Here is a 162,754-nt window from a genome sequence, read left to right as displayed (position 1 = left end):
ACCACCGATAAAAGAGGTTTGGTGGTAAGCTCGCGCACCATGAATATCTACAGTTCTCGCCCCGTTGTCCTCTGTCTCTCCGGCCACGACCCCAGTGGTGGCGCCGGTTTGCAGGCAGATATCGAAGCCCTGCTTGCCCAGGGTTGTCATGCCGCCCCTGCCGTTACCGCATTGACCGTGCAAGACACCGTCAACGTCAGCGATTTCCGAGTGCTCGACCGAGAGTGGGTGCTGGCACAAGCCAATGCCGTGCTCAACGACGCCCAGGTGGCAGCGGTCAAGCTGGGGATGCTTGGCTCGCTGGAAATGGTCGACACGGTGGTCGAACTGCTCCAGGCGCACCCGCACCTGCCCATGGTCTGCGACCCGGTGCTGCGCGCCGGCGGTGGCGGGCGCCTGGGCAAGGATGAGGTCGGCTACGCCATGCGCGAACGCCTGCTGCCCCTGGCAATCATCGCCACCCCCAACCTGCCTGAAGCACGCATCCTCGCCGAACTGCCCGAGGGCAGCGCCGACGAGTGCGCGGAAAAACTGCTGCCCTTCGTCAAACACCTGTTGATCACCGGTGGTCACGGCGACGAACATGAAGTCCATAATCGCCTGTACAGCCGCGACGGCGGGCGCGAAACCTTTACCTGCCAGCGCCTGCCCGGCAGTTACCACGGTTCCGGCTGCACACTGGCCAGCGCCCTGGCCGGTCGGCTGGCCCAGGGCGAACAGCTCGCCAGCGCCGTCAAGACGGCGCTGGATTACACCTGGCGCACCTTGCGCGATGCCGAACAACTGGGCAAAGGCCAGTTCGTGCCGCGTCGCCTGCCGCTGGATTTCTGCTCGTAGCACCGGAGGCCTGTGGAATGAAATTACGTGGCCTTTACGCCATCACCGATAGCCAATTGCTGACCGGCAAATTCCTCGCTTATGTGGAAGCGGCGCTGGAAGGTGGCGTCGCCCTGCTGCAATACCGCGACAAAAGCAGCGACGAGGCCCGTCGGCTGCGGGAAGCCGAAGCACTGCGCAACCTGTGCGAGCGCTACAAGACCCAGTTGATCATCAACGACGACGCCGAACTGGCCGCACGCCTGGGCGTCGGTGTGCACCTGGGCCAGACCGATGGCCCGTTGGCGCCAGTGCGGGCACTGCTCGGGCACAAGGCAATCGTCGGTGCCACCTGCCACGCCAGCCTGGCACTGGCCGAACAGGCCGCCAGCGAAGGCGCCAGTTATGTCGCGTTCGGGCGTTTCTTCAACTCAAACACCAAACCCGGCGCCCCCAGCGCAGACCTTGAACTGCTCCAAGAGGCGCACCTCAAACTGCATGTTCCGGTGTGCGCAATTGGCGGCATCACCCTGGACAACGCCGCCCCGCTGGTGGCCCACGGGGTCGACCTGCTGGCGGTGGTCCACGGCCTGTTCGGCGCCGACAGCACCACTGAAGTGACGCGCCGCGCCCGCGCCTTCAACGAGCTGCTGCAGATCAAATAGTCCATTTTTCCGTTTTCGAGAGCCCAACCATGTCCCGTTCCGAAACCCTGTTTGCCGATGCCCAGAAACACATCCCCGGCGGTGTGAACTCGCCCGTTCGTGCGTTCAAGAGCGTCGGCGGCACCCCGCTGTTCTTCAAGCACGCCGAAGGCGCGTACGTCACCGACGAAGACGACAAGCGCTATGTGGATTACGTCGGTTCCTGGGGCCCGATGATCCTCGGCCACAGCCATCCGGATGTGCTGGATGCGGTGCGCAAGCAACTGGTACACGGCCTGTCCTACGGCGCTCCGACCGCGATGGAAACCGAGATGGCCGACCTGGTCTGCTCGATCGTGCCGTCGATGGAAATGGTGCGCATGGTCAGCTCCGGCACCGAAGCGACCATGAGCGCGATCCGCCTGGCGCGGGGCTTCACCGGTCGCGACAGCATCATCAAGTTCGAAGGCTGCTACCACGGCCACTCCGACAGCCTGCTGGTCAAGGCCGGCTCCGGCGCACTGACCCAGGGCGTGCCGAGCTCGGCCGGCGTACCGGCAGCGTTCGCCAAACACACCCTGACCCTGCCGTTCAACGACCTTGAAGAAGTCGAGAAGATGCTCGGCGAAGTCGGCCAGGAAGTGGCGTGCATCATCGTCGAGCCAGTGGCCGGCAACATGAACTGCGTACCTCCGGCACCGGGTTTCCTCGAAGGCCTGCGCAGCCTGTGCGACCAGCATGGCGTGGTGTTGATTTTCGATGAAGTGATGACCGGTTTCCGCGTGGCCCTCGGCGGCGCCCAGGCCCATTACGGCGTCACGCCGGACCTGAGCACCTTCGGCAAGATCATCGGCGGCGGCATGCCGGTTGGCTGCTTCGGCGGCAAGCGCAAGATCATGGAATGCATCGCGCCGCTGGGCCCGGTCTACCAGGCCGGCACCTTGTCGGGCAACCCACTGGCCATGGCCGCCGGCCTGACCACGCTGCGCCTGATCAGCCGCCCGGGCTTCCACGCCGAACTGACCGACTACACCACCCGCCTGCTCGACGGCTTGCAGGTTCGTGCCGACGCGGCAGGCATTCCGTTCGTGACCACCCAGGCCGGCGGCATGTTCGGCCTGTATTTCAGTGGCGCCGATGACATCGTCACCTTCGAAGACGTGATGGCCAGCGACGCCGACCGCTTCAAGCGCTTCTTCCACCTGATGCTCGACGGCGGCGTGTATCTGGCGCCGAGCGCATTCGAAGCCGGCTTCACTTCCATCGCCCATGGCGAGACCGAGCTGAAGATCACCCTCGATGCGGCCGAACGGGCCTTTGCTGCGCTGAAATAAGCCTGTGGATAACTGACGCTGGCTGAAGCTGGCGTCAGTGATTGCCGACAACCTCCCGCCTTTTTCCTACGTATTTATGCCCGAAGCAGCTATTAGCATTCCCTCGCAGCAGAAAAACGAGTAAAGACTTTGTAAGGATGGCCCTGCTTATTTCATAATGCGCGCTTATTGGATCCCCCGGAGGGTCCGCGCGCCCCTCAGAGGTAAGTCGATTCCCATGAACCGCACCGGCCGCACCCTTGCCTTGGGCTGCCTGTTGCTCCTTCAGCCCCTGCTCGCGAATGCACAGGCAGGCGGTAACTCGTTGTTGATCCCGGCGCTGGGCCGTTGCACGCTCAATACCCAGCCACAAGATCTCGCACCGGCACTCGACGCCTGTCAAAAAGCGGCGGACGCAGGTGATGCACAAGCGCAATACGAGTTGGGCGAGTTCTACTATGAAGGCAAGGCTGCACCGCGCGACCTCAAAAAAGCTCTCGACTACTTCGAAAAAGCCTCTCTGCAAGGCCATGCCCAGGCGCAATTCAAGCTCGGCGGCATGTTCTTCCATGGCGAAGGCGTGCCGGCCAACAACGTCCAGGCCTATATCGTCCTGAAGATGGCCGCGGTCAACGGCGCCGAAGAAGCCCTGGACACCGCCGACGAAGTCGCCGAACAAATGCCCCGTGACGAATTGGAAGTGGCGACTCAGGTGCTGGGGCAGATCTTTCGCAAGTACCTGATGGAATTGCAGAACGCCGATGGGCGTACGCCTTTCTCACCTCTGCCCTGATTATTGCGCAGGCCTTGATGGCCTCATCGCGAACAAGCTCGCTCCCACACTGGATCGCTGGTGTACACAAATCTTGTGTTCACAAAGCCCCCACTGTGGGAGCGAGCTTGCTCGCGATTGGGGAGCAACCCGATCTTGAATCCTACTTCTCAGGCATCGGCATCGGAAACGGCATCACATTGCCGACCGCGCCGCGGGCTTCGCTGATTTTCGGGGTGCCCAGGCGTTCGACTTCGTCGATGCGCACGATCGAATGCATTGGCACGAAGCTGCGCACCACGCCTTCGAACTGCGCCTTGAGCTTTTCCTCGCTCGGATCGACGACCACTTGCGTGCGCTCGCCAAAGACGAATTCTTCCACTTCCAGGAAACCCCACAGATCACTTTGATAGATCTGCTTGGCGTACATTTCGAACACCTGGCCCTGGTTGAGGAAAATCACCTTGTAGATTGGAGCTTCACGTTTGGTCATGGCTGGCGAAACACATCGGCGGGTAAAAATGAGGGCGCGAACTATAGCATAGCCACTGCTCGCACAGCGGTAGGAACCCAGTGGCCTGTACGGTTAATTTAAGTGCGCGAATTAGCCACACAGGCCACTATGTCCCTATAATGCGCGGTTCTTTGAATCACGTGATGATCCCGTCCATGGCCAAGAAGCTTTACATCGAAACCCACGGTTGCCAGATGAACGAGTACGACAGCTCGCGCATGGTCGATCTGCTGGGTGAACACCAGGCCCTGGAAGTCACCGCCCGCGCTGAAGACGCGGACGTGATCCTGCTCAACACCTGCTCGATTCGCGAACGCGCCCAGGACCGGGTGTACTCCCAGCTCGGCCGCTGGCGCGAACTGAAGTTGGCCAACCCGGAAATGGTCATCGCCGTGGGCGGTTGCGTGGCCAGCCAGGAAGGCGCTGCCATTCGCGATCGCGCACCCTACGTGGACGTGGTCTTTGGCCCGCAGACCTTGCACCGCCTGCCGGAGATGATCGACGCTGCCCGCAGCACCAAGCTGCCGCAAGTGGATGTCTCGTTCCCGGAAATCGAAAAATTCGACCACCTGCCCGAACCGCGCATCGACGGCCCAAGTGCCTACGTGTCGGTGATGGAAGGTTGCAGCAAGTACTGCACGTTCTGCGTGGTGCCCTACACCCGCGGCGAAGAAGTCAGCCGGCCGTTCGACGACGTGATCGCCGAGATCATCCACTTGGCGGAACACGGTGTGCGCGAAGTGACCCTGCTGGGGCAGAACGTCAACGGCTATCGCGGTCTGACCCATGATGGGCGCCTGGCGGACCTCGCCGAGCTGATCCGCGTCGTGGCGGCAGTGGATGGCATCGACCGCATCCGCTACACCACGTCTCATCCGCTGGAGTTCTCCGACAGCCTGATCCAGGCCCACGCCGAAGTCCCCGAACTGGTCAAGCACCTGCACCTGCCGGTGCAATCGGGCTCCGACCGGATCCTTGCGGCCATGAAACGCAACCACACGGCGCTGGAGTACAAATCCAAGCTGCGCAAGTTGCGCGCGGCAGTGCCGGGGATCTGCATCAGCTCGGACTTTATCGTCGGCTTCCCTGGCGAAACCGAGAAAGACTTCCAGCAGACCATGAAGCTGATCGAAGACGTGGGTTTCGATTTCTCCTATTCGTTCGTCTACAGCCAGCGCCCTGGCACTCCGGCGGCCGACCTGGCGGACGACACGCCCGAAGAGCTGAAAAAGGAACGGCTCAACGCCTTGCAACATCGTCTCAACCAGCAAGGTTTCGAGATCAGCCGACAAATGGTCGGCTCCGTCCAGCGGATTCTGGTGACCGATTACTCGAAAAAGGACCCGGGCGAGTTGCAAGGACGGACCGAAAACAACCGCATCGTCAACTTCCGCTGCGACACCCCGGCCCTGATCGGCCAGTTCGCCGACGTGCACATCGACGCCGCGCAACCGCACTCCCTGCGCGGTTCGCTGATCCAGTAACCTGCTAAAAAACACTATTGTCTGTGCAAGCAAGACCTGTGGGAGCAAGGCTTGCCCGCGATAGAAGCACCGCAATCTCACTGAAGACCGCGGCGCCTTGATCGCGGGCAAGCCTTGCTCCCACAATGGGTTGTGCCAACCCTGTGATCAGATTCGCCTGTTTAAGAGCTTTCGCACCCAGCCTACTGGCGTTATCCTTGATTTCACCTTAATTGCCCCCGGGCGGCTAAAAACGACCTTGAACGCACCCATCGAACCACATCGCTTTATTCTCGAGCCCTTTGAGGCTCGCCGCTTCGCCAATCTGTGCGGGCAATTCGACGAGCACCTGCGCTTGATCGAACAGCGCCTGGCCATCGAGATCCGCAACCGCGGAAACCAGTTCGAACTGATCGGCGAACCCAAGCACACCACCTCCGCGGAAAACCTGCTGCGCCGTCTCTACCGGGAAACCAAGGGGAGCGAGCTGTCGCCGGATACGGTCCACCTGTTCCTGCAGGAGTCGGCTGTCGAAGAACTCGACAACCACGCCCCGTCGGAACCGGCCGTGGCCCTACGCACGAAAAAAGGCATGATTCGCCCTCGCGGCTTGAATCAGCAGCGCTACGTGAAGGAAATCCTGGGCAACGACATCAACTTCGGCATCGGCCCAGCCGGTACCGGCAAGACCTACCTGGCCGTGGCCTGCGCCGTCGATGCGCTGGAACGTGAACAGGTGCGGCGCATCCTGCTGGTGCGACCGGCGGTCGAAGCGGGCGAAAAACTCGGCTTCCTGCCCGGCGACCTGGCCCAGAAGATCGACCCGTACCTGCGCCCGCTCTATGACGCGCTGTATGAAATGCTCGGCTTCGAATACGTCGCCAAGCTGATCGAGCGCCAGGTCATCGAGGTCGCGCCGCTGGCTTACATGCGTGGTCGGACCCTGAACAACAGCTTCATCATCCTCGACGAAAGCCAGAACACCACGGTCGAGCAGATGAAAATGTTCCTGACCCGCATCGGCTTCGGCTCCACCGCCGTCATCACCGGGGACATCACCCAGGTCGACCTGCCCCGTGGCACCAAGTCCGGGCTGAACCATGTGATCCAGGTCCTCAAGGACGTGCCGGGCATCAGCTTCACGCATTTCATGCCCAAGGACGTCGTACGCCATCCGTTGGTGCAACGCATTGTCGAAGCCTACGAGCGTTTCGAGAATCGCGCCGACGAAGACTCGGCCGAAAGCAAAGGCCATCGCCACAATGCTTGAACTCGACCTGCAAGTGGCGTGCGAACACGCCGCCCCCAGCGAAGCCCAGTTTCGCCAATGGTGCGAACTGGCCCTGCGCCAGCGCAGCGCCGACTCGGAGCTGACGATCCGCCTGGTGGACGAACCTGAAGGCCGTGAACTGAACCACACCTGGCGGCAGAAGGACTACGCCACCAACGTGCTGTCGTTCCCCGCCGACGTACCCGACGAACTGCTCGACATCCCGCTACTGGGCGACCTGGTGATCTGCGTCCCGGTGGTGGAGCGTGAAGCGGCGGAACAAGACAAGACCCCTGAGGCCCACTGGGCCCATCTGGTGATTCACGGCTGCTTGCATCTACTGGGTTACGACCATATAGAAGATGACGAAGCCGAAGAAATGGAAGCACTGGAACGAACGTTGCTTGCAGAGCTGGGTCATCCCGACCCCTACGCCGGCGACGAACACTGATACATCAACCTGTAACGATAAAGGATTCAGAGTAATCGCTATGAGCGAAGATCGATCGAGCAACGGGCAGAAGTCATGGCTGGGCAAGCTCACCCAGGCTTTTGCCCATGAGCCGAAAAACCGCCAGGAGCTGCTGGAGCTGCTGCGCGACGCACACCAGAACAAACTGCTGGACAGCGAAGCGCTGGCCATCGTCGAAGGCGCCATCCAGGTCGCTGACCTGCAGGTCCGGGACATCATGGTCCCGCGCTCGCAGATGGTCAGCATCAAGGCGACCCAGACCCCTCGCGAATTTTTGCCCGCCGTGGTCGACTCCGCTCACTCGCGCTATCCGGTCGTCGGCGAGAGCCATGACGACGTCATGGGCGTGCTGCTGGCCAAGGACCTGCTACCGCTGATCCTTCAGGAGAACGGCGACAGCTTCAACATCAAGGATCTGTTGCGCCCGGCCACCTTCGTGCCCGAGTCCAAGCGCCTGAACGTGCTGCTGCGTGAATTCCGCGCCAACCACAACCACATGGCCATCGTCATTGACGAATACGGCGGCGTGGCCGGCCTGGTCACCATCGAAGACGTGCTCGAGCAGATCGTCGGCGACATCGAGGACGAGCACGACGTCGAGGAAGACAGCTACATCAAGCCCCTGCCAAGCGGCGACTTCCTGATCAAGGCCCTGACGCCGATCGAGAACTTCAACGAATTCTTCGACAGCCAATTCTCCGACGATGAGTTCGACACCGTCGGCGGCCTGGTGATGAGTGCTTTCGGGCACCTGCCCAAGCGCAACGAAACCACGGAAATCGGCTCCTGGCGCTTCCGCATCCTGAATGCCGACAGCCGTCGGATTCACTTGCTGCGCCTGTCGCCCATTGGCCGATAACCCCTGCGAGACCCGCTAAGGACAAAAATGCGCTGGATAACCCGCCCCGGCTGGCCCGGTAACCTGCTGGCCATGGCGGCCGGTGCGATCACCACCCTGGCCCTGGCGCCGTTCGACCTCTGGCCGCTGGCATTGCTGGCGGTCGGCTTGTTCTACGCCGGGCTGCGCGAACTCTCGCCACGCCAGGCCCTGGGCCGAGGCTGGTGTTTCGGTTTTGGCCTGTTTGGTGCCGGCACCAGTTGGATCTACGTCAGCATCCATAACTTCGGCGGCGCCTCGGTGCTGCTCGCCGGGTTGTTGATGCTGCTGTTCATCGCCGCCATCGCCTGGTTCTTCGCCCTGCCCGCCTGGCTCTGGGCGCGCTGGCTGCGTCGCAACGAGGCACCGCTGGCCGATGCCCTGGCGTTCGCCGCCCTGTGGTTGGGCCAGGAAGCCTTCCGCGGCTGGTTCCTCACCGGGTTCCCCTGGCTGTATTCCGGTTACAGCCAGCTCAACGGCCCGCTGGCCGGCCTCGCGCCGCTGGGCGGAATGTGGCTGATTTCCTTCACCCTGGCCTTGACCGCCGCGCTGCTGTACAACGCGCCCCGGTTGATCCGCACTGGGCGCAAAGGCTTTATCGCCGCGGGCGTGGTGCTGCTGATCGGCCCATGGGTGGCCGGCCTTGCCCTCAAGGGCCATGCCTGGACCAGCCCTTCGGGCGCCCCGCTGAGCGTCGCGGCGATCCAGGGCAACATCGAGCAAAGCATGAAGTGGGACCCCGAGCAGCTCAACGCGCAGTTGGCGCTGTACCGCGACATGAGCTTTGCGTCCAAGCGCGTCGACCTGTTGATCTGGCCGGAAACCGCAGTACCGGTGCTCAAGGAGTCTGCCCAGGGTTACCTGGACATGATGGGCGGCTTCGCCGCCGAGCGGCATTCGGCGTTGATTACCGGTGTGCCGATTCGCCAACTGGTGCGCCACGAGAAGCGTTACTACAACGGCATTACCGTGACCGGCGAAGGTGACGGCACTTACTTGAAGCAAAAACTCGTGCCGTTCGGCGAATACGTGCCGCTACAGGACATCCTGCGCGGCCTGATCGCCTTCTTCGACCTGCCCATGTCGGACTTCGCCCGGGGCCCGGCCGACCAGCCGTTGCTGCAAGCCAAGGGTTACCAGATCGCGCCGTTCATCTGCTATGAAGTGGTCTACCCGGAATTTGCCGCCAGCTTGTCAGCGCGCAGCGACCTGCTGCTGACCATCAGCAACGACACCTGGTTCGGCACCTCGATCGGCCCGTTGCAACACCTGCAAATGGCCCAGATGCGCGCGCTGGAAGCCGGCCGCTGGATGATCCGCGCCACCAACAACGGCGTGACCGGGCTGATCAACCCCTTCGGCCAGATCACCGCACAGATCCCGCAATTCGAGCGCGGCATCCTCTATGGCGAAGTGGTGCCGATGCACGACCTGACGCCTTACCTGCAATGGCGCTCGTGGCCGCTGATCATCTTGTGCATGTTGCTGTTGGGCTGGGCGTTGATGACGAGCCGGATGGCCAGGACGGTTTAAGGTTGATCGTTCCCACGCTCCGCGTGGGAATGCAGCCTGTGACGCTCCGCGTCACATTGGCAGCAGACGCCAGCCCGATTTGGGACGCAGAGCGTCCCTTGAGGCATTCCCACGCAGGAGCGTGGGAATGATCCGGTAACACCTCAGCGGTAGAACAACCAATACCCCACCAGCCCCACCGCCTCATTCATCAACTGCCCGGATTGCCAGATCGACTTGAACTCCGGCATCCAGCCGCCCAACGGTCGGGCATTGTCCTGCCCCAGGAAACCCACTGGCGCCGGCACCACTTCAAACCCCGCGCGCTCGAAACTCCAGACCGACCGCGGCATGTGCCAGGCCTGGGTGATCACCACGACCCGCTTGATGTCTTCAGGCAACAGGATCTCGGCGCTCATCTGGGCGTTTTCCCAAGTGGTGCGGCTACGTCCTTCCTGCCAGCGCACGTTGACGCCGAAATCATCCAGCATCGAGTCGGCCATCAACTTGGCCTCGCTGGGTGGGGTGCCGTAGTGCAAGCCGCCGGTGGTCAGCACGGGCAAGCCCGAAGCCTTGGCCAGTCGCGCCGCATAACGCTGGCGCTCCAGGCCGACACCGGTGGGCTGGTCGGCGCCCCAGGCCAGGTCGCCGCGCTCGCGACCGGAACCCAGCAGCACGATGGCGTCGGCACGCTGGGCCAGGGTTGCCCATTCACTGCGCAGCAGCGGCGGCTCACGCTCCAATGCCTTGGCGCTCCACTGCACCACCACCGGCAGGCTCATCAACCAGAAACAGCCCAGGCCCACGACGAAACACAGCCGGGCCAGGCGCGGCCGAGAATGGCGCCACCACCAGGCGAGCGCCAACAGCAGCAAAAGAATGCCGGGCGGCAATAGAAGTTGTTTGATGAAATAGCGAAACGGCATCGGGCATCTCCATAGATGCCCGAAGCCTAAGTGGGTTGACGCAAAGCGACAACAGATTCGAAAAAGCCTTGAACCAAAAAAAGCGACACGCGTGAATCCGGCTTTACTTGAACTGCAGCGACCGGATCCTTACAGCATCCTTATCAGGCGTCCGGTCCTTGAGCCACACAACCTTGGCCGAACGGGGCGTATCGAGACGCTTGAGTACCTGGGCCTCACTGGTGGAGGTTTGATGTCCGACCTGTTCGAGGTAAGCCTCGACCAGTTCGAACTCCGCGGGGCTCAAGCCTCGCAGTTCCAGCTCTACCGGGCGTTCATCACGCAAGCGACCGGCGGTTCTAGCAGCGTCCAGGGCCACCCCGAGACGATCGATCAGTTTTTCGTACAACTCAGGTGTAGCGACTTTTCGTTGTGATTCAACCATCCCTCACCTCATTGAAGATAAGACTCACTCCCCATTGAGAAGCTTAGCTTCGCTGGGCAAACCGGCAGTGCGCCGCGACAAACGGCCCTGAACACGGGTCATCGCCGATGACCGGCAATGGCTCGGCGGTGGTTCGGCAGCAATCAGGGTTTCCCTCGGCAGAGCGCGGTCATGTATGCTACGGCGCTTCCTGTAACTCCACTTCCAGCTTGGCTGGGCATCGAAAACGCCGCATTCGGCGTCGTCTGCGTCCAGCATGGCAACGAAGAGGATTGGGCCACCCCATTCAGTACAAAAGTAGCCATGCACGAACACTACCAGCCCCGTGAAATCGAAGCCGCCGCCCAGTCGTTCTGGGACGAGCAAAAGTCCTTTGAAGTCAGTGAACAGCCAGGCAAGGAGACGTACTACTGCCTGTCGATGTTCCCTTACCCCAGCGGCAAGCTACACATGGGGCACGTGCGCAACTACACCATCGGCGACGTGATCTCCCGCTACCAGCGCATGCAAGGCAAGAACGTCCTGCAACCCATGGGTTGGGACGCCTTCGGCATGCCGGCGGAAAACGCCGCGATGAAGAACAACGTGGCCCCCGCCAAGTGGACCTACGAAAACATCGCCTACATGAAAACCCAGCTGCGCAGCCTGGGCCTGGCGGTGGATTGGTCCCGCGAGGTCACCACCTGCAAGCCCGACTACTACCGCTGGGAACAATGGCTGTTCACCCGCCTGTTCGAAAAAGGCGTGATCTACCGCAAGAACGGCACCGTGAACTGGGACCCGGTGGACCAGACCGTACTGGCCAACGAGCAAGTGATCGACGGTCGCGGCTGGCGCTCCGGCGCGCTGATCGAAAAGCGCGAGATCCCGATGTACTACTTCAAGATCACCGCCTACGCGGATGAACTCCTGGAGAGTCTCGACGAACTGACCGGTTGGCCCGAGCAGGTCAAGACCATGCAGCGCAACTGGATCGGCAAGTCCCGGGGCATGGAAGTGCAGTTCCCGTACGACGTCGCCTCCATTGGCGAAGCCGGCACCCTGAAAGTCTTCACCACCCGCCCGGACACCCTGATGGGCGCCACGTATGTGGCCGTGGCCGCCGAGCATCCGCTGGCCACCCTGGCGGCACGGAACAACCCTGAGCTGCAGGCGTTCATCGCCGAATGCAAAGGCGGCAGCGTCGCCGAAGCCGACGTCGCCACCCAAGAGAAGAAAGGCCTGCCGACTTCGTTGTTCGTCGAGCACCCGCTCACTGGCGAGAAACTGCCGGTGTGGGTCGCCAACTACGTGCTGATGCACTACGGCGACGGCGCTGTCATGGCGGTGCCGGCCCACGATGAGCGCGATTTCGAATTCGCCCACAAGTACAACCTGCCGGTCAAAGCCGTGGTGCGCACCAGCGCCGGCGACCAGACCCCGGAACCTTGGCAGGACGCCTACGGCGAGCATGGCGAGCTGATCAACTCCGGTGAGTTCAACGGCCTGGATTTCCCTGGCGCGTTCGATGCCATCGAAGTCGCCCTGATCAAGAAAAACCTCGGCGCCTCGCGCACCCAGTTCCGCCTGCGGGACTGGGGTATCAGCCGCCAGCGCTACTGGGGCTGCCCGATCCCGATCGTGCATTGCGATACCTGCGGCGACGTACCGGTGCCGGAAGATCAACTGCCCGTAGTCCTGCCGGAAGACGTCGTACCCGACGGTGCCGGTTCGCCCCTGGCGCGCATGCCCGAGTTCTATGAGTGCAGCTGCCCGAAATGCGGTGCACCGGCCAAGCGTGAAACCGACACCATGGACACCTTCGTCGAGTCCTCCTGGTACTACGCGCGCTATGCCTCGCCGCACTATCAAGGCGGCCTGGTGGAAAAATCCGCGGCTGACCACTGGTTGCCAGTGGACCAGTACATCGGTGGCATCGAACACGCCATTCTTCACCTGCTCTACGCGCGTTTCTTCCACAAGCTGATGCGTGACGAAGGCCTGGTGAGTTCCAACGAGCCGTTCAAGAACCTGCTGACCCAAGGCATGGTGATCGCCGAGACTTACTACCGTCGCGAAGCCAACGGTGCCTACACCTGGTTCAACCCGAGCGACGTCGAACTCGAACGCGACAGCAAGGCCAAGGTCATCAGCGCCAAGCTGATCGCCGACGGCCTGCCGGTGGAAATCGGCGGCACCGAGAAAATGGCCAAGTCGAAGAACAACGGCGTCGACCCACAGTCGATGATCGACCAGTTCGGCGCAGACACCTGCCGCCTGTTCATGATGTTCGCTTCGCCACCTGACATGAGCGCGGAGTGGTCCGATTCGGGCGTCGAGGGCTCGCACCGTTTCCTCAAGCGCGTCTGGCGCCTGGCGCAAGCCCACGTCACCCAGGGCCTGCCGGGCAAGCTGGACGTCGCCGGCCTGAACGACGAGCAGAAAGCCATTCGCCGCTCGATCCACCTGGCCATCAAGCAGGCTAGCCATGACGTCGGCCAGAACCACAAATTCAACACCGCCATCGCCCAGGTGATGACGCTGATGAACGTGCTGGAAAAAGCCGCGCAAGGCACCGAGCAGGATCGTGCACTGATTCACGAAGGCCTGGAAGCCGTGACGTTGCTGCTCGCGCCGATCACCCCACACATCAGCCACGAGCTGTGGAATCAACTGGGTCACGCCGACCCGGTGATTGACGCACGTTGGCCGGTGGTGGACGAAACCGCGCTGGTGCAGGACAGCCTGACCCTGGTCATCCAGGTCAACGGCAAGCTGCGCGGCCAGATCGAAATGCCGGCTGCCGCCACTCGCGAAGAAGTCGAAGCCGCTGCGCGGGCCAACGAAAACGTGCTGCGCTTTGTCGATGGACTGACGATTCGCAAAGTGATCGTCGTGCCCGGCAAACTGGTCAACATCGTCGCAAGCTAATTGGATCGGGCGCGGGCTTGAGCCTGGCGCCGAATACAACCTGCGGGGTCGCATGATCGACCCCCATAGGGTTCAAGGGGAGCAACAAGATGATCAAACGTAATCTGCTGGTAGTGGGCCTCGCGGTCCTGTTGAGCGCCTGCGGCTTCCAACTGCGTGGCACCGGCACTACCGAGCTGGCGATCAAGGAACTGGACCTCAGCGCACGGGACGCCTATGGCGAAACCGTGAAAATGCTGCGCCAGACCCTGGAGAACAGTGGCGTCAAGGTCTACAGCGGTGCGCCGTACAAGCTGGTGCTGGCCGGTGAACAACAAAGCCAGCGCAGCCTGAGCTATGCCGGTGCCGGTCGTTCGGCCGAATACGAGCTGACCAACGTGCTGAGCTATGAGATCCGTGGCCACAACAACCTGTCGCTGCTGGACGACAAGCTCCAGGTGCAGAAAGTCTACCTGCACGACGGCAATAACATCACCGGCTCCGACCAGGAGTCCATCCAAGTGCGCGGCGAAATGCGTCGTGAACTCGTACAGCGCATGATGCTGCGCCTGCAACAGCTGAGCCCGACCCAGCTGGAGCAACTGCAACAGACCGCCGACGCCCGCGCCAAGGCCGAAGCCGATGCGCTGGAAGCGGCACGCAAGGCTGAGGCGGAAACCCCGCAGCAGTCGCCGTTGCAGATCCCGGCTGAATAAGCCTTGCGGGGCGCTCCGGCGCCCCGCTCGCCTTTTCTTATGAAGCTCGCTCCCGCCCAACTCGGCAAACACCTGCAAGGCGCCCTCGCGCCGGTCTACATCATCAGTGGCGATGACCCACTGCTGTGCCAGGAAGCCGCCGACGCCATCCGCTCCGCCGCCCGTCAGCAAGGCTTCGACGAGCGCCAGGTCTTCGCCGCCGACGCCAGTTTCGACTGGGGCACGCTGCTGCAGGCCGGAGCGAGCATGTCGTTGTTCGCCGAAAAACGCCTGTTGGAACTGCGCTTGCCCTCCGGCAAACCCGGGGACAAGGGCGCCGCCGCGCTGATCGAATATTGCTCACGCCCGGCCGAAGACACGGTACTGCTCATCAGCTTGCCGAAACTCGACGGCAGCGCGCAGAAGACCAAATGGGGCAAGGCCCTGGTCGAAGGCCAACAGACCCAGTTCGTGCAGATCTGGCCGGTGGATGTCAGCCAGTTGCCCAGCTGGATCCGCCAGCGCCTGTCCCAAGCCGGTCTCTCGGCCAGCCAGGACGCAGTGGAGCTGATTGCCGCCCGGGTCGAAGGCAACCTGCTGGCCGCCGCCCAGGAAATCGAAAAGCTCAAGCTGATGGCCGAAGGCGGACAGATCACCGTGGAAACGGTGCAGGCTGCCGTGGCCGACAGTGCGCGCTTCGATGTCTTCGGGTTGACCGATGCGATCCTCAACGGTGAAGCCGCCCATGCCCTGCGCATGCTCGAAGGCCTGCGGGGCGAAGGCGTCGAACCGCCGGTGATCCTCTGGGCCCTGGCCCGGGAATTGCGCCTGCTGGCCAACCTGTCCCTGCAATACAGCCAGGGCGTACCGCTGGACAAGGCCTTCAGCCAGGCCCGCCCGCCCGTCTGGGACAAACGCAAACCGCTGATGAGCAAGGCCCTGCAACGCTATTCCGCATCGCGCTGGGCGCAATTGCTGCTCGAGGCCCAGCGCATCGATGCGCAGATCAAGGGCCAGGCCGCCGGCTCGCCGTGGATGAGCCTCAGTCGCTTGTCGCTGTTGATGGCTGGACAGCGGTTGACGTTGCCTGCCGAATAAGCACGCACTGAAGGCTGTTCTGCGGCGAAGATATCTGTGGGAGCAAGGCTTGCCCGCGATGAAAGCAGCGCGGTGTCTCTGAAACCGAGGTGCCTGTATCGCGAGCAAGCTTTGCTCCCACCTATCGGCGCCACAAGTCGTGTGTTCGTCTGAATGACATTTCCTACGCAATGCAGGGACTGGACAGCCCCCCAACTCTGCCCCATGATTTATCCTGCAAAACCCAGCCTACGAGAGTACCCACCATGAGCAAAAAGCCATCCAAGCATGGCCCCAACAAGGCCAAATCCATCGTCGCCCAGCCCCTGTTCCGCAGCCGCCAGGAACGACCCGCCAAGGGCAAAGGCAGCTACCGCCGCGAAGCCTTCCAGTCTGACAACTGGGAGGCTTCTTGCTTTCTGGCCGCTTGAAACACCAGGACAAGCCCTACGCCCCTTTCGCATGTTAAGGTCAGCACCTGATTTGTATTTCTGGACCCGTGCATGCCCTTCTGTCTTTCCCATCGTTGGCCACTGCGCCAAATGATTGTTGCCGCAAGCGTTGCCCTGCTTGTCGCCTGCGCCGAAAAACCTACTGCCGCCGACGCCCAACCGCTCCAGACAGCCCCCGCCGTGACCGCTCCGGCCATCGTGCCACCCCTGGTGCCGACCGGTGAAGACCTGGCCATTGCGCCCACCCAGACCTTCGCGCAATGGCAGGCCGGGTTTCGCAAGGAGGCACTGGCCGCCGGGATCCGAGGCGACCTGTTCGACCGTGCGTTTATCGGCGTCAGCCCGGACATGAGCGTGATCAAGGCCGATCGCAGCCAGCCGGAATTCACCCGCCCCGTGTGGGAATACCTCGATGGCGCGCTGTCGCCACTGCGGGTCAACAAAGGCAAGAGCCTGATCCAACAGAACGCCCAGATCCTGCAAAGCATCGAGCAGCGTTATGGCGTCGATCGTGAGGCGCTGGTAGCGGTGTGGGGCATGGAGAGCAACTTCGGCCAGTTCCAGGGCAGCAAGTCGGTGATCAACTCCCTGGCGACCCTGGCCTACGAAGGACGGCGCCCGGGTTTTGCCCATGCGCAACTGATCGCCGCGCTGCAAATCCTGCAACAGGGCGATATCACACCGGAAAAAATGCTTGGCTCCTGGGCCGGTGCCATGGGCCAGACCCAGTTCATTCCCACCACGTACAACACCCATGCGGTGGATTTCGACGGCGACGGTCGCCGCGACATCTGGGGCAGCTCCACCGACGCCCTGGCCTCGACCGCCCACTACCTGCAAAGCTCCGGCTGGCAGCGTGGCCAGCCGTGGGGGTTCGAAGTCGATCTCCCAGAGGGCTTCGACTACACACTGGCCGATGGCACGATCCGCAAGCCTGTTGCTGAATGGGAGCGACTGGGGGTTTCAGAATATGGTGGCCTGCCAATAACCCCGGATGACAAACAGCTGTCGGCGTCCCTGCTCCTGCCGGCCGGCCATCGCGGCCCGGCGTTCCTGATCTTTGATAACTTCCGCGCCATCCTCAAGTACAACAACTCGTCGTCCTATGCCTTGGCGGTCGGGTTGTTGTCAAAGCGCTTTACCGACGGCGGGCTGGTCTATGGCCAGTGGCCCAAGGAGGACCTACCCCTGAGTCGCAGCGAACGCATCGAGCTGCAAACCCTGCTGGGCAAGCACAACTATGACGCGGGCAACCCCGACGGCATCATCGGCGCCAACACCCGCAAGGCCATCCGCAGCGCCCAGCAGTCGTTTGGCTGGCCGGCTGATGGGTATCCGACGCACCAGTTGCTGGAGGCGTTGCGTAACCGCTGAGTCAGCCGTATGTCGGCTACCGCTATCGCGAGCAAGCTCGCTCCCACAGGTATTCCCGGTCAACCTGTGGGAGCGAGCTTGCTCGCGATGACTGATTTGCAGGCGCTACATGACTAGCGGCTGACCACCACATCCTGCTCCAGCACCAACCTCTTCTCCCCCGCATCCAGCGTCACCAATGCCCCCATGGGCAAGGTCAGGTTCGGATCGCAGTGCCCGCTGCGCCAGCCGGACAATACCGGAATACGCAACGGCGCGAAGGTCTGTTCGAGCAATCGGTTCAACGCCTCGACGTCGACCCCGGCCACATCGCCCACCAACACGCCGCGTAGCTGGTGCAACGTGCCGGCCAACCGCAGCTGCGTCAGCAATCGGTCGATGCGGTACAGCGGCTCGTTGACGTCTTCGATGAACAGGATCACCCCTTCGGCGTCGATCTGATAAGGCGTGCCCATGGTCGCGGCAATCATCGACAGGTTGCCGCCCAGCAGACGTCCGTGGGCGATACCCGGTTCAACGGTGGTCAATGGATACGCTGCGGGATGGCTTAGCGCGCTGCCGGCCTTCAACTGGCCACGCAGCAGGCTGAAAAACGAGGTGACGGTTGGGGGTTCCTTGTCGCCCAGCAGATCGGCGTTGAGCAGCGGCCCGTGGAAGGTCACGAAGCCTGCGTAGCGGCTGATGGCCAGGTGCAGGGCGGTGATGTCGCTGTAGCCTACGAAGGGTTTGGGGTTGCGCTTTAAGAGCTCGAAATCGATACGATCGAGTAGACGGGGCGTGCCGTAGCCGCCGCGTAGGCAGATGATGGCTTTGACTTCTGGGTCGGCGAAGGCGGTGTGCAGGTCGTTGAGGCGTACTTCGTCGCTGCCGGCCAGGTAGTCGCTCTTTTCATAGACGCCGGGGAATATTCGCAGCTCATGGCCCCTTGCGCGCATCCATTGGATGGCTTTTTCCGTGTCCAGGGGGGCGGGGCCGGCGGGGGCGATCACGGCGATCAGGCCTTCTTGAGGGAGGGCTGGGACGGGGTGGTGTGGGGTTAGGGCCATGGGGTTCCCAGTTTTCTTGATCGTGTGTATATCCGTTTTTTTTGTAACGGCGGCTGGCGGTTCCGCCCTTACGGCGGGTCACTTTTGGAAAGAGCGCCAAAAGTAACCAAAAACGCTCTGCCCCACCACTTGGCACCTCGCCTAGGCTCGGTGTGCCCTCACTCCGGCATTGCTCCGTGGGCCGCCGCGAAGGGCCATCCATGGCCCAGCGCGGCTAACCCGGCATCCATGCCGGGATGCCCACTGCGCAATGCCTGCGTTCGGCCAGCGTGGTTTAACGGGGCGCCCAAGATCAAAAGCAAAAGCAAAGCAAAGCCAAAGCGCGGCACATCCAGCATTTACGTAGCTGTGCCACCGCTATCGCGAGCAAGCTCGCTCCCACATTGGATCTTCAGCAGCCACAAAACTCATGTACACCGCTACCCCTTGTGGGAGCGAGCTTGCTCGCGATGGGGCCGGCACATCCAACATCCTCATCGACTGTGACATCGCCTTCGCGAGCAGGCTCGCTCCCACATTGGATCTTCAGCAGCCACAAAACTCATGTACACCGCTACCCCTTGTGGGAGCGAGCTTGCTCGCGATGGGGCCGGCACATCCAACATCACCGCAAACTGACACACCGCTTTCGCGAGCAAGCCCGCTCCCACAGGGGAAACGCGGTCTCACCAAGAACCAGGTCGGCTCTAAGGCCGCCTCGCTTTGGCTTTTGATCTTGATCTGGGGCGCCCCGTTAACCACGATGGCTGAACGCAGGCATTGGTTCGTGGGCAACCCGGCATGGATGCCGGGTTAGCCGCGCTGGGCCATGGATGGCCCTTCGCGGCGGCCCACGAACCAATGCCGGAGTGAAGGCATGCCGAGCCCAGGCGAGGCACCGAGTGGTGGGGCAAAGCGCTTTTGGTTACTTTTGACTGGGCCGGCTTCCGGGCTTTTCCAAAAGTGACCCGCTGTAAGAGCGGAACCGTCAGCCGCCGTTACGCAAAAACGGATATACACACCACCCCAAAAACCAACGCTAAAAAATCAGGACCCGAGCAGCTCAGCCTTGACCAACTTAGCCTGCTCATCCGCATGATACGAAGACCGCACCAACGGCCCCGAAGCCACGTTCTTGAAGCCCATCTTGTACCCTTCCTCAGCAAACCAGGCAAAGGTATCCGGGTGCACAAAACGCTGCACCGGCAGGTGACTACGCGAAGGCTGCAGGTACTGGCCCAAGGTCAGCATATCGATGTCATGCTCACGCATGCGCTTCATGACCTCGATGACTTCCTCATCGGTCTCACCCAGGCCCAGCATCAAGCCAGACTTGGTCGGAATGTGCGGCATCATCTGCTTGAAGCGTTGCAGCAAGGTCAACGACCACTGGTAATCCGAACCCGGACGCGCGGCCTTGTACAGGCGCGGTACGGTTTCCAGGTTGTGGTTGAACACATCCGGCGGCTCGGCGGCGGTGATTTCCAGGGCGATGTCCATGCGGCCACGGTAATCGGGCACCAGGGTTTCCAGCTGGACGTTCGGCGACAGCTTGCGGATCTCGCGGATGCAGTCGGCAAAATGCTGGGCACCGCCGTCACGCAGGTCGTCGCGGTCCACCGAGGTGATGACCACGTACTTGAGCTTCAGGTCGGCGATGGCGATGGCCAGGCTTTCCGGCTCGTTGGTGTCCAACGGCTTCGGACGGCCGTGGCCGACGTCACAGAATGGGCAGCGACGGGTGCAGATGTCGCCCATGATCATGAACGTGGCGGTGCCGCCGGAGAAGCACTCACCCAGGTTCGGGCAGGAGGCTTCTTCGCAGACGCTGTGCAGCTTGTGCTTGCGCAGCAGGGCCTTGATCCGGTCGACTTCCGGGGACACCGGGATGCGCACGCGGATCCAGTCAGGCTTCTTCGGCAATTCGGTGGTCGGAATGATCTTGACCGGGATGCGTGCAACCTTCTCGGCGCCGCGCAGCTTGACGCCGGCCTCTACCTTGGCACGTGGGGCCGGACGCTCGGTGACGTCCTGCGTCGGGATAATGGTTTGCACTGCATCAGTAGTCATATCAGTCGATTCCGCCCGTGAGGGTCGTCTGCTCAGCATAGTCGAGGTGTTTGACGAGCTGCGCGCGCAGCCGGGCACTTACCTCGGCAAATTCAATCGATCCTGCATGCTCGCTCAACTGGGTCATCGCCAGTCCCGCGTAGCCACAGGGATTAATCCGTCGAAATGGCGCAAGGTCCATGTCCACGTTCAGCGCCAGGCCATGAAACGAACAGCCGTGGCGGATTCGCAATCCCAAGGAGGCGATCTTCGCCCCGTCGACATAGACACCCGGCGCATCCGGCTTGGCCGCCGCCGTCACACCGTAGCTGGCCAGCAGCTCGATCAGGCATGTCTCCATGCGGGTGACCAGCTCGCGCACGCCAAACCCCAGCTTGCGCACATCCAGCAACAGGTAGGCGACCAATTGGCCAGGGCCATGGTAGGTCACCTGCCCGCCCCGGTCGACCTTCACCACCGGGATATCCCCCGGCAGCAGCAGGTGCTCGGCCTTGCCGGCCTGGCCCTGGGTGAACACCGACGGGTGTTCCACCAGCCAGACTTCATCGTCGGCGGTGGTGCCGCGTTCGTTGGTGAAGCGTTGCATGGCATGCCAGACCGGCTCGTAAGCCATCGTGCCCAGCTCGCGAAAGCCCAGCGTGCCCGGCATCACAACACCATGTGCACGAAACCGGTCGCGCGCAGCTCGCTGTTGATGTCGTAGAGCTGTTCCTGACCGGTGGCAATGATGTGCAACTGGATCGTCGTGTACTTGCCGTTGGTACTCTGGCGCTCGGCCAGGGTCTTGTGGTCAACGGTGGCATGTTTTTCAAGGATCGCAATGATCCGGTCCTTGAAACCCACACCGGTGTCGCCGATGACCTTGATCGGATAATCCGCGCAAGGGAATTCGATCTTTGGCGCTTTTACTTCAGAGTCTGTCATGGGGTAACGGCCTCGTAAGCCGTGGTAACGCACATGGCCCCGCTCCGGATGGGAACGAGGCCATGCAGGTCAACACTTCAATCAGTTGAACAAGCCGTAGAAGAATAGACGGATGCTATCCCACATGCGGCGGAAGATACCACCTTCCTCGACCGCGTCCAGAGCGATCAGGTCGGCGCTGTGCACCACTTTGTCGTCCAGTTTGACTTCGACTTTACCGATCACGTCGCCCTTGGCGATGGGAGCGGTCAGTTGCGGGTTCATGGTCATGCTGGCAGCGAGCTTCTTGAGCTGGCCTTTAGGCAAGGTCATGGTCAGGTCCTGGGCCAGGCCGGCCTTCACCTGATTGGTGGTGCCTTTCCAGACCTGGGCCTGGGCCAGTTCGGTGCCCTTCTGGTAGAAGGTCTGGGTTTCGAAGAAGCGGAAACCGTAGGTCAGCAGCTTCTGGGTTTCAGCGGCACGGGCCACTTCGCTGCTGGTGCCGAAGACGACGGCGATCAGGCGCATGCCGTCACGGACAGCCGAGGACACCATGCAGTAGCCAGCCTCGTCGGTATGGCCGGTCTTCAGGCCATCGACGGTCTTGTCGCGCCACAGCAGCAGGTTGCGGTTAGGCTGCTTGATGCCGTTCCAGAAGAATTCCTTCTGGGAGTAGATGGCATAGTGCGCCGGGTCTTCGTGAATGATCGCCCGTGCCAACAGCGCCATGTCGTGAGCCGACGAGTAGTGCTCAGGGTTCGGCAGACCGGTAGGGTTCATGAAGTGGCTGTTGGTCATGCCCAGGTCGGCCACGGTTTTGTTCATCATGTCGGCGAACGCATCTTCGCTGCCGGCGATGTGCTCGGACAGGGCGACGCTGGCGTCGTTGCCGGACTGGATGATGATGCCGTGCAGCAGGTCGCTGACGGTCACTTGCGAACCGACCTTGATGAACATCCGCGAACCGCCGGTACGCCAGGCGTTTTCGCTGACGGTCACCGGATCGTTTTCACCGATCTGGCCACGACGGATTTCCAGGGTGGCGATGTAGGCGGTCATCAGCTTGGTCAGGCTGGCCGGTGGCAGGCGCTGGTCACCGTTGTTCTCTACCAGGACCTCGCCGCTGCTGGCATCCATGAGCACAAAGGATTTGGCGGCCAATTGAGGAGGCGCAGGCATCATCTCGACCGCAAACGCGGCAGGGGAGAGAAGCAGCGGGACTAGCAGGCAAAGGCGTTTGGCAAAGGTGGTGATGTTCATCCGTCTCTCGAAATCGCTAATGGGACTGCCCGAAGGCAAAACTAAACAGGCAGCCTCTTAACGGGCCACCGCGTATTTAAGTTGCTCACTCACTACCCTTGCCGGGCTTTTGTTATTCACGGAGCCAACAACCTGACCCGCTCCAACCGCAAGCGGGCCTCAATCAATTACTCGGCGGTGACCAGGCTCGGCGAACCGAGATTGGCCAGGCGCACACTGTTCTGTACTTGCTGGACTTCACCCGGAGAACCGATCGGCCCCAGGCGAACTCGATGCAGTGTCTGCTGGTTGCGCACGATCGAGCTGATGAACACCGGGGCGCTCACCATCGAGCTGAGCTTCGACCTCAGCAGCTCGGCAGCGTCCGGGTTGGCGAACGCGCCCACTTGCAGAAACTGGCCAGACGCTGTTGCAGAAGCGTTTTTTTGCGTCGAGCTGAACGGGCACTACGGCCGCCGCGTGCTGCTGCGGCGGTGGCGTCCACTGCTCGACCGTGCCGGTGGACGCCGTCACGGTCGGCGCGGCATTTTGCGCCACTTTCGGCTCGTTGAGCATCAAAGGCGCCGGACGGCCGCGTTGGGCCCACCATTCCTGCGGGTCGATACCTTCGACCTTGACCCGGGCGGTGCCGATTTCAGCGTAACCAAGTTTTTTCGCCGCCGCATACGACAAGTCGATGATGCGGTCGGAATAGAACGGCCCACGGTCATTGACCCGCAGGATCACGCTCTTGTTGTTGTCCAGGTTGGTCACCCGCACATAGCTGGGCAGCGGCAAGGTCTTGTGGGCCGCGCTCATGCCATACAGGTCATACACTTCGCCGTTGGCGGTGTTCTGGCCATGGAACTTGGTGCCGTACCAGGACGCCGTGCCCGAAGCGACATAGCGCTTGGAGTCGCTCAGCGGGAAATAGGTCTTGCCCAATACCGTGTATGGGTTGGCCTTGTAGGGGCCGGTGTGCAGGGTCGGCGTCGCGTCGGGAATGCGCGAGACATCCACGTCCCACCACGGCGCGCCGTCCTTGTGGGCCCGGTTGATGTCCAGGCCGGGCGTCGCGCGCACGGCGGTGGAGTCTTTCTGGGCCGGCGTGCGGCTGGTCGAACAACTGACGACCAACAGCGACAGCGCGGCCAACGCCACGAGCTTGAGGGGCTTGGTTTTCAGGGGTTGATAGGTAGGCAGTGCCCGCATTATTTGACGCCCCGTGCTTTGACCAGCTCTTCAGACAGTTGATATACGGCCATGGCGTACATCACGCTGCGGTTATAACGCGTAATCGCGTAGAAATTCTTCAGGCCCATCCAGTATTCGGGGCCTTGTTCGCCTTCCAGGCGTATCGCGGTGACCGGCATGTCGTCACGCAGCGCATCATGACTCGACCAGCCCAACGCCCGCAACTCCCCGACGGTTTTCGTCGGTTCGATGCCCTCGGTCAGGCCCTCGTCCACCTGCTCGCCACGCACGTCGGCCCGGCTGACCACCGGCTGGCCGGCTTCCCAGCCGTGGCGCTTGAAATAGCTGGCAACACTGCCGATGGCATCGGTCGGGTTGGTCCAGATATTGATGTGGCCGTCGTCGTCGAAGTCCACCGCGTAAGCGCGAAAACTGCTGGGCATGAATTGCGGCAGGCCCATGGCCCCGGCGTAAGACCCCTTGAGGGTCAGCGGGTCGACCTGCTCTTCGCGGGCCAGCAGCAGGAACTCGCGCAGCTCCTTGCGGAAGAATTCGGCGCGCGGCGGGTAGTCGAAGCCCAGGGTCGACAGCGCGTCGATCACCCGGAAATTCCCGGTGTTACGGCCAAAGAAGGTCTCGACGCCAATGATAGCCACAATGAACTGGGCTGGTACGCCGTATTCCTGCTCGGAACGGGCCAGGGCCGCCTCGTGCTGGCGCCAGAAGTCCACGCCCCGGGCGATACGCGCCTCGGTGATGAACATCGGCCGGTACTCGCTCCACTGCTTGACCCGCTCGGCGGGCCGGGAGATGGCGTCGAGGATCGACTGCTTGCGCTCGGCCTCGCGAAACACCCCCATCAGTTGCTCACCGGCAAAACCGTAGTCGCGGGTCATCTCACCGACGAATTCGGCCACCTGCGGCGAGCCTTCGTATTCGCCGGCCTGGGCATGGGGCGCGCCGCCCAGGAAGCCGACCAGGCCGATCCACGGCGCATATCGCGTCGACCAGCCACGCATTGCTTGCATTGAACTCTTCACCTTATTCAAACCTGCGCGATCCACTTGCGATGCGTATGAATCGACATCAAGACCCCAAACGCTGACAGTAGTGTCACCAGCGAAGTTCCTCCGTAGCTAATGAATGGCAACGGCACCCCCACGACCGGCAACAGGCCACTGACCATACCGATGTTGACGAAAACATAAACAAAAAACGTCATGGTCAGGCTGCCCGCCAGCAACTTGCCGAACAACGTCTGGGCCTGGGCGGTGATCACCAGCCCCCGGCCGATCAGCAGCAAATAGATCAGCAGCAGCACGCAGATGCCCACCAGGCCGAACTCCTCGCCCATCACGGCGATGATGAAGTCGGTGTGGCTTTCCGGCAAAAAGTCCAGGTGCGACTGGGTGCCCATCAGCCAGCCCTTGCCGAACACCCCGCCGGAACCGATGGCGGCCTTGGACTGGATGATGTTCCAGCCGGTGCCCAGCGGATCGCTCTCCGGGTCGAGGAAGGTCAGGATTCGCTGCTTCTGGTAGTCGTGCATCACGAAGTACCACATGGCCACCGACACCGGCACGGCGATGGCAATCACGCTGAGGATCCAGCGCCAGCGCAACCCGCCCATGAACAGCACGAAAGCGCCGCCGGCCAGGATCAGCAGCGAAGTACCCAGGTCCGGCTGGCGCACGATCAGGATGAACGGGATGCCGATCAGCAACAGGCTGATGCACACGTGCTTGAGCTGCGGCGGCAGGGTGCGCTTGGACAGGTACCAGGCGATGGTCGCCGGCATGATGATCTTGAGGAATTCCGAAGGCTGGAAGCGGACCACCCCGGGAATGTTGATCCAGCGGGTGGCGCCCATGGCGTTGTGGCCCATCACGTCCACCACCACCAGCAGGCCCACGCCCACCACATAGGCCAGCGGCACCCAGCGGGCCATGAAACGCGGCTCGAGCTGGGCAATGACGATCATCGACACCAGGCCGATGCCGAACGAGGTGGCCTGCTTGCCCAGCAGGTCCCAGTTCTTGCCACTGGCCGAATACAGCACGAACAGGCTGCCTGCGGCCAGGGTCAGCAGCAGGATCAGCAACGGACCATCGATGTGCATGCGCTGCAACAAGGTCGCACGACGGCGCATCACATCTTCGCTGGAGAGGATCCGGTCGAAATTATTCTTCACGGGCCGTAGCCTCCGCAGTGGTGGGGCTTGCGTATTCAGGCTTGAGCTGGCCGTGCTCGTCCAGCAGCCAGGCGTCCATGATCTGGCGCACCACCGGCGCGGCGACGCCGGAACCCGACTCACCGTTCTCGACCATCACCGACACGACGATCTTCGGGTTGTCGGCCGGCGCGAAGCCGACGAACAAGGCGTGGTCGCGATGGCGTTCCTGGACCTTGGAGCGGTCGTACTTCTCTCCCTGCTTGATGGCGACGACCTGGGCCGTACCGCTCTTGCCGGCAATGCGATAGGGCGAGCCGATGGCCGCCTTGCGGGCGGTGCCCCGGGCGCCGTGCATCACTTGCTGCATGCCGTTGTTGACCTTCTGCCAGTCCGACGGATTGCGCAGGATGATGTCTGGCATCGGGTCCGGGTCCACCGGTTTCTGGCCTTCGATGGTCTTGGCCAGGTGCGGGCGATACCACTTGCCCTTGCTCGCCACCAGCGCCGTGGCCTGGGCCAGCTGCAAGGGCGTGGCCTGCATGTAGCCCTGGCCGATCCCCAGGATCAGGGTTTCGCCGGGGAACCAGGCCTGGCGCCGGGTCACGCGCTTCCATTCCCGGGACGGCATCAAGCCAGGCGACTCTTCGAACATGTCCAGGGAGACCTTCTGGCCGATGCCGAACTTGCCCAGGTAGGACGACAACCGATCGATCCCCAGCTTGTGGGCCAGGTCATAGAAGTAGGTGTCGTTGGAACGCATGATGGCCGTTTCCAGGTCCACATAACCGTCGCCGGTGCGGTTCCAGTTGCGGTACTTGTGGTCGTAGTTGGGCAGCATGTAATAGCCGGGGTCATAGACCCGGCTCGACGCGGTCACCACGCCGGAGTCCAGCCCGGCAATCGCCACGGCCGGCTTGATGGTCGACCCCGGCGGATAGAGGCCGCGCAGCACACGGTTGAACAGTGGCCGATCGATCGAATCGCGCAAATCGGCGTAGGCCCTGAAGCTGATACCGGTGACGAACAGGTTCGGGTCGAAACTCGGCTGGCTGACCATCGCCAGCACCTCGCCGGTGTTCGGATCCAGCGCCACCACGGCACCACGCCGACCGCCCAGCGCCGCTTCGGCGGCCTCTTGCAGCTTGATATCCAGGCTCAGGACGATGTCCTTGCCAGGAATCGGGTCGGTGCGCTTGAGCACCCGCAATACGCGGCCGCGGGCGTTGGTTTCGACTTCCTCGTAACCCACCTGGCCATGCAGCTCGGGCTCGTAGAAACGCTCGATGCCGGTCTTGCCGATATGGTGGGTGCCGCTGTAATTGACCGGATCGAGGGTCTTGAGCTCTTTCTCGTTGATCCGCCCCATGTAGCCGACCGAGTGGGCAAAGTGTGGTCCCTGGGGATAATGACGCACCAACTGCGCCACCACCTCGACGCCGGGCAGGCGGAACTGGTTCACGGCGATCAGGGCGATCTGCTCTTCGGTCAGCTCGAACAGGATCGGCACCGGCTCGAACGGACGCCGGCCCTGGCGCATGCGCTTCTCGAAGATCGCCCGGTCCTCGGGCGTCAGTTGCAGCACTTCGACGATCACGTCGAGCACGTGCTGCCAGTCGCCGGAGCGCTCACGGGTCATGCTCAGGCTGAAGCTGGGTCGGTTATCCGCCACCACCACGCCATTGCGGTCGAAGATCAACCCGCGGGTCGGCGGAATCGGCTGCACATGCACCCGGTTGTTTTCCGACAGGGTCGAGTGGTACTCGTACTGGATCACCTGGAGGAAATACAAGCGCGCAATCAGCACGCCGATCAGCGTCACCACCGTAATAGCGCCGAACACGACGCGGCCCCGCACCAGGCGGGCGTCTTTTTCGTGGTCCTTGATGCGGATCGGCTGGGGCATGGGGCAGGATTACTTGTGGTAAGGGTGCCCGGACAGAACTGTCCAGGCACGATACAGCTGTTCGCCGATCAGGATCCGCACCAGCGGGTGTGGCAACGTCAACGGCGACAATGACCAGCGCTGATCGGCCCGGGCACAGACTTCCGGCGCCAGCCCTTCCGGGCCACCGACCATGAAATTGACCGTGCGCGAATCCAGCCGCCAGCGATCGAGCTCCACCGCCAGTTGCTCGGTGCTCCAGGGCTTGCCGTGGACTTCGAGGGTGACAATGCGCTCGTTCGGCCCGACCTTGGCCAGCATGGCTTCGCCTTCCTGGCGGATGAAGCGCGCCACGTCGGCGTTCTTGCCACGGGTGTTGAGCGGAATTTCCACCAGTTCCAGGGCCAGCTCGGACGGAAGACGCTTGGCATATTCATGCCAGCCTTCTTCCACCCACTTGGGCATGCGAGAACCGACGGCGATCAGGCGCAGTCGCACAGCGGTCCCTTATTGCTGGTCTTTGTTGAGCTTGGTGAAGTGCTCATGGGGGTTTTCCGGGCTGTGGTGCGCGGCGCTGGCCGAACGGCTCTGCTCGGCACCGGCCCACAGGCGCTCCAGGTCGTAGAACTGGCGCGCCGAGGCAGTCATCATGTGCACGATGACGTCGTCCATATCCAGCAGTACCCAGTCGCTGTCGCCCTTGCCTTCTTCACCCAGCGGCTTGACGCCCTGGGCCTTGACCGCTTCGCGGACCTTGTCCAGCATCGCGCCGATCTGGCGGTTGGAGGTACCGGTGGCGATGATCATGTAGTCCGTGATGCTCTGCTTTTCACGAACGTCGATCACCTGGATGTCCTGGGCCTTGACGTCTTCCAGGGCCGCCACGGCCACCTTGACCAGTTCTTCACCGGCCAGTACGACGCCGGTGTGGGCCTCTACTGGCAACGGGGCGCTTTTGAACGTGCCTTTGCGCTTTACTTTGTTTACGTCTTTGTCAGTCATATAAAACTCGTTTTGCTCGTATGTTCGGGCGCTTCGCTACACGCATTCACGTGCCTTGAAGCACACCTTTTTCAGTTCGACGCACGGTAAAGCCCGTGCGCATCGATGTAGGCCAGGACCGCGTCGGGCACCAGGAAACGTACCGACTTACCGCTGGCCAGCAGTTGACGGATCTGGGTGGCGGATACCGCGAGCGGCGTCTGCCAGACGAATGCAATCTGTCCGCTCGGCCCTTTCAGGGCCAGCGGGTCGCTCACCGAGCGGGCCGCCAGCAGGTTGCGCAAGGCATCCGGCGGCTCGCTGTCGGCATCCGGGCGTTGCAGCACCAGGATGTGGCAATGCTGGAGCAACTCTTCCCAGCGATGCCAAGTGGGCAGGCCGCAAAATGCGTCCCAGCCCAGAAGCAGAAAAACCTGGGCATCAGCGGCCAGTTCGGCGCGCATCAGCTCCAGGGTATCAATGGTGTAGGACGGTTTGTCCCGCTGCAATTCGCGGGCGTCCACCACCAACGGTGCCACACCGGCCACCGCGCACTCGACCATCGCCAGGCGGTCCTGCGCCGACACCTGCGGCGTATCCCGGTGAGGCGGCCGGGCGCTGGGCGTCAGGCGTAGCTCATCGAGGGCCAGGGCGTCGGCGACTTCCAGCGCACCGCGCAAATGGCCGATGTGCACCGGGTCGAACGTGCCGCCCAGGATACCGATGCGCCGGGGCAGGGTTGTCGTCGTCACAGCAGCTGGCGGGTCGAGATCGCCCAAGTCAGACCGACTCCTGTCCGCGCAACTGGCCGTCACCGACCACGATGTACTTCTCGCAGGTCAGGCCTTCGAGGCCCACCGGGCCGCGGGCGTGCAGCTTATCAGTAGAAATGCCGATCTCGGCACCCAATCCGTATTCAAAGCCATCGGCGAAGCAGGTCGGGGTGTTGATCATCACCGACGCCGAATCCACTTCGGCCACGAAGCGCCGGGTTTCCCCCAGGTTTTCACTGACAATGGAGTCGGTGTGGTGCGAACCGTGGCGATTGACGTGCTCGATGGCCTCCTCCAGCCCGTCGACCACACGGATCGACAGGATCGGCGCCAGGTATTCGGTGTCCCAGTCTTCTTCCGTGGCCGCGACGGCCTCGATGATCGCCCGGGTGCGCTCGCAACCGCGCAGCTCGACGCCTTTCTCGCGGAACTGGGCAGCCATCGACGGCAGGAAGTCCTTGGCCACGGCCTGGTCCACCAGCAGGGTTTCCATCGCGCCGCAGATACCGTAGCGGTAGGTCTTGGCGTTGAAGGCGATGCGCTGGGCCTTCGGCAACTCGGCGTGGGCGCTGACGTAGACGTGGCAGATGCCGTCCAGGTGCTTGATCACCGGCACGCGGGCGTCACGGCTGACCCGTTCGATCAGGCCCTTGCCGCCACGCGGCACGATGACATCGACGAACTCGGGCATGGTGATCAATGCGCCGACTGCGGCACGGTCAGTGGTTTCCACCACTTGCACCACGGCCGCCGGCAGATCGGCTTCGGCCAGGCCGCGCTGGATGCAGGCGGCAATGGCGCGGTTGGAATGGATCGCCTCGGAGCCGCCACGCAGGATGGTCGCGTTACCCGACTTCAGGCACAGGCTGGCGGCGTCGATGGTCACGTTCGGCCGCGACTCGTAGATGATCCCGACCACGCCCAGGGGCACGCGCATCTTGCCGACCTGGATGCCCGACGGCCGGTAGCTCATGTCGCGGATCGCCCCGACCGGGTCCGGCAGGGCCGCGACCTGGCGCAGACCGACGATCATGCCGTCGATGCGTGCCGGGGTCAGCGCCAGGCGCTCGAGCATGGCCGGTTCCAGACCATTGGCCCGGCCGGCGGCCAGGTCCAGTTCGTTGGCAGCGGACAACTCGGCACGCGCAGCGTCCAGCGCATTGGCGGCGGCCTGCAGGGCGCGGTTTTTCTGCGCGGTGCTGGCCCGGCCGACGATGCGCGACGCTTGGCGAGCGGCGCGACCCAGGCGGGTCATGTAGTCAAGAACGGACTCAGTCATGGTCTGTGTGGTCTTGGCGATGAGGAAAGCGGCAGATTATAGCTGTCGTAACCCTCGACTAACAGCATGGACTCACAGTGGTGACCGGCGGAGGAGCAAAACAGGCGTAAACAGCCGGTTGAAGCGACTGTTCAGCGGTGATTAAGCTTTCCATTGCTATCATCGCGCTTCCTTTGGCCTCACTTCGTTTATCGCCATGACCGATTTGCCATCGCCCAACGCCCTGCCCCACGCCTTTTTCGATCGCGACGCCCAGGTGCTTGCCAAGGACCTGCTGGGCAAAGTCATCCGTCACAAGGTCGGTGACCTGTGGCTCAGCGCGCGGATCATCGAGACCGAGGCGTATTACTTCGCCGAAAAAGGCAGCCACGCCTCGCTGGGCTACACAGAAAAACGTAAGGCTTTGTTTCTGGATGGCGGCCACATTTATATGTACTACGCCCGGGGCGGCGATTCGTTGAACTTCAGCGCCCAGGGCCCCGGCAATGCGGTGCTGATCAAATCGGCGTACCCATGGGTCGACGCCCTTTCCGGGCCGGCGAGCCTGGCGCAGATGCTGCTCAACAACCCCGACGCCCAAGGCCGGCCGCGCACATCGCAGAAACTCTGTGCCGGCCAGACCCTGCTGTGCAAAGCCCTGGGGCTGAAAGTGCCGGACTGGGACGCCAAACGCTTCGACCCCGAGCGCTTGCTGGTGGAAGATGTCGGCGTGCCGACGGTCAATGCGATCCAGACCACTCGCCTGGGCATTCCCCTGGGACGGGACGAGCACCTGCCCTACCGCTTCGTCGACGCCGCCTACGCCCCGTGGTGCACCCGCAACCCTTTGCGGCGCGGACAGGTCGAAGGGCGTGATTATTTTTTGTTGTCCTGATGAAATATCGCCCCCCTATGGGAGCGGGCTTGTGGGAGCAAGGCTTGCCCGCGATGCAGGCGACACGGATCAACAGTAAGGTCGCGTCATCGTTCGTCGCGAGCAAGCGTTGCTCCCACAAGCGCTCCCCACAGTAAAAACTGCATGCCAATCAATATTCAATGGAGTTGTATTTATGGGCCCATGGCTCGATAGCATCACCGGTTGGTTGACCGTCAACCCGCAATGGCTGGCGGTGGCGGTGTTCATCGTCGCCTGCGTGGAGTGCCTGGCCATCGCCGGCCTGATCGTGCCGGGTACCGTGCTGTTGTTTGCCATCGCCGTGCTGGCCGGCAGCGGCGCGCTGTCCTTGGGCGAGACGTTGCTGCTGGGCCTGCTCGGCGGCTTGCTGGGGGACCTGGTGTCGTACTTCCTCGGCCGGCATTTCCACCAGAACATCCGGCGCCTGCCGGGGCTGCGGCATCACCCGGAATGGATGAGCGCGGCGGAAAACTATTTCCAGCGCTACGGCATCGCCAGCCTGCTGGTGGGCCGTTTCATCGGCCCGCTACGGCCCATGTTGCCGATGGTGGCCGGGATGTGCGACATGCCGTTCCCGCGTTTCGCCGCCGTCAGCGTGTTGGCTGCGGCAGGCTGGACCGTGGCGTACCTGCTACCGGGCTGGGCCACCGGGGCGGCGTTTCGCCTGCCGCTGCCTGAAGGTTTCTGGCCACAGGCCGGCGTGGTCATCGGCAGTATCGCGGTGATGATCGGGCTGAGCGTCAACAGCAGCCTGCGCCGTCATCGCCATGCCACGGCGCTGATCGCAGGCCTCGGCCTGGTGATCCTGATCGGCCTGTTCATCGGCTTTCGCTACCTGACGGCGTTCGACCAGGGCTTGATGGCCCTGGTCCAGGAGCATCGCAGCCCGACACTGGATGAAATCGCCGTGACCTTCACGCTGATCGGCGAATTCCGCTACATGCTGATTGTCTGCAGCCTGTTGACCGCGTTATTGCTGTTGGCACGGCAATGGCGGCAGGCGATCTTTGCCGGTGGCACGATGCTGCTCACCTCCCTGGCCAATACCGGTAGCAAACACTTCTTTGCCCGTGTGCGCCCGGAAATCCTCACCGACCCGCTGACCAGCTACAGCATGCCCAGCGGCCACTCCTCCGGGGCATTCGCGCTGTTCCTGACCCTCGCCGTCCTGGCCGGTCGCGGCCAACCGCCACGCCTGCGCCTGACCTGGCTGCTGCTGGGCTGCCTGCCAGCGCTGGCCATCGCCCTGTCGCGGGTTTACCTGGGGGCGCACTGGCCGAGCGACATCGTCGCCGGGGCGATGCTCGCCGCCAGCATCTGTGCGGCCGCCCTGTGGTTGAGCCAGCGCCAGAGCCCGCTACCGGCCATGCCGCCGAAAGTCTGGTGGCTGATCCTGCCGGCGCTGGTGGCGGTGTTCAGCTTCTTCGCGCTGCGGCACCTGCCGCATGCGATGTTGCGGTATGCCTATTGAACACACTATCTGTGGGCACTGGAGATCCCATGTGGGAGCGGTGTTGTTCGGTGGATATGTGTTGGGTCAGGCGAACAGTTCGCCCTGCAACTCATCGAGCAACGCCTGGATCGCATCCAGGCGCTGCTGGGGATCATCGAGTTGCAGCAGGTCGATCTTGTCCAGCTCATTGAACGGCAGCAGGTAAGCCAGTTGATTGGCCAGCGATTGCTGGCCGGTCGCTTCAGTGCCCATGTTCAGGGCCTCGACCATCGGGTGCTCGGCCAGGGCCTTGAGCAGCGCCACCAGGTCGGCGTCTTCCTCTTGCAGCGGTTGCTCCGGTTCTTCTTCCAGCCACTCGACTTCAGCGACCGTCAGTTGATCCGCCTGGACGCTGCTGTCATGGACGATAAAACGTCGCCCGCCCAGCACACGAATGCCCAGCAGACCATTGTCCTGCTGGGAAAAGTCGGTGATACGCGCTTCGCAACCGACCCGCGCGTAGCCCTCAGGCGCGATGCCGACTTCCTCGCCATCGAGGATGCACACCACGCCGAAGCCTTCGCCCTTTTTCATGCAGCGCCCGATCATGTCGAGGTAACGCGCCTCGAAAATCTGCAAATCGAGGATGCAACCGGGGAACAGCACGGTGTTCAACGGGAAAAGCGGCAAGCTCATAACCAGTTCCTTAAACCGTCATCGACACCACCAATGGCAGCAACACCGCCGTGGCCACGCCCATCAGACTCATCGCCAGCGCCGCAAAGGCGCCTGTCTCCTCGCTTTCCTGCAACGCCACCGACGTGCCCACCGCATGGGCCGCCAGCCCCAGGGCCATGCCCCGAGCTTCTGGGCTATGGACACCCAGCCTGGTCAGAATGCTCGGGCCGAGGATCGCCCCGAGCACACCGGTGATCAACACGAACACCGCCGCCATCGCCGCCACACCGCCGATCTGCTCGGCCACCAGCATGGCGATCGGCGAGGTCACGGACTTGGGCGCCATGGTCATCAGAATCATGTGCTCGGCACCAAAAGCCCAGCCCAACACCACTGCAGAGCCGGTGGCAAACACCCCAGCTATCACCAGCGTAGTAAAAATCGGCCAGAACAACTGCCGGATCCGTCGCAAGTTCAAATACAACGGCACGGCCAGGGCGACCGTGGCCGGGCCCAGCAGGATGCTGAGGATCTCGGTGCTCTTGCGGTATTCGGCATAGTCGATGCCGCAACCGACCAGCACGACGATCAACAGCACCATCGACATCAGCACCGGTTGCAGGAACACCCAGCGGGTCTTTTCGAACGCCGCCAGTACCAGTTGATAGGCGCCCAGGGTAATGCCGATGCCAAACAGCGGATGGTGGATCACCGAGGTCCAGGCACCTTGCCAGTCGAGCATCATTGACTGTCCTCCGGAGCGGCGATGTGACGCCGGGCCAGGCGCTGCATCAGCACCCCTGTCAACGCCACGGACAGCACCAGCGATAAGGTCAACGCGCCGACGATGGCCCAGAAATCGGCGGCAATCGCCCGGGCATAGACCATCACCCCCACTGCGGGCGGCACCAGCAGCAATGGCAGATAACGCAGCAGGCTGCTGGCGGCCAGGTTCAGCGGCTCGCTGACTTCGCCGCGCACCACCAGATAACCGAGCAACAGCAGCAGGCCAATGATCGGCCCCGGCAACACCGGCAAGAACAAATGATTGATTGCAGTGCCCAGCAATTGAAACAGCACCAGCCAGGTCAGGCCCCGTAGCAACATCCGCTCTCTCCCCTGCAACACTTACTCAAAGAATGCGCCGGCATTATAAGCATGCCCACGCTATGGGTCGGCATTCGTAAAAAGCATGTTCGGTGACCTTACTTGCGCGCCATGTTGATCTACAGTGGTTCTCCGGGGATGCCGATCCCCGCTCCAGAAAAAGTAAAACAGATGAACCCAAGGAGAGTCTCAATGCCCTACGTCCCCGTTGCAGCGCTCAAAGATTATGTCGGCAAGGAACTTGGACGTTCCGAATGGCTCACCATCGATCAGGAGCGCATCAACCTGTTCGCCGAAGCCACTGGCGACTTTCAGTTCATCCACGTCGATCCGGTCAAGGCCGCGCAGACCCCGTTTGGCAGCACCATCGCCCACGGTTTCCTGTCGCTGTCGCTGATGCCCAAGCTGATGGAAGACATCCTGATCCTGCCCGAGGGCGTGAAGATGGTCGTCAACTACGGGCTGGACAGCGTGCGCTTCATCCAACCGGTGAAGGTCGATTCCAAGGTGCGGCTCAAGGTCGACCTGGTGGAAGTCACCGAGAAAAAACCTGGCCAATGGCTGCTCAAGGCCACCGCCACACTGGAGATCGAAGGTTCGGAAAAACCGGCCTACATCGCCGAGCCGCTGTCGCTCTGCTTCGTGTAAACCTGCGCGGTCGCGAAACCGCTCAGGCAGTTTCGCATCGCTTCTCTGTATCCAAGGGGCATAGCTGCGGCATACTCGTGGCCTGATGACCTGGATCCCGTTATGCGCTTATTCGTCCCACTGACTCTGACCCTGCTGCTCACCGCCTGTGGCAACGGCGAATCGCCGCTGCCTCCCGACGCGCGCCTGCCCGACGGCGGCCGCTATCGCGGCGACCTGGTGGACGGGCTGCTGCAAGGCCAGGGGCGCATCGATTACCCCAATGGCAGCTGGTACGCCGGGCAGTTCGACAAAGGCCAGTGGCACGGCACCGGGGAATGGCATGGCAGCAATGGCGAGGTCTATCGCGGCCAGTTCGAGCAAGGCCTGTTCCACGGCCAGGGCAGCCTGACCACACCGACCAGCAGCTACACCGGAGGCTTCAAGCTGGGGCGCCGGGACGGTGAAGGAACGCTCAAGGAAAACGGCATGACCTACCGGGGCGAGTTCAAGGCCGACCGTTATTCCGGCCTCGGACGCCTGGAACTCGACGACGGCAGCCAGTACCAAGGCCCGTTCGCCAACGGCAAGCCCAACGGTGAAGGCCAGCGCTTCGACGCCAGCGGCAACCAGTTCACCGGCAATTTTGTCGATGGGCAACTGCAGGGCAAGGGCACCTTCAACAGTGCCGATGGCGATGTCTACATCGGCGGCTTCAAGAACAACCAGCTCAACGGTCGCGGGCGCTACGAAAATGCCGACGGCGATGTCTGGATCGGCCGGTTCAAGGACGGCGCGCTGACCGGCAAGGGCGAACTGATCGGTGCCGACGGCAGCCACTATCTCGGTCAATTCAATGATTGGCGCTTTACCGGCGAGGGCCGCCTGAACCTGCCTGACGGCAGTTTCTACGTCGGCCAGTTCGAAAGCGACAGTTACCACGGGCGCGGCACCCTGGTGCTGACCGACGGCACCGTGCAAAGCGGCACCTGGGCCAACGGCCAACGGGTGCGCGACGCGGACGGCAGGCTGCTGCCGGATGTGCTCGAACTCGGCGTGCTGGCCCAAGGCCGCCTGCTGGACGACGCCCTCGCCAACATCCCGGCCTCGACCCCGGCGGTGGAGCTGTACAGCCTGACCCTGGGCGGCGACGGCAAGCAAAGCGTGTTCCTGCGCGAATCCGACTATGTCGCCAACATGCTCGCCAGCCGTTTCGGCGCGTTCGGGCAGATTCGCCTGGTCAACCACCGCGATCACCTCGGCGACCGGCCCATGGCCAGCCGCGAAAGCCTGCGCCGCGCCGCCGCCACCCTGGCCGAGCGCAGTGGTCCGGAAGACCTGATTTTTATCTACCTGACCAGCCACGGCACCAGCGAGCATGAGCTGGTGCTCGACCAGCCGCGCATGGAACTGGCCGACCTGCCCGCCGATGAACTGGCCGTGGTGCTGGCGCCACTGAAGAACCGCGACAAGATCGTAGTGATCTCGGCCTGTTATTCCGGCGGCTTCATCCCGGCACTCAAGGATGAACGCACCCTGATCATGACCGCTTCACGGGCCGACCGGGTGTCCTTCGGCTGCTCCGAGGAAGCCAACTTCACCTATTTCGGCGATGCGCTGTTCGCCCAGGCATTGAACCAGACCGACGACCTGGAGCAGGCCTTCAAGCGAGCCAAGGCCACCGTTGCCGAGCGCGAACAGGCCGACAACTTCGAAGCGTCCGAACCGCAGATGTGGGCGCCGAGGACGGTCCTTTCCCACTGGCAACTGCTGCGCAAACAGCAGGCACGTAAAGCATTGCAAAGTGCTGCATTGAACGACGAGGCCACAAAGAGCAACTAAGCTGAACCGTATCAAGGGGGAAACACTATGTACTTGACGCCTCAGCATGTTTTGCTCGCCGGTGCTACCGGGCTGACCGGGGAACATCTGCTGGACCGGCTGCTCAACGAGCCGACCATCACCCGCGTATTGGCGCCTTCACGCCGGCCACTGGCTGAACATCCACACTTGGAAAACCCGGTTGGGGAACCGGCCCAGGTGCTGCCACAACTCAGTGGCCAGGTGGACATCGCCTTCTGCTGCCTCGGCACGACCATCAAGAAAGCCGGCTCTGAAGCAGCCTTCCGCGCGATCGACCTGGACCTGGTCGTGGCGTTTGCCAAGCGCGCCCGGGAACTGGGCGCACGGCACCTGGTGGTGATCAGCGCGCTGGGGGCCGACGCCAAGTCATCGATCTTCTACAACCGGGTCAAAGGTGAAATGGAGGCGGCACTCAAGGCCCAGGGCTGGCCGCAACTGACCATTTGCCGGCCTTCCCTGCTGCTGGGCGACCGCGTCGAACCGCGCCTGGCCGAGCAACTGGCTGGCCCCTTGTCGAAGCTGATCCCAGGCAAGTACCACGGCATCGAAGCCTGCCAACTGGCCCGGGCCATGTGGCGTCTGGCGCTGGAAGAGCAGGATGGGGTGCGGGTGGTGGAGTCGGATGAGTTGCGCAAGCTCGGCAAATAGTCATGTGGTGCCTAGTCGGACGCCTTCGCGAGCAAGACAGTTGCTCCCACATTCGACCGCATTCCTTCTGGAGGAACACGATCACCTGTGGGAGCGGGCTTGCTCGCGAAGGGCGCGCCACCAATCCAAAGCCAAGCACTTATCGTGGGTGCTACAACCCCCCTGTAGCCTGAAACCCCACACCTATCGCGGTAAACAACGACAACGGCAACAACAAGGTATCGAGCAGCGCACTGCCCGGCAGATCGAGACCCGGGTAGCTCGGCGCCTCGGCGCCAAAGCGGTCCTTGGCGCAGCAGCCACCGTTGAGGGCGTACAGATCCAGGCGTGTTCCGGCGTACACCACCGGCGCACCAGGCTTGGCGGCGTCGAGGGTGCGGGCCGTGGCGCAGCCGGTCAGCTGCAGCGCCAACAGCACGATCAGCAGCTTATTCATCGCTGCTCAAATGATGTTCGCCCCAGCGCGGCAACATGTCCTGGGGAATGTTCAGCAGATTGAGGATCCGGGCGACGACAAAATCGATCAGGTCATCAATGGTCTGCGGCTGGTGATAGAAACCCGGCGAGGCCGGCAGGATGCTCACGCCCATGTTCGACAGCTTGAGCATGTGCTCCAGGTGAATGCTCGAATACGGCGCTTCCCGCGGCACGAGGATCAACTGGCGGCGCTCCTTGAGCGTGACGTCCGCCGCCCGTTCGATCAGGTTGTTGCAGGCCCCGGTGGCAATCGCCGACAGCGTCCCGGTGGAACACGGCACCACCACCATGGCGGCCGGCGCGCCGGAGCCCGAGGCCACCGGCGACATCCAGTCTTCCTTGCCATACACGCGAATCTGCCCCGCCGCCGCACCGGTGTATTCAGTGAGGAAGGCTTGCATCATCTGGGTCTTGGCCGGCAGGGTCACGTCGGTCTCGGTGGCCATCACCAGCTGCGCGGCCTTGGAGATGAGGAAATGCACCTCGCGGTCTTCGCGCACCAGGCAATCGAGCAGGCGCAAGCCGTACTGGGCGCCGGACGCACCGGTCATCGCCAGCGTGATGCGTTCCGGACCATTGCTCATTTCAGCGCCTCGGCCAGTTTGCCGTGCAGGCCGCCGAAGCCGCCGTTGCTCATGATCACCACGTGAGTGCCGGGCTGGGCCTGGCTCTTCACGCGCTCGATGATGCCTTCCAGCGAATCGCTGACAATCGACGGCACCGTGCACAGCGCCGCAGTGGCACCGAGGTCCCAGCCGAGGTTGGCCGGTGCGTACCAGATCACCTGGTCGGCATCGACCACGCTTTCCGGCAGGCCGTCACGGTGCGCGCCGAGCTTCATGGAGTTGGAACGCGGCTCGATGATTGCAATCAGCGGCGCATCGCCGATGCGCTTGCGCAACCCGTCGAGGGTGGTGGCGATGGCGGTCGGGTGGTGGGCGAAGTCGTCATAGATGGTGATGCCGCGCACTTCGGCGACCTTTTCCATCCGCCGCTTCACGCTCTTGAACGCGCTCAACGCGGCAATGCCCATGGATGGGACTACGCCGACATGCCGAGCCGCCGCCAGGGTCGCCAGGGCATTGGCAACGTTGTGCTGGCCGGTCATGTCCCACTCGACCACGCCTTGGGACACGCCTTCGAACATGACCTCGAACTGCGAACCGTCATCCTTGAGCAACTTCACCTGCCACTGCCCACCCGCGCCGGTGGTTTGCACCGGAGTCCAGCAGCCCATCTCGATCACGCGCTGCAAGGCCGGTTCGGTGGTCGGGTGAATCACCAGGCCTTCACTCGGGATGGTGCGCACCAAATGGTGGAACTGCCGCTCGATGGCCGGCAGATCGGGGAAGATGTCCGCATGATCGAACTCAAGGTTGTTGAGGATCGCGGTACGGGGACGGTAGTGGACGAATTTCGAGCGCTTGTCGAAAAACGCGCTGTCGTATTCGTCAGCCTCGATCACGAAGAACGGCGTGCCACCCAGGCGCGCCGACACCGAGAAATTCTGCGGCACGCCACCGATCAAAAAGCCCGGGCTCATGCCCGCGTGCTCCAGCACCCAGGCGAGCATGCTGCTGGTGGTGGTCTTGCCGTGGGTGCCGGCCACGGCCAGGACCCAACGGCCCTGCAGCACGTGATCGGCCAGCCACTGCGGCCCGGACACGTACGGCAGGCCTTTGTTGAGCACGTACTCCACCGCCGGGTTGCCACGGGACATGGCGTTGCCGATGACCACCAGGTCCGGCGCCGGGTCCAGTTGCGCCGGGTCGTAGCCTTGGGTCAGCTCGATGCCCTGGGCCTCCAGCTGAGTGCTCATCGGCGGGTAGACGTTGGCGTCGGAGCCGGTCACGTGATGGCCCAGCTCCTTGGCCAGGACGGCCATCGACCCCATGAAAGTGCCGCAAATACCGAGAATATGGATGTGCATAGTCGACCTCGTAAAACATGGCCGCAGGTTAGCCTAGGGAGGGGGAAATCGCACCTTGTGTTTCGAATCTGATCGTTCCCACGCTCCGCGTGGGAATGCAGCCCGGGACGCTCTGCGTCCCTGGAAGCCGAACGCGGAGCGTCCGCAGAGGCATTCCCACGCGGAGCGTGGGAACGATCGTCACGCGGTTATCGGGCAATCGCGTGCTTGCGCAGCTTGCGGTAGAGGGTATTGCGGCTGATCCCCAGTTGCTCGGCAGTGTGGGTCATGTGCCAGCGCTGGCGCTCCAGTGCATCGAGCAGCGCCAGCCGTTCGGCATCCTCCAGCGGCCGCTCCGCCACCGTTTCAACCAGCGCAATCGACGGACGCTGGCGGATCATCGCCGGCAAGTCTTCCAGCCCGATCCGCCCGCCGTCGCACAGCGCGGCGAGGGTCCGCAGCACGTTGCGCAATTGCCGCACGTTGCCCGGCCAGTCGAACGCCAGCAACGCCTGGCGCGCCGGTTCGTCGATGGACACCGTCTCGGCCCCGCTCTCTTCCGCCAACAGAAAATCCAGCAACTGCGACTTGTCGCTGCGTTCGCGCAACGCCGGCAGCGGGATTTCCAGGCCATTGAGCCGGTAGTACAAATCCTCACGAAAACTGCCGTCCTGCACCCGATCCAGCAACTGCCGGTGAGTGGCGCTGATGATGCGCACGTTCACCGCCTCGGGCTCGCCGCCGATGGGCACCACTTGGCGATCCTCCAGCACCCGCAGCAAGCGGGTCTGCAAGGCCAGGGGCATGTCGCCGATTTCATCGAGGAACAGCGTGCCGCCGTCAGCCTGTTGCAACTTGCCACGCATGCCTTCCTTGCGCGCGCCGGTGAAGCTGCCGCCGCGATAGCCGAACAGCTCGCTCTCGATCAGGCTTTCCGGGATGGCCGCGCAGTTGAGGGCGACGAAATGCTTGCCGGCGCGCTGGCTGGCGTGATGCACGGCCTTGGCAAACGCCTCCTTGCCGGAGCCGGTTTCGCCCTGAATCAGCAGCGGCACATCGCGCTCGAACACCCGCAGCGCCTTGCGAAAATGTTCCTGCAACGCCGCATCCCCCAGGCAGATGCCCGGCAGCCGCGCGGGCTCGATAATCTTGAGCGCTGGCGCAACCGGCACCGGCACGCTGCGCGGCTGCCCACGCAGCACCGCGAACAGATGCCGGCCGTCACGGGTGCGCAACGGCCAACTCGCACTGGCATTTACACTCGCGCGGCCGAGCAATTCGTCCAACGAACAGTCGAAAAAGTCCCCCACCCGCTGCCCCAGCAAGCTGCCGCGAATATGCCCCAAGAGGTTCAGCGCACTCTGGTTGACGGCGCTGATCCGCCCCTCGCCGTCGAACGCCATCAGGCCTTCGCTGAACAGTCCTACGGACTCAGCCTGCAGATGGAAGCGCAGCAGCCATTGATTGTCGAAGCAGCGCAGGAAATAGCAGCTCTCGATCATCTTCGCCGAGAGATTGACCAGGGCCATGGTGTGGAACTGGCTCTGGCGCGACACGTCCGGCCGGGCCGAAGACACGTCGAGCACCGCCAGCAGCTCGCCCTGGGGGTCGAAGACCGGGCTGGCCGAGCAGGTCAGGCCGGTGTGGCGGCCGCGAAAATGTTCTTCCTGGTGGATGGTCAGGGCCTGGCGCTCCACCAGGCAGGTGCCGATGCCGTTGGTGCCTTCGCAGGCTTCGCTCCAGTCGGCGCCGAGCCAGAGGCCGGCCCGTTCGAAAATCTTCCGTTCGCTGGGGGCGGTGACGCAGTTGAGGATCACGCCCCGGGCGTCGGTCAGCAACACCGCATGGCCGGCGCCGGAGAGTTGCTGGTGCAGGCTGGTCATTTCATTGCCGGCGATGTGCAGCACCTGTTGCAAGCGCTCGCGGCTTTCCAGCACCCGGCCATGTTCGAGCACCGTCGGCGCCAGGTTCTGGGCCGGGTCGAGGTGATAGTCCTCGAGGCAGCGCAGCCAGGAACGGGCAATCGACGGATCGCTGCCAGGGCCCTGCAAATGGGCCTTGCCCTGGGTGACCGTCAGGACTTGCTGGGCATGGCGACTCAAATGGTTGCTGTGCATTTCTTATTGTTCTCCCCGAGGGTAGCGGCCCTCAGCATCCTCCAGCCCAACCGCCTTTGCAATGCTGGCGCGACCTGTCAGTCACAGACTGTCTCGCATCTGGCACAAACTGTCACACCCGCTGTATCGCAAGCGTCACACAACCCATCCGTTTGTCCGACCAACTCCTCCTAAAGTCTTGATTTACGGGCCCTGCAAGGCAATGGCCCAACCTTTGCTCTAGGCTTAATTACCGGCGCTCAATTTTGCGCGGCCCTCCCGTATAAGCACAAAAGCCAAGGAGAACTCATCATGCGTTACGCTCACCCCGGTACTGAAGGCGCTATCGTTTCGTTCAAGAGCAAATACGGTAACTACATCGGCGGCGAGTTCGTCGCGCCTGTCAAAGGTCAGTACTTCACCAATACTTCCCCGGTCAATGGCGAGGTCATTGCCGAATTCCCGCGCTCCACAGCCGAAGACATCGAAAAGGCCCTGGATGCCGCCCACGCTGCCGCTGATGCCTGGGGTGCCACGTCGGTCCAGGCCCGTTCGCTGATCCTGCTGAAAATCGCCGACCGCATCGAAGCCAACCTCGAAGTGCTGGCGATCACCGAATCCTGGGACAACGGCAAGGCCGTGCGTGAAACCCTCAACGCCGACATCCCCCTGGCCGCCGACCACTTCCGCTACTTCGCCGGTTGCCTGCGGGCCCAGGAAGGCAGCGCCGCCGAGATCGACGGCAACACCGTGGCCTACCACATCCATGAACCGCTGGGCGTGGTCGGGCAAATCATCCCGTGGAACTTCCCGCTGCTGATGGCCGCCTGGAAACTCGCCCCGGCCCTGGCCGCCGGTAACTGCGTGGTGCTCAAGCCGGCCGAGCAAACCCCACTGGGCATCTGCGTGCTCATGGAGCTGATCGGCGACCTGCTGCCGCCTGGCGTACTGAACGTGGTGCAAGGTTTCGGCAAAGAAGCCGGTGAAGCCCTCGCCACCAGCAAGCGCATCGCCAAGATCGCCTTTACCGGTTCCACCCCGGTGGGCTCGCACATCATGAAATGCGCCGCCGAGAACATCATCCCGTCTACCGTGGAACTGGGCGGCAAGTCGCCGAACATCTTCTTCGAAGACATCATGCAAGCCGAGCCGAGCTTCATTGAAAAGGCCGCCGAAGGCCTGGTGCTGGCGTTCTTCAACCAGGGCGAAGTCTGCACCTGCCCATCCCGCGCGCTGGTGCAGGAGTCGATCTACGACGAATTCATGCAAGTGGTGATGAAGAAAGTCCTGCAGATCAAACGCGGCGACCCGCTGGACACCGAGACCATGGTCGGCGCCCAGGCGTCCGAGCAGCAATTCGACAAGATTCTTTCGTATCTGGAAATCGCCAAGGGCGAAGGCGCCGAGCTGCTGACCGGTGGCAAGGTGGAAAAACTCGAGGGCAACCTGGCGACCGGGTATTACATCCAGCCGACCCTGCTCAAGGGCACCAACAAAATGCGCGTGTTCCAGGAAGAAATCTTCGGCCCAGTGGTGAGCATCACCACCTTCAAGGACGAAGCCGAAGCCCTGGCGATCGCCAACGACACCGAGTTCGGCCTCGGCGCCGGCCTCTGGACCCGCGACATCAACCGCGCCTACCGCATGGGCCGGGCAATCAAGGCCGGTCGCGTGTGGACCAACTGCTACCACCTGTACCCGGCGCATGCCGCGTTCGGTGGCTACAAGAAGTCCGGCGTGGGTCGTGAGACGCACAAGATGATGCTCGACCATTACCAGCAGACCAAGAATTTGCTGGTGAGCTACGACATCAATCCGTTGGGGTTCTTCTAACCTGCGGGAAATTGCGCCCGGCTGATCGTTCCCACGCTCTGCGTGGGAATGCCTCTACGGACGCTCCGCGTTCGGCTCTTTGGGACGCGGAGCGTCCCTGGCTGTGTTCCCACGCAGAGCGTGGGAACAATCAAAATCAAACAACAACGCCGTCCCACCGCTCTGGCATGAGCCTTGCGTGCCCGCTCCACAGCAATCCCGAAAGTCCAACAGATCAAACAATAAAAAAGACAGAGAGGACTTATGACTTCTACCACTCAACTCAAACCCACACTCGGCACCCTGCATTTATGGGGCATCGCCGTCGGCCTGGTGATTTCCGGTGAATACTTCGGCTGGAGCTACGGCTGGGGCACCGCAGGGACCCTCGGGTTTCTCGTCACCGCCCTCATGGTGGCATTGATGTACACCTGTTTCATCTTCAGTTTCACCGAACTGACTACCGCGATTCCTCACGCCGGCGGGCCTTTCGCCTACAGCCGACGGGCCTTCGGCGAGAAAGGCGGGTTGATCGCCGGGATCGCCACCCTGATCGAATTCGTCTTTGCGCCCCCGGCCATCGCCATGGCGATTGGCGCCTACCTCAACGTGCAATTCCCCGAGCTGGACCCCAAGCTGGCGGCGGTCGGCGCGTACATCGTGTTCATGACCCTGAATATCCTCGGCGTCAGCATTGCCGCGGCGTTCGAGCTGGTGGTCACCGTGCTGGCGGTCGCCGAGTTGCTGGTGTTCATGGGCGTGGTCGCGCCGGGCTTCAGCTTCAGTAACTTCGTGCTCAACGGCTGGGCCGGCTCCAATGAGTTCAGCCTCGCCTCGATCCCGGGCATTTTCGCGGCGATCCCCTTCGCGATCTGGTTCTTCCTCGCCATCGAAGGCGCGGCCATGGCCGCCGAAGAAGCCAAGGACCCGAAACGCACGATTCCCCGCGCCTATGTCAGCGGCATCCTGACCCTGGTGTTCCTGGCCATCGGCGTGATGATCATGGCCGGCGGCGTGGGTGACTGGCGCACCTTGTCGAACATCAACGACCCGCTGCCCCAGGCCATGAAGGCCGTGGTCGGCAACAATTCAACGTGGATGCACATGCTGGTGTGGATCGGCCTGTTCGGCCTGGTGGCGAGTTTCCACGGGATCATCCTCGGCTACTCGCGGCAGTTCTTCGCCCTGGCCAGGGCCGGTTACCTGCCCCGAGGCCTGGCGAAGCTGTCGCGCTTCCAGACCCCGCACCGGGCGATCCTGGCCGGCGGCGTCATCGGCATCGCGGCGATCTACAGCGATGGCCTGGTCAACCTGCAAGGCATGACGCTGACGGCGGCGATGATCACCATGTCGGTGTTCGGCGCCATCGTCATGTACATCATCAGCATGCTCAGCCTGTTCAGGCTGCGTAAGACCGAACCGAACCTGGAACGCACCTTTCGCGCCCCGGGCTACCCGATCGTGCCGGGCATTGCGCTGTTCCTGGCGGTGGTGTGCCTGGTGGCGATGGCGTGGTTCAACACCGTGATCGGGCTGGTGTTCCTGGCGTTCATGATGGTCGGCTACCTGTATTTCCAACTGACCGCCAAGCAACGCTCCGATGCACCGGCGGACGCTATGCTCACAGGTATCTGAAGTTGCACCGGCACCGGGCCGAGGGCCTGGTGCCTGCTATTTAAAAGTGCACACAGTTCCCTTCCTGTGTGGGAAAACTCTTGGGAAGGCTCTGTGGGAGGGGCTCTGTGGGAGCAAAGCTTGCTCCCACAAGGTTCTTCCACAAGGCTCTCCCACTGGGCTCTCTCACTGGGTTCTTCCACAGGGTTGGATCTGCGGTGTATTTGAGTATTTAGAGAACCAGGAGGACACCGCCCCATGGCCGCATTCGCCCATTCCGTCGGCGCCCAGACCTATCGCTTCGACAGCCTCAAAGACCTGATGGCCAAGGCCAGCCCGGCGCGTTCCGGGGATTTTTTGGCCGAGGTCGCCGCGCTCAACGATGGTGAGCGCGTGGCCGCGCAAATGGCCCTGGCCGATCTGCCCCTCAGCCATTTCCTGCAAGAAATGCTGATTCCTTACGAGGTCGACGAAGTCACCCGGCTGATCGTCGACACTCACGATAAACAAGCTTTCGCCACCGTCAGCCACCTCACCGTCGGCGGTTTTCGCGATTGGCTGCTCAGCGACGCCGCCGATGAACAGAGCCTGCGGGCGCTGGCCCCGGGCCTGACGCCGGAAATGGTCGCCGCCGTGTCGAAGATCATGCGCGTGCAAGACCTGGTGCTGGTGGCGCAAAAGATCCGCGTGGTGACCAAGTTCCGCGGCACCCTCGGCCTGCGCGGGCGCCTGTCCACCCGCCTGCAACCCAACCACCCCACCGACGAACCCGCCGGCATCGCCGCGAGCATCCTCGACGGCCTGCTCTACGGCAACGGCGACGCCATGATCGGCATCAACCCGGCCACCGACAGCACCGCCTCGATCTGCGCGATGCTGGAAATGCTCGACGCCATCATCCAGCGCTACGACATCCCCACCCAAGGCTGCGTGCTGACCCACGTCACCACCTCCATCGAAGCGGCGAACCGCGGCGTGCCCCTGGACCTGGTGTTCCAGTCCATCGCCGGCACCGAAGCGGCCAACGCCAGTTTCGGCATCAGCCTGAGCGTCTTGAAAGAAGGCTACGACGCCGGGCTCAGCCTGAATCGCGGTACCTTGGGCAACAACCTGATGTATTTCGAAACCGGCCAGGGCAGCGCCCTGTCAGCCAACGCCCACCACGGCGTCGATCAACAGACCTGCGAGACCCGGGCCTACGCCGTGGCACGGCATTTCAACCCGTTTTTAGTGAACACGGTTGTAGGATTCATCGGCCCGGAGTACCTGTACAACGGCAAACAGATCATCCGCGCCGGCCTCGAAGACCACTTCTGCGGCAAGCTTTTGGGCGTGCCGATGGGCTGCGACATCTGCTACACCAACCACGCCGAAGCCGACCAGGACGACATGGACACCTTGCTGACCCTGCTGGGCGTGGCCGGGATCAACTTCATCATGGGCATCCCCGGCTCCGACGACATCATGCTCAACTACCAGACCACCTCGTTCCACGACGCCCTCTACGCCCGCCAGACCCTGGGCCTGAAACCGGCGCCGGAATTCGAAACATGGCTGGCGAACATGGGCATCTTCACCCAGGCCGATGGCCGGGTGCGGTTCGGCGACAACCTGCCACCGGCGTTTCGTCACGCATTAGCTCATTTGGGATAAGCCGCATTGGGGATGAGAGAACTGCCCATGGACAAAAAACCTGTCGATCCACAAAACCCTTGGCTGAACCTGCGCAACCTCACTCCGGCGCGCATCGCCCTGGGCCGCACCGGCACCAGTCTGCCGACCCAGGCGCAACTGGATTTCCAATACGCCCACGCCCAGGCCCGCGATGCGGTGCACCTGGCGTTCGATCACCAGGGCATTCGCGCCCAACTGAGCGAGCGCGGCCGTGAAAGCCTGCTGCTCCACAGCGCGGCGGCCGACCGACACAGTTATCTACAGCGCCCGGACCTGGGCCGACGGCTCGACGACGCCTCCGCGCAGGTCCTGGAGGATTACGCGGCGGCCCACCCTGGCGGCGTGGATCTGGCCATCGTCGTGGCTGACGGCCTGTCGGCGCTGGCGGTGCATCGCCATACCTTGCCGTTCCTGGCGCGGCTGGAAGAGCAGATCGCTGCTGACGGTTGGTCTGTGTCGCCAATAGTTTTAGTGGAGCAAGGCCGCGTTGCCGTGGCCGATGAAGTGGCACAGCGGCTCGGCGCGAAAATGTCGGTGATCCTGATCGGCGAACGCCCCGGCCTCAGCTCCCCCGACAGCCTGGGGCTGTATTTCACCTACGCCCCCAAGGTCGGCCTGACCGATGCCTATCGCAACTGCATCTCCAATGTCCGCCTCGAAGGTTTGAGTTACGGCATGGCCGCCCACCGCCTGATATACCTGATGCGCGAAGCCTGTCGCCGCCAGCTTTCGGGGGTCAATCTGAAGGACGAAGCCCAGGTTCACACTCTGGATTCGGAAAACGCTGCCGATATGAAAGGTAACTTCCTACTGGCGCCGCCCCGAAACTGATCCGTTTATCCGATTGCGTTTTTGATCCGCTTTCAGGCAGCATCAAAAGCACGGCAGCGCGATGTTGTTGTCTGAATATCTGTCGACCTTTGCAGACGAGACCTACCATGCGGATTATCCAAGCGACCCTGGAACACCTGGACCTGCTGACCCCATTGTTCGTCAAATACCGGGAATTCTACGGCTCCCTGCCCTACCCGGATTCGTCCCGAGCCTTTCTCGAAAAACGCCTGCGCCGCAAGGAGTCGGTGATCTACCTGGCCTTGCCCGATGATGACGACAGCAAATTGCTGGGCTTCTGCCAGCTCTACCCAAGCTTCTCGTCGCTGTCGCTCAAGCGCGTGTGGATCCTCAACGACATCTACGTCGCCGAAGACGCCCGCCGCCAACTGGTGGCCGACAACCTGATCCGCACCGCGAAAAAAATGGCCAAGGAAACCAACGCCGTCCGCATGCGCGTCTCCACCAGCAGCAATAACGACGTGGCGCAGAAGACCTACGAGTCGATTGGGTTCAAGGAAGACACCGAGTTCAAGAACTACGTGTTGCCGATCAGCGAGGGGATCTGAGCCGTTCGGAGCAATGTTGGATGTGATGGTTGGGGACATATCCATTGCTGCGGTGATGGCGGCTTAGGGTTCCGCCCTGACGGCGGCTCACTTTTGAAAAGCGCAAAAGTAAGCAAAACGCTTTTGCCCCACCACTTGGTGCCTCGCCTAGGCTCGGCATGCCCTCTCTCCGGCCAGCGTGGTTAACGGGGCGCCGAGATCAACATCCACCGCGAGGCGGCCTAACGGCCGACCAGACTCTTGCGGTCGTACACCCGTTAGATCTGTGGGAGCAAAGCTTGCTCGCGAGGCGGCCTGACAGCCGGCCTGGCTCTCCCAGTCGTACCCCGTTCCCATTGTGGGAGCGAGCTTGCTCGCGAAGGCGGCCTAACAGCCAGCCTGATTCTCCCGCTCATACACCCGTCAGACCTGTGGGAGCAAAGCTTGCTCGCGAGGCGGCCTGCCAGCCGGCCTGGCTCTCCCAGTCGTACCCCGTTCCCATTGTGGGAGCGAGCTTGCTCGCGAAGGCGGCCTAACAGCCAGCCTGATTCTCCCGCTCATACACCCGTCAGACCTGTGGGAGCAAAGCTTGCTCGCGAGGCGGCCTGACAGCCGGCCTGGCTCTCCCAGTCGTACCCCGTTCCCATTGTGGGAGCGAGCTTGCTCGCGATAGCGGTCCGTCAGGCAACATCAATACTGACTGCTCCACCGCCATCGCGAGCAAGCCCCCCCACAAAATGCTCCACTGCCCACAAAACCACCGAAATCCCCCGCTACAAACTCAACACGCGCTTCACAATCCTCGCCGTATAATGCCGCTCTTCCCGGCTTGTAAGAAAAAGCTACACACTCTGTAGCCATACTCAAAGCCAGACCCACAAGCCTGCCGAGTCGGGCCGCCACCACAGGTGCTATGCATGGATTTCAATCCCCTCGACCTCATTCTGCATCTCGACGTCTATCTCGACATGCTGGTGACCAACTACGGGACGTGGGTCTACGCCATCCTGTTCCTGGTGATCTTCTGTGAAACCGGCCTGGTGGTCACGCCCTTCCTGCCGGGCGACTCGCTGCTGTTCATCGCCGGCGCCGTCGCCGCTGGTGGCGCCATGGACCCAGTCCTGCTGGGCGGCCTGCTGATGCTCGCGGCGATCCTCGGCGACAGCACCAACTACCTCATCGGCCGCACCGCCGGCGAAAAACTGTTCAGCAACCCCAACTCGAAAATCTTCCGCCGCGACTACCTGCAGCAAACCCACGACTTCTACGACAAACACGGCGGCAAAACCGTGACCCTGGCGCGCTTCCTGCCGATCATCCGCACCTTCGCGCCCTTCGTCGCCGGCGTGGGCAAGATGAATTATCTGCGCTTCTTCGGCTTCAGCGTCCTCGGCACCGTCCTCTGGGTCGGCGGCCTGGTGACCCTCGGCTATTTCTTCGGCAACGTGCCATTCATCAAGCAGAACCTGTCGCTGCTGGTCGTCGGCATCATCCTGGTGTCGCTGCTGCCGATGATCATCAGCCTGGTGCGCAGCAAACTGAGCCAGCGCGCCTCGAAAGCCCAACCACGCTGATCGCCATGTGGTCCCTGAGCAACTGGCGCCGCCGACGCACCCTCGCCAAACACCCCGTGGCCGAGGACACCTGGCAGCGAGTGCGCCAACAATTGAGCTTCCTCGACGGCATCAGCGCCGCCGAGGACCAATGGTTGCGGGAAGCCTGCGTACTGTTCCTGCACGACAAACACCTCACCGCCCTGCCCGGCGTCGAACTGCACCAGGAACAACGCCTGCTGCTCGCCGCCCAGGCCCAATTGCCGCTGATGCACCTGGGCGAACTGAACTGGTACCAGGGCTTCCACGAAATCGTCCTCTACCCCGACGACTTCCTCAGCCCCCAGCGCTACCGCGACGCCAGCGGCATCGAGCACGAATGGGACGGCGAACACAGCGGCGAAGCCTGGCCCCAAGGCCCGATCATCCTGGCCTGGGACGGCGTGATGGCCAGCGGCGGCTGGGACGGCTACAACCTGGTGATCCACGAACTGGCGCACAAACTCGACATGCTCAACGGCGACGCCAACGGCCTGCCACCGCTGCACGCCGACATGCGCGTCAGCGACTGGGCCGACGCCATGCAACAAGCCTTCGACGACCTCGACCGCCAACTCGACCACAACCCCGACGCAGAAACCGTCATAGACCCCTACGCCGCGGAAAACCCGGCGGAGTTCTTTGCCGTCACCAGCGAATACTTCTTCAGCGCCCCGGACCTGCTGCACCAGGCCTATCCACGGGTGTATGAACAGCTCAAGGCGTTCTACCGCCAGGATCCGTTGGCCCGGCTGCGGCAACTTCAAGCCGAAGATCCGGTCTATCAGGCGTCATACTAAGGTCTCTACGACCCTGGTAACGTGGCAACAGCGGCTGAATATGCCTATAATCGCCGCCACTTTTTGGTCAATCCGACCAGTCATTTGGTCAACTAACGGGGGCACCGCCCAATGAGCTACAGCAAGATTCCGGCTGGCAAAGACCTGCCGAACGACATCTACGTCGCGATCGAAATCCCGGCCAACCACGCCCCGATCAAATACGAAATCGACAAAGACAGCGACTGCCTGTTCGTTGACCGTTTCATGGCCACCCCCATGTTCTACCCGGCCAACTACGGTTACATCCCCAACACCCTGGCCGACGACGGCGACCCCCTCGACGTGCTGGTCGTGACCCCTTACCCAGTTGCCCCAGGCTCGGTCATCCGCGCCCGTCCAGTCGGCATCCTGAACATGACCGACGACGGCGGCGGCGATGCCAAAGTCATCGCAGTGCCACACGACAAACTGTCGCAACTGTACGTCGACGTGAAGGAATACACCGACCTGCCACCGCTGCTGATCCAGCAGATCGAGCACTTCTTCGCGAACTACAAAGATCTCGAAAAAGGCAAGTGGGTCAAGATCGAAGGCTGGGCCGGTGCTGATGCCGCCCGCGAAGCGATCACCAAGTCGGTTGCCGCCTACAAAGGCTGAAACAAACTTGATAAAGAACCCCGGTTTGCCCCGGGGTTTTTTTATGTCTTAATGGTTCCCAATACGAAACTGTATTAACACTGTGTAACCACGTTTAGCCCGCGCCTTTCAAATCCTGCAAACGGAAAGATCGTCTTATATATTTGAACGACTTGTTTATTGCCGAAAACACAGTCGCCCCTAAACTTTCCGTTTATGAAAATACTTTCCAGTGGCGACCGCTTCAGAGCCCTTCTAAGAGAAGCGAACATCCGTTCCGCCGACTTCGCGAAGTTATACGGCGTGAAATCCCAACACGTGAACAACTGGTTCAACCGTGGCATCCCACCCGGGCGCATCCACAGCATCGCCAGCCTGCTGACCGTCAGCCCGGAATGGCTCGCCCACGGCGAAGGCCCACAGACCCCATTGGGCCTCGGCCCCGGCACCACCTATGAGGCGGCCGAAAACGATGGCGTCTACAGCGTGGTGGAACCCACGGACATCGAACTGCCCTTCTACAAGGAAGTCCCCATCGCCCCCGGCGAAACCAAAACCCACATCACCGAAATCCCCGACCAATCCATCCGCCTGCCCCGCAGCCACCTCGAATCCCTGGAAATAAACTCCAGCGACGCCATCTGCATCACCATGGTCGGCGACAGCATGGCCGAACGCATCGCCGACGGCTCCACCCTCGCCATCGACCGCGGCCTGACCCAAATTGTCGACGGCCAGATCTATGCGCTTGAGCACGACGGCATGCTGCGCATCAAATACCTCCACCGAATCCCCGGCAACCGACTGCGCCTGCGCAGCCACAACAGCGCTGCGTATCCCGACGAAGTCTTCAGCGCCGAACAGATCGACGCGCAACACATTCACGTGATCGGCTGGGTGTTCTGGTGGTCAACCCTCAACAAACAGAGACCGCCGGTGTCCGACTAACCCACCCAAGACCAGAAACCGTGGCAGGAACTGTAGCAAGAGCTGTGGCAGGAGCTTTTGTGGCGAGGGGATTTATCCCCGCTGGGCTGCGCAGCAGCCCCCTGCTCTTTATCTGAATTCCCCCTAACCCAATGATTCCACACCACTTACCTCTGGGATTCTGAACCAAACCCGCGTATCCTCCGCCCCACATTTGCGAGCCCACGCCTCGCACCGACAAGGCAGATCACTTTCTGACCAAGTCCCACAGCCGGCCGCAAGAGCCGGATGTACGTTTTGAAGGCTGGTAAGGTTTGTCAAAAACGAGCTGAATCAGTCAACGAGAAGCCGGCCATAAGCCGGCTTTTTAACGTCTGAGATCTTTACTTGTCTTCGCAGCGACGGCATTTAAGCGTAAGCATCCGGGCATCCTGTCTTGCGCCACCCAACCTGACCCCGTACAACCGAGACTGCTCAGTGCAAAGCTTGGATTGGGATACAATCCCCGGCATTTAATACCATCAGGATCGGCATCCGCTCCTGAGTGCCCACAAGAGATTCCGCAATGCCCCTCACGCTGCAACAACTGGAACGCCATCTGTTCAAGGCTGCCGATATTCTGCGCGGCAAGATGGATGCCTCGGAGTTCAAGGAATACATTTTTGGCATGCTGTTCCTCAAGCGCTGCTCCGACGTATTCGAGGAGCGCTATGAGCAGGTCGTTGCCGATGAGATAAACGCTGGCAAGAGCAAGGCCGAGGCCTTTGTCTCGGCGGAAAATCCGCGCTGGTACAAGCGTGACGGTAATTTTTGGGTGCCCAGCCATTCGCGCTTCAAATATTTGCTCAACGAAGCGCACATCAACGTCGGCAACCTGCTCAACAAGGCGCTGGGTGGCATCGAGGAAAATAACGTCTCCCTGGAAGGGGTACTGGAGCACATCGACTTCACCCGCAAGGTAGGCCAGAGCAAGATTCCCGATCAGAAGCTGCGCCAACTCATCACCCACTTCGGTGACGTGCGCCTGCGCAACAGTGACTTCGAATTCCCTGATCTACTCGGCGCAGCCTACGAGTACCTGATCGCCGAGTTCGCCGACTCGGCCGGCAAGAAAGGTGGTGAATTCTATACGCCGCGCTCTGTTGTGCGGCTGATGGTGCACCTGCTCAAGCCGACCCTGGCTCACGATGTCTACGACCCCTGCTGTGGCTCGGGCGGTATGTTGATCGCAGCCAAGGAATATATCGAAGAGCACGGCGAAGATGGCCGCAAGGCCAACCTGTTCGGCCAGGAATTCAACGGCACCGTCTGGTCCATCGCGCAGATGAACATGCTGCTGCACGGCATCAGCAACGCCTGGCTGGAGAACGAAGATACCCTGGCCGACCCTCGGCATATCGAGGGCGGCGAACTGCGCCGCTTCGACCGCATCCTCACCAACCCCCCGTTCTCCATCAACTGGGGCCATACCGAGAAGAGCCAGGATGGCAGCCTGGCCTGGAACCCGACATTCCGCGAGCAGCGCTTCCGTTTCGGCGAGGTGCCGCTGGGCTCGAAAAAGGCCGACTTGATGTTCCTCCAGCACATGCTTGCCGTCACCCGTGACGAAGGCATGATCGCCACCGTACTGCCCCATGGCGTGCTGTTCCGGGGCGGTGAGGAGCGCGGCATCCGCGCTGGAATTATCGAAAACGACCTGCTCGAAGCCGTGATCGGCTTGCCGGCCAACCTGTTCTATGGCACCGGCATTCCGGCATGCATCCTCATCCTGCGCCAACAAAAGCAGGAAAGCGCCAACCGTGTCAGCGCCAAGCCTGCCGAGCGCCAGGGCAAGGTGCTGTTTATCAACGCCGACCGCGAGTGCTTCGAGGGCCGTGCGCAAAACTACCTGCTGCCCGAGCACATTGAGAAGATCACCACCGCCTTCGACGAATTTCGCCGGATCGACGGTCTTAGCGACGTGGTGGATATCGCCACACTGCGCGCCAATGATTACAACCTGAATATCCGCCGCTATGTGGATAACGCACCACCACCCGAGCCACATGATGTGCGTGCTCACCTGCTGGGCGGGGTACCCAAGGCCGAAGTCGAAGCGAAAGCTCCGCTATTCGCCGCCCACGGCCTCGACCCGCAGGACCTCTTCGTGGCGCGCGACGCACAGTATCTCGATTTTCACAGCGAGCTGACCCGCCGCACCGACCTCAAGCCGGCCATCGAAAGCAATGCAGGCCTGCTGGTCAAGGAGGCCGCCCTCCGTGAGGCCTTCGAGCGCTGGTGGCACGAACACAGCCCGCGTATCACCGCACTGGCAGGGAAGCTAGATAACAGCGCTGCACTGGTCGAACTGCGCGGTGAATTGCTGGCCAGTTTTAGCCAGACGCTGGAAGGCATCGGCCTGCTCGACCCCTTCCAAGTCAGGGGCATCGTCGCGGGCTTTTGGTACCAGAGCAAATACGACTTCCTTGGCTTGATGGCTCGCGGTAGCCGGGGCGTAATCGACGCTTGGCACACCAGCATCATCACCGCCCTGGAAGACAAGACCAGCAAGCAAAGCCCGCTGGAGCACAAGCTAGTGAAGTTTCTGCTCGGCGATTTCGTTGGCGGGCTGGCCGAACTGGAGGCCAAAAAGGCCGAACTGGACAACCAGCTCAAGGCTGCCGCCCCAGCCAAAGTGGAAGGGGCTGACGAGGCCGACAGCGCAGCGGATGCCGATGACGAGGAAAACTCCATTGACGAAGCCCAACTCAAGGCCTGGAAAGCAGAGCTAACCAAGGTGAAAAAGCAGCTCAAGGCCCAGCAGGAAAACTTCGCAAGCCATCTGAATCAGGCCGTCGAAGGGCTGGACGAGCCACAAGCCGCCGAGTTGCTGCTCACCATTCTGCACAACGATATGCAGGCCATCGTCGAGAGTTATATCGCAGCCCAGCGCAAGCACGTCGTCGTCGCCTTTGAGAACTGGTGGGACAAGTATCGGATAACACTAAACGAGATTGAGCAGAATCGTGATGCGGCGGCAGAGGCATTGCAGGGGTTCTTGAAGGAACTGGGGTATGTCTGAGACTGCACTTTCGGCAATTGCCGAGATTAACCCCGGCATCCGCATTCCAAAGGAAATCACTGGTACCGATCAGGTTTCGTTCATTCCAATGGGCGACGTATCGGAGTCGGGGGACTGGATCACCAGGCAAACACGACCGCTACGCTCGGTAACGGCTGGATTTACCGCATTCGAGGAAGGCGACGTGCTTGTCGCCAAAATCACGCCGTGCCTCGAAAATGGCAAGGGTGCACACGCGCAAGGACTACGAAACAGTATTGGTTTTGGCAGCACGGAGTTCCATGTACTACGCGCAAGGCAAGGCATTCACCCACGTTTCGTGTTTCACGTTACACAAAGCCGGGGCTTCCGACAGTCTGCGGAGCGGCAAATGGTTGGCTCTGCCGGCCAGCAGCGCGTGCAACGCCAGTTCTTTGATGAATTCCTCGTCAGGGATTTTTCCCAAGGTGAGCAACGAGCCATTGTCCAAATCCTCGACACACTCGACACTGCCATCCGCGACACCGAGGCGCTGATCGACAAGCTCAAAGCCGTCAAGCAGGCTCTGCTGTACGACCTGCTTACCCGCGGCATCGACGCCAACGGCCAACTGCGCCCGCCACAGAGTGACGAGCCGCAACTCTACAAGGAGTCGCCGTTGGGGTGGATACCGAGGGAGTGGGAATGCAGGGAGTTTTCAGTACTGGCTGAATACCTGAACGGCAACACCTTCGATGCTGCTGAGTGGACAGATAGCGGCTTTCCCATCATCAGAATCCAGAACCTGAACGGCTCGCGTGACTTCAACTACTACGCAGGGGCAATACAGGAAAAGTGGCATGTACATCCCGGCGATCTACTGTTCGCTTGGTCTGGGCAACGTGGGGTTTCTTTTGGGGCGAGGCTCTGGGATGGCCCGGAGGGAGTCCTGAATCAACACATATTCAGAGTTCTGCCGAAAGTGAGCCTTGTCTCCAAAATGTTCCTGTTCCGCCTTCTCAGGTTTCGGCAGATGAATATTGAGGACGCAGCTCATGGCTTCAAAGACTCATTTCTGCATGTGACGCGGGGAGAGCTTGGCAGCGTGAATGCGGGTGTTCCGCCACTTGATGAGCAAGAGCGAATAGAGCTCCGGATCGCGGCTTATGAATCCAAACTTCTCGCAGAGGAAGCCGAACTCGGCAAACTCCAGAGTATGAAGTCCGGCCTGATGGACGACCTGCTGACCGGCCGCGTGCGTGTCACTCCGCTGTTGGAATCAGTGCCTGTTGCACCTATCGACCAACAGCCTGTTAGACAAATGGGAGCCTGAGATGACCCCGCGCCTACCGCCCCACGAATCCCTCACCGTCGAGTTCAAGAGTGACCGCAAGAAGCTGTCCGACTCCGACCTGATCGAGGCGCTGGCGTGTCTTGCTAACTCTGAGGGCGGCGAACTGTGGTTGGGCGTCGAGGACGACGGTACGCCCACCGGCCTGCATGCGGAGCATCACCTGCTGGAGGGCTTAGCCGGCATGGTCGCAGCGCGCACCTCGCCGTCGCTGAACGTACAGGCCGAGGCGCACGACCTGGATGGCGTGACCGTGGCTCGCATCCATGTACCCAAAACCCAGAGCGAAGTGGCCACCACCAGCGGCGTCTATCTACGCCGCCGCTTGAAACACGACGGCACTCCCGAATGCATAGCCATGCTGCCCCATGAGCGCAACAGCCGCGCAAGCAGTTTCGGCCTGCTCGACGTCTCCGCCCAGCCGGTGGCCGGCGCCACCCTGGCCGACCTCGACCCGCTGGAGCGTGAGCGCTTGCGCCAGGCGGTGCAGCAATACGGCGGCGACCGCGTGCTGTTGGAACTGGACGATGAAGCCCTGGACGGCGCACTACTGTTCACTGCGCGCCAGCCGGACGGTACGCGCGTGCCGACGCTTACCGGCCTGCTACTGATCGGCCGGGAAACCTCCCTGCGCCAACTGGTGCCCACCCATGAGTTCGCTTTCCAGGTGCTGGCCCAGCAGGCGGTGCGCTTCAACGAGTTTCGCCGCTTCCCATTGCTCAAGGCACTGGACTGGCTGGAAACCAACTTCCGCCCCTACAACCCCGAAGAAGAGCTACAGGTCGGTCTATTTCGCGTGCCAGTGCCCAAGGTTGACCTCGGCGCCTTCCGTGAAGCCGTAGCCAATGCCTTGGTGCATCGCGATTACCACGGCAGAGGCGCAGTGCATGTGCGCCTGGAGGACGATGCCCTGGTGGTCAGCAATCCCGGTGGCTTGGTAGATGGCGTCACCCTGGCCAACCTGTTGGTGACCGAACCGCGCCCGCGCAACCCGGCCCTGGCCGACGCCATGAAGCGCGTCGGTGTGGTCGAACGCTCCGGCCGAGGCGTGGACAAGATTTTCCGCGGCATGCTCAAGTTCGGCCGACCGGCCCCGGACTACAGTTACACCACCGCCCAAAGCGTAGTGCTGCGCCTACCCACCGCAGAGGCCGACCTGGACTTCCGCCGCTTGGTAGTCGAGCACGAGCGCGCCACCAATGCCGAGCTGCCCATTGACAGCCTGATCGCCCTGGCCGCCCTGCGTGAAACCAAGCGCGTCACGGCCGACGAACTGGCCGTACAGATCCAGCGCGACACCGCCAGTGCCAAACGCACCCTGGAAGCCCTGACCGAAGCCGGCTTGGTCGAGGCCCACGGTTCTACCCGAGGGCGCAGCTACACTCTGTCAGCCAGTCTGTACCAGGCCGTGGGCGACAAGGCCGGTTATACCCGCCAGGCAGGCTTCACACCCATTCAACATGAGCAGATGGTGTTGAACTACGTGCAGCAGCATGGGCAGATTCAGCGCGCTGAAGTAATGGATCTTTGTCGGCTCTCGCCTGATCAAGCGGCAAAACTGCTCAAGCGCATGAAAGACAAGGGCACACTGATACAGCAAGGTGAACGACGCTGGTCGGTCTATAAGCTCGGCTAAAAATTCTATGAGCCGCTATGAGCCGCTTATGAGCCTGTATGAGCCCATACATGCCTGAACTGGATTAAAGGAGTAACCGTGGGCTGGGAATTGGAAGACGTCGAAAAACCCTTTGTGGCTCAGTTACAGGGGCTGAACTGGAAGCATACCGAGGGCAGCCTCGACGACCCGGCCATCACTGGCCGCAGCAGTTTCAGTGAAGTGATTCAACGGGCTGCACTGGCCGAGCGCTTGCGTGCCATCAACCTGCGCGACGGTCAGCCCTGGCTGGATGAGCAGCGCATTGCCGAAGCACTGGCGGCCATTACCCGCGTGGGCGCCGGCAAGCTGATGGAAGCCAACCAGACAGTCACTGAACTGCTGCTCAAAGGCATCACTGTCGACGGCCTCCAGGGCTGGGAAGGCGGACGTGGTCAGACCATCCAGTACATCGACTGGGCCAACCCGGCCAATAACCACTTCAGCGTGATCAACCAGTTCCGAGTGGATTGCCCACCGGGGTACAGCAGCGGAAAGAAATTTATCGTTCCGGATCTGGTGTTGCTGGTGAACGGCATCCCGCTGGTAGTGGTGGAGTGCAAGAGCCCCTCCATTCCAGAACCGCTGGCCGAAGCTGTCGATCAATTGCGCCGCTACAGCAACCAGCGCAAGGCAGCCTTCGAAGTCGAGGACAACGAGGGCAACGAAACACTGTTCGCTAGCGTGCAGCTGCTGGTCGCCAGTAGCTACGACGAAGCACGAGTGGGCTGCATTGGGGCCGGCTTCGGGCATTTCTCCCAATGGAAAACCGTGGTTGGCCCGGAAGGTAGCGGCAGCGAGCAGTCAGTAGCCGAGCAGCTAGGCAAAGCCAAACTGTCCGAGCAGGAGCGCCTGGTGGCAGGCATGCTGACGCCGGCCCACCTGCTCGATCTGATCCGGCATTTCATGCTGTTCATGCAGGTTGGCGGGCAGACCATCAAGACGGTCTGCCGCTACCAGCAGTACCGCGCGGTGAACCGCACGGTGATCCGCATGAAACGCGGGCAGACACGCGTCGAGCATGGCGAGAGCGACCAGCGCGGCGGCATCGTTTGGCACACTCAAGGCTCAGGCAAGAGCCTGACCATGGTATTTCTGGTGCGCAAGATGCGCACAGATACACAGCTGCGCCGCTTCAAAATCATCGTGGTCACTGACCGTAAAGACCTGCAAAACCAGCTCGCCGCCACCGCCACGCTGAGCGGTGAACTGCCGGAGGTGGCCTCCAATATCGAGGGTGTTAAAGCCTTGGCTCGTCGCCAGGGCCCCGGCCTGGTATTCGCTACCATCCAGAAGTATCGCAATCCCGAACAGGAGGAAGATGGGGAGGCGCCGATCCCTGCGCAAGCTGCGGCCCCCCTCAAAGCCGCAGAAAAGCGCGCGCCCTATCTGGTCAGCAAACCATTCGAGGTGCTCAACCACGACGAAAGCATTCTGGTATTGATCGATGAGGCGCACCGCACCCAGGCCGGCGATCTGCAGGCGAACCTGCTGGCGGGCCTGCCCAACTGTGTGCGCATCGGCTTTACCGGTACACCGATCATCATGGGCGATAAGAAACGCACCCACGAAATTTTCGGCGCATTCATCGACAAATACACCATCAAAGAAGCTGAGGCAGATGGCGCAACAGTGCCGGTGCTTTACGAAGGACGCACTGCCCAGGGCGCATTGAAAGATGGGGCGAGTCTGGATGAACTGTTCGAGGATTTGTTCCGCGAGCACAGTCAGGACGAGCTGGAGCTGATCAAGAAAAAATACGCCACCAAAGGCCATATCTTTGATGCCCCCGCGCTGATCGCTGATAAGGCACGCGACATCCTCAGACATTACGTCACCAATATCCTGCCCAATGGCTACAAAGCGCAGGTTGTAGCCTATAGCCGGATTGCGGCAATCCGCTATTTCCACGCGCTGCAGGCCGCCCGCGATCAGTTGCTGGCCGAGGCCGAAGCGTTGCCAGCAGCCGACAAGGGCCTCGACGATGAAGCACTCTGCCAGCGTCCACCCAAGCTGCAGGCGCGCGTGCAGGCGTGGCGCTATCGCGACAGGCTACGCGGCCTGGAGTTCGCACCGATTATTTCTGGCTCAAATAACGATCCGGCCGAGTGGAAAACCTGGACGGATGGCAGCAAGCACGAGCTGCTGATCCAGCGTTTCAAGAAGCCCCTGAATCATGAGCAGCCAGGCAAGGCCGACCCGTTGGCTTTCCTGATCGTTAAATCTATGTTGCTCACCGGCTTTGACGCCCCCATCGAAGGGGTCATGTACCTTGACCGGCCAATCAAGGAAGCCGAGCTGCTGCAAGCCATTGCGCGGGTCAACCGTACTGGTTTCGGCAAGCGCTGCGGCATCGTGGTCGATTACTACGGGGTCGCCAACCACCTGCGCGAAGCGCTGGCAGCCTATGCCGACGAGGATATCGAAGGTGCGCTGAGCAGCATCAAGGACGAGGTGCCGGTACTGCGCGATCGTCATCTTCGCGTGGTGGATGTGCTGCGTCGCCAGGGCATCGAGTCGCTGGAAGATGCCGAAGCCTGCATTGCCGCACTGGAGTCGGAAAAGGTGCGCGCCGAATTTGCGGTAAAACTCAAAGCGTTCCTCAACTCATTGGACACCGTGCTGCCACGCCCCGAGGGTCTGCCCTTCGTCAAGGATGCCAAGCGCCTGGCCTATATCCATGCACGTGCGCGTGGGCGTTACAAGGACCTGCCGCAACTGGGCAAGGATGTCGGCGCCAAGGTGCGCAAGCTAATCGACGATCACGTTATTTCGCTGGGCATCGACCCGAAGATTCCGCCAATCCAGCTCACCGATGCAGACTTCGAGAAGCAGTTGTCGCGTAGCGTCAACGACCGCGCCAAGGCCTCAGAGATGGAGCACGCCATTCGCTCGCATGTGCGCAAGCATACTGATGAAGATCCGGTGCTCTATCGCAAGCTGTCCGAACGCCTGAACGAGCTGCTCAAGTCGCTGGGCGAGCAGTGGGATCAGTTGGTTGAGCAGATGCAGAAGATCATCAACGAGCTGCGCAGCGGTCAAATGAGCGATGACTACAACCCCCTGGATTTGCCCGAACACTATGCCCCCTTCCTGCGCACCCTGCTGGATGTGGTGTGTGCCGACGCCAATCCGCAGCCCGCCGAGCTGCTGCGTTTGAAAGATGTGACAGTGGAACTGGTCGACCTGTTGGTGGGCGAACTCCAAAGCCACCGCGATATCTGGAGCCCGCGCAAGCGAGCGGCACAGGAGGAGCTGGCCGGGCAGCTATTCGATTATCTAATGCGACTGCGTCCGCCCTTGGTGGATAGCGATACTGCGGGGGTGCTGTCTGACCGCCTTATGGATCAAGCGAGAGCCAGCCATGAACGGTTGATGCAGCTGTGAGCAATCAAACCCTCACCGTAAACGATCTGCAACTGACGCTACGCCGCAGCGCGCGGCGCAAGACGCTACAGATCACTGTCGAGCGTGACGGCGCACTTATCCTGTCTGCCCCGCCAGAGGTTGAGGAGCAAGCGCTGCGGCAATTCGTAGCGGAAAAAAGCTTCTGGATTTACTCGCGTCTTGCCGAAAAGGAACGCCTGCAGCGCTCAATCCCCACCAAGGAATACGTCGACGGAGAGGGGTTTCTGTATTTGGGTCGAAGTTATCGCCTCAAACTGGTTGATGAGCAGGATGTGCCACTGAAACTTTCTGCCGGTCGCTTCCGCCTGCTGCGTAGCGAACTGCCACGAGCCCGCGAACATTTCATCCGTTGGTACAGCGAACATGCCCGCAACTGGCTGGCCTTACGCGTCAAGAACCACCAAGCCCGCATGGACCTGATCCCCAGCGGTGTGCGTGTGCAGGATCTGGGCTATCGCTGGGGCTCCTGTGGCAAAGGCGCACAGCTCTACTTTCACTGGAAAACAATCCTGCTGCCCAAGCCCATTGCGGAATATGTGGTGGTGCATGAGATGGTGCACTTGCAAGAGCCACATCACACCCCAGAATTTTGGCTCCGCCTGGAGCGCGTCATGCCTGACTATGCACAGCGCAAGACATGGTTGGCAGAACATGGGATCGAAGTTGAAGGGGTCTGAAGCTCTTCTCTTGCTCGTGACCTTTCGAACTCCAGGCTTAAGGTCGATCGCGCCACCACAAAGCGGTTGGGGAACACACCTTGCGCAGATCAGGCAGGTATCCACTGATGCTGCAGACGCTCGATATCAGTAAGTCTCCGGCCCAGCCACACCAGTCACTATTTAGGGTGAAGGTATAGGCGCACGACAACCAGGATCCGCACCTGCTTTAATACGCCCCGGCAACTGAACAGGAAGTTACTCATGCCCATCCCGGATTTTCAGAGCGTCATGCGACCGATCCTGGCCACCGTCGCCGACAATACTCCGCTAGCCCTAAGTGAGCTTCGCGAACGCATCGCCAACGAGTTTCAGCTCAGCGAGGAGGAGCGCAGCGAACGCCTTCCTTCCGGCAAGCAAACGGTCATTAACAATCGAGTCGGTTGGGCGCGCACCTATCTGAATAAGGCGGGGTTGCTGAGCATTCCGGCAAAGGGACTGGTGCAAATCACCGAACGCGGTCGAGAGGCGCTGAACAGCGGGCCGGCACGTATTACTGTTAGGTGGCTCAAGCAATACCCTGAATTCGCCGCGTTCCATACGACCAGTCCCGCCGATGACCCAGCGTTAGCCTTGCAGAGCGAACCGGTCGAACAAGCGACTCCCGACGAGCAACTGGCCGCAGCGCACCAGGCGCTGACGCAATCATTGGCGGATGAACTGCTAGCCCTGGTGCGTGCAGCTTCACCAACTTTTTCGAGCAACTGGTAGTCGATCTGATGATCGCCATGGGCTACGGCGGTTCACGCAAGGAAGCAGGGCGCGCGACGCAACAAACCAACGACGACGGCATCGACGGAATCATCAAGGAAGACAAGCTCGGCCTGGACGTCATCTACCTGCAAGCCAAGCGTTGGACCTACACCGTACACCGCCCGGAAATAGACAAGTTCATCGGCGCGCTCACCCGCCAACGCGCCCGTAAGGGTGTGTTCATTACCACTTCGGACTTTTCCAACGGAGCCCGTGAGGCCGCCATGAGCCTGGATATCAAAGTGGTGTTGATCGATGGGCTGGAGCTGGCAAGGCTGATGGTCGAAAACAATTTAGGTTGTAACGTCAAACAGGTTTACGAAGTGAAGCACTTGGATAGCGATTACTTCGTGGAAGATTGACCCAGCTGGCTTGCGGCTCACTGCACCCACTGATGTCTGCTGACGTGGACAATTATCCAACAGGTAGTTGGACAATTTTGACGCTAGTCGTTTCGGGGCTCTCGGGATACAAAAAAGGCCTTGCCATGCAAGACCTTTTATTCATACCCCGGGGTAAGCGCGGCCCCTTGTTACCTCACCTCAACAATATCCAAAGCCCGATTCGCCAACAGCTCACTCACCTCAATCACCTGCAAAATCCCCAACGCAAAATGCCGTCGTGAGCCCTCAAGACCAAACGCCAAATCACTGATCATGGCATTCGCCGAAGCCAGGTTTTCACTGAGATTGGCAAGCAGACACTCCGAATCAACATCCGGTGCGATACGGAAGATGGTGTTGGGCTTGTCAGACGTTTCTTCCTTCGGCGTAGGCTTCAGGTAGTAATCCAACGCCCGGTTGGCAGCGTCATCAAGCTTATTGTTACGAGCAGATTGAGCGCGAGACACATGCTCATCTGTGGTCGGAGGGTTCGGTGTAATTTTTGCCATCGACTTAGGTTCCTTAAGTGATGCTGCAACCACCTCGCGACTAAACGAGAGGGCGGCAGCTGTGCGCAGGTTAGTCGACCGGTGAACCTAAGAATCCCGGCGCGCCCGGGGGCGCCCTGCGCACAGCCACCATCAATACAGGAACAGCACAGCCTGTCCGACGGGACTTGGTACACCTTAGGTTGAGACGGGCGACTAAACCCGATCACTGATGCTCAGTGACAGGACTCAAACTACCGACGCCCTCCAAGACGCACAAGCCGGCGGATTCTGGCGTAGTTGTAGGCAATGGCGCAAGGCGATGTCGGTCGTGGCTAGTCTCGTGGAGTCACGATAAACAGCGGGCTGGAATGTGGCTGATGCACCGCTATCGCGAGCAAGCTCGCTCCCACAGAGGAGCTTGTGTACGTATGTCGCTGGGGAATGCATTCACGACCGGCTGCATCCTTGCAGCCAGTCGCGAAGAGGGTTACGACGCGTTGTTCAATGGGGCTTGCGAGCAACGTCGCAATGAATCAGGCGGGATATCTCGATCATATCCACGACGGTTTTGTCATCGACCGCAAACCCGCTGCCTGAAACCCCTGTGTTGCTGTTACTTGAGGGTGACGTCGAGCATCGGCGGGATGTAACCGTAGTCGTACTCGGCCACCACGAACGTCTGCAGCCCTTTTATTTTCATGCCCACCGTTGGCGCCTCGGTGCCACCGACACGAATCTGCGTGCCGGTTTCGTCGGTCGGTACGCTGTCGATGAAGGAGGTCACCAGGCCGTTTGGCATTACATAGTGCGAGTAGGTCTGGAATGGCTGCGAGGACGGGTTACCCAGCACCAGGCCGGAACCGTTCAGCGGCACGTAAGGGCCGAACAGCGAGTCCGCGACAAAACCGTATACGCCGTCCGGCCCGGTTACACCGTCGGCATAGGTGAAGGTATGGCTGATCGTGAACAGGTAGTACTTGCCATCCTGGAACACGAAGTGCGGGCGCTCGGTCTGGTCGTTTACCCCGACGGCGGTCAGCAGTGGCGGCAACATTTCCCAGTCGTCACCGTCCGCGTCGCGGGCCACGGCGATGCCGACACAGGCGGTCTGGAAGCGCGAGTTGCCGACATCTTCATAACCCGGCGGCACATCGCCGATTTCTGCCTCGCCTACTTTGTGCGAGCCGCGCTCACCGGCCACGTTACCCTCGAACAGCATGTACAGCTTGCCATCTTTCGGGTCGCGGAAAGGCCATGGGTCGCGGAAACCCCAGAACGCGTTTTGTGCTTCGGTCTGGTACATCTTGCCGTCAGCCTCGAACAGCGGCTTGACCTTCTCGAAGCCGACCATGCTGACACCATGTTCAGTGGTCACTACCCGACCGCGCACCTTGACGATGGTCGCGCCTGGGGTGACGGCGGTGTAATACAGGTCCACTTCACCTCGGTCGTTCAACAGGATCGGCGTACCGGCCCATTCGCGAGCGGTCGGCGAAACGCCTTCGGCCATCACGCGGCCACCGAATTCCCAGTTCTTGCCGGTACGAGAGAACCAGTAGTACATCTTTGCCCGACCGTGACGATCGTTCCAATCGCGGAGGATGTCGTAGTTACCGTCCTCGTCGAGGTACTGCGGGTCGTTTGGATGACGATCGGCCGTCAGGGTAAAGATTACCGACCAGCCATCGACGGACGTCACGTTACCGTCCAAGTCGCGCAGGGGCATGGTGTCCCAGATGAACACGTCGTTGTTCAGTACCGGGAAATCCGCGCTGACCAGCGGTTGAGTGGTGGTGGGATCATCCGCCCGGACTTTCAACGCATCAGCGCGGGTCCAGAGGCTGGGTTGATGGGGGGTTACACCAAATTTTTCAGTGTTGGTTTTCATAAGGTAATACCTCGTCCATGAATGGATTCAAATAAATAACGATTCAGAAATACTGTATGTGCATACAGTGAAGCCACCTTATAGGGGGTTATGCATGCGGGTCAAGCTTAAAAATGCATTTGTGCATAATTTGATTTTTTCTTTGAGCTGATACGTTTCAGCTGTGAACGTTTGCAGAAGTTAGTTCATGGTGAGATCGACGACGTTGCCTGCTCGGTCGGTGCTCTGAACGCTACTCGGTGGAAGGCACGCGTAACGGGGCACCGGGCGAAAGCAATGCATAGAGGGATTGGTCAACTGAGCCTGCGCGTTCTGCGCAAAGGCCAATGCAGGGTGGGGAGCCACACGGGGTTTAGATTTGTCGCCGTCGGCGGCATGAAGGGAAGCGGGACGTGGTGAGCTGCTTGCGAGGTGGTGAGTCAGTGGTTTTGATGTTGACTGGTGTGCCGCTATCGCGAGCAAGCTCGCTCCCACAGTGGGAGCTGCGAAATGCCTGTTATGGCGGTGGGTCACGAACGCTCAGTCACTCAATACCCGGGGTAAGCGCGGCTCTGAATTTCACACATCGAGGTCAGGCTTGGTCTAGGCAAACGCGCAAACAAAACTCCTGACGCGGCCGGCTTCAACACCCAACAAGCCTATTTCGGTTTCATCAATGGCTTGGAGTTGAACCAGGTTCATGCCTTCGCGCCGGTAAACTGCACTGCCCTCTGAATCTGCATGAACCACATACCCCCCATGCTTTACGCCTACACGACCTTTATCGAGAACAATACTGGCCGAGACCAGGATATGGAAATCCAAGACGTTGTTCTTATGCAGAACCGTCGCGCCAATGAAATGTTCTGCGCATATTTCCAAAGCCATTTGCAGCCCATGGATCGCTGGGGTTTCCCGATAACTGCCCGGCATGAATATCTTATCTTCCCAGAACTGCGCGTCATTCAGTTCTTCCAGCCCATCGTTTCCTATGTTGGGGTAACGTTTATGCTGGTAAAAAACGTTTCCATTCCAAATGATGAAGCCTGTATTTCTAACGATTCCGCTGCCGGCTTCTGAACCATCTGTTTCGATTGTTGCGATCCGCGCCTTCGTAGCCTTTGCATAATCGCCATAAACCCCTTTGTTCATGCGGTCCCGCTCCGGGATTTCATTCACAACCGCATCTATTTCCGCACCATATTTTGCCTTGTTGATATTTCTGGCCTGTCCCCATGATTTCAACTGCTGGGTTCCCCTTTTCAGCTTCCTGGAATCTGGACGCAACATTGACTTGAACCAAAGCGTCGTGCCTGGGACCAGTATCAGCCATGGATTTATCTTTGAAATATCTATCAATATTGCACGGATGATTTCTTTTTCTTCCTCCGAAATAAACGAGACAGGCATTTCCTTGGAGAAAAGATACTCGGGGGCAACGACAAGACAATAATCCAGTTGATGTCGATCGATATGTTTGGCGAAGGCAGTTCTCGCCATGTACAGCAAAGCCCCGATTCTAAGCTGTATGCAGAGAAGGCTATTCTCGACGGGGACTCTTAATCTGCGTGTATCGAAGTCCCAGACCACCACCAGCACGTTCGGCATCCTTTCCTCCCGCCTGGCTGCTGAGCGGTGCCGCAAGCCGGGTTGGCCGCATTCGTGTGAGAAGGCACTTGGCGCATATTCCAGGAAAATTCAGCTTAGATGAGCCAGGACGATTTGGCCGACAGCCCCTGAAAAATATTTGTGAAACGCAAGAATCGAGGCTTTTTTGGATGCCGCAAAAAAAACGGGCAGGTGACCAACCTGCCCGATGCCAACGACCTGACCCATCACCCCAACGTATTCAAACAAACCACCTTCGGCTGGGTCATTTCCTCATACGCGAAGCGCACCCCTTCCCTGCCCAAACTGCCGTACTTGGAACCGCCAAACGGCATCGCATCAAACCGGAAATCCGACGAATCATTGATCATCACACCCCCCGCTTCGATCCGCCGCGCAGCGCTCATCGCGGTGTTGAGGTCGTTGGTGAAGATCCCAGCGTGAAGCGCGTATTCAGGTTCGTTAGCCAACGCGATGGCCTCATCAAACGTGTCGAACGGCTGCAACACCACCACTGGCGCAAAGGCTTCGTTGCGCCAGAGTCGGCTGGAATGATCGACGTTTTCCAGGACGGTGGCGGCGTAGCAGGTGCCTTGGCGGCGGTGGCCGCAGAGCAAGGTGGCGCCTTGTTGCAGGGCTTCGTTGACGACCTGTTCGGCGTTCTGCGCGGCTTGTTGGGTGATCATCGGGCCGATGTCGGTGTTGGCGAGCAGTGGGTTGCCGACGACGAGGGCTTGGGCCTGGTTGACGAAGCGTTCGCGGAAGGCTTCGTAGATCGGTGCGTGGATGAGCAGGCGTTGGGTGCCGATGCAGTTTTGCCCGGCGGCCCAGAAGGCGCCGGAGATGCAGCTGTCGACGGCGGCGTCGAGGTTGCAGTCGCCCATGACGATGACGGGGGCGTTGCCGCCGAGGTCCATGGCGAGTTTTTTCAGGCCGGCAGTGCGGGCGATTTGTTCGCCGGTGACGAAGCCGCCGGTGAAGGAGATCATCCGCACGTCGCGGGCGGCGACCAGGGCTTTGCCCAGTTCCGCGCCGCCGGTGGCGACGGTGACCACGGTTTCAGGCAGGCCGGCGGCGACCAGGTACGACACCAGTTTGAGCGCCGACAACGGCGCCAGCTCGGACGGTTTGAGGATCACCGCGTTGCCGCCAGCGATGGCCGGGCCGAGTTTGTGGGCGACCAGGTTCAGCGGGTCGTTGTAGGGGGTGATGGCGACGATCAGGCCCAGGGGTTCGCGGGTGAACCAGCCCTGGCGCGATTCGGCGCCTTCGTAGGCGTCGAACGGTACGATTTCGCCGGCGTTGCGCTTGGCTTCTTCGGCGGAGAGCTTGAGGGTGTTGACGCAGCGTTTGACTTCTTTTTCCGCCTGCTTGAGGGTCTTGCCGGCTTCGTCGACGATCAGCCGGGCGAAGGCTTTGGCGTCGCGCTCGATGTTCAGTGCCGCGTGTTCGAGAATGCTGGCGCGGCGATGACGTGGGAGTGCGGCACAGGCGCGTGCGCCGCTGCGTCCGGTCTCGAGCAGGTGCGGGACTTCTGAGGCGCACACGTCGGCGACGGTGCCGACGATGCTGCCGTCAAACGGGTTGAGGACTTCGATGTGCGGTTCGACGACCGCCAGGGCCAGGCGCGATACGTTCACAGGTTGTGCTCCTGTTTGCGGGTTGCCGATTGGTGGATGTGAATGATGTCCGACAGCAGTGCGAAGGCGGTTTCGGTACGGCCTGCGCCCGGACCGGAGACGGTGACGGCGCCGAGCAGTTCGCTGGTGAACGACACAGCGTTGGTGGCGCCGCTGATGCTCGCCAGTGGGTGGTCGTTGCTCAGCAGGCGCGGTTCGACGCTGGCGCTGATGGAGCCGTCGGCCTGGCGTGTGGCGGCGCCAATGAGTTTCCAGCATGCACCGTCGTGGCGGGCTTTTTCGATGTCGGCGAGGCTGAGGGCGGAGATGCCGCTGCAGGTGACGTCGTTGACGGTGAGTTTGGCGTCCAGCAGTTCGTTGGCGAGGATCACCACTTTGAGGCGCACGTCGTGGCCTTCGACGTCTGCCGTTGGGTCGGCTTCGGCGTAGCCCAGGGCTTGGGCCTGGCTGACGGCTTCGGCGAACCCGAGGCCGCCTTCCATGCAGGTGAGGACGAAGTTGGAGGTGCCGTTGAGGATGCCTTCGAAACCGGTGATCGAGCTGCCGGCCAGGGACTGTTTGGCGAGGCGAATGACCGGGGTGCCGCTCATGACCGAGCCTTCGTATTCGAAAGCGACGTTGTTGCGCTGGGCCAAGGCTTTGAGCTCGGCGCCGTGCAGGGCGATGGGGCCTTTGTTGGTGGTGACCACGTGTTTGCCGCGCTCCAGGGCCCAGCGGCAGAACGAGGTGGCAGGCTCGCCGTCCACCGGATTGGTGAAGGTGGCTTCGGCGATGATGTCGGCGCCGCAGTCTTTGATCACGGCTTCGTTGAGGGCATCGACGGTGCCGCCGGGCAGTTGAGCCATGGCGCCTTTGGTGGTTGGCAGTTTGGCCAGCAATGCGGCGTCGAGGCCGTGACGGTCCATCACCGAACCGAGGAACAGGTCGGTCACGCCGACGATTTTCAGGGTAAAGCCGAGCTCGGTTTTCCACTGCTGGTTGCGCTCGGCAATCAGTTGAGCCAATGCCCGGTTCACACCGCCGAAGCCGACCAGCGCCAGTTTGTATTCAGTCATTTTTGTTATGTCCTTGATCCGGGTGATTGGAGTTGTTGGGATCTAGGTTAGGGAGGTGGCGTGGGCAGTGAAATATGCCAATTTGCTCTATTTTTTGGGCGTTTTGACCAGGGGGTGGGCAAAGCGGTAGGTGTGGATTCGATCGTTCCCACGCTCTGCGTGGACATGCATCCCGTGACGCTCTGCGTCGCCCTCTCAGAAGCGGAACGCGGAGCGTCCCTGGCGGCATTCCCACGCGGGAGCGTGAGGAACGATCGCTCACAGCACCCGCGACCTGATCGTTCCCACGCTCTGCGTGGGCATGCATCCCGTGACGCTCTGCGTCGCCCTCTCAGAAGCGGAACGCGGAGCGTCCCTGGCGGCATTCCCACGCGGGAGCGTGAGGAACGATCGCTCACAGCCCCCGCGACCTGATCGTTCCCACGCTCTGCGTGGGCATGCATTCCGTGACGCTCTGCTTCACCTCGAGAAGCGGAACGCGGAGCGTCCCTGGCGGCATTCCCACGCGGAGCGTGAGGAACGATCGCTCACAGCACCCGCGACCTGATCGTTCCCACGCTCTGCGTGGGCATGCATCCCGTGACGCTCTGCGTCGCCTCGCAGAAGCGGAACGCGGAGCGTCCCTGGCGGCATTCCCACGCGGGAGCGTGAGGAACGATCGCTCACAGCCCCCGCGACATGATCGTTCCCACGCTCTGCGTGGACATGCATCCCGTGACGCTCTGCGTCGCCTCGCAGAAGCGGAACGCGGAGCGTCCCTGGCGGCATTCCCACGCGGGAGCGTGAGGAACGATCGCTCACAGCCCCCGCGACCTGATCGTTCCCACGCTCTGCGTGGGCATGCATCCCGTGACGCTCTGCGTCGCCCTCTCAGAAGCGGAACGCGGAGCGTCCCTGGCGGCATTCCCACGCGGGAGCGTGGGAACGATCTGCACTACCGGGCTCAGACCACCGACGACAACACAAACGACGTCACGGTGTTCTCCACCCCCGGCAACGCCGAGATTTCTTTCCACACCTTGTGCACCCGCTCCGGGTTCGCCGCGCCGACGCGCAGCATCAAGTCAAACTCGCCACTCATCACATCGCACTGCAGCACTTCGGGCATGGCTTGCAAGGCCTGCAATACCTCGGCGCCGCGCATGCGGTCGTAGCGGTAGACGAAGATCACGGCGTTGATGTTTGACGACGCCTGCGCGCCCTCCCCGGTGCGCACCGTGTAGCCCTGGATCGCGCCGTCGCGTTCGAGGCGTTCGATGCGTTGGCGTACGGCGTTGCGCGAGAGGTTGACCTTGGCCGCCAGCTCGGCGTGGGCGGCGCGGGCGTTGAGGCGCAGTTCGGCGATGATGCGTTCGTCGAGGGGGTCGAGAATTCGCTTCATGGGGCCTCCGGTTATAGGGCGCCGAGCAGTTGATGGAGGGCACCGAGGTCGTCCGGCTGGATGCGATGAATCTGCGCAGGACCATGCTCAGAAACCGGGCGTTGTTGCGCCGCAATGTGGATCCCCAACTCGCCGAGCAACACCGCCGATTTGGCCGGGGAGATCTCGCCCAAGGTCACCATCGGCGCCACCAGGCTGCGCCGGTACAAGCGCGCCGCGAGCACACCGGTGGCGGTGTGTGGGTCGATGACGTAGCCGGTGTCGCGATGCAGCGAAGTGATCTCCTCCAGCGTCTGCTCATCGCTGACCGCGTACGAGTCGATGATCATCCGCGCCTGCAACCAGAACTCGTTGGCGATGGTCATTTCGCCCTGGGTTTCGAAGGTGTGCATCAGCGCGCTGACTGCTTGATCATCGTGCCCATAGAGCTCCCAGAGAAACCGTTCCAGGTTGGAAAAAATCGACAAATCCATGGCCGGCGACAGGGTCTTGCTGGCGCGCAATCGCGAGTAGTGGTTCTTCAAAAAGAACTGATGCAGCGCGTCATTCTGGTTGGTGGCAACGATCATCTGCGTGATCGGCAAGCCCATCTTCTGCGCGATGTAGCCGGCATAGACTTCGGCAAAACTCGCCGCCGGCACGCTGAAGCCAATGGGCCGCTGACCGCCGCCCAGTTGCAGCACGGCGTGGAAATAAAACACCAACTGCGCCATGACGCTGACCCAGTTGCTGGAATTGAAACTGATCGCCTCATGCTGTCGGAACAGTTGGGTGACCAGGGTCTGGCATTCATCGAAACTGCCATCGACGGCCACTTGATGAACCCGCGGATGTGCCGTCGCTTGCAGGTCTTGAAGCTGATCTTGCGGTACGCCGGCCTCGGGATAAATCACCACCACGTCGGTCTCGTCGCAGTGCTTGAAGGCCTCGATGGCGGCCAGGCCGGTGTCGCCGTTGGTGACGCCAATCACCACCGCGCGACGCCCGCGTTTACGCAGGAAGTACTGCACCAGCCGCGCCTGCAATTGCGCGGCAAAGTCCTTCGAGGAGCGGGTCGGCCCATGGAACAATTCCAGGACCCATTCATTGCGATCCACTTGATGCAACGGTGCCAGGGAGCGATGGCTGAACTGGCTGCCGGCCTCCTTGAGCACCCGCTTGAAGTCAGCCTCGGGGATCGCCTCGCCCACGAACGGACGCATCACTCGATAGGCCAGTTCGTCGTAGGACAAGGTCGACCAGTTGGCGATGTCCTGGGGTTCGAACAGCGGCAGTTCGACGGGAACGAACAGCCCGCCGTCCTCGGCGATGGCCGACAGTACGACGCGTTCGAAGTCGACCTGCACGGTTGAATTTCGGGTACTCACATAGCGCATGGTCAGCTCCGGATAATCTTCTAAAAACCGCTTATTTAAAACGATGCGCCTGCTCCACCAGCCAGGTGGAAAACCGCGCCGCGTCCGGGTGCTGCTCGGCCCCGGAACTGCGCACCAGGTAGAACGATTCGCTGGCTTCGATGCGCTGGGCGAAGGGTTCGACCAGGCGCCCGTCGCCAAGCATGTCACTCACCATCGACGAGCGCGCCAGGGCGATGCCCTGCCCCAGTTCAGCCATGCGCAAGGTGCAGACCAGCGTGTCGAACTGCATGCCGGTCGAGGAGTCGACGCTATCGGCACCGACCATTTTCAGCCAGTAACCCCAGCCCTCTTCGTAGCCCAGCACATGCAGCAATGGATGCTTGGCCACGTCCGCCGGCACTTTCAGCGTCGCCATCAAGGCCCGCGAGCACACCGGGAACAAGGTGTCCCAGGTCAGGCGCTGCGACACCAGGCCGGGCCATTGGCCGTGGCCCCAGCGAATTTCCATGTCGTCTTCGCCATCGAGTTCCTTGACCCAGATGTTGCTGATGTAGCGGATGTCGACGTGGGGATGCGCCTGGCGAAAATCCACCAGTTTCGGCGCCAGCCAGTGCACGAAAAACGCCAGGCTGCCGCGCACCTTGATTGGCCGACGCTTGTGCTGGCCAAAGATTTCGTTGGTGCCCACCGCCAGTCGCGTGATTGCGTCCTGTACCACCGGCAGGTACGCCTGGCCTTCCTCGGTCAGGCCCAGGCCACGGGGCAAGCGCTTGAACAGCGCCACCTCCAGGTGGCTTTCCAATTGGCGGATCTGCTGGCTGACCGCGCCCTGGGTCAAGAATAATTCGTCGGCAGCGTGGGTGAAGTTCAGGCAGCGGGCCGACACTTCGAACGCCCGCAGCCAGTTCAACGGGGGCAACGTTTTTTGCTTCATGATCTGTACCTCGTTGACCCCCACGCACCGGGCACGTTTGCCCGCCCCGTCGACTCGCCTTAGAACGCGTCGGACGGTTGTGCCACGAGGGCAACCGACAAGCGTCGCTCGCGGCTTTTGCGGGTAATGTAATACACGAAGTAACACCAGGCGATGAACGGCAGACCGAAGTACAGCGCCACTCGCTGCTCAGGGTCGAAAGCGATCCCGATACACGCCAGGCTGCAGCACACCAGCGCCCCCAGCGGCACCCACGGATAACCGCGAACGCGGAACTTGAGGTGGCGAATGTCGCCGCCGTTGGCCACATAGTGACGCCGGAAAGCGATCTGGCTCGCGGCGATGCTCATCCACACCACCACCACGGCCAGGCCGGAAATCGACACCAGCGCCAGGTAGATGGTGTCGGCGGCAAACACGCTGCTGAGCAACGACGCCGCGCCGCCGGCCATGCTGACGATGATCGCGTTGAGCGGCGTGCCCATGCGGGTCAGGGCCGAGAACTGCTTGGGCAGGTGGCCTTGGTCGCTGAGGGTCCAAAGCATCCGCGAGGCGGCGTACAACCCGGAGTTGGCCGCCGACAACAGGGCGCTGATGATCACGAAGTTCATGATGTCGGCGGAGTACGGAATGCCGATGTAGGTGAACACCGTGACGAAGGGGCTTTCGACCAGACCGGCCTGCTCGCGGGGCAACAGGGTCGCCAGGACAAAAATGGTCCCGACGAAGAACACCGCCAGGCGCAGCACGGTGGTGCGGATGGCGCGTGGCACATTGCGTTGCGGGTCCTTGGTTTCACCGGCGGCGATGCCGATCAGTTCAGTGCCGGAGAACGCGAAGGACACCGCCAGCAGCGTCATCGCAATCGGCATGAAGCCGGTAGGAAAAAGTCCTTCGCGGGTGAAGTTGCTCAAGCCGATGCTGTGGGCCTGGTCGATGTTCAGCAGGCCGAGAATCGCGCCACCGCCAATCAGCAGGAACACCACCACGGTCAGCACTTTGATCAACGACAACCAGAACTCGGTCTCGGCGAACAAACGCACCGAAATCACGTTGGTGAGGAACACCACGCCGGCAAACAGCGCGCTCCAGATCCACACCGGCGTGTCGGGAAACCAGCGCGACATGAGGATGCCGGCAGCGGTGAATTCGGAACCGATCGCCACCGTCCACGTCAGCCAATACAACCAGGCCACGGTGTAGCCGGTGCCCGGGCCGAGAAATCGCGTGGCGTAGGTGCTGAACGAACCGGTTTCAGGCATCTGCACCGCCAGTTCACCCAGGCACATCATCACCATGTAGACCATGAGCGCGCCAATGATGTAGGCGATCACCGCGCCCATGGGGCCGGCCTGGTTAACGGTATACCCGGACGTGAGAAACAGCCCGGTACCAATGACGCCACCTAATGCCAACATGACAATATGGCGCGTCTGCATTTCCTGCTTGAAGCCGGTCCGCGTATTTGTTTGTTGCTCTGTTATGGACATGGTTGTTTCTCATGAAATGTCAGGGCGCGCATCTACGTCTGCGCGAGTAAGACAAGCGCCACTGAGCTTTTATTATTATTCCTATTCATGAACGCCCCGCTGACAGCCTTGTCGCGGAGTATCAACATTCACACTTCAGCTTGCGGTCTCGATGTGGACTTCATTGAGTTGCGGATCGAGGGTCTTTTTGACGAAGGCGAAGGCCTGTTTCAGATCGTCCAATAGATCGTCGGTGTCTTCGATGCCGACCGAAACCCGCACCAGGCCTTCGGAGATACCCAGGGCCAGGCGTTCTTCCAAGGTGTTCTCGACATGGCTGGTGGTGCGGGCCGGGCCGTAGATGGTTTCCACCGCGCCCAGGTTGCCCGCGCAATGGGCGAAGCGCAGGCGCGGCAGCAGCAATTTGACCGTGTCCATGCCACCGACCAGGACAAAACTGACGATGGCGCCGAAGCCGGACATCTGCGCGCAAGCCACGGCGTGGTTCGGGTGGCTCGGCAAGCCGGGATAATTCACCGCCTCCACCAGCGGTTCGGTGCAGAGGAATTCGGCCAGGGCCCGGGCGCTGTGTTGTTGCTGGCGCATGCGCAGCGCCAGGGTCTTCATGCCACGGATGATCAGGTAGGCCGAGAACGGGTCGAGGCTCGCGCCGTTGATTTCCCGGTAATGCCGCACCTGGGCCATCAAGGCTTCGCTGCCACACACCAGGCCACCGAGCACATCGCCATGGCCGCTGAGGAACTTGGTCGCGCTATGAATCACCACGTCCACCCCCAAGGCCAGCGGGCTCTGGTTCAGCGGTGTGGCGAAAGTGTTATCGGCCACGACCACGGCGCCGACACGCTTGGCCGCTGCCACCAGGCGCGGGATGTCGAGGATTTTCAGGGTGGGGTTGGTGGGGGTTTCCAGGTACAGCACCTGGCAGCCCTTGGCGATTTCACGCTCCAGATCGTCGTGATCGAAGGTCTCGCACAAGGTCACCGCCACGCCGGTGCGCGGCAGGAACTCTTCGAAGATCTTGTTGGTGCCGCCGTAACTGTCCTTGGTCGACACCACGCGATCGCCGTGGGCCAGAAAGGTGTAGAGCACGCTGCTGATCGCCGCCATGCCGCTGCTGAAGGCCACGGCGGACTCGGCCATTTCCAGCTCGCGAATCTTGGCTTCGAGGGTCTCGACGGTCGGGTTGCTCATGCGGCTGTAGATAAAACCGGGGGCCTTGCCCAAGGCGACGTCGTACCAGACATCGATGTCGTCGTAACCGTACGCGGCGCTGGCCACGATAGGGGTTTGCGTGGCGTTGTAGGGGTGCCTGACTTGCTCCCCACCCCAAACCGCCCGGGTCCCTGCTCCCGCGTTATCAAGCCCTGTGCTGTCAGGTTTATTGTTCATTGAGGCTACTCACACTGAGGGGGTGGACGTTGAGCCATCCACCGAATCTGAGGGCCAATATAGGGAAAAGCCGCGCGCCCGAGAAACGATGTTATCGGTGCCAAAGGGGTGGTTTTTTTAATGGCTGAGGGCGAAGCAGCAACCTGCAAGTCACTGATAACCCTGTGGGGGCGAGCTTGCTCGCGATGGCGGTGGGTCAGCTGCCATTGAGGGTGACTGACCCTCCGCTATCTCGAGCAAGCTCGCTCCCACACTGGAGTTGTGGTGGCATCGAGAATGCGTGAGCGCCTGCTCTACAGGCGACCGTTGACTTAAAAGGCTGTGTGAATCATCGTGGCGAGGGAGCTTGCTCCCGCTCGGCTGCGCCGTAGGAGCTGCCGAGCGAAGCGAGGCTGCAATCTTTCCAAAGCCAGTTGAGTATCAAGCGAAAGATCCAGATCAAAAGATCGTAGCCTTCGGCAGCTCCTACCACGACCCAGCCGAGCGGGAGCAAGCTCCCTCGCCACAGGTTATCGATCGTTCCCACGCTCCTGCGTGGGAATGTCGCCAGGGACGCTCCGCGTTCCGCTTCTGGAAGGTGACGCAGAGCGTCACGGGATGCATTTCCACGCGGGAGCGTGGGAGCGATCAAAAGTATCTCGCCGCCAAAGCTGTTCTGTGATTAATCACAACTCAGCAAAGACTATCAATTGTAAAGTTCAGCCTGCTAGCGATATGCCGCAACCACACCTCGCCGGCTTCCCATGTATTCCAGTAACTGTAATAGCAACTTAACTCTTTCAACAAATACTCTTTCAACTCCAATTCATTTTTCTTTTTGCCAAGCAGGATACTTAGCTCTTGCTGAACAGCCTTCAGTATCTCGACGTCTGACTCTGCTAGAAAGGCTTCGAGGACTTGTTCAGCGGATTCATGCTCGGCGGACCAATCTTGGTGGAAATAGGCCCCAAAAAAATCATGTAGTTCAGGAAATTCTGTATTCATACTTCCGGGAATCCTGTCAGCAAAAAATATCCTGTTGGACTTCGTTGGTCTTTCTTCAAGACCAACAATACTTTTGACGCGGGTAGATAATCGGTACGACCATTTAACAGACTGACTCCCACTGGTTGGCTAAACGTATTCTTAATAGTTGTCTTTTCTTTTGGCCCAGCTAAGAAATTTTCGATTTTCTGTTCATTTGCCGCTATTGCTCTCGCCGCTGAAAACTCAGCAGTAGATCTATCAGGAAACGTAGAGGCTGCGGGGATATGCGGCTCTGCCTCCAGTCTCTGAGCCAACTGAGCATTTGTTCTGCCAATATGCTTCTCAATCAGATGCCCACCACGAGCCTCATGCGCAGCCAACCCTCCTCCCGGCACAATTTCGCTGAACGGCCCATCAGCCTCAATATCACCAGGACACTGACATGCCAACCCCAACGGATCCACCCACCCCGTCGGGTTCAGGGTGTACCGGTACCCATTGAGCCCACCCGCCAACTTGCTCGGATCAGGCGTCAGATAGCGGCCAGTCTCGGGATTGTAGTAGCGGTGGCGGTTGTAGTGCAGGCCGCTTTCGGGGTCGAAGTATTGGCCCTGGAAGCGCAGCGGTTGTTCCAGCTGTTCGCCGCCGCCGTGCTGGAGTTCGGTGAGTTGGCCGTAGCCGTTGTAGCGCGCCGACCAGACGATCTGGCCGCTGAAGCTGGTCAGTTCCTGGGGCGTGCCCAGGTGGTCGAGGTGGTAGTAGAACGGGCAGGCCTTGAGGCCTTCGCCGTCGAGCATCGCCAGCGGGCGGAAGGTGCCGGGTTCGTAGACGTAGCTGCGGTGGTGGCGCGGGCTGTTTTCGGCGACGACCTGGTCGCCCTGCCAGAAAAATTCCGTGGTCAGGCCGTCCACGGTCTTGCTGATGCGTCGGCCAAAGGCGTCGTAGCGGTAGGACGTTTCGCGCCCGTCCGCCGTGGTGACGCCGATCAGGCGGTGCTGGCTGTCGTAGCGGTAGGCGCTGACCAGGGCCTGGCCGCGGCGTTCGCGGATCAGGTTGCCGAAGGCGTCGTAGTCGTAGTGGCGGTCGCCCTCCTTCAGCAGGCGGTTGCCCTTGAGGGTGGTCGGGCCGGGGCGGTCCTGCATCAGCAGGTTGCCGGCCGGGTCGTGGCAGAAGTGTTCCGGCGGCTCGCTGTGGGAAAAGTCGATGCGGGTCAGGCGATCCAGCGGGTCGTACTGGTAGCTGCGGCGGTTTCGGTTGTCGGAAAGGGTTTGCAGGTTGCCCTTGGCGCTGTAGGCATAATCGCGCCAGAACAGTTGCTGCTGTCGACTCTGCCACACGGTCTGGGCCTTGAGACGGCCCTGTTCATCGTAGTCGTAGTCACTGAGCAGCTGGCCTTGCTGGCGTTGCCGTTCGCGCCCGCCGTCAAAGCGGTGTTCGGTCAGGCGCGAGCCGTTGAGGTCGATGGCGGTCAGTGCGCCACCCGGGGCATGGTGGTAGTCGAGCTGGCTGTCGTCCGGCAGGCGCAGGTGGTTGAGGCGCCCGCAAGCGTCGTAGCGATAACGCAGGGTGCCCCAGCCCTGGTGCTCGCAGACCAAGCGGTCCTGGGCGTCGTATTCGAAGGCCAGCGGATGATCGCTGCCGTCGTTGACGTGGACCAATCGGCCCAGCTCGTCGTAGCGGTATTCGATGGCCTGGCCGTCGGGCAAGGTCTTGACCCGCAGCCGCCCGGCCGCGTCGCGCTGGTACTGGGTGAGCCGTTGTGAACCGTCCTCGCCGTGCTCGGTTTTTTCCAGCAGGTGGCCGTTGAGGCCGTAGGCGTAGGCAGTGCGTTGGCCGTCGAAGCCGACTTGCTGTCGGATCAAGCCGTTGGGCGTGTAGTCCAGCTGATATTTTTCGCCGGATTCGTTTTCGATTTCGGTCAGCAACAGCCGCGCCGAGTCGTAGCGGTACTTCAGCTCGCTGCCGTCGGGGTTCAGGCGGCGGCTGACCAGGTGCAGGTCGTCGGCGTATTCGTAGCGGGTGACCCGCCCTTGTTCATCGCACTCGGCGGTGACCTTGCCGTAGGCGTTGTAGCGCCAGGTTCGGGTGGCACCGTTGGGCAAGGTCACCTGCAGCAGTCGGCCGACGGCGTCCCATTGGTAGTGCGTGAGCGCGCCGTGTTCGTCCTGGCGGCTGAGCAAACGCCCCAGGGCGTCGTAGGAAAAACACCGGCGACCGCCGTCGGGCAGGATCTCTTCGGTCAGTTGGCCCAGGCGACTCCAGGTGAAGCGATGTTCACCACCGTCCGGGGCATACGTCGCCAGCAGTTGCCCATGGGCGTCGTAGGCATATTCCGTGCGCCGGCCATCCGGGTCGATGAGGACGATCACGTCGCCGCGGGCATTGCGCCGGTAGGTCCACACGGCCTTGCCGCGTGAACGGACGTGCAGGAAACCGTTGCGGTATTCGTAGTACGTCGGCGCCTCATCCGGGGGAAGCAGCGCCACCAGCCGTCCGACCTCGTCGTAGCGGTATTCGCTGACCGCCCCCAACGGGTCCTGCTCAGCAATCAGCCGGCCCTGTTCGTCGTAGGCCTTGAGGTGCTCGCCGCCGTCGGGCTCGACCTTGCGCACCAGCCGCGCCCGCTCGTCGTGGACATACACCTCCTGGCTGCCATCCAGGTGCTGGACCGTGACGCTGCCGTCTTCGCCCCAGGTGTAGCGGCTGTCCATCTGCGCAAACGAGGCCCAATGCCGTACGCAGCGGGACGCCGGCCCGAGGCCTTGCCATTCCCAATAAAAACTCGCGCCACCGGCCAGTTGCCGCTGGAGAATGACGTGCTGGTCGTCGTAGTCGTAGCGCTCGCTTTCACCGGCAGCATTGGTCGCTTCGATCAGTCGGAAACGTCCGTCGTAGCGGTAGGAAACCAGCGTCTGTTCGGTCCGCCAGGCTTCGTCGAGGGTGATGGCGGGATGGAAGCTCTGGTAATCGACTGCGATCAGGTGGCGCTGCTCGTAACGCAGGCGCAGGGCGCGCCCGGCGCCGTTGTCCAGGCGGCTGATGTCGCCATGGATGTTGCGCAGGATGGTCAGGCGGTTGTCGTAGCGGTCGCTGAGGGCGCTCAGGTGGCCGTCGCGAAAGTGCAGGAATGGAGCGTTTTCGCCGGGTTGGGCGACGATCAGTTCGTCCGCCTCGGTGCCCAGGTAGATCGCTGCGCGGGCCAGGCTGTTGTGGATCGCCGGACGCTGGGCGCTGAGCAGCGGAAAGGTCGTGCGGCGGTTTTCCTGGTCGACCCAGGTGACCTGCTCACCGTCGAGTTCCAAGCGATGGGCCAGGGCATGGCTCCAACCGCGCCCGAGGCCGACGTCCAGGTCGGCGGCGCTGGTGCGGTACAAACGGGTGAAGACGAACGGCAAGCGACCATCGAGGGTGCCGTCGTCGAGGGTCAGCAGTTCTTCGCCGGTGACCATCGACACCGGGCAGCCGCTGGTCTGGGTCTGGGCCGCAGTGTCGGCGCTGTCGCCGTTGGGGTTTTTCGACTGGGCCGGGGCGTCGTCGTGGGGTTCGTGCTCGCTCAGGCGTGTAGAGGGCTGGGATTTTTCCCGCGCCACGGCGGCTGGATTGCTGACGGACAGGGGGGCAGAGTGTTCGGGGGTGATGTGCAAAGGTCCGACAGGCGTCGGTTTTAAAGGTCCGCGCTGGCTGACCACCAACGGTTTGAGCACATCGGCATGCTGATTGAGCCGGTCAGGGGCGAGTTGGCCCAATCTCAGGCTCGACGCCAGCAACCACTCCCGGGCCCGCTCGGAGCGGACCCGGCCCAGCACGTTTCCGCTCATGCGCAGCCCCAGGCCCAGCCCCCCGGTCAAACGCATCAGCAGGAAATTGATCAGTACCGAGGCGCGCAGCTCTCCGACAACTTCGGCCACGTACTGAGGCGGCAACATTCGCACCCAACTGGTGAACGCGGCCACGTGGACGAAGAGCAACGGCTCGTCGCTCAACACCATCAGCCCTTTGGCGATCGCCTCGGAGGACGCCCTCAGTAGCTGTTCAAGCTCGACTTGAGTCAGGTACTCCAACAACTTTTCGCTGTTGGCCTGCAAGTCGGCCAGCAGCCCGAAAACCTGTTTAACGTCGTCCCACAGCTGATGCAGGGCATTTTTGAAGCCGCGCCAATCGGCTTGCTGCAACGCGCTGTAACGCTCGAGAAACCCGGCCTCGGAAAACTCCGTCCACAGCGGTTGAAACTGCTCCCACTCCGCTTTCAGCCAGCCCTCGAGTTCGTCGATCACGCCTTGGTAAGACGCGTACAACGCCTTGACGTGATCAGCCGTGACATGGGGGAAAAAGGTGATGCGATAACGCTGGCCTCGCCAACACTCAGGGACTTCCAGAATGCCGCTGGGGCCGATTACGTGATGGATCGGCTCACCGAAAGTTTCCTGCCCTGGCTCGCCCCCAATGACCGATTCCAGCATCACCGGCGTGTCGCCAATCGGCACGAAGCGCGCCGCCTGGAACATGTGCACCAGCGTCAGCGGCCCCTCCGCCGGACAAGCCACCACCGTGGCGCTGATGGGTTTATCCAGGTTTTTCGGCGCGGCCAGGGAAACCTCATTGCCGACCTTGAACACTTGCTCAAGATCCAGCGCCCAACCGGCCCAGAAGCTTTCAGCCCAAGAGTCGTAGTCGTTCAGGCAGGTTCGAAAATCCCGGAAAACTGCTTCGACATCCGGCTGCTCGGGGTCCATGACTGCCATCACCAGCGAACCAATGACGTTGCCTTGGGCAAGGGTTTTGTCGTAGTTGGGCATGCAGGCAGCTCGCGGCGCAGGAGTGGGCGCGAGACTCTGCCTGCGATGGCGAGAGAAATAAGTCAGGAAAAGAGGGAATGGATGTAGGGCGATTCGCTAAATTTAGACGCTTGGCGTGGAAAACCCGCCGATGACTATAAACACCGAGCCATCAGCCACTGCCCTTTCCCCCAAGCCTCAAAGCGCTCCAGCACGTCCCAACCCAGCTTGGCGTAATAATCACGTTGGCTGTGGGTGTGCAGGAACAAGGTGATGATTCCAGCCTCTCGCGCATGGTTGCATATGCCTTCGATCAACTGCGCTGCAAGCCCTCTGCGTCGAGCCCCTGGGGTGATGAACACACACGCCAGCCATGGGCCCAGCTCTGGCCGGTCAGGCAGGTCGTGGCTGGCCAGTGAAGCGCCGCCGAGCAACTGGTCGTGTTCCATGGCGATCAGGCACTTCCAGCGGCCATCGTGCTGCCCCGCAGCGAATTCCTGCTGCCAACTGGCGAGCGATTGCTGGGCAAATTCATAACTGAATTCCCGATGGAGCCACTCGGCCATCTGGTCGCTTTTATCCATGTGGTTAGTGAGCCAATCCATTTGCAGCATTTGAAACACTCCTTGTATTTAGTCAGCCGGCCACTGACCCGCTTTGCTCGAAAGAAGACACCCGCGTGCAGAATCCCTTAACCCGTTTATGATCCGAGAGTTTCACAGTGTCCGAATCAACGCTTCGGCGTGCAGACGAAACACGACATAAGCTTCATCAAAGCTCGGGCGGACATTGCCAAAAATCAGCGGCATGAGCTTCGCGTCGTACTGGCTACGAATCAGCGCATCCGAACTCGCCTGATGGAGAGCGCTCCGCATGACATCTCCCGGATCGTCAGCAAATGGAGGAAACTGCCGACCAAATTCGAGCGCATCAAACTCCACCAGACGTTTGAAACCGAGAGCGGCTCGTTCGCCGACAGCCGGATCGCCACGACTTATGCAGTAAACATCATAGATATGCCGCACCAACGTATCGTCCCACGGCTGGAGCATGGCTCCGGCTTGGTGTTGGGCGTAGCGGCGAAGAAACGAAATGACTTTCTCCGCAAGCGTTTCCTCAACCGCTACGCAGGCAATATCACCCAATCGCCCAGACCTGGCGGCGAGTCGATTGACCAGGTACTCCAGCGGCTGCTGAGTCACTTCAAACTGTGGGATTCGCGCAGTCAGCTCAAGGCTTAGATAAGGGCGCAAACTGGTGTCGTGAGGGTATTGCGGAGCATATTGCCAACGACTAGCGAAGTATCGGTTTTCATTCCGGGCTACACGCGCTTCCACTATTTCCTCGAAACCGAGCTCGGCGAGGACATGACGAACCTGAGCCTTCAGGTTGCTGAGATGCCGCTTCTGAGCCGAGGCACTTAACGCATCAGGCTCGTCCAAAACGATCTTTAAGTCGACGTCCTCCGACATACGCTCGATCAGTTGGTAAGCCTTCGACAGGCTTGTGCCGCCGCAAAACACCAGGCGAACACCTGGAAACCGCATCCCCATCAGAGCTTGCAAAGCATCCGTCACGTGGACGTCTTTTTCCAGGATGCTAGCCGTAAGCAGCCCGACATCGACCTCAGCCAACACCGCATCGATTAACTCGACCTGTTCAGGCGTGATGATTTTCATAAACGACGTACCGACCACCGAAGCCGAGCTTGCGATTAATACGCCGTGAACCCGTGTCGAAAACGATGCCGGCGGGTAGCTGCAAGCTATCGCTGGCGTTGTATTCACGCACTGCGCGTCCCGCCGTGATCTTCACGCCAAGCTTTTGCAGAACCAAAGGTGCCAAGACTTCAAGGGGGCGAACCGGTATCGGCTTGCCCGTAAGCACACTGGCCTTGGCCTTTGCGAAGACACCCACGCCGAGCTTGACCAATACACCGTTGGCCACCAGATGACGCAGCGCTCGGGATACCTGCGCGGGGCTGCCGAAGTCGGAAAACTCGGAGCGTAGAAACACATCGTCCTTTCGCAAGGCGATTGATCTTTTAAGCCGCTCTTCGATAACCATGGCTTACCTCCCGGCAGCACCTAACAAAAAACAACTCTCAACAGATTGTTTTATAAGGAGATTTTAATACAAATAGTGCTCACAACTTGCTCAGTATAAATCAGAGTCAAAACATCGGCCAATGCAGCCTTGAAACAGGATCGCATGCACAGCGCACTATTCATTTCAGACACAAAACCTGTGGGAGCGAGCTTGCTCGCGAATGCGCTGGGTCAGCCGCCATGGATGTTGACTGAAACACCGCATTCGCGAGCAAGCTCGCTCCCACATTGGCTATTTCTTGCACAGGTCATTGGTTTTAGATGCCTACCCGCACGCATTCTCGAGAAATACCCGCCTGCAACCCTTCAACCTATCGTAATCTCGCACCTGTATAAGCCCAGCCCCGCAACCGGCCGAGATCTCACCCCGATGCCCTCCATCTACCAACTCAAGCCCGCCTTTCAAAATCTGCTGCGCCCCATGGTTCAACGCCTCTACAACAACGGTGTCACCGCCAACCAGGTCACGGTGCTCGCCGGCATCGTTTCAGTCCTGGTCGGTGCGGTCATCGCCTGGTTTGCCAACCATCCGTGGATCTTCGTCCTGGTGCCAATCTGGATGATCCTGCGCATGGCGTTGAATGCCGTGGACGGCATGTTGGCCCGGGAGTTTGGTCAGCAATCGCATCTGGGCGCCTACCTCAATGAGCTATGCGATATCATCGCCGACGCTGCCCTGATCCTGCCTTTTGCCCTGTTTGCCGATACCAGTCTGTTGCTCGTGTTGTTGGTCACGCTGTTGGCGTTGTTCAGCGAATACGCCGGCGTGCTCGGGGCGATGGTGGGGGCTTCGCGGCGGTATGACGGGCCGATGGGCAAGAGTGATCGCGCCTTTGTGTTGGGCGTGCTGGCGACCGGCATTGCCCTGGGTTGGCTCGGGGCGCTCTGGGTAGATGGTGTGATGGCGGTGGTTGCCGCCCTGCTGGTTTATACCTTGGTCAATCGGGTCCGTCATGGCCTGAGCCAAGTGAAGGAAAACGCTCCCTCAGCATAAAGGAACTTGCAATGCGCGAAGCCCAGGAACTGACGTTCACCACCCACGATGGCGTGGAGTTGTTCTACCGGCACTGGCCGGCTGTCGACGCGGCGGCGGGTGAGCCCCGCCAGGCTGTGTTGTTGTTTCATCGCGGTCATGAACACTCCGGGCGCATTGCGCACCTGGTGGATGAACTGGACCTGCCCGGGTTCGACTTCTTTGCCTGGGACGCACGCGGCCATGGCCAGTCGCCTGGCGAACGAGGCGACAGCCCGAGCTTTGCCGCCAGTGCGCGGGATGTGCAGACCTTCTGCGATCACATCGGCGTGGCGCATCAGATCGACGAAGCAAACATCGCCGTGGTCGCACAAAGTGTCGGCGCGGTGATCGCGTCCACCTGGGTCCACGACTACGCGCCGCGCATTCGCTCGCTGGTGCTGGCGTCGCCGGCGTTCAAGGTCAAGCTCTACGTGCCATTCGCCCGTCCGGGCCTGGCGCTGATGCGCAAGTTGCGTGGCAACTTCTTCGTCAACAGCTACGTCAAGCCGAAATTCCTCAGCCATGACCCGGAGCGCGTGGCGTCCTACGACAGCGACCCGTTGATCACCAAGGCCATTTCGGTGAACGTGCTGCTGGGCCTGTACGAAGCCGCCGACCGCGTGGTGGCCGATGCCCAGGCGATCCAGGTGCCAACGCAGTTGTTGATCTCCGGCTCGGACTTTGTCGTGCACCGCAAACCCCAGGAGCAGTTCTTCGAGCGCCTGGGCAGCCTGCACAAAGAGAAGCACATCCTGCCGGGTTTCTTCCACGACACCCTCGGCGAGAAGAACCGCGCGCCGGCCGTTGCCAGTGCCCGCCGCTTCATCCTGCAGAACTTTGCCCGACCGCTGGACCGCCCTTCCCTGCTCGACGCCGATCGCCTGGGCGCGACCTGCGCCGAAGCCGAAACCCTGGCCACGCCGCTGCCGCACAATTCGTTGCGCGACCTCTACTGGCGCATGACCCGCGCCAGCATGCGCTTTGGCAGCAAGTTGTCGGCCGGGGTGAAGCTGGGCTTCGACACCGGGTTCGACTCCGGCAGTACCCTGGATTACGTCTACCGCAACCGCCCCACCGGCACCTCGGCGCTGGGCAAGATGATTGACCAGAACTACCTGAACTCCATCGGCTGGCGCGGCATTCGCCAACGCAAGCTGAACGTCGAGGAATTGCTGCGCCTGGCGATGGCCGAATTGCGCGCCCAAGACCGCGAGGTGCGCATCGTCGACATCGCCGCCGGCCATGGCCGCTACATTCTTGAAGCGCTGCAAGGCGTCAGCCCGTTGCCCGAGTCGATCCTGCTGCGCGACTACAGCGACATCAACGTGCGCGACGGCAGTGCGCTGATCGTGGAAAAAGGCTTGGGCGATATCGCCCGATTCGTCAAAGGCGATGCCTTCGACCGCCAGGATCTGGCAGCGTTGGAACCGAAACCAACCCTCGCCGTGGTGTCGGGCCTGTACGAGTTGTTTGCCGACAACCAACTGGTCGGTGGCTCCCTCGCCGGCCTGGCCGAAGCCGTGGAGCCTGGCGGTTTCCTGGTCTACACCGGCCAGCCGTGGCACCCGCAACTGGAGCTGATCGCCCGCGCCCTCACCAGCCACCGCGCAGGTCAGGCCTGGGTGATGCGTCGACGCACCCAGGCAGAGATGGATCAATTGGTTGAGGCGGCGGGCTTCCGCAAGATCACCCTGCGGGTCGATGAATGGGGCATTTTCAGCGTTTCGCTGGCCCAGCGAGTGCAGTAATGAGCGCCGTCATCACCCCGGCCCGCGAGCCCGCACTGCTGAAACCGGCGGTGCTGTGGCTGCTGTTGCTGGCGCCGCTGTTCTTCACCACCTATGGCTTCGCCACCTGGGTCACGTCCCAGCGTGACGACGTCGGCACGCTGGTGTTCGCCTGGGAAAGCCACATGCCGTTCATGGCCTGGACCATCGTGCCTTACTGGTCGATTGATCTGCTGTACGGCCTGTCCTTGCTGTTGCCCACCAGCCGCGAAGAACTCAAGCGCCACGCCTTGCGCCTGCTCACGGCCCAGGCGATTGCGGTCAGTTGCTTCCTGCTCTGGCCGTTGCGCTTTACCTTCCCCCGTCCGGAAATGGACGGGGTGTTCGGTTGGTTGTTCGAAGTGCTGGCGGGTTTCGACAAGCCGTTCAACCAGGCGCCGTCGCTGCACATCGCGTTGCTGGTGGTGCTGTGGGTCTGCTATCAGCGGCATCTGCAGGGCTTCTGGCGCTGGGTGATGCACGGTTGGTTCGCATTGATCGGCGTGTCGGTGCTGACCACTTATCAACATCACTTCATTGACCTGCCCACGGGCGCGCTGGCCGGTTGGCTGTGTGTCTGGCTGTGGCCGCTGGACCGTCCGAGTCCGCTGCTGAGTGCGCGGCTGGCGGTAGATCCTGCCCGCCGACGCTTGGCCTTGCGTTATGGCTTGGGCGCGGCGGCGCTGTTCATCCCGGCGTTTGCCTTCGGCGGCGCGTGGCTCTGGCTGATCTGGCCGGCGGTCGCGGTGCTCATGGTGGCGCTGAATTACCTGTTGTTCGGTGCCGACGGTTTCCAGAAGCGTGCCGATGGTCGCTTGAGTCCGGCGGCGCGCTGGTTGCTGGCGCCTTATCTGGCGGCGGCGTGGATCAATTCGCGCAGTTGGACGCGCAAGCATCCGCAGCCGGACCAGGTGGCGGATAACGTCTGGCTGGGGCGCATCCCCACGCCGATGGAGCTGAAGGACAGTGCGTTTACCGGGGTGCTCGACCTCTGCGCAGAACTGTCCATGGACAGCACGGGCGTCGCCTATCGCTCATTGCCGGTGCTCGACCTGACCGCTCCGACCGCCGAGCAATGCCTGAAAGCGGCAGAAGCCATCGAAAGCCTGCGCCAGCACGGGCCGGTGCTGGTCTGCTGCGCCCTGGGTTATTCGCGCAGCGCCACGGCGGTGGTTGCCTGGTTGTTGCACAGTGGGCGGGCAGCGAACGTTGACGCGGCGATCGTGCAAATCCAGCGCGCTCGACCGCGTATCGTCTTGCACGCGGCGCACCGTCGCGCGCTGGAACAGTTATCCACAGCACAGGGGGAATATCCATGATCACTGATATGGAGCTCCACACCGTGGCGAGCCTGTTGCGCCGGGGCCATTCGCTGGATCAACTGTCCACCGGGCTGACGCTGCTGGCGGTACTGCTGGGGTTCGGGCAGTGGCTGGTGGGCGTTATCGATCCGTGGTTGCTGCTGTTGAGTGCCGCACTGATCGTCCTCGGGGTGCTGGAGAAATACTGGGCGCTGCGCGTGGCATTCGATGCCGATCTGTTCCAGCGCATGGCTGACAGCAGCCAATCCCTGGCCGAACGCACCTATACCTTGGACCAGGCCCTCACCTCGCTGGGCCTGCAACCGGCCGCACGTGCAGGCCGTCTGTGGACCGAACGCCGGCACGGCGCGTTGTTGCTGCTGCGCCGGCAATCGCGGTTGCTGGCTGCACAAGTTGTCTTGACGCTGGGCTTCATCCTGGCCAGTCCCTGGCTAGCTTTCTCAGGATAAGGAATCCTCATGTTCGAACCCGTGGTCGCCAACCTCATCACCTCCGCCGCCCGCATGGTCACGGGCGCTCGCAGCCTGTGGCTCGGCTGCGCGCCGACGCCGGTGCAGCGGATCTACTTCGCCAACCACAGCAGCCACGGTGACTTCGTGTTGCTCTGGGCCTCGCTGCCGCCAGCGCTGCGCAGGCTCACCCGCCCGGTGGCGGGAGCCGACTATTGGCAAACCAGCCCGGTGCGGCGCTACATCATCAACCGGGTGTTCAACGGCGTGCTGGTGGACCGCGAGCGCAAGGATCCTTCCTACAGCCCATTGCAGCCGATGCTCGATGCGCTGGAAAACGGCGACTCGCTGATCATCTTTCCGGAAGGCACACGCAATCCGGAGGAAGACCTGTTGCCCTTCAAGAGCGGGATCTATCACTTGATGAAGAATCACCCCGAGGTCGAGGTGATCCCGGTGTGGATCGCCAACCTCAACCGCGTCATGCCCAAGGGCCGGGTTCTGCCTCTGCCACTGTTATGCACCACCAGTTTCGGCGCACCGCTGTGCATCGAAGAAGGTGAAAGCAAAGAGCAATTTCTTGAACGCAGTCGCGCCGCGCTGCTGGCACTGGCCCCGGAGCACGTCTGACATGGATCGATATACCCTGATGTTGTTTGGCGGGATCGGCGCCATTCTGGTGCTGGCTTCGTTGATCGGTTTCATTCTCAGGCTGCGGACTAAAGGCGCGCCGAATTCCGTCATCGACAACCTCAATGCGCGGATCAATGCCTGGTGGATCATGGTGCTGGTGATCGGCATCGCGTTCTGGCTCGGCAACGCGGCGGTGATCCTGTTGTTCTACGCGGTGTCGTTCTACGCCCTGCGAGAATTCCTGACCCTGACCCCGACCCGGCGCAGTGATTATCCGGCCCTGGTGGCCGCGTTCTACCTGGCGCTGCCGCTGCAATACCTGTTGATCTACTACGACTGGTACGGGCTGTTTTCGATCTTCATCCCGGTGTATGTGTTCCTGCTGCTGCCGATCCTGGCGTCCCTGGGCGGCGACAGCACGCACTTCCTGGAGCGCGCTTCCAAGGTTCAGTGGGGCTTGATGATCGCGGTGTTCTGCATCTCCTTCGTCCCGGCCCTGCTGACGTTGGACATCGCCGGTTTCGAAGGGCGCAACCTGTTGCTGATCGCGTATCTGGTGATCGTGGTGCAGCTCTCGGATGTGTTGCAGTACGTCTGCGGCAAGCTGTTCGGCAAACACAAGATCGCGCCGAACCTGTCGCCCTCGAAAACCGTGGAAGGGTTTGTCGGCGGCATTTTCCTGGCCTCGCTGATCGGTGGCGCGCTGTGGTGGATCACGCCGTTCAATCCCTGGCAGTCGTTCCTCATCGCCTTGCTGATCAACTTGCTGGGGTTCGCTGGCGGCATCGTCATGTCAGCGATCAAGCGCGACCGCGGCGTCAAGGACTGGGGCCACATGATCGAAGGCCACGGCGGCATGCTCGACCGGTTGGACTCGGTCTGCTTCGCGGCGCCGATCTTCTTCCACCTGGTGCGGTACTGGTGGACCTGAAAAAGCCTGTGACGAACACCTAAACCTGTGGGAGCGAGCTTGCTCGCGATAGGGCCAGGTCAGCCAACATTGATGTCGGCTGATCTACCGCTATCGCGAGCAAGCTCGCTCCCACTGGGGCTTGGGTGTGGAGGGAGAATCAGTCGAGGATCAGGTGCGGCAAGAACCGGCTTGAATCCTTGGTGATCAGGCTGTTGTCTTCCCGCACGCCAATGCCAGCGGCCTGGTCGCCGATGACCCAGGAGCCGATCAGGGTGTAGCTGTCGTCAAAGCGTGGCAGTGGCGCGAATTCCTGGAGGATGAACGGGGCGTCGGTGTAGGGGCCGTCTTCTTTTACGATCAGGCCATCAGCGGTCTGCAGCTCGATGTTGGCGCCCTCCCGGGAAAAGAACGGCTTGCGCACCCAGCCCTTGGGCACCGCTTTGCTCGTGTCGGTATCCAGGTGGGCCGCGAGCAGGTTCGGGTGGCCTTTGTTGAATTCCCAGAGCAGCGGCAGGATGCCTTTGTTCGAGATGATCGACTTCCAGGCCGGCTCGAAAAACTGCGTATCGCACTGGGCAATCGCTTCACCAAACGGCTCGTGGAAGATGAACTCCCAGGCATGCAGCTTGAACAGGTGCGGAATCCAGCGCTCTTCCAGGTCGACAAAACGCCCGTCACTGTTGAGGCCGATGTCTTCGATATCGATGTGCCGCGATTCAATGCCGACTTTTTCCGCGATCAGGCGCAAGTAGTCCGTGGTGCCCTTGTCTTCCACCGAGCCTTTCATCGAGGCGAAATAAAACGGCTCTTTGAGCTGCAACTGGGCAAAGGCCTGGTGCAGCTTGGTGTCGATGCTGTTGAACTGGTCGGCATGCTTGGGCAGCAAACCGCGCTCGATGCATTGCTCCAGCCAACCCCACTGGAACGCCGCCGCTTCGTAGAGGCTGGTCGGCGTGTCGTAGTTGAGCTCCAACAGCTTGGCGGGGCCGCTGCCGTTGTAGGAGAAATCCATACGCCCATACAGATGCGGGTGGCCTTCGAGCCATGAAGTGCGCACCAGGTCGAAAAACGGCGCGGGAATGCTCAGGCGTTCCAGCAGTTCTTCGCTCTGGACCACGCGGGCCACGAGGTCCATGCACATGTCATGGATCTCGGTGGTCGGGTCTTCCAGGTCGTCCTCGATCTGCTTGAGGGTGAACTGGTAGTACGCGCTTTCGTCCCAGTAGGGTTCGTCGTCGATGGTGTGGAACAGAAAGCCGAGCTGCTCGGCAGTCTGCTTCCAGTCATGACGTTCTGCGCAATGGATCTTCTTCATGGCGCTGGTTCCTCAACCGCCGGAGCTGCTCGAACCGCCCCAACCGCTGCGGGCACTCGACTTGCTGCCGAAGCCACCGCGAGACGTGGAGGACGCGACGGACATCGCCTTGCTGGTCTTGATGGAGTCGGTATAGCCGCCGTACCGCGCCTGGTTGGACTTGGTAAAGGTCGAGCCACTGGACACCCGCTGGCTGAGGGTCGAGGACCCGTAGTCGCCTCGATCATCGCGGTAGCGGTAGACCGGCTCGGAGTAATAGCTGTTGCGGTTGCCGCTCAACATGTTGCCGATCAGCATGCCGGTCAGCAGGTTGCCGAAGCCTGAACCACCGACGTTCGCTTCCGAAGCCGGCAATTGGGCCCGGGCAGCGTCGACCTGGGATTGCGTGACCTCGCCATCGGCGCTCAGCTCGAAACCACCCAGCTTGGGGATGAACTGACCGGACGAGTCCTGCTGGCACCAATCGGGGACAAAGTCGGCATCGCAATCGGCCTGGCTGACGTACGTCGGCGCGATGCGACGATGCTCGGCCATGGCGCTCATGTAGGCGTCGGCGCAAATGTCCACCGGCAGCTTTTCATCGACACATTGCTGGACGGACTGGAAGTTGTACTTCTTCTGCAACTTGTAGGTTTTTTCCGTAGGCCCGCAGCCGGATATCGCCAGGGCGACCGACGCGGCCAGCGAAAGCTGGACGTACTTGCTTCGTTTCATCGGGTTCTCCGTGGCGCAATCAGTTCGTGGAAGGCGTCATGCACGCGGCGTTCAACATGCCGACGCTGATGGCCACGGCAGCGATGTAGATACCCGCGGCGATTTCACCGTTCTTGATGCGCGCGGAAGCGCCCTTGAGCACCAGGCTGGTCACCAGGAACGCCAACAACTGAACGACAGCGGCGATCACTGCCCAGACGACGAAATCCAGCAGGCTGATCGAGTAGGCAATCACATTGCTGGCCGGGATGGCGAAACCAATGAGGGCACCGCTCAGGGCGATCGCCGCAGCCACGTTGCCCGAACGGATCAGTTCAAACTCTTTGTGTGGTGTGACATGGATGTAGATGAACTGAAACAGCGCGAACAGCACGGCGGCGCCGAGGATATAAAGGACGAAGCCGAACACGGCGGCCTTGTTCAGGGAAATGGAGAGCGCTTCAAGCATGGACTTCTTCCTTATTCAAAAAGTGTTCAGGTCAGTGGTGTACAGCGAAATACCCAGCGAAGTGCTCAGGCTGACAGTGCCTTCGGCGTCCTCTTCGACGGAGAACAGCAGGAACTCCCGGCGATCCGTCAGGCCGGTGTCGCGGGCGTACAGCATCGAACTGTGCTCGACGTTGTAGGATTCATCCGGGTTGCTCACGCGCTCGCTCAACGTCACCAGTTCTGTCTGGCCAGCCTCGGTGCCCCACTCGCGGGTGTACTCGACGCCGTCGTGGGTGTAGGTCGGCAGGCCGATCAGGCTTTCGGGGCCGGCCAGGCGACGCAACTCCGCTTCACTGTTGATCGTGACGTAGCTGAGGTAGTTGAACAGGATCACCGACTCGACCTGCCCGGCGATATCGCCACTGGTGTGCACTTGCAGCCAGTAGTCCTCGTCGTTCATGTAGCAACGCGACAGCCAGTTCGACTGCCCGAGGTCGACGATGCCCAGGCTCCAGATCTGTTGGGAGCCCGGGATGACCACGGTGCTGTTGCCGTCGAGCAACAACTTGAGCGTGGAGTCGAACATGACCTGCTTGCCGGAGGCCAGGCCCAGCGGCCCGGTGACAGGCGAGTTATTGCTGGTTGTCGTGTTCGCGTTCGGGGCCTCAAGCCCCATCAACTGTTTAAACCACCCCATGGGAAATTTCCTTGAGACGCGTGGAGGCGATGTAGAAGAGTTCTCCGCCCACGACGCGGGTGGCGCCGGGCGGGTTGATCGACGGGTGTCGGGCGCCCTTGGCGCGGTAACCAATCAGCGTAGCGTTGTGCTGTTCTTTCATCCGGGCATAAAGGTCACCGAACGTCGCTTCAAACGCCTCGGGTAGCTTCATCAGGTACTGGGTGGCGCCTTGGCCGACACAGAGCAATTCATTGATGACCACGGACGAGCCCGGGTCCTGGGAGGCACGCACCAGCATTTCGATGGCCATGCTGGAGGTGCATTCCAGGCTCGGCGCATAGGCGCTGGCGAGGGCGGCGATTTCGCTGTCATTGAAGTGCGCGACCACATGCCCGGCGGGCCCCAATTGATTGACCGCCAGCACGGTGGCCAGGGTCAGGTCGTCGGAATGGGTTCGCACCAGCACGCGTTCGGCACCCGGCACGCCGGCACGCTGCAACAGCGCGACGGAGGACAGGCTGTCGCCCTTGATGAACGAGGTCTTGCCGGGCATGGGGTTTTCTTCAAGATCGCAATCGCAGATGACGATCAGATTGTCATTGGACGTTTCGTCCTGCAGCAGCAACTCAATGACCCGCTCGCTGGAGGCGCCCTCCCAGCCGATGAGAACCGTGTGGCCGACCTTGCCGGTGAAATCGCCTTTGCCCTTCATGCCTTTTCTCCATACATCAATGACGCTGCTGGTGGTTTTGCCGATGACCGTCGTCAACAGGGCAATGCCCCCGAGCATGATCCAGGTCGCCACAAAAATTCGCCCGGCGGATGTCTGTGGCAACAGATCGCCATAGCCGACGGTGAGCGTGGTGGTGAGATAGAAGTAGATAAACGTGGCGGCGGCGATGAGGTGTTGCTCGCCCAGCAGCACCAGGCCGATCCAGGCCGTGGACAGGTGCACGCCCAACGCTATGGCCAGGCCCGCCCAGCCGAACCGATGGAAGAAGGACGCAGCGTACGTGCGCAACAAAAGGAAAATCGACATTCGTCCCTGACTCCGTGGGGCTTCGTTCCTGGCGGGATCATCGCTCTGGCGTCTGAGGGCTCGAGCGTAGTGGCCGGACAGCATTAAACCTGCTGCGGGGCTTGGATAAAAGTACCTGCCTCACAATTAAATCCATGGCGTGCCGAACACTTTTGTGGCGAGGGACCTATGTAGGAGCTGTCGAGTGCAACGAGGCTGCGATCTTTCCCCAGACACTTGAATCTCAAGCGAAAGATCAAAAGATCGCAGGCTTCGCCAGCTCCTACAAAGTCCGGCACGAGCAAGTCCCTCACTACGGGCTTGACTGATTACTCAGCCGATTTTTTCTTCAAACGTTCCAGGATCGCATTGGCACTGCCTTCGTTCGGCGTGATGCCAGCGTCGCGCAGCTTGCGCTCCAGATCGGAGCCGGTCGAAGCCTCGGCCAGTTCGTCCTGGGCTTGCAGCTCGGCGGCACGTTGCTGTTGCTTGGCCTGCAGACGGTTGAGCGTACCGACGGCGGTTTCCAGCTTGCCATTGGCGCCGCCGCTGGCGATCGAAGCACTGACCTGGGCCTTCTGCACGCTTTCGCGGGCCTTGGCCATGTCCACCTGCTGACGCAGGCTTTTGATCCGGCTTTCGGCCTTGGTGATGTCTTTGCGCATGTTGTCCGCATAACCGCCGAATTCGGTCGCGTGCTTCTGCTCGGCGTCCAGTTCGTTGGTCAGGGTCGAAATGGCTTCGGCCACTTCCAGCGCCAGGTCTTCGCGGTTGGCCTGGATCGCGGCCAGGGCCTTGGCTTCCAGGTCCTTGATCTTGGCGTTGTATTCGCCGACGCGATCAGTCGCCAGCTTGTGCTTGGCCATGATGGTGACCAGTTCACGCTTGGCGTTGGCCAGCGCGCTGTCGGCATCGCGAATTTCCTGGTCGAGGATGCGCAGGGCCTGTTGGTCGACGATCGATTCACCGACTTCGCTGGCACCGCCACGCAATGCGGTGAACAATTTGCTCCAGATGGACTGAGTCATTGGATGGTTCCTGTTCGGTGAATTAAATGAAGAAGCGTTCGAAGGCTTCGCTGGCGCGCTGGACGTTGTCGACGAGGGTTTTGACCTCGGTCACGACGTTGGTCAGGCTGGAGTCGGAGCTCAGCGCACCGAACATGTTGTAGACGACCTGTCCGTTGGGCATGGTCTCGATGCCGATGGACGACAGCGGGAACATTTCCCGGCTGCGCAGCACGGCATCGTTGAAGGCCGCCACGTCGTTGATCGATTCGACGTCCACCAGGACGGTATCGACGATGATCTGGTCGCCCACCACCGCGATGTAGATCGGCAGGCCACCAAAATCATTCATTTCCAGCTTGATGCTGGACTCGGAGCCTTGAACGAGAGAGAGAGTGATGTCGTTCGCGACCACTTCGTCCAGGGCCTGAAGGGCGCTGTAGAGGCGATCGATGTTCCAGTTGTTACCTGCGCTCATGTAATCCTCCGACATGAATGAGCCAGCCAGAATCGGTTGGCGTAGCTGTTTCTCCATCTGCTTGAGCAGGCTTCGGTTTTCGGGAAGCACCCAAGTCTCGTGTTTCACATACCCGGCGGCACTCAGGCCCGCGCGCATCTGCTTCATGTAGAAGCTCGACGGCTTTTTCGCGGAGGGTTTGGCGCGCTCTCCCGTGCGGCTCGCTGAATCGGTCGCAGACCCGTCTGGCGGATCTGATGGAGAGCTGATTGGCATGATACTGACCCCACTGTGAAAAACTCACGCGTGAGAAACACTACAGGTACTTTCCAAACCTCACAATAGCTCACGCGTGAGATTTTTTTAGCGACTGATCCCCCCTGTGGGAGCGAGCTTGCTCGCGATAGCGACCTACCAGACACCTCGATGCCGAATGTGCCGCCGTCATCGCGAGCAAGCTCGGCTCCCACAGGTTTTTTGAGCGTTCACAGATCAGGCGTCCACCATCGATCCTCTGTGGGAGCTGAGCTTGCTCGCGATGGCGGTGGGTCAGCTTGCATTGATGCTGGATGCAAGACCGTCTTCGCGAGCAAGCTCGCTCCCACAGGGGGATCTCCCCAGGCGGCGACATCAGTTGTGACTGCTGATGGCGCCTTACGGATAGCTGAAGCTTTTGACCAACGTCAGTTCACCCACCGCCCGCATTGGCACGACGAAGGTTTCCATCTTCTCGTTCGGCGTGCCCTCTTCGGTGATCACGGTGACTTGTGCGGTGGTCAGGGCTTGTTGCGCTTGTTCTCCACCGCCCTCGCCCTCTTCGTCGACCTCCTCACTGCGATAACCGCCGCCGTAGTAGTTCACATACACCAGGTACTGGCCTTTGATCGGCGCGGGCATGGCGAAGATTTCCGGGCCGTAGCCGGTGGTGACGTCGACGTCGAGAGCGGCGCCGTTGGCGGCGGCGCGGTCGCCGTACCAGATGTGGGCGCCGTCCGGGGTGACCAGGTGCAGGTCCAGGTCGGTGCCGTCGCTGTCCCAGGTCAACAGGACCCGCAGCTTGGCCGGTGTGGCGCCGCCGCTGGTGTTGAGAAATTGCGTACGGTGGCGCTGCTGGCCATCGGCGCTGCGTACTTCAACGCTGTTGCTGCCGTTGGGGAACGAGAACGGCCGGTCGAAGCGACCTTCCTCGTCCAGCTTCAGCGGCAGGCTGACGCCGTTGACGATGAGTTGGCCCGGTACGTTGCTGTCCTTGGGTGCGCTTTTGATCTGCCCAGTAATGCGTGCGGTGTTGGCTTGGCCCGGGGGCGTGTTGACCGACGAAGCCGGGTAGTTGACGGTCTGGCTGAAACTTTCGCCTTCACCGCCCGGCGCACCGCTGCGCCAGCCGCCAATCGGAGTGTCGAGCTTGATGGTGTCGGCGGCCATGGCCGAGGGCAACGCGGTCAGGGCGCAGAACAACAGCAAGACCTGTGGATAACGGAGTGTCATGGTCTATTCCAGCAAGAGGTGACGGGCAAGCCCTTCGATATAGGTTTCGTCCTGGCCGTTGGGATGAGCTTCGAAGGCCAGGTGCAGATATTCATGCGTCAGGTCGAGACGGTCCTGCAGCGACAGCACGCCGCGCACGTAGATGCGCTGGCGCTCGCGGTCGACATAAGGCCGGCCAAAGGCGACGCGGCAGACGGCGAAAGCGCTGATTTCGTTGTAGCCCACTTCACTTTCCAGCCGCTCGCGCCAGCCCCGGCGCTGTTTCAGCAACCAGTCCTGCGCGGCGGGCAGCGCCTCGCAGGATGCCACCGGGTTGTCCCAGCGGCTGAGGCTGGCGCGCGGGTAGGCGTGCAGCAGGATGGCGTCGTAGCGCTGGCCGGCGTTGGCTTGTTCCACCGCTTGTGCCCAGGACAGTTTGTCCGGCCCAGGCTGGTCGGAGTGGTAGGTAACATCGGTGCCGGCCAGGACCAAGTCGCTGGTCCAGGCGGCAATGGCGCGGGTTTCGGGCGCCGCCGGGCGTGGCGCGACGCGCTGGCGATGGCTGCTGTCGTCGATGCTCAGGCAATCGCCGTTACGCTGGGCGTTCTGCAGCAGGTAGGTGCGGATCGCCACGGCCAGGGCCTTGGCCGCCTCGGCAGGCTCGGCCTTGGCTTCGCGCTGCAAGACTCGGGCGACGTATTCCTCCCGGTCCAGACGCGCCACCAGCTTGCCGGGCATCAGGAACAGCTCGCCATCGCTGTGGATGTCCAATTGATTGCCATTGGTAAATTCGACGCGGTAGTCGCCGCGCAGTTGACCTGGCGAGGCCGGACGGTCACCGGACATCACCCGCTGCAACGGATAGCGGGCAAACAGGCCGACTTCCACGCAACGTCCGGTTTCCGCCGGCCAGCGCGCTGGCAATGCCGCCGCCAGACCTTCACCGTAGACCTTCAGGACCTGCTGGCTGGTGCCGCGGCCACCGGCCCACACCGGGGTGCCATCGGCCAGCCAACCGGCGAAACCGCCCTGTCGCGATGAAGGCCCCTGGTCACCCAGCCAGCTCCAGGTCTTGACCCGCAGGCGACTGCCCAATTCGCCGACCAGCCGCCCGTCGGCCGCGCTGAGCGCCACATCCAGCAGCACCCGTCGCGCCTGCTCCTGGGCCGGCAGCGTGGCCAGGGCCTTGAGTAACTGCGCGACGGGCACTTGCGTCTGGGGTTGCAAGGTCGGCAGATCCAACAACCATGCCGGCGCCTGACGGGCCTGCCAGTAATCGCGCCAGTTCGAGGCCGACAGCCCGAGCCGCTGTGGCTCGAAATACAAGCCACAGGATTTCACCAGGGCCTGGTCACGACCGATGCTCTGCCCGGCGTTGCAGCAATAGACTTCTTCCTTCGACTCGCCGCGGCACTCATAGACCGGTTCGCGAGCGTCGGTGTCCACCAGCCAGGCGTAGACAAACAGCTTCCACAGGCTGCCCAGAGGCGCCTGCAAAGTGTCGGGCAATGGTTGGCGATCCAGCACCTGGGTCTGGCTCACGCGCAGCAATTGACCGTCGAAGGCCAGGCGCAACGGCTCGTCCTGCGCTGCTGCCAGCGCAGGGATCAAGCACAACAACCACCCAACCCACAGCCTGCGCATGTCAGTTGACCGTGATCTGACCGAGCGCCGGTTTCTGTTCCCGCGCCTGATGTTGCGGCGCGTAGACCTGGGTGAAGCGCACCGGTGGCAAGGTGAACTGGCCTTTCTGGGAGAAGCGCACCAAGTGCCGCAGGCGCAGCTCGCCACTGAGGGCGTCCACCGGCACCGCATACGCCATCTGGCCGGGCTCGAAGCGGGCTTTTTCCAGGGACGTCGGCTCGCTGTCGGCCTTGCCCATCAACTGGATGCCCCAGGTAGTGCGCTCCACATCGGCGCCCGGCGGCAGCGGCACTTCGAGCATGCCGTAGCGCAGAGGCGTCGGCGCCTTGCTGTTGATGATCACTTCATCCAGGTAGAGGCTGTCGCTGGACAACGGTTTGTTGCCCACGGCTTCAAGCTTGAAGGTGAAGGCCTCGTCGCCCGGCACCAGACGCGACAGGCGACGGGTGATGGACACGGCCATCGGTGCTACCGGCGGTTGCTGGCTCTGGAAGCTCAGTGCCGCTTGCAATGGACGCTCCTGGGCGCCGGTCAGGGTCAGCATCGTTGGAAGCTGCGCGCCCTGCCACTGCCAGTAGGTTTCACCGGTCGCGCCCTGCTTGGCTACCCAGCCTTCGCCCGGTGCCAGGGCCACGGCCGGTGCTGCCTGTTCGATGCTGCGCTGCAACCAGGTCAGGGCCAGGGCCCGTTCCAGGGTGGACTGCTGCGGCAACACACGCTCCAGCAATGCCGTGGCGCGGGCCTGATCGAAGCTCTGCAACGACAGCACCAGGGCCTCGACGAACGGCTGCGAGCTGAGTTCCAGTTGCTGTTGCGCGGCATCGGCTTGACGACTGAAGGCCGCCGGCAACGGCACCTTCGCTTGTTTCGCCAGGGACGCGGTCAGGACACGGGCACTGGCCAAGCCAAGGGCCGAATCCGGGGCGTTCATGACCAGGCTGTCTTCGCCGCTGTCCAGCACGCTCTCGGTACTGTCTTCACTGGCCTTGGCCAGGTCGTCCATCAAGCCGCTGAGCAAGGTGTTCACCGGCAGTTGCATCTGCTTGGCGAACGACAGGATCAGCGCACGCTGCAGCAGCGGCGTATCGCCGGCCTGCTTGGCGTAGACCTCCAGCACCCGTTGCCAGTGTTCCGGCGGCAGGCTCAGGTCCAGGGCCTTGCTGGCGTGCCAGTCGGCGTAATAGGCATAGGCGGTGAGGAATGCATCCGGCTCACCGTCCTGGCCCCACCAGGTAAAGCTCGCCGAGGGGCCGGCCATCTGCACCAGGCGCAAGCGGCTGTTCTGCATGATCAACCGCAAGCGGTCGCGGATCTGCGGGTTCGACGCCAGGGTCGGATAGGCGATGCTCAATGGCAACAGACGGCTGGCGGTCTGCTCGACGCCACCGTACGGATAGCTCAGCAGGTCATCCAGGGCCGAACGGAACAACGCTTGCGGGCTGTCATCCAGGCGCAGGCGAATATCGCTGGCGTCGGCCGGCAGGGTCAACGGGGTGTCACCGCTCGCCACATCAAGGCGCTGGTTCTGGGTGACTTGCCAGCCATTGCCGCTGGCGTTCAAGCGCATGGCCAGGGCGTCCTGGGTTTCGCCGTTCAATTGCAACTGCACGTTCAAGTCGCCACTGCTCAGTTCCAGGGCCGGCAGCGCCACATAGTTGATGCCGTTTTTCAGGTCCACCGCCATGCGCTGTTCAGTGCCGGCGTAGCGGATCAGCAGCTCGGCCTTCAGTGGTTTTTCAGACTGGCTGAACGCGAACAGGCCCAGTTGCGGCTTGTCGCCCGTGCGGAAACGGGTCGGGCCGCTCCATTTCAGGTACAGCGGTTTTTCCGAGGCGATGAACTGCTTCTTCTGGCCCACTTGGCCGTCGTCGGCAATGGCCTTGGCCGTGATGCGCCAGCGAGTCAGCGAGTCCGGCATCTTGAAGGTGAAACGGGCCTTGCCGTTGGCGTCAGTGACCAGCTCCGGCTGCCATGCAGCGGTGTCGACGTCTTCACGACGTGGCCGCTCCAGTACCTTGACCCCGCGTTCGCTGCGGTTGGCCTTGCCCGGCGCGCCAGGGCTGCCTGGCAGTGCCACGTCGTAGCTGATGAACGACAGGCTGGCACTGGTGCGCACGTTGTTGCGACGCGGGTGATAGAAGAACTGATCGATGGTCGGGGCCACTTCCGGTTGCAGGGCGTAGACCATTTCGTCCACCACGCTGACCGTCAGGTGCGCCGGGATCGCCTTGCCAGCGAACTGGGTACTCAGGTCCACGGTCACCGTGTCGCCCGGGCGGTAGGTGGCTTTGTCGGTGACGACGGCAACGTCGATCTGCGGCGTGACCACCTTGATACCGGCGTTCTGGAAGCTGTACTGACCGCCTTTGGTGTACAGCACCGAGAAGGTCAGGTTCGGCGCGAAGTTATCCTTCACGGCAATGCGCGCGCGGTATTGGGTGTCGCTGAGCTTTTCCATCTTCAGCCAGTCGCCGCCCTTGGACAGCAGCGCCGTGGCCTCGACTTTGTCCCGCTCAAGCGACAGCAGCGCGTCGCTGACCGGCTCCGGGAAGGTGATCAGCGCCAGCGCTTCGTCACCGGTCTTGTATTCAGGCTTGTCGAAGACGATCTCGACAGTGCCCGGCACGGCCTTGATGCCTTCACCGGTCACTGCATGGGCGGCGGCGCCAATGACCCGGCCGTGGTCGTCCTTGAGCGTCAGGTTGTAGGTGCCAGGGCGATCGAAGGTCAGGCTGAAGCCCTTGTCCTTGGCCGCCAGTTTGCCTTCGCCGGTGCTCTGGTCTTCCAGGCGCACCCAGGCGTAGCTGCCTGGCGTCACGGCTTTGGCTTGTTCGTTGCCGCCTTCGTTGGCGTAGCTGAACGACACCTTCTGGCCGGTGGCGCTGAACCGCTGGGGAGCGCTCAGACGGAAATTCGCCGCGCCACGGTCGATGAGGATTTCCTTGGTGGTCTTGACCCGATACGCCGCGCCATCGCTGGCAAACACGGTGAGCGTGTAGCGGCTCGGCTTGTCGGCGGCCGGCAAGTCGAGGGTCGCGTTGCCCTTGGCATCGGTGGTCACTTCGCTGCTGGTCAGCTCGACCGGGAATTGCCCCAGGTATTGCAGCTCGTTATCGACCATCGACAGTTGCTGGGCGCGCAGGCTCAGGCTCACCGTGGCATTCACCACAGGTTTGCCGTCCGGGTACAGCAGCACGAGGTTGCCCTTGACCGGCTCGCCGGTGCGGTAATCCTGCTTGGCCAGGTTCAGGGCGATCTCGAAGTGCGGCTTGATGTATTCGGCGACACGAAAGGCGCTGCTGTAGAGCTGGTCCTTGTAGCTGAAACGCAGCTCATAACCGCCGGCCACGGCGTTTTCCGGCAGTTGGAAACGGCCTTGGGTGCCGGCCTTGGAATCGAGCTTCAGGGCCAGGGTTTGCAGCTCGGTGCCGGTGGCGTCCAGCACGCTGACATTGACGTCGGCTGCAGTCGGTTGCACCGAATCACGGGCGTTCTTGAACTCACGGCCGACGATTTTCAGCGATACCCAATCCCCTGGCCGGTATAGCGGCCGGTCGGTGAAGGCATAGAGCTTGGTGTCGTAGATTTCGCTGTCGTAGTAGAAGTTTTCCGAGACGAATACCCCGCCCTCCTCATCTTCACCGATGACGAAGGAACGCTCCGGGCTGACGTGCTTGAGGCGCAGCAGGCCGTCTTCATCGGTGGCACCGCTGCTCATCACGCCCAGGCCGTCGGTCCACAGCACGTTGACCTTGGGCACCGAACGCCCTTCATGCTTGCGTGCGGCCCAGACCAGCAATTCATCACCGGCAATCTTGCTTACCGCCACGGTGTTGGAGACGAAGACCATGGTGGTCGCGCGGTATTTGCCGATCAGCGCTTCCACCAGGTACAGGCCTGGCTTCAACTGGCCCAGCGGTACATAGACGTTGCCCGGCGCGACGCTGACGAAGTCACTGGACGAGCCGGCCAGGTTGACGCCCGCGGGCGGCTGGATCGGCTTGGCTTCCCAGAGCGGATAACGGAACTGGCTGACCACCGGCAAGCCCGGGATCAAGGCGAATTGCGGCGGTGCGTCGTACGGGGTCGGCGCGACCAGGGCATCACCGATCTTCAGTTCCGGCACTTCTTCGGTGACTTGCTGGCGGGACTCGTAGGAAAACGCCCGTTGCATCACTCGACGAGACTTGCGGTACCAGTTGTCCCACAGGTACGCGAGGGTGTTCGACAGGCCTTCGCCCTTGAACTGGCCATCGCTGACCACGCGGTGCAGGTTCTTCTGGCGCTTGAGGAAATCCAGCGGCTTGTCGATGCGATAGACGCGGATATCGGCGCCGCCGTAGGGCTCCATGCGGAACCGACGGTAGTCGCGGCCCGGCGCTTCGAGGCGAACCATGGCCTGCTCGTCGCTGGCAAAGCTGCTGTCGGCCAGCAGAAAGAAACTTTCACCGGACACCGGCGTGTAGCCGCTGGGCTCCACCGTATCTTCGGCGTTCACAAGGGGTGCCAGCAACAAGGCAAACAGCAGGGGCAATTTTGAACACAAGCGCAGCATGCGGGCACCGGTCATTGGGAGAGAAAGTTGAGTCGATAGACGCCGATGAAGTTGGGGTTGGCTGCGTCGGGTATCCATCGGGTGTCCTTCCAGTTCATGAGTTGTTGCAGGCTTGCGGAGCGCATGCCGTTGTCGGTAGGGGTTGTGGTGCCGGTGTGATAGGCGATGTAGCGGCCCATCCAGATCATCAGGTGCTGGTCGTCGCCCTGATCGAAGAACATCAGGTCGCCGGGACGGGCCTGGGCGACATCGCGGCCCACCAGGTGACTGTTGAACTGGATCAGCTTGATGGCGTTGACGTAGGGGCCGACCTCGCCTCCGCCCTGCTGCCATTGCTGGGCCAGGCGCCGTTGCGCATCGCTCAGTGGCAGTTCCGGCGGCAGGTAGCGATTGGACAGGCCATTGCTGCGCAGCCATTTTTCATCGTGGACCTTGAGCGCTTCGTTGGCGGCAAAGCGCACCAGCCCGGCGCAGTCCTGCTGATACCAGCGCGGGCTCGGTCCTTTGGTCAGCTGTTCCTGGGCGATGCGCACGAACCAGGCACGAAAGACCTGGGATTGCTGCACGTCCAACGCCGGCGCCTCGACGGCAAGCGCAGGCCCGCCGAGCAGCAACGCCAGCAGCAGCGTCAACGCGGGGTTGCGGATCAGTGCTGTCACAGCGCTTTCCATTCCAGCGGCAGCCACTGCCAGTGGCCATCCGGCTCGCTGCCTTCAGGCAACGTCAGGGCGTATTTGCCGTAGCCGCCGAGGGTGCGCAGTTTCGGGATCAGGTAGGTTTGCGCGGCGTTGTAGAACACCGGCTCCATGTCCTGGGGCAAGCTGTCGAGGGTTTCGCGCTGCATCAGTTGCGCCATGGAGTCCGGGCCGAAGTAGACCGGCATCAGCAGGTCCTTGGGCACCACGTCGGCCATGGGCGGAAAGCGTTTGTCGAGGGTGCCGAGGGCCTTGTCCACCAGTTTGTCATCGAGGGAGAACAGCAAGGTCGAACCGTGGCGCGCCAGGCTGACCCGCAGGAAGGCCTTGCCGGTAATCGCGTCAGGCTGTTCCGCTTCCTTGGCCAGGTAGGGACCGAAATTGGAGCTGACCTGACGCAGCCACTGGTGCGTCGGGCCTTGCTGCTTCTCGACCACCGGGAATGCATGCTCGGCAACGTTGTTTTCATAGGCGCCGACCATCGAACCGAACAGGTTGCCCAGGTCGGCGTCGAGCTTGCCGTCGTCTTCATTCAGGCTCGCCACCAGCAGCGGCGTGTACAGGCGCGAATCGGCGTACCAGCACAGGCCCGCAGCGCCGGCCACATGGTCAACCATGGCCTGGGCGGCTTTTTCGTCGGCACCGAGTTTTACCAGCAACGGTTTCTGTTGCTCGGCGGCCAGGGGCAAGGCCACGCAGGCACTGGCGCCCATGGGCATGGCTTGCCAGATCGGCTTGAAGTCGAAGTCCGGCTGGTTTTCCAGCTCGTCCATCGCCAGGAAGCTGTGCCAGCCCTTGTCGTCCATGTCGAAACGCAAGCCGGCGAAGTTCGGAATGAAACGCTGGTAGCCCATGGCGAGCACGCTGGCGTTGACCGAGATGCGTTGCTTGACCTCCGGCGCCTTGGGCGGCAGGCCGAAGGCTTCGGGGAACAGTTTGTCGCCATTGAGCAAGGCAGCCAGGGCGGTCGTCGAAACGCTGCCCGGCTCAACCGCGGAACCGCTGGCCGGGTCATACAGCTTGGTCGGGTTGGACAGCACGACCAGCTTGTCGCCATGGGAGGCGAAGACCAGGGATTTGCTGGCGTTGTAGCTGAGCTGGTAGAGCGCGACGTCGTCACCGCCTACCTTCAGGTCGCTGAGCTTGCTCAACTGAGTGTCGTCCAGGGCGACTTTCGCCAACGGTTCCAGGACCTTGGCCAGGCCACCGCGATCCATCACCAACAGGAAATCCTTGAGGCGACCGTCCGCACCGCGCCAAAGCGCGACATCGGCCGGCTGGTCGAAAAGTTCTTCGATCAGGCTGTCCTGCAGCTTGAGGTCATGCTCGTAGATGATCCGACGCAGGCTGCCGATCAGCCCGAGACGGTCGGCATGGGCCTCGTAATAGAAGACGAAGTCCTCGGTGAGCGTGGCCTTGAGGAACGGCACCGCCAACAGGTCCTTGGGCAACTGGCTCAGGGAATGGGCCTCGAGCAAGCCGTCGGGACGGCTCAAGCCGAGTTTCTCCAGCGCCAACTCCATGGGCGGCGCCTTGGGCTTGTTCATGAACCAGCCCAGCCCGGCGGCCACACCGGCTACCAGGCACAGCCCGATCAGTATCGCCGGCCAGCGGCGCACAGGTTTGGCGACAGGTGTCGGCGTGGTCGGGGAAGCAGTGTTGTCGCTCATATTCACAAGGGCCTGTTCATCCGTGGAGCGGATACTTAGTAGTTGAAAGTCTTGACCAGCAACAGATCGCCAATGGCGCGCAGGGGCACGACAAAGGTCTCGCGTTTTTCATTGACGGTGTTTTCGTTGAGCACCAGGTTGATCTGCGAGGTGATTACCTCGTTCTCGTTACTGGTCTCATCGAAGTTGTAGCCACCGCTGCCGTAGTTGCCCCAATAGTTCACGTAGACCAGGTAGGTGCCGTGCATCGGCGCGGTCATGGTGAACATTTCAGGGCCGGGGCCATCGACGCCATCCGGGTCGAGACCGCCGCCGTTGCTCAGCGCCGGCTGGCCGAAGAACGCATGTTGGCCGTCGGGTGTGACGATATGCAGATCGAGTTCGGCCTTCGGATCGTCCCAGCCCAGCACCACGCGGATCTGCGCCGGGGTGCGCAGGTTGTTGGCTTCATAGAATTGCACGCGCTTGAGGGACTGGCCTTCTGAGCTGCGCACCTCGACGCTGTTGGAGCCGGCGCCGAACGCATACGGCCGGGCGAAACGGCCGTCGTCGTCGGTATAGAGATTCAGTGGATTGCCGTTGACCGCCAGGCTGTGGGGCTGGCGAGCCGTGCCCATGGCCTTGAGCCGGCCCTCGATCATCGTGCGATTGCGCTGCACGCCCCGATCGATGGGCGGTGTGGGATAGGCGACTTGCGGGTTTTCGGTGCGATCGAGCAAGCCGCTGTAGCGCCAACCGCCCACCGGCTCCGACATCTCGGCAGAAGGCTGCGCCCACGCCAACGGCGCGCCGAGCAACACGATCAATAAAGAAAGAAAACGCACGTATGCCTCCTGCCATGCACGACGCAACCCGGCGCCAATCCTCAGCGCTGCTTGTCATTATTCGGGTTTCGTCTGAAGGCCCCGTCGCAAGGGGGCCGTAGATGGCGCGAAGGTTAGCGATTCGGCGGATTATTAACAATCGGGGAACGCGCGATTCTGTGTGGGAAATCACGTACTGAGGGGGAGTGAGCCGAATAGAGGGCCTATTCGGCTCACAAAATGAGCCGAATAGCGTTATTATTCGGCTCATTCATCTTTGGACAGGCGCATGACACCCCATTGGATCTGGCAACAGCCCGACTGGCCCGACTTCCGCTGGCAAGCTGAAGCATTGGCCCCCCTGCTACGCGAATGCGTGCAGACACAAGGTCAATTGCTCGGAATGACGGGCGCGGTCACGGCTTCGCTCAGCGCCCAGAACGAACTGGATGCCTTGCTGCAAAACATCGTGACCTCTTCGGCTATCGAAGGAGAACAATTGAATGTCAGCTCGGTGCGCTCGTCCCTCGCTCGCCGCCTGGGCCTCGAGCACGTCGACGACACGCCGGTCAACCAACGCAGCGAAGGCTTGACGAACCTGTTGCTGGACGCGACCCGGCACTTCAACCAGCCCCTGACGGTCGAACGCTTGCTGGAATGGCACGAGTGGTTGTTTCCTGATCAAACAAGCGACCTTGCCTATCGACAGATCCGCGTAGGCGCGCTGCGCGGTGACGAACCGATGCAAGTGGTTTCGGGCAGGCTGGAGCGACCTATCGTTCACTTCGAGGCGCCGCCTCGCCAGGGCCTTGAACAGCAATTGCAAACGTTCGTCGACTGGTTCGAAGCCAGTCGCCATCAGGTCAGCCTCGATCCGCTACTGCGTGCCGGCATTGCTCATTTCTGGTTTGTTACTCTGCATCCATTCGACGATGGCAATGGTCGCCTGACCCGCACCCTGACCGATTTGGCATTGGCCCAGGGTGAGGCTCAGGCGATCCGTTTCTACGCCATGTCCGTGAGCATCCTGGACGACCGCGCCGGTTATTACCGAATCCTGGAAAACAGCCAGAAAGCCACGCTGGATATCACCGGCTGGCTGACTTGGTTCCTGCAGACACTGTTGCGCAGCCTGCATAAAGCGATGACACAGATCGAAAGCGTGCTGGGCAAGACCCGGTTCTGGCAGGCCCATCGCGCTTCGGCACTCACGCCTGAACAGTCCAAAGTGCTGAACCGGTTGCTCGATGGCGGCGAAAAAGGCTTCGGGCAGGGGATCAGCGCCACTCAATATCAAGCCGTGGCCAAGGTCTCCAAGGCGACAGCAACGCGACACCTGGCGGAACTGCTGGAGAAAGGTTGCCTGGAGCGGATGCCCGGCGGCGGGCGCAGCACCCGTTACCGAATAAACTATCCCGCTGATTGAGATCATTTGTGGCGAGGGGATTTATCCCCCTCGCCACAGGTTCCGACATCCTTGCTGATCGGGGTGACGCCCGGCGGTCCTGATTTGCCCCAATACCCCATGTCTGCTAGTGTCGCGCCGGTTTAACAGTCAACCGGAATAGCCGCCATGGCCCGCAAAAAAGCTGCACTGGATTTCGAACAATCTCTGGCCGACCTGCAAACGCTGGTCGAACGCCTGGAGAACGGCGAATTGTCGCTGGAAGACTCGCTGACCGCCTTCGAGCAAGGTATCGGCTTGACTCGCGACTGCCAGGCGGCGCTGGCCCAGGCCGAGCAGAAGGTGCAATTGCTGCTCGAGCGTGACGGTGAGCTGACCGAAGAGCCTTTCGACGCGGAACAGCCTGAATGATCGGCGCCTATCAGGCCAGCAGCCAGGCCCGGGTCAATGCTGCACTGGAGACGTTGTTCAGCGCCCCGAGCCCGGAGCTGGCGCGCCTGTACGAAGCCATGCGCTACAGCGTGATGAACGGCGGCAAGCGTGTGCGGCCGCTGTTGGCCTACGCCGCGTGCGAAGCCTTGGGCGGCCAGGCCGAGCAGGCCAACGGCGCCGCCTGTGCGGTGGAGTTGATCCACGCGTATTCGCTGGTGCACGACGATTTGCCGGCCATGGACGACGATGACCTGCGTCGCGGCCAGCCCACCACTCACAAGCAATTCGACGAAGCCTGCGCGATCCTGGCCGGCGACGGTTTGCAGAGCCTGGCCTTCACCGCCCTGTTGGATCCAGCTCTGAGCGATTGCCCGACGCAGGTTCGTCTGGACATGGTCAGCGCCCTGGCGTTGGCGGCAGGCCCTGCGGGGATGGTCGGCGGCCAGGCCATCGATTTGGGCTCAGTGGGCCTGAAGCTGGACCAGAGCGCCCTGGAATACATGCACCGGCACAAGACCGGCGCCTTGATCGAGGCCAGCGTCCGGCTCGGTGCCCTGGCCAGCGGCCGGGCCACGCCTGAACAATTGCAGGCCTTGCAGACCTACGCCCGAGCCATCGGCCTGGCGTTCCAGGTGCAGGACGACATCCTCGACGTCGAAAGCGATACCCAGACCCTGGGCAAACGCCAGGGTGCCGACATCGCCCGCGACAAGCCAACCTATCCGGCCCTGCTCGGCCTCGACGCCGCCAAGGCCTACGCCCTGGAGTTGCGCGACCAGGCGCTGGCCGCGCTGCGACCCTTTGACGCGGCGGCCGAGCCGTTGCGCGACTTGGCGCGCTATATCGTCGAACGACGCAGCTGATACAGGGTCAACCCATTCATAAGTGCGTATCGGCCAAGTTCCGGCCTACGCGTGGGCAGCTTGCGATGCATAAGGTAAACTGCCGCCTCTTTCTATACCTATAACGATTCGCCTGATGCCCACGACGTTTCAAGAGATTCCCCGCAAGCGCCCGACCACGCCCCTGCTGGACCGCGCCAACACGCCGGACGGCCTGCGTCGCCTGGGTGAAGCCGAGCTGGAAACCCTGGCCGATGAGTTGCGCCTGGAGCTGCTCTACACGGTCGGCCAGACCGGTGGGCACTTCGGCGCGGGCCTGGGCGTCATCGAGCTGACGATCGCGTTGCATTACGTGTTCGACACCCCGGACGACCGGCTGGTGTGGGACGTTGGGCACCAGGCCTACCCGCACAAGATCCTTACCGGTCGTCGCGAGCGCATGGGCACGCTGCGCCAGAAGGACGGTATCGCCGCCTTCCCGCGCCGCTCCGAGAGCGAATACGACACCTTTGGCGTCGGCCACTCCAGCACCTCCATCAGCGCCGCCCTGGGCATGGCGATTGCCGCACGCCTGCAAAACAGCGAGCGCAAGGCCATTGCCGTGATCGGCGACGGCGCACTGACCGCGGGCATGGCCTTCGAGGCGCTGAACCACGCGCCGGAAGTCGACGCCAACATGCTGGTGATCCTCAACGACAACGACATGTCGATCTCGCGCAACGTGGGCGGGTTGTCCAACTACCTGGCGAAGATCCTCTCCAGCCGCACCTACGCCAGCATGCGCGAAGGCAGCAAGAAAGTGCTGTCCCGCCTGCCCGGCGCCTGGGAAATCGCCCGCCGCACCGAAGAATATGCCAAGGGCATGCTGGTCCCCGGCACGCTGTTCGAAGAACTGGGCTGGAACTACATCGGCCCCATCGACGGCCATGACCTGCCTACGCTGATCGCCACCCTGCGCAACATGCGCGACCTCAAGGGGCCGCAGTTCCTGCACGTGGTCACCAAGAAAGGCAAAGGCTTCGCCCCGGCGGAAGTCGACCCGATCGGCTACCACGCCATCACCAAGCTCGAACCCCTGGACGCTCCGGCGGCCGCGCCGAAAAAGGCCGGCGGACCGAAATACTCCGGCGTCTTCGGCCAATGGCTGTGCGACATGGCCGCCGCCGACCCGCGCCTGGTGGGCATTACCCCGGCGATGAAGGAAGGCTCGGACCTGGTGGCCTTCAGCGAACGCTACCCGCAACGCTATTTCGACGTGGCGATTGCCGAGCAGCACGCCGTGACCCTCGCTGCCGGCATGGCCTGTGAAGGCGCCAAGCCGGTGGTGGCGATCTATTCGACGTTCCTGCAACGGGCCTACGACCAACTGATTCATGACGTCGCGGTACAGAACCTCGACGTGCTGTTCGCCATCGACCGCGCCGGCCTGGTGGGCGAAGACGGCCCGACCCACGCCGGCAGCTTCGACCTGTCGTTCCTGCGCTGCATCCCCGGCATGCTGGTGATGACCCCGAGCGATGAAAACGAGCTGCGCAAGATGCTCACCACCGGTCACCTGTTCAATGGCCCGGCCGCAGTACGCTACCCGCGCGGTACCGGCCCGAACGCGACGATCTCGACCGACCTCGAGCCAATCGAGATCGGCAAGGGTGTGATCCGCCGCCAGGGCAAGCAAACCGCCCTGCTGGTGTTCGGCGTGCAACTGGCCGAAGCCCTGAAAGTCGCCGAGACCCTGGACGCCACCGTGGTGGACATGCGCTTCGTCAAACCCCTCGACGAAGCCCTGGTGCGCGAGATGGCCGGCAGCCACGACCTGCTGGTAACGGTCGAGGAAAACGCCATCATGGGCGGTGCCGGCGCAGCGGTCAGCGAGTTCCTGGCCCGGGAAAACATCCTCAAGTCGGTGCTGCACCTGGGCTTGCCGGACAGCTATGTCGAACACGCCAAGCCGGCGCAGATGCTCGCCGAATGTGGGTTGGACGAGGTGGGAATCGAAGCGGCGGTGCGCCAGCGGTTGCTGTTGCTGGGCCTGTAAGTTCAGCCCACACAAGCCCCTGTGGGAGCGAGCTTGCTCGCGATAGCGGAAGATCAGTCAATAAACCCATTGGCTGACACACCGCTATCGCGAGCAAGCTCCCACATTGGTTTTGTGTGAATCAAGCATGATTGGAACCCCATGAAACTCCGCCTCGCCCTCACTCTATCCCTACTCCCCACCCCCGACCTGCTGGCCGACACCTTCGAGCGCGACCAGGCCCTGAAGCTGCCCGACATCGTGATCAGCGCCAACCGCCAGGTCGAGGCCCGCAACGACAGCAGCGCCGCCAACACGGTGTTCACCCGCGAGGACATCGAGCGCTTGCAACCGACCAGTGTCACTGACTTGCTCAGCCGTGTGCCAGGCGTGCAGGTGGCACCACTGGGTGGGCGCGGCAGCCTTCCGGGGATTTACATTCGCGGCACCAAATCGGCCCAGAGCCTGGTGCTGGTGGACGGTCAGCGCATCGGCAATGCCACCTCCGGCGACAGCAACCTGCAACGCCTGAACATCAACCAGATCGAGCGCGTGGAAGTGCTGCGCGGTTCGCGCTCGGTGATCTACGGTGCCGATGCGGTGGGTGGGGTGATTCAGATTTTCACCCGTCGCGGCAACGAGCAAGGTCTGCAACCGCGCCTGCATGTGGGCGTTGGCAGCCACCAGACCTGGGAACGCAGCCTGGGCCTGTCCGGCGGCGACGACCAGACCCGCTTCAACCTCGGCGCCAGCCTCGACGAGAGCGCTGGAAGCAATCGGACCCGCGAGTCCTATGCCAGCGACCGCGACGACGATGCCAACCGCAACCAGTCTTTCAGCCTGAGCCTGAGCCATGCCGCCAGCGATGACCTGGAAGTCGGCCTGAACGTGCTGGATAACCGCGGCAAAAGCGAATACGACAACCCGTTCGGCCGCTTCGACCCAGCCACCTTCGAATCCCTGCCCCAGCAACCCTACAGCGAGTTTGCGGTGAGCAGCTTCAGCACCTATGTGGACGGGCGAATCAATGAAGCCTGGAAATCACGCCTGGAACTGGGCCACAGCGAGAACCGTGAAAAGACCTTCGACAAACTCAGCGACGTCCGCGAAGTCTTTAACACCTACCGCGATTCAGTGACTTGGCAGAACGACGTGACGCTGGACGAGCGCAACAGCCTGATCGTCGGCGGTGACTGGTATCAGGACCGGGTCAACAGCAGCACGCCGTTCGACGAAGACAGCCGCTGGAACCGTGCCGCGTTCATCCAGCATCGCTTCCAGGCCGAAACCTTCTCCACCGAACTGGGCCTGCGTCGCGACCAGAATCAGCAATTCGGCGGCCAGAACAGTTGGAGCGGCACGATCACCCTACCAATCAATCCGGACAACGACGTATTGCTGACCTACAGCGAAAGCTTCCGCGCCCCGACCTTCAACGATCTGTACTACCCGGACTTCAGCAACCCTGACCTGAAACCCGAAACGGCAAAAAGCTACGAGCTGCAATGGCGCAGCCAGCTGAGCGAGAGCGCCCGCCTGGAGACCTCGCTGTACCGCACGGACCTGGAAGACGCGATCATCTTTGGCAGTAACTCACGTCCACAGAACGTTGCCTCGGCGCGGATCAACGGTTTTGAGATGGCCTACCTGCAGGATGTGTTCGGCTGGCAGGGCAACCTGGGCCTGGCCATCATCGACCCACGTGACCGCGACAGCGGCCACACCCTGGCCCGCCGCGCCCGGCGGACCTTGAGCCTGGACCTGGACCGGCAATTCGGCCGCCTGGGCCTGGGCGCCACCTGGCAAGCGGTGAGTGGCAGCTATGACGATGAAAACAACCGCCATGCCCTGGGCGGCTATGCCCTGCTCGGGTTGCGCGGCAACAGGGCGCTGACTCGGGAAGTGAAGCTGGAGATGAAGGTGGATAACCTGCTGGACAAGGGTTACAGCCGGGCGCTGTATAGCCATGATGGGGGCCAGTATGGGTATCGGGAGGAGGGTCGGACCTGGTTGTTTGGGGTTACTTGGACCCCCTCTCTCTGATCCAGAACCTGTGGTGCCTGGACTGACCTCATCGCGAGCAAGCTCGCTTGTATGTTTAGACTTGAAGGGGTGGGCGGGACTAAAAGCTCGATTCCGACTCTAGCCAGTACGGACCGTGGGAGACTTCTCGTCCCGCCCTTTCTACCCAAAGCGCCAATAAGGAATTCATCGGTAAACCGACGATAGAGACAAGCCAGCGCAAAGGTAGACCCCGACAAGCACCTAAACCCTAGCTCCGAGGATTCGTCATGACAATCCTTACCTCGCAGACGGTTGTTGGTATCGATATAGCCAAGGCCGAAATTGTTGTTTATCGCTCTGATCTGCAAGCCATCGACACTATCAAGAATGATCGAACAGCCCTCAAGCGCTGGCTAAAAACGTTACCCACCCAAAGCGCTCTTGCCGTTGAAGCCACCAATATCTATCACCTGGATACCGTCGAGCTGGCTCACTCGATGGGTCATCAGGTCTATGTCGTGGATGCTTACCGGGTGAGCAACTATCGTCGCGGCATCGGCCAAAGAGCTAAGAACGATCCTTGTGATGCCCGTCTTCTGGCGCGGTATTTGACCAATGAACAGCACGAGCTGCGGCTCTGGAACCCGCCACCGAAGGCTTACACGACATTAAAAAGCCTGCTTCATCGGCGCGCGACGCTGGTCAAGAATCACGCCGGTCTTATGTTGAGCTGGGCCGACGAACCCTTGTTAAAAAAAGCGCTGATTGCTCAGCAAAAAGCGTTCAAAGAGGCGATTCAGGCCATCCAGAAGTTGCTACAAAAAGTTAGCAAAGAGTCGGGAATTGAGGCGAATATCGACCGCTGCAAAGCCATCGAAGGCGTTGGTGAACTGGTCGCAACTGGGTTGGCGACGAGTTTTATGCGAGGTGATTTTGCGGACAGTGATGCATTTATCGCGTTTTTAGGGATGGACCTGCGGGTCGATGATTCTGGAAAAAAGAACGGTCCCCGATACCTGAGCAAAAAGGGGGATCCAGAAATACGCCGATTAGCTCATATCGCTGCAATGACGGCATGTCGCTCGCCTAGATGGAAACCGTTTTATGAGTCGTACCTGGTCAGAGGCTTCTCAAAAACCCAGGCATTGGTGGTGCTTGCTCGCAAGCTCTGCCGGGTGGCATTTGCCTTGATGAAAAATCAGAGCGAATACCAGCCGAAGCCTATGTTGCAGGGTTGCCCTGCAACATAGAATCTCCCACAGTTGATCTTCAGTGGCCACAGGTTTTGTGTTCACAACAAAATCCCATGTGGGAGCGAGCTTGCTCGCGATTGCAGGCGCCACGGTCTATCTGTCTGGCGCAATCAACTCGCACAACCGCGCCGTCGCCTCGATCATCTGTCCACTGGGCCGCTCCAGCCCCTTGTCATTGACCAGCAACAACCGCCCCTGCGCCACCGGCCAGGTTTTCCAGGCATCGAGCTGCGCCTGTTCCGTGGCGAGGATGACCTGCGGATTACGTTGCAGCACCGCTTCCACACTCACCTGCGGGGCCGGCACGCTCAGGTCGGCAAAGACGTTGCGGGCCCCGCACACCGCCAGCGCATCACTGATGATCTGGCCGCCCCCGATGGTGTACAGCGGCCGGTCCCAGACCTGGTAGAACACCGGTAACGGCGGGTCCCGTCGATAGCGCTGGCGTAACGCCGCAAGACGCACACGCAACTGCGCCGCCCGTTGCACGCCCCGCTCCGGGCGGCCGAGCTGCGTGGCAATATCTTCAATTTGCACGATGAGTTGGTCGAGGCTGCGGGGCTCGGCGACATAGACAGAAATGCCCAAGCCCTTGAGCTGCTCGCGCTGGGCCGGGCCGACACTGCCGGGCCAGAGCAGGAGCAGGTCGGGCTGGAGGCTGAGCAAGCGCTCCATGTCCAGCTGGCCGTAACGGCCTACGGAAGGCAGGTCTTTAAGGATTGGCGGACGATCACCGCCATCCAGCACGCCCACCAAGAGGTCGGCGGAGCCCAGCTCAACGACGATTTCCGACAGCGACGGCGCGAGGCTGACAACCCGCGAAGCCGCCATCGTCGAGGCGCTGACGGCCAGCAGCAAGACCGCCAGCCAGCGGTTCATCAGCCGAGTTGGCGCGGGATGCGGTACAGGTAGAACAACACGGCGGTCGACAAGGCCAGCAGCATCAACGGCACCGCCTCCAGGCCAACGAACACCGCAAGGGCACCGACCCAGGCCGGTAGCCCGGCCACTAGGAAGGCGGCGCGACGACGGGCCGCCAGGTCAATCCAGGCCTGGGGTTCTTCGGGCGTGTCGAGGGCTTTCTGGGTGGCGATCAGGGCTTGCTTGTACGGCCCGAAGAATCGCAGGCTGACAAACATCGACGCCATGCCGGCAATGAACAACGGCATCGCCAGCACCGGCAGAATCGCTTCGCCCTGGCCGAACACCGCGTTGATCACGAACAGTGGCAGCAAGGCCAGGGCCAGGTATTTCCACCAACTGACGGACAGCCGCCGCCGGACCTGACCGCGCGTCACGCCCGGTCAACCTCGCCTTGGTGCTCGTTACCCATCATGTGGTCGAGCTTGCTGGCCTTGGTTGCCAGGTAGAGTTTGTTGTGGGGGTTGTGACCGGTGTGCAGCGGCACACGCTCGGCCACCACGATGCCCATGTCGGTCAAGGCCTTGACCTTGCGTGGGTTGTTGGTCATCAGCCGCAGGGACTTGATACCCAGGTGTTCGAGCATCGGCAGGCAAATGCTGTAGTCACGCAGGTCGGCCGCAAAACCCAGGCGCTCGTTGGCCTCCACGGTATCGGCGCCGCCATCTTGCAGTTCATAGGCGCGGATCTTGTTCAACAGGCCAATGCCACGGCCTTCCTGGCGCAGGTACAGCAACACGCCACGGCCTTCGCGGGCGATGGCCTGCAACGCGGCTTCGAGTTGCGAACCGCAATCGCAGCGCTGGCTGAACAGGGCGTCGCCGGTCAGGCATTCGGAATGCAGGCGGCCCAACACCGGAGAACCGTCGGTAAAATCACCCAGGCTGAGCACGACATGCTCGCGGCCGGTGGCCTCATCGAGAAAGCCATGCATGGTGAATTGCGCAAAGGGCGTTGGCAGCTTGGAAGCGGCAACAAAAACGACAGGCACCGGTGTGCTCCTGATCTAGTACTGGAGATTCGCAGAGGCGGGCATTGTAACAGCACGACCCAACCGACGCTTAGGCTGAATTATCGCTAATGATCATCGATAAGATTGATCATGGCTTCGGTGGATTGCCATTCTCGTCGAAAGGATAGGGTTGCTTCCAGCGTTCGAAAATCGGTTTCAACTCGCCGCTCTTCACCAGCACTTCCATGCGTCGGTCGAACAGCGCACGCAACGTACGGCCATTTTCGTTGTTGGCGAACCCCAGGTACAGCGGCAAATTGATCAGCGGCGAGAGCTTGAATTGCTGGGGATTGTCGGCCTTGGCGAGCACGTCCTGGATTTCCATCAACGCATCGATATAAAAATCGGCACGATCATGGACCAGCATCGGCAGGATACCCACGGCGCGGTGGATTTCATTGAAACGCCGGATGTTGGGCAGGTAGCTGTCGTATGCGTACCCGCGCATCCACACCAGTCGGTAGTTGCCAATCGTCGTCAGCGTCGGTGACGGCTTGGAGGCCAACCCCAGGGCATAGATATGATCGACGTCGTAGTGCCAATGCGGGTAAAGCAGCCCTTCGGTTTCATCGCGATAGGCGCCGACCTGTGCGTCCATCTCCCCACGTTGCACCAACCCGATCGAGCGGGTATAGGGCACGCTGCGGATCTCCAGCTTGACGCCTTCAGGCTCGAACACTGCACGCAAGATGTCCCAGCCCATGCCCTGGCCATCGGCCTGGGTGTAATCGGCCCACTCTTCGCTGGCCGCACGGATCTTGTCAGGCAGCGGAGCCGACTCGGCCACCCTTGCACCCACACAGGCTCCTAAACACAGCAACAGCAGTAGTGCGCGGCTTACGCCCATGCCTGACTCCCTCAGGTGAAACACCACACCAATCCTTGCATTGCCAGCCAGGCGAAAACCCCGGCCAATACATCATCGAGCATGATGCCGACACCTCCGTGTACGTGCCGGTCGATCCAGCGGATCGGCCACGGCTTGAGGATATCGAAGAAACGGAACACCAGGAAACCCGCCAGCAACCAATACCAGCCTTCCGGTACCAGCCACAAGGTGATCCACATGCCGACCATTTCGTCCCAGACGATGCCTTCATGATCGTGCACCCGAAGGTCGTCCGCCACTTTGCCACACAGCCAGAAGCCAAACAGCATGGTGATGCCCAGCATCAACCAGTAGCCCCAGTCCGGCAACATCTGCCACAACGGTATGAAGGGTAGCGCAACCAGCGAGCCCCAGGTGCCCGGGGCTTTAGGCAAAGTACCCGAACCGAAGCCAAATGCCAGGAAGTGCCAGGGATTGCGCCAGACCGAAGGCGGAACGAATTCTGCCGGGACCTGGTTGGGATGATCTGTCACGGTGTCTCCCGAAAATGTTGATAGCCCCGCACTGGCGGAGTGATGTCGTGCCCGACGCTGTCGACCAGCGTGACGCCTTGCCCGGCCAGTACGCTGCCGATCACGTGGATCGGCCAGCCGGCGGCCTGCAACGTCGACAACCGGTTCGGTGGCACGGCGAATAACAGCACGTAATCGTCACCGCCGCTCAGGGCCACCTGCTCGGCATCCGCCCGGCCAAGAAACGCTACCAGAGCGTTGGACAACGGCAGTCGGTCCCGTTCAACCTGCAAGGCCACCCCAGACGCCAGGGCGATATGCCCGCAATCGGCCAGCAGGCCATCGGAAATATCCATCGCCGCACTGGCCTTGCCACGCAATGCCAGGCCCAGGTCGATCTGCGGACGTGGCGACCAGTAATGGGCCAGCAACGGCTCGGCAATCGCAGGTTCGGCGCCGTGCTGGCCGAGCACCAGCGGCAGTGCGCCAGCGGCATTGCCCAGCTCGCCGCCCACACACAGCAGGTCGCCGGGCCGTGCGCCGCTACGGGTCAGGGCCTGGCCGGACGGCACGTGGCCGAACACGGTCATGGTCAGGCTCAGGGGCCCACGTGTGGTGTCCCCACCCACCAGCGCCACGCCACAGGCCTGGGCCATCTGGTTCAAACCGCGGGCATAGGCTTGCAGCCAATCGGTGGTCACCGTCGGCAAGGTCAGGGCAAGGGTAAAGGCGTAAGGGTTGGCGCCCATGGCAGCCAGGTCGCTGACCGCCACGGCCAGCGAGCGCTGGCCGAGCAGGAACGGGTCGCACGGGTCTGGAAAATGCACACCGGCCACGAGCGTGTCGGTGGACACCGCCAGCTGCTCCCCGGGAGGAACGGCCAGCAACGCGCAGTCGTCGCCAATCCCCAGCGCAACGCCCTCGCCGCCCTGCGCACAAGGCGCGGCAGCGAAGTAATTACGGATCAGCTCGAACTCACCCATGCGGATATCAAGCGCTGACTAGCGCTTGAACGCCTTCACTTCAGCTTCACGCAGACGTGGGGCGAGCTTGTCGAGCACACCGTTGACGAATTTGTGGCCATCGGTGGAACCGAAGACTTTCGCCAGCTCGATCCCTTCGTTGATCACCACGCGGTACGGTACGTCGACGCGCTTGAGCAGTTCCCAGGTGGACAGGCGCAGCACCGCCAGTTCAACCGGATCCAGCTCTTCGATGGTCAGGTCCAGGCAAGGCGTGAGCGCGGTGTCGATTTCAGTCTTGAACTGCGGGACCCCGTGCAGGATCTCGCGGAAGTAAGCGCCATCAACATCACTGAAGTCGTTGTCGACCCGAAACTGCGCTTCGATCTCGTTCAGCGATTGCTTGGCCATGTGCCATTGATACAGCGCCTGGGTCGCGAGCTGACGAGCTTCGCGACGCTTGACGCTTTTCGACGGCTTGCCGGCATCCGCAGGCTTTGGATCGCGCGGATTGAAACGATCGCTTTCGTCGCTAATCACTTGGCCTCCAACTGCGCCAGCAGGCTGACCATTTCCAGGGCGGACAGGGCAGCTTCGGCACCTTTGTTACCGGCCTTGGTGCCGGAACGTTCGATGGCTTGCTCGATGGAGTCAACGGTCAGTACGCCGAAGGCGACTGGCACGCCGAATTCCATGGACACCTGGGCCAGGCCCTTGGTGCATTCGCCGGCCACGTATTCGAAGTGCGGAGTACCGCCACGAATGACCGCGCCCAAGGCGATGATCGCCGCATATTCGCCCTTTTGAGCGACTTTCTGCGCAACCAGCGGAATTTCGAAGGCGCCAGGGGCACGGATGATGGTGATGTCGCTTTCGCTCACGCCATGGCGAACCAGGGCATCGACCGCACCGCCAACCAGGCTCTCGACCACGAAACTGTTGAAACGGCCCACTACCAGAGCGTAGCGGCCTTTGGGGGCGATGAAGGTACCTTCGATGGTCTTCAGGGTCATTCGTCAGATCTCTTAAAGAGCCGGAGCGCGTTCTATAACGCGCTCCTCAGTGATATTAGCCACGAATACAGGGCCGGAAAATCCCGGGCTATTATTCGGAGGGCACGTATTCTACAACTTCCAGATCGAAACCGGATATCGCATTAAATTTCATCGGTGCGCTCATCAGGCGCATTTTACGCACGCCCAGGTCACGAAGGATCTGCGAACCGGCACCGACAATGCTGTAGGTGGTCGGTTTTTTCACCGCCGCCTGGTCACCGGTTTCACGGATGTGCGCCAACAGCACGTCGCCATCGAGTGGGTGACCGAGCAGCAGCACCACGCCGCTGCCGGCCTCGGCCACCGCAGCCATGGCGGCCCGCAGGCTCCAGCGGCCGGGTTGCTTGACCATCAGCAGGTCGCGCAGCGGGTCCATGTTGTGCACGCGCACCAGGGTCGGCTCTTCGGCGCACACGGTGCCCAGGGTCAGCGCCATGTGCACGTCGCCTTCCACCGAGTCGCGGTAGGTCACCAGGTTGAACTGGCCCAGTTCGCTGTCCAGCGGCTGCTCGGCAATCCGCTGAACGGTACGTTCGTGGATCATCCGGTAGTGGATCAGGTCGGCGATGGTGCCGATCTTGATGTTGTGTTCGGCGGCGAAGGTTTCCAGCTCCGCACGACGGGACATGGTGCCGTCGTCGTTCATCACTTCGCAGATCACGCCGCTGGGTTCGAAGCCCGCCATGCGCGCCAGGTCGCAGGCCGCTTCGGTGTGGCCGGCGCGGGCCAGGGTGCCGCCAGCCTGGGCCATCAGCGGGAAGATGTGGCCGGGGCTGACGATGTCTTCGGCCTTGGCGTCCCGGGCGGCAGCGGCCTGCACCGTGCGCGCGCGGTCAGCGGCGGAGATACCGGTGGTCACGCCCTCGGCGGCCTCGATGGACACGGTGAACTTGGTGCCGAAGCCCGAGCCGTTGCGCGGCGCCATCAGCGGCAGCTTCAGCAGCTCGCAGCGCTCGCGGGTCATCGGCATGCAGATCAGGCCACGGGCGTGCTTGGCCATGAAGTTGATGTGTTCGGCCTTGCAGCACTCGGCGGCCATGATCAGGTCGCCTTCGTTCTCGCGGTCTTCGTCATCCATGAGGATGACCATCTTGCCTTGGCGGATGTCTTCAACCAGTTCTTCGATGCTATTGAGCGCCACGCGGCACCCCCTTGGGTCAGGATTTGAGGTAGCCGTTGGCGGCCAGAAAACTTTCAGTGATGTTACCCGCCCGCCGTTGTGAAGAGTCAGACTCTGCGGCCTTGTCTCCCATAAGCAGGCGCTCCAGGTAACGGGCCAGCAAGTCGACTTCCAGGTTGACCCGGCGACCTGGCCGGTACGAGGCCATGATGGTTTCGCTCAGGGTGTGGGGAATGATCGTCAGCAGGAATTCGGCGCCATCCACCGCGTTGACCGTCAGGCTGGTGCCGTCGACGGTGATCGAGCCTTTGTGGGCGATGTACTTGGCCAGTTCCTTCGGCGCGCGGATGCGAAATTCCACGGCCCGAGCGTTATCAGTGCGCGACACCACTTCACCGACGCCGTCCACGTGGCCGCTGACCAAGTGCCCGCCCAGGCGAGTGGTGGGGGTCAGGGCTTTTTCCAGGTTGACCGGGCTGCCGCTCTTGAGGTCGTTCATGGCCGTGCAGTCGAGGGTTTCGCGGCTGACGTCCGCCAGGAAACCGTTGCCCGGTAATTCGACGGCCGTCAGGCACACGCCGTTTACCGCGATGCTGTCGCCCAACTTGACGTCGCTCAGGTCGAGCTTGCCGGTTTCGACGTAGACCCGCACATCGCCGCCCTTGGGGGTGAGTGCACGAATGCTGCCGATGGATTCGATGATGCCGGTAAACATGGAGTCCTCCTCGAGAACAGGCCGCCGCTTGCGCGAAAGCCGGGAATTATACGCTCGCCTGCGCAACGGGAACGGCGATGACTCGCCAGTCATCGCCCACGGCGCGGATTTCGGTGATTTTCAACTGCGGGGCGTCTTTCATCTGCGCCAGCGGCCAGTCCAGCAGTGGCCGCGCCGAAGAACCGAGGAACTTGCCGGCGATGAAAATCTGGAACTCGTCGACCAGCCCTTGCCGGGCAAAAGCCCCCGCCAGGCGCGGACCGGCTTCCACCAGCACCTCGTTGACGCCACGGCCCGCCAGTTCCACCAGCAGGCGATACAGATCGACCTGGCCGTCATCGCCCGCCACGATCATGCATTCGGGACCGTTGGCGTACTGTTCTTCCACCGCCATGCAGGTAGCGACCAACGCCGGGCCGGCTTTGAAAAACGCGGAATCCAGCGGCACCCGCAGACGCCCGTCCACCAGCACCCGCAGCGGAGGACGGCTCATGATCAGCGCGGTCTGCTCGGCATCGAGCCCCAGTTCATCGGCGCGCACGGTCAGCCGGGCGTTGTCCGCCAGCACCGTGTCGGCACCAGTCAATACCACACTGGCCTGGGCGCGCAGGCGTTGGACCGCCGAGCGTGCGGCCGGGCCGGTGATCCATTGGCTTTCGCCGCTTTCCATGGCGGTGCGGCCATCGAGGCTCATGGCGAGCTTGACCCGCACGAACGGCAGGCCCTGCTCCATGCGCTTGAGGAAACCTTCATTGAGCTTGCGCGCTTCGCCCTCCAGCACGCCGCTTTCGGTGGCGATGCCGGCCTGGGCCAGCCGTTGCAGGCCACGCCCGGCGACTTCCGGGTTGGGGTCCTGCATCGCCGCCACCACCCGCGCCACGCCGGCGTTGACCAACGCATCGGCACACGGCGGCGTACGCCCGTGATGGCTGCACGGCTCAAGGGTCACGTAGGCCGTGGCGCCGCGGGCCTGTTCGCCAGCGGCGCGCAGGGCATGGACTTCGGCATGGGGCTCGCCGGCGCGGATGTGCCAGCCTTCGCCGACAATCTGCCCGTCACGCACGATCACGCAACCGACCCGGGGATTGGGGTGGGTGGTGTAGTGACCGCGCCGCGCCAACTCCAGGGCACGGGCCATGTAGTGGGCGTCGAGGATGGCCTGCTGCGCCGAGGCGGTCATTCTTTCACCGGTTCGCGGGCCAGGCGGTCGATTTCTTCGCGGAATTCGTTCAGGTCCTGGAAGCGCCGGTACACCGAGGCGAAACGGATGTAGGCGACTTCATCGAGCTTCTGCAGCTCGGCCATCACCAACTCACCGACCACCAGGGATTTGACCTCGCGCTCACCGGTCGCCCGCAGCTTGTGCTTGATGTGCACCAGCGCCGCTTCCAGGCGCTCGACGCTCACCGGGCGCTTTTCCAGGGCGCGCTGCATGCCGGCGCGCAGTTTTTCTTCATCGAACGGCTGGCGGCTGCCGTCGGTTTTGATCAGGCGCGGCAACACCAGTTCAGCGGTCTCGAACGTCGTGAAACGTTCGCCGCAAGCCAGGCATTCGCGGCGGCGGCGGACTTGTTCGCCCTCGGCGACCAGTCGCGAGTCGATGACCTTGGTGTCGTTGGCACCGCAGAAGGGACAGTGCATGGTGGCAGGCAACAAAAAAAGGGAGGGCCATGGTAGCGCATCCCACTGGCAAGACAAGCCATAGGGTTTACGGTATACAGACGGGCCTACCGTCAGATCCATGGAATTCACCTTGCTGGAGCCACACATGCCGCTACGATCGCTCGTTTTGCTCAGTCTTTTCAGCCTGCTGATGGCGTGCAGCAGCGACGCCCCCAAGCCCGCGCCCCCCGCCCCGGCCCCAGCGCCGAAACAGGCCCAGGAAAAAGCCCGCCAGGCGGCCGAACTGGGACCTCTGCCGGCGTATCAGCGCGAATTGAGCGGCACCTTGCAAGGCGTGCCGGCCGGTGCCGAGGTCGAACTGGCGTTGCTGGTGATCGATGACAAGGACCGCCCACAGCAATTGCTCGCCAGCTCCAGTCTGATCGGCACCAACCAGGCCCTGCCCTTTCGCCTGCGTTTCAACCCCGATGCCTTCCCGGTCGGCGCCCGCGTCGAGCTGCGCGGCCGCGCCAGCCAGTCGGGCCAGTTGATCCTGCACTTGCCGGAACAACGCATCGGCCAACCAACCACCCAGGCACTGGGCGCCCTGCAATTCGTCAAAGCGCCATGAGTGCACCGCAGGACCTGCAACGGGCGTTGAGTGAATTGCTCGGCGACGCGCGCCTGGTGGCCTGCCCGCTACCCGGCGCTGACTTGAAGTTGTGGCTGATCGACGGCGACAACATGGATCGCGCCTTCAGCCCGGAAGAAACCCGCCGCATTCTCCACGAGCCGCCCTATTGGAGCTTCTGTTGGGCCAGCGGCCTGGCGATGGCCCGCTACCTGGCCGAACAGCCGCAGTGGGTCGAGGGCAAGCGCATATTGGATTTTGGCGCCGGTTCCGGCGTGGCGGGCATCGCGGCGGTCAAGGCCGGGGCGCTGGAAGTGGTGGCCTGCGACCTCGACCCGCTGGCGATTGCCGCGTGCCAGGCCAATGCCGCACTCAATGGCGTGGAGCTGGATTATTCGACGGATTTCTTCGCCGAGGCTGATCGCTTCGACCTGATCCTGGTCGCCGATGTGCTCTACGACCGGGCCAACCTGCCACTGCTCGATCAATTCCTCAGCCGTGGCCGCGAGGCGTTGGTGGCCGACTCCCGGGTGCGGGATTTCCAGCATCCGCTATACCGACGCATTGACATGTTCCAGGCCATGACCTTGCCGGACCTGGCCGAGCCTGAAGAGTTTCGGCATGTGAGCCTGTACCACGCGCGGCGCTAGCCTTAAAAGCATCGCGAGCAAGCTCGCTCCCACGGGGGTCGCATGAACACTTGGGATCTCTTGCTCGCGAAGGCGTCCTGCCAGACACCACAAGACGAAAGACCTCCCCGCTTTCAGCCACCCCAACCAAGCCGTATAGTTGCCCCATTCAAGCGCTCTACGAGATTGCCCATGACTCAGGAAACGCCCTACATCTTCGACGCCACCACCGCCGATTTCGACCAGTCGGTGATCGCGAACTCTTTCCACAAACCGGTGCTGGTGGACTTCTGGGCCGAATGGTGTGCGCCGTGCAAAGCCCTGATGCCGATGCTGCAAACCATTGCCGAGAGCTATCAGGGCGAACTGCTGCTGGCCAAGGTCAACTGCGACATCGAGCAGGACATTGTCGCCCGCTTCGGTATTCGCAGCCTGCCAACGGTGGTGTTGTTCAAGGACGGCCAACCCGTCGACGGTTTTGCCGGCGCCCAGCCGGAATCGGCGGTGCGGACCATGCTCGAACCCCATGTGCAGATGCCGCCTCCGGCTGCTGCCGACCCATTCGAACAGGCCCAGGCGCTGTTCGACGACGGTCGTTTCGCCGACGCCGAAGCCCTGCTCACGGTATTGCTGGGTGAAGACAACACCAACGCCAAGGCCCTGATCCTGTATGCCCGCTGCCTGACCGAGCGCGGTGAGCTGGACGAAGCGCAGACCGTACTCGACGCGGTGAAAAGCGACGAGCACAAGGCCGCTCTCGCCGGCGCCAAGGCGCAGATCCAGTTCCTCGGCCTGGCCAAGCACCTGCCGGACGCCGCCGACCTCAAGGCGCGCCTGGCGAAAGACCCGCAGGATGATGAAGCGGTGTACCAACTGGCGATCCAGCAACTGGCGCGCCAGCAGTACGAAGCGGCCCTCGATGCACTGCTCAAGCTGTTCATGCGTAACCGCAGCTACAGCGAAGGCTTGCCCCACAAGACCTTGCTGCAAGTGTTCGAACTGCTGGGCAACGATCACCCGCTGGTGACGACTTATCGGCGCAAGCTGTTTGCGGCGTTGTATTAAGCCTCAGCCCCAACCCAGCTATAGAGCGGCGTATCGGCGCCGCTCAGTACCTTGACCTCGGCACAGTGGCGCAAGCGCACCAACAGGCGCTTGCCCGCCGAGGCGCTGCCGGTCAGGCCTTCGAGCTGTTCCAGCAAGTCCGGGCCGCTCAATTGCCCGGCCTTGCGCAGCAGTTCCTTGGCGATCTGCCACTGGGCATCGTCCTGACTCACCGGATTGGCCACCGGTTTGGTCGCCGGTACCGCCACGCCCTCGGACTTGGCCACTTGCAACTGCGCGCCGAGCTGCGCCCAGTCGCCCTCATCCATTTCGATCGACAAGTCCACCGGCCAATCGCCGACGGTTCCGCGTATCCGCAACATCACCGTGCTCCTGAATATTTCATGTTCGCATGCTCCCATGGCCCTTGCGCGACGCCAAGCAGACGGTCAAACTCTCTGCACTTTCGTTATAAGATTACATAACCTTTTCGGAGACTCGTCATGCGTCGTCTGCTTCTCGCTTTGCCGTTCGCCCTGCTGCCATTGGCTGTCGCTCACGCGGCGGTCGAGCATGATCATGACCACGAGCACGGCAGCCTCGGCGCCCATGAACACGGTGTGGGCCGGTTGAACGCCGCCCTGGACGGCCAGACCCTGGAGCTGGAACTGGAAAGCCCGGCGATGAACCTGGTGGGCTTCGAACATGCCTCCACCAGCGATGCCGACAAGGCCAAGGTCGCCGCCGTACGGGCGCAGCTGGACAAGCCGCTGGCGCTGTTCAACCTGCCCGCTGCTGCCAAATGCACCGTGGCCCAGCAGGAACTGGAAAGCCCGCTGTTCGGCGATGAACCGGACCACGAAGACCATGACGACGACGGCGATGGCGACGAGCACCACGGCGAGCACAGTGAGATCCATGCCCACTACCAGTTCACCTGCGCCGCCCCGGGTGCACTGAAGAACCTGGACCTGGCGACCCTGTTCAAAACCTTCCCGGCCACCCAGAAAATTCAGGTACAACTGATCAGCCCGAGCGGCCAGCAAGGCGTGGAAGTGACGGCCAAGGCGCCAGCCCTGAAATTCTGATCCACCGCAAAACCCAATGTGGGAGCAAGCTTGGTGGGAGCAAAGCTTGCTCGCGATAGCGGTCCGACAGTCAACATCCAAGTTGAACGTGATGGCCTCATCGCGAGCAAGCTCAGCTCCCACAGGTGTTCCACAGGTTCCACTATTTGAAGCGGCAAACATGACCCAAGCACTCATCGAACTCTCCGACCTGGGCTTCAGTTGGCCCGGGCATCCGCCGTTGCTGGATATCCCGGCGTTTCGCCTGGAGGCCGGTGAGACGCTGTTTCTAAAGGGCCCGAGCGGCAGTGGCAAGACCACCTTGCTGGGGCTGCTGGGCGGTGTGCAGACGCCGGATCGCGGCAGCATCCGCCTGCTCGGCCAGGAACTCACCGAACTGGGCGCCGGCAGTCGCGACCGCTTTCGCGTCGACCACACCGGCTACATCTTCCAGCAATTCAACCTGCTGCCGTTTCTCTCGGTACGCGAGAACGTCGAGCTGCCCTGTCACTTTTCCAAGCTGCGCGCGCAACGGGCCATCCAGCGCCACGGCAGCGTCGATCAAGCCGCCGCCACGCTGCTGGCCCACCTGGGGCTGACCGATCCAAACCTGCTGGAGCGGCGCGCCGACTCGTTGTCCATCGGCCAGCAACAACGGGTCGCCGCCGCCCGGGCGCTGATCGGCCAACCGGAACTGGTAATCGCTGACGAACCGACCTCAGCCCTGGACTACGACGCCCGGGAAAACTTCCTGCGGCTGTTGTTCGCTGAATGCCGAGAGGCCGGGTCGAGCCTGTTGTTCGTCAGCCACGACCAGAGCCTGGCGCCGCTGTTCGACCGCAACCTGTCGCTGGCCGATCTCAATCGCGCCGCCACGCCACTCGAGGTTTGAGATGTATTTGTTCCGTCTAGCCATGGCCAGCCTGGCAAACCGCCGTTTCACCGCGATCCTCACCGCGTTCGCCATCGCCCTTTCGGTTTGTTTGTTGCTGGCAGTGGAGCGGGTACGTACCGAGGCGCGGGCCAGTTTCGCCAGCACCATCAGTGGCACCGACCTGATCGTCGGCGCCCGCTCCGGCTCCGTGAACCTGCTGCTGTATTCGGTGTTTCGCATCGGCAACGCCACCAACAACATCCGCTGGGACAGCTTCGAACACTTCGCCAGCAACCCGAAAGTGAAGTGGGCTATCCCCATGTCCCTCGGCGATTCCCACCGCGGCTATAGGGTGATGGGCACCACCGAGGCCTACTTCGAACATTACCAGTACGGCCGCCAGCAGCATCTGGAACTGGCCGACGGCCGGGCTTTCGCAACCGATCCGTTCGAAGTGGTGCTCGGTGCCGAAGTGGCCGAGGCGCTGCACTACAAGCTCGGCGACAAGCTGGTGCTGGCCCACGGCGTGGCGGTGGTCAGCCTGGTCAAGCACGACGACAAGCCCTTCACCGTGGTCGGGATTCTCAAGCGCACCGGCACGCCGGTGGACCGCACGCTGCACATCAGCCTCGGCGGCATGGAGGCGATCCACATCGACTGGAAGAACGGTGTGCCGGCCCAGGGCAATGGCCGCATCAGCGCCGACCAGGCCCGCAACATGGACCTCACGCCCCAGGCGATCACCGCGTTCATGCTCGGCCTCAACAGCAAGATTTCGACCTTTGCCTTGCAGCGCGAAATCAATGAGTTCCGTGGCGAACCGCTGCTGGCCATCCTGCCCGGCGTGGCGCTGCAGGAATTGTGGAGCCTGATGGGCACGGCGGAAAAAGCCTTGTTCGTGATTTCGCTGTTCGTGGTCCTCACCGGGTTGATCGGCATGCTCACGGCGATCCTCACCAGCCTCAACGAGCGTCGTCGGGAAATGGCGATCCTGCGTTCGGTGGGCGCGCGGCCGTGGCACATCGCGACGCTGCTGGTGTTCGAAGCCTTCGCTCTGGCACTGGCCGGGGTGACCGCCGGGCTGGCCTTGCTGTACATCGGCATCGCCGCCGCCCAGGGTTACGTGCAGTCGGCCTACGGCTTGTACCTGCCGCTGAGTTGGCCGAGCGAATATGAATGGACGCTGCTGGCTGGCATCCTGGTCGCTGCCCTGCTGATGGGCAGCGTGCCGGCCTGGCGCGCTTATCGCCAATCGCTGGCCGACGGCCTGTCGATCCGTTTATGAGGACGTTGAAGATGCCCCGCGCCCTGCTTGCGCTGTTGATGATGGTCGCCCTGCCGCTGTGGGCGGCCGAGCCGAGGGACCTGGCCTGGTCGGAAATGATCCCGCCGGACGCGCCGCCAGAAGTGCCAAACATGACCCCGCTGCACGACTTGTCGAAGATGAGCGACGCCCTGGCCGCCGAGTCCGCGCCAGCCGCCAAGCAGGATTTGCCCAACGCCCCGGTGGTCAAGGCCCTCGATGGCCAGCAGATTCGTTTGCCGGGCTACATCGTGCCGCTGGAAGTCAGCGAGGAAGGTCGCACCACGGACTTCTTGCTGGTGCCCTATTTCGGCGCCTGCATCCACGTACCGCCACCGCCGTCCAACCAGATCGTGCATGTGAAAAGTGAAGTCGGGGTCAAGCTCGACGAGTTGTACCAGCCGTACTGGGTCGAAGGGCCGATGCAGGTCAAGCCGTCCACCAGTGAACTGGCCGATGCCGGCTATCAGATGGAGGCCGAGAAGATTTATGTGTATGAGCTGCCGGAGTGAACCCGGTGGTGATGTGTTGTTGATGAGATAGCTATCGCGAGCAGGCTCGCTCCCACAGTTGATCGTGTTTCTTCAGAAAGAATACGGTCGAATAATGTGGGAGCGAGCTTGCTCGCGATGGTTCCCTCAAATTTTCCCATCAGCGCTTTTATTGAGCTGAGTCAATTAAACACCCCCTGACTCATTGAGCTGTGTCAAAAGACCGGAGCAGACGGCTTCGTACCATGGGACATCAAATTTCGATGCCCTCTGGAGCCCTCATGAACAAGTCCTTGCTCTGCGCTTCCCTCGCGGCCCTCGCGCTCGCTGCCCCACTCGCCCAGGCCCACACCGCTGGCGATATTATCGTTCGCGCCGGTGCCATCACCGTCAACCCGGAAGCCGACAGCTCCAGCGTCAAGGTCGACCGTGGCCCGCTGGCCGGCGCCGACCTGGGTGGCAAGGCGACCATGAGCAGCGACACGCAGTTGGGCTTGAACTTCGCCTACATGATCACCAACAACCTGGGCATCGAACTGCTGGCGGCCTCGCCGTTCGAGCACGACGTGAAAATCAAAGGCACCGCCCTGGGCGCGGCCAATGGCAAGCTCGGCACCCTCAAGCACCTGCCGCCGACCTTGAGCCTGGTCTACTACCCGCTCGACGCCAAGTCGGCGTTCCAGCCTTATGTCGGCGCCGGCATCAACTACACCTGGATCTACGACGAACACGTCGGCAGCGAAGCCAGCGCCAACGGCTTCAGCAATTTCCGTGCGAGCAACAGCTGGGGCATGGCGTGGCAAGTGGGCGCGGACTACATGTTGACCGACAACATCATGATCAACGGCCAGATTCGCTACATCGACATCGACACCACCGCGTATGTGGACAACAACGCCGTGGCCGGCGGTACCCGGGCCAAGGTGAATATCGATGTGGACCCGTGGATCTACATGGTGGGGTTGGGCTACAAGTTCTAAGCCGAACCTGAAGGTACGAAAATCCCTGTGGGAGCGAGCTTGCTCGCGATGACGGTGGATCAGCCAGCAATCACGTTGACTGACCCGCCGCTATCGCGAGCAAGCTCGCTCCCACAGTTTTTGGGCGGTGAGAATCTCAGCGTCCCAGCAACCGCGCCAGCCCTACGCTCATCGGGGTTTGCGGGGGGAAGCTGAAGCGCTGCAGCAGCCGATGATTGTCGGCCCGCGAATGGCGGATGTCGCCGGAGCGTGCCGGGCCGTAGCTGATCGGAGGCAGGTCGCCCACCACGGCGGCCAGGGCCTGGAGCATCTGCTTGAGGGTCGTGGCCTGGTTCCAGCCGACGTTCACCGCGCCCACTTCCACCTCGGGCTTTTCGATGGCCTGCACCAGCAAATCCACCAGATCTTCGACGTAGACAAAATCCCGAGTCTGCTCGCCATCACCGAACACGGTGATCGGCAGGCCTTTCTGCGCCCGTTCGCTGAAGATGCTGATGACCCCGGAATACGGCGAGGACGGATCCTGGCGCGGGCCGTAGATGTTGAAGAAGCGGAACACTACCGGCTCCAGGTCGTGCTGGCGGCGATAGAAGTCGAAGTAGAACTCGCTGGCCAGTTTGTCCGAGGCATACGGCGTGAGCGGGGCCTTGGGGGTTTCTTCGTCGATGGACTCGCCTTCGCCGTTGTTGCCGTAGACCGCTGCGCTGGAGGCGAACAGCACCCGTTTCACACCGCTCTGGCGCATGGCTTCGCAGACATTCAGGGTGCCGATGAAATTGCTCTGGTGGGTGCGCACGGGGTCGTCCACCGAAGCTTGTACCGAGGCCACCGCCGCCAGGTGCGCCACGGCGCTGCAACCGGCCATGACCCGCGCCACCAGCGCGGCATCGGCGACGTCACCTTCGATCAGTTCGAGCGCCGGGTTGTCCAGCGGCAGGTTGCTGCGCTTGCCGGTGGACAGATCATCGAGGATGCGCACCGAATGTCCCTTGGCGAGCAAGGCGTCGGTCAGGTGCGAACCAATGAAACCCGCGCCGCCGGTGATTAAAACAGGGCCTTCAGCCATGGCGATAAAACCTATCCAGTAAGCTTGGGAGTGCCGCGCGCCAAGCGCGGGGCTTGATCCCGAAAGTGTGCAGAATTTTCTTGCAGGCCAGCACCGCGTGTTGCGGTTCTTCCGCGGCGTCCGGCCGTGCGGCGTGCGCCTGGGGGGTGGGCGACTCGATGGCCAGCGGATGCAGGGCGCGGGCTTCGGTGAGGATCGCCTGGCCCAGCGCCAGCGGCGTAGTCGCCTCGTGGCCGGCGTAATGGTAGGTGCCCCACAGCGGCGCCGCGCAATCGAGTTGCTTGAGCACCGAGATGATCACGCGCGCGGCATCGTCCACTGGCGTCGGGTTACCGCGGCGGTCGTCGGCCAGCAACAGCTCTTCGGGCTGTTCGGCCCGGGCCAGGAAACGCCCGAGGATGCCATCGGCGCTGTCGTCCAGCAGCCAGCCGAACCGCAGCAGCACGTGTTGGGGGCAAGTGGCGCGCACGCTTTGCTCGATCCGCCACAGCGCCTGGCCACGCACGCCCAGGGGCACGGGCTCGTCTTTCTCACTATAGGCCGTGGCGCGGGAGCCATCGAACACGCGATAGCTCGACGGTTGCAGCAAGACGATGTTGTGATGCTGGCACAGCTCGGCCAGGCGCTCGACAGCGCGCTCCTGGCTGGCCAGGCGCTGCTCGCTGACGGCCTCGGCCTGGAACCAGTCGAAGTAGTACGCCAGGTTGATCAAGGCGTCCGGGCGAGTGTCGTCGAGCAGTTGCGTCAGGCTCGCGGCATCCCAACCGTCTTCGGGCGGGCGGGGGGCAAGAAAACCGATGTCTTCTTCTGCACCGAGGCGAATCAGCGCCTGCCCAAGGGCATTTCCGCCGCCCAGTAACATAAGGCGCATTCGCATAAAGTCAGCAGGCCCAGTCTATTGGCACAAGAATTTGGTCGACAACGCCCGCAGGCGTTGTCGGAATCGTTGCATTTTGCGGGTTTAGTGCGCAACCGTCATCCGTAAAGTGCAGATCGCCGGGTTTGGGTGGGACTTGAGGCCGCTATCGCGAGCGAGCTCGCTCCCACAGGAGATCTCAGGTGCTCATGCTATCCCTGTGAGAGCGAGCTTGCTCGCGATGGCATTCTGGCAGGCAATGAAGGTCTCAAGTGGTACTTGCATCTTGCCCAACCCACCCGCATAACTGCCCCATGAATCTGCCTCTCCCAGCCAACCACGCCATGGCCGGCTTTCACCCCGCCGTTCGCGCCTGGTTCAGCCAGACCTTCCCGGCGGTCACGGCCGCCCAGGCCCGGGCGTGGCCGTTGATCGGCCAGCGTCGTTCAACCCTGGTGGCGGCGCCTACCGGCTCGGGCAAGACCCTGACGGCTTTTCTCGCCGTGCTCGATGACCTGGTGCACCGCGGCCTGGAACAGGGCGGCCTGCCGGACCAAACGCTGGTGGTCTACGTCTCACCGCTCAAGGCCTTGAGCAACGATATCCAGATCAACCTGCAAAATCCCCTGGCCGGCATCACCGAACAGCTGCGGCAAATGGACCTGCCGCCCCTGCACATCACCACCGCCGTGCGTACCGGCGACACGCCGCAGAAAGAACGCTCGGCGATGCGCAAGACCGCGCCGCACATCCTGGTGACCACTCCCGAATCGCTCTACGTGCTGCTCGGCTCCGACTCCGGCCGACAGATGCTCGCCAGCACCCGCACGGTCATCGTCGACGAAATCCACGCCATCGCCGCCAGCAAGCGCGGCAGCCACCTGGCCTTGAGCCTGGAGCGTCTGCAAGCCCTGTGCGCCGAACCGCTGATGCGCATCGGTCTGTCCGCCACGCAAAAGCCCATCGAAGCGGTGTCACGTTTTCTCGTCGGTGAGGGACGCACCTGCGAAATCGTCGACATCGGCCACGCCCGCCCCCGGGACCTGGACATCGAAGTGCCACCAGTGCCGCTGTCGGCGGTGATGGCCAATGACGTATGGGAACTGGTCTACAACCGCCTCGCCGAGCTGGCCGGGGAACACCGCACCACCCTGGTGTTCGTCAATACCCGGCGTTTGGCCGAACGCCTGAGCCGTCATCTGAGCGAGCGCCTGGGCAAGGACGCCGTGGCCGCTCACCACGGCAGCCTGGCGAAGGAGTTTCGCCTCGACGCCGAACAACGCCTCAAACGCGGCGAGCTGAAGGTGCTGATCGCCACCGCGTCCCTGGAGCTGGGCATTGATATCGGCGATGTCGACCTGGTGTGCCAGATCGCCTCGCCCCGCTCGATCTCGGCGTTCCTGCAACGGGTCGGTCGTTCCGGTCACCAGGTCGGTGGCATGCCCAAGGGACGCCTGTTCGCCACCACCCGCGACGACTTGATCGAGTGCGCCGCCCTGCTCGACTGCGTACGCCGTGGCGAACTCGACATCCTGCACATCCCCAAGGCGCCGCTGGATGTACTGGCCCAGCAGATCGTCGCCGAAGTCAGTTGCCAGGAATGGTCGGAGCAAGCACTGCTGGAAACCTTGCGTCGTGCCTCGCCCTACGCCGGGCTGGACGAAGGGCATTACCAGGCGCTGTTGCAGATGCTCGCCGAAGGCCTCAATGGCCGCCAGGGCGTGCGCAGCGCCTACCTGCACCGCGATGCCGTGACCCGGACCTTGCGCGGGCGCCGCGGCAGCAAGCTCACGGCGGTGACCAGCGGCGGCACCATTCCGGACAATGCCGACTACGCCGTGCTGCTCGAACCCCAAGGCTTGAACATCGGCAGCGTCAACGAAGACTTCGCGGTGGAGAGCATTGCCGGCGACGTGTTCCAGTTGGGCAATACGTCGTATCGCATCATTCGCGTCGAGACCGGCCGCGTGCGGGTCGAGGACGCCCAGGGACAACCGCCGACCATCCCGTTCTGGCTCGGCGAAGCGCCGGGGCGCAGCGCCGAACTGTCCCTGGCCGTGGCGCGCCTGCAAGCCCAGCTCGATCAACTGCTCGGCGCCACGCCGGGCAACCTGCAACCGGCCCTCGATTGGCTCACCGGCACCCTGCAACTGAACCTGGCCAGCGCTGAACAACTGGTGGATTACCTGGCCCCGGCGCGCCTGGCCTTCGGCGCCCTGCCGTCCCAGGACACGCTGCTGATGGAGCGGTTTTTCGACGAGTCCGGCGGCACGCAACTGATCATCCACACGCCCTTCGGCAGCCGTATCAACCGCGCCTGGGGCCTGGCCTTGCGCAAGCGTTTCTGCCGCACCTTCAACTTCGAATTGCAGGCCGCGGCCAGTGAAGACGCCATCGTGCTCTCGCTGTCCACCAGCCACAGCTTCGAACTGGACGAAGTGTGGCGCTACCTCAACAGCCACAGCGCCGAGCAGATCCTGGTCCAGGCGGTACTGGATGCGCCGCTGTTCGGCGTGCGCTGGCGCTGGAACGCTGGCGTGGCCCTGGCCTTGCCGCGTTACGCCGGCGGACGCAAAGTCGCCCCGCAGATCCAGCGGATGAAAAGCGAAGACCTGATCGCCAGCGTGTTTCCGGACCAGATCGCCTGCCTGGAAAACCTGGCCGGCGAGCGTGAGATCCCCGACCATCCGCTGGTGGAACAGACCCTCGACGATTGCCTGCACGAAGCCATGGACAGCGAAGGCTGGCTGACGCTGTTGCGGCGCATGGAAGCGGGCGAGATTCGCCTGATCAGCCGCGATCTGCCGGCGCCCTCGCCGCTGGCGGCAGAAATCCTCAGCGCCCGCCCCTACACCTTTCTCGACGACGCGCCGCTGGAAGAACGGCGCACCCAAGCGGTGATCAATCGGCGCTGGAGCGATCCACAGGCCACCGATGAGCTTGGCGCACTGGACGCCGAAGCCATTCAGTCGGTCCGCGATGAAGCCTGGCCGACGCCGGCCAATCTCGATGAGATGCATGAAGCCTTGATGAGCCTGGCCTGCATCGCCGACAGCGAAGCCGACGCCCACGCGCCGTGGCTGGATTGGTTGCAGGCATTGGCCGCCAGTGGTCGCGCCAGTCACCTGCAGATCAGTGCCGAGCGGGGTCTGTGGGTGCCGCTGGAGCGCCTGACCTGCCTGCAAGCCGTTTATCCACAGGCCCGCTGGCAACCGCCGCTGACGCCCCTGGCCGGTTTCGATGAAACCTGGGACAGCGACGAAGCCCTGGTGGAAGTGCTCCGCGCCCGGCTCAGTGCCTTTGGCCCGCTGCCGTTGAAGGCCATCGCCTACCCGCTGGGATTGTCGACCCCGCAGGTCACCCAGGCCCTGGCGCAGCTTGAACAACAAGGCTATGTACTGCGCGGGCGGTTCACGCCGGGCACCGGCCAGGAGGAATGGTGCGAGCGGCATTTGCTGGCGCGGATCCATCGCTACACGGTCAAGCGTCTGCGCCGGGAAATCGAGCCGGTGATGTTGCAGGACTTCATGCGCTTTCTGTTCGACTGGCAACACCTGTCATCGTCCACCCAGGGCCGGGGCAATGCCGTGCTGCCGTCGATACTCGGCCAGTTCGAAGGCTTCCCGGCCGCTGCGTCAGCCTGGGACAGCGACCTGTTGCCGGCGCGGATCAAGGACTACTCGCCCAGTTGGCTCGATGAGTTGTGCCGCAGTGGCAAGTGGGTATGGACGCGCCTGAGTGCGCGCCAGAAGCCTTCCGCCAGTGCTCTGCGCAGCACGCCGGTGGTGCTGCTGCCGCGCAACCAGGTGGCGTTGTGGAGCAGCCTGGCCGGGCAAACGGCCCTGGACGAGTTGTCGCCCAAGACGCAAAAAGTCCATCAGGCCCTGAGCGAACACGGCGCGCTGTTTTTCGATGAACTGGCCCACGAAGCCCACCTGCTGCGCAGCGAACTGGAAATCGCCTTGCAGGAACTGGTGGGCGCCGGGTTGGTGAATGCCGACAGCTTCGCCGGCCTGCGCGCGCTGATCACCCCGGCCAGTAAACGCCAGGCCCGCAGCAGCCGGCGCGGGCGCGGAGCGTTTGTCGGTGGTATGGACGACGCCGGGCGCTGGGCCTTGTTGCGCCGCAGCCAACCGGCGCCCGTGGAAGGCAACCGCCCCGCGCCCACACCGCCCGACACCCTGGAACACATCGCCATGACCCTGCTGCGCCGTTACGGCGTGGTGTTCTGGCGCTTGCTGGAGCGGGAGGCGGATTGGCTGCCAAGTTGGCGCGAGCTGCTGCGCACCTTTCATCGCCTGGAGGCGCGGGGCGAGATTCGCGGCGGGCGTTTTGTCAGTGGGCTGGCGGGCGAACAATTCGCCCTGCCCGAAGCCATCCCGCTGCTGCGCGAAACCCGCCGCCGCCCCACCGATGGCAGCCTGGTGGCGGTGTGCGGCGTCGACCCGCTGAACCTGGCGGGCACCTTGCTGCCGGGGGCGAAAGTGCCGGCACTGGCGAGTAATCGGCTGGTGTATCGCGATGGTTTGCCGGTGGCGGCGCAGATTGCCGGCAAGCAGCATCTATGGGTGGAGTTGGATGCTCAAGGGATGGCAGAAATTCGCACCAAGCTGATTCAACACCTTTAGCCAGACACATGATCGTTCCCACGCTCTGCGTGGGAATGCAGCCAGGGACGCTCCGCGTCCCCAAGAAGCCGAACGCGGAGCGTCCGCAGAGGTATTCCACACAGAGCGTGGGAACGATCAATGCGCTTGATCAGGCAACTCTTCCCCTGCCTTCGGCTCCTCGACCAACCGCTTGGGCAACACCGCCTGCTGTGGATAAGTCTGCGCGAAGTGCACCGCCGGGTGGTTATCCACAAGCTTCTTCAACTGCTGGTTGAACGCCCGGCTCACCGCATATTGCCCGCCGGACACCGTGCGGAACTGCGCCGTGAGCACCACGCCGTTGAGATCCATCTTGTCCACGCCGAACACATCCAGCGGCCCTTGCAGGTTGAATTTCAGGAATGGGTCTTCGGCAATCGAACGCCCGGCCTCGCGAATCAGCTCGATGGCCTGGTCGACATCAGTGTCGTAAGTGAACTGCACGGAGAAGAACGCAAAGGCGAATTGCCGGGACTGGTTGGTCACGGCCTTGATCTGGCCGAACGGCACCGAATGCACGAAGCCCTTGCCGTCGCGCAGGCGCAGGGTGCGGATGGTCAGGCCTTCGACGGTGCCGGCGTGGCCGGAGCTGAGCACCACCCAGTCGCCGATGGACAGCGTGTCTTCAATGATGATGAACAGCCCGGTGATCACATCCTGCACCAGTTGCTGGGAACCGAAACCGATCGCCAGCCCCACCACCCCGGCACCGGCCAGCAACGGTGCGACGTTGATGCCCAGGTTGGCCATGGTGGTGATTGCGCAAATCACCACCAGGATGATTTTCGCGGCGTTGCGCAACAGCGGCAGGATGGTTTTGACCCGGGTGCTGGGCTGACGGGCCCCGCGCTTGTTCAGCGGCGGTTTCAGGGCTTCCTGGATCGCCGTGTCGAGCACCACCCACGTGAGCCAGGTCATCAGGAAGATCAGGCCGATGCGGCTCAAGGAATCACTGATCGCCCGGCCTATGGCATTGCGCGAGGCGAACTCGAACAGGGAAATCCCCCAGATCCGTCCGAGGACCTCAATGAATACCACCGCCATGACGATGCGCAGCAACGCGTGCAGCAGGCTCAACAGGCGGCCCTTGTAGGCGCTGTCGCGCTGGATGGCCTCGGCCTTGGGCGACTTGAAGACATGCTGGAACACGGTGCTGAGGAACACCGTGGCGATCAGCAGGATGGTGGTGAACAACGCACAGCGCAGGGCTTTCTGGTTGTCCTCGCCGACACCGATCAGGCTCACCGCCGACACCAGCACCATCAACAGGATCGGCCAATACCAGAGCCCGGAGAAAATCCGCAGCGACTCCTGCAAGGCCGGTTGCTTCAGGCGCTGGGCCAGCGGGCGGTTGCGGATCAGGTGCGCCACGGGCCGGCGCATGCGAATCACCAGCCAGCCAAAGATTACCGAGGCGAACAGGCCGGTGAACACCGCGATGCTGCTGGTGATGTTGCCACCCAGTTGCCGGGCGATCTGCGGGCTGGTCAGGGCATCGCTGAGGGCGGCGAGAAAACCGATCATGAACAATGGCCGGGGGCTGAAGCGCCGGATCATCGCCACCGCCCGGCGTTTGTGGCCGGCGTTGAACATCACGATCACGCACAGCAACACCGAGGTGGAGAAAATGCCGCTGCTAGTGGCATAGGCGAAGCACAGCGCCAGGGCGCGACCGACCGAGACCTGCAGGAAGTGGCTGACGTACAGGGTCAGCGGCAGGCAGATCAACGCCGCAGCGGTATACGGCAGCAGATAACCGAGCAGGTCGCGCACGCGCTGGTGGGTGCGCAGCCAGCGGCGCCGGCCCAGATGGCGCAGCAGCAGCCGCGCCCCCGACCAGATCAGTGCAAAAGCGCCGATCCAGACGCTCGACAACAACAGGAAATCCCCCGCCACGCGCCAGGACGAACGGGACGTCTGGTCCACCAGCCGGTCCACCTCATCCGCCGCCCGGTCCGCCCGCAGGCGCCAGGCATCCACCAGGCTCTGGTTGAGATCGAGCTTGTCCTGGACGTCATCGATGCTCGAACTGATGGCCCCCAATAAACCGCCCTGCACCAGCGGCGCGGGTTCGGCGGGCGTTTCACTGGGCTGGGAGGTGCCAGGGACAGCGGCGGTCCCGTAGGCGCTGGTGCCGGTCATCGCCAGCAGGAACAGCAGCAATACAGTGCTCAATCGAGACAAAACGCGAGGCTCCTTCACACGGGATCGGTAAGGAACTGATCAACAACGGGCGGGCAAGTTCATCGCTCATTATTCCCACGCTCCGCGTGGGAATACCTCTACGGACGCTCTGCGTTCGGCTCTGGAAGGGACGCGGAGCGTCCCGGGATGCATTCCCACGCAGAGCATGGGAACGATCAGAGCATCACTTCACCGCTGGGCACCCCATCGAAACTTTCCGGGCCGCGCGACAGTCATCACAAAACACAGGCAGTACGAGGTCATTGGCACGGGAGGGATACATGACGGCGATCCACATTGGTATTTCCGGCTGGCGCTACACGCCTTGGCGGGGGGATTTCTACCCCAAGGGGCTGACCCAGAAACGGGAATTGCAATTCGCCTCGCGAGCGGTCAACAGCATCGAAATCAATGGATCGTTCTACGCCCTGCAACGCCCCGAACGGTATGCCCAGTGGTACGCCGAGACACCGCCCGGCTTCGTGTTCAGCATCAAGGCCCCGCGTTTCATCACCCACATCAAGCGCCTGCGGGACATCCGCAAGCCCCTGGCCAACTTCTTCGCCTCCGGCGTGCTGGAGCTCAAGGAGAAGCTGGGCGCGATCCTCTGGCAGTTTCCGCCCAGCTTCAAATTCGACCCCGAGCTGTTCGAAGACTTCCTCAAGCAACTGCCCCACGACACTGAAGGCGCCGCCGCCCTGGCCCGCGAGCACGAGCCGCGCCTGGACGGCCACGCCAGTACCACGACCGACAAAAAACGCCCACTGCGCCACGCCGTGGAAATCCGTCATGACAGCTTTATCGACCCGCACTTCGTCACGCTGCTCAAGCGCTACGACGTGGCCCTGGTCATCGCCGACACCGCCGGCAAATGGCCCTATCGCGAAGACGTCACCAGCGATTTCGTCTACCTGCGCCTGCACGGTGCCGAGGAACTGTACGCCAGCGGCTATACCGACGAGGCGTTGAAGCGCTGGGGCGACCGGATCGAGGCCTGGAGCCACGGCAAGCAACCCGCCGACGCCCACCTGATCGATCCCGACAAGAAGCCCCGGGCCCGCAAAAGCCGGGAAGTGTTCTGCTATTTCGACAACGACATCAAAGTCCGCGCGCCCTATGACGCACGCCACTTGCTGGAACACTTCCATCTGGACAAGGACCTCGCCACCGCGCCCGGCGAACGCCCGGCCGAAGGGGTGTTGCCATGAACAGCACGGAAACCAGCGAAGCGACCCACGAGCCGACCCAGCAACAGGCCCAGGATCTCGACCGGGTCAGCCGTTTCACCGTGCTGACGGTCAACACCCACAAGGGCTTCACCGCCCTGAACCGGCGCTTCATCCTGCCGGAACTGCGCGAAGCGGTGCGCAGCGTGTCCGCCGATGTGGTGTTCTTGCAGGAAGTCCACGGCACCCACGAACACCATCCCCAGCGCTACAGCAACTGGCCGAGCATGCCGCAGTACGAGTTTCTGGCCGACAGCCTCTGGCCGCAGTTCGCCTACGGGCGCAACGCGGTGTACCCGGCGGGTGACCACGGCAACGCGCTGTTGTCGAAATTCCAGATCATCCGCCACGACAACCTGGACGTATCCATCAGCGGCCATGAGAACCGCGGCATGCTCCACAGCGTGCTGCGCCTGCCGGGCGATGGACCGCAAGTGCATGCCATTTGCGTGCACCTGGGGCTGCGCGAAGGTCATCGTGTCGAGCAACTCAAGCTGCTTTGCCAGCGCTTGAGCGAACTGCCGCCCGACGCGCCAGTGATTGTCGCTGGCGACTTCAACGACTGGCGCGGCAAGGCCAGTGAACTGCTCGAGCCCTGCGGCCTGCGGGAAGTGTTCGCCGAACAGTGGGGCAAACCGGCCCGCAGCTTTCCGGCGCGCCTGCCGATCCTGCGCCTGGACCGCATCTACGTGCGCAATCTCAAGGCCCATCATCCCAAGGTGTTGAACGTACGACCCTGGTCGCACCTTTCCGACCACGCACCGCTGTCGGTGGAGATCGAATTATGAGCGCGACGATGAACAAGGCGACAGTTGAGCAGGTCGAGGCGCCACCCACCGAGCGCAACCCGGCGCTGACGGATATCGAATACGGCTGGCACGGCAACAATCGCGTCACGCTGCTGGAAAACGGTGAAGAGTATTTCCCCAGGGTCTTCGAAGCGATTCGCCGGGCCGAGACAGAAATCCTCCTGGAGACCTTCATCCTGTTCGAGGACAAGGTCGGCAATGAACTACGGGACCTGTTGGTCGAAGCCGCCGCGCGTGGCGTGCGCATTACCGTCAGCCTCGATGGCTTCGGCTGCGGTGAGCTGACCACCGGTTTCCTGGCATCGCTGAGCGATGCCGGGGTGCGCTTGCAGATGTTCGACCCGGCGCCCCGGCGTCTGGGGATCCGCACCAACTGGTTCCGCCGCCTGCACCGCAAGATCGTGGTGGTGGACGGGGTGATTGCGTTTATTGGCGGGATCAACTTTTCCGCCGACCACCTGGGCGATTTCGGCGCCGAGGCCAAGCAGGACTATTCCGTGGAGGTCAAAGGCCCGGCGGTGGTGGATATCCACCACTTCGCGCTGTTGCAGAGTGGCCGGCCCGCCCGGGCCAAATACTGGTGGCAACGCCGCCGTAGCCGCCGCAACGAGCTGGCGTTCAGCGACCACGACGGCCAGGTGCGCCTGGTCTACCGGGATAATCACGAACACCAGACCGACATCGAAGAGGTCTACCTGCATGTGCTGCGCAGCGCCCAGCGGCGGGTGGTGATCGCCAATGCCTATTTCTTCCCTGGCTACCGGTTGCTGCGCGAGATCCGCAACGCGGCACGGCGCGGCGTGGAAGTACGGCTGATCTTGCAGGGCCAGCCAGACATGATGATCGCCAAGCTCGCCGCACGCATGCTCTACAGCTACCTGCTCAAGGCCGGCGTGGTAATCTACGAATATTGCGAGCGACCGCTGCACGGCAAGGTCGCCCTGGTGGATGAGGACTGGAGCACGGTGGGTTCGAGCAACCTCGACCCACTGAGCCTGTCCCTGAACCTGGAAGCCAATGTGCTGATCCGCGACCGGGCGTTCAACCGCGAGCTGTTCGAGCGCCTCGACTACCTGAGCCGCAACCATTGCACCGCGATGCCCAAGGACCACGCCCCCCGGGGCCTGTTGTGGCGCATGACCATCGGTTTCATGGTGTTCCACTTTTTGCGCCATTTCCCGGCCTGGGCCGGCTGGCTGCCCGCCCATAAACCGCGTCTGAAACCATTTTCGCCGCCGACGGCGGTCCGGAGCGAACCCCATGAACCACTCTGAAGCGCACGCCGCGCCGAGAGATGCCCATGCGCCGGAACAGTCCAAGTCCAAATCCCGCTGGAGCCGCTGGAAAAGACCGCTGACCCTGGCGTTTTTCCTGCTGTTGATCGTACTGTTCACCACCTTGGCCCGACGCATCGACTGGTCGGAAGTGTTCGCCACCCTGGCGGACTTCAAGGTGCGCACCTTGATCATCGCCGCCGCGCTGACCGTCACCAGCTTCATCACCTATGCGTGTTTCGACCTGATCGGTCGCACCTACATCCGCCAGAAACTGGGTTGGCGGCAGATCTTGCCAGTGGGGGTGATCAGTTACGCGTTCAACCTCAACCTCAGCGCCTGGGTCGGTGGCATCGCCATGCGTTATCGGCTGTATTCGCGGCTGGGGGTCAGCACCGGGAACATCGCCAAGATCCTTGGCCTGAGCCTGGCCACCAACTGGTTCGGCTACATGACCCTGGCCGGCGTGGTGTTCAGCAGCGGCCTGGTGACCATGCCGCCAGGCTGGAAACTCAGCAGCGATGCGCTGCAAGGCGTCGGCGCGTTGTTGTTGCTGGTGAGTGCCGGTTACCTGGTAGCCTGCCGGTTTTCCAAGCGCCGGGCGTGGACCGTTCGCGGCATGGAAATCAACCTGCCATCGCTGCGCATGGCGGTGCTGCAACTGGCGTTGGGCGCGCTGAACTGGTCGTTGATGGCGGCGGTGATCTTCACGTTGCTGCCCAGCAAACTGGATTATCCGGTGGTGCTCGGGGTGTTGCTGATCAGCAGCATTGCCGGGGTCATCACCCACATTCCGGCCGGGCTTGGGGTGCTGGAGGCGGTGTTCGTTGCGCTGCTGCAACATGAAGTGTCGCGGGGCAGCCTGTTGGCGGGGCTGATCGCTTACCGGGCGATCTACTTCATCCTGCCGTTGCTGATTACCGTGGTGATGTACCTGGTGATCGAGGCGAAGGCCAAGGCGTTGCGGGTCAAGCCTGGGCTCAAGTGATGGGGTGCCTGGCCTGGCCCTATCGCGAGCAAGCTCGCTCCCACAGGGATGACTGGGACATAAGTTCGGGTTCACACAGATCCATTGTGGGAGCGAGCTTGCTCGCGATGAGGCCCGCCTGAACACCACGTATCTACCGCTCCTGGATAATGCTCAACCGCTCTCCCACCACCATTTCCGTGATCCAGTCCACCAGGATCGAGGTGTAGGCCTGCTGTGACACGGGGTCGCTCAAGGCATGGTCGGCGCCGTCGATGATCCGGTGGGTCAACGAGTGGGTCTGCTGACACGCCGCCCGGTAGCTCATGATGGTGGCATGGGGCACGTAGGCATCGGTCTCGGACTCCACCAGCAACACGTCGCCGGTGAACTGCGAACACGCATGCAAGGCGCGATTGGTTCCGGCGTGCACCAGCGTGCTGCGGTAATCCAGCAGGTCGGTCTTGTCCAGGTCGCGCTTGGGCGTGTGCCATTGCTCATCGCGGTACAGCGCCGGCACCCGCAGGGCCAGCCAGCGTACCGGACGCAACGACGTCAGGATCGAAGCCAGGTAGCCGCCATAACTGGTGCCCACCACGGCAATCGCCGAGGTATCCAAGGCCGGGTGCGCGAGCAGTCGGTCGTATGCCGCCAACAGGTCGCGCAGGTTGTCCTCGCGGGTGACCCGTGCCAAGGGGATCCCCGCCCCGCCGGTGTGCCCACGCAAGTCGAAGGTCAGGCACACGCAACCCAGGCCGGCAATGCCTTTGGCCCGTTCCAGGTCCCGCTCCTGGCTACCGCCCCAGCCGTGCACGAACAATACGCCGGGGACCTTCGACTTGGGACTCAGGAATGTCCCGTTCATGCGTTCATCGTCAATCTCGATCTGAATGGTTTCACTTCTAGCCGTCATAGGATTGAACCGTTACGTATTTGAGAAGGAAGTCGCCGTTGTGCGCCGCGCCACGATAGACCTCCCTCGCGCCGGGCGGCAGCGGTTGCTCGGTGTAGGTCTCCACCGAGGACACCCGCACCGCGCTGGTTTGCGGCGCTTCGACGAACACTTGCAACGCCGCCAGTTCGGCGCTGCTGGCGCCGCCCATGCGCCATGACTGTTCCAATACACCGCCACGCGGCTGGCCGGCGGCATCCAGGCCCTGGGCAATGTCGTAATTGCGCCGCGATGCAAAAAAGCTCGGGTAGGCCTGGTTGGCGGCGTCATCGAACACTTGCGCCAGCCGCACCGCCTCGCGCACATCGTCGGGCAGTTCGAGCCTGAGCAACTCGATATAGCCGCCCTGCACCACCAGCAGGTCCGACCCGCCGTACACCTCCACCCCTTCGCTGTCGTGGGTCAGGTGTTGCACGCCGCAATAACTCAGGACCTTGCCGTTGATGAAGCTCTGGCCGACGCTCTGGGTCTTGACCTCGTTGAGGTGCTGCTCCAGCACCACCCCATCGCGAAACAGCGCCTGGGCGTCAGGCTCGGCGACAATTTCATCGAACTGCGCCAGGCTCCTGATCAGCCGTTGCCCACGTCCGGCACAGGCATGGATCGGCTTGAGGCGAATCGGCCCGATGTACAGCAAGTGCTCGGCGGCGGGGCGCGCATCCTTGAGCGAAAAGACCGTCACGCCATCGAGCACCGCGCCTCGCGTGAGCTTGGCAAACAGCGGCGACCAGCCTTTGGGCGCCACGGCGTCCTTATTCAACAGACCATGGGTAATCGCCTTGGTGCAGATAAAATCATGCTCGACATACCCGCCCCACACATCCTCCGGCCCCTTGACCCCCAGGCGCATCAAGGTTTCGGTGCCGATCAGGGTTTGCGTGGGCAACAGATAAAGATCATGTCCGGCCTGAGGGTCGTGACTGTCGCCGTATTCCCATCCCAGGATCTGTGCCAGCCACCGGGCCAGTGCACGATTGGTCTCGACTTCATGGCGCGGCGCTTGTGGATTGACCGAATAGGCCACTACCCGCTTGTTGCGATTGACTGGTGTCATGCGTTGCCCTTTTTCCTGCGCTCGATGGCTTTGGATAAGGGAAGGTGCAGAGATCAGGCCAACGGTGGCATAGGCCATGACGGTCAGCCAAGCGGGCGTATTGTGCGCAGTTGATAGCACCGGGCCTGTTTCATTCTGCACGACCCATGGCAGGCATCCCGCAAATTGCACGATGCCAGGCTGCAGGCACAGCGTCAGCCTTTGGGAACGCTCGGCGGACTTACCCCAAACCGCGCCCGGTAATCACTCGGCGCCAACCCGGTGATTTTCTTGAACGTCGCGCGAAAGGCGCTCGGGTCCTGGTAACCGACGGTCCAGGCAATGTGGTCGATGGTGCCATTGGTGAACTCCAGCATCTCCCGGGCCTTGCCGACGCGCAGGTGCTGACAGTATTCAGTGGGTTTGAGCCCGGTGGCGGCGCGAAACCGGCGCAGGAATGTGCGCTCTTCCAGCCCGGCGCGTTCGGCCATTGCACCGAGGGAAACCTCCACCGCGCCGCTGCTTTGCAACCAATGCTGGACCTTGAGAATCGCCGGGTCGCCATGGCCGAGGATGGGCGCAAAATTACTGCCACACTGGCTCGCGCTGTCGCTGTGCTCAATCACCAGAAATTGCGCCGTGCGCGTGGCGATGCTGGGCCCGAGCAGGCGGTCCACCAGGCGTAGCCCCAGTTCCGACCAAGCCATCAGCCCGGCGGTGGTGATCAGGTCGCCGTCGTCGACGATAGGTTTGTCGGCGTTGAGCTTGATCTTCGGGTAACGCGCGGCAAAGGTCTTGGCCGAAGTCCAGTGGGTGGTGGCGCTGCGCCCGTCGAGCAGGCCGCTTTCGGCCAGCAGGATCGAGCCCACGCAAACCCCGCCCAGCACCGTGCCGTCGGCATGCCGCGCCCGCAGCCAATCCATCAGAGCCTGAGAGACCAAGCCGTCACTGAAACCGGCAAGGGACGGTGGAATCAACAACGCCACCAGCTTGCCCACCGGGCCGGTTTCGCTGTCGAACACCCGCAGCGGAGCCCCGCCCTCCTCCGTCTGCCAGTGACTCACCCGCAGCTTTGGCAACTGCACGCTGGCATGCTCGGCCGCGATCCGCTGCGCCACGGCGAACAGATCGGTCAAGCCATGCACCGCCGCCAATTGCGCACCGGGATAGATGAGCACCCCGAGCTCGGCGACTGCCCTTTGCTGCGTCATTGTCAGTTTTCCCCCGCTTATTGTCGTTGCGGCCAATCCTCGAAGCGGCGGCAAAAGCCAATACTGGCTTCACACCCAATCTGATCGAGGAAGCCCTCATGTCCAAACAAGCGCTCATCGTAGTCGATATCCAGAACGACTACTTCCCCCAGGGCAAATGGCCGTTGGTCGGCGCCCAAGCCGCTGCCGATAACGCCGCACGCTTGATCGAAGCCTTTCGCCAGGCGGGCGACAGCGTGGTGCATATCCGCCACGAATTCACCTCCGACGACGCCCCCTTCTTCACCCCAGGCTCCGAAGGCGCACAGTTGCACCCCAAGGTGCTCAACCGCGCCGACGAACCGGTAGTGCTCAAGCACTTCGTCAATTCGTTTCGCGAAACCGAACTGCAAGCCATCCTCGACCAGCACGGCATCGAACAACTGGTGGTGGTCGGCAGCATGAGCCACATGTGCGTCGACGGTGTGGTGCGGGCGGCGGCGGACCTGGGCTACGGCGTCACGGTGATCCATGATGCCTGCGCGACCCTCGACCTGGAATTCAACGGCGTCGTCGTGCCGGCTGCCCAGGTGCATGCCGCGTTCATGGCGGCACTGGGGTTTGCCTATGCGAGTGTGGTGAGCACCGAGCAATTCCTGGCGGCCAGTCGCTAAATACACGGCACATCTAAAAAAACGCAAAAAAAACCGCGCTTCGTCGGCGAAGTGCGGTTTTGCCTCAAGCATCAACGGTGTGTCTGGAGCGATCACACATCCAGCACTTGCAGCAACCTCGGCATCGTCGCCACGAATCCCATCTGCTGCGCTTCACGTGCCATCCCTTTCAACTTCTCGCCGCTGGCTTGATCGGCGCTGCGCAGCCACTGCCCGGCCACGTCGATCAACCGCACATGATGGGTGATCCAGGCGCATGACGCCGACTCGGGCAATGCGGCCATCTGTTGCCCATGCCAGATCGCCTGTTCGGTATTGCCCGCCAACAGGCAGGTTTCAGCGGCGGCCACGCGAAAGCGCAAAGCGTTGTGGGCCAGGCAGGCCAGGGTGAGCTGGGCTTCGCCCTTCGCCAAGGCCTGCTGGCTTAGCGGCCCATCGTCGCTGATCATCGCCAGGCTGCCGTAGACCCACGGCCCGATGTAGCGCTGCAGCTCGAAGCGCTCCACCAGGCTCGCCGCCTCCATGATCAAGGTCTGCGCCAGCCCGCGCTCGCCCTGGCGCAACGCCACGCGCGCCAACCCTTCCAGCAGGATCGCTTCGAAACGGCTGGCGCCGAGGTTGCGCGCCAGTGCCAGGGCGCAGGTCAGCTCTTGCTCCGCCAAGGCATCCTGGCCGCCCGCCACCAGCACCCAGGCCGCCGTGAGCCGCGAGAAAACCTGTGCCCGATGATTGCCCAGCCGGGTGCTGCATTCGATGGCCTCCATGGCGTCACGCAAGGCCTGCTCCCGCTGCCCCAGGTACAGCTGCGCCGATCCACGGGCGCTGCGATTGCCCGCCTCCACGTGCGCCAGCCCATTGCGTTCGCACAGGCGTACGCATTGATCGAACACCTCGTAGGCGGTCTGCATGCGCCCTTGTGCGTAATAGGAGTCACCAATGCCACTCAAGGCCTTGGCCTCGGTCTCCAGATCCCGACCGATGCGGGCACAGGACAAGGCCTCTTCATGGAGCCGGCGACACTCGGCGTAATCGCCCCGTGGAAAATAGATATTCCCGTGCAAGTGATTCAACCGGGCCAGCGCCGTATGCGCCTGCATGGCCCGGGCGATGGGCTGCATGTCCTCGATCAGGCGCTCTTCCTCGTCCAGGCAGTCGAGGGTATTGAGGACCGCTGCCAGCCCCAGCGCAGCCTCGATCTGATCCTGTGGCTGCTCGGCCAAGGCCAAGGCCCGCTGGAAATGCGCCCGAGCCTCCACGGTCTGGCCCAGGCCCGAGCACGCCTGGCCGCACAGCAACGCGAAGGAAAAATTGCCCTGCGTACGCTCGGCAAACGCCGCGCACTGCCGCGCCAGCGCAAGGACACTGTCGTATTGGCAGGCCAGGCGTTTTTCGCCCATGGCTACCAACAACGCGTCGAACGCCGCCGGATCGTTGGCCCGCAGTAAATGCTGGGCATGGAGCACCCGGTCGCGCTCGCGGTAGAGGCTCGCCACTTCACTGTGCAACTGCTCGCGAAGCAACGTGGGCATCGCGTCGTAGAGGCAGTGCATGACCAGGTCGTGGACAAACAGATAGCTGCCTGGCTCGACTTCCCGCAGCAGCCCCTGGCGCATGTCCGCCGTCGGCAGATAACCGGGCTGTCCTAGCGCTTGGCGCCACAGCGTCAGCTCGAAACGATTACCCAGCACCGCGGCGTAATGCAGGGCGCGACGTTGCTCGGGAGCCAGCTTGTCGAAGCGGGTCTGGACCAGATGCCGCAGACTGTCGGGGAAAATACCTTGCTGGCTCGACAGCAGTTGCGTCAGGTACAGCGGATTGCCCTGGGCGCGGGCAACACATTCAGCCCGGTAGCGCGGATCGACATCGATGAATTGCTCCGCCAGGACCGTGGCCTCCCGCGCCCGGATCGGCGCGATATCGAGCAGACTCATGGGGCTGGAGGAATACGAACGGATTTCGCCGCCCAGCGGGTCATCTTCGGGACGGGACGTCAGCAGCCAGACAACCGGCGCTTCGTCAGTGGCATCGAGCAGCTTGCCCAGCAGCGCAAACAGCGTGGTGTCGCCCCAGTGCAGGTCTTCGAAGCAGATCACCAAGGGCTGTTGCACCGCGACGCGCAGCAACACGTCGAGCAAAGCCTGGAACAGCCCCTGGGTACGGGCCTGGTTGCTCATCGCGCCATACAGGATGGGCGGCTCGGCAGACGACACGCCCGTCAGCACTTGCAGGAACATGCGATGTTCGGCGGCCACTTTCAGGCGGGACAAGGCCGCGTCCAACAGCGACGCGCTGATGGACGGCGCCCCTCCGAGGTTGAGCAGGCTGGCCACCAATTGCCCCAGGGGCCACAGACTGTTATCCATGCCAAAATCCAGCACATCGCCGCGATGGCAGGCAAAGCCACGCTGCCGAGCCATTTCGAGAAACTCGCTGACCAACCGGGTCTTGCCAATGCCCGCCATGCCGCGCACATACACGACGTGCCCATCCTGGCATTCCTGGGTAGCCTCGATCACTGCCTTGAACTGCAACAGCTCGATGGCTCGCCCCACCAACGGACGCGGCGCGTTTTCGTCGAGGCTGCGCAGGCGCAGGCATTTGCGATAGGCCTGAAACTCATCGTCGGAGGCGGAAAACTCAAACCGGGCAGCGAGTTGTTCCAGCAGATTCTGCGCAACATACACCGGCGCATTCCCATGACGATCCAGCAACGGCTTTTGCGCGAGCAAAGCAGGCTCAACATGGGGGGCTGTCGCTTCGGCACTCAGGCGCACAAGCCGCAGCACCAAGGCATGCCCTGGCGTGACGAATTGCTCGCGGCTCAGCGCCAACGCGCAGAGCAGGCCCCGTTCGCTATCGCTGCGATACGCCTGCGGAGAGCCGAATTGGGCGATCACCACATCCTGCGTCATCCCCAGTGGCACGCCACCGAACTGACGCACCAGGCGCTCGACTTCATCCATGAACGTCGCCGCTGGCACCCCATCGATCCGAAAGGACAGTTCAATTACGTAGCGAATGACGCTGTCATCGACCTGTTTCTGCGCCTGTTGCGCAAAGGCCATCTGGTGCAGTTCGGTCATCGTCTGTTGGATGTGCACCAAAGCCGCCGAGGCGGGATCGCCCAGCAGCGCACTCACATCGACCCCGAAGGCCGTCGCCAGGTGCCGAGCGGTGCGATAAAGCACCGGCTTGCCGGTTTCGGCGCGCTTGATGGAGGCGATCGAGACGCACAAATGCCGGTTCAGGCAGGCCTCGGCCAGGGTTTCCTGACTCAGGCCATGCTGTTTGCGCAGTCCTTTCAACGACACCGCGTCCAACAGCACACGACCGTCGGATATCGAGGCATCACGCTTGGGCAGGGCAGCAAAGGTATTGTGTCGGGAGTCCATGTCGATAACCCTTCTACCCTGGGACAACGGCAGCCGATCGAGTGTACTCCAGCGCCTCTCTGCGAGTTAATGAAAAGATGGCATTTGGCCTGATACCAAACTGATACCGGACTGACACTGCTCTGGACTGTCCGGTTATCAAGGCCCTCCCGATACTCACTCCCATCAATTGGCACCCAGTTGATACAACCTGAGCGATGGGAGAAAGGCGATGAACGATGGACTGAAGGGCACCGCAGGCGAAGACTTGCGCGATATCGGCGGTTCGCAACTGCTGGGGCGTGGACTGAACCGGCTCGATTGGGCCGGCGATAGCAAGGAGTGTCAGAAGGTCGGCGATACCGAGTCGGGCAAACGTGCCGTGCCGTACCGGAAAACAGCCTACAACGTAGGGAAAAACGTCACCATGTCCACCGTCGTGGCCACCGAGAATTTCTCAACCGAGACGTTTTCCTCCCGCGACGAGTTCGAAAAACATACCCAGACGAGTGTCGAAGCCTCCGGTAAATACGGCGCCTTTTCCGCCGGTTTCAAAGTCACCTTCGGCAGTGACATCAAGACGCTCGAAGAGCGCGAAGCCGCGCTCTACAGTCACACCGTGCGGTTATGGAAACTGACCTTCGAAGTCAATCCGGCCAATGCGACTGAAGCGTTCAAGAAGCGTGTCGATGACCTGCCCAAGGCGTTCGATCCGGGCAATCCGACGGCGTTTTTCAACTTCCTCGTCGATTTTGGCGCCGATATCGTCAGCGAAGTGACCGTCGGCGGCTCGCTGAACTATGCGATGACCGCACTCAAGAGTTTCCTCAGCCAGACCAATACCCTCGATGCGATGGTCAAGGCCGAATACGGCGCCTTTGTCAGCGGTAGCGCGACCACCTCGATCTCGGAAACGGTCAAGAAAAACATCGCCCACCGCAACGCCAACCTGACCACCCAGGGCGGTACTCACGCCATCGCGTTCAACGCAGTGGACCCCAGCAACTGCAACGCGGAGTTCGGCAAATGGCGTGAATCGCTGCCGGACGACCCTACGGTCGTGGAGTTGAAAATCTCGCCGGTCTATCGTTTCGTCAAGGAAGGCGAGACCCGTACGGCACTGGAACAGGCCTACCAGTGGTACACCAGCTACAAGGCGGAAATCGAAGCCAATTGGCAGGAGTCGGTGGTGGTCCTCGGTCGCTCCGGGCGGCAAACCACGCCCAAGGCCGCGGCAACCGGCCCGGCTTTGCGAATGGTGTTCGTCGACAACAAAAGCAAGGAAACCAGCGAGAGCTTCCACTACCCACCCGCCGCGAATGCATCGACCACGGAATTTGAACAGTTCTGGGATGGACTGGCCTTGCTGCTGAGACAAAAAAGCGGGCAGAAACTGCTGATGGCCACTGAACGCTGGCCGCGCGACTCACGCTACTACCCGGGGTACGCGATGCGCGAGGCCCTGCTGGCCAACGGCGCCAGCGAAGTCTCGCTCGCACGTTGGGAGACGCTGACCAAGCACATGCAACCCAACCCGTTGTCCGGCCTGACCTATGTGCTGGCGGGGAATGACTTCGAGGTGCCCGGTGTCGATGGACTCATTGCCGGTTTCGGCCAGTCAGGCAAAGACCTCAACCCAACGGTGAAGATCAAGGCTCGGCTTTCCCACGACTCGTTCGGCAAGGTCAAGCTGGTCAAGACGGCAAGTACCGAGCAGGACCCTCGCACCGCGCTGTACATCGTGCGCAACAATACTGGGGACAAACCGGCGCTGGCAGTGGATCCGCAAAACCGGACCCGTATCGCCATGCAGACGCCGGACAGGTGCAACCCAGGGCAATTCTGGTACATGCCCGAGCTGGAAAAACCCTACCCGGAAATCAACCACCCGGTACTGCTGATCAACTACGAGACGGGAACCTGCCTGCAGGGCATGCATGACCAGGGCGACTGCCGGCTCAAGCCCATCGAACCGGGCCGCCAACAGGACGACGTCATTTGGGACCGGCGCGGCGATGAGGTGTTTCACCTGTTGATGGTCTACTACTGGATGGACGCCTTGTGCCTGACCCAGGTTGAAAAGCGCGCCGCAGTCCGGGCTTGGCGCCAACCTCACGGCATGGATTGGTTGCGCGAGCAGCATCGTCCATATAGTTGATACCCGATAGTTCCCCCCTGTAGGAGCGAGCTTGCTCGCGATGGCGGCGGCACATCCAACATTGGTGCAAGCTGACCCACCGCTATCGCGAGCAAGCTCGCTCCCACAGGTTTCATGACTTGATTGACTGCCATTCCCTCTAGCCCTCTTGCGTGCGTGGTCCCCATACGATGCAAGTCTTCAACAGTGTTCCCTTTATCGGCGACGGCGTGGAAACAGCGCTCGATCCCCGCCGGTTTCCCTATCTGTTCAACGACCATGGGTTGGCGCAGCCGAGTGTCCAGGTGCGCGGCAACCTGATCCAGCTCAGCCCCGAGAATCCATCCCTGTCCGTGGGCACTCGCTACTCCGGCATCAGTTGGAGGGATCGTGAGGTTCCAACGAACACCGGCTCCTACTGGATCAAGACGTTCGACTTCCACGCCAGCGAAGTGCACTACGCCCCCATCTGGGCAACCAGGGAAACGGCGCAAGCCTTCGGCATGACCCTGCTCGGCAACGGCGAATGCCTGCGTTTCGAGTACGACCAACTGATCCTGGGCCAATACACCTACGGCAAATGGGCCGGCCACCAATCGCCCTACCTGGGCCCGGCGCGCCAGCGCGAGCTGCTGACCTACAACCCGACCGACCTCGAATACCACAACTTCCCCCACGCGTTCTTTTCCCGCTACGGACGCTTGCCGCTGGTGATCAGCGTCGCCCGCTGGCGTCCTGCGGCCAGGGAAATTTATCTGGCTGACCTGTGGCTGCGGCCCGGTGATGCACTGGTCCTGCCGCCCAAGCATTACCCCGACATAGCCCCCAGTGACGCCCGCGGCATCGAAAACTGGCCGGCCGTCGTGGACATGCACGGCAACCGAAACTCGGCGCTGGCCTGCTGGTTCGGGGAAGGCGAGGACTGTTTGCTGACGGAGACGATCCTGGCCAATTCGACCTTGATGAACTCCCCCCAGGGCAAACCGCACTATCACGAAGAGAAGACGCCGACACGGCATGAGTTACCGGCAAATTACCGACCGTGAGGGTGATAGCACTACAGGTCAGACAGAAAAAACCTGGGTTGGCGGGGGCCAGGAAGAACCCAACCTCGGGCGAACTGTTTTTTACTAGGCGTACTTGAGCAATAACGATAAGAATGGCCGGGCATTTTTCCCAAGAGCCAGCCGTATGAAACGCAAACGCCCGCCGCGACTGGTCGAATCCCCGTTCCCGACCGCTACATCAGCGCCACGGCACCCGCCCACGTGGGATTGCTCAAGCGACGTATCCAGGCCGGGATTCCTGGGCACCATGATTTACGCTGCGGGGATGTTACTGGCCCTGCCCGTCTACGGGCTGGCAGTGTTTACCATGATGCTGTTCAAGGTCGAAGGTCTGTCGTCCATTCACATGAGAATGATCGAAGATCCACTGATTCTAGCGCTCATGTTCATCAGCGCATTCGCGGCCGTCTGCGTGATCAACTGGCTCGCCTCCGGGCCCCAGGTGCTTGGCTTCTGCTTCGACGAACGCCAGCAACGCCTCACCTTCACCCAGCGCCGCCCTGCCCGGCAAACCACCGAAGAATGCGTGCCGTACAGCGATATCCATTCCATCAGGCCCTACATAACGACCGCTTCCGCCAACTTTTGTCACTTTGTGGTGTGCTTCGCCGGGGACAATGGCAAGCCGATCGAACTTCGGTTTTCGGATGTAACGGTGCGGGACATGGCGTTCCATGCCGAGTGGTTGAGGCAGTCGATTGGCGAGAGGATGCAGGAAGTATTGGATCTGGATTTGTGAGCATGACCGGGATTGCCCGGTGTCCTCAAGTCATGAACCTGGCCTGCGCCAATAAATAAAAAAGCCCCAAGGGCAGAGTGCGCTTGGGGCCTGTTTTCAAACTATTGGCGGAGTAGTCTCAACCAGTAATCAGAACGGAATATCGTCATCAAAGCTGTCGAAATCCGGAGCCGGTTGCGGCGCGGCCTGTTGTGGGGCCGGGCGTTCGCGTTGTGGCTGTGGCGCCGACTGCGGACGAGGCGCCTGCTGACGCGGGGCCGGAGCCGACTGCTGGTAGTTGTTGCCACCTTGTTGCTGGTCGCCTTGTGGACGGCCGCCCAGCAGTTGCATGGTGCCTTGCATGTCGACCACGATTTCGGTGGTGTAGCGCTTGATGCCGTCTTTTTCCCACTCGCGGGTCTGCAGCTTGCCTTCGATGTACACCTGCGAACCCTTGCGCAGGTATTCGCCGGCGATCTCAGCCACTTTGCCGAACATCGACACGCGGTGCCATTCGGTCTTCTCGACCTTCTGGCCGGTCTGCTTGTCGGTCCACTGTTCGCTGGTCGCCAGACTCAGGTTGGTCACGGCGTTGCCGTTCGGCAGGTAGCGAACTTCGGGATCCTGGCCGCAAGTACCGACCAATATGACTTTGTTAACCCCACGGGCCATAACGTTCTCCTAGGCTTCGCACGTGGTCGGGGCCGGGTTGTTCACCAGGCGCTCGAGCGTCGCGCGATCCAATAATTCGGTGTCGAGTTTGATATACACGGCCGCCTCGTCGGCGACCACCACTGCATCGGTTACTCCAACGACGGCCTTCAGACGCTCGGTCAGGCCAGCCTCACGAATCGCCTCGGGCGATAAGGGCAAGCGCAGGCTCGTCACATAGGGAGGTTCGCGCATGGTAACAGCAAAGGCGAACCAAAGTGCAGCCAGCGCGGCACAACCCAGGAACACAACCGACAAACCGCCATGCTGGAACAGCCAGCCGCCGAGGATCCCGCCCAACGCCGAACCCAGGAACTGACTGGTGGAATAGACCCCCATCGCCGTGCCCTTGCCGCCCGCCGGTGAAACCTTGCTGATCAACGACGGCAGCGATGCTTCCAGCAGATTGAACGCGGTAAAGAACACCACCGTGCCGATCACCAGCGCCCGCAAGCTATCGCCGAACTGCCAGAAGAATAGCTCAGTGAGCATCAACGTCATGACGGCGCCGAGCAAAACTCGTTTCATTTTGCGTCGCTTCTCGCCATAGATGATGAACGGAATCATGGCGAAGAACGAAATCAGCAGCGCCGTCAGGTAGACCCACCAGTGCTGCTCCTTGGGCAGGCCGGCCTTCTGGACCAGGGCCAGCGGCAGGGCCACGAAGCTGGACATCAGCATGGCGTGGAGCACGAAAATGCCCAGGTCCAGGCGCAACAGGTCCGGGTGCTTGAGCGTCGGGATCAATGCCTGGCGCGCCACCCCGGACTCCCGGTGCTGCAACGGCCCGGTGGCGTGCGGCACCATGAACGCCACGATCAGGATGCCCACCAGCGCCATGGCGCCGGTCGCCAGGAACAGGCCCGACAAGCCAAAGGCACGGGTCAGCAAGGGGCCTACCACCATGGCTACGGCGAACGACAGACCAATGGTCATGCCGATCATGGCCATGGCCTTGGTCCGATGCTGTTCGCGGGTCAAGTCTGACAGCAGCGCCATGACAGCCGCGGAAATAGCCCCGGCGCCCTGTAGGATGCGTCCGGCGATCACGCCCCAGATCGAGTCGGCATTGGCCGCCAGCACACTGCCAAGGGCGAAGACGATCAGCCCCAGGTAGATGACCGGACGCCGGCCGATGCGGTCGGAAATGACCCCGAACGGGATCTGGAAGATCGCCTGGGTCAGGCCATAAGCGCCAATCGCCAACCCGATGAGGGCCGGGGTCGCGCCAGCCAGGTCCATGCCATAGGTCGCCAGCACCGGCAACACCATGAACATGCCCAGCATACGGAAGGCGAACACCAGGGCCAGACCGCTTGCTGCGCGTGTCTCGCCACTACTCATGCGTTCGCTGTGGGGATCTTGCATGGAAAAACCTCATGTGAACCGGCGGCGATTCTACCAGTCCCATCGATTGAGAGGGTATATGGCGACTGTTTGCCGCGCAGTCTTCATGTATGGCTGCAATCGCACCTTCGATAGTGTGCATCCATCCAGTATTTGCCCGTATACTCCTACGTTTTCGACGCCCGCCGAGCGAGGCCACTTTGGACAAGATCCTGATTCGTGGGGCCCGTACCCACAACCTGAAGAACATCGACCTGACCCTGCCACGGGACAAGCTGATCGTCATCACCGGCCTGTCCGGATCCGGCAAATCATCCCTGGCCTTCGACACGTTGTACGCTGAAGGCCAGCGACGCTATGTCGAATCGCTGTCGGCCTACGCCCGGCAGTTCCTGTCGATGATGGAAAAACCCGACGTCGACACCATCGAAGGCCTGTCGCCGGCCATTTCCATCGAACAGAAGTCGACCTCCCATAACCCCCGGTCGACGGTCGGCACCATCACCGAGATCTACGACTACCTGCGTTTGCTGTATGCCCGGGTCGGCATTCCCCGCTGCCCCGATCACGATATTCCCCTGGAAGCCCAGACCGTCAGCCAGATGGTCGACCTGGTGCTGGCCCAGCCGGAAGGCAGCAAGCTGATGCTGCTGGCGCCAGTGATTCGCGAGCGCAAGGGCGAACACCTGATGGTTTTCGAAGAACTGCGCGCCCAGGGCTTCGTGCGGGCCCGGGTCAACGGCAAACTGTGCGAACTGGACGAATTGCCGAAGCTGGATAAGCAGAAGAAGCATTCGATCGATGTAGTGGTCGACCGCTTCAAGGTCCGGGCCGACCTGCAACAGCGGCTGGCCGAGTCCTTCGAGACGGCGCTGAAACTGGCCGACGGCATCGCCCTGGTCGCGCCGATGGACGACGAGCCTGGCGAGGAAATCATTTTCTCCGCGCGCTTCGCCTGCCCGATCTGCGGCCACGCCATCAGCGAGCTGGAACCCAAGCTGTTCTCCTTCAACAACCCGGCTGGCGCCTGCCCGACCTGCGACGGCCTGGGGGTCAAGCAGTTCTTCGACACCAAGCGGCTGGTCAATGGCGAGCTGACCTTGGCCGAAGGCGCGATTCGCGGCTGGGACAGGCGCAACGTCTATTACTTCCAGATGCTCGGTTCGCTGGCGGCCCATTACAAGTTCAGCCTGGACAAGCCGTTCAACGAGTTGCCCGCTGACCAGCAGAAATTCATCCTGCAGGGCAGCGGCTCGCAGAATGTCGACTTCAAATACCTCAACGACCGCGGCGATATCGTCAAGCGCTCACACCCGTTCGAGGGCATCGTGCCGAACCTGGAGCGACGCTACCGCGAGACCGAATCGGCCAGCGTGCGCGAAGAACTGGCCAAGTTCCTCAGCACCCAGCCCTGCCCGGATTGCCGTGGCACCCGTCTACGTCGCGAAGCGCGGCATGTGTGGGTCGGCGAGAAAACGCTGCCGGCGGTGACCAACCTGCCGATTGGCGACGCCACCGATTATTTCGGCGGTTTGAAGCTCACCGGCCGTCGGGGCGAAATCGCTGACAAGATCCTCAAGGAAATCCGCGAGCGCCTGCAGTTCCTGGTGAACGTCGGCCTGGATTACCTGACCCTCGATCGCAGCGCCGACACCCTGTCCGGCGGCGAAGCCCAGCGTATCCGCCTCGCCAGCCAGATCGGCGCCGGCCTGGTGGGGGTGATGTACATCCTCGACGAGCCGTCCATCGGCCTGCACCAACGGGATAACGACCGGTTGCTCGGAACCCTGAAGCACCTGCGGGACATCGGCAACACGGTGATCGTGGTCGAGCACGACGAGGACGCCATCCGCCTGGCTGACTACGTGGTCGACATCGGCCCGGGCGCGGGCGTGCATGGCGGGCATATCGTCGCCCAGGGCACCGCTGCCGAAGTCATGGCGCACCCTGATTCGTTGACGGGCAAATACCTGTCGGGTCGGGTCAAGATCAAGGTCCCGGCCAAACGTACGCCGCGCAACAAGAAGTTGTCGCTGACCCTCAAGGGTGCTCGCGGCAACAATTTGCGCAACGTCGACCTGGAAATCCCGATCGGCCTGCTGACCTGCGTTACCGGCGTGTCTGGCTCCGGCAAGTCGACGCTGATCAACAATACCCTGTTCCCCCTCAGCGCCACGGCCCTGAACGGCGCCACGACCCTGGAAGCGGCCGCCCACGACAGCATCAAGGGCCTGGAGCACCTGGACAAGGTGGTCGACATCGACCAGAGCCCGATTGGCCGCACCCCGCGTTCGAACCCGGCGACCTATACCGGGCTGTTCACACCGATCCGCGAACTGTTCGCCGGCGTGCCGGAGTCCCGTTCGCGTGGCTACGGCCCAGGGCGTTTCTCGTTCAACGTCAAGGGCGGGCGCTGCGAAGCCTGCCAGGGCGATGGCCTGATCAAGGTGGAAATGCACTTCCTGCCAGACATCTACGTGCCGTGCGATGTGTGCAAGAGCAAGCGCTACAATCGCGAGACCCTGGAGATCAAATACAAGGGCAAGAACATCCACGAAACCCTAGAGATGACCATCGAGGAGGCCCGAGTGTTCTTCGACGCGGTGCCGGCCCTGGCGCGCAAGCTCCAGACGCTGATGGATGTCGGCCTGTCGTATATCAAGCTGGGGCAGTCGGCAACCACGCTGTCCGGCGGTGAAGCCCAGCGGGTCAAGTTGTCCCGCGAGCTGTCCAAGCGCGACACCGGCAAGACCCTGTATATCCTCGACGAGCCGACCACAGGCCTGCACTTCGCCGATATCCAGCAATTGCTCGACGTACTGCACCGCCTTCGTGACCACGGCAACACCGTGGTGGTGATCGAACACAACCTGGACGTGATCAAGACCGCTGACTGGCTGGTGGACCTGGGGCCGGAAGGCGGCTCCAAGGGTGGCCAGATCATCGCCGTAGGGACGCCGGAACAAGTGGCCGAGATGAAGCAGTCCTACACCGGCTACTACCTCAAGCCGCTGCTGGAACGTGATCGGGACTGATTTCACCCGAGCACGAAAAAGCCCCTGTCATCTCACCGATGACAGGGGCTTGATCGTTCCCACGCTCTGCGTGGGAATGCAGCCTGGGACGCTCTGCGTTCCCTTTCCCAGCAATCAGAACTGCGATTGCAAGTAGTTTTCCAACCCGATCAGCTTGATCAGACCCAACTGCTTCTCCAGCCAGTAGGTGTGGTCTTCTTCGGTGTCGGCGAGCTGGATCCGCAGGATCTCGCGGGTCACGTAGTCGTTGTGCTGTTCGCAGAGCTCGATGCCTTTGCACAGCGCAGCGCGGACTTTGTATTCCAGGCGCAGGTCGGCGGCGAGCATATCGGGCACCGTGGTACCGACGTCGAGGTCATCGGCGCGCATGCGTGGCGTGCCTTCGAGCATCAGGATCCGACGCATCAGCGCATCGGCGTGCTGGGTCTCTTCTTCCATCTCGTGGTTGATACGTTCGTAGAGCTCGGTAAAACCCCAATCCTCGTACATCCGCGAATGGATGAAATATTGATCACGGGCTGCCAGTTCGCCTGTCAGCAACGTGTTGAGGTAATCGATTACGTCTGGGTGACCTTGCATCGCCCTACATCTCCACAAGCTTTTAAAGGCTGTAGTTTGAACCAAGCTGACCGCAAGGTCACTGGCTCAACGCAACAAAAGCGAAGAAAATCCGAGAAAACCAGGTTAAATAACGCAAAAACCGCCCTAATGAGGGCGGTTCTGCTTCTCGTTTAGACTTAGTTAAGCGCTACACCCAAGGCTTTTGCGATGCCCTCTCCATAGGCAACATCGGCCTTGAAGAAATGCTGCAACTGACGGTCAACCACATCTGCCGACACGCCTCCCATAGCGCCGGCGATGTTGCTGATCAACAGCGCCTTCTGCTCATCGTTCATCAAGCGGAACAGCGCTCCGGCGTGGCTGTAGTAGTCGGTGTCTTCGCGATGGTCGTAACGGTCCGCCGCGCCACTGAGGGCCAGTGCTGGTTCTGCGTAACGCGGGGCCTGCTTCGGTGCCTCCACGTAGCTGTTAGGCTCGTAGTTTGGGGCCGCCCCGCCATTGCTGCCAAACGTCATGGCGCCGTCGCGCTGGTAGGTATTGACCGGACTGCGCGGCGCATTCACCGGCAATTGCTGGTGATTGGTGCCCACACGGTAGCGGTGCGCATCAGCGTAGGCGAAGACACGGCCCTGCAGCATGCGGTCCGGCGAGAGGCCAACCCCTGGCACCATGTTGCTAGGGCCAAATGCCGCTTGCTCGACTTCGGCAAAGTAATTCAGCGGGTTACGGTTGAGCTCGAGCACACCGACTTCGATCAGCGGAAACTCTTTCTGCGACCAGGTCTTGGTGACGTCAAACGGATTCTCGTAATGGGCTGCGGCCTGGGCCTCGGTCATGACCTGGATGCAAACGCTCCATTTCGGGAAGTCACCACGCTCGATGGCGCCGAACAAGTCACGCTGGGCGTAATCCGGGTCGGTACCCGCCAGGCGTGCTGCCTCTGCCGGCGCGAGGTTCTTGATCCCTTGCTGGGTCTTGTAGTGCCACTTCACCCAGTGGCGCTCACCCTGCGCGTTGATCAGGCTGTAGGTGTGGCTGCCGAAGCCGTGCATGTGGCGGTAGCCATCCGGAATACCGCGATCGGAGAACAGAATGGTGACCTGGTGCAACGCCTCAGGCGAATGCGACCAGAAATCCCACATCGCCTGGGCGCTTTTCAGATTGCTTTGCGGCAGA

139 protein-coding genes and 1 pseudogene (1 of these 140 only partly in view) are annotated in these 162,754 nt (G+C 62.0%); 65 read left to right on the top strand and 75 right to left on the bottom strand.

Going from position 1 to position 162,754, the window contains the following annotated elements; genetic code table 11:
* The first annotated feature begins 39 nt into the window (after positions 1-39).
* The 4 genes from AB4O22_RS30775 to AB4O22_RS30760 all read left to right on the top strand — a co-directional run bounded on the left by AB4O22_RS30775 (position 40) and on the right by AB4O22_RS30760 (position 3,566).
* Positions 40-837 (top strand): hydroxymethylpyrimidine/phosphomethylpyrimidine kinase, encoded by a 798-nt coding sequence (locus AB4O22_RS30775; protein WP_003205858.1) that lies wholly within the window; start codon positions 40-42, stop codon positions 835-837.
* A 17-nt stretch (positions 838-854) separates the two neighbouring features.
* Positions 855-1,481 (top strand): thiamine phosphate synthase, encoded by a 627-nt coding sequence (gene thiE / locus AB4O22_RS30770; RefSeq protein ID WP_223472788.1) that lies wholly within the window; start codon positions 855-857, stop codon positions 1,479-1,481.
* A 29-nt stretch (positions 1,482-1,510) separates the two neighbouring features.
* Positions 1,511-2,794, top strand: a complete 1,284-nt coding sequence (gene hemL / locus AB4O22_RS30765) for a glutamate-1-semialdehyde 2,1-aminomutase (RefSeq protein ID WP_003205861.1) — start codon at positions 1,511-1,513, stop codon at positions 2,792-2,794.
* A gap of 217 nt (positions 2,795-3,011) precedes the next feature.
* Positions 3,012-3,566: a tetratricopeptide repeat protein gene (locus AB4O22_RS30760; RefSeq protein ID WP_003205863.1), complete on the top strand. Its 555-nt coding sequence runs from the start codon at positions 3,012-3,014 to the stop codon at positions 3,564-3,566.
* Positions 3,567-3,708: 142 nt separating this feature from the next.
* Here the strand turns inward: AB4O22_RS30760 and AB4O22_RS30755 are convergent, their stop codons facing one another.
* Positions 3,709-4,038 carry a DUF1820 family protein gene (locus AB4O22_RS30755; RefSeq protein WP_003185742.1) on the bottom strand — a complete coding sequence of 110 codons (330 nt, stop codon included), beginning with the start codon at positions 4,036-4,038 and terminating at the stop codon, positions 3,709-3,711.
* 176 nt (positions 4,039-4,214) lie between these two features.
* Here AB4O22_RS30755 and miaB point away from each other — a divergent pair, with 176 nt between their 5' ends.
* The 5 genes from miaB (at position 4,215) to lnt (ending at position 9,674) form a co-directional block, all read left to right on the top strand.
* Complete coding sequence (miaB, locus tag AB4O22_RS30750; RefSeq protein WP_003205865.1) at positions 4,215-5,543, top strand: tRNA (N6-isopentenyl adenosine(37)-C2)-methylthiotransferase MiaB; 1,329 nt, start codon at positions 4,215-4,217, stop codon at positions 5,541-5,543.
* Positions 5,544-5,781: 238 nt separating this feature from the next.
* Positions 5,782-6,792, top strand: a complete 1,011-nt coding sequence (locus AB4O22_RS30745) for a PhoH family protein (protein ID WP_460095743.1) — start codon at positions 5,782-5,784, stop codon at positions 6,790-6,792.
* Complete coding sequence (ybeY, locus tag AB4O22_RS30740; RefSeq protein WP_003205868.1) at positions 6,785-7,243, top strand: rRNA maturation RNase YbeY; 459 nt, start codon at positions 6,785-6,787, stop codon at positions 7,241-7,243. The genes AB4O22_RS30745 and ybeY overlap by 8 nt, the downstream gene beginning before the upstream one ends.
* A gap of 40 nt (positions 7,244-7,283) precedes the next feature.
* Entirely contained in the window at positions 7,284-8,123 is an 840-nt protein-coding gene (locus AB4O22_RS30735; RefSeq protein ID WP_003205870.1) for an HlyC/CorC family transporter, read from the top strand.
* 27 nt (positions 8,124-8,150) lie between these two features.
* Complete coding sequence (gene lnt, locus AB4O22_RS30730; RefSeq protein ID WP_460095742.1) at positions 8,151-9,674, top strand: apolipoprotein N-acyltransferase; 1,524 nt, start codon at positions 8,151-8,153, stop codon at positions 9,672-9,674.
* A 143-nt stretch (positions 9,675-9,817) separates the two neighbouring features.
* Here the strand turns inward: lnt and AB4O22_RS30725 are convergent, their stop codons facing one another.
* Both AB4O22_RS30725 and AB4O22_RS30720 read right to left on the bottom strand, forming a co-directional pair.
* Positions 9,818-10,579, bottom strand: a complete 762-nt coding sequence (locus AB4O22_RS30725; RefSeq protein WP_223472786.1) for a YdcF family protein — start codon at positions 10,577-10,579, stop codon at positions 9,818-9,820.
* Between the two features lie 103 nt (positions 10,580-10,682).
* Positions 10,683-11,003: a hypothetical protein gene (locus tag AB4O22_RS30720; RefSeq protein WP_003205874.1), complete on the bottom strand. Its 321-nt coding sequence runs from the start codon at positions 11,001-11,003 to the stop codon at positions 10,683-10,685.
* A 303-nt stretch (positions 11,004-11,306) separates the two neighbouring features.
* Between AB4O22_RS30720 and leuS the strand changes: the two genes are divergently transcribed.
* The 5 genes from leuS to AB4O22_RS30695 all read left to right on the top strand — a co-directional run bounded on the left by leuS (position 11,307) and on the right by AB4O22_RS30695 (position 17,490).
* Positions 11,307-13,913 carry a leucine--tRNA ligase gene (gene leuS, locus AB4O22_RS30715; protein ID WP_223472785.1) on the top strand — a complete coding sequence of 869 codons (2,607 nt, stop codon included), beginning with the start codon at positions 11,307-11,309 and terminating at the stop codon, positions 13,911-13,913.
* A gap of 89 nt (positions 13,914-14,002) precedes the next feature.
* Positions 14,003-14,608: an LPS-assembly lipoprotein LptE gene (locus tag AB4O22_RS30710; protein WP_223472784.1), complete on the top strand. Its 606-nt coding sequence runs from the start codon at positions 14,003-14,005 to the stop codon at positions 14,606-14,608.
* A 39-nt stretch (positions 14,609-14,647) separates the two neighbouring features.
* Entirely contained in the window at positions 14,648-15,685 is a 1,038-nt protein-coding gene (holA, locus tag AB4O22_RS30705) for a DNA polymerase III subunit delta (RefSeq protein ID WP_046065214.1), read from the top strand.
* A gap of 245 nt (positions 15,686-15,930) precedes the next feature.
* On the top strand, positions 15,931-16,095 hold the full coding sequence (gene arfA, locus AB4O22_RS30700; RefSeq protein WP_003205882.1) for an alternative ribosome rescue factor ArfA: 165 nt from the start codon (positions 15,931-15,933) through the stop codon (positions 16,093-16,095).
* 72 nt (positions 16,096-16,167) lie between these two features.
* On the top strand, positions 16,168-17,490 hold the full coding sequence (locus AB4O22_RS30695) for a lytic murein transglycosylase (RefSeq protein ID WP_460095741.1): 1,323 nt from the start codon (positions 16,168-16,170) through the stop codon (positions 17,488-17,490).
* 113 nt (positions 17,491-17,603) lie between these two features.
* On the opposite strand, the gene AB4O22_RS30690 is transcribed toward AB4O22_RS30695, so the two are convergent.
* The 13 genes and pseudogenes from AB4O22_RS30690 to AB4O22_RS30630 all read right to left on the bottom strand — a co-directional run bounded on the left by AB4O22_RS30690 (position 17,604) and on the right by AB4O22_RS30630 (position 31,009).
* Positions 17,604-18,536, bottom strand: coding sequence for a S66 peptidase family protein (locus AB4O22_RS30690; RefSeq protein ID WP_460095740.1), 933 nt, complete (start codon positions 18,534-18,536; stop codon positions 17,604-17,606).
* Positions 18,537-19,562: 1,026 nt separating this feature from the next.
* Entirely contained in the window at positions 19,563-20,585 is a 1,023-nt protein-coding gene (gene lipA / locus AB4O22_RS30685; RefSeq protein ID WP_003205886.1) for a lipoyl synthase, read from the bottom strand.
* Between the two features lies 1 nt (position 20,586).
* Positions 20,587-21,234 carry a lipoyl(octanoyl) transferase LipB gene (lipB, locus tag AB4O22_RS30680; protein WP_460095739.1) on the bottom strand — a complete coding sequence of 216 codons (648 nt, stop codon included), beginning with the start codon at positions 21,232-21,234 and terminating at the stop codon, positions 20,587-20,589.
* Positions 21,234-21,509, bottom strand: coding sequence for a DUF493 domain-containing protein (locus AB4O22_RS30675; RefSeq protein ID WP_003185772.1), 276 nt, complete (start codon positions 21,507-21,509; stop codon positions 21,234-21,236). The genes lipB and AB4O22_RS30675 overlap by 1 nt, the downstream gene beginning before the upstream one ends.
* Before the next feature lie 81 nt (positions 21,510-21,590).
* Positions 21,591-22,748, bottom strand: coding sequence for a D-alanyl-D-alanine carboxypeptidase family protein (locus AB4O22_RS30670; RefSeq protein WP_003205888.1), 1,158 nt, complete (start codon positions 22,746-22,748; stop codon positions 21,591-21,593).
* Positions 22,749-22,915: 167 nt separating this feature from the next.
* Positions 22,916-23,939: pseudogene (locus AB4O22_RS30665) on the bottom strand (septal ring lytic transglycosylase RlpA family protein).
* The gene (mltB, locus tag AB4O22_RS30660) at positions 23,939-24,949 is read right to left on the bottom strand and encodes a lytic murein transglycosylase B (protein WP_460095738.1); all 1,011 of its coding nucleotides are present in this window, start codon (positions 24,947-24,949) and stop codon (positions 23,939-23,941) included. Before mltB ends, AB4O22_RS30665 begins: the two are co-directional and overlap by 1 nt.
* 17 nt (positions 24,950-24,966) lie before the next feature.
* The gene (rodA, locus tag AB4O22_RS30655; protein WP_043042958.1) at positions 24,967-26,070 is read right to left on the bottom strand and encodes a rod shape-determining protein RodA; all 1,104 of its coding nucleotides are present in this window, start codon (positions 26,068-26,070) and stop codon (positions 24,967-24,969) included.
* 31 nt (positions 26,071-26,101) lie between these two features.
* Complete coding sequence (gene mrdA, locus AB4O22_RS30650) at positions 26,102-27,997, bottom strand: penicillin-binding protein 2 (protein WP_223471999.1); 1,896 nt, start codon at positions 27,995-27,997, stop codon at positions 26,102-26,104.
* Positions 27,998-28,006: 9 nt separating this feature from the next.
* Positions 28,007-28,474: a 23S rRNA (pseudouridine(1915)-N(3))-methyltransferase RlmH gene (rlmH, locus tag AB4O22_RS30645; protein ID WP_003185785.1), complete on the bottom strand. Its 468-nt coding sequence runs from the start codon at positions 28,472-28,474 to the stop codon at positions 28,007-28,009.
* A 9-nt stretch (positions 28,475-28,483) separates the two neighbouring features.
* On the bottom strand, positions 28,484-28,978 hold the full coding sequence (gene rsfS / locus AB4O22_RS30640) for a ribosome silencing factor (RefSeq protein WP_003205895.1): 495 nt from the start codon (positions 28,976-28,978) through the stop codon (positions 28,484-28,486).
* Positions 28,979-29,049: 71 nt separating this feature from the next.
* Positions 29,050-29,694 (bottom strand): nicotinate-nucleotide adenylyltransferase, encoded by a 645-nt coding sequence (gene nadD / locus AB4O22_RS30635; RefSeq protein ID WP_161797247.1) that lies wholly within the window; start codon positions 29,692-29,694, stop codon positions 29,050-29,052.
* Positions 29,695-29,737: 43 nt separating this feature from the next.
* On the bottom strand, positions 29,738-31,009 hold the full coding sequence (locus AB4O22_RS30630) for a glutamate-5-semialdehyde dehydrogenase (RefSeq protein WP_460095737.1): 1,272 nt from the start codon (positions 31,007-31,009) through the stop codon (positions 29,738-29,740).
* A 196-nt stretch (positions 31,010-31,205) separates the two neighbouring features.
* Here AB4O22_RS30630 and AB4O22_RS30625 point away from each other — a divergent pair, with 196 nt between their 5' ends.
* Together AB4O22_RS30625 and AB4O22_RS30620 are read left to right on the top strand one after the other, a co-directional pair.
* The gene (locus AB4O22_RS30625; RefSeq protein WP_460095736.1) at positions 31,206-31,883 is read left to right on the top strand and encodes a DNA-3-methyladenine glycosylase; all 678 of its coding nucleotides are present in this window, start codon (positions 31,206-31,208) and stop codon (positions 31,881-31,883) included.
* A 175-nt stretch (positions 31,884-32,058) separates the two neighbouring features.
* Complete coding sequence (locus AB4O22_RS30620) at positions 32,059-33,375, top strand: bifunctional DedA family/phosphatase PAP2 family protein (protein ID WP_003205902.1); 1,317 nt, start codon at positions 32,059-32,061, stop codon at positions 33,373-33,375.
* Between the two features lie 66 nt (positions 33,376-33,441).
* Here AB4O22_RS30620 and AB4O22_RS30615 read toward each other — a convergent pair whose 3' ends face one another.
* From AB4O22_RS30615 to AB4O22_RS30605, 3 genes are read right to left on the bottom strand one after another with little or no spacing between them, the layout of a single operon-like run.
* The gene (locus tag AB4O22_RS30615) at positions 33,442-34,032 is read right to left on the bottom strand and encodes an LON peptidase substrate-binding domain-containing protein (RefSeq protein ID WP_223472002.1); all 591 of its coding nucleotides are present in this window, start codon (positions 34,030-34,032) and stop codon (positions 33,442-33,444) included.
* A 10-nt stretch (positions 34,033-34,042) separates the two neighbouring features.
* The gene (locus tag AB4O22_RS30610; RefSeq protein ID WP_003205906.1) at positions 34,043-34,759 is read right to left on the bottom strand and encodes an LrgB family protein; all 717 of its coding nucleotides are present in this window, start codon (positions 34,757-34,759) and stop codon (positions 34,043-34,045) included.
* Positions 34,756-35,121 (bottom strand): CidA/LrgA family protein, encoded by a 366-nt coding sequence (locus AB4O22_RS30605; protein ID WP_003205907.1) that lies wholly within the window; start codon positions 35,119-35,121, stop codon positions 34,756-34,758. Before AB4O22_RS30605 ends, AB4O22_RS30610 begins: the two co-directional genes overlap by 4 nt.
* Before the next feature lie 192 nt (positions 35,122-35,313).
* Between AB4O22_RS30605 and AB4O22_RS30600 the strand changes: the two genes are divergently transcribed.
* The 3 genes from AB4O22_RS30600 to AB4O22_RS30590 all read left to right on the top strand — a co-directional run bounded on the left by AB4O22_RS30600 (position 35,314) and on the right by AB4O22_RS30590 (position 38,259).
* Complete coding sequence (locus AB4O22_RS30600) at positions 35,314-35,769, top strand: MaoC family dehydratase (RefSeq protein WP_003205908.1); 456 nt, start codon at positions 35,314-35,316, stop codon at positions 35,767-35,769.
* A 102-nt stretch (positions 35,770-35,871) separates the two neighbouring features.
* Entirely contained in the window at positions 35,872-37,590 is a 1,719-nt protein-coding gene (locus tag AB4O22_RS30595) for a C13 family peptidase (protein WP_223472003.1), read from the top strand.
* 27 nt (positions 37,591-37,617) lie between these two features.
* A complete protein-coding gene (locus AB4O22_RS30590; protein ID WP_003205912.1) occupies positions 37,618-38,259 on the top strand; it encodes an oxidoreductase in 642 nt (213 codons plus the stop codon).
* 151 nt (positions 38,260-38,410) lie between these two features.
* On the opposite strand, the gene AB4O22_RS30585 is transcribed toward AB4O22_RS30590, so the two are convergent.
* The 4 genes from AB4O22_RS30585 to AB4O22_RS30570 form a co-directional block, all read right to left on the bottom strand.
* Positions 38,411-38,695 carry a YceK/YidQ family lipoprotein gene (locus AB4O22_RS30585; RefSeq protein ID WP_003205913.1) on the bottom strand — a complete coding sequence of 95 codons (285 nt, stop codon included), beginning with the start codon at positions 38,693-38,695 and terminating at the stop codon, positions 38,411-38,413.
* A complete protein-coding gene (gene ubiX, locus AB4O22_RS30580) occupies positions 38,688-39,320 on the bottom strand; it encodes a flavin prenyltransferase UbiX (protein WP_003205914.1) in 633 nt (210 codons plus the stop codon). Before ubiX ends, AB4O22_RS30585 begins: the two co-directional genes overlap by 8 nt.
* A complete protein-coding gene (gene mpl / locus AB4O22_RS30575; RefSeq protein ID WP_003205915.1) occupies positions 39,317-40,666 on the bottom strand; it encodes a UDP-N-acetylmuramate:L-alanyl-gamma-D-glutamyl-meso-diaminopimelate ligase in 1,350 nt (449 codons plus the stop codon). The genes ubiX and mpl overlap by 4 nt, the downstream gene beginning before the upstream one ends.
* 188 nt (positions 40,667-40,854) lie before the next feature.
* On the bottom strand, positions 40,855-42,762 hold the full coding sequence (locus tag AB4O22_RS30570) for a sigma-54-dependent Fis family transcriptional regulator (protein WP_043042956.1): 1,908 nt from the start codon (positions 42,760-42,762) through the stop codon (positions 40,855-40,857).
* Between the two features lie 291 nt (positions 42,763-43,053).
* On the opposite strand from AB4O22_RS30570, the gene exaC reads away from it, so the two are divergent.
* The 16 genes from exaC to AB4O22_RS30490 all read left to right on the top strand — a co-directional run bounded on the left by exaC (position 43,054) and on the right by AB4O22_RS30490 (position 64,420).
* The gene (gene exaC, locus AB4O22_RS30565) at positions 43,054-44,574 is read left to right on the top strand and encodes an acetaldehyde dehydrogenase ExaC (protein WP_003205918.1); all 1,521 of its coding nucleotides are present in this window, start codon (positions 43,054-43,056) and stop codon (positions 44,572-44,574) included.
* 243 nt (positions 44,575-44,817) lie between these two features.
* Positions 44,818-46,188, top strand: coding sequence for an ethanolamine permease (eat, locus tag AB4O22_RS30560; RefSeq protein WP_460095735.1), 1,371 nt, complete (start codon positions 44,818-44,820; stop codon positions 46,186-46,188).
* A gap of 237 nt (positions 46,189-46,425) precedes the next feature.
* Complete coding sequence (locus tag AB4O22_RS30555) at positions 46,426-47,820, top strand: ethanolamine ammonia-lyase subunit EutB (protein WP_003205921.1); 1,395 nt, start codon at positions 46,426-46,428, stop codon at positions 47,818-47,820.
* A gap of 27 nt (positions 47,821-47,847) precedes the next feature.
* Positions 47,848-48,672, top strand: a complete 825-nt coding sequence (gene eutC, locus AB4O22_RS30550) for an ethanolamine ammonia-lyase subunit EutC (protein WP_003205922.1) — start codon at positions 47,848-47,850, stop codon at positions 48,670-48,672.
* A 107-nt stretch (positions 48,673-48,779) separates the two neighbouring features.
* A complete protein-coding gene (locus AB4O22_RS30545) occupies positions 48,780-49,241 on the top strand; it encodes a GNAT family N-acetyltransferase (RefSeq protein ID WP_013694280.1) in 462 nt (153 codons plus the stop codon).
* 896 nt (positions 49,242-50,137) lie between these two features.
* Positions 50,138-50,794 (top strand): DedA family protein, encoded by a 657-nt coding sequence (locus AB4O22_RS30540; RefSeq protein ID WP_003205927.1) that lies wholly within the window; start codon positions 50,138-50,140, stop codon positions 50,792-50,794.
* Between the two features lie 5 nt (positions 50,795-50,799).
* Entirely contained in the window at positions 50,800-51,612 is an 813-nt protein-coding gene (locus AB4O22_RS30535; RefSeq protein ID WP_057452269.1) for a M90 family metallopeptidase, read from the top strand.
* A 111-nt stretch (positions 51,613-51,723) separates the two neighbouring features.
* On the top strand, positions 51,724-52,251 hold the full coding sequence (gene ppa, locus AB4O22_RS30530; RefSeq protein ID WP_003205933.1) for an inorganic diphosphatase: 528 nt from the start codon (positions 51,724-51,726) through the stop codon (positions 52,249-52,251).
* Between the two features lie 195 nt (positions 52,252-52,446).
* Positions 52,447-53,178, top strand: a complete 732-nt coding sequence (locus AB4O22_RS30525; protein WP_460095734.1) for a LexA family transcriptional regulator — start codon at positions 52,447-52,449, stop codon at positions 53,176-53,178.
* A gap of 544 nt (positions 53,179-53,722) precedes the next feature.
* A complete protein-coding gene (locus AB4O22_RS30520) occupies positions 53,723-56,218 on the top strand; it encodes a type I restriction-modification system subunit M (protein WP_460095733.1) in 2,496 nt (831 codons plus the stop codon).
* Entirely contained in the window at positions 56,211-57,509 is a 1,299-nt protein-coding gene (locus AB4O22_RS30515) for a restriction endonuclease subunit S (protein WP_460095732.1), read from the top strand. The genes AB4O22_RS30520 and AB4O22_RS30515 overlap by 8 nt, the downstream gene beginning before the upstream one ends.
* Before the next feature lies 1 nt (position 57,510).
* The gene (locus AB4O22_RS30510) at positions 57,511-59,163 is read left to right on the top strand and encodes an ATP-binding protein (protein ID WP_460095731.1); all 1,653 of its coding nucleotides are present in this window, start codon (positions 57,511-57,513) and stop codon (positions 59,161-59,163) included.
* A 78-nt stretch (positions 59,164-59,241) separates the two neighbouring features.
* Positions 59,242-62,568, top strand: coding sequence for a type I restriction endonuclease subunit R (locus AB4O22_RS30505; protein WP_460095730.1), 3,327 nt, complete (start codon positions 59,242-59,244; stop codon positions 62,566-62,568).
* The gene (locus AB4O22_RS30500) at positions 62,565-63,266 is read left to right on the top strand and encodes a M48 family metallopeptidase (RefSeq protein ID WP_460095729.1); all 702 of its coding nucleotides are present in this window, start codon (positions 62,565-62,567) and stop codon (positions 63,264-63,266) included. The genes AB4O22_RS30505 and AB4O22_RS30500 overlap by 4 nt, the downstream gene beginning before the upstream one ends.
* A gap of 243 nt (positions 63,267-63,509) precedes the next feature.
* Entirely contained in the window at positions 63,510-64,016 is a 507-nt protein-coding gene (locus AB4O22_RS30495) for a winged helix-turn-helix domain-containing protein (protein WP_460081593.1), read from the top strand.
* Between the two features lie 8 nt (positions 64,017-64,024).
* Positions 64,025-64,420, top strand: a complete 396-nt coding sequence (locus AB4O22_RS30490) for a restriction endonuclease (RefSeq protein WP_460095728.1) — start codon at positions 64,025-64,027, stop codon at positions 64,418-64,420.
* A 170-nt stretch (positions 64,421-64,590) separates the two neighbouring features.
* Here AB4O22_RS30490 and AB4O22_RS30485 read toward each other — a convergent pair whose 3' ends face one another.
* The 15 genes from AB4O22_RS30485 to AB4O22_RS30415 all read right to left on the bottom strand — a co-directional run bounded on the left by AB4O22_RS30485 (position 64,591) and on the right by AB4O22_RS30415 (position 85,462).
* On the bottom strand, positions 64,591-64,950 hold the full coding sequence (locus AB4O22_RS30485) for a DUF6124 family protein (protein WP_046065533.1): 360 nt from the start codon (positions 64,948-64,950) through the stop codon (positions 64,591-64,593).
* Positions 64,951-65,545: 595 nt separating this feature from the next.
* Entirely contained in the window at positions 65,546-66,820 is a 1,275-nt protein-coding gene (locus AB4O22_RS30480) for a glycoside hydrolase family 68 protein (RefSeq protein ID WP_460095727.1), read from the bottom strand.
* A gap of 582 nt (positions 66,821-67,402) precedes the next feature.
* Entirely contained in the window at positions 67,403-68,407 is a 1,005-nt protein-coding gene (locus AB4O22_RS30475; RefSeq protein ID WP_460095726.1) for a hypothetical protein, read from the bottom strand.
* Between the two features lie 227 nt (positions 68,408-68,634).
* The gene (locus AB4O22_RS30470) at positions 68,635-70,047 is read right to left on the bottom strand and encodes an aldehyde dehydrogenase family protein (RefSeq protein WP_027912047.1); all 1,413 of its coding nucleotides are present in this window, start codon (positions 70,045-70,047) and stop codon (positions 68,635-68,637) included.
* Positions 70,044-71,102 carry a homoserine dehydrogenase gene (locus tag AB4O22_RS30465; RefSeq protein ID WP_460095725.1) on the bottom strand — a complete coding sequence of 353 codons (1,059 nt, stop codon included), beginning with the start codon at positions 71,100-71,102 and terminating at the stop codon, positions 70,044-70,046. Before AB4O22_RS30465 ends, AB4O22_RS30470 begins: the two co-directional genes overlap by 4 nt.
* A gap of 943 nt (positions 71,103-72,045) precedes the next feature.
* Positions 72,046-72,483: an Lrp/AsnC family transcriptional regulator gene (locus AB4O22_RS30460; protein WP_053125728.1), complete on the bottom strand. Its 438-nt coding sequence runs from the start codon at positions 72,481-72,483 to the stop codon at positions 72,046-72,048.
* Between the two features lie 11 nt (positions 72,484-72,494).
* Positions 72,495-73,859: a threonine synthase gene (gene thrC / locus AB4O22_RS30455; protein ID WP_460095724.1), complete on the bottom strand. Its 1,365-nt coding sequence runs from the start codon at positions 73,857-73,859 to the stop codon at positions 72,495-72,497.
* A gap of 31 nt (positions 73,860-73,890) precedes the next feature.
* On the bottom strand, positions 73,891-74,775 hold the full coding sequence (locus tag AB4O22_RS30450) for a LysR substrate-binding domain-containing protein (RefSeq protein WP_460095723.1): 885 nt from the start codon (positions 74,773-74,775) through the stop codon (positions 73,891-73,893).
* A 59-nt stretch (positions 74,776-74,834) separates the two neighbouring features.
* Entirely contained in the window at positions 74,835-76,265 is a 1,431-nt protein-coding gene (locus tag AB4O22_RS30445) for an amino acid permease (protein ID WP_460095722.1), read from the bottom strand.
* 135 nt (positions 76,266-76,400) lie between these two features.
* On the bottom strand, positions 76,401-77,654 hold the full coding sequence (locus AB4O22_RS30440) for a cystathionine gamma-synthase family protein (RefSeq protein ID WP_460095721.1): 1,254 nt from the start codon (positions 77,652-77,654) through the stop codon (positions 76,401-76,403).
* Positions 77,655-78,326: 672 nt separating this feature from the next.
* Complete coding sequence (locus AB4O22_RS30435; RefSeq protein WP_013694294.1) at positions 78,327-78,638, bottom strand: contact-dependent growth inhibition system immunity protein; 312 nt, start codon at positions 78,636-78,638, stop codon at positions 78,327-78,329.
* Complete coding sequence (locus tag AB4O22_RS30430; protein WP_460095719.1) at positions 78,635-83,416, bottom strand: RNase A-like domain-containing protein; 4,782 nt, start codon at positions 83,414-83,416, stop codon at positions 78,635-78,637. Before AB4O22_RS30430 ends, AB4O22_RS30435 begins: the two co-directional genes overlap by 4 nt.
* 134 nt (positions 83,417-83,550) lie before the next feature.
* The gene (locus tag AB4O22_RS30425) at positions 83,551-84,009 is read right to left on the bottom strand and encodes a GNAT family N-acetyltransferase (RefSeq protein WP_460095718.1); all 459 of its coding nucleotides are present in this window, start codon (positions 84,007-84,009) and stop codon (positions 83,551-83,553) included.
* 102 nt (positions 84,010-84,111) lie between these two features.
* On the bottom strand, positions 84,112-85,074 hold the full coding sequence (locus AB4O22_RS30420) for a nucleotidyl transferase AbiEii/AbiGii toxin family protein (protein ID WP_460095717.1): 963 nt from the start codon (positions 85,072-85,074) through the stop codon (positions 84,112-84,114).
* Positions 85,055-85,462, bottom strand: coding sequence for a DUF6088 family protein (locus tag AB4O22_RS30415; protein WP_003205962.1), 408 nt, complete (start codon positions 85,460-85,462; stop codon positions 85,055-85,057). The genes AB4O22_RS30420 and AB4O22_RS30415 overlap by 20 nt, the downstream gene beginning before the upstream one ends.
* Positions 85,463-85,873: 411 nt before the next feature.
* On the opposite strand from AB4O22_RS30415, the gene AB4O22_RS30410 reads away from it, so the two are divergent.
* The 6 genes from AB4O22_RS30410 to AB4O22_RS30385 are packed head-to-tail and all read left to right on the top strand — an operon-like array spanning position 85,874 to position 91,619.
* A complete protein-coding gene (locus AB4O22_RS30410; protein WP_027912226.1) occupies positions 85,874-86,497 on the top strand; it encodes a CDP-alcohol phosphatidyltransferase family protein in 624 nt (207 codons plus the stop codon).
* 11 nt (positions 86,498-86,508) lie between these two features.
* Positions 86,509-88,266 (top strand): bifunctional alpha/beta hydrolase/class I SAM-dependent methyltransferase, encoded by a 1,758-nt coding sequence (locus AB4O22_RS30405; RefSeq protein WP_460095716.1) that lies wholly within the window; start codon positions 86,509-86,511, stop codon positions 88,264-88,266.
* The gene (locus AB4O22_RS30400; RefSeq protein WP_223472540.1) at positions 88,266-89,603 is read left to right on the top strand and encodes a phosphatase PAP2/dual specificity phosphatase family protein; all 1,338 of its coding nucleotides are present in this window, start codon (positions 88,266-88,268) and stop codon (positions 89,601-89,603) included. Before AB4O22_RS30405 ends, AB4O22_RS30400 begins: the two co-directional genes overlap by 1 nt.
* Positions 89,600-90,055: a hypothetical protein gene (locus tag AB4O22_RS30395; RefSeq protein WP_460095715.1), complete on the top strand. Its 456-nt coding sequence runs from the start codon at positions 89,600-89,602 to the stop codon at positions 90,053-90,055. Before AB4O22_RS30400 ends, AB4O22_RS30395 begins: the two co-directional genes overlap by 4 nt.
* 9 nt (positions 90,056-90,064) lie before the next feature.
* Positions 90,065-90,685: a lysophospholipid acyltransferase family protein gene (locus tag AB4O22_RS30390; protein WP_460095714.1), complete on the top strand. Its 621-nt coding sequence runs from the start codon at positions 90,065-90,067 to the stop codon at positions 90,683-90,685.
* Between the two features lies 1 nt (position 90,686).
* On the top strand, positions 90,687-91,619 hold the full coding sequence (locus tag AB4O22_RS30385; RefSeq protein ID WP_003205974.1) for a phosphatidate cytidylyltransferase: 933 nt from the start codon (positions 90,687-90,689) through the stop codon (positions 91,617-91,619).
* Between the two features lie 139 nt (positions 91,620-91,758).
* Here the strand turns inward: AB4O22_RS30385 and AB4O22_RS30380 are convergent, their stop codons facing one another.
* The 13 genes from AB4O22_RS30380 to AB4O22_RS30320 all read right to left on the bottom strand — a co-directional run bounded on the left by AB4O22_RS30380 (position 91,759) and on the right by AB4O22_RS30320 (position 108,075).
* Positions 91,759-92,916 (bottom strand): glutathionylspermidine synthase family protein, encoded by a 1,158-nt coding sequence (locus AB4O22_RS30380; RefSeq protein ID WP_223472543.1) that lies wholly within the window; start codon positions 92,914-92,916, stop codon positions 91,759-91,761.
* 12 nt (positions 92,917-92,928) lie between these two features.
* Positions 92,929-93,630, bottom strand: a complete 702-nt coding sequence (locus tag AB4O22_RS30375) for a DUF1190 domain-containing protein (protein ID WP_223472544.1) — start codon at positions 93,628-93,630, stop codon at positions 92,929-92,931.
* A gap of 19 nt (positions 93,631-93,649) precedes the next feature.
* The gene (locus tag AB4O22_RS30370) at positions 93,650-94,078 is read right to left on the bottom strand and encodes a DUF350 domain-containing protein (RefSeq protein ID WP_003205981.1); all 429 of its coding nucleotides are present in this window, start codon (positions 94,076-94,078) and stop codon (positions 93,650-93,652) included.
* 15 nt (positions 94,079-94,093) lie between these two features.
* Entirely contained in the window at positions 94,094-94,756 is a 663-nt protein-coding gene (locus AB4O22_RS30365) for a DUF2491 family protein (protein WP_460095713.1), read from the bottom strand.
* Entirely contained in the window at positions 94,743-95,777 is a 1,035-nt protein-coding gene (locus tag AB4O22_RS30360) for an ion channel (RefSeq protein WP_460095712.1), read from the bottom strand. The genes AB4O22_RS30365 and AB4O22_RS30360 overlap by 14 nt, the downstream gene beginning before the upstream one ends.
* 308 nt (positions 95,778-96,085) lie before the next feature.
* Positions 96,086-96,784: a PspA/IM30 family protein gene (locus AB4O22_RS30355; RefSeq protein ID WP_003205987.1), complete on the bottom strand. Its 699-nt coding sequence runs from the start codon at positions 96,782-96,784 to the stop codon at positions 96,086-96,088.
* Positions 96,785-96,806: 22 nt separating this feature from the next.
* Positions 96,807-97,388 carry a YjfI family protein gene (locus tag AB4O22_RS30350; protein WP_013694303.1) on the bottom strand — a complete coding sequence of 194 codons (582 nt, stop codon included), beginning with the start codon at positions 97,386-97,388 and terminating at the stop codon, positions 96,807-96,809.
* Positions 97,389-97,874: 486 nt separating this feature from the next.
* Positions 97,875-98,708, bottom strand: a complete 834-nt coding sequence (locus AB4O22_RS30345; RefSeq protein WP_460095711.1) for a YfaP family protein — start codon at positions 98,706-98,708, stop codon at positions 97,875-97,877.
* Positions 98,709-98,711: 3 nt separating this feature from the next.
* Positions 98,712-100,331, bottom strand: coding sequence for a DUF2300 domain-containing protein (locus AB4O22_RS30340; RefSeq protein ID WP_223523907.1), 1,620 nt, complete (start codon positions 100,329-100,331; stop codon positions 98,712-98,714).
* Between the two features lies 1 nt (position 100,332).
* A complete protein-coding gene (locus AB4O22_RS30335; protein WP_460097770.1) occupies positions 100,333-104,901 on the bottom strand; it encodes an alpha-2-macroglobulin family protein in 4,569 nt (1,522 codons plus the stop codon).
* A complete protein-coding gene (locus AB4O22_RS30330) occupies positions 104,898-105,557 on the bottom strand; it encodes a DUF1175 domain-containing protein (protein WP_460095710.1) in 660 nt (219 codons plus the stop codon). The genes AB4O22_RS30335 and AB4O22_RS30330 overlap by 4 nt, the downstream gene beginning before the upstream one ends.
* Positions 105,542-107,251: a DUF2138 domain-containing protein gene (locus AB4O22_RS30325; RefSeq protein ID WP_460095709.1), complete on the bottom strand. Its 1,710-nt coding sequence runs from the start codon at positions 107,249-107,251 to the stop codon at positions 105,542-105,544. Before AB4O22_RS30325 ends, AB4O22_RS30330 begins: the two co-directional genes overlap by 16 nt.
* A 35-nt stretch (positions 107,252-107,286) precedes the next feature.
* Entirely contained in the window at positions 107,287-108,075 is a 789-nt protein-coding gene (locus AB4O22_RS30320; RefSeq protein ID WP_460095708.1) for a YfaP family protein, read from the bottom strand.
* 268 nt (positions 108,076-108,343) lie between these two features.
* Between AB4O22_RS30320 and AB4O22_RS30315 the strand changes: the two genes are divergently transcribed.
* The 6 genes from AB4O22_RS30315 to AB4O22_RS30290 all read left to right on the top strand — a co-directional run bounded on the left by AB4O22_RS30315 (position 108,344) and on the right by AB4O22_RS30290 (position 116,001).
* Positions 108,344-109,480: a Fic family protein gene (locus AB4O22_RS30315; RefSeq protein ID WP_460095707.1), complete on the top strand. Its 1,137-nt coding sequence runs from the start codon at positions 108,344-108,346 to the stop codon at positions 109,478-109,480.
* A 147-nt stretch (positions 109,481-109,627) separates the two neighbouring features.
* Entirely contained in the window at positions 109,628-109,870 is a 243-nt protein-coding gene (locus AB4O22_RS30310) for an exodeoxyribonuclease VII small subunit (protein ID WP_003185917.1), read from the top strand.
* Positions 109,867-110,754, top strand: a complete 888-nt coding sequence (ispA, locus tag AB4O22_RS30305; protein ID WP_460095706.1) for a (2E,6E)-farnesyl diphosphate synthase — start codon at positions 109,867-109,869, stop codon at positions 110,752-110,754. Before AB4O22_RS30310 ends, ispA begins: the two co-directional genes overlap by 4 nt.
* A gap of 115 nt (positions 110,755-110,869) precedes the next feature.
* Positions 110,870-112,768 (top strand): 1-deoxy-D-xylulose-5-phosphate synthase, encoded by a 1,899-nt coding sequence (dxs, locus tag AB4O22_RS30300; protein WP_069971354.1) that lies wholly within the window; start codon positions 110,870-110,872, stop codon positions 112,766-112,768.
* 141 nt (positions 112,769-112,909) lie between these two features.
* Entirely contained in the window at positions 112,910-114,790 is a 1,881-nt protein-coding gene (locus AB4O22_RS30295) for a TonB-dependent receptor domain-containing protein (protein WP_460095704.1), read from the top strand.
* A 248-nt stretch (positions 114,791-115,038) separates the two neighbouring features.
* Positions 115,039-116,001 carry an IS110 family transposase gene (locus AB4O22_RS30290; protein ID WP_223492972.1) on the top strand — a complete coding sequence of 321 codons (963 nt, stop codon included), beginning with the start codon at positions 115,039-115,041 and terminating at the stop codon, positions 115,999-116,001.
* A 96-nt stretch (positions 116,002-116,097) separates the two neighbouring features.
* Here the strand turns inward: AB4O22_RS30290 and AB4O22_RS30285 are convergent, their stop codons facing one another.
* The 12 genes from AB4O22_RS30285 to nrdR form a co-directional block, all read right to left on the bottom strand.
* The gene (locus AB4O22_RS30285; protein WP_003206011.1) at positions 116,098-116,883 is read right to left on the bottom strand and encodes a cobalamin-binding protein; all 786 of its coding nucleotides are present in this window, start codon (positions 116,881-116,883) and stop codon (positions 116,098-116,100) included.
* Complete coding sequence (locus tag AB4O22_RS30280; protein WP_003206013.1) at positions 116,883-117,302, bottom strand: hypothetical protein; 420 nt, start codon at positions 117,300-117,302, stop codon at positions 116,883-116,885. Before AB4O22_RS30280 ends, AB4O22_RS30285 begins: the two co-directional genes overlap by 1 nt.
* Positions 117,299-117,916 (bottom strand): GTP cyclohydrolase II, encoded by a 618-nt coding sequence (gene ribA, locus AB4O22_RS30275; protein ID WP_003206015.1) that lies wholly within the window; start codon positions 117,914-117,916, stop codon positions 117,299-117,301. The genes AB4O22_RS30280 and ribA overlap by 4 nt, the downstream gene beginning before the upstream one ends.
* 109 nt (positions 117,917-118,025) lie before the next feature.
* Complete coding sequence (locus AB4O22_RS30270; protein ID WP_223472551.1) at positions 118,026-118,784, bottom strand: substrate-binding periplasmic protein; 759 nt, start codon at positions 118,782-118,784, stop codon at positions 118,026-118,028.
* An 11-nt stretch (positions 118,785-118,795) separates the two neighbouring features.
* On the bottom strand, positions 118,796-119,299 hold the full coding sequence (locus AB4O22_RS30265; protein WP_003206020.1) for a phosphatidylglycerophosphatase A family protein: 504 nt from the start codon (positions 119,297-119,299) through the stop codon (positions 118,796-118,798).
* Entirely contained in the window at positions 119,296-120,261 is a 966-nt protein-coding gene (gene thiL / locus AB4O22_RS30260; RefSeq protein ID WP_223472552.1) for a thiamine-phosphate kinase, read from the bottom strand. The genes AB4O22_RS30265 and thiL overlap by 4 nt, the downstream gene beginning before the upstream one ends.
* Before the next feature lie 18 nt (positions 120,262-120,279).
* Positions 120,280-120,780, bottom strand: a complete 501-nt coding sequence (nusB, locus tag AB4O22_RS30255) for a transcription antitermination factor NusB (protein ID WP_003185935.1) — start codon at positions 120,778-120,780, stop codon at positions 120,280-120,282.
* Complete coding sequence (gene ribH, locus AB4O22_RS30250) at positions 120,777-121,253, bottom strand: 6,7-dimethyl-8-ribityllumazine synthase (protein WP_003206025.1); 477 nt, start codon at positions 121,251-121,253, stop codon at positions 120,777-120,779. Before ribH ends, nusB begins: the two co-directional genes overlap by 4 nt.
* 91 nt (positions 121,254-121,344) lie before the next feature.
* Complete coding sequence (ribBA, locus tag AB4O22_RS30245) at positions 121,345-122,436, bottom strand: bifunctional 3,4-dihydroxy-2-butanone-4-phosphate synthase/GTP cyclohydrolase II (RefSeq protein WP_003206026.1); 1,092 nt, start codon at positions 122,434-122,436, stop codon at positions 121,345-121,347.
* Between the two features lie 16 nt (positions 122,437-122,452).
* On the bottom strand, positions 122,453-123,130 hold the full coding sequence (locus AB4O22_RS30240; protein ID WP_014340443.1) for a riboflavin synthase: 678 nt from the start codon (positions 123,128-123,130) through the stop codon (positions 122,453-122,455).
* A gap of 46 nt (positions 123,131-123,176) precedes the next feature.
* On the bottom strand, positions 123,177-124,310 hold the full coding sequence (gene ribD, locus AB4O22_RS30235; RefSeq protein ID WP_223472553.1) for a bifunctional diaminohydroxyphosphoribosylaminopyrimidine deaminase/5-amino-6-(5-phosphoribosylamino)uracil reductase RibD: 1,134 nt from the start codon (positions 124,308-124,310) through the stop codon (positions 123,177-123,179).
* Positions 124,307-124,771, bottom strand: a complete 465-nt coding sequence (gene nrdR / locus AB4O22_RS30230) for a transcriptional regulator NrdR (RefSeq protein WP_013694316.1) — start codon at positions 124,769-124,771, stop codon at positions 124,307-124,309. The genes ribD and nrdR overlap by 4 nt, the downstream gene beginning before the upstream one ends.
* A gap of 127 nt (positions 124,772-124,898) precedes the next feature.
* Here nrdR and AB4O22_RS30225 point away from each other — a divergent pair, with 127 nt between their 5' ends.
* The 3 genes from AB4O22_RS30225 (at position 124,899) to trxA (ending at position 127,057) form a co-directional block, all read left to right on the top strand.
* Positions 124,899-125,363, top strand: coding sequence for a YbaY family lipoprotein (locus AB4O22_RS30225; protein WP_367860442.1), 465 nt, complete (start codon positions 124,899-124,901; stop codon positions 125,361-125,363).
* Complete coding sequence (locus tag AB4O22_RS30220) at positions 125,360-126,013, top strand: class I SAM-dependent methyltransferase (RefSeq protein WP_460095698.1); 654 nt, start codon at positions 125,360-125,362, stop codon at positions 126,011-126,013. The genes AB4O22_RS30225 and AB4O22_RS30220 overlap by 4 nt, the downstream gene beginning before the upstream one ends.
* A 171-nt stretch (positions 126,014-126,184) precedes the next feature.
* Positions 126,185-127,057: a thioredoxin gene (gene trxA / locus AB4O22_RS30215; RefSeq protein ID WP_013694317.1), complete on the top strand. Its 873-nt coding sequence runs from the start codon at positions 126,185-126,187 to the stop codon at positions 127,055-127,057.
* Here trxA and AB4O22_RS30210 read toward each other — a convergent pair.
* Positions 127,054-127,419, bottom strand: coding sequence for a hypothetical protein (locus tag AB4O22_RS30210; RefSeq protein ID WP_223471824.1), 366 nt, complete (start codon positions 127,417-127,419; stop codon positions 127,054-127,056). The two genes, trxA and AB4O22_RS30210, sit on opposite strands and share 4 nt — an antisense overlap.
* A gap of 120 nt (positions 127,420-127,539) precedes the next feature.
* Between AB4O22_RS30210 and AB4O22_RS30205 the strand changes: the two genes are divergently transcribed.
* From AB4O22_RS30205 to AB4O22_RS30185, 5 genes are all read left to right on the top strand, one after another.
* Positions 127,540-128,124, top strand: coding sequence for a DUF2796 domain-containing protein (locus tag AB4O22_RS30205; RefSeq protein ID WP_223471825.1), 585 nt, complete (start codon positions 127,540-127,542; stop codon positions 128,122-128,124).
* 160 nt (positions 128,125-128,284) lie between these two features.
* Positions 128,285-128,995, top strand: a complete 711-nt coding sequence (locus AB4O22_RS30200; protein WP_053187667.1) for an ABC transporter ATP-binding protein — start codon at positions 128,285-128,287, stop codon at positions 128,993-128,995.
* 1 nt (position 128,996) lies between these two features.
* Positions 128,997-130,262, top strand: coding sequence for an ABC transporter permease (locus AB4O22_RS30195; RefSeq protein ID WP_223471826.1), 1,266 nt, complete (start codon positions 128,997-128,999; stop codon positions 130,260-130,262).
* Between the two features lie 11 nt (positions 130,263-130,273).
* Positions 130,274-130,792 (top strand): DUF3299 domain-containing protein, encoded by a 519-nt coding sequence (locus tag AB4O22_RS30190; RefSeq protein ID WP_013694320.1) that lies wholly within the window; start codon positions 130,274-130,276, stop codon positions 130,790-130,792.
* A 260-nt stretch (positions 130,793-131,052) separates the two neighbouring features.
* The gene (locus AB4O22_RS30185) at positions 131,053-131,751 is read left to right on the top strand and encodes an OmpW/AlkL family protein (protein ID WP_223471827.1); all 699 of its coding nucleotides are present in this window, start codon (positions 131,053-131,055) and stop codon (positions 131,749-131,751) included.
* A 136-nt stretch (positions 131,752-131,887) separates the two neighbouring features.
* On the opposite strand, the gene AB4O22_RS30180 is transcribed toward AB4O22_RS30185, so the two are convergent.
* On the bottom strand, positions 131,888-132,817 hold the full coding sequence (locus AB4O22_RS30180; RefSeq protein WP_003206051.1) for an NAD-dependent epimerase/dehydratase family protein: 930 nt from the start codon (positions 132,815-132,817) through the stop codon (positions 131,888-131,890).
* Positions 132,810-133,694 (bottom strand): sugar nucleotide-binding protein, encoded by an 885-nt coding sequence (locus AB4O22_RS30175; RefSeq protein WP_003206053.1) that lies wholly within the window; start codon positions 133,692-133,694, stop codon positions 132,810-132,812. The genes AB4O22_RS30180 and AB4O22_RS30175 overlap by 8 nt, the downstream gene beginning before the upstream one ends.
* Positions 133,695-133,987: 293 nt before the next feature.
* On the opposite strand from AB4O22_RS30175, the gene AB4O22_RS30170 reads away from it, so the two are divergent.
* Positions 133,988-138,301: an Lhr family helicase gene (locus tag AB4O22_RS30170; RefSeq protein ID WP_460095695.1), complete on the top strand. Its 4,314-nt coding sequence runs from the start codon at positions 133,988-133,990 to the stop codon at positions 138,299-138,301.
* A gap of 117 nt (positions 138,302-138,418) precedes the next feature.
* Here the strand turns inward: AB4O22_RS30170 and AB4O22_RS30165 are convergent, their stop codons facing one another.
* Positions 138,419-140,506 carry a mechanosensitive ion channel family protein gene (locus AB4O22_RS30165; RefSeq protein ID WP_223471830.1) on the bottom strand — a complete coding sequence of 696 codons (2,088 nt, stop codon included), beginning with the start codon at positions 140,504-140,506 and terminating at the stop codon, positions 138,419-138,421.
* Positions 140,507-140,787: 281 nt separating this feature from the next.
* Between AB4O22_RS30165 and AB4O22_RS30160 the strand changes: the two genes are divergently transcribed.
* The 4 genes from AB4O22_RS30160 to AB4O22_RS30145 are packed head-to-tail and all read left to right on the top strand — an operon-like array spanning position 140,788 to position 144,803.
* On the top strand, positions 140,788-141,714 hold the full coding sequence (locus AB4O22_RS30160; protein ID WP_460095693.1) for a DUF72 domain-containing protein: 927 nt from the start codon (positions 140,788-140,790) through the stop codon (positions 141,712-141,714).
* Positions 141,711-142,520, top strand: a complete 810-nt coding sequence (locus AB4O22_RS30155) for an endonuclease/exonuclease/phosphatase family protein (RefSeq protein WP_223471831.1) — start codon at positions 141,711-141,713, stop codon at positions 142,518-142,520. The genes AB4O22_RS30160 and AB4O22_RS30155 overlap by 4 nt, the downstream gene beginning before the upstream one ends.
* Complete coding sequence (clsB, locus tag AB4O22_RS30150) at positions 142,517-143,815, top strand: cardiolipin synthase ClsB (protein ID WP_003206062.1); 1,299 nt, start codon at positions 142,517-142,519, stop codon at positions 143,813-143,815. Before AB4O22_RS30155 ends, clsB begins: the two co-directional genes overlap by 4 nt.
* The gene (locus AB4O22_RS30145; RefSeq protein WP_028237105.1) at positions 143,802-144,803 is read left to right on the top strand and encodes a lysylphosphatidylglycerol synthase domain-containing protein; all 1,002 of its coding nucleotides are present in this window, start codon (positions 143,802-143,804) and stop codon (positions 144,801-144,803) included. Before clsB ends, AB4O22_RS30145 begins: the two co-directional genes overlap by 14 nt.
* A 133-nt stretch (positions 144,804-144,936) precedes the next feature.
* Here the strand turns inward: AB4O22_RS30145 and AB4O22_RS30140 are convergent, their stop codons facing one another.
* From AB4O22_RS30140 to AB4O22_RS30130, 3 genes are all read right to left on the bottom strand, one after another.
* A complete protein-coding gene (locus tag AB4O22_RS30140) occupies positions 144,937-145,695 on the bottom strand; it encodes an alpha/beta hydrolase family protein (RefSeq protein WP_003206064.1) in 759 nt (252 codons plus the stop codon).
* Positions 145,685-146,788, bottom strand: coding sequence for a DUF3182 family protein (locus tag AB4O22_RS30135; RefSeq protein WP_223471832.1), 1,104 nt, complete (start codon positions 146,786-146,788; stop codon positions 145,685-145,687). The genes AB4O22_RS30140 and AB4O22_RS30135 overlap by 11 nt, the downstream gene beginning before the upstream one ends.
* 194 nt (positions 146,789-146,982) lie before the next feature.
* A complete protein-coding gene (locus tag AB4O22_RS30130) occupies positions 146,983-147,978 on the bottom strand; it encodes a GlxA family transcriptional regulator (RefSeq protein WP_460095691.1) in 996 nt (331 codons plus the stop codon).
* A 98-nt stretch (positions 147,979-148,076) separates the two neighbouring features.
* Here AB4O22_RS30130 and AB4O22_RS30125 point away from each other — a divergent pair, with 98 nt between their 5' ends.
* Entirely contained in the window at positions 148,077-148,631 is a 555-nt protein-coding gene (locus AB4O22_RS30125; RefSeq protein ID WP_223471834.1) for a cysteine hydrolase family protein, read from the top strand.
* Positions 148,632-148,723: 92 nt separating this feature from the next.
* Here AB4O22_RS30125 and AB4O22_RS30120 read toward each other — a convergent pair whose 3' ends face one another.
* Positions 148,724-152,023, bottom strand: coding sequence for an AAA family ATPase (locus AB4O22_RS30120; RefSeq protein ID WP_460095689.1), 3,300 nt, complete (start codon positions 152,021-152,023; stop codon positions 148,724-148,726).
* Positions 152,024-152,234: 211 nt separating this feature from the next.
* Here AB4O22_RS30120 and AB4O22_RS30115 point away from each other — a divergent pair, with 211 nt between their 5' ends.
* From AB4O22_RS30115 to AB4O22_RS30105, 3 genes are all read left to right on the top strand, one after another.
* On the top strand, positions 152,235-154,160 hold the full coding sequence (locus tag AB4O22_RS30115) for an MAC/perforin domain-containing protein (RefSeq protein ID WP_460095688.1): 1,926 nt from the start codon (positions 152,235-152,237) through the stop codon (positions 154,158-154,160).
* A 170-nt stretch (positions 154,161-154,330) separates the two neighbouring features.
* Positions 154,331-155,185, top strand: coding sequence for a hypothetical protein (locus tag AB4O22_RS30110; RefSeq protein WP_460095686.1), 855 nt, complete (start codon positions 154,331-154,333; stop codon positions 155,183-155,185).
* Between the two features lie 145 nt (positions 155,186-155,330).
* Positions 155,331-155,945: a hypothetical protein gene (locus tag AB4O22_RS30105; RefSeq protein ID WP_172681421.1), complete on the top strand. Its 615-nt coding sequence runs from the start codon at positions 155,331-155,333 to the stop codon at positions 155,943-155,945.
* Positions 155,946-156,074: 129 nt separating this feature from the next.
* On the opposite strand, the gene AB4O22_RS30100 is transcribed toward AB4O22_RS30105, so the two are convergent.
* Positions 156,075-156,596, bottom strand: a complete 522-nt coding sequence (locus AB4O22_RS30100; protein WP_003206078.1) for a single-stranded DNA-binding protein — start codon at positions 156,594-156,596, stop codon at positions 156,075-156,077.
* 9 nt (positions 156,597-156,605) lie between these two features.
* Positions 156,606-158,003 (bottom strand): MFS transporter, encoded by a 1,398-nt coding sequence (locus AB4O22_RS30095; protein WP_003206080.1) that lies wholly within the window; start codon positions 158,001-158,003, stop codon positions 156,606-156,608.
* A 179-nt stretch (positions 158,004-158,182) separates the two neighbouring features.
* Between AB4O22_RS30095 and uvrA the strand changes: the two genes are divergently transcribed.
* Entirely contained in the window at positions 158,183-161,017 is a 2,835-nt protein-coding gene (gene uvrA / locus AB4O22_RS30090) for an excinuclease ABC subunit UvrA (protein WP_223471838.1), read from the top strand.
* A 114-nt stretch (positions 161,018-161,131) separates the two neighbouring features.
* Here uvrA and bfr read toward each other — a convergent pair whose 3' ends face one another.
* Both bfr and AB4O22_RS30080 read right to left on the bottom strand, forming a co-directional pair.
* Positions 161,132-161,596, bottom strand: coding sequence for a bacterioferritin (gene bfr, locus AB4O22_RS30085; protein ID WP_003206084.1), 465 nt, complete (start codon positions 161,594-161,596; stop codon positions 161,132-161,134).
* 158 nt (positions 161,597-161,754) lie between these two features.
* Positions 161,755-162,754, bottom strand: the 3' portion of a protein-coding gene (locus tag AB4O22_RS30080) for a catalase (protein ID WP_460095684.1). The gene runs 449 nt beyond the window's last position; only the last 1,000 of its 1,449 coding nucleotides appear in the window; its start codon lies off the right edge, out of view — the gene reads right to left on this strand; its stop codon occupies positions 161,755-161,757.

It is taken from the genome of Pseudomonas sp. S3_B11, assembly GCF_054667715.1.
Note: the sequence above shows the minus strand (reverse complement) of the source record. Positions and strands in the feature narration are given on the sequence as shown.

What these genes read in the sequence shown, in the direction of transcription:
- AB4O22_RS30775 (WP_003205858.1), top strand. Translation starts at nt 40, where the DNA reads ATGAATATCTACAGTTCTCGCCCCGTTGTCCTCTGTCTCTCCGGCCAC.
- thiE (WP_223472788.1), top strand. Translation starts at nt 855, where the DNA reads ATGAAATTACGTGGCCTTTACGCCATCACCGATAGCCAATTGCTGACC.
- hemL (WP_003205861.1), top strand. Translation starts at nt 1,511, where the DNA reads ATGTCCCGTTCCGAAACCCTGTTTGCCGATGCCCAGAAACACATCCCC.
- AB4O22_RS30760 (WP_003205863.1), top strand. Translation starts at nt 3,012, where the DNA reads ATGAACCGCACCGGCCGCACCCTTGCCTTGGGCTGCCTGTTGCTCCTT.
- AB4O22_RS30755 (WP_003185742.1), bottom strand. Translation starts at nt 4,038, where the DNA reads ATGACCAAACGTGAAGCTCCAATCTACAAGGTGATTTTCCTCAACCAG.
- miaB (WP_003205865.1), top strand. Translation starts at nt 4,215, where the DNA reads ATGGCCAAGAAGCTTTACATCGAAACCCACGGTTGCCAGATGAACGAG.
- ybeY (WP_003205868.1), top strand. Translation starts at nt 6,785, where the DNA reads ATGCTTGAACTCGACCTGCAAGTGGCGTGCGAACACGCCGCCCCCAGC.
- AB4O22_RS30735 (WP_003205870.1), top strand. Translation starts at nt 7,284, where the DNA reads ATGAGCGAAGATCGATCGAGCAACGGGCAGAAGTCATGGCTGGGCAAG.
- lnt (WP_460095742.1), top strand. Translation starts at nt 8,151, where the DNA reads ATGCGCTGGATAACCCGCCCCGGCTGGCCCGGTAACCTGCTGGCCATG.
- AB4O22_RS30725 (WP_223472786.1), bottom strand. Translation starts at nt 10,579, where the DNA reads ATGCCGTTTCGCTATTTCATCAAACAACTTCTATTGCCGCCCGGCATT.
- AB4O22_RS30720 (WP_003205874.1), bottom strand. Translation starts at nt 11,003, where the DNA reads ATGGTTGAATCACAACGAAAAGTCGCTACACCTGAGTTGTACGAAAAA.
- leuS (WP_223472785.1), top strand. Translation starts at nt 11,307, where the DNA reads ATGCACGAACACTACCAGCCCCGTGAAATCGAAGCCGCCGCCCAGTCG.
- AB4O22_RS30710 (WP_223472784.1), top strand. Translation starts at nt 14,003, where the DNA reads ATGATCAAACGTAATCTGCTGGTAGTGGGCCTCGCGGTCCTGTTGAGC.
- holA (WP_046065214.1), top strand. Translation starts at nt 14,648, where the DNA reads ATGAAGCTCGCTCCCGCCCAACTCGGCAAACACCTGCAAGGCGCCCTC.
- arfA (WP_003205882.1), top strand. Translation starts at nt 15,931, where the DNA reads ATGAGCAAAAAGCCATCCAAGCATGGCCCCAACAAGGCCAAATCCATC.
- AB4O22_RS30695 (WP_460095741.1), top strand. Translation starts at nt 16,168, where the DNA reads ATGCCCTTCTGTCTTTCCCATCGTTGGCCACTGCGCCAAATGATTGTT.
- AB4O22_RS30690 (WP_460095740.1), bottom strand. Translation starts at nt 18,536, where the DNA reads ATGGCCCTAACCCCACACCACCCCGTCCCAGCCCTCCCTCAAGAAGGC.
- lipA (WP_003205886.1), bottom strand. Translation starts at nt 20,585, where the DNA reads ATGACTACTGATGCAGTGCAAACCATTATCCCGACGCAGGACGTCACC.
- lipB (WP_460095739.1), bottom strand. Translation starts at nt 21,234, where the DNA reads ATGCCGGGCACGCTGGGCTTTCGCGAGCTGGGCACGATGGCTTACGAG.
- AB4O22_RS30675 (WP_003185772.1), bottom strand. Translation starts at nt 21,509, where the DNA reads ATGACAGACTCTGAAGTAAAAGCGCCAAAGATCGAATTCCCTTGCGCG.
- AB4O22_RS30670 (WP_003205888.1), bottom strand. Translation starts at nt 22,748, where the DNA reads ATGAACATCACCACCTTTGCCAAACGCCTTTGCCTGCTAGTCCCGCTG.
- mltB (WP_460095738.1), bottom strand. Translation starts at nt 24,949, where the DNA reads ATGCAAGCAATGCGTGGCTGGTCGACGCGATATGCGCCGTGGATCGGC.
- rodA (WP_043042958.1), bottom strand. Translation starts at nt 26,070, where the DNA reads ATGCGCCGTCGTGCGACCTTGTTGCAGCGCATGCACATCGATGGTCCG.
- mrdA (WP_223471999.1), bottom strand. Translation starts at nt 27,997, where the DNA reads ATGCCCCAGCCGATCCGCATCAAGGACCACGAAAAAGACGCCCGCCTG.
- rsfS (WP_003205895.1), bottom strand. Translation starts at nt 28,978, where the DNA reads ATGACTGACAAAGACGTAAACAAAGTAAAGCGCAAAGGCACGTTCAAA.
- AB4O22_RS30630 (WP_460095737.1), bottom strand. Translation starts at nt 31,009, where the DNA reads ATGACTGAGTCCGTTCTTGACTACATGACCCGCCTGGGTCGCGCCGCT.
- AB4O22_RS30625 (WP_460095736.1), top strand. Translation starts at nt 31,206, where the DNA reads ATGACCGATTTGCCATCGCCCAACGCCCTGCCCCACGCCTTTTTCGAT.
- AB4O22_RS30620 (WP_003205902.1), top strand. Translation starts at nt 32,059, where the DNA reads ATGGGCCCATGGCTCGATAGCATCACCGGTTGGTTGACCGTCAACCCG.
- AB4O22_RS30615 (WP_223472002.1), bottom strand. Translation starts at nt 34,032, where the DNA reads ATGAGCTTGCCGCTTTTCCCGTTGAACACCGTGCTGTTCCCCGGTTGC.
- AB4O22_RS30610 (WP_003205906.1), bottom strand. Translation starts at nt 34,759, where the DNA reads ATGATGCTCGACTGGCAAGGTGCCTGGACCTCGGTGATCCACCATCCG.
- AB4O22_RS30605 (WP_003205907.1), bottom strand. Translation starts at nt 35,121, where the DNA reads ATGTTGCTACGGGGCCTGACCTGGCTGGTGCTGTTTCAATTGCTGGGC.
- AB4O22_RS30600 (WP_003205908.1), top strand. Translation starts at nt 35,314, where the DNA reads ATGCCCTACGTCCCCGTTGCAGCGCTCAAAGATTATGTCGGCAAGGAA.
- AB4O22_RS30595 (WP_223472003.1), top strand. Translation starts at nt 35,872, where the DNA reads ATGCGCTTATTCGTCCCACTGACTCTGACCCTGCTGCTCACCGCCTGT.
- AB4O22_RS30590 (WP_003205912.1), top strand. Translation starts at nt 37,618, where the DNA reads ATGTACTTGACGCCTCAGCATGTTTTGCTCGCCGGTGCTACCGGGCTG.
- AB4O22_RS30585 (WP_003205913.1), bottom strand. Translation starts at nt 38,695, where the DNA reads ATGAATAAGCTGCTGATCGTGCTGTTGGCGCTGCAGCTGACCGGCTGC.
- ubiX (WP_003205914.1), bottom strand. Translation starts at nt 39,320, where the DNA reads ATGAGCAATGGTCCGGAACGCATCACGCTGGCGATGACCGGTGCGTCC.
- mpl (WP_003205915.1), bottom strand. Translation starts at nt 40,666, where the DNA reads ATGCACATCCATATTCTCGGTATTTGCGGCACTTTCATGGGGTCGATG.
- AB4O22_RS30570 (WP_043042956.1), bottom strand. Translation starts at nt 42,762, where the DNA reads ATGCACAGCAACCATTTGAGTCGCCATGCCCAGCAAGTCCTGACGGTC.
- exaC (WP_003205918.1), top strand. Translation starts at nt 43,054, where the DNA reads ATGCGTTACGCTCACCCCGGTACTGAAGGCGCTATCGTTTCGTTCAAG.
- eat (WP_460095735.1), top strand. Translation starts at nt 44,818, where the DNA reads ATGACTTCTACCACTCAACTCAAACCCACACTCGGCACCCTGCATTTA.
- AB4O22_RS30555 (WP_003205921.1), top strand. Translation starts at nt 46,426, where the DNA reads ATGGCCGCATTCGCCCATTCCGTCGGCGCCCAGACCTATCGCTTCGAC.
- eutC (WP_003205922.1), top strand. Translation starts at nt 47,848, where the DNA reads ATGGACAAAAAACCTGTCGATCCACAAAACCCTTGGCTGAACCTGCGC.
- AB4O22_RS30545 (WP_013694280.1), top strand. Translation starts at nt 48,780, where the DNA reads ATGCGGATTATCCAAGCGACCCTGGAACACCTGGACCTGCTGACCCCA.
- AB4O22_RS30540 (WP_003205927.1), top strand. Translation starts at nt 50,138, where the DNA reads ATGGATTTCAATCCCCTCGACCTCATTCTGCATCTCGACGTCTATCTC.
- AB4O22_RS30535 (WP_057452269.1), top strand. Translation starts at nt 50,800, where the DNA reads ATGTGGTCCCTGAGCAACTGGCGCCGCCGACGCACCCTCGCCAAACAC.
- ppa (WP_003205933.1), top strand. Translation starts at nt 51,724, where the DNA reads ATGAGCTACAGCAAGATTCCGGCTGGCAAAGACCTGCCGAACGACATC.
- AB4O22_RS30525 (WP_460095734.1), top strand. Translation starts at nt 52,447, where the DNA reads ATGAAAATACTTTCCAGTGGCGACCGCTTCAGAGCCCTTCTAAGAGAA.
- AB4O22_RS30520 (WP_460095733.1), top strand. Translation starts at nt 53,723, where the DNA reads ATGCCCCTCACGCTGCAACAACTGGAACGCCATCTGTTCAAGGCTGCC.
- AB4O22_RS30515 (WP_460095732.1), top strand. Translation starts at nt 56,211, where the DNA reads ATGTCTGAGACTGCACTTTCGGCAATTGCCGAGATTAACCCCGGCATC.
- AB4O22_RS30510 (WP_460095731.1), top strand. Translation starts at nt 57,511, where the DNA reads ATGACCCCGCGCCTACCGCCCCACGAATCCCTCACCGTCGAGTTCAAG.
- AB4O22_RS30495 (WP_460081593.1), top strand. Translation starts at nt 63,510, where the DNA reads ATGCCCATCCCGGATTTTCAGAGCGTCATGCGACCGATCCTGGCCACC.
- AB4O22_RS30490 (WP_460095728.1), top strand. Translation starts at nt 64,025, where the DNA reads ATGATCGCCATGGGCTACGGCGGTTCACGCAAGGAAGCAGGGCGCGCG.
- AB4O22_RS30485 (WP_046065533.1), bottom strand. Translation starts at nt 64,950, where the DNA reads ATGGCAAAAATTACACCGAACCCTCCGACCACAGATGAGCATGTGTCT.
- AB4O22_RS30480 (WP_460095727.1), bottom strand. Translation starts at nt 66,820, where the DNA reads ATGAAAACCAACACTGAAAAATTTGGTGTAACCCCCCATCAACCCAGC.
- AB4O22_RS30475 (WP_460095726.1), bottom strand. Translation starts at nt 68,407, where the DNA reads ATGCCGAACGTGCTGGTGGTGGTCTGGGACTTCGATACACGCAGATTA.
- AB4O22_RS30465 (WP_460095725.1), bottom strand. Translation starts at nt 71,102, where the DNA reads ATGACTGAATACAAACTGGCGCTGGTCGGCTTCGGCGGTGTGAACCGG.
- AB4O22_RS30460 (WP_053125728.1), bottom strand. Translation starts at nt 72,483, where the DNA reads ATGAAGCGAATTCTCGACCCCCTCGACGAACGCATCATCGCCGAACTG.
- thrC (WP_460095724.1), bottom strand. Translation starts at nt 73,859, where the DNA reads ATGCGCTATGTGAGTACCCGAAATTCAACCGTGCAGGTCGACTTCGAA.
- AB4O22_RS30450 (WP_460095723.1), bottom strand. Translation starts at nt 74,775, where the DNA reads ATGAAGCAAAAAACGTTGCCCCCGTTGAACTGGCTGCGGGCGTTCGAA.
- AB4O22_RS30445 (WP_460095722.1), bottom strand. Translation starts at nt 76,265, where the DNA reads ATGTCCATAACAGAGCAACAAACAAATACGCGGACCGGCTTCAAGCAG.
- AB4O22_RS30440 (WP_460095721.1), bottom strand. Translation starts at nt 77,654, where the DNA reads ATGAACAATAAACCTGACAGCACAGGGCTTGATAACGCGGGAGCAGGG.
- AB4O22_RS30435 (WP_013694294.1), bottom strand. Translation starts at nt 78,638, where the DNA reads ATGAATACAGAATTTCCTGAACTACATGATTTTTTTGGGGCCTATTTC.
- AB4O22_RS30430 (WP_460095719.1), bottom strand. Translation starts at nt 83,416, where the DNA reads ATGCCCAACTACGACAAAACCCTTGCCCAAGGCAACGTCATTGGTTCG.
- AB4O22_RS30425 (WP_460095718.1), bottom strand. Translation starts at nt 84,009, where the DNA reads ATGCTGCAAATGGATTGGCTCACTAACCACATGGATAAAAGCGACCAG.
- AB4O22_RS30420 (WP_460095717.1), bottom strand. Translation starts at nt 85,074, where the DNA reads ATGAAAATCATCACGCCTGAACAGGTCGAGTTAATCGATGCGGTGTTG.
- AB4O22_RS30415 (WP_003205962.1), bottom strand. Translation starts at nt 85,462, where the DNA reads ATGGTTATCGAAGAGCGGCTTAAAAGATCAATCGCCTTGCGAAAGGAC.
- AB4O22_RS30410 (WP_027912226.1), top strand. Translation starts at nt 85,874, where the DNA reads ATGCCCTCCATCTACCAACTCAAGCCCGCCTTTCAAAATCTGCTGCGC.
- AB4O22_RS30405 (WP_460095716.1), top strand. Translation starts at nt 86,509, where the DNA reads ATGCGCGAAGCCCAGGAACTGACGTTCACCACCCACGATGGCGTGGAG.
- AB4O22_RS30400 (WP_223472540.1), top strand. Translation starts at nt 88,266, where the DNA reads ATGAGCGCCGTCATCACCCCGGCCCGCGAGCCCGCACTGCTGAAACCG.
- AB4O22_RS30395 (WP_460095715.1), top strand. Translation starts at nt 89,600, where the DNA reads ATGATCACTGATATGGAGCTCCACACCGTGGCGAGCCTGTTGCGCCGG.
- AB4O22_RS30390 (WP_460095714.1), top strand. Translation starts at nt 90,065, where the DNA reads ATGTTCGAACCCGTGGTCGCCAACCTCATCACCTCCGCCGCCCGCATG.
- AB4O22_RS30385 (WP_003205974.1), top strand. Translation starts at nt 90,687, where the DNA reads ATGGATCGATATACCCTGATGTTGTTTGGCGGGATCGGCGCCATTCTG.
- AB4O22_RS30380 (WP_223472543.1), bottom strand. Translation starts at nt 92,916, where the DNA reads ATGAAGAAGATCCATTGCGCAGAACGTCATGACTGGAAGCAGACTGCC.
- AB4O22_RS30375 (WP_223472544.1), bottom strand. Translation starts at nt 93,630, where the DNA reads ATGAAACGAAGCAAGTACGTCCAGCTTTCGCTGGCCGCGTCGGTCGCC.
- AB4O22_RS30370 (WP_003205981.1), bottom strand. Translation starts at nt 94,078, where the DNA reads ATGCTTGAAGCGCTCTCCATTTCCCTGAACAAGGCCGCCGTGTTCGGC.
- AB4O22_RS30365 (WP_460095713.1), bottom strand. Translation starts at nt 94,756, where the DNA reads ATGGGGTGGTTTAAACAGTTGATGGGGCTTGAGGCCCCGAACGCGAAC.
- AB4O22_RS30360 (WP_460095712.1), bottom strand. Translation starts at nt 95,777, where the DNA reads ATGTCGATTTTCCTTTTGTTGCGCACGTACGCTGCGTCCTTCTTCCAT.
- AB4O22_RS30355 (WP_003205987.1), bottom strand. Translation starts at nt 96,784, where the DNA reads ATGACTCAGTCCATCTGGAGCAAATTGTTCACCGCATTGCGTGGCGGT.
- AB4O22_RS30350 (WP_013694303.1), bottom strand. Translation starts at nt 97,388, where the DNA reads ATGAAGCAGATGCGCGCGGGCCTGAGTGCCGCCGGGTATGTGAAACAC.
- AB4O22_RS30345 (WP_460095711.1), bottom strand. Translation starts at nt 98,708, where the DNA reads ATGACACTCCGTTATCCACAGGTCTTGCTGTTGTTCTGCGCCCTGACC.
- AB4O22_RS30340 (WP_223523907.1), bottom strand. Translation starts at nt 100,331, where the DNA reads ATGCGCAGGCTGTGGGTTGGGTGGTTGTTGTGCTTGATCCCTGCGCTG.
- AB4O22_RS30335 (WP_460097770.1), bottom strand. Translation starts at nt 104,901, where the DNA reads ATGACCGGTGCCCGCATGCTGCGCTTGTGTTCAAAATTGCCCCTGCTG.
- AB4O22_RS30330 (WP_460095710.1), bottom strand. Translation starts at nt 105,557, where the DNA reads ATGGAAAGCGCTGTGACAGCACTGATCCGCAACCCCGCGTTGACGCTG.
- AB4O22_RS30325 (WP_460095709.1), bottom strand. Translation starts at nt 107,251, where the DNA reads ATGAGCGACAACACTGCTTCCCCGACCACGCCGACACCTGTCGCCAAA.
- AB4O22_RS30315 (WP_460095707.1), top strand. Translation starts at nt 108,344, where the DNA reads ATGACACCCCATTGGATCTGGCAACAGCCCGACTGGCCCGACTTCCGC.
- AB4O22_RS30310 (WP_003185917.1), top strand. Translation starts at nt 109,628, where the DNA reads ATGGCCCGCAAAAAAGCTGCACTGGATTTCGAACAATCTCTGGCCGAC.
- ispA (WP_460095706.1), top strand. Translation starts at nt 109,867, where the DNA reads ATGATCGGCGCCTATCAGGCCAGCAGCCAGGCCCGGGTCAATGCTGCA.
- dxs (WP_069971354.1), top strand. Translation starts at nt 110,870, where the DNA reads ATGCCCACGACGTTTCAAGAGATTCCCCGCAAGCGCCCGACCACGCCC.
- AB4O22_RS30295 (WP_460095704.1), top strand. Translation starts at nt 112,910, where the DNA reads ATGAAACTCCGCCTCGCCCTCACTCTATCCCTACTCCCCACCCCCGAC.
- AB4O22_RS30290 (WP_223492972.1), top strand. Translation starts at nt 115,039, where the DNA reads ATGACAATCCTTACCTCGCAGACGGTTGTTGGTATCGATATAGCCAAG.
- AB4O22_RS30285 (WP_003206011.1), bottom strand. Translation starts at nt 116,883, where the DNA reads ATGAACCGCTGGCTGGCGGTCTTGCTGCTGGCCGTCAGCGCCTCGACG.
- AB4O22_RS30270 (WP_223472551.1), bottom strand. Translation starts at nt 118,784, where the DNA reads ATGGGCGTAAGCCGCGCACTACTGCTGTTGCTGTGTTTAGGAGCCTGT.
- thiL (WP_223472552.1), bottom strand. Translation starts at nt 120,261, where the DNA reads ATGGGTGAGTTCGAGCTGATCCGTAATTACTTCGCTGCCGCGCCTTGT.
- ribH (WP_003206025.1), bottom strand. Translation starts at nt 121,253, where the DNA reads ATGACCCTGAAGACCATCGAAGGTACCTTCATCGCCCCCAAAGGCCGC.
- AB4O22_RS30240 (WP_014340443.1), bottom strand. Translation starts at nt 123,130, where the DNA reads ATGTTTACCGGCATCATCGAATCCATCGGCAGCATTCGTGCACTCACC.
- ribD (WP_223472553.1), bottom strand. Translation starts at nt 124,310, where the DNA reads ATGACCGCCTCGGCGCAGCAGGCCATCCTCGACGCCCACTACATGGCC.
- nrdR (WP_013694316.1), bottom strand. Translation starts at nt 124,771, where the DNA reads ATGCACTGTCCCTTCTGCGGTGCCAACGACACCAAGGTCATCGACTCG.
- AB4O22_RS30225 (WP_367860442.1), top strand. Translation starts at nt 124,899, where the DNA reads ATGCCGCTACGATCGCTCGTTTTGCTCAGTCTTTTCAGCCTGCTGATG.
- AB4O22_RS30220 (WP_460095698.1), top strand. Translation starts at nt 125,360, where the DNA reads ATGAGTGCACCGCAGGACCTGCAACGGGCGTTGAGTGAATTGCTCGGC.
- trxA (WP_013694317.1), top strand. Translation starts at nt 126,185, where the DNA reads ATGACTCAGGAAACGCCCTACATCTTCGACGCCACCACCGCCGATTTC.
- AB4O22_RS30210 (WP_223471824.1), bottom strand. Translation starts at nt 127,419, where the DNA reads ATGTTGCGGATACGCGGAACCGTCGGCGATTGGCCGGTGGACTTGTCG.
- AB4O22_RS30205 (WP_223471825.1), top strand. Translation starts at nt 127,540, where the DNA reads ATGCGTCGTCTGCTTCTCGCTTTGCCGTTCGCCCTGCTGCCATTGGCT.
- AB4O22_RS30200 (WP_053187667.1), top strand. Translation starts at nt 128,285, where the DNA reads ATGACCCAAGCACTCATCGAACTCTCCGACCTGGGCTTCAGTTGGCCC.
- AB4O22_RS30195 (WP_223471826.1), top strand. Translation starts at nt 128,997, where the DNA reads ATGTATTTGTTCCGTCTAGCCATGGCCAGCCTGGCAAACCGCCGTTTC.
- AB4O22_RS30190 (WP_013694320.1), top strand. Translation starts at nt 130,274, where the DNA reads ATGCCCCGCGCCCTGCTTGCGCTGTTGATGATGGTCGCCCTGCCGCTG.
- AB4O22_RS30185 (WP_223471827.1), top strand. Translation starts at nt 131,053, where the DNA reads ATGAACAAGTCCTTGCTCTGCGCTTCCCTCGCGGCCCTCGCGCTCGCT.
- AB4O22_RS30180 (WP_003206051.1), bottom strand. Translation starts at nt 132,817, where the DNA reads ATGGCTGAAGGCCCTGTTTTAATCACCGGCGGCGCGGGTTTCATTGGT.
- AB4O22_RS30175 (WP_003206053.1), bottom strand. Translation starts at nt 133,694, where the DNA reads ATGCGAATGCGCCTTATGTTACTGGGCGGCGGAAATGCCCTTGGGCAG.
- AB4O22_RS30170 (WP_460095695.1), top strand. Translation starts at nt 133,988, where the DNA reads ATGAATCTGCCTCTCCCAGCCAACCACGCCATGGCCGGCTTTCACCCC.
- AB4O22_RS30160 (WP_460095693.1), top strand. Translation starts at nt 140,788, where the DNA reads ATGACGGCGATCCACATTGGTATTTCCGGCTGGCGCTACACGCCTTGG.
- AB4O22_RS30155 (WP_223471831.1), top strand. Translation starts at nt 141,711, where the DNA reads ATGAACAGCACGGAAACCAGCGAAGCGACCCACGAGCCGACCCAGCAA.
- clsB (WP_003206062.1), top strand. Translation starts at nt 142,517, where the DNA reads ATGAGCGCGACGATGAACAAGGCGACAGTTGAGCAGGTCGAGGCGCCA.
- AB4O22_RS30145 (WP_028237105.1), top strand. Translation starts at nt 143,802, where the DNA reads ATGAACCACTCTGAAGCGCACGCCGCGCCGAGAGATGCCCATGCGCCG.
- AB4O22_RS30140 (WP_003206064.1), bottom strand. Translation starts at nt 145,695, where the DNA reads ATGACGGCTAGAAGTGAAACCATTCAGATCGAGATTGACGATGAACGC.
- AB4O22_RS30135 (WP_223471832.1), bottom strand. Translation starts at nt 146,788, where the DNA reads ATGACACCAGTCAATCGCAACAAGCGGGTAGTGGCCTATTCGGTCAAT.
- AB4O22_RS30130 (WP_460095691.1), bottom strand. Translation starts at nt 147,978, where the DNA reads ATGACGCAGCAAAGGGCAGTCGCCGAGCTCGGGGTGCTCATCTATCCC.
- AB4O22_RS30125 (WP_223471834.1), top strand. Translation starts at nt 148,077, where the DNA reads ATGTCCAAACAAGCGCTCATCGTAGTCGATATCCAGAACGACTACTTC.
- AB4O22_RS30120 (WP_460095689.1), bottom strand. Translation starts at nt 152,023, where the DNA reads ATGGACTCCCGACACAATACCTTTGCTGCCCTGCCCAAGCGTGATGCC.
- AB4O22_RS30115 (WP_460095688.1), top strand. Translation starts at nt 152,235, where the DNA reads ATGAACGATGGACTGAAGGGCACCGCAGGCGAAGACTTGCGCGATATC.
- AB4O22_RS30110 (WP_460095686.1), top strand. Translation starts at nt 154,331, where the DNA reads ATGCAAGTCTTCAACAGTGTTCCCTTTATCGGCGACGGCGTGGAAACA.
- AB4O22_RS30105 (WP_172681421.1), top strand. Translation starts at nt 155,331, where the DNA reads ATGAAACGCAAACGCCCGCCGCGACTGGTCGAATCCCCGTTCCCGACC.
- AB4O22_RS30100 (WP_003206078.1), bottom strand. Translation starts at nt 156,596, where the DNA reads ATGGCCCGTGGGGTTAACAAAGTCATATTGGTCGGTACTTGCGGCCAG.
- AB4O22_RS30095 (WP_003206080.1), bottom strand. Translation starts at nt 158,003, where the DNA reads ATGCAAGATCCCCACAGCGAACGCATGAGTAGTGGCGAGACACGCGCA.
- bfr (WP_003206084.1), bottom strand. Translation starts at nt 161,596, where the DNA reads ATGCAAGGTCACCCAGACGTAATCGATTACCTCAACACGTTGCTGACA.